This window comes from Nocardioides sp. CPCC 205120 (assembly GCF_048654585.1).
In the GTDB taxonomy this organism is placed as follows: Bacteria; Actinomycetota; Actinomycetes; order Propionibacteriales; family Nocardioidaceae; genus Nocardioides.
Map to the genome: position 1 here is coordinate 741,084 of NZ_JBMCYY010000002.1, position 225,952 is coordinate 967,035.

Annotated in this window: 221 protein-coding genes, 3 tRNA genes, 1 pseudogene and 1 riboswitch (2 of these 226 only partly in view); of the genes and pseudogenes, 85 read left to right on the top strand and 140 right to left on the bottom strand. The window is 74.3% G+C overall.

What is annotated here, in order from left to right:
- The 7 genes from ACOACO_RS14515 to ACOACO_RS14545 form a co-directional block, all read right to left on the bottom strand.
- Window positions 1-191, bottom strand: the beginning of a protein-coding gene (locus ACOACO_RS14515; RefSeq protein ID WP_420296983.1) for a ComEC/Rec2 family competence protein. The gene continues 2,221 nt to the left of window position 1, outside the view; only the first 191 of its 2,412 coding nucleotides appear in the window; the start codon lies at window positions 189-191; the stop codon falls past the left edge of the window.
- A 3-nt stretch (window positions 192-194) separates the two neighbouring features.
- Window positions 195-608, bottom strand: a complete 414-nt coding sequence (locus ACOACO_RS14520; protein ID WP_420297241.1) for a helix-hairpin-helix domain-containing protein — start codon at window positions 606-608, stop codon at window positions 195-197.
- A complete protein-coding gene (locus tag ACOACO_RS14525; protein WP_420297248.1) occupies window positions 506-1,159 on the bottom strand; it encodes a hypothetical protein in 654 nt (217 codons plus the stop codon). The genes ACOACO_RS14520 and ACOACO_RS14525 overlap by 103 nt, the downstream gene beginning before the upstream one ends.
- Before the next feature lie 97 nt (window positions 1,160-1,256).
- The gene (locus ACOACO_RS14530) at window positions 1,257-2,168 is read right to left on the bottom strand and encodes a DegV family protein (protein ID WP_420296984.1); all 912 of its coding nucleotides are present in this window, start codon (window positions 2,166-2,168) and stop codon (window positions 1,257-1,259) included.
- Between the two features lie 10 nt (window positions 2,169-2,178).
- Window positions 2,179-4,677: a leucine--tRNA ligase gene (gene leuS, locus ACOACO_RS14535; RefSeq protein ID WP_420296985.1), complete on the bottom strand. Its 2,499-nt coding sequence runs from the start codon at window positions 4,675-4,677 to the stop codon at window positions 2,179-2,181.
- A gap of 222 nt (window positions 4,678-4,899) precedes the next feature.
- Window positions 4,900-5,916: an aldo/keto reductase family protein gene (locus tag ACOACO_RS14540; protein WP_420296986.1), complete on the bottom strand. Its 1,017-nt coding sequence runs from the start codon at window positions 5,914-5,916 to the stop codon at window positions 4,900-4,902.
- 46 nt (window positions 5,917-5,962) lie between these two features.
- Window positions 5,963-7,024 (bottom strand): helix-turn-helix domain-containing protein, encoded by a 1,062-nt coding sequence (locus tag ACOACO_RS14545; RefSeq protein ID WP_420296987.1) that lies wholly within the window; start codon window positions 7,022-7,024, stop codon window positions 5,963-5,965.
- A gap of 71 nt (window positions 7,025-7,095) precedes the next feature.
- Between ACOACO_RS14545 and ACOACO_RS14550 the strand changes: the two genes are divergently transcribed.
- The 3 genes from ACOACO_RS14550 to ACOACO_RS14560 are packed head-to-tail and all read left to right on the top strand — an operon-like array spanning window position 7,096 to window position 10,972.
- Entirely contained in the window at window positions 7,096-8,643 is a 1,548-nt protein-coding gene (locus ACOACO_RS14550; protein WP_420296988.1) for a flavin-containing monooxygenase, read from the top strand.
- On the top strand, window positions 8,616-10,346 hold the full coding sequence (locus ACOACO_RS14555; protein WP_420296989.1) for an FAD-dependent oxidoreductase: 1,731 nt from the start codon (window positions 8,616-8,618) through the stop codon (window positions 10,344-10,346). The genes ACOACO_RS14550 and ACOACO_RS14555 overlap by 28 nt, the downstream gene beginning before the upstream one ends.
- A complete protein-coding gene (locus ACOACO_RS14560; RefSeq protein WP_420296990.1) occupies window positions 10,343-10,972 on the top strand; it encodes an acetoacetate decarboxylase family protein in 630 nt (209 codons plus the stop codon). Before ACOACO_RS14555 ends, ACOACO_RS14560 begins: the two co-directional genes overlap by 4 nt.
- 18 nt (window positions 10,973-10,990) lie before the next feature.
- Here the strand turns inward: ACOACO_RS14560 and ACOACO_RS14565 are convergent, their stop codons facing one another.
- Both ACOACO_RS14565 and ACOACO_RS14570 read right to left on the bottom strand, forming a co-directional pair.
- Entirely contained in the window at window positions 10,991-11,551 is a 561-nt protein-coding gene (locus tag ACOACO_RS14565; protein ID WP_420296991.1) for a TIGR03086 family metal-binding protein, read from the bottom strand.
- Window positions 11,548-13,869: an FdhF/YdeP family oxidoreductase gene (locus tag ACOACO_RS14570; RefSeq protein WP_420296992.1), complete on the bottom strand. Its 2,322-nt coding sequence runs from the start codon at window positions 13,867-13,869 to the stop codon at window positions 11,548-11,550. Before ACOACO_RS14570 ends, ACOACO_RS14565 begins: the two co-directional genes overlap by 4 nt.
- Window positions 13,870-13,931: 62 nt before the next feature.
- Between ACOACO_RS14570 and fdhD the strand changes: the two genes are divergently transcribed.
- Both fdhD and ACOACO_RS14580 read left to right on the top strand, forming a co-directional pair.
- Entirely contained in the window at window positions 13,932-14,816 is an 885-nt protein-coding gene (fdhD, locus tag ACOACO_RS14575; protein WP_420296993.1) for a formate dehydrogenase accessory sulfurtransferase FdhD, read from the top strand.
- A 434-nt stretch (window positions 14,817-15,250) separates the two neighbouring features.
- Window positions 15,251-16,762: a hypothetical protein gene (locus ACOACO_RS14580; protein ID WP_420296994.1), complete on the top strand. Its 1,512-nt coding sequence runs from the start codon at window positions 15,251-15,253 to the stop codon at window positions 16,760-16,762.
- A gap of 495 nt (window positions 16,763-17,257) precedes the next feature.
- Here the strand turns inward: ACOACO_RS14580 and ACOACO_RS14585 are convergent, their stop codons facing one another.
- Window positions 17,258-17,425 (bottom strand): hypothetical protein, encoded by a 168-nt coding sequence (locus tag ACOACO_RS14585; protein WP_420296995.1) that lies wholly within the window; start codon window positions 17,423-17,425, stop codon window positions 17,258-17,260.
- Window positions 17,426-17,444: 19 nt separating this feature from the next.
- Here ACOACO_RS14585 and ACOACO_RS14590 point away from each other — a divergent pair, with 19 nt between their 5' ends.
- Window positions 17,445-18,479, top strand: a complete 1,035-nt coding sequence (locus ACOACO_RS14590; RefSeq protein ID WP_420296996.1) for a mechanosensitive ion channel family protein — start codon at window positions 17,445-17,447, stop codon at window positions 18,477-18,479.
- 37 nt (window positions 18,480-18,516) lie between these two features.
- Here ACOACO_RS14590 and ACOACO_RS14595 read toward each other — a convergent pair whose 3' ends face one another.
- Window positions 18,517-18,675 (bottom strand): hypothetical protein, encoded by a 159-nt coding sequence (locus ACOACO_RS14595; protein ID WP_420296997.1) that lies wholly within the window; start codon window positions 18,673-18,675, stop codon window positions 18,517-18,519.
- A 187-nt stretch (window positions 18,676-18,862) separates the two neighbouring features.
- Here ACOACO_RS14595 and ACOACO_RS14600 point away from each other — a divergent pair, with 187 nt between their 5' ends.
- On the top strand, window positions 18,863-20,395 hold the full coding sequence (locus tag ACOACO_RS14600; protein WP_420296998.1) for a PLP-dependent aminotransferase family protein: 1,533 nt from the start codon (window positions 18,863-18,865) through the stop codon (window positions 20,393-20,395).
- 118 nt (window positions 20,396-20,513) lie between these two features.
- Here ACOACO_RS14600 and katG read toward each other — a convergent pair whose 3' ends face one another.
- The 12 genes from katG to ACOACO_RS14660 form a co-directional block, all read right to left on the bottom strand.
- Complete coding sequence (gene katG, locus ACOACO_RS14605) at window positions 20,514-22,766, bottom strand: catalase/peroxidase HPI (RefSeq protein WP_420296999.1); 2,253 nt, start codon at window positions 22,764-22,766, stop codon at window positions 20,514-20,516.
- 58 nt (window positions 22,767-22,824) lie between these two features.
- Window positions 22,825-23,232 carry a Fur family transcriptional regulator gene (locus tag ACOACO_RS14610; protein ID WP_420297242.1) on the bottom strand — a complete coding sequence of 136 codons (408 nt, stop codon included), beginning with the start codon at window positions 23,230-23,232 and terminating at the stop codon, window positions 22,825-22,827.
- A 204-nt stretch (window positions 23,233-23,436) separates the two neighbouring features.
- Window positions 23,437-23,512: transfer RNA gene (locus tag ACOACO_RS14615), tRNA-Ala, on the bottom strand.
- A gap of 88 nt (window positions 23,513-23,600) precedes the next feature.
- Entirely contained in the window at window positions 23,601-24,263 is a 663-nt protein-coding gene (locus tag ACOACO_RS14620; protein WP_420297000.1) for a histidine phosphatase family protein, read from the bottom strand.
- A complete protein-coding gene (gene rsfS, locus ACOACO_RS14625) occupies window positions 24,256-24,633 on the bottom strand; it encodes a ribosome silencing factor (protein WP_420297001.1) in 378 nt (125 codons plus the stop codon). Before rsfS ends, ACOACO_RS14620 begins: the two co-directional genes overlap by 8 nt.
- Window positions 24,634-24,667: 34 nt before the next feature.
- The gene (gene nadD, locus ACOACO_RS14630) at window positions 24,668-25,285 is read right to left on the bottom strand and encodes a nicotinate-nucleotide adenylyltransferase (protein WP_420297002.1); all 618 of its coding nucleotides are present in this window, start codon (window positions 25,283-25,285) and stop codon (window positions 24,668-24,670) included.
- Between the two features lies 1 nt (window position 25,286).
- The gene (locus tag ACOACO_RS14635; RefSeq protein ID WP_277498557.1) at window positions 25,287-25,433 is read right to left on the bottom strand and encodes a hypothetical protein; all 147 of its coding nucleotides are present in this window, start codon (window positions 25,431-25,433) and stop codon (window positions 25,287-25,289) included.
- Between the two features lie 35 nt (window positions 25,434-25,468).
- Entirely contained in the window at window positions 25,469-26,716 is a 1,248-nt protein-coding gene (locus tag ACOACO_RS14640; RefSeq protein ID WP_420297003.1) for a glutamate-5-semialdehyde dehydrogenase, read from the bottom strand.
- Window positions 26,717-26,876: 160 nt separating this feature from the next.
- A complete protein-coding gene (locus ACOACO_RS14645; protein WP_420297004.1) occupies window positions 26,877-27,830 on the bottom strand; it encodes an electron transfer flavoprotein subunit alpha/FixB family protein in 954 nt (317 codons plus the stop codon).
- A 16-nt stretch (window positions 27,831-27,846) separates the two neighbouring features.
- The gene (locus ACOACO_RS14650) at window positions 27,847-28,647 is read right to left on the bottom strand and encodes an electron transfer flavoprotein subunit beta/FixA family protein (protein ID WP_420297005.1); all 801 of its coding nucleotides are present in this window, start codon (window positions 28,645-28,647) and stop codon (window positions 27,847-27,849) included.
- 85 nt (window positions 28,648-28,732) lie between these two features.
- Window positions 28,733-29,146, bottom strand: coding sequence for a hypothetical protein (locus ACOACO_RS14655; RefSeq protein ID WP_420297006.1), 414 nt, complete (start codon window positions 29,144-29,146; stop codon window positions 28,733-28,735).
- 141 nt (window positions 29,147-29,287) lie between these two features.
- Entirely contained in the window at window positions 29,288-30,067 is a 780-nt protein-coding gene (locus tag ACOACO_RS14660) for an enoyl-CoA hydratase/isomerase family protein (protein ID WP_420297007.1), read from the bottom strand.
- A 159-nt stretch (window positions 30,068-30,226) separates the two neighbouring features.
- Here ACOACO_RS14660 and glgX point away from each other — a divergent pair, with 159 nt between their 5' ends.
- Window positions 30,227-32,407 (top strand): glycogen debranching protein GlgX, encoded by a 2,181-nt coding sequence (gene glgX / locus ACOACO_RS14665; protein ID WP_420297008.1) that lies wholly within the window; start codon window positions 30,227-30,229, stop codon window positions 32,405-32,407.
- Here the strand turns inward: glgX and ACOACO_RS14670 are convergent.
- Window positions 32,391-33,074: a GNAT family N-acetyltransferase gene (locus tag ACOACO_RS14670; RefSeq protein WP_420297009.1), complete on the bottom strand. Its 684-nt coding sequence runs from the start codon at window positions 33,072-33,074 to the stop codon at window positions 32,391-32,393. The genes glgX and ACOACO_RS14670 overlap by 17 nt on opposite strands.
- Before the next feature lie 15 nt (window positions 33,075-33,089).
- Here ACOACO_RS14670 and ACOACO_RS14675 point away from each other — a divergent pair, with 15 nt between their 5' ends.
- The 5 genes from ACOACO_RS14675 (at window position 33,090) to glgB (ending at window position 41,345) form a co-directional block, all read left to right on the top strand.
- A complete protein-coding gene (locus ACOACO_RS14675; protein ID WP_420297010.1) occupies window positions 33,090-33,803 on the top strand; it encodes an ion channel in 714 nt (237 codons plus the stop codon).
- A gap of 42 nt (window positions 33,804-33,845) precedes the next feature.
- Window positions 33,846-35,834: an alpha-1,4-glucan--maltose-1-phosphate maltosyltransferase gene (locus ACOACO_RS14680; RefSeq protein WP_420297011.1), complete on the top strand. Its 1,989-nt coding sequence runs from the start codon at window positions 33,846-33,848 to the stop codon at window positions 35,832-35,834.
- A gap of 86 nt (window positions 35,835-35,920) precedes the next feature.
- The gene (treS, locus tag ACOACO_RS14685; RefSeq protein WP_420297243.1) at window positions 35,921-37,651 is read left to right on the top strand and encodes a maltose alpha-D-glucosyltransferase; all 1,731 of its coding nucleotides are present in this window, start codon (window positions 35,921-35,923) and stop codon (window positions 37,649-37,651) included.
- Complete coding sequence (locus tag ACOACO_RS14690; protein ID WP_420297012.1) at window positions 37,648-39,129, top strand: maltokinase N-terminal cap-like domain-containing protein; 1,482 nt, start codon at window positions 37,648-37,650, stop codon at window positions 39,127-39,129. The genes treS and ACOACO_RS14690 overlap by 4 nt, the downstream gene beginning before the upstream one ends.
- Entirely contained in the window at window positions 39,126-41,345 is a 2,220-nt protein-coding gene (gene glgB, locus ACOACO_RS14695; RefSeq protein ID WP_420297013.1) for a 1,4-alpha-glucan branching protein GlgB, read from the top strand. The genes ACOACO_RS14690 and glgB overlap by 4 nt, the downstream gene beginning before the upstream one ends.
- 67 nt (window positions 41,346-41,412) lie before the next feature.
- Here the strand turns inward: glgB and ACOACO_RS14700 are convergent, their stop codons facing one another.
- Window positions 41,413-42,027 (bottom strand): hypothetical protein, encoded by a 615-nt coding sequence (locus ACOACO_RS14700; RefSeq protein ID WP_420297014.1) that lies wholly within the window; start codon window positions 42,025-42,027, stop codon window positions 41,413-41,415.
- A 44-nt stretch (window positions 42,028-42,071) separates the two neighbouring features.
- Between ACOACO_RS14700 and ACOACO_RS14705 the strand changes: the two genes are divergently transcribed.
- Window positions 42,072-42,860, top strand: a complete 789-nt coding sequence (locus tag ACOACO_RS14705) for an NUDIX hydrolase (protein ID WP_420297015.1) — start codon at window positions 42,072-42,074, stop codon at window positions 42,858-42,860.
- 77 nt (window positions 42,861-42,937) lie between these two features.
- Here the strand turns inward: ACOACO_RS14705 and ACOACO_RS14710 are convergent.
- A pseudogene (locus ACOACO_RS14710) lies at window positions 42,938-43,633 on the bottom strand (EamA family transporter); the annotation flags it as partial.
- A gap of 152 nt (window positions 43,634-43,785) precedes the next feature.
- On the opposite strand from ACOACO_RS14710, the gene ACOACO_RS14715 reads away from it, so the two are divergent.
- Complete coding sequence (locus ACOACO_RS14715) at window positions 43,786-44,688, top strand: LysR family transcriptional regulator (protein ID WP_420297016.1); 903 nt, start codon at window positions 43,786-43,788, stop codon at window positions 44,686-44,688.
- Window positions 44,689-44,698: 10 nt separating this feature from the next.
- Here ACOACO_RS14715 and ACOACO_RS14720 read toward each other — a convergent pair whose 3' ends face one another.
- Window positions 44,699-45,712, bottom strand: a complete 1,014-nt coding sequence (locus ACOACO_RS14720; protein ID WP_420297017.1) for a co-chaperone YbbN — start codon at window positions 45,710-45,712, stop codon at window positions 44,699-44,701.
- A 127-nt stretch (window positions 45,713-45,839) separates the two neighbouring features.
- Between ACOACO_RS14720 and ACOACO_RS14725 the strand changes: the two genes are divergently transcribed.
- Window positions 45,840-46,616, top strand: a complete 777-nt coding sequence (locus ACOACO_RS14725; RefSeq protein WP_420297018.1) for a hypothetical protein — start codon at window positions 45,840-45,842, stop codon at window positions 46,614-46,616.
- A 36-nt stretch (window positions 46,617-46,652) separates the two neighbouring features.
- Window positions 46,653-47,756, top strand: coding sequence for a serine/threonine-protein kinase (locus ACOACO_RS14730; RefSeq protein WP_420297019.1), 1,104 nt, complete (start codon window positions 46,653-46,655; stop codon window positions 47,754-47,756).
- Here ACOACO_RS14730 and ACOACO_RS14735 read toward each other — a convergent pair.
- The 6 genes from ACOACO_RS14735 to ACOACO_RS14760 all read right to left on the bottom strand — a co-directional run bounded on the left by ACOACO_RS14735 (window position 47,735) and on the right by ACOACO_RS14760 (window position 52,651).
- Window positions 47,735-49,063 carry a hypothetical protein gene (locus ACOACO_RS14735; protein ID WP_420297020.1) on the bottom strand — a complete coding sequence of 443 codons (1,329 nt, stop codon included), beginning with the start codon at window positions 49,061-49,063 and terminating at the stop codon, window positions 47,735-47,737. The two genes, ACOACO_RS14730 and ACOACO_RS14735, sit on opposite strands and share 22 nt — an antisense overlap.
- Window positions 49,063-49,551 (bottom strand): MarR family winged helix-turn-helix transcriptional regulator, encoded by a 489-nt coding sequence (locus tag ACOACO_RS14740; RefSeq protein WP_420297021.1) that lies wholly within the window; start codon window positions 49,549-49,551, stop codon window positions 49,063-49,065. The genes ACOACO_RS14735 and ACOACO_RS14740 overlap by 1 nt, the downstream gene beginning before the upstream one ends.
- 1 nt (window position 49,552) lies before the next feature.
- Window positions 49,553-50,077: a PH domain-containing protein gene (locus ACOACO_RS14745; protein ID WP_420297022.1), complete on the bottom strand. Its 525-nt coding sequence runs from the start codon at window positions 50,075-50,077 to the stop codon at window positions 49,553-49,555.
- Between the two features lie 18 nt (window positions 50,078-50,095).
- Window positions 50,096-50,266, bottom strand: coding sequence for a hypothetical protein (locus ACOACO_RS14750; protein ID WP_277501465.1), 171 nt, complete (start codon window positions 50,264-50,266; stop codon window positions 50,096-50,098).
- A 100-nt stretch (window positions 50,267-50,366) separates the two neighbouring features.
- Window positions 50,367-51,467, bottom strand: coding sequence for a methylmalonyl Co-A mutase-associated GTPase MeaB (gene meaB / locus ACOACO_RS14755; RefSeq protein WP_420297023.1), 1,101 nt, complete (start codon window positions 51,465-51,467; stop codon window positions 50,367-50,369).
- Complete coding sequence (locus tag ACOACO_RS14760; RefSeq protein WP_420297024.1) at window positions 51,464-52,651, bottom strand: acetyl-CoA C-acetyltransferase; 1,188 nt, start codon at window positions 52,649-52,651, stop codon at window positions 51,464-51,466. Before ACOACO_RS14760 ends, meaB begins: the two co-directional genes overlap by 4 nt.
- A 160-nt stretch (window positions 52,652-52,811) precedes the next feature.
- Between ACOACO_RS14760 and mce the strand changes: the two genes are divergently transcribed.
- A complete protein-coding gene (gene mce, locus ACOACO_RS14765; protein ID WP_277501468.1) occupies window positions 52,812-53,264 on the top strand; it encodes a methylmalonyl-CoA epimerase in 453 nt (150 codons plus the stop codon).
- Window positions 53,265-53,294: 30 nt separating this feature from the next.
- On the opposite strand, the gene ACOACO_RS14770 is transcribed toward mce, so the two are convergent.
- From ACOACO_RS14770 to ACOACO_RS14790, 5 genes are read right to left on the bottom strand one after another with little or no spacing between them, the layout of a single operon-like run.
- Window positions 53,295-54,125 carry a putative hydro-lyase gene (locus ACOACO_RS14770; RefSeq protein WP_420297025.1) on the bottom strand — a complete coding sequence of 277 codons (831 nt, stop codon included), beginning with the start codon at window positions 54,123-54,125 and terminating at the stop codon, window positions 53,295-53,297.
- Entirely contained in the window at window positions 54,125-55,069 is a 945-nt protein-coding gene (locus ACOACO_RS14775; RefSeq protein ID WP_420297026.1) for a biotin-dependent carboxyltransferase family protein, read from the bottom strand. The genes ACOACO_RS14770 and ACOACO_RS14775 overlap by 1 nt, the downstream gene beginning before the upstream one ends.
- Window positions 55,066-55,725, bottom strand: coding sequence for a 5-oxoprolinase subunit B family protein (locus ACOACO_RS14780; protein ID WP_420297027.1), 660 nt, complete (start codon window positions 55,723-55,725; stop codon window positions 55,066-55,068). The genes ACOACO_RS14775 and ACOACO_RS14780 overlap by 4 nt, the downstream gene beginning before the upstream one ends.
- Window positions 55,722-56,489 carry a LamB/YcsF family protein gene (locus ACOACO_RS14785; protein ID WP_420297028.1) on the bottom strand — a complete coding sequence of 256 codons (768 nt, stop codon included), beginning with the start codon at window positions 56,487-56,489 and terminating at the stop codon, window positions 55,722-55,724. The genes ACOACO_RS14780 and ACOACO_RS14785 overlap by 4 nt, the downstream gene beginning before the upstream one ends.
- A gap of 14 nt (window positions 56,490-56,503) precedes the next feature.
- On the bottom strand, window positions 56,504-57,718 hold the full coding sequence (locus ACOACO_RS14790) for an NRAMP family divalent metal transporter (RefSeq protein ID WP_420297029.1): 1,215 nt from the start codon (window positions 57,716-57,718) through the stop codon (window positions 56,504-56,506).
- Between the two features lie 137 nt (window positions 57,719-57,855).
- Here ACOACO_RS14790 and ACOACO_RS14795 point away from each other — a divergent pair, with 137 nt between their 5' ends.
- The 3 genes from ACOACO_RS14795 to ACOACO_RS14805 all read left to right on the top strand — a co-directional run bounded on the left by ACOACO_RS14795 (window position 57,856) and on the right by ACOACO_RS14805 (window position 61,532).
- On the top strand, window positions 57,856-58,578 hold the full coding sequence (locus tag ACOACO_RS14795; RefSeq protein ID WP_420297030.1) for a GntR family transcriptional regulator: 723 nt from the start codon (window positions 57,856-57,858) through the stop codon (window positions 58,576-58,578).
- Between the two features lie 135 nt (window positions 58,579-58,713).
- Entirely contained in the window at window positions 58,714-60,054 is a 1,341-nt protein-coding gene (gene ccrA, locus ACOACO_RS14800; RefSeq protein WP_420297031.1) for a crotonyl-CoA carboxylase/reductase, read from the top strand.
- Between the two features lie 224 nt (window positions 60,055-60,278).
- Complete coding sequence (locus ACOACO_RS14805; RefSeq protein WP_420297032.1) at window positions 60,279-61,532, top strand: hypothetical protein; 1,254 nt, start codon at window positions 60,279-60,281, stop codon at window positions 61,530-61,532.
- A 112-nt stretch (window positions 61,533-61,644) separates the two neighbouring features.
- Here the strand turns inward: ACOACO_RS14805 and ACOACO_RS14810 are convergent, their stop codons facing one another.
- Window positions 61,645-62,652, bottom strand: a complete 1,008-nt coding sequence (locus tag ACOACO_RS14810) for an EamA family transporter (RefSeq protein ID WP_420297033.1) — start codon at window positions 62,650-62,652, stop codon at window positions 61,645-61,647.
- A 38-nt stretch (window positions 62,653-62,690) separates the two neighbouring features.
- Here ACOACO_RS14810 and ACOACO_RS14815 point away from each other — a divergent pair, with 38 nt between their 5' ends.
- The gene (locus ACOACO_RS14815) at window positions 62,691-63,224 is read left to right on the top strand and encodes a CGNR zinc finger domain-containing protein (protein WP_420297034.1); all 534 of its coding nucleotides are present in this window, start codon (window positions 62,691-62,693) and stop codon (window positions 63,222-63,224) included.
- 34 nt (window positions 63,225-63,258) lie between these two features.
- Here ACOACO_RS14815 and ACOACO_RS14820 read toward each other — a convergent pair whose 3' ends face one another.
- From ACOACO_RS14820 to ACOACO_RS14835, 4 genes are all read right to left on the bottom strand, one after another.
- Window positions 63,259-64,071 (bottom strand): alpha/beta hydrolase, encoded by an 813-nt coding sequence (locus tag ACOACO_RS14820; RefSeq protein ID WP_420297035.1) that lies wholly within the window; start codon window positions 64,069-64,071, stop codon window positions 63,259-63,261.
- 10 nt (window positions 64,072-64,081) lie between these two features.
- Complete coding sequence (locus ACOACO_RS14825; protein WP_420297036.1) at window positions 64,082-64,897, bottom strand: endo alpha-1,4 polygalactosaminidase; 816 nt, start codon at window positions 64,895-64,897, stop codon at window positions 64,082-64,084.
- 136 nt (window positions 64,898-65,033) lie between these two features.
- On the bottom strand, window positions 65,034-66,254 hold the full coding sequence (locus ACOACO_RS14830) for a 3-hydroxyacyl-CoA dehydrogenase NAD-binding domain-containing protein (RefSeq protein WP_420297037.1): 1,221 nt from the start codon (window positions 66,252-66,254) through the stop codon (window positions 65,034-65,036).
- Between the two features lie 87 nt (window positions 66,255-66,341).
- On the bottom strand, window positions 66,342-67,919 hold the full coding sequence (locus ACOACO_RS14835) for an alanine/glycine:cation symporter family protein (protein WP_420297038.1): 1,578 nt from the start codon (window positions 67,917-67,919) through the stop codon (window positions 66,342-66,344).
- A 69-nt stretch (window positions 67,920-67,988) separates the two neighbouring features.
- Here ACOACO_RS14835 and nucS point away from each other — a divergent pair, with 69 nt between their 5' ends.
- From nucS to ACOACO_RS14850, 3 genes are read left to right on the top strand one after another with little or no spacing between them, the layout of a single operon-like run.
- Window positions 67,989-68,663: an endonuclease NucS gene (gene nucS / locus ACOACO_RS14840; RefSeq protein ID WP_420297039.1), complete on the top strand. Its 675-nt coding sequence runs from the start codon at window positions 67,989-67,991 to the stop codon at window positions 68,661-68,663.
- A gap of 10 nt (window positions 68,664-68,673) precedes the next feature.
- On the top strand, window positions 68,674-69,114 hold the full coding sequence (locus ACOACO_RS14845) for a WapI family immunity protein (RefSeq protein ID WP_420297040.1): 441 nt from the start codon (window positions 68,674-68,676) through the stop codon (window positions 69,112-69,114).
- Between the two features lie 2 nt (window positions 69,115-69,116).
- Window positions 69,117-69,458 carry a DUF952 domain-containing protein gene (locus ACOACO_RS14850; protein ID WP_420297041.1) on the top strand — a complete coding sequence of 114 codons (342 nt, stop codon included), beginning with the start codon at window positions 69,117-69,119 and terminating at the stop codon, window positions 69,456-69,458.
- Here the strand turns inward: ACOACO_RS14850 and ACOACO_RS14855 are convergent.
- The 3 genes from ACOACO_RS14855 to ACOACO_RS14865 all read right to left on the bottom strand — a co-directional run bounded on the left by ACOACO_RS14855 (window position 69,427) and on the right by ACOACO_RS14865 (window position 71,171).
- Window positions 69,427-70,380: an FAD-dependent oxidoreductase gene (locus ACOACO_RS14855; RefSeq protein WP_420297042.1), complete on the bottom strand. Its 954-nt coding sequence runs from the start codon at window positions 70,378-70,380 to the stop codon at window positions 69,427-69,429. The genes ACOACO_RS14850 and ACOACO_RS14855 overlap by 32 nt on opposite strands.
- A gap of 13 nt (window positions 70,381-70,393) precedes the next feature.
- Window positions 70,394-70,918, bottom strand: coding sequence for a ferritin (locus ACOACO_RS14860; protein ID WP_420297043.1), 525 nt, complete (start codon window positions 70,916-70,918; stop codon window positions 70,394-70,396).
- 64 nt (window positions 70,919-70,982) lie between these two features.
- Window positions 70,983-71,171, bottom strand: a complete 189-nt coding sequence (locus tag ACOACO_RS14865) for a hypothetical protein (RefSeq protein WP_420297044.1) — start codon at window positions 71,169-71,171, stop codon at window positions 70,983-70,985.
- Between the two features lie 110 nt (window positions 71,172-71,281).
- Here ACOACO_RS14865 and ACOACO_RS14870 point away from each other — a divergent pair, with 110 nt between their 5' ends.
- On the top strand, window positions 71,282-71,641 hold the full coding sequence (locus tag ACOACO_RS14870) for a hypothetical protein (protein ID WP_420297045.1): 360 nt from the start codon (window positions 71,282-71,284) through the stop codon (window positions 71,639-71,641).
- A 34-nt stretch (window positions 71,642-71,675) separates the two neighbouring features.
- Here ACOACO_RS14870 and ACOACO_RS14875 read toward each other — a convergent pair whose 3' ends face one another.
- Entirely contained in the window at window positions 71,676-73,739 is a 2,064-nt protein-coding gene (locus ACOACO_RS14875) for a protein meaA (RefSeq protein WP_420297046.1), read from the bottom strand.
- Between the two features lie 64 nt (window positions 73,740-73,803).
- Window positions 73,804-74,157: an STAS domain-containing protein gene (locus tag ACOACO_RS14880; protein WP_420297047.1), complete on the bottom strand. Its 354-nt coding sequence runs from the start codon at window positions 74,155-74,157 to the stop codon at window positions 73,804-73,806.
- A 219-nt stretch (window positions 74,158-74,376) separates the two neighbouring features.
- Here ACOACO_RS14880 and ACOACO_RS14885 point away from each other — a divergent pair, with 219 nt between their 5' ends.
- Window positions 74,377-74,952: a cob(I)yrinic acid a,c-diamide adenosyltransferase gene (locus ACOACO_RS14885; protein ID WP_420297048.1), complete on the top strand. Its 576-nt coding sequence runs from the start codon at window positions 74,377-74,379 to the stop codon at window positions 74,950-74,952.
- Window positions 74,953-74,999: 47 nt separating this feature from the next.
- Here the strand turns inward: ACOACO_RS14885 and ACOACO_RS14890 are convergent, their stop codons facing one another.
- The 23 genes from ACOACO_RS14890 to argS form a co-directional block, all read right to left on the bottom strand.
- Window positions 75,000-75,296: a SelT/SelW/SelH family protein gene (locus ACOACO_RS14890; RefSeq protein WP_420297049.1), complete on the bottom strand. Its 297-nt coding sequence runs from the start codon at window positions 75,294-75,296 to the stop codon at window positions 75,000-75,002.
- Between the two features lie 7 nt (window positions 75,297-75,303).
- On the bottom strand, window positions 75,304-75,744 hold the full coding sequence (locus ACOACO_RS14895; protein WP_420297050.1) for a DUF2550 domain-containing protein: 441 nt from the start codon (window positions 75,742-75,744) through the stop codon (window positions 75,304-75,306).
- Window positions 75,745-75,883: 139 nt separating this feature from the next.
- Window positions 75,884-76,276 carry a F0F1 ATP synthase subunit epsilon gene (locus tag ACOACO_RS14900; protein ID WP_420297051.1) on the bottom strand — a complete coding sequence of 131 codons (393 nt, stop codon included), beginning with the start codon at window positions 76,274-76,276 and terminating at the stop codon, window positions 75,884-75,886.
- Between the two features lie 2 nt (window positions 76,277-76,278).
- On the bottom strand, window positions 76,279-77,736 hold the full coding sequence (gene atpD, locus ACOACO_RS14905) for a F0F1 ATP synthase subunit beta (protein WP_420297052.1): 1,458 nt from the start codon (window positions 77,734-77,736) through the stop codon (window positions 76,279-76,281).
- A 5-nt stretch (window positions 77,737-77,741) separates the two neighbouring features.
- Window positions 77,742-78,668, bottom strand: coding sequence for a F0F1 ATP synthase subunit gamma (locus tag ACOACO_RS14910; RefSeq protein WP_420297053.1), 927 nt, complete (start codon window positions 78,666-78,668; stop codon window positions 77,742-77,744).
- Between the two features lie 2 nt (window positions 78,669-78,670).
- A complete protein-coding gene (atpA, locus tag ACOACO_RS14915; RefSeq protein ID WP_420297054.1) occupies window positions 78,671-80,311 on the bottom strand; it encodes a F0F1 ATP synthase subunit alpha in 1,641 nt (546 codons plus the stop codon).
- Window positions 80,312-80,379: 68 nt separating this feature from the next.
- The gene (locus ACOACO_RS14920) at window positions 80,380-81,186 is read right to left on the bottom strand and encodes a F0F1 ATP synthase subunit delta (RefSeq protein ID WP_420297055.1); all 807 of its coding nucleotides are present in this window, start codon (window positions 81,184-81,186) and stop codon (window positions 80,380-80,382) included.
- Window positions 81,186-81,722 (bottom strand): F0F1 ATP synthase subunit B, encoded by a 537-nt coding sequence (locus tag ACOACO_RS14925; RefSeq protein ID WP_420297056.1) that lies wholly within the window; start codon window positions 81,720-81,722, stop codon window positions 81,186-81,188. The genes ACOACO_RS14920 and ACOACO_RS14925 overlap by 1 nt, the downstream gene beginning before the upstream one ends.
- 49 nt (window positions 81,723-81,771) lie before the next feature.
- Entirely contained in the window at window positions 81,772-81,957 is a 186-nt protein-coding gene (locus ACOACO_RS14930) for a F0F1 ATP synthase subunit C (RefSeq protein WP_420297244.1), read from the bottom strand.
- A 121-nt stretch (window positions 81,958-82,078) separates the two neighbouring features.
- Window positions 82,079-82,882, bottom strand: a complete 804-nt coding sequence (atpB, locus tag ACOACO_RS14935; RefSeq protein WP_420297057.1) for a F0F1 ATP synthase subunit A — start codon at window positions 82,880-82,882, stop codon at window positions 82,079-82,081.
- A gap of 25 nt (window positions 82,883-82,907) precedes the next feature.
- Complete coding sequence (locus ACOACO_RS14940) at window positions 82,908-83,084, bottom strand: hypothetical protein (RefSeq protein ID WP_420297058.1); 177 nt, start codon at window positions 83,082-83,084, stop codon at window positions 82,908-82,910.
- A 108-nt stretch (window positions 83,085-83,192) separates the two neighbouring features.
- Entirely contained in the window at window positions 83,193-83,672 is a 480-nt protein-coding gene (locus tag ACOACO_RS14945; RefSeq protein ID WP_420297059.1) for a hypothetical protein, read from the bottom strand.
- A gap of 109 nt (window positions 83,673-83,781) precedes the next feature.
- Complete coding sequence (locus tag ACOACO_RS14950) at window positions 83,782-84,927, bottom strand: MraY family glycosyltransferase (protein WP_420297060.1); 1,146 nt, start codon at window positions 84,925-84,927, stop codon at window positions 83,782-83,784.
- A gap of 13 nt (window positions 84,928-84,940) precedes the next feature.
- Entirely contained in the window at window positions 84,941-85,690 is a 750-nt protein-coding gene (locus tag ACOACO_RS14955) for an L-threonylcarbamoyladenylate synthase (protein WP_420297061.1), read from the bottom strand.
- A 5-nt stretch (window positions 85,691-85,695) separates the two neighbouring features.
- Window positions 85,696-86,574, bottom strand: a complete 879-nt coding sequence (gene prmC, locus ACOACO_RS14960) for a peptide chain release factor N(5)-glutamine methyltransferase (protein ID WP_420297062.1) — start codon at window positions 86,572-86,574, stop codon at window positions 85,696-85,698.
- A complete protein-coding gene (gene prfA, locus ACOACO_RS14965; RefSeq protein WP_420297063.1) occupies window positions 86,571-87,647 on the bottom strand; it encodes a peptide chain release factor 1 in 1,077 nt (358 codons plus the stop codon). Before prfA ends, prmC begins: the two co-directional genes overlap by 4 nt.
- A 99-nt stretch (window positions 87,648-87,746) precedes the next feature.
- The gene (rpmE, locus tag ACOACO_RS14970) at window positions 87,747-87,971 is read right to left on the bottom strand and encodes a 50S ribosomal protein L31 (RefSeq protein ID WP_277498429.1); all 225 of its coding nucleotides are present in this window, start codon (window positions 87,969-87,971) and stop codon (window positions 87,747-87,749) included.
- A 131-nt stretch (window positions 87,972-88,102) separates the two neighbouring features.
- Complete coding sequence (gene rho / locus ACOACO_RS14975; protein WP_420297064.1) at window positions 88,103-90,175, bottom strand: transcription termination factor Rho; 2,073 nt, start codon at window positions 90,173-90,175, stop codon at window positions 88,103-88,105.
- A gap of 219 nt (window positions 90,176-90,394) precedes the next feature.
- Complete coding sequence (gene thrB, locus ACOACO_RS14980; protein WP_420297065.1) at window positions 90,395-91,357, bottom strand: homoserine kinase; 963 nt, start codon at window positions 91,355-91,357, stop codon at window positions 90,395-90,397.
- Between the two features lies 1 nt (window position 91,358).
- Window positions 91,359-92,501 (bottom strand): threonine synthase, encoded by a 1,143-nt coding sequence (thrC, locus tag ACOACO_RS14985; RefSeq protein WP_420297066.1) that lies wholly within the window; start codon window positions 92,499-92,501, stop codon window positions 91,359-91,361.
- Window positions 92,498-93,802 (bottom strand): homoserine dehydrogenase, encoded by a 1,305-nt coding sequence (locus tag ACOACO_RS14990; protein WP_420297067.1) that lies wholly within the window; start codon window positions 93,800-93,802, stop codon window positions 92,498-92,500. Before ACOACO_RS14990 ends, thrC begins: the two co-directional genes overlap by 4 nt.
- Before the next feature lie 73 nt (window positions 93,803-93,875).
- Window positions 93,876-95,285: a diaminopimelate decarboxylase gene (gene lysA / locus ACOACO_RS14995; RefSeq protein ID WP_420297068.1), complete on the bottom strand. Its 1,410-nt coding sequence runs from the start codon at window positions 95,283-95,285 to the stop codon at window positions 93,876-93,878.
- Window position 95,286: 1 nt separating this feature from the next.
- Complete coding sequence (gene argS, locus ACOACO_RS15000) at window positions 95,287-96,969, bottom strand: arginine--tRNA ligase (protein WP_420297069.1); 1,683 nt, start codon at window positions 96,967-96,969, stop codon at window positions 95,287-95,289.
- A gap of 149 nt (window positions 96,970-97,118) precedes the next feature.
- On the opposite strand from argS, the gene ACOACO_RS15005 reads away from it, so the two are divergent.
- Together ACOACO_RS15005 and ACOACO_RS15010 are read left to right on the top strand one after the other, a co-directional pair.
- Window positions 97,119-97,191 (top strand) — tRNA-Arg (locus ACOACO_RS15005).
- A 107-nt stretch (window positions 97,192-97,298) separates the two neighbouring features.
- The gene (locus ACOACO_RS15010; protein WP_420297070.1) at window positions 97,299-97,619 is read left to right on the top strand and encodes a hypothetical protein; all 321 of its coding nucleotides are present in this window, start codon (window positions 97,299-97,301) and stop codon (window positions 97,617-97,619) included.
- A gap of 79 nt (window positions 97,620-97,698) precedes the next feature.
- Here the strand turns inward: ACOACO_RS15010 and ACOACO_RS15015 are convergent, their stop codons facing one another.
- Window positions 97,699-98,190 (bottom strand): septum formation family protein, encoded by a 492-nt coding sequence (locus ACOACO_RS15015; RefSeq protein ID WP_420297071.1) that lies wholly within the window; start codon window positions 98,188-98,190, stop codon window positions 97,699-97,701.
- Window positions 98,191-98,360: 170 nt separating this feature from the next.
- On the opposite strand from ACOACO_RS15015, the gene ACOACO_RS15020 reads away from it, so the two are divergent.
- The 9 genes from ACOACO_RS15020 to ACOACO_RS15060 all read left to right on the top strand — a co-directional run bounded on the left by ACOACO_RS15020 (window position 98,361) and on the right by ACOACO_RS15060 (window position 110,362).
- A complete protein-coding gene (locus tag ACOACO_RS15020; RefSeq protein WP_420297072.1) occupies window positions 98,361-98,651 on the top strand; it encodes a hypothetical protein in 291 nt (96 codons plus the stop codon).
- Window positions 98,648-100,174: a hypothetical protein gene (locus ACOACO_RS15025; protein ID WP_420297073.1), complete on the top strand. Its 1,527-nt coding sequence runs from the start codon at window positions 98,648-98,650 to the stop codon at window positions 100,172-100,174. Before ACOACO_RS15020 ends, ACOACO_RS15025 begins: the two co-directional genes overlap by 4 nt.
- Entirely contained in the window at window positions 100,171-101,412 is a 1,242-nt protein-coding gene (locus tag ACOACO_RS15030; protein ID WP_420297074.1) for a hypothetical protein, read from the top strand. The genes ACOACO_RS15025 and ACOACO_RS15030 overlap by 4 nt, the downstream gene beginning before the upstream one ends.
- 21 nt (window positions 101,413-101,433) lie before the next feature.
- Window positions 101,434-102,675, top strand: coding sequence for a formate-dependent phosphoribosylglycinamide formyltransferase (purT, locus tag ACOACO_RS15035; RefSeq protein WP_420297075.1), 1,242 nt, complete (start codon window positions 101,434-101,436; stop codon window positions 102,673-102,675).
- A 93-nt stretch (window positions 102,676-102,768) separates the two neighbouring features.
- On the top strand, window positions 102,769-103,353 hold the full coding sequence (locus ACOACO_RS15040; RefSeq protein ID WP_420297076.1) for an ATP-binding protein: 585 nt from the start codon (window positions 102,769-102,771) through the stop codon (window positions 103,351-103,353).
- Window positions 103,354-103,444: 91 nt separating this feature from the next.
- Window positions 103,445-105,037, top strand: a complete 1,593-nt coding sequence (locus ACOACO_RS15045) for a phospholipase D-like domain-containing protein (protein WP_420297077.1) — start codon at window positions 103,445-103,447, stop codon at window positions 105,035-105,037.
- Between the two features lie 186 nt (window positions 105,038-105,223).
- A complete protein-coding gene (locus ACOACO_RS15050) occupies window positions 105,224-109,027 on the top strand; it encodes a multifunctional oxoglutarate decarboxylase/oxoglutarate dehydrogenase thiamine pyrophosphate-binding subunit/dihydrolipoyllysine-residue succinyltransferase subunit (RefSeq protein ID WP_420297078.1) in 3,804 nt (1,267 codons plus the stop codon).
- Between the two features lie 92 nt (window positions 109,028-109,119).
- Window positions 109,120-109,296: a DUF6104 family protein gene (locus ACOACO_RS15055; RefSeq protein WP_277498415.1), complete on the top strand. Its 177-nt coding sequence runs from the start codon at window positions 109,120-109,122 to the stop codon at window positions 109,294-109,296.
- Between the two features lie 85 nt (window positions 109,297-109,381).
- The gene (locus ACOACO_RS15060) at window positions 109,382-110,362 is read left to right on the top strand and encodes an LLM class flavin-dependent oxidoreductase (RefSeq protein WP_420297079.1); all 981 of its coding nucleotides are present in this window, start codon (window positions 109,382-109,384) and stop codon (window positions 110,360-110,362) included.
- Between the two features lie 14 nt (window positions 110,363-110,376).
- Here ACOACO_RS15060 and ACOACO_RS15065 read toward each other — a convergent pair whose 3' ends face one another.
- From ACOACO_RS15065 to ACOACO_RS15080, 4 genes are all read right to left on the bottom strand, one after another.
- Window positions 110,377-112,641 carry a protein kinase domain-containing protein gene (locus ACOACO_RS15065; RefSeq protein ID WP_420297080.1) on the bottom strand — a complete coding sequence of 755 codons (2,265 nt, stop codon included), beginning with the start codon at window positions 112,639-112,641 and terminating at the stop codon, window positions 110,377-110,379.
- A 181-nt stretch (window positions 112,642-112,822) separates the two neighbouring features.
- On the bottom strand, window positions 112,823-113,053 hold the full coding sequence (locus ACOACO_RS15070; protein ID WP_420297081.1) for a hypothetical protein: 231 nt from the start codon (window positions 113,051-113,053) through the stop codon (window positions 112,823-112,825).
- 11 nt (window positions 113,054-113,064) lie between these two features.
- Window positions 113,065-114,267 (bottom strand): fatty acid desaturase family protein, encoded by a 1,203-nt coding sequence (locus ACOACO_RS15075; protein WP_420297082.1) that lies wholly within the window; start codon window positions 114,265-114,267, stop codon window positions 113,065-113,067.
- Window positions 114,268-114,317: 50 nt separating this feature from the next.
- The gene (locus tag ACOACO_RS15080) at window positions 114,318-115,412 is read right to left on the bottom strand and encodes a ferredoxin reductase (RefSeq protein ID WP_420297083.1); all 1,095 of its coding nucleotides are present in this window, start codon (window positions 115,410-115,412) and stop codon (window positions 114,318-114,320) included.
- 145 nt (window positions 115,413-115,557) lie between these two features.
- Between ACOACO_RS15080 and ACOACO_RS15085 the strand changes: the two genes are divergently transcribed.
- Window positions 115,558-116,193, top strand: coding sequence for a TetR family transcriptional regulator (locus ACOACO_RS15085; RefSeq protein WP_420297084.1), 636 nt, complete (start codon window positions 115,558-115,560; stop codon window positions 116,191-116,193).
- A gap of 9 nt (window positions 116,194-116,202) precedes the next feature.
- Here the strand turns inward: ACOACO_RS15085 and ACOACO_RS15090 are convergent, their stop codons facing one another.
- From ACOACO_RS15090 to ACOACO_RS15105, 4 genes are all read right to left on the bottom strand, one after another.
- Complete coding sequence (locus tag ACOACO_RS15090; protein WP_420297085.1) at window positions 116,203-116,946, bottom strand: SDR family oxidoreductase; 744 nt, start codon at window positions 116,944-116,946, stop codon at window positions 116,203-116,205.
- Window positions 116,943-117,911, bottom strand: coding sequence for a zinc-binding dehydrogenase (locus ACOACO_RS15095; protein ID WP_420297086.1), 969 nt, complete (start codon window positions 117,909-117,911; stop codon window positions 116,943-116,945). Before ACOACO_RS15095 ends, ACOACO_RS15090 begins: the two co-directional genes overlap by 4 nt.
- 28 nt (window positions 117,912-117,939) lie before the next feature.
- Window positions 117,940-119,139, bottom strand: a complete 1,200-nt coding sequence (locus tag ACOACO_RS15100; protein ID WP_420297087.1) for an NAD(P)-dependent malic enzyme — start codon at window positions 119,137-119,139, stop codon at window positions 117,940-117,942.
- Window positions 119,140-119,232: 93 nt separating this feature from the next.
- Window positions 119,233-119,619 carry a S24/S26 family peptidase gene (locus tag ACOACO_RS15105; protein ID WP_420297088.1) on the bottom strand — a complete coding sequence of 129 codons (387 nt, stop codon included), beginning with the start codon at window positions 119,617-119,619 and terminating at the stop codon, window positions 119,233-119,235.
- A gap of 72 nt (window positions 119,620-119,691) precedes the next feature.
- Between ACOACO_RS15105 and sodN the strand changes: the two genes are divergently transcribed.
- Window positions 119,692-120,093 carry a superoxide dismutase, Ni gene (sodN, locus tag ACOACO_RS15110; RefSeq protein ID WP_277498403.1) on the top strand — a complete coding sequence of 134 codons (402 nt, stop codon included), beginning with the start codon at window positions 119,692-119,694 and terminating at the stop codon, window positions 120,091-120,093.
- A gap of 172 nt (window positions 120,094-120,265) precedes the next feature.
- On the opposite strand, the gene ACOACO_RS15115 is transcribed toward sodN, so the two are convergent.
- A complete protein-coding gene (locus ACOACO_RS15115) occupies window positions 120,266-120,664 on the bottom strand; it encodes a DUF5994 family protein (protein ID WP_420297089.1) in 399 nt (132 codons plus the stop codon).
- 218 nt (window positions 120,665-120,882) lie between these two features.
- Between ACOACO_RS15115 and ACOACO_RS15120 the strand changes: the two genes are divergently transcribed.
- Both ACOACO_RS15120 and ACOACO_RS15125 read left to right on the top strand, forming a co-directional pair.
- Window positions 120,883-121,290 carry an anti-sigma factor gene (locus tag ACOACO_RS15120; protein WP_420297090.1) on the top strand — a complete coding sequence of 136 codons (408 nt, stop codon included), beginning with the start codon at window positions 120,883-120,885 and terminating at the stop codon, window positions 121,288-121,290.
- A gap of 1 nt (window position 121,291) precedes the next feature.
- Window positions 121,292-122,257 carry an RNA polymerase sigma factor SigF gene (locus tag ACOACO_RS15125; protein WP_420297091.1) on the top strand — a complete coding sequence of 322 codons (966 nt, stop codon included), beginning with the start codon at window positions 121,292-121,294 and terminating at the stop codon, window positions 122,255-122,257.
- Window positions 122,258-122,268: 11 nt separating this feature from the next.
- Here the strand turns inward: ACOACO_RS15125 and ACOACO_RS15130 are convergent, their stop codons facing one another.
- On the bottom strand, window positions 122,269-122,703 hold the full coding sequence (locus tag ACOACO_RS15130) for a hypothetical protein (protein WP_420297092.1): 435 nt from the start codon (window positions 122,701-122,703) through the stop codon (window positions 122,269-122,271).
- Window positions 122,704-122,906: 203 nt separating this feature from the next.
- On the opposite strand from ACOACO_RS15130, the gene ACOACO_RS15135 reads away from it, so the two are divergent.
- Window positions 122,907-123,158 (top strand): WhiB family transcriptional regulator, encoded by a 252-nt coding sequence (locus tag ACOACO_RS15135; protein ID WP_277498398.1) that lies wholly within the window; start codon window positions 122,907-122,909, stop codon window positions 123,156-123,158.
- Between the two features lie 141 nt (window positions 123,159-123,299).
- Here the strand turns inward: ACOACO_RS15135 and ACOACO_RS15140 are convergent, their stop codons facing one another.
- Window positions 123,300-124,769, bottom strand: coding sequence for a sensor histidine kinase (locus tag ACOACO_RS15140; protein ID WP_420297093.1), 1,470 nt, complete (start codon window positions 124,767-124,769; stop codon window positions 123,300-123,302).
- 100 nt (window positions 124,770-124,869) lie between these two features.
- Between ACOACO_RS15140 and ACOACO_RS15145 the strand changes: the two genes are divergently transcribed.
- The 3 genes from ACOACO_RS15145 to ACOACO_RS15155 are packed head-to-tail and all read left to right on the top strand — an operon-like array spanning window position 124,870 to window position 127,946.
- Window positions 124,870-125,688, top strand: coding sequence for a DUF2785 domain-containing protein (locus tag ACOACO_RS15145; RefSeq protein ID WP_420297094.1), 819 nt, complete (start codon window positions 124,870-124,872; stop codon window positions 125,686-125,688).
- A 58-nt stretch (window positions 125,689-125,746) separates the two neighbouring features.
- The gene (locus ACOACO_RS15150) at window positions 125,747-127,432 is read left to right on the top strand and encodes an acetolactate synthase (protein WP_420297095.1); all 1,686 of its coding nucleotides are present in this window, start codon (window positions 125,747-125,749) and stop codon (window positions 127,430-127,432) included.
- Between the two features lie 7 nt (window positions 127,433-127,439).
- On the top strand, window positions 127,440-127,946 hold the full coding sequence (locus tag ACOACO_RS15155; protein WP_420297096.1) for a GNAT family N-acetyltransferase: 507 nt from the start codon (window positions 127,440-127,442) through the stop codon (window positions 127,944-127,946).
- Between the two features lie 16 nt (window positions 127,947-127,962).
- On the opposite strand, the gene ACOACO_RS15160 is transcribed toward ACOACO_RS15155, so the two are convergent.
- From ACOACO_RS15160 to ACOACO_RS15215, 12 genes are all read right to left on the bottom strand, one after another.
- On the bottom strand, window positions 127,963-129,156 hold the full coding sequence (locus ACOACO_RS15160; protein WP_420297097.1) for a hypothetical protein: 1,194 nt from the start codon (window positions 129,154-129,156) through the stop codon (window positions 127,963-127,965).
- A complete protein-coding gene (locus ACOACO_RS15165) occupies window positions 129,153-130,001 on the bottom strand; it encodes a hypothetical protein (RefSeq protein ID WP_420297098.1) in 849 nt (282 codons plus the stop codon). The genes ACOACO_RS15160 and ACOACO_RS15165 overlap by 4 nt, the downstream gene beginning before the upstream one ends.
- A gap of 308 nt (window positions 130,002-130,309) precedes the next feature.
- Entirely contained in the window at window positions 130,310-131,086 is a 777-nt protein-coding gene (locus tag ACOACO_RS15170; RefSeq protein ID WP_420297099.1) for a PASTA domain-containing protein, read from the bottom strand.
- Window positions 131,083-132,231 carry a hypothetical protein gene (locus ACOACO_RS15175; RefSeq protein WP_420297100.1) on the bottom strand — a complete coding sequence of 383 codons (1,149 nt, stop codon included), beginning with the start codon at window positions 132,229-132,231 and terminating at the stop codon, window positions 131,083-131,085. The genes ACOACO_RS15170 and ACOACO_RS15175 overlap by 4 nt, the downstream gene beginning before the upstream one ends.
- The gene (locus ACOACO_RS15180) at window positions 132,228-133,136 is read right to left on the bottom strand and encodes a PASTA domain-containing protein (protein WP_420297101.1); all 909 of its coding nucleotides are present in this window, start codon (window positions 133,134-133,136) and stop codon (window positions 132,228-132,230) included. The genes ACOACO_RS15175 and ACOACO_RS15180 overlap by 4 nt, the downstream gene beginning before the upstream one ends.
- Window positions 133,133-133,657, bottom strand: coding sequence for a SigE family RNA polymerase sigma factor (locus ACOACO_RS15185; RefSeq protein WP_420297102.1), 525 nt, complete (start codon window positions 133,655-133,657; stop codon window positions 133,133-133,135). Before ACOACO_RS15185 ends, ACOACO_RS15180 begins: the two co-directional genes overlap by 4 nt.
- A gap of 117 nt (window positions 133,658-133,774) precedes the next feature.
- Window positions 133,775-134,197: a thioesterase family protein gene (locus ACOACO_RS15190; RefSeq protein WP_420297103.1), complete on the bottom strand. Its 423-nt coding sequence runs from the start codon at window positions 134,195-134,197 to the stop codon at window positions 133,775-133,777.
- An 84-nt stretch (window positions 134,198-134,281) separates the two neighbouring features.
- Entirely contained in the window at window positions 134,282-134,356 is a 75-nt protein-coding gene (locus ACOACO_RS15195; RefSeq protein ID WP_369759046.1) for a 50S ribosomal protein bL37, read from the bottom strand.
- A 96-nt stretch (window positions 134,357-134,452) separates the two neighbouring features.
- Window positions 134,453-134,776, bottom strand: coding sequence for a mycothiol system anti-sigma-R factor (gene rsrA / locus ACOACO_RS15200; RefSeq protein WP_420297104.1), 324 nt, complete (start codon window positions 134,774-134,776; stop codon window positions 134,453-134,455).
- Window positions 134,773-135,438, bottom strand: coding sequence for a sigma-70 family RNA polymerase sigma factor (locus tag ACOACO_RS15205; RefSeq protein ID WP_420297245.1), 666 nt, complete (start codon window positions 135,436-135,438; stop codon window positions 134,773-134,775). Before ACOACO_RS15205 ends, rsrA begins: the two co-directional genes overlap by 4 nt.
- A 178-nt stretch (window positions 135,439-135,616) precedes the next feature.
- On the bottom strand, window positions 135,617-136,312 hold the full coding sequence (locus tag ACOACO_RS15210) for an alpha/beta family hydrolase (RefSeq protein ID WP_420297105.1): 696 nt from the start codon (window positions 136,310-136,312) through the stop codon (window positions 135,617-135,619).
- Window position 136,313: 1 nt separating this feature from the next.
- Window positions 136,314-137,072 carry an SOS response-associated peptidase gene (locus ACOACO_RS15215; RefSeq protein ID WP_420297106.1) on the bottom strand — a complete coding sequence of 253 codons (759 nt, stop codon included), beginning with the start codon at window positions 137,070-137,072 and terminating at the stop codon, window positions 136,314-136,316.
- Window positions 137,073-137,121: 49 nt separating this feature from the next.
- Between ACOACO_RS15215 and ACOACO_RS15220 the strand changes: the two genes are divergently transcribed.
- The 6 genes from ACOACO_RS15220 (at window position 137,122) to ACOACO_RS15245 (ending at window position 142,018) form a co-directional block, all read left to right on the top strand.
- Window positions 137,122-137,646, top strand: coding sequence for a DoxX family protein (locus ACOACO_RS15220; protein WP_420297107.1), 525 nt, complete (start codon window positions 137,122-137,124; stop codon window positions 137,644-137,646).
- 67 nt (window positions 137,647-137,713) lie between these two features.
- Complete coding sequence (gene aroA, locus ACOACO_RS15225) at window positions 137,714-139,045, top strand: 3-phosphoshikimate 1-carboxyvinyltransferase (protein WP_420297108.1); 1,332 nt, start codon at window positions 137,714-137,716, stop codon at window positions 139,043-139,045.
- A gap of 1 nt (window position 139,046) precedes the next feature.
- Window positions 139,047-140,063: a ribosome small subunit-dependent GTPase A gene (rsgA, locus tag ACOACO_RS15230; RefSeq protein WP_420297109.1), complete on the top strand. Its 1,017-nt coding sequence runs from the start codon at window positions 139,047-139,049 to the stop codon at window positions 140,061-140,063.
- A gap of 66 nt (window positions 140,064-140,129) precedes the next feature.
- On the top strand, window positions 140,130-141,011 hold the full coding sequence (locus ACOACO_RS15235) for an inositol monophosphatase family protein (protein WP_420297110.1): 882 nt from the start codon (window positions 140,130-140,132) through the stop codon (window positions 141,009-141,011).
- Between the two features lie 117 nt (window positions 141,012-141,128).
- Window positions 141,129-141,563 (top strand): CBS domain-containing protein, encoded by a 435-nt coding sequence (locus ACOACO_RS15240; RefSeq protein WP_420297111.1) that lies wholly within the window; start codon window positions 141,129-141,131, stop codon window positions 141,561-141,563.
- 86 nt (window positions 141,564-141,649) lie between these two features.
- Window positions 141,650-142,018, top strand: a complete 369-nt coding sequence (locus ACOACO_RS15245) for an FKBP-type peptidyl-prolyl cis-trans isomerase (protein ID WP_420297112.1) — start codon at window positions 141,650-141,652, stop codon at window positions 142,016-142,018.
- Between the two features lie 85 nt (window positions 142,019-142,103).
- Here the strand turns inward: ACOACO_RS15245 and ACOACO_RS15250 are convergent, their stop codons facing one another.
- Window positions 142,104-142,352: an RNA-binding S4 domain-containing protein gene (locus tag ACOACO_RS15250; protein WP_420297113.1), complete on the bottom strand. Its 249-nt coding sequence runs from the start codon at window positions 142,350-142,352 to the stop codon at window positions 142,104-142,106.
- A 50-nt stretch (window positions 142,353-142,402) separates the two neighbouring features.
- Window positions 142,403-143,668: a DUF445 domain-containing protein gene (locus tag ACOACO_RS15255; RefSeq protein WP_420297114.1), complete on the bottom strand. Its 1,266-nt coding sequence runs from the start codon at window positions 143,666-143,668 to the stop codon at window positions 142,403-142,405.
- 173 nt (window positions 143,669-143,841) lie between these two features.
- Between ACOACO_RS15255 and ACOACO_RS15260 the strand changes: the two genes are divergently transcribed.
- Window positions 143,842-145,458: an MXAN_6640 family putative metalloprotease gene (locus tag ACOACO_RS15260; protein WP_420297115.1), complete on the top strand. Its 1,617-nt coding sequence runs from the start codon at window positions 143,842-143,844 to the stop codon at window positions 145,456-145,458.
- Window positions 145,459-145,570: 112 nt separating this feature from the next.
- Here ACOACO_RS15260 and ACOACO_RS15265 read toward each other — a convergent pair whose 3' ends face one another.
- Together ACOACO_RS15265 and ACOACO_RS15270 are read right to left on the bottom strand one after the other, a co-directional pair.
- Window positions 145,571-145,987 carry a DUF5709 domain-containing protein gene (locus ACOACO_RS15265; RefSeq protein WP_420297116.1) on the bottom strand — a complete coding sequence of 139 codons (417 nt, stop codon included), beginning with the start codon at window positions 145,985-145,987 and terminating at the stop codon, window positions 145,571-145,573.
- Between the two features lie 71 nt (window positions 145,988-146,058).
- Window positions 146,059-146,778: a M50 family metallopeptidase gene (locus tag ACOACO_RS15270; protein ID WP_420297117.1), complete on the bottom strand. Its 720-nt coding sequence runs from the start codon at window positions 146,776-146,778 to the stop codon at window positions 146,059-146,061.
- Between the two features lie 91 nt (window positions 146,779-146,869).
- Here ACOACO_RS15270 and ACOACO_RS15275 point away from each other — a divergent pair, with 91 nt between their 5' ends.
- Window positions 146,870-148,984 (top strand): S9 family peptidase, encoded by a 2,115-nt coding sequence (locus ACOACO_RS15275; RefSeq protein WP_420297118.1) that lies wholly within the window; start codon window positions 146,870-146,872, stop codon window positions 148,982-148,984.
- Window positions 148,985-149,110: 126 nt separating this feature from the next.
- On the opposite strand, the gene ACOACO_RS15280 is transcribed toward ACOACO_RS15275, so the two are convergent.
- Window positions 149,111-149,350: a DUF6458 family protein gene (locus ACOACO_RS15280; RefSeq protein ID WP_420297119.1), complete on the bottom strand. Its 240-nt coding sequence runs from the start codon at window positions 149,348-149,350 to the stop codon at window positions 149,111-149,113.
- Window positions 149,351-149,487: 137 nt separating this feature from the next.
- On the opposite strand from ACOACO_RS15280, the gene ACOACO_RS15285 reads away from it, so the two are divergent.
- From ACOACO_RS15285 to ACOACO_RS15310, 6 genes are all read left to right on the top strand, one after another.
- On the top strand, window positions 149,488-151,779 hold the full coding sequence (locus tag ACOACO_RS15285; RefSeq protein WP_420297120.1) for a tetratricopeptide repeat protein: 2,292 nt from the start codon (window positions 149,488-149,490) through the stop codon (window positions 151,777-151,779).
- 52 nt (window positions 151,780-151,831) lie between these two features.
- A complete protein-coding gene (locus tag ACOACO_RS15290; protein WP_420297121.1) occupies window positions 151,832-152,293 on the top strand; it encodes a PPOX class F420-dependent oxidoreductase in 462 nt (153 codons plus the stop codon).
- A complete protein-coding gene (locus tag ACOACO_RS15295) occupies window positions 152,290-152,955 on the top strand; it encodes a pentapeptide repeat-containing protein (RefSeq protein ID WP_420297122.1) in 666 nt (221 codons plus the stop codon). Before ACOACO_RS15290 ends, ACOACO_RS15295 begins: the two co-directional genes overlap by 4 nt.
- A gap of 81 nt (window positions 152,956-153,036) precedes the next feature.
- Window positions 153,037-153,681 carry a TetR/AcrR family transcriptional regulator gene (locus ACOACO_RS15300; RefSeq protein ID WP_420297123.1) on the top strand — a complete coding sequence of 215 codons (645 nt, stop codon included), beginning with the start codon at window positions 153,037-153,039 and terminating at the stop codon, window positions 153,679-153,681.
- A 47-nt stretch (window positions 153,682-153,728) separates the two neighbouring features.
- Window positions 153,729-154,058, top strand: a complete 330-nt coding sequence (locus ACOACO_RS15305) for a hypothetical protein (protein ID WP_420297124.1) — start codon at window positions 153,729-153,731, stop codon at window positions 154,056-154,058.
- A 110-nt stretch (window positions 154,059-154,168) separates the two neighbouring features.
- Complete coding sequence (locus tag ACOACO_RS15310; protein WP_420297125.1) at window positions 154,169-154,753, top strand: GyrI-like domain-containing protein; 585 nt, start codon at window positions 154,169-154,171, stop codon at window positions 154,751-154,753.
- 101 nt (window positions 154,754-154,854) lie between these two features.
- On the opposite strand, the gene ACOACO_RS15315 is transcribed toward ACOACO_RS15310, so the two are convergent.
- From ACOACO_RS15315 to ACOACO_RS15340, 6 genes are all read right to left on the bottom strand, one after another.
- A tRNA-Met gene (locus ACOACO_RS15315) sits at window positions 154,855-154,928 on the bottom strand.
- A gap of 80 nt (window positions 154,929-155,008) precedes the next feature.
- Window positions 155,009-158,053, bottom strand: coding sequence for a UPF0182 family protein (locus ACOACO_RS15320; RefSeq protein ID WP_420297126.1), 3,045 nt, complete (start codon window positions 158,051-158,053; stop codon window positions 155,009-155,011).
- A complete protein-coding gene (locus tag ACOACO_RS15325) occupies window positions 158,050-158,667 on the bottom strand; it encodes a PPA1309 family protein (protein ID WP_420297127.1) in 618 nt (205 codons plus the stop codon). The genes ACOACO_RS15320 and ACOACO_RS15325 overlap by 4 nt, the downstream gene beginning before the upstream one ends.
- Window positions 158,664-159,719: a PDZ domain-containing protein gene (locus ACOACO_RS15330; RefSeq protein ID WP_420297128.1), complete on the bottom strand. Its 1,056-nt coding sequence runs from the start codon at window positions 159,717-159,719 to the stop codon at window positions 158,664-158,666. Before ACOACO_RS15330 ends, ACOACO_RS15325 begins: the two co-directional genes overlap by 4 nt.
- 78 nt (window positions 159,720-159,797) lie before the next feature.
- A complete protein-coding gene (locus tag ACOACO_RS15335) occupies window positions 159,798-160,022 on the bottom strand; it encodes a hypothetical protein (protein WP_420297129.1) in 225 nt (74 codons plus the stop codon).
- 42 nt (window positions 160,023-160,064) lie between these two features.
- Window positions 160,065-160,514, bottom strand: coding sequence for a molybdenum cofactor biosynthesis protein MoaE (locus ACOACO_RS15340; protein WP_420297130.1), 450 nt, complete (start codon window positions 160,512-160,514; stop codon window positions 160,065-160,067).
- Window positions 160,515-160,635: 121 nt separating this feature from the next.
- Here ACOACO_RS15340 and ACOACO_RS15345 point away from each other — a divergent pair, with 121 nt between their 5' ends.
- Both ACOACO_RS15345 and ACOACO_RS15350 read left to right on the top strand, forming a co-directional pair.
- On the top strand, window positions 160,636-162,072 hold the full coding sequence (locus ACOACO_RS15345) for a zinc-dependent metalloprotease (protein ID WP_420297131.1): 1,437 nt from the start codon (window positions 160,636-160,638) through the stop codon (window positions 162,070-162,072).
- Complete coding sequence (locus ACOACO_RS15350; protein ID WP_420297132.1) at window positions 162,069-162,752, top strand: NUDIX hydrolase; 684 nt, start codon at window positions 162,069-162,071, stop codon at window positions 162,750-162,752. Before ACOACO_RS15345 ends, ACOACO_RS15350 begins: the two co-directional genes overlap by 4 nt.
- Here ACOACO_RS15350 and ACOACO_RS15355 read toward each other — a convergent pair.
- From ACOACO_RS15355 to ACOACO_RS15365, 3 genes are all read right to left on the bottom strand, one after another.
- Window positions 162,644-163,294 (bottom strand): M48 family metallopeptidase, encoded by a 651-nt coding sequence (locus tag ACOACO_RS15355; protein ID WP_420297133.1) that lies wholly within the window; start codon window positions 163,292-163,294, stop codon window positions 162,644-162,646. The genes ACOACO_RS15350 and ACOACO_RS15355 overlap by 109 nt on opposite strands.
- A gap of 18 nt (window positions 163,295-163,312) precedes the next feature.
- Window positions 163,313-164,353 carry a PHP domain-containing protein gene (locus tag ACOACO_RS15360; RefSeq protein ID WP_420297134.1) on the bottom strand — a complete coding sequence of 347 codons (1,041 nt, stop codon included), beginning with the start codon at window positions 164,351-164,353 and terminating at the stop codon, window positions 163,313-163,315.
- Between the two features lie 307 nt (window positions 164,354-164,660).
- A complete protein-coding gene (locus ACOACO_RS15365) occupies window positions 164,661-165,485 on the bottom strand; it encodes an enoyl-CoA hydratase/isomerase family protein (protein ID WP_420297135.1) in 825 nt (274 codons plus the stop codon).
- 252 nt (window positions 165,486-165,737) lie between these two features.
- On the opposite strand from ACOACO_RS15365, the gene ACOACO_RS15370 reads away from it, so the two are divergent.
- Window positions 165,738-166,580 (top strand): hypothetical protein, encoded by an 843-nt coding sequence (locus ACOACO_RS15370; RefSeq protein WP_420297136.1) that lies wholly within the window; start codon window positions 165,738-165,740, stop codon window positions 166,578-166,580.
- Between the two features lie 50 nt (window positions 166,581-166,630).
- Here ACOACO_RS15370 and ACOACO_RS15375 read toward each other — a convergent pair whose 3' ends face one another.
- The 4 genes from ACOACO_RS15375 to ACOACO_RS15390 all read right to left on the bottom strand — a co-directional run bounded on the left by ACOACO_RS15375 (window position 166,631) and on the right by ACOACO_RS15390 (window position 169,984).
- Window positions 166,631-166,849 carry a hypothetical protein gene (locus ACOACO_RS15375; RefSeq protein WP_420297137.1) on the bottom strand — a complete coding sequence of 73 codons (219 nt, stop codon included), beginning with the start codon at window positions 166,847-166,849 and terminating at the stop codon, window positions 166,631-166,633.
- Window positions 166,850-167,048: 199 nt separating this feature from the next.
- On the bottom strand, window positions 167,049-167,366 hold the full coding sequence (locus ACOACO_RS15380) for a WhiB family transcriptional regulator (RefSeq protein ID WP_420297138.1): 318 nt from the start codon (window positions 167,364-167,366) through the stop codon (window positions 167,049-167,051).
- A 103-nt stretch (window positions 167,367-167,469) separates the two neighbouring features.
- Window positions 167,470-167,685, bottom strand: a complete 216-nt coding sequence (locus tag ACOACO_RS15385) for a hypothetical protein (protein WP_420297139.1) — start codon at window positions 167,683-167,685, stop codon at window positions 167,470-167,472.
- 154 nt (window positions 167,686-167,839) lie between these two features.
- Window positions 167,840-169,984 carry an ATP-dependent helicase gene (locus ACOACO_RS15390; RefSeq protein ID WP_420297140.1) on the bottom strand — a complete coding sequence of 715 codons (2,145 nt, stop codon included), beginning with the start codon at window positions 169,982-169,984 and terminating at the stop codon, window positions 167,840-167,842.
- 68 nt (window positions 169,985-170,052) lie between these two features.
- Here ACOACO_RS15390 and ACOACO_RS15395 point away from each other — a divergent pair, with 68 nt between their 5' ends.
- Entirely contained in the window at window positions 170,053-170,301 is a 249-nt protein-coding gene (locus tag ACOACO_RS15395) for a mycoredoxin (RefSeq protein ID WP_420297141.1), read from the top strand.
- A gap of 48 nt (window positions 170,302-170,349) precedes the next feature.
- On the opposite strand, the gene nudC is transcribed toward ACOACO_RS15395, so the two are convergent.
- The 8 genes from nudC to ACOACO_RS15435 all read right to left on the bottom strand — a co-directional run bounded on the left by nudC (window position 170,350) and on the right by ACOACO_RS15435 (window position 183,113).
- Window positions 170,350-171,315 carry an NAD(+) diphosphatase gene (gene nudC, locus ACOACO_RS15400; protein ID WP_420297142.1) on the bottom strand — a complete coding sequence of 322 codons (966 nt, stop codon included), beginning with the start codon at window positions 171,313-171,315 and terminating at the stop codon, window positions 170,350-170,352.
- A 24-nt stretch (window positions 171,316-171,339) separates the two neighbouring features.
- The gene (locus tag ACOACO_RS15405; RefSeq protein WP_420297143.1) at window positions 171,340-174,666 is read right to left on the bottom strand and encodes a UvrD-helicase domain-containing protein; all 3,327 of its coding nucleotides are present in this window, start codon (window positions 174,664-174,666) and stop codon (window positions 171,340-171,342) included.
- Window positions 174,663-177,929, bottom strand: a complete 3,267-nt coding sequence (locus ACOACO_RS15410; RefSeq protein ID WP_420297144.1) for an ATP-dependent helicase — start codon at window positions 177,927-177,929, stop codon at window positions 174,663-174,665. Before ACOACO_RS15410 ends, ACOACO_RS15405 begins: the two co-directional genes overlap by 4 nt.
- Window positions 177,930-178,018: 89 nt before the next feature.
- Complete coding sequence (locus ACOACO_RS15415; protein ID WP_420297145.1) at window positions 178,019-179,476, bottom strand: protein adenylyltransferase SelO; 1,458 nt, start codon at window positions 179,474-179,476, stop codon at window positions 178,019-178,021.
- A gap of 84 nt (window positions 179,477-179,560) precedes the next feature.
- A complete protein-coding gene (locus tag ACOACO_RS15420) occupies window positions 179,561-180,394 on the bottom strand; it encodes a peptidoglycan-binding domain-containing protein (RefSeq protein ID WP_420297146.1) in 834 nt (277 codons plus the stop codon).
- Window positions 180,395-180,650: 256 nt separating this feature from the next.
- Complete coding sequence (locus ACOACO_RS15425; RefSeq protein WP_420297147.1) at window positions 180,651-181,202, bottom strand: flavin reductase family protein; 552 nt, start codon at window positions 181,200-181,202, stop codon at window positions 180,651-180,653.
- Window positions 181,199-182,377 carry a MacS family sensor histidine kinase gene (macS, locus tag ACOACO_RS15430; RefSeq protein ID WP_420297148.1) on the bottom strand — a complete coding sequence of 393 codons (1,179 nt, stop codon included), beginning with the start codon at window positions 182,375-182,377 and terminating at the stop codon, window positions 181,199-181,201. The genes ACOACO_RS15425 and macS overlap by 4 nt, the downstream gene beginning before the upstream one ends.
- A gap of 4 nt (window positions 182,378-182,381) precedes the next feature.
- Window positions 182,382-183,113: a lysophospholipid acyltransferase family protein gene (locus ACOACO_RS15435; protein WP_420297149.1), complete on the bottom strand. Its 732-nt coding sequence runs from the start codon at window positions 183,111-183,113 to the stop codon at window positions 182,382-182,384.
- Window positions 183,114-183,216: 103 nt separating this feature from the next.
- Between ACOACO_RS15435 and ACOACO_RS15440 the strand changes: the two genes are divergently transcribed.
- Together ACOACO_RS15440 and ACOACO_RS15445 are read left to right on the top strand one after the other, a co-directional pair.
- The gene (locus tag ACOACO_RS15440; RefSeq protein WP_420297150.1) at window positions 183,217-183,978 is read left to right on the top strand and encodes an alpha/beta hydrolase; all 762 of its coding nucleotides are present in this window, start codon (window positions 183,217-183,219) and stop codon (window positions 183,976-183,978) included.
- A gap of 67 nt (window positions 183,979-184,045) precedes the next feature.
- Window positions 184,046-184,564, top strand: coding sequence for a hypothetical protein (locus ACOACO_RS15445; protein WP_420297151.1), 519 nt, complete (start codon window positions 184,046-184,048; stop codon window positions 184,562-184,564).
- Between the two features lie 4 nt (window positions 184,565-184,568).
- Here ACOACO_RS15445 and ACOACO_RS15450 read toward each other — a convergent pair whose 3' ends face one another.
- The 5 genes from ACOACO_RS15450 to ACOACO_RS15470 are packed head-to-tail and all read right to left on the bottom strand — an operon-like array spanning window position 184,569 to window position 188,690.
- Window positions 184,569-185,555 carry an ROK family protein gene (locus ACOACO_RS15450; protein ID WP_420297152.1) on the bottom strand — a complete coding sequence of 329 codons (987 nt, stop codon included), beginning with the start codon at window positions 185,553-185,555 and terminating at the stop codon, window positions 184,569-184,571.
- A 4-nt stretch (window positions 185,556-185,559) separates the two neighbouring features.
- Window positions 185,560-186,507 carry an ROK family glucokinase gene (locus tag ACOACO_RS15455; protein WP_420297153.1) on the bottom strand — a complete coding sequence of 316 codons (948 nt, stop codon included), beginning with the start codon at window positions 186,505-186,507 and terminating at the stop codon, window positions 185,560-185,562.
- Complete coding sequence (locus tag ACOACO_RS15460; RefSeq protein WP_420297154.1) at window positions 186,504-187,073, bottom strand: hypothetical protein; 570 nt, start codon at window positions 187,071-187,073, stop codon at window positions 186,504-186,506. Before ACOACO_RS15460 ends, ACOACO_RS15455 begins: the two co-directional genes overlap by 4 nt.
- The gene (locus ACOACO_RS15465) at window positions 187,070-188,254 is read right to left on the bottom strand and encodes an ArsA family ATPase (protein WP_420297155.1); all 1,185 of its coding nucleotides are present in this window, start codon (window positions 188,252-188,254) and stop codon (window positions 187,070-187,072) included. Before ACOACO_RS15465 ends, ACOACO_RS15460 begins: the two co-directional genes overlap by 4 nt.
- Window positions 188,247-188,690: an SRPBCC family protein gene (locus ACOACO_RS15470; RefSeq protein ID WP_420297156.1), complete on the bottom strand. Its 444-nt coding sequence runs from the start codon at window positions 188,688-188,690 to the stop codon at window positions 188,247-188,249. The genes ACOACO_RS15465 and ACOACO_RS15470 overlap by 8 nt, the downstream gene beginning before the upstream one ends.
- Window positions 188,691-188,845: 155 nt before the next feature.
- On the opposite strand from ACOACO_RS15470, the gene ACOACO_RS15475 reads away from it, so the two are divergent.
- The 10 genes from ACOACO_RS15475 to ACOACO_RS15520 all read left to right on the top strand — a co-directional run bounded on the left by ACOACO_RS15475 (window position 188,846) and on the right by ACOACO_RS15520 (window position 200,416).
- A complete protein-coding gene (locus tag ACOACO_RS15475; RefSeq protein WP_420297157.1) occupies window positions 188,846-190,636 on the top strand; it encodes an AMP-dependent synthetase/ligase in 1,791 nt (596 codons plus the stop codon).
- 188 nt (window positions 190,637-190,824) lie between these two features.
- Entirely contained in the window at window positions 190,825-191,559 is a 735-nt protein-coding gene (locus tag ACOACO_RS15480; RefSeq protein WP_420297158.1) for an RcpC/CpaB family pilus assembly protein, read from the top strand.
- Window positions 191,560-191,631: 72 nt separating this feature from the next.
- On the top strand, window positions 191,632-192,822 hold the full coding sequence (locus tag ACOACO_RS15485) for an AAA family ATPase (protein WP_420297159.1): 1,191 nt from the start codon (window positions 191,632-191,634) through the stop codon (window positions 192,820-192,822).
- A 7-nt stretch (window positions 192,823-192,829) separates the two neighbouring features.
- A complete protein-coding gene (locus ACOACO_RS15490) occupies window positions 192,830-194,512 on the top strand; it encodes a CpaF family protein (protein ID WP_420297160.1) in 1,683 nt (560 codons plus the stop codon).
- A complete protein-coding gene (locus ACOACO_RS15495) occupies window positions 194,512-196,467 on the top strand; it encodes a type II secretion system F family protein (RefSeq protein WP_420297161.1) in 1,956 nt (651 codons plus the stop codon). The genes ACOACO_RS15490 and ACOACO_RS15495 overlap by 1 nt, the downstream gene beginning before the upstream one ends.
- Window position 196,468: 1 nt before the next feature.
- Complete coding sequence (locus tag ACOACO_RS15500; protein ID WP_420297162.1) at window positions 196,469-197,401, top strand: type II secretion system F family protein; 933 nt, start codon at window positions 196,469-196,471, stop codon at window positions 197,399-197,401.
- A complete protein-coding gene (locus ACOACO_RS15505; RefSeq protein WP_420297163.1) occupies window positions 197,394-198,998 on the top strand; it encodes a sensor histidine kinase in 1,605 nt (534 codons plus the stop codon). Before ACOACO_RS15500 ends, ACOACO_RS15505 begins: the two co-directional genes overlap by 8 nt.
- Window positions 198,995-199,693: a response regulator transcription factor gene (locus ACOACO_RS15510; protein WP_420297164.1), complete on the top strand. Its 699-nt coding sequence runs from the start codon at window positions 198,995-198,997 to the stop codon at window positions 199,691-199,693. The genes ACOACO_RS15505 and ACOACO_RS15510 overlap by 4 nt, the downstream gene beginning before the upstream one ends.
- Window positions 199,694-199,951: 258 nt before the next feature.
- Window positions 199,952-200,161, top strand: a complete 210-nt coding sequence (locus tag ACOACO_RS15515) for a Flp family type IVb pilin (protein WP_420297165.1) — start codon at window positions 199,952-199,954, stop codon at window positions 200,159-200,161.
- 84 nt (window positions 200,162-200,245) lie between these two features.
- Window positions 200,246-200,416 carry a Flp family type IVb pilin gene (locus ACOACO_RS15520; RefSeq protein WP_420297166.1) on the top strand — a complete coding sequence of 57 codons (171 nt, stop codon included), beginning with the start codon at window positions 200,246-200,248 and terminating at the stop codon, window positions 200,414-200,416.
- Window positions 200,417-200,465: 49 nt separating this feature from the next.
- Here ACOACO_RS15520 and ACOACO_RS15525 read toward each other — a convergent pair whose 3' ends face one another.
- The 8 genes from ACOACO_RS15525 to ACOACO_RS15560 all read right to left on the bottom strand — a co-directional run bounded on the left by ACOACO_RS15525 (window position 200,466) and on the right by ACOACO_RS15560 (window position 209,824).
- Window positions 200,466-201,743 carry a M48 family metalloprotease gene (locus ACOACO_RS15525; RefSeq protein WP_420297167.1) on the bottom strand — a complete coding sequence of 426 codons (1,278 nt, stop codon included), beginning with the start codon at window positions 201,741-201,743 and terminating at the stop codon, window positions 200,466-200,468.
- 43 nt (window positions 201,744-201,786) lie between these two features.
- A complete protein-coding gene (locus ACOACO_RS15530) occupies window positions 201,787-202,800 on the bottom strand; it encodes an NlpC/P60 family protein (RefSeq protein ID WP_420297168.1) in 1,014 nt (337 codons plus the stop codon).
- A gap of 15 nt (window positions 202,801-202,815) precedes the next feature.
- A riboswitch (cyclic di-AMP (ydaO/yuaA leader) is annotated at window positions 202,816-202,985 on the bottom strand.
- Window positions 202,986-203,129: 144 nt separating this feature from the next.
- Window positions 203,130-203,333: a hypothetical protein gene (locus tag ACOACO_RS15535; RefSeq protein WP_420297169.1), complete on the bottom strand. Its 204-nt coding sequence runs from the start codon at window positions 203,331-203,333 to the stop codon at window positions 203,130-203,132.
- Window positions 203,314-204,333: a lysylphosphatidylglycerol synthase domain-containing protein gene (locus ACOACO_RS15540; protein WP_420297170.1), complete on the bottom strand. Its 1,020-nt coding sequence runs from the start codon at window positions 204,331-204,333 to the stop codon at window positions 203,314-203,316. The genes ACOACO_RS15535 and ACOACO_RS15540 overlap by 20 nt, the downstream gene beginning before the upstream one ends.
- A complete protein-coding gene (locus tag ACOACO_RS15545; protein ID WP_420297171.1) occupies window positions 204,330-205,067 on the bottom strand; it encodes a class I SAM-dependent methyltransferase in 738 nt (245 codons plus the stop codon). Before ACOACO_RS15545 ends, ACOACO_RS15540 begins: the two co-directional genes overlap by 4 nt.
- A gap of 1 nt (window position 205,068) precedes the next feature.
- Window positions 205,069-207,255, bottom strand: coding sequence for a hypothetical protein (locus tag ACOACO_RS15550; protein WP_420297172.1), 2,187 nt, complete (start codon window positions 207,253-207,255; stop codon window positions 205,069-205,071).
- A complete protein-coding gene (locus ACOACO_RS15555; protein WP_420297173.1) occupies window positions 207,252-208,328 on the bottom strand; it encodes a glycosyltransferase family 2 protein in 1,077 nt (358 codons plus the stop codon). The genes ACOACO_RS15550 and ACOACO_RS15555 overlap by 4 nt, the downstream gene beginning before the upstream one ends.
- 122 nt (window positions 208,329-208,450) lie before the next feature.
- Window positions 208,451-209,824 (bottom strand): NYN domain-containing protein, encoded by a 1,374-nt coding sequence (locus ACOACO_RS15560; protein ID WP_420297174.1) that lies wholly within the window; start codon window positions 209,822-209,824, stop codon window positions 208,451-208,453.
- Window positions 209,825-209,936: 112 nt separating this feature from the next.
- Here ACOACO_RS15560 and ACOACO_RS15565 point away from each other — a divergent pair, with 112 nt between their 5' ends.
- Genes ACOACO_RS15565 through ACOACO_RS15580 form a run of 4 tightly spaced genes read left to right on the top strand, consistent with a single transcriptional unit; the run spans window position 209,937 to window position 214,163 of the window.
- Window positions 209,937-211,730, top strand: coding sequence for a DEDD exonuclease domain-containing protein (locus tag ACOACO_RS15565; protein ID WP_420297175.1), 1,794 nt, complete (start codon window positions 209,937-209,939; stop codon window positions 211,728-211,730).
- Window positions 211,731-211,741: 11 nt separating this feature from the next.
- A complete protein-coding gene (locus ACOACO_RS15570) occupies window positions 211,742-212,020 on the top strand; it encodes an Lrp/AsnC family transcriptional regulator (RefSeq protein ID WP_277499099.1) in 279 nt (92 codons plus the stop codon).
- Window positions 212,021-212,023: 3 nt separating this feature from the next.
- Entirely contained in the window at window positions 212,024-213,475 is a 1,452-nt protein-coding gene (locus ACOACO_RS15575; RefSeq protein WP_420297176.1) for a hypothetical protein, read from the top strand.
- Window positions 213,476-213,527: 52 nt separating this feature from the next.
- Window positions 213,528-214,163, top strand: a complete 636-nt coding sequence (locus ACOACO_RS15580; protein ID WP_420297177.1) for a hypothetical protein — start codon at window positions 213,528-213,530, stop codon at window positions 214,161-214,163.
- A gap of 64 nt (window positions 214,164-214,227) precedes the next feature.
- Here the strand turns inward: ACOACO_RS15580 and trpD are convergent, their stop codons facing one another.
- Together trpD and ACOACO_RS15590 are read right to left on the bottom strand one after the other, a co-directional pair.
- Window positions 214,228-215,262 carry an anthranilate phosphoribosyltransferase gene (gene trpD, locus ACOACO_RS15585; protein ID WP_420297178.1) on the bottom strand — a complete coding sequence of 345 codons (1,035 nt, stop codon included), beginning with the start codon at window positions 215,260-215,262 and terminating at the stop codon, window positions 214,228-214,230.
- 6 nt (window positions 215,263-215,268) lie between these two features.
- Entirely contained in the window at window positions 215,269-215,715 is a 447-nt protein-coding gene (locus ACOACO_RS15590) for a hypothetical protein (RefSeq protein WP_420297179.1), read from the bottom strand.
- A gap of 211 nt (window positions 215,716-215,926) precedes the next feature.
- Here ACOACO_RS15590 and ACOACO_RS15595 point away from each other — a divergent pair, with 211 nt between their 5' ends.
- From ACOACO_RS15595 to ACOACO_RS15615, 5 genes are all read left to right on the top strand, one after another.
- Window positions 215,927-216,523, top strand: coding sequence for a cytochrome c oxidase subunit 3 (locus ACOACO_RS15595; RefSeq protein ID WP_420297246.1), 597 nt, complete (start codon window positions 215,927-215,929; stop codon window positions 216,521-216,523).
- A gap of 73 nt (window positions 216,524-216,596) precedes the next feature.
- A complete protein-coding gene (locus tag ACOACO_RS15600) occupies window positions 216,597-217,478 on the top strand; it encodes a c-type cytochrome (RefSeq protein ID WP_420297180.1) in 882 nt (293 codons plus the stop codon).
- Entirely contained in the window at window positions 217,475-218,581 is a 1,107-nt protein-coding gene (locus ACOACO_RS15605) for a Rieske 2Fe-2S domain-containing protein (protein ID WP_420297181.1), read from the top strand. The genes ACOACO_RS15600 and ACOACO_RS15605 overlap by 4 nt, the downstream gene beginning before the upstream one ends.
- Before the next feature lie 2 nt (window positions 218,582-218,583).
- Window positions 218,584-220,296, top strand: coding sequence for a cytochrome b (locus tag ACOACO_RS15610; RefSeq protein ID WP_420297182.1), 1,713 nt, complete (start codon window positions 218,584-218,586; stop codon window positions 220,294-220,296).
- A gap of 185 nt (window positions 220,297-220,481) precedes the next feature.
- Window positions 220,482-221,627, top strand: coding sequence for a hypothetical protein (locus tag ACOACO_RS15615; protein WP_420297183.1), 1,146 nt, complete (start codon window positions 220,482-220,484; stop codon window positions 221,625-221,627).
- A gap of 51 nt (window positions 221,628-221,678) precedes the next feature.
- Here ACOACO_RS15615 and ACOACO_RS15620 read toward each other — a convergent pair whose 3' ends face one another.
- From ACOACO_RS15620 to coxB, 4 genes are all read right to left on the bottom strand, one after another.
- A complete protein-coding gene (locus ACOACO_RS15620; protein WP_420297184.1) occupies window positions 221,679-222,902 on the bottom strand; it encodes a L,D-transpeptidase in 1,224 nt (407 codons plus the stop codon).
- 131 nt (window positions 222,903-223,033) lie between these two features.
- Window positions 223,034-223,456, bottom strand: a complete 423-nt coding sequence (locus tag ACOACO_RS15625; protein ID WP_420297185.1) for a cytochrome c oxidase subunit 4 — start codon at window positions 223,454-223,456, stop codon at window positions 223,034-223,036.
- A complete protein-coding gene (ctaD, locus tag ACOACO_RS15630) occupies window positions 223,453-225,213 on the bottom strand; it encodes a cytochrome c oxidase subunit I (RefSeq protein WP_420297186.1) in 1,761 nt (586 codons plus the stop codon). Before ctaD ends, ACOACO_RS15625 begins: the two co-directional genes overlap by 4 nt.
- Window positions 225,210-225,952, bottom strand: partial view of a cytochrome c oxidase subunit II gene (gene coxB / locus ACOACO_RS15635; protein ID WP_420297187.1) — the 3' portion only. 187 nt of this gene lie beyond the right edge of the window; the window shows 743 of its 930 coding nt (coding positions 188-930); the start codon falls outside the window, past its right edge; it ends in the stop codon at window positions 225,210-225,212. Before coxB ends, ctaD begins: the two co-directional genes overlap by 4 nt.

The following is a 225,952-nucleotide window of genomic DNA, read 5'->3' on the forward strand; positions in this document are numbered from 1 at the left end:
AGCAGGGCCGTCGTCAACGCGACCAGCAGGCCCAGCCCGGCGACGGCCGGCACGGTGCGCCCGCCGGGGACGATCAGGCCGACCAGCGCGCCCACCCACGCCGCCAGGCCGAGCGCGGGGGCGCGCAGGTCCGGGGGCGCCGAGACCGACCCGTCGTCACCGGGAGCGCCGCCGGCCCCGGAGCCCGCCACCCCTCAGACCGTCACGAGCGGGGCGAGGCGGGCCAGGGTGGCCTCCCCGATCCCGTCGACCTCGACGAGCTCGTCGACGGAGGTGAACCCGCCGTTGCTCGCGCGCCACTCGACGATCGCCTGGGCGGTGACCGGCCCGACGCCGGGCAGCGTGTCGAGCGCCGCCTCGTCGGCGGTGTTGAGGTCCACCAGTCCGCCCGCGGCCGGGGCACCGGGCGCGCCCCCTGCGCCCCCGACTCCCGGCGGGGGCGCGGCGGGGGCGCCCTCCACCCCGACGAGCACCTGCTCGCCGTCCACGAGGGGCCGGGCGAGGTTCACCCCGGTGAGGTCGACGTCGGGCGGGGCCCCCCCGGCCGCCTCGACGGCGTCGGCCACGCGGGAGCCTGCCGGCAGCACCACGATCCCCGGGCGCGCCACCTTCCCGGCGACGTGCACCACCAGCTCGCCCGTCGCCGCGGGCGCGGCGGCGGGGTCCGCCGTACCGGCCCCGGAGGTCGAGCCCGGGGCCCCGCCGGGAACGCCCCGGCCGCCGCTCCCGGAGCCGCCGTGCCGTCGGCGGGCGCCATCGGGGTGCCGGCCACCTCGGTGGTCGCGGCCCGCGGCGCCGCCACCTCGGTCGGGCGGGAGGCGAGCACCCACCAGGCGAGCAGCGCGAGCGCCACCGCGACGACGACGGCCAGCACCGCCACCTGGCCCGGGCCGACCGCGACCCGTCCCCGCAGGCCGTCGGGCACGGGGAGGACCCGCCGCGGCGCCGGGGCCGCCGCGTGGCGCCCGGGCACGGGCAGCGCCGGGGGCCCGTCGTCGCGGGGGTCGGACCGGCCCGGGGCCGCGTCGCCGGGCGCCGTCGCCGCGCCCATCCGGTCCCACCGGCCGGCGCTGATCCGGGTGTGGTCGTCGAGCAGCGCCCCCGGCTGGAGCCGGGACCGCAGGACCTCGGGGTCGAGCTCGGGTCGTCGCACGCGCATGGGGGCGACGCTAGGAAGGACCGGGGCTCGGCGCAGCGGGGCGCCGACGGTCTGTGGACGAGCGGTCGCGGCCGGCGCCCTGGGGACGAACGGTGGCTCAGGCGGGGCCGGTGCGGGGGGCCACGCAGACCGCGACCGTGCCGGGTCCGGCGTGCACGCCCAGCACGGCGCTCAGCTCGCCGCACCGCACGGGCCGGTCCTCGAGCTGCTCCGCCAGGCGTTCCGCCAGCTGCTCGGCCAGGCTGCCGGCCGGCTCGGGGTTGGCGAGGTGGGCCACGCCGACGTCCACCGGGCGGTCCCCGGCCGCCTCGACCGCCAGGTCCGCGAGGCGGGCCAGGGCCTTGGACGCGGTGCGCACCTTCTCCCGGCTCGCCACCGTGCCGTCGGCGATGGTGAGGATCGGCTTGACGGCCAGCACGCCGCCGAGCAGGGCGGCGGCGGCGCCGACACGGCCACCGCGCCGCAGGTACTCCAGCGTGTGCACGTAGAACAGCGACGTGGCGGCGTCCGCGCGCTCGCGCGCCGCCGCGGCCGCCTGCTCGATGCTCGCGCCCGCCCGCAGGCGCTCGACGGCCGTCTCCACGGCGTACCCCGTCGCCGGTCCGACCTGGCGGGTGTCGACGGTGACGACCCGCAGGTCGACCTGCCGCCCGGCCAGCACGGCCGACTCGTGGGTGCCGCTCACGGCGCCCGAGAGGTGGACGGAGAGCACCTCGTCGTACCCCTGCTCGGCGAGGTCGCGGTAGACCTGCGCGAGCACCGCGGGGCCGGGGCGCGACGTGCTGACCGACGCGCGGGCCCGCAGCGCCTCGGCGACCCGGCCGGCGTCGTACCCCTCCGCGCCCTCGTCGTGCACCTCGTCGTCGACCACCACCTGCAGCGGTACGACGGTCACGCCGAGCTCGCGGGCCGTGGTCAGGTCGAGCTGGGCGGTGGAGTCGGTGACGACCGCCACCCGGCGCCCGTCACCGGTGGACCCGCCGGTCCGCTCGTCACCGCCGCCGCTCACCGTCACGACCTCAGCCGACGACCAGGTTGACGAGCTTCGGGGCCCGCACGATCACCTTGCGCACCGACTTGTCACCGATCGCGGCGACGACCGCGGGGTCCGCGAGCGCCGCGGCCTCCAAGTCGGCCTCGCTGACGTCGGGCGCGACCTCCAGGCGGGCCTTCACCTTGCCCTGCACCTGCACGACCGCGGTGACCGACTCCTCGACGAGCAGCGCCTCGTCGACCGCGGGCCAGCCGGCGCGGGCCACGGTGGGCTCGTGGCCCAGGCGCTCCCACATCTCCTCGGCCGTGTACGGCGCGACGAGCGAGAGCAGGATCGCGACGGCCTCGGCGGCCTCGCGCACGGCGGGGTCGGCCGGGCCGCAGCCCGAGTCGATCGCCTTGCGCGTGGCGTTGACGAGCTCCATCGTGCGGGCCACGACCACGTTGAACCGCATGCCCTCCACCAGCGCCGCCGCGTCGTGCAGCGTGCGGTGGGTGACGCGGCGCAGTGCCACGTCGCCCTGCGCGGCGTCGGCACCCTGCTCGGACGTGACGTCACCGGCGAGGCGCCAGGCGCGCGCCAGGAACTTCAGCGAGCCCGAGGGCGACACGTCCGCCCAGTCGATGTTGTCCTCCGGCGGGCCGGCGAAGACCAGGGTCAGGCGCACGGCGTCGACGCCGAACTCGTCGAGCTGCTCGCCCAGGTTGACGCCGTTGCCCAGCGACTTGCTCATCTTCTTGCCCTGGTTGATCACCACGCCCTGGTTGAGCAGGGAGGTGAACGGCTCGGTGAAGTCGAGCAGGTCCATGTCGTGCAGGACCTTGGTGAAGAACCGGCTGTAGAGCAGGTGCAGGACCGCGTGCTCGACACCGCCGACGTACTGGTCCACCGGACCCCAGCGCTTCAGGTCCGCGGGGTCGAAGGCGCCGTCGGTGAAGCCCGGCGAGCAGTAGCGCAGGTAGTACCAGGACGAGTCGACGAACGTGTCCATCGTGTCGGTGTCCCGCTCGCCCGGGCCGCCGCAGGCCGGGCACGGCACCTCGACCCAGTCACGCGCCGCCGCCAGCGGCGAGGAGCCCTTGGGCTTGAGGTCGGCGCCCTTGAGGTCGGGCAGCACGACCGGCAGCTGGTCGTCGGGCACCGGGACCTCGCCGCAGTCGGGGCAGTGCACGATGGGGATGGGCGCGCCCCAGAAGCGCTGGCGGCTCAGCAGCCAGTCGCGCAGGCGGAAGTTGACCGCGCCGCGACCGGTGCCGTCGGCCTCTAGCTGCTCGAGGATGGTGCGGATGCCGGTGGCCTTGTCGCTCAGCCCGTCCAGCGGCCCCGAGCTCACGTAGGTGCCGTCGCCGGTGGTGGCCACGAAGGTCTCCGCCGGGTCGTCCGCGCCGGTGTCGATGACGCGACGCACGGGCAGGCCCATCGCCTTCGCGAAGTCGAGGTCGCGCTGGTCGTGGGCGGGCACGCCCATCACGGCGCCGGTGCCGTAGTCGGCCAGCACGTAGTCGGAGGCGTACACGTCCAGCCGCTCCCCGTTGACCGGGTTGGTGACGGTGATGCCCAGCGGCACGCCCGTCTTGGGCCGGTCGGTGGCCAGGCGGTCGATGTCGGAGGCCTTGCGGGTCTCCTCCAGGTACGCCGCGAGCGCGTCCGCCTGCTCGGGGGCGACGACCTCGGCGGCCAGCTTGGCGTCGGCGGCGACGACCATGAACGTCGCGCCGAACAGCGTGTCGGGGCGGGTCGTGTAGACGGTCACGACGCGCGTCGAGCCGTCCGCCAGGTGCAGGTCGAAGTCGACGTGCGCGCCCTCGGAGCGGCCGATCCAGTTGCGCTGCAGGGTCAGGACGCGCTCGGGCCAGCGGCCCTCCAGCTGCGCCATGTCGTCGAGCAGGCGCTGGGCGTAGTCGGTGACCTTGAAGTACCACTGCGTCAGCTCGCGCTTGGTCACCACGGCGCCGCAGCGCTCGCAGGCACCGTCGACGACCTGCTCGTTGGCCAGCACGGTCTGGTCGTTGGGGCACCAGTTGACGGGGCTGGCCTTGCGGTAGGCCAGGCCGCGCTCGCGGAAGCGCAGGAAGAGCCACTGCGTCCAGCGGTAGTACTCCGGGTCGGAGGTGTGCAGACGCCGCGACCAGTCGAAGCTGAGGCCGTACTTGCGGAACGAGCCGGCCTGGGTCTCGATGTTGGCGTAGGTGTACGTCGCGGGGTGCTCGTCGCGCTTGATCGCCGCGTTCTCCGCCGGCAGGCCGAAGGAGTCCCAGCCGATGGGGTTGAGCACCTCGTAGCCGCGCTGCCACCAGTAGCGGGCGAGCACGTCGTGCAGCGCCGTGACCTCGGCGTGGCCCATGTGCAGGTCGCCCGAGGGGTAGGGGAACATCGTCAGGGCGTAGCGCTTCTCGCGCTCACCGGCGTCGACGAGCGCGTCGTCGGCACGGAAGGGGTCGAGGGCCTCCCACACCGGCAGCCACTTGGCCTGCAGTGCTGCCGGGTCGTAGGTCTCGCGCTCGTCCGCGTGCGTCTCGCTCATCTCTCGCTCTCCTCGAAGTCCCTGCTCCCGACATGAAAAAACCCCTCGCGGGCCGAGGGGTTGCCGCGCGACCTGGACGGTCAGCGCGGCGGGGTAAGGAGCAGGGAGCAGGTCGTCACGGGCGCGATCCTAGCGCCTCCGGCGCCCGACGCGCCCGCGCCCGCCCGGGGTGACCGGACGGGCGCGGGACGGGGTCGCGCGAGGGGGTCGCGCGAAGGGGTCTCAGACCAGGCGCTGCTTCGGCGTCGACTCGGCGACCAGCGCGCCGTCACGGGTGACGACACCGCCGAGCACCTCGTCGATCCGGGCGAGGGCGTCCTCGGGGATGGTGACGCCCGCGGCCTTGACGTTGTCCTCGAGCTGCTCGGGGCGCGACGCGCCCACGATGGCGGCGGAGACGTTGTCGTTCTGCAGCACCCAGGCGATGGCGAGCGCGGCCATGGTGAGGCCGAGGTCGTCGGCCACCGGCTTGAGCTCCTGCACGGCGGTGAGCGTCTCGTCGTTCATGAAGCGCTTGATCATGTTGGCGCCGCCGGACTCGTCGGTGGCCCGCGAGCCCTCGGGCAGCGGCTGGCCCGGCACGTACTTGCCGGTCAGCACGCCCTGGGCGATGGGCGACCAGACGATCTGGCCGATGCCGAGCTCGGCGCAGGTCGGCACGACCTCGTCCTCGATGACCCGCCAGAGCATCGAGTACTGCGGCTGGCTGGAGACCAGCGGGATCCGCAGCTCCTGCGCGAGCGCGTGGGCGGCCCGGATCTGCTCCGGGGTCCACTCGCTGACGCCGATGTAGTGGGCCTTGCCCGCGTGGACGATGTCGGCGAACGCCTGCATCGTCTCCTCCAGCGGGGTGAAGGAGTCGAAGCGGTGGGCCTGGTAGAGGTCGACGTAGTCGGTCTGCAGGCGGCGCAGCGACGCGTCGATCGACTCCATGACGTGCTTGCGGGACAGGCCGGTGTCGTTCTTGCCCTTGGGGTCGGGGCCGACGGGCCAGTAGACCTTCGTGAAGATCTCCAGCGACTCGCGGCGCTGGCCCTTGAGGGCCTCGCCGAGCACCGTCTCCGCCTTGCCGTTGGCGTAGACGTCGGCGGTGTCGAAGGAGGTGATGCCCAGGTCGAGCGCCTTGTGGACGCACCGGGTGGCGATGTCGTTCTCCACCTGGGACCCGTGGGTCAGCCAGTTGCCGTAGGTGATGGCGGAGATCTGCATGCCGGATCGGCCGAGGTGACGGAATTCCATGCCTCCCATCCTGCCGGGCCCCCGGTGAGTGCCCCTCTCGCACCCCTCAGCGTCGCTGGCGCGGGGTCCGCCCGGTCCACCGCCGGTGCGCGTGGATGAAGCTCGACGCCTCGGCGTACCCCAGCCGCAGCGCCACGTCGTCGAGGCTGAGGGTGGTGGCCAGCAGCTCGGCCGCGAGCGTGCTGCGCACCTCGTCGAGCAGCTCGGAGTACGACGTGCCCTCCCCCGCCAGCCGCCGGCGCAGCGTGCGCTCGCTCAGCCCCAGCCGCGCGGCCACCGCGGACGCGGGGGCGCCGGCGGAGAGCTCCTGGGCGACGAGCACCCGCACCTCCTGCGCCACCCCGGTGCGGGCGCGGCGGCGCGACACCAGGTCGGCGCACAGGCCCTCGCAGACCGCGACCGTCTGCGGGTTGCCCTGCGGGAGGCTCCGGGCGAGGTGGTGGGCGGCGAAGGTGATCTCGGCGCGCTCCTCGGAGTGCTGGGTGCGCACGGGCATGTCGGGCAGGAGCTCGGTGAGGGCGGTCGCGATGGCGACCGCGTCGCGGGCGACGAGGAAGGCCCGCACGTCGGCGGGCAGCGTCGTGCCGTCGACGACGACGCGCACGGCGCCCTCCGACGACCCGCCGCCGGCGGCCGGCACCAGCTCGGCGCGCGGCAGGGCGAAGGTGAAGCTGAGGTCGAGGTAGCGCGTGGCCATCGTGACGGCGTCGGCCAGCGTGGGGCTCGCGAGCAGCGCGAACCCGAAGATCCCGAACGAGCTGAGGTGGTAGGCGCCGCCGACCTCGGCGCCGAGCCGGGCGTCCCCGCCCTGCCCGCCCTCCCCGCCCTGCCCGCCCTGCCCCGTGGGGGCGCTGCCGCGGAGGTGGCGCAGCAGCGCGCGCACGACGGTGAGCTCCTGGTCGGCGGTGACCTCCCGCTCCCCCGCCGGGCCGACGCGGACGTCGGCGACGGCCAGGCCGGTGCCCCGCAGCAGCTCGCCCGCGTCGAGCCCGCGGGAGCGCGCCCAGTCGAGCAGGACGGCCACCCCGGCCACCGACCGCGGGAAGCGCCAGTCCTGCGGCACCGGGTCGGGGAACGCGACGCCACCGTCGACGGGGAGACCAACCATGGCCGGAATCATGGATCACCTGGCCGCGAATGTCTCGTGGCTCACACGTGCGGCCTCCTAGCGTCGCCGCCATGACGACCACCCGTCCCCTCCCGGAGGCCCGCCCCGAGGCCCGCCCGGAGGCCCCCGTGCGTCTCTCGGCCGTCGTGATCGGCGCCGGGTTCGCCGGCCTCGCCGCCGCGGACACGCTGCGTGCGGAGGGCGTCGACGTCGTCGTCCTCGAGCGCGCGGACGGCGTCGGCGGCGTGTGGCGCGACAACACCTACCCGGGTGCCGCGTGCGACGTGCCGTCCTCCCTCTACTCGTTCTCGTTCGACTCCAACCCCGGCTGGCGGCGGGTCTACTCCGAGCAGCCGGACATCCTGGCCTACCTGGAGCGGGTCGCCGACCGCCGCGGCCTGCGCCCCCTCGTGCGCACCGGCGCGCGGGCGGTGGCCGCGACGTACGGCGACGCGACCGGCCGCTGGACGGTCACCCTCGCCTCGGGCGAGGCGCTGGAGACCGACCTGGTCGTCAGCGCGGTGGGGCAGCTGAGCGAGCCCGTCGTACCGGCCCTGCCGGGGCTCGAGTCGTTCGCCGGGCCCGTCTTCCACTCCGCCACGTGGCGCCACGACGTCGACCTCGCCGGCAAGCGGGTCGCGGTGGTCGGCACGGGGGCCAGCGCGATCCAGCTCGTGCCGGGCATCGCGGACCGGGCGGGCTCGATCACGGTCTTCCAGCGCTCGGCGCCCTACGTCGTGATGAAGCCCGACGGCGCCTACCCCGAGCGGCTGCGGCGCCTGCTGGCGCGCTCGGCGGTGCTGCGCCGCGTCGAGCGTCGCGGCGTGTGGCACCTGTCGGAGTGGCTCAACGGCGCGCTCACCGGGGCCCTGCCCCGCTCGGTGCTCCCCCGCGTGCTCCACCGCGCCTGGCGGCTCCACCTGCGCCGGCAGGTGCGCGACCCCGACCTGCGCCGGCGGCTCGTGCCGAAGGACCCGCTGGGCTGCAAGCGGCTGCTCTTCTCCAACGACTGGTACCGCACCCTGGACCGCCCGCACGTCGACGTCGTCACCGCGCCCGTCGCCCGGGTAGAGCCCGACGCCGTCGTCGACGGCGACGGCCGGCGCCACGAGGTGGACGTGGTGATCTGGGGCACCGGGTTCGCCGCCACCGACTTCCTGCGCCACCTCGAGGTCACCGGCCGCGACGGCGAGCGGCTGCACGAGACGTGGCGCCACGGCGCCAGCGCCCACCTCGGCGTCACGGTGCCCGGGTTCCCCGGGCTGGCGCTCATGTACGGCCCCAACACCAACCTGGGCGGCTCCAGCATCCTCGGGATGATCGAGCCCCAGGCGGCGTACGTCGCGCAGCTGGCCCGCGCGACGGCCGCGGCCCGCGCCCGCGGGGCGGCGGGGCTCGACGTGCGCCGGGAGGTGGCCGAGTCCTACGACCGCGAGGTGCAGGAGCGGCTGGCGCGCAGCGTCTGGGCCGGCTGCGCGAGCTGGTACCGCACCGTGACCGGCCGTATCACCACGAACTGGCCGGGCACGGTGGCGGAGTACCAGCGCCGCACCGCCGTGCTCGAGCTCGACGACTACGAGGAGGTGAGGGCATGCCGCACGACCACGACGTCCTCGTGATCGGCTCCGGCTTCGGCGGGAGCGTCACGGCGCTGCGCCTGGTGGAGAAGGGCTACCGGGTGGGCGTGCTCGAGGCGGGGCGGCGCTTCGCCGACGACGAGTTCGCCACGTCGTCGTGGCGGCTGCGCGACTACGTCTTCGCGCCCCGCATGGGCCTGTCCGGCATCCAGCGGATGACGCTGCTCGGCGACGTGCTCGTGCTGTCGGGGGCGGGCGTCGGCGGCGGCTCGCTGGTCTACGCCAACACGCTCTACGAGCCGGGCGAGACCTTCTACCGCGACCCGTCGTGGGCGCGGTTCACCGACTGGCGCGACGAGCTGCGCGGCCCCTACGACCAGGCCCGGCGGATGCTGGGCGTGACGACGTACCCCCGCACCACCCCCTCGGACGAGGTGATGCGGCGGGCGGCCGAGGACCTCGGGGTCGCGGACTCGTTCGTGCCGACACCGATCGGCGTGCTGCGGGCCGAGGACCACGGCGTCGCGCCCGGCGAGCGGGTGGCCGACCCGTACTTCGGCGGCCGCGGACCGGAGCGCACGGCCTGCACCGACTGCGGCTCCTGCATGACCGGGTGCCGGGTGGGCGCCAAGAACACGCTGGTGAAGAACTACCTCCACCTCGCCGAGCAGGCCGGGGCCGAGGTGCACGCGATGACCACGGTCACCGACGTGCGGCCTCTGCCGGGCGGCGGGTACGCCGTCACGACGCGCCCGTCGGGCTCGCTCCGGACGGGCCGCACGTTCACCGCGGAGCAGGTCGTGTTCTCGGCGGCCGCGCTCGGCACGCAGCGGCTGCTGCACCGGCTGCGTGCCTCGGGCTCGCTGCCGCACGTCTCGCCACGCCTCGGCGAGCTGTCGCGCACCAACTCCGAGGCCATCCTCGGGGTGCGCGCGAAGCGGTCGGGGCGCCACGGCGCGACCGACTTCAGCGAGGGCGTGGCCATCACCTCCTCGATCCACCTCGACGACTCCACCCACGTCGAGCCGGTGCGCTACGGCCCGGGGTCCAACGCGATGGCCCTGCTGATGGCGACGCTCGCCGACCCCGAGGAGGGGGTGCTGCGCTGGCGCGTCGGCCTGCGCGAGATGTGGCGCAAGCGGCGCTCGCTGCTGGCGTTCCACGACCCGCGCGACTGGTCGGAGCGCACCATCGTGCTGCTCGTCATGCAGTCGCTCGACAACTCGCTGACCACGGGGCTCCGCAGGCGGCGGCTCACCGGCCGCCCGGGGCGCCGGCTGACGGCCCGGCCGGGCGAGGGCGAGCCGAACCCCGTGTGGATCCCCGCGGGCCACGCCCTGGCGCGCCGGATCGCCGAGCAGGTCGACGGCGAGCCCGCCGGCGCCTGGAACGACCTCGTCGACGTGCCGACGACCGGCCACTTCACCGGCGGCTGCCGGATGGGGGCCGACGCCGAGGAGGGCGTCATCGACCCGTACCACCGCGTCCACGGCCACCCGGGCCTGCACGTCGTCGACGGCTCGGCGCTCTGCGCGAACCTGGGCGTGAACCCGTCGCTGTCGATCACCGCGCTGGCCGAGCGCGCCGTCGCGCTGTGGCCCAACAAGGGCGAGGCCGACCCGCGCCCGCCGCTGGGTGCGCCGTACCAGCGGATCACCCCGGTCGCGCCCCGGCACCCCGTGGTGCCGACGAGCGCCCCCGCCGCCCTGCGGCTGGGCCCGACCGTCACGAAGGCGCCGGCGTGAGCGCCGGCTACCCGCCGGAGCCGTGGGACCTGACGGGCCGCGGCTGGATCACCGCGTGGCGCGTGCGCCGCGGCGCGCTGCCGCCGCTGCCCGCGGGCGTGCGAGCGGTGGGCGGGGTCGCGGTCACGATGTTCGTGGACTACCGCCCGCCGGGGCAGATGACGTACGGCGAGCTGCTGGCCGGGGTCGTCGTGCGCTCCGGGGCGCGGGTGGGACTGGCGATCACCGACATCTGGGTCGACTCCCCCGCCTCGCGCGACGGCGGGCGCGAGCTGTGGGGCGTGCCGAAGGACCTCGCGTCGTTCCCCGCCCTCGGCGACGGCGCGCTCGAGGCCCGGCAGGACGGCACGCCGCTGGCCCGCGCGACCTTCCGGCCGGGCCGGCTGCCCGGCGTACCTCTGCCGCTCGCGACGACCGCCCACATCGCGCAGACCCTGCCGGTCGGCCCGCCGGACGCACCGGGCGCCTCGACGGTGTGGACGCCGGTGCGGGCGAGCGCGCGGTCGGTGCGGCTGACCCGGGCCCGGTGGGAGTCGCCGCCGGACGGACCGCTGGCATGGCTCACCGGGGCCCGTCCGATCGCCAGCGTCCGCGTCGACGGGTTCGCGATGCGCTTCGGCTCCTGAGGGCGGCCGCCGCCCGGGTCAGGGGCGCCAGGCGGGGTCGCGGCCCAGGAAGGCCATGAGCCGCTCGGGCGCCGGGGCGTCGTCCGGTACGGCGACCCGCTCGCCGAACTGCCCGCTCGCGCGCAGCATCGCCTCGGCCGGCTCCATGCCGGCGAGGACCGCCGCGCACCACTGCGGGTCCAGGCCGTGCGGCTGGCCCGAGGAGCGCGCGAGGTCCCAGGCGTGGAGGAACACGTCGGTCGTGTAGAAGCGGTCGATCGCCACCGGCACCGGCAGCTCGCCGACGTGCGGGTTGGCGAGCACGAGCGCGTCGCTGGCCGGGTCGTCGAGCAGGTCCTGCACGGCGACGGAGTGGTGGCGCCAGGCGGCAACGGGGTCGGTCGCGGCCCCGGGCCCGCCGGGCAGCTCGACGCCCGAGCCGCCGAGGAAGCCGGGCAGCCACTCCACGAGGTGCCCGACGACGTCGCGGGCGCGCCACTCGGCGACCGGGGTGGGCGCGTCCCAGTCGGTGACGCCGTCGACGATCGTGGACAGGTTCGCGACCGCCGCGGCGTGGGTGCGGGCGTGCTCGGCGCTCATCGGGCGCCGCCCGCGACGGGCTCGAGGCGCACGACGACCGACTTCGAGGTGGGCGTGCGGCTGGTGTCGGCGTAGGAGCCGAGCGGCACGAGCACGTTGGTCTCCGGGTAGTACGCCGCCGCGCAGCCCCGCGGCGTCGCGTAGGCCACGACGCGGAACGCGGGCGCCCGGCGGTCGCCGTCCTCCCACTCGGAGACGAGGTCGACGACGTCGCCGTCGGCGAGGCCCTGCTCGCGCAGGTCGTCGGGGTGCACGAACACCACCCGGCGCCCGCCGCTGATGCCGCGGTAGCGGTCGTCGCGGCCGTAGATCGTGGTGTTGTACTGGTCGTGCGAGCGCACCGTCTGCAGCAGCAGGCGCCCCGGCGGGACCCGGGGGTACTCGAGCGGGTTGACCGTCAGCTCCGCCCGGCCCGACGGGGTCGCGAACGCTCGCTCGTCCCGTGGCTGGTGGGGCAGCACGAAGCCGCCCGGCTCGTCGATCCTCCGCTCGAAGTCCTCGAACCCGGGTACGACGCGCTCCACCGCCGCGCGCACCGTCGCGTAGTCGTCGCGGAAGGCCCGCCAGTCGGCGACCGGCGCGCCCGGCCGCCCGTCGAGCAGGCGCTCCGCCAGCTCGGTGATGATCGCGACCTCGCTGCGCAGGTGCTCGCTCGGGGGCTCGAGCCGGCCCTCGGAGGCGTGGACCGCGCACATCGAGTCCTCGACCGTGACGCGCTGCGGCCCCGTGGCCTGCACGTCGCGGTCGGTGCGGCCCAGCGTCGGGAGGATGAGGGCCCGGCGTCCGTGCACCACGTGGGAGCGGTTGAGCTTGGTGGAGACCTGCACCGTCAGCTCGAGCGACGCGAGCGCCGCCTCGGTCACGGCGGTGTCAGGGGTGGCGCGGGCGAAGTTGCCGCCCATCCCGAGGAACACCTTCGCCGTGCCGTCGCGCATGGCCTCGATGGCCCCGACGGTGTCGAGGCCGTGGGCGCGCGGGGAGGCGAAGGAGAACTCGGCGTCGAGGGCGTCGTGGAACGCGTCCGGCATCCGCTCGAAGATGCCCATGGTGCGGTCGCCCTGCACGTTGGAGTGGCCGCGCACCGGGCAGAGGCCCGCGCCGGGCTTGCCGATGTTGCCCTGGAGCAGCAGCAGGTTGACCGCGTCGCGCAGCATCGGCACCGAGTGCTTGTGCTGGGTGAGGCCCATGGCCCAGCACAGGACGGTCGAGCGGGAGGCGAGCAGCAGCTCCGCCACCTCCTCGACCTGGGCCCGGGGCAGGCCGGTGGCGGTCTCGACCTCGGCCCAGTCCAGGGCCCGCAGGTGGGCGGCGTACTCCTCGAACCCGCGGGTGTGCGCGGCGAGGAAGTCGTGGTCGAGCACCGTGCCGGGGGCCGCGTCCTCGGCCTCGAGCAGCAGGGCGCCGAGGGCCTGGAAGAGGGCCTGGTCGCCGCCGAGGCGCACCTGGAGGTACACGTCGGCGAGGTCGGTCCCGCTGCCGACGACGCCGCGGGGCTTCTGGGGGTTGTCGAAGCGCAGCAGCCCGGCCTCGCGCAGCGGGTTGATCGCGACGATGCGCCCGCCGGCCCGCTTGGTCTTCTCGAGCGCGGAGAGCATGCGGGGGTGGTTGGTGCCGGGGTTCTGCCCCGCGACGATGACGAGCTCGGCGGTCTCGACGTCCAGCAGCGAGACGCTGCCCTTGCCGATGCCGATCGTCTCGGTCAGCGCCGAGCCGCTCGACTCGTGGCACATGTTGGAGCAGTCGGGGAGGTTGTTCGTGCCGAGCCCGCGGGCCAGCAGCTGCCAGCAGAACGCGGCCTCGTTCGACGTGCGGCCCGAGGTGTAGAAGACGAGCTCGTCGGGGCTGGACAGGCGGGCGACCTCCTCGGCCACCACGTCGTACGCCTCCTCCCAGCTGACGGGCCGGTAGTGCGTCGCGCCCTCGTCGAGCAGCATCGGGTGGGTGAGCCGGCCCTGCTGGCCCAGCGAGTAGTCGTCCCAGGTCGCCAGCTCGCCCACCGGGTGGGCGGCGAAGAACTCCGGCGGCACGCGCCGCTTCGTCGCCTCCTCCGCCACGGCCTTCGCGCCGTTCTCGCAGAACTCCGCGCGGCTGCGGTGCTTGGCCTCCGGCCACGCGCAGCCGGGGCAGTCGAAGCCGTGGGTCTGGTTGACGAGCGCGAGGGTGCGGGCCGTGCGGGCCACGCCCATCTGCTCCACCGCCATCTGCGTGGCGCGGGCGACGGCCGGCACGCCGACGGCGCGCTCCTTCGCCGGCCCCACCTCCAGCGCCGTCTCGTCGATGTTCTCGACCGCGCGGTCGACCGAGCTGCGACGCACCACGACGTCCCTCCCCTGCTGGCTAGGCTGGCGGCCAACCTACTCCTCCACGAAGGGGGCCGCCCGTGGCCGGCAAGCGGGTACGCCGTGTGCGTGCCACCGTCCTGCGCCTGCCCGCGCCCGCGACCACGGAGGCGGGGGCGGGGGCCGCGGCGGGAGCGACGACGACCCTGACCCGTCGCACCGGCGAGGAGCACCTGGCCGTCGAGGAGCCGCTCGAGGTCCGCGTCGGGGGCGCCTCGTACGCCGTCACCATGCGCACCCCCGGCGACGACTTCGACCTGGTGGCCGGGTTCCTCGTCGGCGACGGCGTGCTGCGGACGCCGACCGACCTCGTCGCCCTGCGCTACTGCGCGGGCGTGGGACCCGACGGGCTGCAGACCTACAACGTCGTCGACGCCACCGTCTCCCCCGTCGCGGCCGCCGTGGCCGCCACGCGCGGGCGGCGGGTCGAGGGCACGAGCGCGTGCGGTGTCTGCGGGCTGGAGTCGATCGACGCGGTCGCCACCACCTCCAGCCACGACCTGGGCGCCGACCCGGCGGTGGTGGACGCCGAGGTGCTGGTCGGGCTCCCCGAGCGCCTGCGGGAGCAGCAGGGCGACTTCGAGCGCACCGGCGGGGTCCACGCGGCCGGGCTGTTCACGGCCGCCGGCGACCGGCTCGTCGTGCGCGAGGACGTCGGGCGGCACAACGCCGTCGACAAGGTCGTCGGCTGGGCGCACCGCGAGCGGCGCCTCCCCCTGCGCGGCACCGTCCTGCAGGTCAGCGGACGCGCCTCCTTCGAGCTCGCGCAGAAGGCCGTCATGGCCGGCGTGCCCGCCCTCGCCGCCGTCGGCGCGCCGTCGTCGCTCGCCGTCGAGCTCGCGCAGCGCACCGGCCTGACCCTCGTCGGCTTCTCCCGCGGCGACCGCCTCACCGTGTACGCCGGAGGCGACCGCATCCGCGGGTGAGCACCGGCGGCCGGGGTGGGCGCGAGTACGTCGGTGGTCGAGGTGGGCGCGCCTCGCCGGTGGTCGAGGTGGCCGCGCCTCCCCGGCGATCGCGGCGGCCGCGAGGTACGCCGGTGGTTGAGGTGGCCGCGCCAGCGGCCCTCGAGGTGGCCGCGAGGTACGCCGGTGGTTGAGGTGGCCGCGCCAGCGGCCCTCGAAACCACGGGGCGTCGAGGTGGCCGCGCCTCGCCGGTGGTTGAGGTCGCCGCGCGCGCCGGTGGTTGAGGTGACCGCGCTCATCCGGTGGTTGAGGTGGCCGCGCCAGCGGCCCTCGAAACCACGATCGAGTTCCCCCGGCGGACCCATCCGAGCGCCCTCAAGATTTCTCAGAACCTCTTCCCCAAGCCCCGTTCCTGGACCGAAGAATGTCGGTGCCCACCCCTAGCGTTGTGGTCATGAACCACCCGAGCAGCGCAGTCGTCGAGGCCCCTCTGGCCCTCGACTCGACCGCGCTGCTCGCCACCGCCCGCGCGGCCGCAGCCGCCCAACAGGCGGCCGAGGTCGCCACCCTCGTCGCGGTCGCGGACTGGGCCGACGCCCACACCGACGGCACCGTCGGTGACCCCATCGGGCCTCTCGGGCTGTGGCACGAAGACCCCGATGCCGTTCCCGGCGGGGACCGGTTCCTCGAGCTCGGCGGGCCGGGAGCACCCCTGGTCTCGGAGTTCTGCCTCCACGAGATCTCCGCCGCCCTCGGCCGCTCCGTCGCGTCAGGTCGGCCGCTGGTCGGGGATGCGATCGAGCTGCGCCACCGCTTGCCCCGTCTGTGGGCGCGGGTGCTCGCCGGCGCCGATCCCGCCCACCAGCGGCGGGCGCTGCCGGTGTGGCGGGCGCGCAAGATCGCGGCCCTCACCCGAACGCTCACGGCTGAGGGCGCGGACTTCGTGGACCGCAACCTGGCCCCCGTCGCGCACCGGGCGACAATGCCGACTGTCGAGCGACTGGTCGCCGAAGCGACCGCCCGGTTCGACCCCGAGAACGCCGAGCTCGACCGCGCCGACGCAGACGCGGGCCGGTACTTCACCATCGAGACCACCCCGGTCCACGCAGCGTCACCGTGGACCGGAGTCGTCCCCGTCCACGGCACCCTCGACGTCGCCGACGCCCTCGACCTGAACAACGCCGTGCAGCGCGTCGCGGCCGACCTCGCCGCAGCCGGCTGCGACGCCGACCTCGACGTCCGCCGCTCCATGGCCGTCGGCGAGCTCGCCCGACGACAGACCGCCCTCGACCTCTACGGCGCTGACCCAGCCAGCGATGTGGCCAGCGATGCGGCACGAGCCAGCTCCACCCGGACGCCCGCGCGGCAGGTGGTGCTCTACGTCCACCTGTCCGACGCCGCCATCACCGCCTACCGATCCGGCGACGGCCCCGGCATCGACCCGACCACCGGCGGCACCGGGATCGACCTCGCCCGCCTCGAGAACACCCGCAGCCTCGTTACCGCCGACCATGTCCGCGACTGGTGCGGGACGCCCGGCACCAAGGTGATCGTGAAGCCCGTCATCGACCTCGCCGAGCACGTCGCCGTCGATGCCTACGAGATCCCCGACCGGATCGCCGAACGCGTCCGCCTCGATCGACCCACCTGCGCGTTCCCCTACTGCGGGCGACCATCGCGCGGGCTCGACCTCGACCACATCGAGCCCTACCGGTCGAACGCAGCACCAGGCGCAGGTCAGACCTCCACCGACAACCTCGCCCCGCTCTGCCGCGGCCACCACCGCGTCAAGACCCACCCCTCACCGACCGGCGCCAGCCCACCCGGTCGAGACCATCCGCCCGGCAGCGACCCGCCGGACCGGCGATGGCGCTACCACCGCGACCCGCTCGGCACCTACGTCTGGACCAGCCCGCATGGGCTCCGGTATGCCGTCGACTCCACCGGCACCGCGCCGCTCAGCTAGCCGACCCAGCTAGCCCTCGTCACGCCGACCCCGCCGCGGCACCATCGCGTCGGGGCCGGCGGCATGCCCGGGCGTGGTTTCGAGGGCCGCTGGCGCGGCCACCTCAACCACCGGGCACGCAGCGCGGCCACCTCAACCACCGGGCACGCAGCGCGGCCACCTCAACCACCGGGCACGCAGCGCGGCCACCTCAACCACCGGGCACGCAGCGCGGCCACCTCAACCACCGGGCACGCAGCGCGGCCACCTCAACCACCGGGCACGCAGCGCGGCCAGCTCGACCACCCGTCGTACCCGCGCGGCCGCCTCAACCACCGGAGCACAGCGCGGCCACCCAACCACCGGCACCCCGCGCTGCCCCGACGCCGGTGGTTGAGGTGGGTGCGCCAGCACCCCTCGAAACCATCCACGGGCCCGAACGGCACGGAGGCGCGGTGCCAGCGATAAGTCATCCACTACCGCTCCTACCGCGACCCGCGCGAAGCGCCGCGACCGCTACGGCTCCAGGGTGTAGCCCAGGCCGGAGGAGGTGACGAGGTGGCGCAGGTGGGCGGGGTCGGTCTCGAGCTTCCCGCGCAACTGCGCGGTGTAGACCCGCAGGCGGGCCCGTCCTGACGCGACGCCGACCGGGCCGTGGCGCGCCTCACTTGGATCAGCGGCCACGTTCCCCCATGGTGGAGTGATGCCTCCCGAGCTCATGCAGCTGCTCTGGTCCACGGGCGTCGTGGTGGCCGTCTCCGTCGCGATCGGCGCGCTCGTCCCCGCCGTCGTACGACGGGTCGGTCACCGCTGGCCGCCCGCCGAGGACCTCGTCCGCACAGCACGGTTCCCCTTCCGGGTGCTCGTGCTCGTCATCGGCCTCAACGCCGTGGTCGCGGCGAACCGACCACGCGGGGCCGGCACGGAGCTGTGGGACACGCTCGCGCTCGGCCTGCGCATCCTCGGCATCGTCAACGGGGCGTGGCTGCTGGCGGTCGTGGTGCTCTTCGTCGTGGACGCCGCGCTGCGCCGCGCGGACCTCGGGCTGGACCCGCGCAACGCCAAGCGCGTGCGCACCCAGGTGCAGGTCGCGCGCCGCCTCGTCGTCGTCGGCATCGTCGTCGTCGCGCTCGGCGCGATCCTGCTGTCCTTCCCGGGCGTGCGCGCCGTCGGCGCCAGCCTCCTGGCCTCCGCCGGTCTGCTCTCCGTCGTGGCCGCCCTCGCCGCCCAGTCGACCCTCGGCAACCTCTTCGCCGGCCTGCAGCTCGCCTTCAGCGACGCCATCCGCATCGACGACGTGGTGATCGTCGAGGAGGAGTACGGGACCATCGAGGAGATCACGCTGTCCTACGTCGTCGTGAAGATCTGGGACGACCGCCGCCTCGTGCTGCCCTGCACCTACTTCACGAGCAACCCGTTCGAGAACTGGACGCGCAAGGACTCCGAGATGATGGGCACCGTCGAGCTCGACCTCGACTGGCACATCGACCTCGACGGCCTGCGGGGCGAGTTCGAGCGCGTCCTGGCCGAGACGGAGCTCTTCAACGGCCGCGCCAGCGGTCTCGTCGTCACCGAGGCCACGCAGGGCTTCGTGCAGGTGCGCGCCAGCGTCACCGCCGACGACCCGGGCACCCTCTTCGACCTGCGCTGCCTCGTGCGCGAGCGCCTCGTCGCGTGGGTCCAGCAGCACAACCCCGAGGCCCTGCCGCGCCAGCGCCTCGAGGTCGTCGCGGCCTGACCTGCCCCTGACCTACCCCGGCACCCGCCGTCCCGCGCTACGGCACGGGCCGGCGGGTGTCGTACGCCGGGTCCGTCGCCCGCCGGCGCGGACGCTCCGGGCCCGATCCCCCGGGCACCCCCGGCACCCTCCCGACCGCCGCCGCCAGCACGACGGCCAGCACCGCGACCAGCACCCCCAGCACCACGAGCGCCACCGCCACCACCTCCTCGACCGGCCCCCGCCGGCCGAGAGCACGGCCCGAGTGGACCGCCCACCCCGGACACGACGCGCGGTCCAATCCCCCCACGGCGGACTCCCGGAGCACCTCCACGGGGCTCATCAGGTCCACCGGCCCCGGATTGGACCTGCGCACCGGGGGCGTGGACTGGTTTCATGGGAGCGTGCGCCCCTCTCCCGCCCTCGCTCCCCCGTCCCCGCGCCGCCCCTCGCCGCACGGTCCGGTCGCCCACCCCGCGGCCCGGGCGCACGTGGGCGCGCGGCGCTTGGCGACGCTGCTCGGCCCGGGCTCGGACGCCGTCGGCGGAGCCGCGTACGTCGCCCTCGCCGACCGCGTGCGACTCCTGGTCGAGGACGGGCGCCTGGCACCGCAGACGCGCCTGCCGGCGGAGCGCGAGCTCGCCGAGGAGCTGGGACGCAGCCGCACCACGATCGTCTCGGCCTACGCCCGCCTACGGGACTCGGGCCACCTCGTCAGCCTGCGCGGCTCGGGCAGCGTCACCGTGCTCCCGGCCGCGAGCGCCGAGCGCGCGGGCATCGACTTCGCCCACGCGGTCCCGGAGCCGGTGCCCGGCCTGGCCGGCATCCTGCAGGAGGTGGCGGCGGACGCCGCGGGCGTCCTCGCCCTCGGCGGGTTCGACGTGCTCGGCGACCTCGCGCTGCGCCGCCAGGTCGCCGAGCGCTACACGCGGCGCGGTCTGCCGACGACGCCCGACGAGGTGATGGTGACCCTCGGCGCGCAGCACGGGCTGGCTCTGGTGGCCCGCACGCTGCTGCGCCCGGGCGACCGGGTGCTGGTCGAGTCCCCGACGTACCCCCACGGCTACGAGGCCCTGCGCGAGGCGGGCGCCCGCCTCGTGCCCACCCCGGTCGGCACGGACGGCTGGGACGCCGACCACCTCGTCGACGTGCTGGAGCGGGTGCGGCCCGCGCTCGCCTACCTCGTGCCCGACTTCCACAACCCGACGAGCGCCTCGATGCCGCTCGCCGACCGCCGGCGCGTGGCGGCCGCCGCGCGCCGCAGCGGCACGGTGCTGCTGCTCGACGAGACGACCGTCGACCTCGACCTGGCCGGGGAGCCGGCCGGCGAGCCGTTCGCCGCCCTGTGCGCCGACCGGATGACCAGCACGGTCACCCTCGGGTCGTTGGGCAAGGTGGTCTGGGGCGGTCTGCGGATCGGCTGGATCCGCACCGACGCGGCCACCGTGCGACGGCTGGCGCACCGCCGCCCCGCGGGCGACCTGGGCACGCCCGCCTTCGAGCAGCGGGTGGCGGGGGTGGTGCTCGAGCGGTACGACGAGCTCGCCGCCGTCCGCGCCGCCCAGCTCCGCGAGCGCCACGACGTCCTGGTGGGGCTGCTGCGCAGCGAGCTCCCCGACTGGGGCGTGCCGGACGTGGCCGGGGGCCTGTGCCTGTGGGTCGACCTGGGGGCACCGGTCAGCTCGGCGGTCGCCTCGGCCGGGCAGGCACGCGGGCTGCACGTGACCGCCGGGCCCAAGTTCTGCGTCGACGGCACCCACGAACGGTTCCTCCGGGTGCCGTTCACCGCCGAGCCCGACGTGCTCGCGGCCGGCGTCGCCGTGCTGCGGGAGGTGTGGCACGACCTGCGCCACGACGTGTCCCACCTGCGGCGCACCGACGTCGAGTCGCACGCCGGGTCGCGCACCGGGTCGCACCGCCTTCCCGCCACCTTGTAGCGCCTGCGTTGGCCCGGGGACGGGACGAGGCCCGCGGCGGCGTGCCGCGGGCCTCGTCGTGCTGCGTCGCACGGGGTCGTACGTCGTGCTCCCCGGCGGCCGTGCGCCGGGGTCGCGCTCAGACCAGGTCGAAGCGGTCCGCCTCCATGACCTTGGTCCACGCGGCGACGAAGTCGCGCACGAACTTCTCGCCCGCGTCGTCGCTGGCGTAGACCTCGGCGACGGCGCGCAGCTCGGAGTTCGCGCCGAACAGCAGGTCGACCCGGCTGCCGACGACGGTCTCGCCGGTGGCGGTGACGCCCGTGTAGGTCTCACGGGTGTCGTCGGTCGCCGTCCACGTCGTGCCGAGCTCGAGCAGGTTGACGAAGAAGTCGTTCGTCAGCACGCCCGGGCGGTCAGTGAGGACGCCGGTGGCGGAGCCGTCCTGGTTGGTTCCGAGCACCCGCATGCCGCCCACGAGGACGGTCATCTCGGGCGCGGTCAGCCCGAGCAGGTTGGCGCGGTCGACGAGCAGGTACTCCGCCGGGAGGCGGTTGCCCTTGCCCACCCAGTTGCGGAAGCCGTCGGCGACGGGCTCGAGGTAGCTGAAGGACTCCACGTCCGTCTGCTCGGCCGTCGCGTCGGTGCGGCCCGGGGTGAAGGGCACCTCGATGTCGACGCCGCCCTCCTTCGCCGCGTGCTCGACGGCCGCGGAGCCGGCCAGCACGATGAGGTCGGCCAGGGAGACCTGCTTGGCGCCGGCGTTGGCGTTGAAGTTCTCCTGGATGCCCTCGAGCACGCGCAGCACGGCGGCGAGCTCGTCGGGGTTGTTGACCTCCCAGCCGCTCTGCGGCTCGAGGCGGATGCGGGCACCGTTGGCGCCGCCGCGCTTGTCGCTGTTGCGGTACGTCGAGGCCGACGCCCACGCCGTCGTGACGAGCTGCGCGGTGGTCAGGCCCGAGCTGAGCACCTGGCTCTTGAGGACGGCGATGTCCTCGCCGTCGATGGCCTCGTACGTCGCGGCCGGCACCGGGTCCTGCCACAGCAGCACCTCGGAGGGCACCTCGGGGCCGAGGTAGCGCTGGACCGGGCCCATGTCGCGGTGCGTGAGCTTGAACCAGGCGCGGGCGAACGCGTCGGCGAAGTCGGCCGGGTTGTCGCGGAAGCGCCGCGAGATCTGCTCGTAGACCGGGTCGAAGCGCAGCGCCAGGTCGGTGGTGAGCATGCGGGGCTCGCGGCGGCCCGTGCCGTGGGCGTCCGGCACCATGTCGGCGCCCGAGCCGTTCTTCGGGCGCCACTGCTTCGCGCCCGCGGCGGACTCCATCAGCTCCCACTCGTAGGCGAAGAGGATGTGGAAGAACTCGTTGTCCCAACGGGTCGGGTGGTAGGTCCACGTGACCTCGAGACCGCTGGTGACGGTGTCGGCGCCGTGACCCTCGCCGTACCCGTTCTTCCAGCCGAAGCCCTGGTTCTCCAGGGGCGCGGCCTCCGGGTCGGGGCCGAGGCGGTCGTCCTGGTGGGCGCCGTGGGTCTTGCCGAAGGTGTGGCCGCCGGCGATGAGGGCGACGGTCTCCTCGTCGTTCATCGCCATCCGGCCGAAGGTCTCGCGGATGTCGCGGGCCGCGGCGACCGGGTCCGGCACGCCCTCGGGGCCCTCGGGGTTGACGTAGATGAGGCCCATCGTCGTGGCGCCCAGCGGCTTCTCCAGCTCACGGTCGCCCGAGAAGCGCTTGTCGGTGCCCAGCCACTCGGTCTCCGGGCCCCAGTACACGTCGTCGTCCGGCTCCCACACGTCCGCACGACCACCGGCGAAGCCGAAGGTCTCGAAGCCCATCGACTCGAGCGCCACGTTGCCCGTGAGGATCATCAGGTCGGCCCACGAGATCTTCTTGCCGTACTTCTTCTTGATCGGCCAGATCAGGCGGCGGGCCTTGTCGAGGTTGACGTTGTCGGGCCAGCTGTTGAGCGGGGCGAAGCGCTGCATGCCCGCGCCCGCGCCGCCGCGACCGTCGAACACCCGGTAGGTGCCGGCGCTGTGCCAGGCCATGCGGATCATGAAGGGGGCGTAGTTGCCGAAGTCGGCCGGCCACCACGGCTGCGAGGTGGTGAGCACCTCGGCGATGTCGCGCTTCACCGCAGCGAGGTCGAGCGAGGAGAACTCCGCGGCGTAGTCGAAGTCGGGGTCCATCGGGTCCTTGGCCGGGGCATGCTTGGCCAGGATGTCGACGTTGAGCTTGTTCGGCCACCAGACGCGGTTGGGCTCGCCCTGCGTGGGGTGCGGCAGCGTGCTGCCGTGGGCGACCGGGCAGCCGGACGCCTCGCCGGGTGCCGGTACCGGGTCGTCCGTGGTGATCTGGCCGTGCTCGTTGCCGGGAGTGGTCTCGGTGGACATCGGGTTCCTTCCGTGTGGGCGGATGAGGGGGCGGAGCTCGGGGGGTGCGCCGCGCGCGTCAGGCGCTCTGCGCGGCGGCCGTGCAGGAGGGGCAGGTGCCCCAGTAGGTGACCTCGGCCTGGTCGATGACGAAGCCGTGGTCGTCGGAGGCGGTGAGGCACGGCGCCTCGCCGATCGCGCAGTCGACGTCGACGACCGTGCCGCAGGAGCGGCACACGAGGTGGTGGTGGTTGTCGGCGATGCGGGTCTCGTAGCGCGCCACCGACCCGGCGGGCTGGATGCGGCGCAGCAGGCCCGCGCCGGTGAGCGCGTGCAGCGAGTCGTAGACGGCCTGGTGGGACACGGCCGGCAGCTCGGCGCGCACCGCGCCGATGATCGTCTCGGTGTCGGCGTGCGGGTGGGCGTGCACCGCGCCGAGCACGGCGACCCGGGGTCGGGTCACCCGCAGCGTGGCGGACCGCAGCAGCTGCTGGAGGTCGGGGGTGCCGGTGCTCTCGGCGCCGGGGGCGCGCACGTCGGCGTCGGTGGTCACGGGCTCAACCCTTGCCTCTTTTCTTGAAAGAGTCAAGAAAAGGAGGTGTGTCGGGAACGCCACGCTCCGGCGCACCCGACGGGCGCCCACGACGCAGAAGACCCCTCCACCGCGTGCGGTGGAGGGGTCTTCCGAAGATGGTGGAGCTGAGGGGACTCGAACCCCTGACCCTCTGCATGCCATGCAGATGCGCTACCAGCTGCGCCACAGCCCCATCCGTCTCGCGGCGGTCCCCCGCCGATCGACTCGGAGAACATTAGCGCCTCCCCCGGACGGACGCGAATCGGGGGTCGCGGCCCCGCTCAGGCGCCGCCGTCGGCCGTCCGGTTGTAGGCCAGGAGGCGCCAGCGGGGCTCGCCGGGGCGGCGCAGGTGGCGCTCGCGGAGCACGGCGTACCCGCAGTTGGTCATGCCCGAGTACGCCGACGGCTCGCTCGCCGTGCCCGCGACGAGCGCCTCGACGGCGACCCGCAGGGCGGCACCGTGGGCGACGGCGACCGCCAGCCCACCGGGCTCCAGCGTGTCCGCCAGCTCCTCCAGGCACGCCTCGGTGCGGGCGCGGACCTGCTCCAGCGTCTCTGCCCCGGGCACGGAGCTCCAGCGGCCGGTGACGAAGTCGACGTACTCGTCGGGCCAGCGCTCGGCGTAGTCGGCGTGGGTGACCCGCTCCCGCTCCCCCAGGGCGAACTCACGCAGGCGGGCGTCGGTGCGCACCTGGAGCCCGGCGGCGTCCGCGACGTGCGCCGCGGTCACCGCGGCGCGCTGCAGGTCCGAGCTCCACACGGCGGCCGGGCGCAGGGCGGCCAGCCCCGGCGCCACGGCGGCGGCCTGGGCCAGGCCCGCCGGGCTCAGCTCGGAGTCGACCTGGCCCTGGATGCGGTGCTCGGCGTTCCAGGTGGTCTCGCCGTGGCGCAGCAGCACCAGCGTGCGCACGGCGCCAGGCGGCTCGGTGCGGGTCTCACTCACCGCCGGGGGTGACGTCCGCGGGGAGCGGCAGCACGGGGCAGTCGCGCCAGAGCCGCTCGAGGGCGTAGAAGCGGCGCTCCTCCTCGTGCTGCACGTGGACGACGATCTCGCCGTAGTCGATGAGCACCCAGCGTCCGTCGCGCTCGCCCTCGCGGCGGATCGGCTTGGCGCCGATCTCGCGGAGCTTGTCCTCGACCTCGTCGACGATGGCCTTGACCTGGCGGTCGTTGCTCGCGCTGGCCAGCACGAAGGCGTCGGTGATCGCGAGCTGCTCGCTCACGTCGAAGGCGAGGATGTCGGTCGCGAGCTTGTCGGAGGCGGCGCGGGCGGCGGCGTGCACCAGCTCCACGGCGTGGTCGGTGGCGGTCATGCAGTGCCTTTCACGGGGCTGCTGGAGGGGCTGATCACGGGGCGGGGGTGGTGCTCTCGTAGAGGTGGTGCTTGCCGATGTACTGCACGACGCCGTCGGGCACGAGGTACCAGACCGGCTCGCCGCGCCCGGTGCGCTCGCGGCAGTCGGTCGAGGAGATGGCCAGGGCGGGGATCTCCAGCACCGTCACGCGGTCGCCCGGGATCGTCTCCAGCACGGCGGGATCCATCGCGTACCCAGGACGGGTGACGCCGACGAAGTGGGCGAGGTCGAACATCTCCCCCGTGTCGCGCCACGTGAAGATGTTGGCCAGCGCGTCGGCACCGGTGATGAAGAACAGCTCCGCACCCGGCAGCTGCGCCCGCAGGTCGCGCAGGGTGTCGACGGTGTACGTCGGGCCCCCGCGGTCGATGTCGACGCGGGAGACGCGGAACCGCGGGTTCGAGGCCGTCGCGACGACGGTCATGAGGTAGCGGTGCTCCGCCGGCGAGACCTGGCGGTCGGACTTCTGCCAGGGGTCGCCCGTGGGCACGAAGACGACCTCGTCGAGGTCGAAGAAGGACTGGACCTCGGAGGCGGCGACGAGGTGCCCGTGGTGGATCGGGTCGAACGTCCCGCCCATCACGCCGATACGCCGCCCGGGGGTGGTCACCTCAGCTGTGCTCGCGACCGCCGGCGAACGCGAGGAGGCCCGCCATGAGGAGCAGGAAGATCAGCAGCACCACGCCACCGATGACGTAGGGCCAGATGGTGTGCTCCTCGCCGCCCGCCTCGGACGCAAGGACAGCGAACTCGCTCATCGACATGGCGGCGATCCTACCGGGCGGCGCGCCCGTCAGCGCACGTGCCCGTCGCCGGTGACGACGTACTTGGTCGAGGTCATCTCCGGCAGGCCCATCGGGCCGCGGGCGTGCAGCTTCTGCGTGCTGATGCCGATCTCCGCGCCGAACCCGAACTCGCCGCCGTCGGTGAAGCGGGTGGAGGCGTTGACGAGCACCGCGGCGGAGTCCACGGCGGCCACGAAGCGGCGGGCCGCCGCCTGCGACTCGGTGACGATCGCGTCGGAGTGACCGCTGGACCAGCGACGCACGTGCGCGATGGCGCCCTCGAGGTCGTCGACGACGGCCGCGGCGATGTCGAGCGACAGGTACTCCTGCGCCCAGTCGTCGTCGGTGGCGGCGACCACCCCGTCGTACTCCCCGAAGCGGTCGTCGCCGTGCACCGTCACGCCCCGCTCGGCGAGCGCGTCGATGACGAGCGGCAGGAAGTCGTCGGCGACGTCGGCGTGCACCAGCAGCGACTCGGCCGCGTTGCAGACCGAGGTGCGGTGGGTCTTCGCGTTGACCACGATGGCGAGCGCCTTGTCGAGGTCGGCGGAGGCGTCGACGTACACGTGGCAGTTGCCCACGCCCGTCTCGATCACCGGCACCGTCGACTCCTCGACCACCGAGCGGATGAGCCCCGCCCCGCCGCGCGGGATGAGCACGTCGACGAGCCCGCGGGCACGCATCAGCGCCTTGACGCTCTCGTGGGTGTCCCCCGGCACGAGCTGCACGACGTCGGCGGGCAGGCCCACGGTGACGACGGCCTCGCGCAGGGCGGCGACGATCGCGGCGTTGCTCGACCGCGCGCTCGAGCTGCCGCGCAGCAGCACCGCGTTGCCCGACTTCAGGCAGATGCCCGCGGCGTCGGCGGTGACGTTGGGGCGGGCCTCGTAGATCATCCCGACGACGCCGAAGGGCACGCGCACCTGGCGCAGCTCCAGCCCGTTGGGCAGGGTGCCGCCGCGCACGACCTCGCCGACCGGGTCCGGCAGCGCCGCCACGTCGCGCAGGCCGGCCGCCATGGCCGCGAGCCGCTCGGGGGTGAGGCGCAGCCGGTCGACGATGTTCGGCGGGGTGCCACCGGTCTCGGCACGCTCGACGTCCTCGGCGTTGGCCGCCAGGATCGCGGCCTCGTGGGCCGTCAGCGCCGAGGCCATCGCCTCGAGCGCGGCGTCCTTCACCGCCCGGGTCGCCGTGGCGAGCTCGTAGCCCGCCTCCTTCGCCCGCGTCGCTGCGGCGTGGACCTCCTCGGTGCTCATGCGCCTGAGGGTACGGCGGGTGCCCCGCCCCCGCGCACCCGTTCCCACGGGTCGGGAAGGTCGCTGATCCCCGGATGCGGACGACGCGGACACGGCGACGGCCCGGGTCCACCTGGGACCCGGGCCGCCGCTGCGGTGCCGGCCGTGCGGCCGGCCGTGCTCAGTTCTTGCGTGCCTCGACCGCGTCGGCCAGGGCGGGCAGGACGCTGTGCAGGTCGCCCACGACGCCGAAGTCGACGAGCTCGAAGATCGGCGCCTCCTCGTCCTTGTTGACCGCGACGATCGTCTTCGACGTCTGCATGCCGGCCCGGTGCTGGATCGCACCGGAGATGCCGTTCGCGACGTACAGCTGCGGGGAGACCGTCTTGCCCGTCTGGCCCACCTGGAAGGTGTGGGGCACCCAGCCGGAGTCGACGGCGGCGCGCGAGGCACCGACGGCCGCACCGAGGGCGTCCGCCAGCTTCTCGACCGGGGCGAAGTCGCCGCCGGTGCCGCGACCGCCCGAGACCACGATCGCGGCCTCGGTGAGCTCGGGGCGACCGGTCGACTGCCGCGGCTGGGAGGCCACGACCTGCGCACCCTTCGCGGCGTCGGAGATGGTCGGGGAGAACTGCTCGACCTCACCGGCGCCCGCGGCGTCCTCCGGCGTGGCGGAGTTCGGCTTGACCGTGATGATCGGCGTGCCGTGGGTGACCTTGCCGGTCAGCGTGTAGTTGCCGGCGAAGACCGACTGCGTGACCGTGCCGTCGTCGGCCACGTCGACGGCGTCGGTGATGAGCCCCGACGACGTCTTGATCGCCAGGCGCGCGGCGACCTCCTTGCCCTCGGAGCCCGACACCAGCAGCACGGCCGCCGGCGACGTCTTCTCCACGAGCTGGGCGAGCACCTCGGCCTTCGGCGCGACCAGGTAGCCCCGCACCTCGGCGTCGTCGACGACGTAGACCTTCTCCGCGCCGTACTTCTTCACCGTCTCCACGACACCGGACGCGGCGTCCGCGCTGCCGATGAACACCGCGGAGGGCGAACCCAGCTTCTTCGCGATCGCGAGCAGCTCGTTGGTGGGCTTGCGGACCGCACCGTCGACGTGGTCGACCAGAACCAGAACCTCGGACATCAGCTGCAGCCCCTTCTCAGATGAACTTCTTCGAGGCGAGGAAGCCGGCGAGCGCCTCGGCGCCCGAGCCGTCCTCGTCGGTGACGATCTCGCCGGCGGTGCGCGGCGGACGGGCGGTGGTGTCCTCCACCGCGGTCCACGCCGCGGCGGCGCCGACCTCGGAGGCCTCCACGCCGATGTCGGCCAGCGACAGCGTCTCGAGCGGCTTCTTCTTCGCGGCCATGATCCCCTTGAAGGAGGGGTAGCGCGCCTCGCCCGACTGGTCCGTCACGCTGAGCACGATCGGCAGCGTGGCGCCCACGACCTCGGTCGCGGTGTCGCCGTCGCGCTTGATGCGCACCTGGTCACCCTGGGTCTCCACCACGGAGGCGAGCGTCACCTGGGGCAGGCCCAGCCGCTCGGCGACCATGGCCGGCACGACGCCGCCGGAGCCGTCGGTCGAGGCCATGCCGAAGACGACGAGGTCGACCTTCGACTCGGCGCCGAGCTTCTCGACGGCCTTGGCCAGCACCAGCGAGGTGCCGACGTAGTCGGAGCCGGCGATGGCGTCGTCGCTCACGTGGACACCCTTGTCGGCACCCATCTGCAGCGCCTTGCGCACCGCGTCGACCGCCTTGGCGGGGCCGACGGTCAGCGCGGTGATGGTGACGTCCTCACCCTCGCGCTTCTCGCGCAGCTGCAGGGCCTGCTCCACGGCGTACTCGTCCAGCTCGGAGAGCAGGCCGTCGACGCCCTCGCGGTCGACGGTGTTGTCGGACTCGAACTTCCGGTCCGCCGTGGCGTCCGGGACGTGCTTCACACAGACGATGATGTTCATGGTGTGTGGCCTCGCGGCCCCTCCTGTGCACTCGGGTGTGTAGCTGAGGCTACTAGCAGGTAACGAGCTTGCGACGTGGCGTGCGTCACGGGCGGACCAGGCGCTCGAGGATGCGCCCCAGCACGAGCCAGAAGGCGGCGCCGAGGCCGTAGTTCACCAGCGCGTTCTTGGTGTCCGCGTTGTCGCCGGTGAACGCCATGATCCCGTCGTCCAGCGTGAAGACGCCCAGGTCGAAGAAGCCGGCCAGGTCGAGCACCAGGCTGACGAGCCCGTTGCCCTGGTTCGCGTCGACGGCGATGCAGAGCGCGGCCACGGCCAGCGCGGTCGCCGCGACGAGGCACACGATCCACACGACCTGGGCGACGACGGTGCGCGCCCGGGCGACGGAGAACGACGGCCGGCGGCGCGGGGCGGTCGCGGTCGCGCCCGACCCCTCGGACGCCTGCGACCCGGTCGCGGTCGACGTCTCTCCAGCTACGGGCTTCTCAGGACCGACCACGGGCTCCATCCTCGACCTCGGCCAACGGGACGGGGGTCAGTGTGGCACAGGTCTCCAGCGTCCCGGACGGCGTCCCACCGCGGTGGGCCGGCGTCCCATCCCGAGCGGGGCGGGACACCGGCGGGCGTTCCCGCGCGTGGCTCAGCGCCCGGTGAACCGCGCCTTGCCCGGCCCGTTCTCGACGAAGGAGCGCAGGCCCGTCGCCGCGTCCTCGGTGGCGAACAGGCCGGCGAACTGCGCGCGCTCGATGGCGAGCCCCGTCGTCAGGTCGACCCCGAGGCCCTGGTCGACCGACTCCTTGACGGCCCGCAGCGCGTACGGCGCGGCGGTGGCGAACCGGCGCGCCCACGCGAGGGCCTCGTCGTACACCTCGCCGGCCGGGAGCACCCGGTCCACGAGGCCGATGCGCAGCGCCTCCTCGGCCGGCACGAACCGGCCGGTGAACATGATGTCCTTCGCCTTGGACGGACCCACGAGGCGCGCGAGGCGCTGGGTGCCGCCGGCGCCGGGGATGATGCCGAGCAGCACCTCGGGCTGGCCGAGCACCGCGTCCTCGGCCGCGAACCGCACGTCCGCCGCCAGCGCGAGCTCGCACCCGCCGCCCAGGGCGTAGCCGTTCACGGCCGCCACGACGGGCTTGGGGATGGCCGCGACCGCGGTCACCGCCGACTGCACGGAGTGGGACTTCTCGACCATCTCGGCGTAGGAGACCTCGGCCATCTCCTTGACGTCGTTGCCGGCGGCGAACACGCGCTCACCGCCCCAGATCACGACGGCCCGCACGTCCTCGCGCTCGGTGGCCTCGGCCGCCGCCTCGCGCAGCTCGGCCTGCACGGCGAAGCTGATCGCGTTCATCTTCGGCCGGTCCAGGCGCAGCGTCGCGACGCCGTCGGCCACCTCCAGTCGTACGAACTCACCCATCGGTTCCCACCTCGTGTGTGCGTGCGGTCGTGTGCGTGCTGCGTCCCGCATCATGCCGTGCGCCGCGGCACCGGGGGTGAGGAGGACCACGGCCCGGGAGGGCGCCGCTTGCCGGGGGTCGCCGGACGCGGGCGGCCCGCGTCGCCCATGATGGGCGTCATGAGTCCGGGTCTGTGGAGCTACGAGGGCCAGGTCTCCCCCGTGTGGCCGGGACGCAACTGGCCGCTCGGCGCGACCTGGTCGCCGGAGTCCACCAACTTCGCCGTCTACTCCCCCCACGCGACCGCCTGCTGGGTCTGCCTGTTCGACGAGGACGGCGCCGAGGTGCGGCACGCGCTGACCGAGCGCTCGCTGGGCATCTGGCACGGGGCGCTCCCGGGCGTGGCCCCGGGCACCCGCTACGGCTACCGCGTCGACGGGCCGTGGGACCCCGCCCAGGGGATGCGATTCAACCCCGCGAAGCTGCTGCTCGACCCCTACGGCCAGGCGGTGAGCGGCACGATCGACCCGCGCCAGCCGCTCTTCGGCTACCGCTTCGACGACCCGACGCGGCGCGACGACGAGGACTCGGCGCCGTGCACGGCCCGCAGCGTCGTGGTCGACCCGGCCTTCGACTGGGAGGGCGACCGGCCGATGCAGCGCCGCTGGCGCGACACGGTCGTCTACGAGCTGCACGTCAAGGGCTTCACGCAGCTGCACGACCGCGTGCCGGAGGAGCTGCGCGGCACCTACGCCGGGCTCGGCACCCCGGCGGTCACCGACTACCTCAACGACCTCGGGGTCACGGCCGTCGAGCTGCTGCCGGTGCACCAGTTCTTCTCCGAGCCCGGCCTCACCGCGCGCGGGGCGACCAACTACTGGGGCTACAACTCCATCGGCTACTTCGCGCCGCACAACGCCTACAGCGCGTCGGGCGACCGGGGCGGGCAGGTCGCCGAGTTCAAGCAGATGGTCAAGGACCTGCACCGGGCGGGTATCGAGGTCATCCTCGACGTGGTCTACAACCACACCGCGGAGGCCGGGCCCGGGGGGCCGACGCTGTCCTTCCGCGGCCTCGACGACCGCGGCTTCTACCGGCGCGTCGCGCCGCCGACCCCCACCGCCACCGACCCGGCCCCCGGCCCGCTCGGCCCCTTCGACGACACCTACTGGGACGTCACCGGCTGCGGCAACACGGTCAACAGCGAGGACCCCCTGGCGCTGCGGATGATCCTCGACTCCCTGCGCTACTGGGTCACCGAGATGCACGTCGACGGCTTCCGCTTCGACCTCATGTCGGCCCTGACCCGCACCGGCCACCGCGTCGACATGAAGGGCGACCTGCTCGTCGCCATCGGCCAGGACCCGGTGCTGCGCCACGTCAAGCTCATCGCCGAGCCGTGGGACGCGTCGATGGACGGTTACCTCGTCGGCGCCATGCCCCCGCCGTGGGTGGAGTGGAACGACCAGTACCGCGACACGGTCCGCGACTTCTGGCGCGGCCAGACCCCCGGGCTGCACGGCGTCGCCACCCGGCTCGCCGGCAGCAGCGACCTGTACGCCGACGACGGCCGCTCGGCGTACAACTCGGTCAACTTCGTCACCGCGCACGACGGGTTCACCGTGCGCGACCTCGTCTCCTACGACCGCAAGCACAACGAGGCCAACGGCGAGGACAACCGGGACGGCACGGACGGCAACCGCTCCTGGAACCACGGGGTCGAGGGCGAGACCGACGACGAGCGGATCCTCGCCCGGCGACGCCGCCAGGCCGCGAACCTGATGGCGACCCTGTGCCTGTCGAACGGCGTGCCGATGATCACCGCGGGCGACGAGCGGGGCCGCACGCAGGGGGGCAACAACAACGCCTACTGCCAGGACAACCCCACGTCGTGGATCGACTGGCGCCCCGACGACGCGTGGCTCGACGTGTACGACGTCGTCAAGACCGCGCTGCGGCTGCGGCGCGAGCACCCGGCGCTGCGCCAACGACACTGGTTCGAGGGCCGGCCCACGATCCGCGGCGGCCCGAAGGACGTCGCCTGGCTGCACCCCAGCGGCCGCGAGATGCGGGCCGAGGACTGGCACGACGGGGCGCAGCGCGCCGTCGGCATGTTCGTCTCGGGCGCGCCGCTGCGCTCGCCGGGCCCCCGGGGCGAGCAGCAGGTCGACTCCTCCTTCGTGCTCTGGTTCAACGCCGACCACGAGTCCGTGCAGGTGCTGCTGCCCGAGAACGACTGGGTGCAGTCCGGCGAGGTGGTGCTGTCCACGAGCGACGAGGTCCCCGTCGGCACCTCACTCAAGGCGGGCGACCTGTTCGACGTGCGCAGCCGCTCGGTCGTCGTCATCCGGGCCACCTGACGGGCGGCAGACCCACCGCCGCGCGCACCGGCGCCAGGCCCGCGACCTCGACCGGCGCGTCGCCCCGCACGAGCGTCGCGGGGGTGACGACGAGCCGGTGGCGGGCGACGACCTCCTCGACCCCGGCGCGTACCCGCACCACCCGCGAGGTGCCGTCCACGACGTACCCGACCTTGCGGCTCACCGCCAGGGACGCCCGGTTGTCGGCGTAGGCGCCGGAGGTGACCTCGGTGGCGCCGAGGTGGTCGAGGGCGAGCACGCACATCGCGCGGCGCATCGCCGTGCCGATCCCCCTCCCCTGGTGGGCGCGGCCCAGCCAGGAGCCCGTCCCGCCCGTGCGGGTCAGCAGGAAGCGGCGGGTCGAGAACCCCTGGCAGCCCACGAGCCCGCCGTCCCAGTACGCCGTCAGCTCCAGGTCCCACTCCTCGGCGGAGAAGCGCGCGCGGACGCCCCAGTGGAACTGCGCGACCCGCCGCGGCAGCTCGGCCGGCGGGGCCACGGACCACGGAACGTCGAACGGCATGGCGTCGTCGGCGTGGATGCCGGCGGCCGCCAGCCGCCCCAGCGGCCCCAGCACGTCGTCCGTGACGGCACGCAGCTCGAGCCGCCCGGCCCGCACGACGAGGTCGGCGGTCGGCAGGACGTCCACCAGCGGGCCCGGGGTCATGGCAGCATCGTCGCCGTGGCGACCACGGGCGTTCAACCGCTTTCCCGCACCTGGGGCTGGCTGCGCGCCCGGCCCTCCGCGGTGCTGATGCTCGTGCAGCTGGCCGGGATCCTCGCCTACCCGTTCCTCGGCGACTCGCCGACGGGACGGGGCCTGTTCAGCACCATCGGCCTGCTCGTGCTGGCGCTCGCGGTCTTCGCCGTGCGCGCCACGCAGGCCCTGACGTGGGTCTCGGTCGTGCTCGGGGTGCCCGTGGTGGTGCTGACGGTCCTCGAGGCGGTGCGCCCCGACGACGGCATCGTGGTGGCGTCGTCGGTGCTCCACGCCGCGTTCTACCTGTACACGGCCTACGCCCTGATCCGGTACATGTTCCACGACGACCACGTGACGACCGACGAGATCTGGGCGACCGGCGCGACCTTCACCGTCGTGGCGTGGGGCTTCGCCTACCTGTACGCCGCGGTCCAGGTCGTGTGGCCCGGCTCGTTCATCGCCTCGGTGGACCCGGAGTCGGAGCGCACCTGGGTCGAGCTGCTCTACCTGTCGGTCGCGACGCTGACGACCACGGGCCTCTCCGACGTCGTGCCCGTGCTCCCCCACGCCCGCTCGGTCGTGATGATCGAGCAGATCGCCGGGATGCTCTACATCGCGCTCGTCATCGCCCGGGTGATGGCGCTGCTCAGCGCCCGGCAGGCCCGCCGCGAGATCGGCCGGGGCCCCGACCTCTGAGCGGCTCGCGCCCGCTTCCCCCCACCCCCTAGGGTCGGGCCCATGGTCGGACGCATCCCCGTCATGAACGTCGCGCCCGTCGTCGACCTCGGCCGTCAACCGGCCAAGGCGACCGTCGGCGAACCCTTCCCCGTGACCGCGACGGTGTTCCGCGAGGGACACGACCGCCTCGGCGCCGAGGTGGTCCTCACCGACCCCGCCGGCGTGCGCAGGCCGCCGGTCCCGCTCGAGCCCCACCCCGTCGAGCCCAACGAGTACGCCGCGTGGGTCACCCCGGACACCGAGGGCCCCTGGACCTTCACCATCCAGGCGTGGTCGCACCCGATCGCGACCTGGCAGCACGCCGCCGGGGTGAAGATCCCCGCCGAGGTGGACGTCGACCTGATGTTCACCGAGGGCCGCCTGCTCATCGAGCGGGTGCTGGCCGAGGGCGGGCTCACCGGGGCGGAGACCGAGGTGCTGCAGGACGCCCTGGCGGTGACCACCGACGACGCCTCCCCCGCGACCCAGCGGCTCTCGCGCCTCGAGGCGCCCGAGGTGCGGGCGGTGCTCGCGGCGCACCCGCTGCGCGAGCTCGTGACCCTCGAGGGTCCGTTCCCGTTCTTCGCGGACCGCGCCCGCGCGCTGTTCGGCAGCTGGTACGAGTTCTTCCCGCGCTCCGAGGGCGCGTACGTCGACGACGCCGGCAAGGTCGTCAGCGGCACCCTGCGCACCGCGGCCGAGCGGCTCGACGCCGTCGCCGCCGCGGGCTTCGACGTGATCTACCTGCCCCCGATCCACCCCATCGGCGAGGTCAACCGCAAGGGCCCGAACAACACCCTGACCCCCGGCCCCGACGACCCGGGCTCGCCGTGGGCGATCGGATCGCGCCACGGCGGCCACGACGCGGTCCACCCCGACCTGGGCACCATCGACGACTTCGACGCCTTCGTCGCGCGCGCCGGCGACCTGGGCCTGGAGGTCGCGCTCGACCTCGCCCTGCAGGCGGCGCCCGACCACCCCTGGGTGACGAGCAACCCGGAGTTCTTCACGACGCGCGCCGACGGCACGATCGCGTACGCCGAGAACCCGCCGAAGAAGTACCAGGACATCTACCCGGTCAACTTCGACAACGACCCGACCGGCATCTGCCGCGAGGTGCTGCGCGTCGTCAAGCACTGGATGCGCCACGGCGTGCGCATCTTCCGCGTCGACAACCCCCACACCAAGCCGGTCGCGTTCTGGGAGTGGCTGCTCGCCGAGGTCCGTCGCACCGACCCCGACGTCATCTTCCTGGCCGAGGCGTTCACGAAGCCCGCGATGATGCGGGGCCTGGGCGCCGTCGGCTTCCACCAGTCGTACACGTACTTCACGTGGCGCACGGCGAAGTGGGAGATCGAGGACTACCTGCGCGAGCTCGCCACCGAGACCGACCACGTGATGCGGCCCAACTTCTTCGTCAACACCCCCGACATCCTCCACGCCTTCCTGCAGTACGGCGGGCCCGCGGCCTTCAAGATCCGCGCCGCGCTGGCGGCGACGAGCTCGCCGACCTGGGGCGTCTACGCCGGCTACGAGCTCTACGAGCACGTGGCGGTGAAGCCCGGCAGCGAGGAGTACCTGGACTCGGAGAAGTACCAGGTCCGCATCCGCGACTGGGACCGCGCGGAGGCCGAGGGCCGCACGCTCACGCCGTACCTCACGCGGCTCAACGAGCTGCGCCGCGAGCACCGGGCGCTGCAGCTGCTGCGCAACATCACGATCCACCACAGCGACGACGAGAACGTCATCGTGTACTCCAAGCGGGCGCCCGGCGCCGGCCCGGACGGCACCGACGACGTCGTCATCGTCGTGATCAACCTCGACCCCCACGCCACCCGCGAGACCACCGTCCATCTCGACATGCCCTCCCTGGGGCTGGAGTGGGCCGAGGCCTTCGAGGTCACCGACGCCTTCACCGGCGACACGTGGACCTGGCGCGAGCACGACTACGTCCGTCTGGACCCCTCGCACGAGCCCGCGCACGTGCTGACCGTCAGGAGCCTCCGATGACCGCCACCGACCCCGTCGCCCACGGGCCCCTGGTCGACCAGGTGCCCGAGGTGCCCCCGACGCCCGACGTGGAGCCGGCCGAGCCGATGGCCAACATCGAGCCCGAGTGGTTCAAGACCGCCGTCTTCTACGAGGTGCTGGTCCGCTCGTTCCGCGACTCCAACGGCGACGGCACGGGTGACTTCCGCGGGCTGGTCGAGAAGCTCGACTACCTGCAGTGGCTCGGCGTCGACTGCCTGTGGATCCCGCCGTTCTTCCCCTCGCCGCTGCGCGACGGCGGGTACGACGTCGCCGACTACACCGGCGTGCACCCCGAGATCGGCACGATCGACGACTTCCGGCTCTTCCTCGACGAGGCCCACAAGCGCGGCATCCGCGTGATCATCGACTTCGTCATGAACCACACGAGCGACGCGCACCCGTGGTTCCAGGCGAGCCGGTCCGACCCCGAGGGCCCGTACGGCGACTTCTACGTGTGGTCGGACAACGACGACCTCTACGAGGAAGCCCGCATCATCTTCGTCGACACCGAGCCGTCGAACTGGACGTGGGACCCGGTGCGCCAGCAGTACTTCTGGCACCGGTTCTTCAGCCACCAGCCCGACCTGAACTTCGACAACCCGAAGGTCCAGGAGGCCATGCTCGAGGCCATGGCGTTCTGGCTCGACATGGGCATGGACGGCTTCCGCCTCGACGCCGTGCCCTACCTCTACGAGCGCCCGGGCACCAACGGCGAGAACCTGCCGGAGACCCACGAGATGCTCAAGCGGGTCCGGAAGTTCGTCGACGACAACTACCCCGGTCGCGTGCTGCTGTGCGAGGCCAACCAGTGGCCCGCCGACGTGGTGGAGTACTTCGGCGACTTCGAGTCCGGCGGCGACGAGTGCCACATGGCGTTCCACTTCCCCGTCATGCCGCGCATCTTCATGGCGGTGCGCCGCGAGTCGCGCTTCCCCATCTCGGAGATCCTGGAGCAGACCCCGGAGATCCCGTCGAACTGCCAGTGGGGCATCTTCCTGCGCAACCACGACGAGCTGACGCTCGAGATGGTGACGGACGAGGACCGCGACTACATGTGGTCGGAGTACGCGCAGGACCCGCGCATGAAGGCCAACATCGGCATCCGGCGACGACTGGCGCCGCTGCTCGACAACGACATCAACCGTCTCGAGCTGTTCAACGCGCTGCTGCTCTCGCTGCCGGGCTCTCCGGTGCTCTACTACGGCGACGAGATCGGGATGGGCGACAACATCTGGCTCGGCGACCGCGACGGCGTGCGCACGCCGATGCAGTGGACGCCGGACCGCAACGCCGGCTTCTCCGTCGCCAACCCGGGCAAGCTCTACCTCCCGCTGGTGCAGGACCCGGTCTACGGCTACCAGAGCGTCAACGTGGAGTCGCAGCTCGAGAACTCCTCGTCGCTGCTGCACTGGACGCGGCGCCTGCTGCAGGTCCGCCGGGGCCACCACGCCTTCGGCCTCGGCGCGTTCCACGACCTCGGCGGCTCCAACCCGAGCGTGCTGTCCTACGTGCGCGAGCACACCGACGAGAACGGCAAGCGGGACGTCATCCTCTGCGTCAACAACCTCTCGCGCTTCCCGCAGCCGGTCGAGCTGGACCTGCGTCGCTTCGAGGGGCACGGGATGGTCGAGCTGCTGGGCGGCGTGCCGTTCCCCGCGATCGGCGAGCTGCCCTACCTGCTGACCCTCGGGGGTTACGGCTTCTACTGGTTCCGCATCACCGCCCCCGCCGACGACACGGGCTCCGACACCTCCGTCGAGTCCACCACGCAGTCCGCCCAGGGAGGTCCGTCGTGACCGACAACAGCGAGCACACCCCGGCCGAGCGCCTCACCGAGCACCTGGCGCACGCCCGGTGGTTCGGCGGCAAGGGCCGCCCGTTCCACGTCAGCGCGGTGCGCCGCGCCGGTGACCTGCGCGGCACCGGGGCCGACGACGACCCCTTCGTCGCGATCGAGCTCGTCGAGGTGACCTACACCGACGTCGCGGAGGGCACGGAGGGCACCGACGGCTCCACCGAGCTCTACCAGGTGCCGGTGGCCTGCTACCGCGACCGCCAGGAGCGCCTCGACCACGCCTTCGTCGGCTGGTGGGAGGTGCCGGGGCTGCCCCGCGCGGCGGACGACCCCGACGGCACCGACCACGGCTGGGCCCACGTGTACGACGCGGCGCACGACCGCGTCGCGATGCGCGCGTGGCTGGCCGCCTTCGAGCGCGCCCGGGACAACGCCGTGGACGCCTCGAGCAGCCTGGTCTTCCACCGCCTGCCGGGCCACGAGCTCGACGTCACCGCCAAGGGCAGCCTCTTCAGCGGCGAGCAGTCGAACTCCTCGGTGATGTTCGGCGAGGACGCCCTGATGAAGATCTTCCGCAAGGTCACGCCGGGGGTGAACCCCGACGTGCAGGTGCACGACGTGCTCACCCGCGCGGGCTCCGACCACGTCGCCGCGCTCTACGGCTGGCTCGACGTGGTCGACGAGACCTCCGACGCGGTCATCCAGCTCGCGATGCTCCAGCAGTTCCTGCGCACCGCCAGCGACGGGTGGGACCTCGCCCAGGCGTCGGTGCGCAACCTGTTCGCCGAGGCCGACCTGCACGCCGACGAGGTCGGCGGCGACTTCGCCGGCGAGTCCGCCCGCCTGGGCGTCGCGCTCGCCGAGACCCACGCCGTCCTGGCCGAGCACTTCCCCGTCGAGCTGCTCCGCGGCGACGACGTGCGCGCGCTCGCCGACTCCATGCACCGCCGCCTCGACGCCGCCCTGGAGGTGGTGGCCGACCTCGCGCCGTACGCCGACGGGCTGCGCGCCCGCTTCGACCGCGTCGCCGAGCTCGACGAGGTGCCCGTCCAGCGGGTCCACGGCGACCTGCACCTCGGGCAGACCCTCCGCACGACGCGCGGCTGGAAGATCGTCGACTTCGAGGGCGAGCCGGCCAAGCCGCTGCACGAGCGGCTCGTTCCCGACACGGTGTGGCGCGACGTCGCGGGCATGCTGCGCTCCTTCGACTACGCCCCCCGGGTCGTCGCCCGCACGCTCGAGGCGCCCGACGAGGCGATCGCCGAGCAGCGTGGGTACCGGGCCGAGGAATGGGCGGCGCACAACCGACGGGCGTTCCTGTCGGCGTACGCCGGCCGCGACCTGACTCCCGAGGAGGACGCCCTGCTCACCGCGTACGTCGCCGACAAGGCCGTCTACGAGACCGTCTACGAGACCCGCAACCGGCCCGGCTGGGTGGGCATCCCCCTGGCCGCGATCGCCAGGATCGGAGCCCGATGACCCCCGCAGCCACCCCCGCAGCGACCCCCGCCTCCCCCGAGCCGACGCCCCGGCCGAAGCCCGTCGACACGGCCGAGCTCGACCTGCTCGTCGACGGCCGTCACGGCCAGCCGCACGCGGTGCTCGGTCCGCACCCCCACGACGGCGGCGTCACGGTGCGCGTCCTGCGCCACCTGGCCTCCTCCGTCGAGGTGGTGCACGGGGGCCGCCGCACGCCGCTGACCCACGAGCGCTCCGGCGTGTGGGTGGGTGTGCTGCCGGTCGCCGAGGTGCCCGACTACCGCGTCCAGGTGCGCTACGGCGAGGGCGAACCGGTGCTCGTCGACGACCCGTACCGCTACCTGCCGACCCTCGGCGAGACCGACCTGCACCTGGTCAACGAGGGCCGCCACGAGCAGCTGTGGACCGTGCTGGGCGCGCACGTGCGCCACTACGACGGCGCCGACAGCCCCGTCAGCGGCACCTCGTTCGCCGTCTGGGCGCCCCGCGCGCAGGGTGTGCGGGTCAAGGGCGACTTCAGCTCCTGGGACGGACGCGAGCTGCCGATGCGCCAGCTCGGCGTCTCCGGGGTGTGGGAGATCTTCCTGCCGGGCGTGGGCGCGGGCGCCCACTACAAGTTCGACGTGCTCGGCGCCGACGGCACCTGGCGCGAGAAGGCCGACCCGCTGGCGTTCCACACCGAGGTGGCGCCGCTGACCGCCTCCGTCGTGCACGAGTCGTCCCACGTGTGGGGCGACGACGCGTGGATGGCCGAGCGCGCCACGAAGCAGCCGGTCGCCGAGGCCATGAGCGTCTACGAGCTGCACCTCGCCTCCTGGCGCCGCGGCCGGTCGTACGACGAGCTGGCGGACGAGCTGGTCCCCTACCTCGCCGACCTCGGCTTCACCCACGTGGAGCTCATGCCCGTCATGCAGCACCCGTTCGGCGGCTCGTGGGGCTACCACGTGACGTCGTACTACGCGACGGACTCCCGCTTCGGCGACCCCGACGGCTTCAAGCGGCTCGTCGACCGCCTCCACCAGGCGGGCATCGGCGTCATCCTCGACTGGGTGCCGGGCCACTTCGCGACCGACGAGTGGGCGCTGGTGAGCTTCGACGGCACCGCCCTCTACGAGGACCCCAACCCCCAGCGCGGCTGGCACAAGGAGTGGGGCAGCCACATCTTCGACTTCGGCCGGCGGGAGGTGCGCAACTTCCTCGTCGCCAACGCGCTGTTCTGGCTCGAGGAGTTCCACGCCGACGGTCTGCGCGTCGACGGCGTCGCCTCGATGCTCTACCTCGACTACTCCCGCGAGGAGGGCGAGTGGACGCCGAACGTCCACGGCGGCCGGGAGAACCTCGAGGCGGTCAACTTCCTGCAGGAGATGAACGCGACCGTCTACAAGCGCGTGCCCGGCATCGTCACGATCGCGGAGGAGTCGACGTCGTGGCCCGGCGTCACGCGCCCCACCGACGTCGACGGCCTCGGGTTCGGCTTCAAGTGGAACATGGGCTGGATGCACGACTCGCTGAACTACGTCGCGCACGACCCGGTGCACCGCGCGTACCACCACGGCGAGCTGACCTTCTCGCTCGTGTACGCGTTCTCGGAGAACTACGTGCTGCCGGTCAGCCACGACGAGGTCGTGCACGGCAAGGGTTCCCTGCTGCGCAAGATGCCGGGCGACCGGTGGCGCCAGCTCGCGAACCTGCGCGCCTTCCTGGCCTACATGTGGGCGCACCCGGGCAAGCAGCTGCTGTTCATGGGTTGCGAGTTCGGCCAGGAGTCGGAGTGGGCCGAGTCGCGCGAGCTCGACTGGTGGCTGCTGGACCACCCCGAGCACCGCGGGGTGCACGCGCTGGTGCGCGACCTCAACCGCGTGTACGTCGACAGCCCGGCCCTGCACGGCGCCGACGGCGATCCCGCCGGCTTCGAGTGGGTCGACGCGAACGACGCGTCGCGCAACACCCTCTCCTTCGTACGGCGCGCCCCCGGCGCCCCGGACGTGGTCTGCGTGATCAACTTCGCGGCCTCGCCCCACGACGGGTACCGCGTCGGCCTGCCCGCGGCGGGCCGCTGGGACGAGGTGCTCAACACCGACGCGGAGGCCTACACGGGCTCCGGCGTCGGCAACCTCGGTGGCATCGAGGCCGTCGAGGGCGAGCACCTCGGCCAGCCGGCGCACGCCGACATCGTGGTGCCGCCGCTCGGCGCGGTCTGGTTCCGCCGGGCCTGACCGGGCTCGGCGCTCCGTTCCCGCCGGGCCCTCGGGCCCGGCGGGAGCTGCGGTTCGGGGTCCGGCGTCAGGCGCCGGCGGAGGAGAGCATCTCCTCGCAGGCCTCGGTGAAGGTGGCGACCTGCCCGCTCAGGTCCACCGCGGGCGTGGTCGTCCGGTCGAAGCCCGCGTGGAGGCGGCACAGCAGCGACTGCTCCCCGTCCACCGCGAGGACCTCGAGCTTGGCCAGCGGCGGCGCGGTCTCGTCGACCGGCGTGCAGGAGTGGCCGTGGTCGTAGCCCGCCACGGTGATCTCGGTGCACGTCTCCCCGGGCGACGGCTCGGTGAAGAACACGGTCGGCGGGTCGGACGGGTAGAGCTCGACGGCGAAGGACGTCAGGCCGCTCGCCTGGTCCACCCAGCCGCACGCGACGTACTGCGTCTCGTCGGAGTCGGGGTCGCCGAGCGTGAGCTGCTCGGGCGGCACCACCTCGTAGGGGCCGACGAGCTCCTCCAGGACCGCGGGCGGCTCGTCGCAGACCGAGTCCTCGAACGCGGCGTTGTCGGTGGCGCTCGACAGGGCGTCGGGCCGGCCCTCCCCGCCGTCGTCGGAGTCGCCGTCGTCGCCACCGGAGCAGGCGGTCGCGGAGAGGGTGAGGACCGCCGCGAGGACGGTCGTGCGGAGCAGGCGGGTCGTGGTCACGGCGCGAGAGCCTACGGGTCGCACCTGTCGGTAGGGTGAACGGCGTGAGTGACCACCGTGGCCCCGTGCACGTCGCGACGCTGTCGCCCGGGGTGGCCCACGTGACCTGGGGCTCCGAGGCGGTGACCGAGGGCTGGGCCGACGCCGTCGCCACCGTCCGCGCCGGGGTCGAGGAGGCGCTCGCCACCCACGCGCGCGTCGAGGCGCGCGTCCGCGCCGACGACGCCCTGGGCCAGCGGGTCGCCACGTGGTCGGGGATGCGCCGCGAGGGCGTCCTGCGCGGCCTGCCCCTGCCGGAGGGCCCGGTCGACCACGTGCTCTACGCCCGCCTCGCCACGGACGCCCCGACCGACCAGCCCGAGGGCTTCCGGGCGCTGCTCAACTCGTTCCTGCCCCGCAAGCGCGCGATCGGCCAGATGCTGGTGCGCGACGCGGCGGGGCGGGTGCTGCTGTGCCAGCTGACCTACAAGCGCGACTGGGACCTGCCCGGCGGGGTCGTGGAGGTCAACGAGTCGCCGCAGGTCGCCACGTCGCGCGAGGTGCTCGAGGAACTGGCGCTCGACATCCCGGCGGGCCGGCTGCTGCTGACGGACTGGCTGCCGCCGTGGAGCGGCTGGGACGACGCCGTGACGCTCGTGTTCGACGGCGGCGTGCACGACGCCGACGCGCTGGTCTCCCGGGTGGTGCGCCAGGAGAAGGAGATCCGCGGCCTGGCCTTCTGCACGCCCGCGGAGGTCGCGGAGCGCTGCGCCGACTTCACGGCGCGCCGGGTCGGGGCGGCGCTCGCCAACGTGGCGGGCGACGGGCCGGCGTACACCGAGTCCGGTCGCTGACGCCGCGGGGCCAGCGCGATCCCGGCCCCGGCGAGCAGCACGAGGCCCCCGAGCGCCTCGGCAGCGTTGGGCCGCTCCCCCAGCAGGGCCCACGCGGAGGTCATCGCCACCACGGGCACCAGCAGGATCCACGGCACCACCTGGGCGGCGGCGTACCGGCCGAGCAGCGAGTTGAAGATGCCGTAGCCCACCAGCGACGCCAGCCCCGCGGTGTAGAGGGTGGAGACCACCGCCTCCCACCCGAGACCGGCCAGGGCGTCGCCCACGACGCGGGGCCCGTCCAGCAGGAGGGCCAGGCCGAGCGCCGGGACCGGTACGACGAGCCCCGACCACACCGTGAGCCCCAGGCCGCCGGTGATCCCCGACGCGCGGGCCGCCACGTTGCCGAGCGCCCAGGACAGGGCGCCGCCGAGGCACAGCAGGAGGGCGAGGACCGGGGTCGTCGCCTCGCGCCCCACCGCCACCACGCCGAGACCGGCGCAGCCGAGCAGCACGCCGACGAGCTGACCGACCCCCGGCCGCTCCCCCAGCACGCCCGCGGCGATCACGATGGTCAGCAGCACCTGCGCCTGCAGCACCAGCGCCGCCAGCCCCGGCGGCATCCCGGCGTGCAGCGACGCGTAGAGGAGGCCGAACTGGCCGAGCGACATGAGCACCCCGATGAGGGCGACCGTGCGCCACGGCGCCGCCGGCGCCGGCACCAGGAACACGGCGGGCAGCGCGACCACGACGAAGCGCAGCGCGAGGAACACCAGCGGCGGCACGCCGGCCATGCCCCACTCGATGACGACGAAGTTCAGGCCCCACACGAGGGCGACGACGAGGGCGAGGAGGGTGTCACGGCGGCTCACGACGTCCAGCCTGCGCCCCGAGGACCATGAAGCACCAGCGACGGATCGACCGCGTGACCATGTAGCGTCGCTGCATGATCGATCTCGCCGCCCTCGCGTCGCTGCGCGCCGTGGACCACCACGGCTCGGTCGTCGCGGCGGCCGACGCCCTCGGCTACACCCCGAGCGCGGTCTCGCAGCAGGTGAAGCGCCTCGAGCGGCAGGCGGGCCTCGACCTCCTGGAGCGCGTCGGACGGGGCGTGGTGCTCACCCGCGCCGGCCGGCAGCTCGTGGCCGACGGGGCGGCCCTGCTCGCCGAGCTGGAGCGCATCGAGGCCGACCTGCACGCGGGGTCGGGGGCGGTGGTCGGCCGGCTGCGGGTCACGGCGTTCTCCACCGCGGTGCGCGGCCTCGTCGCGCCAGCGGCCCGGGCGCTGCTCGACGCCCACCCCGACCTGGTCCTCGCGCTGACCGAGGAGGAGCCGTGGGACGCCGTCGACCTGGTGTCCCGCGGCCAGGTGGACGTGGGCGTGGCCCACTCGTGGGGGGACGTGCCGCTCGCGGTGCCGGAGCACGTCGCCACCCGCGAGATCGGCCGCGACGCGGCCGACGTCGTGCTGCCGGCCGACCACCCGCTGGCGGGGCGGGGCAGCGTCACCGCCGCCGCGCTCGTCGGCGAGCCGTGGATCGCGACCCCGCCGGGCACGATCTGCCGCGAGTGGCTCGAGCGCATGCACGACGGCACCGGGGCCCGGCCCCGGATCGCCCACCAGTCCCGCGAGTTCGACTCCCACCTGGCCCTGGTCGCCGCCGGGCTGGGCATCGCGCTCGTCCCCCGGCTCGGCCGGGCGGCGCTCGGCCCCGGGCTCACCACCGTCGAGGTGAGCGACCCGGAGCCGACACGCACCGTGCTCGCGCTGCACCGGCGTACCCAGGGGTCGTCGCCGGCGGTCGCCGCCACCCTCGCCGCGCTCGACGCGGCGTGGGCGGCGCGCTGAGGGCCTTCGCTCAGAACAGGGCGGAGGCCAGCTGCTGGCGCGCCCGCGCGACCCGCGGGTCGGCGTTGCCGACCACGCCGAACAGCTCGACGAGGTGCTGGCGCACCCGCTCCTTGTCGTCGCCCGCCGTGCGGCGCACGACCTCGACGAGGCGGGCGAACGCGTCGTCGACGTGCCCACCGAGCACGTCGAGGTCGGCCACGAGGATCTGCGCGTCGACGTCGTCGGCCCGCTCGGCGGCCGCGGCGCGGGCGGCCTGGAGGTCGGCGGTCGCGGTGCGGCGCAGCAGCTTGGCCCGGGCCAGGCCGGTCGCCGCCTCGGCGTCGGCGGGGTTGGCGGCCAGCAGCTTCTCGTACTCGGCGACGGCGCGGTCGTTGTCGCCGGCCTCGAGCGCCTCCTGCGCGGGCAGGTAGCGGGGGTCGATCGGCGGCTCGCCGCCGTCCTCGTCGTCGGCGACGACCGCACCGGCCGCGCCGGGCAGGGGCTGGTGGCGCTGCGTGATGCCCTGGGCCGCGAGCTGCTGCACGACCTGGGTGAGCGCGGCGCGCAGCTCCTCGAGCGGCAGCACGTCCTGGAACAGCGGCATGGGCCGGCCGTCCAGCACGGCGACCACGAGCGGGATCGACGGGATCTGCATGGCCTGCGCGATCTGCGGCGTCGCGTCGATGTCGACCAGACCCACGAGGAAGCGGCCCTCGAACTCCGCCGACAGCGCCGCCACGTCGTCGGCGAGCTGGCCGCTCTCGGGCATCCGGGAACGCGAGAAGAAGACGAGGAGGACGGCTGCGGTGCGCGACGCCTCGAGCACGGTCTGGAAGCTCTGCTCGTCCACGAGCGTGGCGTACGGGGAGGGGCTGCCGGCGGGGCCACCCGCCGTACCCCCACCGGCCGCGCCACCGGCGGCACCGGGGGTTCCGGGGGCACCCGGTCCGCCGGGCGCGGCGCCGGGGGCGGGGGCGCCGGCGGGCCGCTTGAGCACCGACAGGTCGATGGCACCGGGACGGGAGAACGGTCGCTGCGTCATGCCCGTCATTGTGGCGGATCCGGCGGCACCGCGGGGTCCCGGGGCGCGCGCGGCCCCGGTGCCGTCGGCGGACCGTGCCATGATGGCCGCTCCTGGACGGACTTCTCTCGGGCATCCAAGGACTGACGTGAACTACCCCCGCTACGACTTCTCGGGCCACCGCGTCACCGTGGCCGGCGGCACGGCCGGCACGGGCCTGGCCGTGGCCCACGCGTTCGCCGACACCGGCGCCGAGGTGACCGTGACCGGCGCGCAGCACCTCACCGGCTTCTACGACGCCGACCTGACGCGCTTCCGCTACCGCCAGCTCGCCCTCGACCACCCCGAGGCGATCGCCGAGTTCGCCGCGCGCAGCGAGCGCACCGACGTGCTCGTGCTGGCGGCGGCTCCCGAGCTGCCCCGGCACCTCGGCGCCGCCGACCTCGAGTTCGTGGTCGAGGCGAGCCGCCTCGGCCTGGTCGGTCCGCTGCAGCTGGTGCGGCGGCTGCGCGACGCGCTCGCGGCCAGCGCGGCGCAGGGCGGCGGCGCGGTCGTGTGCACCCGGGCCACCACCGGGTGGTGGGCGCTGCAGCCCCCGGGCGACGCCGTCGACGCCGCCGACGTGGAGCGGGTCGCGGAGGCGGCGGACGCCGCCCTGGTCGCCGCGGTCGGCGCGCTGGCCGCCTCGGTGCGCCGCCACGGCGTCCGGGTGAACGCGTGCCTCACCTCGCCCCGGGTCGAGCAGGGGTACCACGTGCAGATCGGGCGCCGCGCCCCGCACACGTCGGGCACCCTGCTCACCCGGCCCCGGCGCGTGCGCGGCAGCCTCGGCGAGTCGACCCGCGCCGCGGTCGTCGACACCGTCCAGTTCCTCGCCAGCGCGGGCGCGGCCGGCATCACCGGGCAGACCCTGCGCGTGGGCTGATCCCCCGCGGCCGCCCCCACGCCCTAGGGTGGCCGGGTGGGTGAGGTCTTCGCGGGGCGCTACGAGCTGCTCGAGCCGATCGGCATGGGGGGCATGGGGGCGGTCTGGACCGTCCTGGACCGCACGGACGGGCGGGTCAAGGCGGCGAAGATCCTGCGCCAGTCCGACGCCGCGTCGTTGCTGCGCTTCGTGCGCGAGCAGTCGGTGCGCATCGCCCACGACCACGTCGTCACCCCGCAGTCGTGGGCCGGCATGGACGACCGCGTGCTCTTCACCATGCCGCTGGTCGCCGGCGGCTCCCTGGCCGACCTGCTCCGCGAGCGCGGGGCGCTCCCCCTCCCCTTCATCGGCACGCTCCTCGACCAGCTGCTCGCCGCCCTCGAGGCCGTGCACGCCGCCGGGGTCGTGCACCGCGACGTCAAGCCCGCGAACCTCCTGCTCGAGGCGACGGGCGCGGGTCGCCCCCACCTGCGCCTCACGGACTTCGGCGTGGCCGTCCCCGTCGACGAGCCCCGCCTGACCCGCGGCCCGATGGCCATCGGGTCCCCCGGCTACATGGCCCCCGAGCAGTGGCAGGGCGCCGACCCGGACCCCCGCCAAGACCTCTACGCCGTGGGCCGCGTGGGCCTGGAGATGCTGACCGGCCGGCGGCCCTCCGGTGAGCAGGGCGTGCTCGCCCACGCTCCGGAGCCGCCCGGCCCTGCGTCGGACCTGCGGGCGCTCCTGGAGCGGGCGGCGGCCACCGAGCCCCACGACCGGCCCGCCGGCGCCACGGCCCTGCGCGCCGAGCTGGCCGCGCTGCGCCTGGAGCACCTGCCCACGTCCGGACCCCCGGTGGTCGTGCCGCGGCGCCTGACGACGGCTCCGCCGCCCACCGACGCTCCCCCGCACCACGACCCCCGCGAGGGCCGCGCGCCCACGATCGCCGGGCCGACGGCGTGGACCGGGCACGAGGCGCCGACCCACGTCGGCGGCGTCGGCGGCGGCACGGCGCGGCTCGCCCCCGGCGCGCCCGCGCCGACGCGCGTCGACCGGCCGGTGGCCGCGACGCCGCGGCGGTCCGCCGTACCGGCCGTGGTGCTGCTGGTGCTGGGGCTGCTGGCCACGCTGGCCGGCGCCTACCTGCTGCTGACCGCCTGACCACGGCCCCGGCGGCGCAGCAGCACGGCGCCGCCGGCCAGGCTCCCCAGCCCGAGCGCGAGCAGCGCGCCGCCGGTGACGAGGCGCGCCACCGACGCGCCCGCGCCGTCCGGGGAGAGCAGGACCTCGTCGGCCCGCTGGTCCTCGCCGAGGAGGAACGCCGGCTCCGTGGCGTACGGCGGCCCCGCAGCGTCCGCCGGGCCCGTGACGGCGACGCGGAGCGTGACGTCGACGGGGTACGCCGTGGGCTCGCCGTCGTAGCCGGGGGCCGAGCCCACCAGCACGACGTGCTCGCCCGGCAGCGACGGGCCACCGGCCTCGTACCGCTGCAGGTAGCCCACGGCGGGCAGCGCCGCGCGCGCCGTGGTCACGTCCGAGCCGAGGACGGCGTCGGTGGTCGTGGCGCGCTGGGCCAGCATCGGGTCGAGGATCCGCACGCCGATGCCGGCACCCGCCCCGGCCTCCTCGAGGGCGTCCTCGTCCAGCCCGTCGACGACGGCCTCGACCGCCACCGACTGACCCCAGCCGAGACGCACCCGGTAGGCGGTCTGGCCGCCGACCCGGACGGTCCCGCGGTAGATGCCCGTCGTCAGCAGGGGCGCGGTCGTCACGTCGGTGGCGCCGTCCAGCTCGCGGGCCGCGCCGTCGACGTCCACGGGGCCGGTCTCGGGCTCCTCCTCGGGGGACGGGAGGTCGTCGGCATCGCTCAGCGGCGACTCCTCCACGACCCGCAGCCACAGGGGCGACGACGCCTCGACCACGGGGGCCGAGCGCTCGACGGTCACCCGCACCGACGTCGTCTCCGCGCAGGGCGCGGCGGAGGGGTCGTCCTCGCGCGGGTCACCGGGGCCGGCCGCGAGGCCGAGGGTGAGCAGCCCGATGCCGCCCCCCTCGTAGCGGACGATCGAGTCCGAGGCGCAGGAGTCGCCGTCGGGAGCGGTCACCTCGAGCCGGAAGCCGTCCTCCGCCCCGGGGGCGGAACCCGGGGTGGACGCGGCGACGTGCACGGTGCTGCCCTCGACCTGGCGGCGGTAGGAGAAGTAGAGCGTCTCGCCCGGCCCGTCGCTCGGTCCCAGCTCGGCGCGGCTCCAGCCGACGGGCAGCGCAGCGGGCGCGCCCGGGTCGTCGGCGTCCAGGCGCGGCACGTCGTCGGGCAGGGACAGCCGGGGCGGGGCGTCCTCGGCGGCGACGGCCGGGGCCGCGGCCCCCGTGCCGAGCACCGCGGCGGGCAGGAGCAGGGCGAGCGCCAGCGAGCGGGCAGTCCGGGCGCGACCGGACCGGGTGCGGTGGGTGCGGGACGACGTCATCAGAAGTCCCCCGCGTCACGACGGACGGGCGCCAGCAGCGCGGACACCGCGGCGTGCTGCTCGGCGTCGAGGGCGCCGAGCGCGAAGTCGGCGGCGACGAGGTCGGCGGTCGCCCGCTCGACCAGCTCGCGGCCCTGCGGGGTGATCTCCGCGAGCACCGCGCGGCCGTCGTCGGGGTGCGGGCGGCGCTCGACCAGCCCGGCGGCGGCGAGGCGGTTGACGATCGAGGTCACGGAGGTGGGGTGGACCTGCAGCCGCTCGCCCATCTTGCCCAGCGGCAGGGACCCGCGGGAGGAGAAGACGAGCAGCACCAGCGCCTCGTAGCGGGCGAAGGTCAGCCCGTGCGGCTTGAGCAGGGCGTCGAGGCGGGCGATGACCAGCTGCTGCACGCGCATGAGGGAGGTGACGGCGTGCATGACCGTGCCGCCCTCCCAGCGCAGCTCCCACTGCCGGCGGGCCTCGTCGATGGGGTCGAACGGGAGCGCCACGTCAGTTGACCTGGGGTCGACCGCGCACGCCCGAGCGCTGGACGACGCGTTGGATGGACAGGTCGCGCTGGTCGGGGCGTCCGACGTACCGGATCTCGCGCAGGCCCTGGGCCTGGGCGGCGGACTCGAAGACGAAGTGGCCGTAGCCGAGCACGCGCCCGACCAGCGGCTTCTTGACGGTGATGTCGAGGATCCGCGTCAGCGGGACGGTGGCGAGCTGCTGGGAGAACACGCCGTGCACCCGGTAGACGCGCATGTTGGTGACGACGAAGCGGTCCATGTGCACGACCAGCACCTTGTAGACGCCCCAGGCCGCGACGACCCCGGCCAGCAGGATGGGGAACCAGCCCCAGTCGAGCGGGAGGAACGGCACGCTCGCGAGCAGCGCGACGGCGAGGAGGCAGACCAGCACGGGCACCACGAACGACACCCAGTGGTGGCGCACCTCGTCGACGATGACCTCGCCCTCGTCGCGCAGCAGGTGCCGGGCGATGTCCGGGTCGGTGACCGCGGCGATCAGGCCCACGTCGACCTCACGCCGGGCTCAGGAGAGCTCGCCGACGAAGCGGATGACCGCGCGGAAGAACGACACGAGCAGGTCCCACGCCTCACCGCCGCCGTCGCGGGCCGTGGCCGCCAGGCCGCTGGGGTCGGTGAACATCCAGAAGCCGAGGAACACGACGACGAGGAGCAGCACCACCTTCTTCGCGCTCACGTCGTTCCTCCAAGCCTTGGACGTCGTTCCCGGACACAGACCGGCATGTTTCTACCAAGAGCCCCGCCCCGTTCGGCGCAGGCGCGCCCGGGCGGGCGGTTCACGCGTCGGCAGCCGTCGCGCCGACCCCGTCCGCGGAGCCCACCGGGTCGGTCGCGGCCAGCAGGGCGTCCGCGGCGCCGTACGGGTCGCGCCGGCCCGCCACGACGTCGTCGGCGAGGACGTCGAGGTCCGCACCCCCGGAGCCCGAGCCGCGGCCGGCGATCCCCGCCCAGGTACGGCGCAGGTGGGTCAGCGCGATGGCCTCCACCTCCTCCCGGGCCCGCCGACGGCGGCGCACGGCGAGCTGACCCGTCGTGGCGAGCCAGTCGCGGTGCTCCTCGAGCCGGTCGACGACCTCGGGCACGCCGTCGCCGCTCTGGGCGGTGGTGGCGAGGATGGGCGGACGCCACGCGTCGGCGGGGCGGTCGGCGAGGTTGAGCATGCCGCGCAGCTCGCGGCGCACCTGGTCGGCGCCCCCGCGGTCGGCCTTGTTGACGACGTACAGGTCCCCGACCTCGAGGATGCCGGCCTTGGCCGCCTGGATGCCGTCCCCCATCCCGGGCGCCAGGAGCACGACGGTGGTGTCGGCGAGGCCGGCGACCTCGACCTCGCTCTGCCCGACGCCGACGGTCTCGACCAGCACCACGTCGAAGCCGGCCGCGTCGAGCACCCGCAGGGCCTGCGGCGTGCTCCACGACAGCCCGCCGAGGTGGCCGCGGGAGGCCATCGAGCGGATGTAGACGCCCGTGTCCGTCGCGTGGTCGCCCATGCGGATGCGGTCCCCCAGCAGCGCCCCGCCCGAGAACGGCGAGGACGGGTCGACCGCCAGCACGCCGACGCGGCGCCCGCGGGCGCGCAGCTCTGTGACGAGCGCGTTCGTGGAGGTCGACTTGCCGACGCCGGGCGAGCCCGTCACGCCGACGACGTGGGCGCGGCCGGTGTGCGGCGCCAGCAGCGCCATCGCCTCGCGCAGGCGGGCGGCCCGGGTGTCCTCGCCGTCCGTGGGCGGCGCCCCGCCGGCGTCCTCCACGAGCGAGACCAGCCGGCCGACGGCGCGCGGGTCACCCCCGCGCGCCGCCTCGACCAGGTCGGGGACCGACGCCGTGCGGCGCCGGCCCCCGACCGGGGACGCGGCGGTGCGCGGGGGCGCCTCGCTCACGCGGGGACGCGGATGATCAGGGCGTCGCCCTGCCCACCGCCGCCGCACAGGGCGGCGGCGCCGGTGCCGCCACCGCGGCGCTTGAGCTCCAGCGCGAGGTGCAGCACGATGCGGGCGCCCGACATGCCGACCGGGTGGCCCAGCGCGATCGCGCCGCCGTTGACGTTCACCTTGTCCTCGGAGACGCCGAGCTTGCGGGCGCTGGCGATGCCGACGGCGGCGAAGGCCTCGTTCATCTCGAAGAGGTCGATGTCGGAGACCGAGATGCCCTCCTTCTCCACCGCCTTGAGGATCGCGTTGGCGGGCTGCTCCTGCAGGGTCGAGTCGGGGCCGGCGACCTGGCCCGACGCGCCGATCTCGGCGATCCAGCTCAGGCCCAGCTCCTCGGCCTTGGCCTTGCTCATCACCACGACGGCGGCGGCGCCGTCGGAGATCTGCGAGGCCGAGCCGGCCGTGACCGTGCCGTCCTTGCTGAAGGCCGGGCGCAGCTTGGCCAGGCTCTCGGGGGTGGTGTCCGCACGCACGCCCTCGTCGGTGGAGACGACGACCGGGTCGCCCTTCCGCTGCGGGATCTCCACGGGCACGATCTCGTCGTCGAACACGCCGTTCTTCTGCGCGGTGGCCGCGAGCTGGTGGCTGCGGGCCGCGAACGCGTCCTGCTCCTCGCGCGTCAGCTGCTCCGCGGCGCTGTTGCGGTCCTCGGTCAGCCCGCCCATCGGCTGGTGGGTGAACTGGTCGTAGAGCGCGTCGTACGCCATCGAGTCCACGAGCGGGGTGTCGCCGTACTTGAAGCCCTCGCGCGACTTCGGCAGCAGGTGCGGCGCCTGGGTCATCGACTCCATGCCGCCGGCCACGACGATCTCGTGCTCGCCGGCGCGGATGAGCTGGTCGGCCAGCGCGATGGCGTTGATGCCCGAGAGGCAGACCTTGTTGATGGTCAGCGCGGGCACGTCCATCGGGATGCCGCCCTTGACGGCAGCCTGGCGGGCCGCGATCTGGCCGGCACCGGCCTGGATCACCTGGCCCATGATCACGTACTCGACCTGCTCGCCCGAGACACCGGCCCGCTCGAGCGCGCCCTTGATGGCGACACCGCCCAGGTCCGCGCCGGTCAGCGACTTGAGGCCGCCGAGCAGGCGACCGATCGGGGTGCGGGCACCGGCGACGATGACGGAAGTGGTCATGGGACATGCCTCCAAGTTGGGGTTCGCTGCGTGAGAGAACGTGCCGCGCGGAGCGGTCGGAGGTCAAGGCTACCGACGGGTCACTTCCAGACCGGCCCCGATGTCGCCGTCGTCACACTCCCCGCGGGGCGGGCGGTGGGCCGTACGTACGATGCGCCCCATGTCCGCACCCCTGGAGATCCCCGCGCACCTGTTCACCGCCATCGACCACGTCGGCATCGCCGTGGCCGACCTCGACGAGGCCATCGCCTTCTACGAGGGCACCTTCGGGATGAGGGTCGCCCACCAGGAGACCAACGAGGAGCAGGGCGTCCGCGAGGCCATGGTCGCCGTGGGCGACTCGGGCTCCTTCATCCAGCTGCTCGCCCCGCTGACGCCCGAGTCGACGATCGCGAAGTTCCTCGACCGCTCCGGCCCCGGCCTGCAGCAGCTCGCCTACCGCGTCGTCGACGTCGAGCAGGTCTCCGCGATCCTGCGCGAGCGCGGCGTGCGCCTGCTGTACGACGCGCCCCGCCGCGGCACGTCGGACTCGCGGATCAACTTCGTGCACCCCAAGGACGCCGGCGGCGTGCTCGTCGAGCTGGTGCAGCCGGCGGCCGACGCGCACCACTGAGCCTCGGAGGGCCAACCTGACCCGGCCGGGTCAGGTCAGCAGGAGGTCGGTGTCGCGGGCGTCGGTGACGAGCATGTGGCCGGGCGCGTGCGTGAGCGCGAGGCTCGGGCGCGACTCGACCACCGCCGCCTGCGGCGTCACCCCGCAGGCCCAGAACACCGGCACCTCGCCCGGGCGCACCGTCACCGCGTCGCCGTAGTCGGGCCGGTCGAGGTCGGTGATCCCCAGCGCGGCGGGGTCGCCGACGTGCACCGGCGCGCCGTGCACGCCCGGGTAGCGCCCGGTCACCCGCACCGCGTCCGCGACGCGGTCCGCGGGCACGGGACGCATGGACACGACGAGCGGGCCGGAGAGCGCGCCGGCCGGCCGGCACCGCCGCGTGGTGCGGTACATCGGCACGTTGACGCCCTCGGCCTGGTGGCGCACCTCGATGCCCGCCACCTGCAGCGCGTCCTCGAACGTGAACGAGCAGCCGATGAGGAAGGCGACGAGGTCCTCGCGCCACCAGCCCAGCAGGTCGGTCGGCTCGTCGACCAGCTCGCCGTCGCGGTAGACCCGGTACGCCGGCAGGTCGGTGCGCACGTCGCCGTCGAGCAGCGCACCGGCCACCGCCCCGGGCTCGAGCACCTCGAGCAACGGGCACGCGCGCGGGTTGCGCTGCGCGAACACGAGGAAGTCGTAGGCCTCCTCCCGCGGGAGCACCAGCAGGTTGGCCTGCGCCCAGCCCCGGCTCCAGCCCGCGGTCGGGGTGACCAGCCCGTCGCGGAACCGCCGGCGGGCCTCGTGGGGGCTCAGCGCCCCCGGGTCGGCGACCCCGTCCGCCGCCACGTCCGCCACGCCCATCACGTCCGTCGGGTCCATCACGTGCCTCCGGTCTCTCGGTCGGTCGGGATGTCGGCCCAGCGCAGGCGCACGGTCTCCCCCGGGCGCACCTGCGCGGCGCGGTCGACGTCGGCGTCGACCACGACCCCGACGACCGGGTAGCCCCCGGTCACGGGGTGGTCGGCCAGGAACAGCACGGGCTCGCCCGACGGCGGCACCTGCAGCGCGCCCCGGGTCGCGCCCTCGCTGGGCAGCGAGGCGTCGGGGTCGGCCGGTCGCAGCAGCCCCTCCGACGCCTCGGTCGCCGTGCCCCCGCGCTCGAGGCGCATGCCGACGCGGTCGGTGCGCGAGGACGCCCGCCAGGCGCCGGACACCAGGACGTCGGCGTCGGCGACCCAGTCGTCGCGGGGGCCGCGGACGACCCGCAGCACCACCTCGTCGTCGGTCGGCGCGGCGGCCTGCGGCACCCCGTCGACGACCGGCTGCCCGGCGACCTCCTCGCCGACGGGCAGCACCGTCCCGGGCTGCAGCGGCGCCGGGCCGATGCCGGCGAGCACGTCGTGGCTGCGCGAGCCCAGCACGGCCGGCACGTCGAGCCCGCCGCGCACCGCGAGGTACGAGCGGAGGCCGCGGGTCGGCGTACCGACCGCGACGCGGTCACCCGAGCGCGCTGCGACGAGCGCTCCCGGGCCGACCTCGCGGCCGGCGACGACGAGCGGGGCCGGCGCCCCCGTGAGGCACAGCCAGACGACGGCGCCGGCCGGGCCGGTGACCTCCAGCTCGAGACCGCCGAGGGTGACCTCGACCGCGGCAGCCGTCGGCGCGTTGCCGACCACGCGGTTGCCCAGGGCGTGGGCGGCGCGGTCGGCGGCGCCGGAGCGTCCGACCCCGATGCCCGCCTGCCCGGGGCGGCCGGTGTCCTCGACGTACGCCGGCCCCCCGACGCGGTGGACCAGCAGCGCGGTGCGCTCGGGGTCGCTCACGTCGCCTCCGTGAAGCGCACGGCCGCGCCGGGTCGCAGCAGTGCGGGCGGGTCGCGGTCGAGGTCCCAGAGCACGAGGTCGGTGCGGCCCAGCAGCTGCCAGCCGCCGGGCGAGCTGCGCGGGTAGACGCCGGAGAACTCCCCGGCCAGTCCCACGGCGCCGGCCGGCACGCTCGTGCGGGGCTCCGAGCGCCGCGGGACGCCGAGCCGGGGGTCGCCGCCGACGAGGTAGGCGAACCCCGGCGCGAACCCGCCGAACGCGACGCGCCACGGACGACCCGTGTGGGCGGCCACCACCTCCTGCGGCGTCAGGCCGGTGAGCGCGGCGACCTCGTCGAGGTCCGGGCCGTCGTAGACGACGGGGATCTCGACCGTGCCGGCGTCGGGGCCGGGCCCCGGCTCCCCCGGGCCGTCCGCGGGCCCGTCCGCGAGCGCGTCCGCCGTCCGCGCGGCGGCACCCCGCACCTCGGCGAGCGGTACGCCGGGGCGCGCGACCAGCAGCACGGTCCGCGCGGCCGGGACCACCTCGCCGACCGGGCCGTCCGCAGCACTCACGCCCGCCGCGGCCAGCGCGTCGACGAGCCGCACCACGGCCGGGGTGTCCGCGACCTCGACGAGCACGCCGCGGTCGCCGTACGGCAGGAGCCGGGCGCTCACACGAAGGCCCCGAGCCGCACGCCGGCCTCCTCGAGACCGGCGCGCACCGCGCGGGCCATCGCGACCGCGCCGGGCGAGTCGCCGTGCACGCAGACGGACTCGGCGGCCACGGCGACGCTCGCCCCGTCCACCGCCACGAGGGTCCCCTCGCTCACGAGGCGGACGACGCGGGCGGCGACCTCGTCGGGGTCGTGGAGCACGGCGCCGGGCTCGCGGCGGGAGACGAGGGTGCCCGCGGGGGTGTACGCGCGGTCGGCGAACGCCTCCCTCACCGTGCGCAGCCCCGCGGCCTCGGCACGGCGCAGCAGGGCCGAGCCCGGCAGCCCGAGCACCGGGAGCGACGGGTCGAGGGCCACGACGGCGTCGACCACGGCCTGCGCCTGCTCCTCGTGGTGCACCACCGTGTTGTAGAGCGCGCCGTGCGGCTTCACGTAGGCGACGCGGCCCCCATCGACGCGGGCCAGCGCGTCGAGCGCCCCGACCTGGTAGAGCACGTCGTCGGCCAGGTGCCGTGGCTCGACGTCGATGAAGCGGCGGCCGAAGCCCGCCAGGTCGCGGTAGCCGACCTGTGCGCCGATGGCGACGCCCCCGGCCACCGCGAGGCGGCAGGTGGTGCGCAGGGTCGTCGGGTCCCCCGCGTGGAAGCCGCAGGCGACGTTGGCGCTGGTCACCAGCCCCAGCACGGCCTCGTCGTCGCCCAGCTCCCAGCGCCCGAACGACTCGCCGACGTCGCTGTTGAGGTCGACCGTGGTCGTGTCCGCCATGTCGTGCTCCCGCCTCAGAGGTCCATCAGCGGCGTGAACGAGCGCCACGCCAGGAACAGGGTCAGCAGCCAGGCCAGCACCCCGACGGCCAGCAGCCAGCGCGGGTAGCGGTAGCCGTGCAGGAGGTCGCGGCGCCGCCAGGCGATCCACAGCAGCAGGCCGAAGCCGATCGGCAGGATCATGCCGTTGAAGGCGCCGGCGAAGACCAGCAGCGTCACGGGTGTCTGCTCGATGACCACGTAGACCGCCGTCGTGGCCACGATGAAGCCGACGGTCAGCAGGTTGCGCGTGCGGGCCGGGGTGGCGGAGGTGGTGACGAAGGAGATCGAGGTGTACGCCGCACCGATCACCGACGTGAGGGCCGCCGCCCACAGGATGAGCCCGAAGACGCGGAGACCGGCCTCGCCCGCGGCCGCCTCGAAGGCGCTCGCCGCCGGGTTCGCCTCGTCGAGCGCGGAGCCCCCGGCGATGACGCCCAGGATCGCGAGGAAGAGCACGACGCGCATCACGCCCGTCACCAGGATCCCCACCACGGAGCTGCGCGAGATGGCGCGCACCGACTCCGGCCCGGTGGTCCCCGAGTCGAGCAGGCGGTGGGCGCCGGCGTACGTGATGTAGCCGCCGACCGTGCCGCCGATGATCGTGGTGACCGCCAGGACGTCGAACTCCGTCGGCGCCACGACGTTGCGCAGCGCCTCCCCGACCGGGGGCCCGGAGGTGACGGCGATCGTCGTCGTCGCGATGATCATGACGATCCCGAGCGCCACCACGACCCGGTCCAGGGCGATCCCGGCGCGGGCGCTGAGGAAGATCCCCGCCGCGACGACGGCCGAGAGGGCACCGCCCCAGCGCGGGTCCAGTCCGAGCAGGGCGTCGAGGCCGAGCCCGGCGCCGGCCACGTTGCCGATGTTGAAGACGAAGCCACCCACCACGACGAGGCCGGCGAGCAGCCACCCCGCGCCGGGGGCGACGTCGCCCGCGAGCTCGTGGGCGCGGCGACCGGCGACGCCGATCACCCGCCACACGTTCAGCTGCACGGCGACGTCGACGAGGATGGAGAGGACGATGGCGCAGGCGAAGGCCGCGCCGAGCTGGACCGTGAAGGTCGCGGTCTGCGTGATGAAGCCGGGCCCGATGGCGCTCGTGGCCATCAGGAAGATCGCTCCGAGGAGCGCCGAGCGGCGGCCGGCCGAGCTCACGGCCTCCTTGAGCGGCGGGGTGTCACCCATCGCGGGGTCCCTTCGTGGTCCGGACGTGCGGGTGTCGGTCACCGTAAGGACTGTTGAACAATCCCGCAATCCCCCTGCGGTTGCCCCGGACCCGCCTCAGGGCTCCCCGGTACCCCCCGGCCGCTAGGGTCACGGCCGTGGCCGCCTCCGAGCTCGACCCCCTGCTCGCCTCGCTGGGCGAGGCACGGCAGGCCCGCCGCACCGTCATGAGCACCTCCGCCGACCGGGCGGCGCGCCTCCTGCGCGAGCAGGTCGTCGAGGGGGCGCTGCGCTCCGGCACCCGCCTCCCGGAGGTGCGGCTCGCCGACGCCCTGGGCGTCTCGCGCAACACCCTGCGCGAGGCCCTCAGCCAGCTGGTGGCCGAGCGGATCCTGGTGCGCGAGGAGCACCGGGGGGTGCTGGTCGCCACCCCCGACACGGCCGCCGTCCGCGACGTGTACGCCGCCCGCCTCGTCATCGAGCCCGCCGCCCTCCTCCACGGCCCGGCGGTCGACCCCACCCACCTCGCCGCCCTCGACGCCGCCGTGCGCGAGGGCACCACCGCCGGCGAGCGCGGCGAGTGGGCCGCCGTGGCGAGCGCGAACCAGCACTTCCACCGCGCGGTCGTCGCCCTGTCGGGCAGCGAGCGCCTCGTGGCCCAGATGGAGCTGCTGCTGGCGGAGATGCGGCTGTTCTTCCACCAGATGGGCGACCCGGGCCGCTTCCACGCGCCGTACCTCGAGGAGAACGCGATCATCGCCGGCCACCTGCGCGCCGGGCGGCGCGAGGACGCGGCGGCGCGGCTGGCGGCGTACCTGCGGGCCGCCGAGCGGCAGCTCGTCGCCGCCTACGAGCAGCGCTCGGCCGCCGACGACGGTTGACCCCGCCGCGCGGCACTGCCACGCTCCCCCACCACGGGTGCCGCGGTGAGACGCCGGTCACTATGTGACCCACGCCCGGTTACCCATGGGTATCTTCCGGCCAGCCCTGCTCTCGACCCCACAGGAGTGCCCGACGTGCAGAACATCCTCGACGCCATCCAAGCCGGTGACACCACCAGCGAGGACTTCGCCCACCTCGAGCTGCCCGAGTCCTACCGGGCCGTCACGGTCCACAAGGACGAGGTCGACATGTTCGAGGGGATCGCGACCCGCGACAAGGACCCCCGCAAGTCGCTCCACGTCGAGGACGTCGCGCTGCCCGAGCTCGGCCCCGGCGAGGCGTACGTCGCGGTCATGGCCTCGGCGATCAACTACAACACCGTGTGGACCTCGATCTTCGAGCCCGTGTCCACCTTCGGGTTCCTCGAGCGCTACGGCCGCCTCTCCGAGCTCACCAAGCGCCACGACCTGCCCTACCACGTGGTCGGCTCCGACCTCGCCGGCGTCGTGCTGAAGACCGGGCCCGGCGTCACCAAGTGGCAGCCCGGCGCCGAGGTCGTGGCCCACTGCCTCTCCGTCGAGCTCGAGGACCCCGCCGGCCACGACGACACGATGATGGACCCCCAGCAGCGCATCTGGGGCTTCGAGACCAACTTCGGCGGCCTCGCCCACATCGCCCTGGTGAAGTCCAACCAGCTCCTCGCCAAGCCCGACCACCTCACCTGGGAGGAGGCCGCCTCCCCCGGCCTGGTCAACGCCACCGCCTACCGCCAGCTCGTCTCCAAGAACGCCGGCGCGATGAAGCAGGGCGACAACGTCCTGATCTGGGGCGCCTCCGGCGGCCTCGGCGGCTTCGCGACCCAGTACGCCCTCAACGGCGGCGCCAACCCGATCTGCGTGGTCTCCAACGAGGAGAAGGCCAAGATCGTGCGCTCCATGGGCGCCGAGCACGTCATCAACCGCTCCGAGGAGAACTGGCAGTTCTGGAACTCCGACGGCACCCGCCAGAACCCCAAGGAGTGGCAGCGCCTCGGCAAGAGGATCCGCGAGCTCACCGGCGGCGAGGACATCGACATCGTCTTCGAGCACCCGGGCCGCGAGACCTTCGGCGCGAGCGTCTACGTGACCCGCAAGGGCGGCACCATCACCACCTGCGCCTCGACCACCGGCTTCATGCACGAGTACGACAACCGCTACCTGTGGATGAACCTCAAGCGCATCGTGTCCAGCCACTTCGCCAACTACCGCGAGGCGTTCGAGGCCAACCGCCTCATCGCGCAGGGCAAGATCCACCCCACCCTGTCGCGCACCTACACCCTCGACGAGGTCGGCCAGGCCGCGCTCGACGTGCACCACAACTTGCACCAGGGCAAGGTCGGCGTCCTGTGCCTGGCCCCCACCGAGGGCCTCGGCGTCCGCGACACCGAGCTGCGCGAGAAGCACCTCGACGCCATCAACCGCTTCCGCGGCGTCTGAGGCAGCCCCCGCACGCCCGCCCCCGGTCCGCCGGGGGCGGGCGTCTGCGTTCCCGCCCGTCGGACGGGTACGCCGGGCACCGCTCCGGCGCCACGCCGGGGCGGGCGCCGGACTGTCATCCGTCCCCCCGATCCGCAACACTGGACCATGCGCGCGTGCCACCCAGCACCGACGCACCCCGACGCGAACCGCGCGTCGAAACGCGGCCAGAGGAGTTCTCCAGCATGAGCGACAAGGGACTGTCGATCTTCGACGAGGAGCCGGAGACCGGCACCGCCAACCCCGACGACCAGTCGACCCAGGCGATCCCCGCCGTCCGCGGGGCCGGCCCCGCCGACACCGTCGCGCAGCCGGCGGTCCGTCCCTCACGTGAACCCGCACGGGCCCCGGTGCCCCCGCGGCCCGGCACGCCGACCCGCGTCGCCGCGGCGCCCCCGCGCGCCGCCGCCCCCACCCCCGCCGCGTCGCGCGGCGCGATCCCGGCCCTGCCGGTCGTGCGCCGCGGCGGCTACGACCAGGAGGCGGTGAACCGGGCGCTGCAGCAGCTCGTCGACGAGAAGGCGGGTCTCGCGGCCGGCCTGAGCGGCGCCGAGCACCGCATCGCCGACCTCGAGGCGGAGATCGACGCCCTGCACAAGCAGGTCGCCGAGTTCAAGAACCCGACGTACGCCGGTCTCGGCGGCCGCGCGAGCGAGATGCTCCGCCTGGCCGAGGAGGAGGCCAGCGACGTGCGCGAGACGGCCGCCCAGGAGGCGTCCGAGATCCTCGAGCAGGCCAACCGCGACGCCCGCGCCATCCGCGCGGACGCCGCGCGCGAGGCCGAGGACATGCGCGCGGTGCAGCTGCGCGACCTCGAGGACCAGCGCACGCGGATCATCGCCGACGCCGAGCAGGAGCGGACCCTGGCCCGCTCCGAGGCCTCGGACCTCGTCGCCTCGGCGAAGCGCGAGGCCGCGCAGCTGCGGCTGGCCGCCGAGCAGGAGGCCAACGACCTGCGCAGCAGCGCCACCCGCGAGGCCGAGAAGCTGCGGGCCGGCGCCGACCGCGAGGTGCAGGAGGCCCGCCGGGCGCTCGCCGTGGAGAAGGAGCGCCTCGCCCGCGAGGCCGCCGACCACCACGCGAGCGCGATGGCCCAGACCAACCAGATCGTCACCGAGGCCGAGGAGCGCGCCGCGGCCGCCGAGGAGCGGGCCCGGGAGGCCATCGCCCAGGGCACGGCGCAGCGCGAGCAGGCCCAGCGGGAGGCCGAGGCGCTGCTGAGCCGGGCCCGCCGCGAGGCCGAGCAGATCGTGGCCTCCGCCCGCACGCAGAGCGAGTCGATCCAGGCCTCCGGCCACGCCGAGGCGGCGCGCGAGCTCGCCGCCCTCAAGTCCGAGGCCGAGCGGATGGCGCGCCGCCGCGACGCCATCGCCGCCCAGCTGGGCGCCCTGCGCGACGTCGTCGCCGGCTTCGCGGCCGACGAGGACGCCCAGGCCTGACGCCCGGGCGGGGTCTCGAGATTCCCCGCCTGAGCGGGGAAACATGTCGCTACGGCCGATGCCTGGGCCGTAGAGCACATGTTCTCGTCGCAGAGACCCGGTACGGCGGGGCTCAGCCCGCCTCGGCGACCTCGGCGCTCTCGGGCTCGCCGAGGCGGACCTCCTGCACCCCGGCCTCGCCGAGCTTGACCACGACGACGCCGACGAGGATGAGCAGGCCGCCGACCAGCTGCAGCGGGCCGGGCAGCTCGCCGAGCAGCAGCCACGCGAAGACGAGGGCCATCACCACCTCGGACAGCGCGACGAACGAGGCGAGACGGGAGCCGAGGCGGCGCGAGGCCGCGATGCCGGTGGTGTAGGCGAGCGCCGCGGTCACGAGGCCGAGCCCCAGCACCGGCAGCCACCACGGGACGGCGGTCTCGCCGTACACCACGTCGGCCGTGGTCGCCGCCATGGGCAGCACGCCGACGAGGCCCGCCGTGCCGAGGGTGACGGCGCCGACCGTGAGGCCGCCGGCGGCCAGCACCGTGCCGGGCAGGCCGTTGTCGCCGTCGGCGGAGATCACGAAGTACGCCGCGCAGCCGATCATCGCGCCCAGGCCCCACAGCACGCCCACGACGTTGAGGCTCACGCCGCCGACGACGCCGAGCACCAGCGCCAGGCCGACGGCCGCGACGGCGGCTCCGAGGACGGTCGCGCGGCCGGGACGCTGGCCGTGGCGCAGCCACATCCACACGATGACGGCGACGGGCGCCGTGTACTCGATGAGCAGCGCGACCCCCACCTGCAGGTAGGAGACGGCGTAGAAGTAGCAGAGCTGCGCGCCGGCGACGGCCAGGACGCCGTAGAGCGCGACCGTGCCGAGCGTGCGCGGGTGGCCGAGCAGCACGCCCCAGCGCCCGCGCAGCAGCAGCACGGCGGGCACGAGCAGCACGACCGCCGCCAAGGAGACCCGGGCCGTGACGGCAGCGCCGGCGGTCCAGCCCGCGTCGAGCAGACCACGGGCCAGCGCCCCCGACAGCCCGAACGCGGAGGCCGAGGTCAGCGCCAGCAGGAGCCCGGCGCCGAGTCGTTGGCCGGGCACCGCGGCCACGGGGGTGTCAGGAGTCAACGTCGTCATGGGTCATGACGGTAGACCTCGCTTGGTAAGGTGTCAAAATGCTTTTCACGCATGACACCGAGGTCTCGCTCGGATCGGCCGTCGCGCTGGTCAACAGCGCCGAGCCGCCCGACACGATGACGACGGTCGCGGACCTCGACGAGTTCTTCGCGGGGTTCGAGTACGCCGGCCGCCACGACCGCACCCGCGCGGAGCTGGAGGAGGTGCGCGACCTGCGCCCGCGCCTGCGCACCCTGCTGACGAGCACACGCGACGACGCCGTCACCATCGTGAACGAGATGCTGGCCGAGGCCGGGGCGCTCCCCCAGCTCGCGCGCCACGACGGCTGGGACTGGCACCTCCACGCCATCGATCCCGGCCGTCCGTTCGCCGAGCGCATCGCGGTCGAGACCGCCATGGCCATGGTCGACGTCATCCGCTCCGACGAGATGTCGCGCCTCAGCCTCTGCGCGGCCGACGACTGCGCGGGCATCGTGCTCGACCTGTCGCGCAACCGGTCCCGCAAGTTCTGCTCGACCACGTGCGGCAACCGCACGGCGGTGGCCGCCTACCGGGCCCGCCAGAGCGGCTGAGTCCTCCCCGCCCGCTCCCCGGCCCGTCCCGCCCTCAGTCCTCCGCGGAGCGCTGGGCCGGCCCGGGCACCGGCACGTCGGCGTACGCCGCGAGGTTGTGCGCGTTGTAGGCGCTCGTGTCGGCGCTCGTCATCGGCCCGCCCCACTCCCGCGGCAGCGGGACGTCCACACCGGGCGCGACCCGGGCGACGACCTCGTCGAGGACGCGCTCGGCGTCGCCGACCCACAGGTGCTTGGCCCCCTCCACGCCGACGACCTCCGCCTGCGGCACCACGGAGAACCGCTCGCGCGCCTCGTCGGGGCGCAGGTAGTCGTCGTGCTCCGGCACGAGCGCCGTCAGCGGCTTGTCCGACGTCGCCCACGCCTCGAGGTGCTCGGGGAGCGAGTAGCGCAGCGGGGGGCTGAGGAGCACGGCGCCGCGCACGTGCGGGTCGAGCCCGTGCATGAGGGTCACGTCCGTCCCGAAGGACCAACCGACGAGCCAGACCTCCGGCAGGTCGGCGAACTCGGCGTACTCGATGGCGGCCGCGACGTCGAAGCGCTCCCCCACCCCGTTGTCGAAGGTGCCCTCGCTCGTGCCCTGCTCGCTCCACGTGCCGCGCGAGTTGTAGCGCAGCACGGCGACGCCGGCCAGCGCGGGCAGGCGGAAGGCGGCCTTGCGGAAGACGTGGCTGTCCATCATCCCGCCGTGGGTGGGCAGCGGGTGCAGGCAGATGATCGTCGCGACCGGGTCGCGGTCCTCCGGCAGCGCCAGCTCGCCCACGAGCGCGAGCCCGTCGGCCGTGTGCAGCGTCAGCGCCTCGCGGCGCGCCGGGAGGACGGAGTTCGCTCGGATCTTCTGGGCCACGTCGAGAAGGCTAGTCGCACCACGCGCGCTCGCCGTCGGGGGCGAGGTCGAGGTCGCGGCGCACCACCGACAGCTCGTCGCCCCAGCCGGCGCACGCCGTCGCCAGGCCCTCGTCGGTGTACTCCACGACGAGCACGCGGTCCCCGTACGACGCGGCGTAGGCCCCGCACTCGTCGTACGCGCCGCACTCCTCGACCACCGCCAGGTCGAAGCCGACGGCGGTGCCGTCGTACTCCCCCAGGTTCTTCTGCGCCGCGGCGAGCCCGGCCCCGTGGGCGACGTCCACGAGCAGCGCGGCGTAGGCCGCCGCGTCCTCGAGCGTCAGCAGCCCGTCGGAGCGCAGGAAGGAGTCGAGGTTGTCGAGCTCGACGGCGTCGAAGCCGTCCGCGGCGCAGCCCTCGATCCACGGGCGCACCACCTCGACGAGCGCCGCCCGCCTCTCGGGCGTCGAGGTGTCGAGCAGCGCCTCGTCCCAGTCCTCGTCGACGACCGGCTCGCCCGCGTCGTCCACGAGGAGCAGGTCGCCGCCCGCCCACGTGTCCTCCTCGCCCGGCTGGGCCTGGAACGCGTTGACGTAGCAGAGGTTGTAGACGCCCGCGAGCGGCTCGGCCGCGCGGTCGCGCTCCACGACGGCGACGTCGGCGGGCACGTCCCGCGGGCCGCCGATCTGGTAGTCCCAGCGCGCCCCGGCCGGGGGGAGCGTGACGCCGTCCGCCGCGCCCGGGTCGCCCGTCGCGTCCCCGTCGTCCGCCGCGCCCGGGTCGCCCGTCCCGCAGCCGCCGAGAACCAGGACCAGGACCAGGCAGGCCACCGGGGCGGCCAGCACGACGCCCCCTCGTCGTGCCCGCCCGACCCGTCGCGCGCCCATCGTGTCCTCCCGCCCGGCCGGGCCGGTCCCGGTGCCGCGCGTCAGTGAAGCACGCGGCGCCGGGCCCGGCTGCCGGGCAGTGTCGGGGAACCCGTCAGGAGTAGTCGTGGAACCCCGCGCCGGTCTTGCGGCCGAGGCGGCCCTCGGCCACCGCCTCCTCGAGCGTGCGCGCCGGCGCGAGGCCGGGCTCGCCGAACTCGCGGTGCAGCTCCTGCTGGATGGCCAGCGACACGTCGTTGCCCACCACGTCGAGCAGCTCGAAGGGGCCCATCGGCAGGCCGACCTGCTCCTTGATCGCCGCGTCGATCTCGACCAGCGAGTGCGTCCCCTGCTCGGCGAGCAGCGCCGCGTCGTTGAGGTAGGGGAACAGCAGCGCGTTGACGATGAAGCCGGCGCGGTCGCCGCACGACACGGCCACCTTGCCGACCCGGGCGCACAGCGCGCGCACGGTCTCGTCCACCTCGGGGGCGGTGCGCTCCGTGGTCACGACCTCCACGAGCTTCATGACCGGCGCCGGGTTGAAGAAGTGCATGCCGATCACGGCCTCGGGGCGCGAGGTGGCGTCGGCGCACCGCGCGATCGGCAGCGAGGACGTGGTCGTCGCGAGGATGGCGCCCGGCTTGCAGATCCGGTCGAGGTCGGCGAAGAGCTCGGTCTTCACCGCCAGGTCCTCCGCGATCGCCTCCACGACGAGGTCCACCTCCGCGAGGGCCTCGCGCGAGGTGGCGCCGTGCAGACGACCGAGGACCGCCGCCTTCGTGGCCTCGTCGCCCCGGCCCTTGGCGATCGCCCGGTCCTGGTTCTTCGTGATCGAGGCGACGACGCCGGCGAGCTTGTCGTCGCTGCGCCCGACGTACGTCACCTCGTGGCCGGCCTTGGCGAAGACCTCGACGATGCCGGCGGCCATGGTGCCGGTGCCGACGACGCCCACCGTCCGCACCTCGTGGCGCAGCCGGGGGGCGTCGTCGGACGACGGGGTCTCCTCGTCGGCGACGACGGCCCCGTCGGCCCAGGTGTAGAGACCGCGCCCGACGCCCCGGCCGGTGCGACCCTCGGCGACGAGCTTCTCCAGGAGCTCGGCGGGCTGGTGCAGGTGGTCCCCGCTCTCGGCGTACCGCGCGGCCAGGGCGTCGCGCACGACGTCGAGACCGATCTCGTCGAGGGCCTGCAGCGGCCCGACGGGGTAGCCGCAGCCGAACCGCATGCCCGCGTCCACGTCGCCGCGGGTGGCGTAGCCGGACTCGTACATCCGCACGGCGTGGTTCAGGTACGGGTAGACCAGGGTGGCGCTGATCTGCTCGCTGTGTGAGGTCATGGCCGCGATGATGACACGAAACCTACTGGCCGGTAAGTCCCTTTGTGGGCGGCGTCACGTCGACGTTCGCGTCGACGTCCCGCGGGCTCAGGCGGTGGCCCGCTCGTCCGGCGGCACCTCCGTGATCGTCCCGTCGCGCCGGCCCCGGCGGTAGTCGGCGAGCTCCTTGCGCACCACGGGCAGCAGGAGGTAGCAGGCCAGCAGGTTGACGATGGCGCACATGAACAGCATCGAGTCGGCGAAGTCGATGACCGAGCCGAACGAGATGACCACGCCCACCACGGTGAAGAGGCAGAACACGACCTTGAAGACGTTCTCGCTGCGCGTGCTGCGCCCGAAGATCTCGGTCCACGCCTTCATCGAGTAGTAGGCCCACGTGATGAGGGTGGAGAACGCGAAGAGCGCGACGGCGACGGCGAGCACGATGGGGAACCACGGCAGGAAGGTCTCGAACGCGTCGGAGGTGACGACCACGCCGTCGGGCGCCGGACCACCGTCCGCGACGACGCCCCGCTGCTCGGAGTAGTACGCGGTGTCCGCGATGACGATGGTCAGCGCCGTCATCGTGCAGATGACCACCGTGTCGATGAAGGGCTCGAGCAGGGCGACGAAGCCCTCGCTGACGGGGTGGCGGGTCTTCGCCGCGGAGTGCGCGATCGGGGCGGAGCCCACCCCGGCCTCGTTGGAGAACGCGGCCCGCTGGAAGCCGATGATAAGCACGCCCACGGCGCCACCCGCCACGCCCTCGGGCCGGAACGCACCGACGACGATCGCCTCGATCGCGGCCGGGACGTGGTCGATGTTCACACCGATGACGAGCAGGCAGGCCACGATGTAGACGAGCGCCATGGCCGGGACGAGACGACCGGTCACCCGGCCGATGGACTGGATGCCGCCGATGATGACGGCGCCGACGAGGAGGGCCAGCACGACGCCGAAGCCGAGGGCGGCACCCGCGGTGCCGAGGAACCCGTCCTCGCCACCGGTGACCTCGCGGGCCTGCGCGAAGGTCTGGTTGGCCTGGAACATGTTGCCGCCGACGACGCCGAAGAAGAACAGCGCGACCGCGAAGACGAGCGTGAGGATGCGGGTGGGCACCCGGCCGAAGCGGGCGAAGGCGACGGGCAGGTAGCGGAAGGGGCCGCCGGTGACGGTCCCGTCCTCGTGGATCTCGCGGTAGCGGACACCGAGGGTGCACTCGACGAACTTCGTGCACATGCCGAGCAGGCCGGCGATGATCATCCAGAGCGTGGCCCCCGGGCCGCCGAGCGTGACCGCGGCGCCGACGCCGGCGATGTTGCCGAGCCCGACGGTGCCCGAGACCGCCGACGACAGGGCCTGGAAGTGGGTGACCTCGCCGGGGTCCGTCTCGCGCGAGAACTTGCCGCGCACGAGCCCGATCGAGGTGCCCAGGCTGCGGAACTGGATGCCGCGGAAGTAGACCGTGAAGACGGCGGCCGCCACGACCAGCCAGAGCACGATGAGGGGGAAGGTGACGCCACCGATGGTGGGGGCGTAGAAGATCACGCCGCTGACGGCGGAGGCGATGGGGTCGAAGCCGTCGCTGATGGCCTGCTCGAGGTCTCCGAGCCAGCCGGACTGGGTCGGTTCCGCGGCGAGGTCGGCCGCCGCGGGACCGGGAGGGTTGTGAGTGACGTGGGTCATGCGCCCACACCCAACCGGAGACGGTGGGGCCGGTCAATCCGGGGCGGGGCTCGGGTAGGTTGCCACCCCGTGAGACTCGTCGTCGCTCGTTGCCAGGTGGACTACGCCGGGCGCCTGACCGCGCACCTCCCGATGGCCACGCGGGTGATCATGGTGAAGGCCGACGGCTCGGTGCTCGTGCACTCCGACGGGGGCTCCTACAAGCCGCTGAACTGGATGAGCCCGCCGTGCCGCCTCGTCGAGGGCACCACCGAGGACGGCGCCGTCGAGTGGGTGGTCACCAGCAAGGGCGACGACACCCTGCGCATCCTCATCGCCGAGGTCCTCTCCGACTCCAGCCACGACCTGGGCGTCGACCCCGGCCTGCAGAAGGACGGCGTCGAGAAGCACCTGCAGGCGCTGCTCGCCGAGCACCCGGCCACCCTGGCCGACGGCCTCACGCTGGTACGGCGGGAGTACCCCACCGCCATCGGGCCGGTCGACCTCATGTGCCGCGACGCCGTGGGCGCCTCGGTGGCGGTCGAGATCAAGCGCCGCGGCGAGATCGACGGCGTCGAGCAGCTCACCCGCTACCTCGAGCTGCTGAACCGCGACCCGGCGCTGCGTCCCGTGCGCGGCATCTTCGCCGCGCAGGAGATCAAGCCGCAAGCCCGCGTGCTCGCCACCGACCGCGGCATCACGTGCGCGGTGGTCGACTACGACGCGCTGCGCGGCATGGACGACGCCGAGGACCGGCTCTTCTGAGGTCCCGGCCGTGACGCTGCGCCTCCTCGACCCCGCCGGCCGCGGCCTCGAGCTGACGGTGCGCGGCTACGCGTTCCCCGAGGCGACGAGCACGGCGGAGTCCTACGACCCCGACGCCAACTGGCTGGTGGTCCACGCCGTCGTCAGCACCGGCACGGGCGTCCGGGAGGTCACCGAGCCCTGCCTGACCACCACCGAGGCCCGGAGCATCGTCGAGTGGCTCCGCGCGGTCGCGGACGGCCGGGGCTGGGCGAGCCTCACGTTCACCGAGCCGACGCTGGCGTTCCGCCTGTCGCGCCAGGCCGGCGGGAGCGCCGCGCTCGAGGCGCGGGTGCGGGACCCGCGCTCCCCCGACGCGCCGACGACGGTGGGGCTCGTCGTACCGTCGCCCGACCTGCGCGCCGCCGCCGACGCGTGGGAGCACCACCTCGCCGACCACCCGGAGCGCTGAGCATGCTGATCCACCACGTCGCCACGGCCGCCGACTGGGAGCGGGCCCGGGCCACCGGCTCGTACACCACCTCGACCCGCGGACGCAGCCTCGAGCAGGAGGGCTTCCTGCACGCCGCCCGCGCCGAGCAGGTCGCCGGCGTCCTGGAGCGCTACTACGGCGACGTCACCGAGCCGCTCGTGCTGCTCGTCGTCGACACCGACCGCCTCGACGAGCTCGGCGTGCCGTGGCGCGAGGACCCGGTCGGGGACGACACCTACCCCCACGTGTACGGCGAGCTCCCCACCACCGCGGTGGGCGCGGTCGAGCCGGTCAGGCCCGGCGAGCCTCCAGCGGCGGGCTGACGGGGCCGGGCGCGCCCACGAGTCGCGCCACCTCGTCGGCGCACCCCCACGACAGCGTCACGCCGGCACCCCCGTGGCCGTAGCAGTGGACGACGTCGCCCACCCGCTCCACACGTACGGCGGGACGCAGCGGCCGGAGCCCGACCTTGTGGCGCAGCACCCGGGCGTCGCGCAGGCCCGGGACGAGGCGCGCGGCGCGGGCCAGGATCCCCGCCGCGACCTCGGGCGACGGGGTGCGGCTCCACTCGCCCTCCAGGTCGGTGCCGCCGACCACGACGTCGTGGCTGCGGGGCAGCACGTAGGTGGGGTCGTCGCCCGAGGCGTCGAGCCACCACCGGTCGAGCCCGAACTGCTCGACGACCACGACCTGGCCGCGGTTGGGCACCACGGTGCGGTCGGAGGCGAGCAGGCGCGCGCCGATGCCGGTGCAGTTGACGACGACGTCGGCCGAGCTCGGCAGCGCCGAGAGGTTCATGCGGGTGATGGTGCCGCCCAGCGCCTCGACCCGCCCGGCCAGCCAGCGCAGGTAGACCGGCATCTCGACGAGCGGCGTCCGGAAGGTCCACCCGTCGACGTACCCGTCGGGCAGCGCGGTCTCGCGGGCCAGCGCCGGCCCGCCGTCCGCCCACCACGGGTCGGGCGTCGGCGCGCGGAAGACCTCGGTGCCCTCGCGCAGGACGACGCCGGCGTCGGGGTCGGTGTCGGCGATGGCGTCGAGGACGGCGTAGGTCGTGCGCCCCCAGTCGCCCACCCGGGTGCGGGGGAAGGCGAGGTAGGGGTACCAGATCGCCCCGGCCACCGCGGACGTGGTCTCGAGCGGCAGGTCGCGGGCGACGACGTCGACCCGGTGGCCGTCCTCGAGCAGGCGGACCGCCGCCGAGAGGCCCACGACCCCGGCACCGACGACGATCACGCGGCTCATCGGACGGCCCTGCTCACGCGCCCGCGACCGGCGGCGCGGTCGGGTCGGCGGCCTCCGAGCGCTGCTCGCGCGCGACGTACTCCTCGATGTCGTTGACGTCGTCCCTGCTGCGCGTCACGACGGTGAGCAGGTCGCTCATGGTGGCGACCTCCTCGACCTGCTCCTTGATGAACCACTGCATGAACTGCTCGGAGGCGAAGTCGCTCTCCTCGCGGGCGGTGCGCAGCAGGGCGTTGATCTGCTCGGTCACCTTCTTCTCCTGCGCCAGGGCGAGGGCGACGGGGGCGACGATGTCGTCGAAGGTGGAGATCGGCGCGCCGACACCGGGGATGGTCACGGCGGCGTCGGTGTCGAGGAGGTACTTGACCATCATCATCGCGTGGTCGCGCTCCTCGACCGCCTGGCCGTAGAAGAAGGCGGCCATCTGGGGCATGGTCAGCGCGTCGTAGTAGACGGCGCAGGCCAGGTACTGGTTGTGGGCGGCCAGCTCGTTGCCGATCTGGGCGTTGAGCTGCTCGGCGAAGCGGGCGGCGGGCATGGGCACTCCTCGGTCACGGGCGACGGCTGCGGTGATTGTGGCAGAGCCGCGCCGCGGCGGGTGCTCAGGCAGCCTTCTCCAGCTTCTTCTTGGAGACCTTCTTGCCGTCGACGCGCACGAGGTGGCGGTGCTTGACGGTGTAGCCGTCCGGCAGCGTGCCCTCCTTGAGCATGCGCAGGGGGCAGCGGCCGCACTTCGACTTCGACTCGCAGCACTTCAGCTTGGGGAGCTTCTTCCCCTTCGACTTGCCCACGTGGCCGATCGTACGGGAACGACGAAGGTTCGCCTTACCTGTGTGACCGGAGCCGCACGAGGGGCCCGGCCACGTTTGCCGGTGTCCCCCGGCCGGGAAGGTGGCCCGCCATGAGCAGCCACCCGCCCGAGCCGCCGCGGAACCCGGCGTACCCGTCGCAGACCCCGCAGGGCCCGCAGGCCCCGCAGCGGTACGCGGCCCCTCCCGCGCAGCGCCCGAGCGGCCAGGGCACCACGGCGGCCGGCATCGTGCTGCTCGTCATGGGCCTGACGTCGATGCTCGTCAGCGCCGTGCCGGACGCCCTGACGCACTCGACCTTCGGCGACGGCGAGGGCGAGGGCGACGTGGGCGTGCTCAAGCTCTACGTCTCCGCGCAGGTGGGCAACGCGCTGGTCGCGCTCGGGCTCGTGCTGCTCGCCGGTGCGCTGACCTGCTTCGCCCTCACCCTGGTACGGCGCGCGCGCCGCTGAGCGGGCCGGGCGCTGCGGCGCCCGGCCGTGGGACTCAGGCGAGGCCGTTGGCCGCGCGGATGACGTCGACGATGCCGCCCATGATCTCGGTGAGGCCGAAGTCCTTGGGGGTGTAGACCGCGGCCACGCCCAGCTCGCGCAGGCGGCGGGCGTCGGAGTCGGGGATGATCCCGCCGACGATCACCGGGATGTCGTCGGCACCCGCGGCCCGCAGGCCCTCGAGCACGTCGGGCACCAGCTCCATGTGCGAGCCCGACAGGATCGAGAGCCCGACGCAGTGCACGTCCTCGGCCACCGCGGCGGACACGATCTGCTCCGGGGTGAGCCGGATGCCCTGGTAGACGACCTCGAACCCGGCGTCACGGGCCCGCACCGCGACCTGCTCGGCACCGTTGGAGTGCCCGTCCAGCCCGGGCTTGCCCACCAGCAGCCGCAGCCGACCGCCCAGCTCGTCGCTCGTCGCGGTGACGCGCTCGCGCACGGCGGTGAGCTCGGCGCCCGCCTCGGCCACGCCCACCGCGCCCGAGACGCCCGTCGGGGCGCGGAACTCGCCGAAGACCTCGCGCAGCGTGCCGGCCCACTCCCCCGTCGTCGCGCCCGCACGGGCCGCGGCCAGGGTGGCGTGCATCAGGTTGGTGTCGGTCTTGGCGTCCGCGGCCAGCCGCGCCAGCGCCTCGGCCACGGCCTTCTCGTCGCGCTCGGCCTTCCACGCCTCGACCGAGGCGATGGCCGCGGCCTCGGCCTCGGGGTCGGCGGTCTGGATCGCACCGTCGAGGTCGGCGGTCAGCGGCGAGGGCTCGGTGCTCTGGAACTTGTTGACCCCGACGATGATCTCCTCGCCCCGCTCGATGCGGGCCCGGCGCGCCGCGTGCGAGGACACCAGGGCCTGCTTCATGTAGCCCGACTCCACCGCCGCGATCGCGCCGCCCATCGCCTGCACCCGGTCGATCTCGGCCTTCGCGCTCTCCACGAGCTCGGCCACCTTCGCCTCGACCACGTGGCTGCCGTCGAAGATGTCGCCGTACTCCAGCAGGTCCGACTCGTAGGCCAGCACCTGCTGCAGCCGCAGCGACCACTGCTGGTCCCAGGGCCGCGGCAGGCCCAGCGCCTCGTTCCACGCCGGCAGCTGCACCGCGCGGGCCCGGGCGTCCTTGCTCAGGGTCACCGCGAGCATCTCCAGCACGATGCGCTGCACGTTGTTCTCCGGCTGCGACTCCGTCAGCCCCAGGCTGTTGACCTGCACCCCGTAGCGGAAGCGGCGCATCTTGGCGTCCGTCACGCCGTACCGCTCGCGGGTGATCTCGTCCCACAGCTGGACGAACGCCCGCATCTTGCACATCTCCTCGACGAAGCGCACGCCCGCGTTGACGAAGAACGAGATGCGGCCCACGACCTTCTCGAAGTCGGCCTCGTCGACCTGGCCCGAGGCCTTCACCGCGTCGAGCACGGCGATGGCGGTGCACAGGGAGTAGGCCAGCTCCTGCGTCGGCGTCGCACCGGCCTCCTGCAGGTGGTAGCTGCAGATGTTGATCGGGTTCCACTTCGGGATCTGGTGGACCGTGTAGGCGATCATGTCGCTGATCAGGCGCAGGGAGTGCTCGGGCGGGAACACGTAGGTGCCCCGCGACAGGTACTCCTTGATGATGTCGTTCTGCGTCGTGCCCGCGAGCTGGCCCGCCACCTCCTCCGGCGACAGGTCGGGGTTCTGCTCCTCCGCGGCGACCTGGTACATCGCCAGCAGCCACATGGCGGTCGCGTTGATCGTCATCGACGTGTTCATCCCCGTCAGCGGGATCGCGTCGAACAGCTTGCGCATCTCCCCCAGGTGCGGCACCGGCACACCCACCTTGCCGACCTCACCGCGCGAGAGCGGGCTGTCGGGGTCGTAGCCGGTCTGCGTCGGCAGGTCGAACGCGACCGACAGACCCGTCTGGCCCTTCTCCAGGTTGCCGCGGTACAGCGCGTTCGAGGCCTCCGCGGTGGAGTGGCCCGCGTACGTCCGCATCACCCACGGGCGGTCCTTCGCCGGACGCTCCGGAACAGCGGCGGGAGTGGGAGCGGCGGCGGCGTCGACAGCGCTCTGCGGGGAGTTGGTCATGGGGGCAGAGTATGACGAAAGTGACTGACAGGTAACCACGATGTGTGGCCCACACGACACGCCCTCAGGCCGAGCTGGCGACGCTCTCGACCTCCATGAGGCGGGCCAGGTGGGACAGGTGCATGAGGCGACGGACCCCCGGCTGCGGCGACGCCACGAGCACGTGGTGACCGTCGCGGGCCGCCCGTCGGCCTGCCGCGGCCAGCACCCGCAGCGCAGTCAGGTCGACGTTCTCGACGCCGGCCAGGTCGACGACGACGCGGTCGTGGTGCACCAGCGCCTCGTCGATGGCGCTGCGCACCCGTCCGGTGCTCCGCACGTCGAAGTCGCCCACCAGCTCCAGCCGTGGGCCCGTGCCCACGATCTCCACGTGGTTGCCGGCGCGCCTGCGCCCGGCGGTCCTGCCCCGCTCGTCCATCCCGATCCCCCGTTCCCCGGCCGCCGCCGGATCGCCGTCCCCCGTTGTGACGCCGTGGCGGGCGGATCGGTTGCATCCCCCGCGGACGTCCCCCGGCACCTCGCGGCGCCTCTCGAGGTCCGTGCTCCACGCTGTCACGGGCCGCGGCGGCGGCGCATCCGACTTTCGGCTGACCGCCACGGACCCTGCGGCCCGCCGCGTCAGCCCTAGGGTGGACGCATGGTCAACCTGACGCGCATCTACACCCGCACCGGCGACGCCGGCACCACGCGGCTCGGCGACATGAGCGAGACGACGAAGACCGACCTCCGGCTGGAGGCGTACGCCGACGTCGACGAGGCGAACGCGCACATCGGCGTCGCCCTGGCCGTCGGCGACCTCGAGCCCGACGTCGTCGCCGTGCTCACCCGGGTGCAGAACGACCTCTTCGACGTCGGCGCCGACTTCTCCACCCCCGTCCTCCCCGACCCGGAATACCCCCCGCTGCGCGTGGAGCCCGACTACGTCGACCGCCTCGAGGCGTGGTGCGACGCCTACAACGAGCACCTGCCGAAGCTGCGCTCCTTCATCCTCAACGGCGGTACGCCGGGGGCCGCGCACCTCCACGTCGCGCGCACCGTCGTACGACGGGCGGAGCGCGCCGCCTGGGCGGCGCACGAGCAGCACGGCGACTCCATGAACGTCGAGGCCATCAAGTACCTCAACCGGCTCTCCGACCTGCTCTTCATCCTGGCCCGGCACGCGAACCGCGAGAACGGCGACGTGCTGTGGGTGCCGGGCGGCGAGCGCGACTGAGGCGCAGGCCCGGCATCGCGGCGCGGGGATCGTCGCGGGGGCGCCGCTCAGGCGTCGCGGGCGCGGTCGGCGTGCCCGAGGCCGCGCTCGGGCGCCGCGAGGTCGCGGACCCGCCGCTTCAGCTCGGTGATCTCGGGGAAGCCGCCGTCCGTGCTCCGGTCCCACACCGGGTGGGGCACGCCGTCGACCTCGACCTCCACCCGGAAGGCACCGCCGGTGGCGGGCGCGAGCGCGACCTCGTCGAGCTCGTCGGCGAACGTCTGCAGCAGCTCGCCGGCGTACCAGCTCGCCCGGAGGAGCCAGTTGCAACGGGTGCAGTAGGTGATGCGGACGCGGGCGCTCACGGGCGGCTCAGATGTGCTCGGCGGTACCGGGCGGCGCGGCCTCGAGCCACGCCTGCAGGCCCATGAGCGAGGCCGACCCGAGCGCCAGCTCGACGGGGCCCTGGGGTGTCGTGCACTCCACGACGACGTGGTCGGCGTAGAGCGACGAGCTCTCCCCCGCCACCGGCGCGCGGCGACCGACGTACTGCAGCTCGGAGCGACCCCAGACGCGCTTCGGTCGCGGGGAGAGCGAGAAGATCCGGAACCACTCGAGCCGGCCGCCCTGGTAGCGACCCAGGCCGAGGACCCAGCCGTGGCCCGGGTTCGAGGTGCGCAGGCGCACGCTCAGCTCGAAGGTGCCGCCGTCGCGGGACAGGAGCCGTCGTCGCACGACGAGACCGATGCCGTAGAGGACCAGCAGCGCGACGAGGACGGCGAGGCCGTCGAGCAGCCACTGCCACCACGGCATCCGCGTCCTCCTCGGGGGTGGGGGAACCGCGGCGACCCGACGGGCCGTGCGGTGTCCGCATGCTACTGCCCGGCCCGCACCGTCGGGGGTGCGGGCCGGGCAGCAGCGGTGGAACGGGTGGTGCGGGGTACGACGTGGGTCAGGAAGCCTGCTCGGCGGCCCGGACCCGCGCCTCGGCGAGACGCAGGGAGGCGAGCGCCTCCGTGTCGTCCTCGCCGGCCTCCTTGGCGCGCGTGACGTCGGCGCGCGCCTTCTCGACGTCGATCTCGTGCGAGAGCTCGGCGTACTCGGACAGCACCGAGACCCGGTCGTCCGCGACGGACAGGAACCCGTCGGAGACGGCCGCGACCCAGGTCTGGCCCTCGGTCGACTGGATGTCGACGACCCCGTGGGCCAGCACGGCCAGCAGCGGCGCGTGACCCGGCAGGATCCCGACGTCGCCCTCGATCGTGCGGGCGATGATGCGGGTGGCCTCGCCGGACCACACCACGCGGTCCGCGCTGACCAGCTCGACGTGCAGCGTGCCGGCCATCGTCAGAGGTTCTTCTGGATGTCGGCCCACTTGGCCTCGACGTCCTCGAGGCCACCGCACATGAAGAACGCCTGCTCCGCCACGTGGTCGTACTCGCCCTCGGCGATCTTGTTGAAGGCCTCGATCGTGTCCGCGATGGTCACGGTCGAGCCCTCGATGCCGGTGAACTGCTTGGCCACGTAGGTGTTCTGCGACAGGAAGCGCTGGATGCGACGCGCGCGGTGGACGACGATCTTGTCCTCCTCGCTGAGCTCGTCGACACCGAGGATCGCGATGATGTCCTGCAGCTCCTTGTTGCGCTGCAGGATCTGCTTCACGCGGATCGCGCACTCGTAGTGCTCCCGACCGATGTACTGCGGGTCGAGGATGCGCGACGTCGACGTCAGCGGGTCCACGGCCGGGTAGATGCCGAGCGAGGCGATGTCGCGCGACAGCTCCGTCGTGGCGTCCAGGTGGGCGAACGTCGTGGCCGGCGCCGGGTCGGTGTAGTCGTCGGCGGGCACGTAGATCGCCTGCATCGAGGTGATCGAGTGACCGCGGGTCGACGTGATCCGCTCCTGCAGCTGACCCATCTCGTCGGCCAGGTTCGGCTGGTAGCCCACCGCGGACGGCATGCGGCCGAGCAGCGTCGAGACCTCCGAGCCGGCCTGCGTGAACCGGAAGATGTTGTCGATGAACAGCAGCACGTCCTGCTTCTGCACGTCGCGGAAGTACTCCGCCATCGTCAGCGCGGAGAGGGCGACCCGCAGGCGCGTGCCCGGCGGCTCGTCCATCTGGCCGAAGACGAGGGCGGTCTGGCCGAAGACGCCGGCCTCCTCCATCTCGACCATGAGGTCGTTGCCCTCACGGGTGCGCTCGCCGACGCCGGCGAACACCGACACACCGCCGTGGTTGCGGGCCACACGCGCGATCATCTCCTGGATGAGCACGGTCTTGCCCACGCCCGCGCCGCCGAACAGACCGATCTTGCCGCCCGTGACGTACGGGGTCAGCAGGTCGATGACCTTGATGCCGGTCTCGAACATCTGGGTCTTGGCCTCGAGCTGGTCGAAGGCCGGCGCCTTGCGGTGGATGCCCCAGCGCTCGTTGACCTCGAGGGTCTCGCCCGGCGCGAGGTTCATGCAGTCGCCGGTCGTGTTGAACACCTTGCCGAGCGTCACGTCGCCGACGGGCACCGTGATCGACTCGCCGGTGTCGACGACCTGCGAGCCGCGGACGAGGCCGTCCGTGGGCTTCATCGAGATGGCACGGACCATGCCGTCGCCGATGTGCTGCGCGACCTCGAGGACGATCGTGTTCTGCACGCCGCCGAGGTCGAAGGTGACCTTGAGGGCGTTGTAGATCGCCGGCATGGCGTCGGTCGGGAACTCGATGTCCACGACCGGGCCGATGACACGGGCGATACGACCGACGGAACCGGTGGCCCCGCCGGCCTGGGTCTCATCAACAGTGATGGTCATTGTGTTCACTCACTCCCGGCTTGGGCGTCGGCCAGCGCGTTGACGCCACCGACGATCTCGCTGATTTCCTGGGTGATGCCGGCCTGGCGGGCCTGGTTGGCGATCCGCTTGTACTTCTTGATGAGCTCGTCCGCGTTGTCCGTGGCCGACTTCATCGCCTTCTGGCGCGCCGCGAGCTCGGAGGCCGCCGCCTGCAGGAGCGCGAAGAAGATCCGGCTCTGCACGTACTTCGGCAGCAGCGCGTCGAGCACCTCGGTGCCGGACGGCTCGAACTCGTAGAGCGGGAGCAGGTCGTCCTTCCCGGGGGCCTCGGTGCCCTCGACGACCTCCAGCGGCAGCAGGCGGATGGCCTGCGGCTCCTGGACGAGCATGGACTTGAAGCGCGTGAAGACCACGTGCACCTCGTCCACGCCCCGGACGTCGTCCTCGACCTCGTCGGTCTCGGTGAGGAACGCGGCGATCAGCGTCTGGCCGATCGACCGCGCGTCCTCGTACGACGGCTGGTCGCTGAATCCCGTCCAGGAGCGGGCGACCGCCCGCTGGCGGAACTTGAAGTACGCCTCGCCCTTGCGGCCGCTGATGTAGACGTCGACCTGCTTGCCCTCGCCCCGCAGCCGCTCGAGGAGGCGCTCGGCCTCCTTGAGCACGTTGCTCGAGTAGGCCCCGGCCAGACCGCGGTCGCTCGTGACGATGAGCACCGCGGCACGCCGCGGGTCCTCGGGCTCGGTGGTCAACGGGTGGTCGACGTTCGAGAACGTCGCCACCGCGGAGACCGCACGCGTGAGCTCACGGGCGTAGGGCGCGGCGGCCTGCGCCCGCTGCTGCGCCTTGATGATGCGGGACGCAGCGATGAGCTCCATGGCGCGCGTGATCTTCTTCATCGACTCGGTCGATCGGATCCGCGCGCGGTACTCCCGCAGCGATACGGCCATGGTCAGCCCCGCTTCTGCTTGACGATCTGCTCCTGCTCGAGCGCGTCGTCCTCGAGGGCCTCGTGCTGCTCCTTGCCCGCCTTGAGCGACGCCCCGTCGGAGGTCGAGAACTGGTCGAGGAACGAGTCGTACGCGTCGGAGAGCGCCGTCTCGGTCGAGTCCTCGAACTTCAGGGTCTCGCGGATCCCGGCCAGGATGCCCTCGTGCGAGCGGCGCAGGTAGTCGAGGAACTCCTGCTCGAAGCGCAGGACGTCCTCGGTCGGCACGCGGTCGAGGCGGCCCGACGTACCCAGCCAGAGCGAGACGGTCATCTCGTCCACCGGGTACGGCGAGTACTGCCGCTGCTTGAGCAGCGCCATGAGGCGCTGGCCGCGGTCGAGCTGCTGGCGCGACGCCGCGTCGAGGTCCGAGGCGAACATCGCGAAGGCCTCCATGGCGCGGAACTGCGCCAGGTCGACCTTGAGCGAGCCGGTGACGGCCTTCATCGCCTTGGTCATCGCCGCGCCACCGACGCGGGAGACCGAGACGCCGACGTCGATCGCGGGGCGCTGGTTGGCCGCGAACAGGTCCGACTGCAGGAAGATCTGGCCGTCGGTGATCGAGATGACGTTGGTCGGGATGAACGCCGAGACGTCGTTGGCCTTGGTCTCGATGATGGGCAGACCCGTCATCGAGCCCGCGCCCAGCTCGTCGCTCAGCTTCGCGCAGCGCTCGAGGAGCCGGCTGTGCAGGTAGAACACGTCACCGGGGTACGCCTCGCGGCCCGGCGGACGACGCAGCAGCAGCGACACGGCGCGGTACGCCTCGGCCTGCTTGGTCAGGTCGTCGAACACGATGAGGACGTGCTTGCCCTCGTACATCCAGTGCTGGCCGATGGCCGAGCCGGTGTAGGGCGCGAGGTACTTGAAGCCGGCCGAGTCGGACGCCGGGGCGGCGACGATCGTCGTGTACTCCAGCGCGCCGGCCTCCTCGAGGGCACCGCGCACGGAGGCGATGGTGGAGCCCTTCTGACCGATGGCGACGTAGATGCAGCGGACCTGCTTGCTCGGGTCCCCGGTCTCCCAGTTCTGCTTCTGGTTGATGATCGTGTCGATCGCGATCGTCGTCTTGCCCGTCGCGCGGTCGCCGATGATGAGCTGGCGCTGGCCGCGGCCGATCGGCGTCATGGCGTCGATCGCCTTGATGCCGGTGGCGAGGGGCTCGTGCACCGACTTGCGCTGCACGACCGTGGGGGCCTGCAGCTCGAGGGCGCGGCGGCCGACGGTCTCGAGCTCGCCGAGCCCGTCGATCGGCGTGCCCAGCGGGTCGACGACGCGACCGAGGTAGCCGTCGCCGACGGGGACCGAGAGGACCTCGCCGGTGCGCTTGACCGTCTGCCCCTCCTCGATCTTGTCGAAGTCGCCGAGCACGACGACACCGATCTCGCGGGCGTCGAGGTTGAGGGCGAGACCCAGGGTGCCGTCCTCGAACTCGAGCAGCTCGTTCGCCATCGCCGAGGGCAGGCCCGAGACGCGGGCGATGCCGTCGGCGGTCTCGGCGACGAGGCCCACCTCCTCACGGGTGGCGGTCTCGGGCCGGTAGTCCGACACGAAACGCTGAAGCGCGTCCCGGATCTCGTCCGGACGGATCGAAAGCTCCGTCATCACTCTTCCTTCTGTTCGCTGGCCCGGTGGGTGGAGGGCACGGGTGCGGCTGGGGTGGGGGCCGGGGTTCAGCCGGCGAAGCGGCGGCGTGCGGAGTCGAGGCGGCCCGCGACGGTGCCGTCGATGATGTCGTCGCCGATCTCGACGAGCACACCACCGACCACCGACGGGTCGACCACGACGTTGAGGTGCACCGGCCGCGCGTACTGGCGCGCCAGGGTGTCGGCCAGTCGGGTGCGGTCGGCGTCCGCGAGCGGCTGCGCGACGGTGACCGTCGCGACCCGCTCGCCGTTCACGTCGGCCGCGACCCGTGCGTACGTCGCGAGCGCGACGCCGACGGTGCGGTACGAGCCCGCGAGCGCCTGCTTGACCAGGGTCGCCGTCGCGGGGAGCGCCCGCCCGCCGAGCAGCTCGTCGAGCAGGCGCGACTTGTCGTCCGCCGAGCGGGCCGGGTCGGACAGGGCGTCGCGCAGGGCCGGGTTGCCCGACACGACCTGGCCGAACTCGAACAGCTCGTCCTCGAGGCGCACCGAGTCCGCGCCCGCGGAGCGCACGACCGCGATCTCGCCGAGACGCTCGAGGGCGTCCGCGAGGTCACGGCCCCGCGTCCAGCGGCGGGCCACGGCGGACGAGACGACCGAGAGCGACGCGTCGGCGACCTTGCCGGCGAGGATCTGCCGGAGCAGACCCTGCTTCGCGCTCACGTCGATCGACACGTCCGTCACGATCCGGCGCAGGCCGGGCTCGCCACGGAGGATGCCGACCACAGCGAACAGGTCGTCGCCGACCCGCGCCTGGTCGGCGTCGGCAACGGCCCGCAGCTCGTCGGTCAGCGCCGCGAGTGCGTCGGCCGAAGCGCCACGGAACTCCGCCATCAGCGGGCTCCGCCTGCGGACTCGAGGTCGGCGAGGAAGCGCTCGACGACGCGGCTCTGGCGAGCCTCGTCCTCCAGGCTCTCGCCCACGATGCGACCGGCGAGACCGGTGGCCAGCGTGCCGACCTCGGCGCGCAGCGACGTGACCGCCTGCTGGCGCTCGGCCTCGATCTGGGCCTTGCCGGCCTCGACGATGCGGGAGGACTCGGCCTGGGCCTGCTCCCTCATCTCGGACACGATCGCCGCGCCCTGCTCGCGCGCCTCCTCGCGGATGCGGGCCGCCTCGTGGCGGGCCTCCGCGAGCTGGCGCTCGAGCTCGGCGAGCTTGGCGTCCGCCTCGGCCTGCTTGGTCTCGGCGGCCTGCAGCCCGCCCTCGATGGCCGCGGTGCGATCGGCGTACGCCTTCTCGAACCGCGGCGCCACGAACTTCGCGACGGCGAGCACCAGCAGCAGGAACACCGCGGCGGAGAGGATGATCTCCGCCGTGTGCGGCAGCAGCGGGTTCAGCTCCTCCGCCGCCAGGTTGACTTCGTTCATGGGTTCACCTCGTTCTTACCGGTCCTCAGCGTCGCGTCGTCGGTCCGCGTCAGAGCGCGAACGCGAGGGCGATGCCGATGATGGCGAGGGCCTCGGCGAGCGCGAAGCCGAGGATCGCGATCGTCTGCAGGCGCGACTGCGCCTCCGGCTGGCGGGCCACACCGTTGATGTAGGCGGCGAAGATGAGACCGACTGCGAGGCCCGGACCGATCGTCGCGAGACCGTAGCCGAGCATGTTCAGGTTGCCGTCCACGGCAGTTTCCTTTCGTTGGAGACGCGGAGCGCGTCACTGTGCCAATCGTGGGGTCGGTATGCAGTTGTGGTCGGCGCCCGGGGGCCCCGAGGTCGAGAGCCGCTCAGTGCTCGTCGGCGACCGCGCCGCCGATGTACATCGCGGTGAGGAGGGTGAAGACGTAGGCCTGCAGGAACATCACCAGCAGCTCGAGCACCGAGATGCCGAAGAACATCACGAACGACATCACGCCGCCGAAGATGTTGAGCGGGCTGGCCTCGGCGTGGAAGAGCAGGTACTCGCCGCCCAGCGCGAAGAGGATGAGCAGCAGGTGGCCGGCGAACATGTTGGCGAACAGACGCAGCGCCAGCGTCACCGGGCGGACCAGGATGTTCGAGAAGAACTCCAGCGGCACGATGACCACGAGCATGACGCCGCGGACGCCGTTCGGGATGCAGGTGTGCTTGAGGTAGCCGAGGAAGCCGTGCTTCCAGATGCCGACCCCGTTGTAGAGCAGCCAGGTCAGCGCGGCGAGGCCGTAGGCCATGCCGGCGCGGGAGAACGACGGGAACTGCAGGAACGGCACGAGCCCGTAGTAGTTGTTCACGAGCACGAACAGGAACAGCGAGAACAGGTACGGGACGAAGCGCAGGAAGTGCTCGGAACCGATGTTGTCGCGGGCGATGCCGTTGCGGACGGCGCCGTAGACGAACTCGCCGGCGAACTGGAGCCGGCCCGGGACCACGGCGGCACGACGCGCCATGGCGAAGGTGACCGCGAAGATCAGCACCGCCGAGAGGGTCAGGAGCACCATGGGCTTCGTGACGTCGCCGAAGATCGGCGGGAGGTCGAAGTCCGCGGGACCGGGGTTCGGGGGACTCCCCGCCGCAACGTTCGTGAGGGAGGCGCCCAGGCTGCCTGCGATCAACGCCGTGTCTCCTTCGTGAGCAAGTTCAGGTCGTGTGCGAGTGGTCGTGCCGGGTGTCGCCGGGGTCGTGGCCGAACTTCTTGAACACGAGGTAGATGCCGAGCCCGGCCCCCACGGTGATGCCGAGCACCACGAAGCCACGCGTGCCCAGCCACCGGTCGACCCCGTAGCCGATCAGTCCGTAGACCAGCACACCGGTCACCAGGTAGCTGAAGGCCTGCCACGGGTCTTGCGACGGCGGGGTCGGTCCGGGGGCAGACGGAGGGCGTTGCGCGTTCATCGCGTGCCGGACGATAGCAGGAGTCGTGGGTCACGCCGCGCGCGCTCCCGCCTGGTCGTCGTGCGACACCGGGGGGCGCGCGGGGGCGAGGTCGAGCGGGACGCGACGTCGCGTCGTGACGACGACCTGCACCGCGCTCCAGACCAGCGTCGTGACGATGACGGCGCCGCCGAGCCAGCGCTGCGACAGCACCTCGGGGCCGACCTCGCTGCGCTCGACGGCGAGCAGCACGACCAGGAGCACGACGAGCTGCAGACCGTAGGTGAGGAGCGCGACGACCAGCGACAACGACGGGAGGATCGCGGCGACGACCGCCACGCTCGCCGTCCCGGACGCGAGGACCGCGACCGCGAGGACGGCGCCGGCGAGCACGCCGTACCCCTCCCCCGGGCCGGCGAGGATGCCGACGGCGAGGGCGGTGAGAGCGGCGAACCCGAGCACGAGGGCCGCGACGGCACCGATCGCAGCGACGCCCGAGGAGGGCGTGCGCGGAGACTCGGTCGTCAGCATCGGCGGCCGTTCTGTGGTCGGGGAGGGGCAGGGAGACCCTGCCGCGAGACTCGTGAAAACTATCACGAGTCTCCGACAGCGAGTAGTAGAGGGTGCCGGTGGCCGCCGCTCAGACGACGTCCTCGAGCCGCTCCCCCTCCTCCTCGGCGGTCTTGCGCACCAGGAAGGTGAGGCACACGGTGACGACCGCCATCGCGGCCACGACGACGGCGACGATCGGGCGGGAGTAGAGGCTGAGGACGACGGTGCCGAAGCCGACGAGCGCCGCCCACAGCCACATGATGACGACGGCCCGCCCGTGGGAGTGGCCGAAGACGAGCAGGCGGTGGTGCAGGTGCTCCTTGTCGGCCGCGAACGGCGACGTGCCCCGGCTGGTGCGCCGCACGACCGCCAGGGCCAGGTCCGTCAGCGGCACGATGAGGATGGAGACGGGCAGCAGCACCGGCAGCAGCGTGGGCAGCAGGCTCGCCGAGCCGCCGTCGCCGCCCGAGGAGATCTGGGCGGCCGGGAACTGGCCCGTCAGGGTGATCGCGCTCGCCGCGAGCATGAGCCCCAGCAGCATCGAGCCGCTGTCGCCCATGAACAGCCGGGCCGGGTGGTGGTTGTGGCCGAGGAAGCCGACGCACGCCCCCGCGAGCATGGCGCTCAGCAGTGCGCCCGTGGTCGCCAGCGTCTCGTCGTTGATGTTGGTGAGCTGGTAGCAGAAGACGAAGAAGGCCAGCGCGCCGATGCCGACGATGCCGGCGGCCAGGCCGTCGAGGCCGTCGACGAAGTTCACGGCGTTCACCGTCACCACGACGACGAGCACCGTGAGGGTCGCCCCCTGCAGGGGGTCGATGGCGACGACGGTGCCCCCGGGCACCTGGAAGAAGAAGAACTGCACGTTCTGCACGACGAGGAAGCCGGCGACGAGCACCTGGCCGCCGAACTTCATCAGGGGATCGATCTCGAAGATGTCGTCGAACACGCCCAGCAGGCAGATCGCGGCGCCCGCGATCACCACGACGCCCGCGTCGCGGAACATCTCGTCGGAGCCGCGGAACGACAGGAACGGCAGCTGCCGCGCGACGAAGTACGCCGCGACGATGCCGCCCAGCATGGCCACGCCCCCGAAGTACGGGATCGGCTCCGCGTGCACGTCGCGGTCGCGCACGCGCGCGACGGCGCCCACGCGCACCGCGACCTCGCGCGCCACCACCGTCAGCAGGTAGCTGACGGTCGCGGCGACGAGGAAGACGAGGAGGTACTCGCGCACGGCCGGGCGGTCCTCAGCCCTGGTCGACCAGGGTCGCGCCCTGCGGCTCGAGCACGGCGTTGAGCTGGTCCAGCGACAGCGCACCGAGACGAAGCACGCGCCCCTGGTCCCCGGTCGCGTCGACGATCGTGCTCGCCTGGCCGCCCGGCGAGCGACCGGCGTCGAGGACCACCTCGACCGACTCCCCCAGCATCCGGTCGGCCTCGGCCGCGGTGAGGGCCGCCGGCCGGCCGGTGAGGTTGGCGGAGCTGACGGCCAGGGGGCCGGTGCGCTCGAGGAGCTCACGGGCGACGTCGTGGTCGGGCATGCGCAGGGCGACGGTGCCGCGCGTGTCCCCGAGGTCCCACTGCAGCGACGTCTGGGCCTGCAGGACCAGGGTCAGCGGGCCGGGCCAGAACGCGTCCATGAGGGCGCGGGCCCAGCCGGGCACCGAGCGCGCCAGCGCGTCGGCGGTCACCGCCGAGCTGATCAGCACCGGCGGCGGCATCTCGCGCCCGCGGCCCTTGGCCGCCAGCAGGCGCCCGACCGCGTCGGGGTCGAACGCGTCGGCGCCGACGCCGTACACCGTGTCGGTGGGCAGCACGACGAGCGCGCCCTGCCGCACGGCGAGGGTGGCGGCCTCGAGCGCCGCGTCGCGCTCGTCCGCCGTGCCGGTCCCGCGCACGCGCGCCGACACCTTCTCGAGGCTGGTCGGTGCGGGGGGAGCCTGCTCCCCCGGCTGGTCGTCGGGCTGCTGGGCCTGCTGCTGCTCCGCGTCGTCCACGGGGGTCATCGTGCCAGCCGTCCCGTCGTGAAGCGCGCCCGACCTGCCAGGTCCGCGTGGTCCTGCACCTCGCTCCAGCGGCCCGCCCGGACGAGCACCTGCGGCGCGGAGGCGCCTTGGGCGTCGGCGTGCTCGAAGCCCAGCCAGCCACCGGGCCGCAGGAGCAGCGCGGCCCGCCGCTCCAGCACCCGGATGGCCTCCAGGCCGTCGTCGCCGGAGAACAGCGCCAGGTGGGGGTCGTGGTCGCGGGCCTCGGCGGCCACCGACTCCCACGCCTCGAGCGGGATGTACGGCGGGTTGCACACCACGACGTCCACCGTGCCGGCCAGGTCGTCGAAGGCCTCGGCCATGTCGCCCGCGCGCAGGTCGACGCCGGTGCCGGCCAGGTTGCGCTCGGCCCAGGCCAGGGCGCCCGGGTCGAGCTCGACGGCGTGGACGACCGCCTCGGGGACCTCGTCCGCCAGGGCCCGCGCGATCGCGCCGGAGCCGGTGCACAGGTCGACGACCACCGGACGCTCCCCCGCCGCCGGCTCGGCGAGCCGGTCGCGCACCCGGTCGACGGCCCAGCCCGCCAGCAGCTCGGTCTCGGGGCGCGGCACGAAGACGCCGGGGCCGACGGCGAGCTCGACGTACCGGAAGGCGGCCGTGCCCGTCAGGTGCTGCAGCGGCTCGCGGGCGGCGCGGCGCGCGACCAGGGCCTCGACCCGGTCGCGCTCGTCGGGCGCGAGCGTGTCGAGCAGCGGCACGCGGCCCAGCGGCACGCCGAGGACGTGCGCGACGAGCTCGTCGGCGTCGCGGGCCGGACTGGCGACCCCGGCCGCGGCGAGCCGCGCGGTGGCGGTACGGCGCAGCGCACGCACGTCGTGCCGCTCGGTGGTGCTCACCCGGCCTCCACGGCGGCGAGGCGGGCCTCGAGGTCGGCCTCGACCGCCGAGGTGACGACCGGGCCCAGGTCGCCGTCGAGCACGGCGTCGAGGTTGTGGGCCTTGTAGCCCGTGCGGTGGTCGGAGATCCGGTTCTCCGGGAAGTTGTAGGTGCGGATCCGCTCGGAGCGGTCGACCGTGCGCACCTGCGAGCGGCGGGCGTCGCTGGCCTCGGACGCGGCCGCCTCCTGCGCCGCCGCCAGCAGCCGGGCGCGCAGGATGCGCAGCGCCTGCTCCTTGTTCTGCAGCTGGGACTTCTCGTTCTGGCAGCTCACCACGATGCCGCTCGGCAGGTGGGTGATCCGCACCGCGGAGTCGGTCGTGTTGACGCTCTGGCCACCGGGACCCGAGCTGCGGAAGACGTCGATGCGCAGGTCGTTCTCGTCGACCGACACGTCGACCTGCTCCGCCTCGGGCAGCACGAGCACGCCGGCGGCACTGGTGTGCACCCGGCCCTGCGACTCGGTGACGGGCACGCGCTGCACCCGGTGGACGCCGGCCTCGTACTTCAGCAGCGCGTACGGCGCGGTGCCCGGCTCCGGCGTGCCCTTGGCCTTCACGGCGACCGTCACCGACTTGTAGCCGCCCAGGTCGGACGGGGTCGAGTCGAGCACCTCGGTGGTCCAGCCCCGCTGCTCGGCGAAGCGCGTGTACATCCGCAGGAGGTCCCCGGCGAAGAGCGCGGACTCCTCGCCGCCCTCCCCCGACTTCACCTCGAGCAGGGCGTCCTTGTCGTCGGTCTCCTCGCGCGGGACGAGCAGGCGGCGCAGCCGCTCGGCGGTCTCCTCGCGGCGGGCCTCCAGGGCCTCGGCCTCCTCGGCGAACGCCGGGTCGTCGGCCGCGAGCTCGCGGGCCGCGCCGGCGTCGTCGCCCAGCCGCTGCCACTCCCGCCACGTGCGCACGATGGCGCTGACCGCGGCGTACCGCTGGTTCACCCGCTTGGCCGCACGAGCGTCGGCGTGCAGCGCGGGGTCCCCCAGCTGCGCCTCGAGCGCGGCGTGCTCGGCGGCGAGCGCCTCGACGGCTTCGAACACTGCGGTCTCCTCGGTGGCACGACGGACGGGGCCGAAATGACGCAACGCCGGCCCCGTCCCGCTCGACGTGGAGCGGGTGGGGCCGGCGCTGTGACGGCGTTACTTCTTCTTGGCGGCAGCAGCCTTCGCGTAGCGCGCCTCGAAGCGGGCCACGCGGCCGCCGGTGTCGAGGATCTTCTGCTTGCCGGTGTAGAACGGGTGGCACTGCGAGCAGACGTCGGCGTGCAGCGAGCCGCTCTTCGCCGTGCTGCGGGTCGTGAACTGCGCCCCGCACGTGCAGGTCACCTCGGTCACGACGTAGTCGGGGTGGATGTCCTTCTGCATGATGTGTCCTCTCCTCGGCCGCCGGGTCGTGCCAACCCCCTGGTGGGGGCACGTGAACCGGGACCAGCGCACGAATTGTGCCACCGGTGGAACGCCGTGACGAATCGCGGCATTCCCCCGGTGGTGGTGGCTCAGTGGCCGTTGTCCTGGCCCGCCCCGGGCATCGTCTTCTGCACCTGCATGAGGAACTCGATGTTGCTCTGGGACTTCTTGAGGCGCTCCAGCAGCAGCTCGAGGGCCTGCTGGCCGTCGAGGCCCGACAGGACGCGGCGGAGCTTCCAGATGATGGCCATCTCCTCCTTGCCCATGAGGAGCTCCTCGCGACGCGTGCCCGACTGGACCGCGTCGATGGCCGGGAAGAGGCGCTTGTCCGCGAAGTCGCGGCGCAGGCGGATCTCCATGTTGCCGGTGCCCTTGAACTCCTCGAAGATCACCTCGTCCATCTTCGAGCCGGACTCGATGAGGGCCGTGGCGAGGATCGTGAGCGAGCCGCCGTGCTCGATGTTGCGGGCCGCGCCGAAGAACCGCTTCGGCGGGTAGAGCGCCGCCGAGTCGACACCACCGGACAGGATGCGGCCGCTGGCCGGGGCGGCCAGGTTGTACGCACGCCCGAGACGGGTGATGCCGTCGAGGAGCACGACGACGTCGAGGCCCAGCTCGACGAGGCGCTTGGCGCGCTCGATGGCCAGCTCCGCGACGATCGTGTGGTCGCTCGCGGGACGGTCGAAGGTCGAGGAGATGACCTCGCCCTTCACGGAGCGCTCGAAGTCGGTGACCTCCTCCGGGCGCTCGTCGACCAGCACGACCATGAGGTGGCACTCGGGGTTGTTGACCGTGATCGAGTTGGCGATGGACTGCATGACCATCGTCTTTCCGGCCTTCGCCGGCGAGACGATGAGGCCACGCTGGCCCTTGCCGATGGGCGCGGCGATGTCGATGACGCGACCGATGAGGTTCGACTGCTCGGTCTCGAGGCGCAGACGCTCCGAGGCGTAGAGGGGGGTCAGCTTCTGGAACTCGGGGCGGTTCTTCGCCTGCTCCGGGTCGGCGCCGTTGACCTGGTCCACGCGGACCATGGGGTTGAACTTCTCCTTGCGCTCGCCCTCGCGGGGCTGGCGCACCTGGCCGACGATGGCGTCGCCGCGGCGCAGGCCCATCTTCCGGACCATCGACAGCGAGAGGTACACGTCGTCGGGACCCGGCAGGTAGCCGCTGGTGCGCACGAACGCGTAGCTGTCGAGCACGTCGAGGATGCCCGCGGCGGGCACGAGGACGTCGTCCTCGAGGATCGTGGTGTCGGGCTCGCGGCTGCTGCCCCGACCACCCTGACCGCTGCCGCGCTCGGGGCGCTCGTTGCGGTCGCGGCCCCGACGGCGGCGGCTGCGCCGGCCACCCTCGTCGTCGCGGTTCGAGCTCGGGCCGCCCTGGTTGCCGCCGCCCTGGTTCTGGTTGCCGCCGCCCTGGTTGCGGTCCTGACGGTCCTGGTTGCCGCCGCCCTGGTTGCGGTCCTGACGGTCCTGGTTGCGCTGCTGGCGGTCCTGGCGGTTCTGGTTGCCGCCGCCCTGGTTCCCGCCACCCTGGTTCCCGCCACCCTGGTTGGCGCCCTGGTCGCCGCCGCGGTCACCGCGGTCCTGCTTGCGCCCCTGGTCGCCGCCGCGCTCGCGGTCCTGGTTGCGGTCCTGGTCGCCGCCGCGGTCGCGGTCCTGGTTGCGCTCCTGGCCGTCGCGGCGCTCCGAGCGCTCGCCCTGGCCGCTCTGCTGGCCGTTCTGCTGGTTGCCCTGCTGGCCGTTCTGCTGGTTGCCCTGCTGGCCGTCCTGCTCACCGGCGGCGTCCTGGCCCTCGGCCTTGCCGCGCTGGCGGCGGCGGGGCTCGCGCCGCGCCTCGCCGTCGGCGGGGGCGGAGCCGGCACTGGCCGCGGCGGGGGCGTCCGTCGTACCGGTCGACGCGGCGTCGCCCGAGGGGGCCGCGGACGTCGTACGACGCGAGCGTGTCGGCGCGCCGCCCTCGGCGCTGCCGGACCGACCGCCGGACGAGCCACCCGACTGGGCGGCCTTGATGGCCTCGACGAGCTGGGCCTTCTTCATCCCGCCCGAGGAGATCCCCAGGCCCGACGCCATCGACTTGAGGTCGGCGAGGAGCAGGGAGTTGAGTCCGCCGCGCTTCTTCGGTGCCTGGTCGGCAGCGGATTCGATGGTTTCCGTCACGTGAGGTCCTTCCCACGTATCACTGCCGGGAGGGCGCGACACGCCACCAGCACTTGGTCATGGTCCCCCTCGTCGCGCATCAGGCTCACCGAGAGCGCCGGGAGGGGCTCGTGGCTGAGGAGATCCGCGTCTGGGACGAGGAAGAGGGTGCACCACCCGGGATCGTGCCCCTGGGTGCCGCGCCGAGCGGTCGCGGACGACCGATCGTTGGCGCGATCCTTACCGTACCACCACGCCGTCCGTGTCGACGGCGAGGTGGTGCGCCTGCCAGCCCGCCGGGCAGCGCTCCAGCAGGGCGGCCGCGCCCAACGGCGTCGTCGCGGGGTCCCCGCCGACCAGCGCGAGCACGGTCGGGCCGGCGCCGGAGATGACGGCCGGCACGCCGTCGGCGCGCAGCTCCCGCACCAGCGCCGCGCTCTCCGGCATGGCCGCCGCGCGGTAGTCCTGGTGCAGCCAGTCCCGGGTCGCGGCGTGCAGCAGCTCGGGGCGCCCGCCCATCGCGACGACGAGCAGCGCCGCGCGGGCGGCGTTGGCCGCGGCGTCGGCGTGGGGCACCTGCTCGGGCAGCAGGCCGCGCGCGACCTCGGTCGCCACGGGGGTCGGCGGCACGAACGCGACCGCGGAAAGCGCGGGGTCGACGGCGGCCGGGACGGCGAAGAAGCCGTCGCCCTCGGCGCCGGAGACGATGAAGCCCCCGAAGGTGGCCGGCGCGACGTTGTCGGGGTGGCCCTCCATGCGGCCGGCCAGCGCGAACACGGCGGCGTCGTCGAGGCGCGCCGTACCGTCCACGACGAGGGCACGGGCGAGCGCGAGGCCGCCGACGATGGCGGCCGACGACGACCCCAGCCCGCGGCTGTGCGGCAGCCGGTTGACGCACCGCAGCCGCAGGCCGGGCTGGGCGACGCCCATGGCGTCGAAGGCGGCACGCATCGCGCGGACCACCAGGTGGGTCTCGTCGAGCGGCACCGACCCGGCACCCTCGCCCTCGACCACGACCTCGACGCCGGGCGTGCCGGAGCCGTCCCCGGGCACGACCTCGCCGGTCAGGTCGTCGCGCAGCGACAGGGCGAGCCCGAGGGTGTCGTAGCCCGGCCCCAGGTTCGCCGACGTCGCCGGCACCGAGACCGTGACGGGACCGCGGACCAGCTCGACGGCGGCGCCGTCGTCGTGGCTCGCGCCCACCTCAGAGACCGGCGGCGCGCGCGACGTCGCGCACGTCGGCGTCGACGACCGAGTCGACCACGTCGCCGAGACCCTCGAGCGCCGTGACGGTGTCCTTCAGCCCGTGGCCGGTGACCGTGACGGCGACGGTGAGGCCGGCGTACGACTCCCCCGCCGCCAGGTCCGACAGCAGGCCCGCGACGCCGGTGGCCGAGGCGGGCTCGACGAAGACGCCGTCGTTGCGGGCGAGCTCGCGCTGCGCGGCGAGGATCTGCTCGTCGGTGACGGCGCGGAAGCGGCCGCCCGACTCCTCGGCGGCGGTGGTGGCGAGCTTCCACGAGGCGGGGTTGCCGATGCGGATCGCGGTGGCCTTCGTCTCCGGGTCCGGCACCGGGGCGCCGTGCACCAGGGGCGCCGCGCCGGCGGCCTGGAAGCCGCGCATGACGGGGCGCCGCGTGGCGCGGCCGATCTCGACGTACTGCGAGTAGCCGAGCCAGTACGCCGAGATGTTGCCGGCGTTGCCCACGGGCAGCACGTGCACGTCGGGGGCGTCGCCGAGGAAGTCGACGATCTCGAACGCACCGGTCTTCTGGCCCTCGAGGCGCACCGGGTTCACGGAGTTGACGAGCGCGACCGGGTAGGAGTCCGCGAGCTGGCGGGCCAGCGTCAGGCAGTCGTCGAAGTTGCCGCGCACCATGAGCACCTGCGCCCCGTGCATGATCGCCTGGGCCATCTTGCCGGCGGCGATCTTGCCCTCGGGCACGAGCACGAGCGGGGTGAGGCCCGACTTCGCGGCGTACGCCGCCATCGACGCCGACGTGTTGCCGGTCGAGGCGCACACCACGGCCTCGGCGCCCTCGTGCTTGGCCACCGAGATCGCGGCCGTCATGCCGCGGTCCTTGAAGGAGCCCGTGGGGTTGTCGCCCTCGACCTTGAGCCAGACCTGTCCCCCGGTGAGGCCGGAGAGCCAGTCCGAGTGCACCAGCGGGGTCCCGCCCTCGCGGAGCGTCACCGCCTCGACGCCGGCGGGGATGGCCAGCAGCTCGCGGTACTCCTCGATGACGCCCCGCCACTGGGGACGGCCCCCGGGCGTGGAGGTCGCGGCGGCCGCGGCGGCCGTCGCGGCGGCCACGTCGACGGTCGGGGCGGACTGGGCCTGGGTCATGCGGTCTCTCCCTCCACGCGCATCACCGAGGTGACCTCGCGCACGATGTCCATCTCCTGCAGGTGGGCGACCGTGGCCGCCAGCTGCGCGTCGGTGGCGCGGTGCGACACGACGACGAGCTGCGCGTCGTCGCCGCGGCCCTCCTGGCGCACCGTCTGGATCGACACGCCGTGCTCCGCGAACGCGGTGGCCACGAGCGCGAGCACGCCCGCGCGGTCCTGCACGTCGATCGCCACGTGGTAGCGGGTGAGCGTCTCGCCCATCGGCAGCACGGGCCGGGCGGTGTACGCCGACTCCCCCGCGCCGCGGGTGCCCGCGCGCAGGTTGCGCGCCACGGTCACGAGGTCGCCCAGCACGGCCGACGCGGTCGGCGCCCCACCGGCGCCGGGGCCGTAGAACATGAGCCGGCCGGCGGCCTCGGACTCGACGAACACCGCGTTGTACGCCTCGCGCACCGACGCCAGCGGGTGGCTGCGCGGGATCATCGCGGGGTGCACCCGGGCGGAGACGGCCTGGCCCTCGTCGGTGTCGCGCAGCTCGCAGATCGCGAGGAGCTTGACGACCGCGCCCATGTCGGCGGCGGAGCGGACGTCGGCCGCGGTCACGTCGCTGATGCCCTCGCGGTGCACGTCCGCGGCGGTCACCCGGGTGTGGAACGCCAGCGAGGCCAGGATCGCGGCCTTGGCGGCGGCGTCGAAGCCCTCGACGTCGGCGGTGGGGTCCGCCTCGGCGTACCCCAGCTCCTGGGCCTCGCCCAGCGCGTCGGCGAACCCGGCGCCCGAGCTGTCCATCTTGTCGAGGATGTAGTTGGTCGTGCCGTTGACGATGCCGATCACGCGGGTGACGGTGTCGCCGGCGAGCGACTCGCGCAGCGGCCGGATGATCGGGATGGCACCCGCCACGGCGGCCTCGTAGTAGAGGTCCCGCCCGGCCTTCTCCGCCGCCTCGAACAGGTTCGCGCCGTCCTCGGCCAGCAGCGCCTTGTTGGCCGTCACGACCGACGCGCCGCTGCCGAGCGCCGCGAGGATGAGCGAGCGCGCCGGCTCGATGCCGCCGATGACCTCGACGACGAGGTCGACGCCGCTGGTCACGAGCGCGTGCGCGTCCGTGGTGAGGAGGTCGGCGGGCACGTCGACCTCGCGGGGTGCGTCGAGACGACGCACGGCGACGCCGGCCAGCTCCAGGGGCGCACCGGCACGGGCCGCGAGGTCGTCGGACTGCTCCAGCAGCAGGCGCACGACCTGGGACCCGACGGACCCACAGCCGAGCACCGCCACGCGCAGGGCGTCAGGGGACTGCATCGTCATCAACCTTTCAGGGACGGGCGCGGGGGCACGGTAGCCCGGGGCGTCCGCGTCGGGGGCATCGTGCGGGTCATCGCGGGTCCCCGACGTCGGTGGCGAGGAGGTCGTCGACGGTCTCGCGGCGCACGATGACGCGGGAGACCCCGTCCTTCACCGCGACGACCGGCGGGCGCAGCGCGTGGTTGTAGTTCGACGCCATCGAGCGGCAGTAGGCGCCCGTGCCGGGCACGGCGACGAGGTCGCCCGGGCCGACGTCGGCGGGGAGGAACTCGTCCTTGACGACGATGTCGCCCGCCTCGCAGTGGTGGCCGACGACGCGGGCCAGCACCGGCTCCGCCTCGGAGCGGCGCGAGGCCAGCGTGCAGGAGTAGTCGGCGTCGTACAGCGCGGTGCGGATGTTGTCGCTCATGCCGCCGTCGACGGAGACGTAGGTGCGCCGGGCGCCGCCGTCCAGCGCGACCTCCTTGACCGTGCCGACCTCGTAGAGGGTGCAGGTCGACGGCCCGACGATCGCGCGGCCCGGCTCGATCGACAGGTGCGGGACGTCGATGCCGAGCCCGCGGCACTCGTGCTCGACGATGGCGCGCATCTCGCGGGCCAGCACGTCGGGCGTCGAGGGGTCGTCCTGGGTCGTGTACGCGATGCCGAACCCGCCGCCGAGGTCCATCTCCGGCATCGTCGTGCCGAGCTCGTCCGCGACCCGCGCGTGCAGCGCGAGCACGCGGCGGGCCGCGACCTCGAAGCCGGCGGAGTCGAAGATCTGGCTGCCGATGTGGCTGTGGAGGCCGCGCAGCTCCAGGCCCGGGGCGGCGAGCACCCGGCGTACCGCCTCGAGGGCGTCGCCGGAGGTGATGGAGAACCCGAACTTCTGGTCCTCGTGGGCGGTGGCGATGTACTCGTGCGTGTGGGCCTCGACGCCCGCGGTCACGCGGATCATCACCGGCTGGGTGCGGCCCACCTCGGCGGCCACCGCCGCGAGCCGCTCGATCTCGTGGAACGAGTCGACGATGACGCGGCCCACGCCCGCCGCGACCGCGCGGCGCAGGGCGGGCACCGACTTGTTGTTGCCGTGGAAGCCGATGCGGGCGGGGTCGACCCCGGCCCGCAGCCCGACGGTCAGCTCGCCGTCCGAGCAGACGTCGAGGTGCAGGCCCTCCTCGGCCACCCAGCCGGCGACGGCCGTGCAGAGGAACGCCTTGCCCGCGTAGTAGACGTCCCACCCGGCGAAGCCGTCGCGGAAGGCGCGGGCGCGGCCGCGGAAGTCGTCCTCGTCGAGCACGTACGCCGGCGTGCCGTGCTCGGCGGCCAGCTGCGTGACGGGGACGCCGGCGACGGCGAGGACGCCGTCGGCGTCCTTCGTCGCACCGGTGGACCACAGGTGCGGGACCAGGGCGTTGGTGTCGGCGGGCTCGCGGAGCCACGCGGGGCCCTTGAGGGCACCCTCGGCGTGGGCCCAGCCGGCCTCGTGCGCGCGGACCACGTCACATCCTCTCGGGGGCGGAGACGCCCAGCAGGTCGAGGCCGTTGGCGAGCACCTGGCGGGTCGCCGCGACCAGTGTCAGCCGCGCGCGGTGCAGGGCGCCGGCCTCCTCGTCGCCCTGCGGCAGGACGCGGCAGGCGTCGTTGAACTTGTGGTACGTCGAGGCGGTGTCCTCGAGGTAGCGGGCCACGCGGTGCGGCTCGCGCAGCTCGGCCGCCGTCGCGACGACGCCCGGGAACGCGGCGAGGGCGCGCAGGAGCTCGCCCTCCTTCTCGTGCACCAGCAGTCCCGCGTCGAACTCGTCGCCGGTGGCCGGGCCGAGCCCGAGGTCCGCGGCGTTGCGCAGGATCGAGGACACCCGGGCGTGCGCGTACTGCACGTAGAAGACGGGGTTGTCGCTCGTCGCCCGCGTGATCTCCTCGATGTCGAGGGTCAGCGGGGAGTCGGCCGGGTAGCGCGCCAGGGAGTAGCGCAGGGCGTCGACCCCGATCTCCTCGGCCAGCTCGTCGAGCGTGACGATGTCGCCGGCCCGCTTGGACAGGCGCACCTCCTCGCCGCCGCGCAGGATCTTCACCAGCTGGCCGATGAGCACCTCGAGGTTGCGCCCGGGGTCGTCGCCGGCGCAGGCCGACATGGCCTGCAGGCGCTTCACGTAGCCGTGGTGGTCCGCACCCAGCAGGTAGATGCAGACGTCGAAGCCGCGCTCGCGCTTGTTGACGTAGTACGCCGTGTCCGAGGCGAAATAGGTCAGCTCGCCGTTGCTGCGCACGAGCACGCGGTCCTTGTCGTCGCCGAAGTCGGTGGTGCGCATCCACAGCGCACCGTCGGCGTCGTAGAGGTGCCCCTTGTCCTTCAGCTTCACCAGGCCGCTCGCCACCGCGTCCTGCCCGCCCGCGTCCTCGTAGAGGGAGCGCTCAGAGAACCAGACGTCGAAGCGCGTGTTGAAGGACTCCAGCGACGCCTGCTGCTCGGCGAGCTGCAGCACGTAGGCCGCCTCGCGGAAGGCGGGCAGGCGCTCGGCCGGCGGCAGGTCGACGATGCCGGGGTGCTCGGCGAGCACCTGGGCGGCGAGGTCCTTGATGTAGGCACCGCGGTACCCGTCCTCCGGCGGCTCCTGGCCCAGCGCCGCCGCCTCGACCGAGGCACCGAAGACGTTCATCTGGTTGCCGCGGTCGTTGATGTAGAACTCGCGCACGACCTCGGCGCCGGCGGCCTCCAGCACGCGGGCGATCGCGTCGCCGAGCACCGCCCACCGCGTGTGGCCCAGGTGGAGCGGGCCCGTGGGGTTGGCCGAGATGAACTCGACGTTGAAGCGCGTGCCGGCCAGCGTCTCGGTGTGCCCGTACGACGTGCCCTCGGCCACGATGCGGGCCGCGACCTCCGCCTGCGCCCCGGCCTCGACGGTGATGTTGAGGAAGCCCGGGCCGGCGATCTCGACCGCCGCGACGCCCGGGTCCTGCTCGAGTCGCTCGGCCAGCAGCGTCGCCAGGGCGCGCGGGTTCGTGCCCGCCTTCTTCGCCAGCTGCAGCGCGACGTTCGTCGCGTAGTCCCCGTGGCCCTTCTGCCGGGGTCGCTCCACCGTCACGCTCGTCGGGACGTCGGCGGGGTCGAGGGGGACGACGCCGTCGGCGACGAGCCCGGTCAGGGCGTCGCGGACGGAGGTCGAGAGCTGCTCGGGGGTCACCGTCCCAGGGTATCGGCGGCCGGCCCCGCCGCGCGCGCCGCTACGTACGGCGGACGCGGCGGCGTGGCCCGCACCACCTGGTTCGCGGCCGACCCCGAGGGGTTGTAAGGTCTCCCCCAGCCCTGTTGCCGGCGCGAGTCGGCGGGCGGGCCTCCGTAGCTCAGGGGATAGAGCACTGGTTTCCGGTACCAGGAGTCGCAGGTTCGAATCCTGCCGGGGGTGCGAGAACGACGAGACGGGCCCGACCTCCACGAGGTCGGGCCCGTTCCGCTTCCCGCGCGGCGCGCCCGTACCGGCTCGCCGCGGCCGCCGGCACGAGGAGGACGGGCGTGGACGACCGGGCCGATCCGGGGCGCTACACCGAGGACGAGCGTTGGCTCGTGGTCGACGGGCGCCGCTGGCGTCGTACCGACCCGTGCCTGCCCGACGACGTGGTCGAGGCCCTGAGGTCCCACCTCGGGCGGGGCCGCTCCGGCACGCGGGTGGCGAAGAAGGCCGGGGACGACGCGGCGGTGGCCGCCGCCCGCCACCGGACCGGGCTCGCCAAGCACGGCCTCGGCGAGCGCGGCCCGAGGTGGTGGGAGGAGCCGGAGGCCGACCGCGTCGCCCGGGCCCGCGCGGCGCTGGCGGAGCTCGACGCGCTCGACTGAGCCCCTCCTCTCGACGCACGGAGCGCCGGCCCCCCGTGCTGCGGGGACCGGCGCTCGTCGTGCGGGGAGGTGGCGGCGCTCAGCGCGCAGCACCCTCCAGGGTGCCCTCGACGGGGCCACCAAGGTCGAAGGCCACGCACTGGACGGTGCGGTCATCCGCCTCGTCCCAGCTGCCCTCGGTCGGCGTCATCGAGAAGAAGTCGATCTCCGAGTCCTCGTATGGGAAGCCCACGAACGGCTCGAACGCCGCGCCGCACCGGTCGTCGGCAGCGGTCTGCACCGCCTCGACACCGGGCCAGTCGCCGTCCTCGAGGTCGAACTGCTCGTAGATCTCGTTGTCGTGCGACTCCGCGCACGGCACGGCCGGGACCTCGCTGAACTCCTCGTCCTCGGTCTCGTCGAAGCAGTCGCCCACCTGCAGCGAGAACGCGTCCGCGTTCCCGGCCTCGGTGACCTCCTGCGTGCCCTCGTCGCGCGTGGCGTCGTCCTCGGACCCGCAGGCGCTGAGCGCGCCGATGCCGGCCAGTGCGATCCCGACGGCGAGCACGCGGCCCGCGACGGTGTTCCTCATGGTGGTGCCTCTCCTCGATCCCCGCCCCTTCGGCGGGCAAACCGCGCGAACCTAGCAGCCGGGAGCCGTGCGCCGTGGCGCTTTCCTCGGACCCGTCCACCCGCACAGGTTTGACCCCGTCCCGTCACCGGGCACCCCATGGTCCGGTTCTCGGCGATCGGAGTCTCCTCATGACGGTCCACCTCGAGCCCGGCAGCGTCCGGGCCGGCTGGCAGCACGGCGCGGCGGCGGGCGCGGAGCTCGACGCCGCCCGCGGGTCCACCGGCGCCGCGGGCGGTCCCGCCACCGGCCCGTTCCAGGCCACGCTGGCGTACGCCGCGGGCGAGGTCGACGGGGCGCTGGCCACGGGCTCGGCGGTCGTCGCCGAGCTCGGGGCGAACGTCGAGGCCTGCATCGCCGACTTCGTCGCCAGCGACGGGGCCTCGGCCGGGGCGTTCAACGAGCTCGGGGACGACCAGTGAGCGTGACCGTCGACCGGCTCGAGCAGGCGGGCGAGGCGGTCGTCGTCGCCCTGCGGTCGCTGCTGGCCCAGCTGCAGGGCATCGACTTCTTCCCGCCGTGGGACGTGCCCGGAAAGGTCGTCGGCATCGTCTCGGAGGTCGTCGGCCTCGTCGCCGACCCGCCGGAGCCGGCGCCGGAGGCCGTCGAGGACGCCCGCGCGGCGTGGCGGCAGATCGACACCCGCGTGGGGTCGGCGGTGGACGACCTCGACTCCGCCGCGGCCGCCGTCACTCCCGCGATCTGGCAGGGCGGATCCGGCGACGCCTTCCGGTCGTCGGTGGCCGAGGCCGGCACCCGCATCGGGACCGTCGCCACCGCCGCGGGCGCCGTCGACACGACCCTGGCGACCCTCGGGGAGGCCATGACCGCGGCCCGCGCCCGGCACGCCGAGGGGCAGGCCATGGTGAGCCCGCACCTCGAGATCACCTGGTCGGACATGACGCCGTGGGGCCTGGCCGACCTCCTGCGCGGGATCGTCGCCGAGGTGGTCGCGGGCGTCGAGGAGCTCATCGGCGCCTACTCCGACGCGGGCGACGCCCTGACCGCCGCCGCCCAGGCCGTCCGCGCGGCGGTGGACGAGATCACGCTGCCCAGCCGCCTGCCGCAGGTCGACGGGCTCAGCGCCATCGACGTCGTCAACGCCTGGGACGACGACCGGGGACCGCTCGCGGGCCCCACCCTGGACCGCTACGCCGACGCGTACGCCGCGCTCACCCCCGCGCAGCAGGCCGAGGTGGACGCCGCTCTGGCCGCGGCCGACAGCGACCTCGAGCGGGCCCACGTCCTGCAGGCGGTCGCGGCCGGGATGACCGGCGGGACGCTGACGAACTACCTGGCGCACCTCGCCGGCATGGACCGCGCCGAGATCGAGGGCCTCGACCCGCTGGGCCACCCGAGCACCTCCCTCACCCAGCCCGACCCGACCACCTGCGGCTCGTCCTCGTTGGTGATGGCGAAGATGCTCAACGACCCGGCGTACGCGATGTGGATGCAGACCGGGTTCGACCCAGTCACCGGGGAGACCGACGACCGCTCCTTCGACGAACGCTTCCGCGACGAGTCCCTCGCGATGCACGAGCGCACCAACGCGGCCACCGACCGTGACGGCGACCCGCAGCAGCAGTGGCCCGACTTCCTGGGCACCGCACCGTGGGGCGCGGCGAACGAGATGAGCGCCGACGGCGGCTCCGGCGTGCCCGGCACCGAGTACGGCAGCGCCGTCGTGGACCCGCTCTCCCCCGGCGAGTCGTACGACGCCATCCAGCAGGGCGTCGAGGACGGCCACGCCGTCCCGCTCTTCGTCGGCAACCAGTGGTCGCCGCGCCACGTGGTGCTCGTGACGGGCACCGACGGCGACGACCTCGCCATCTACGACCCCGCGACCGGCAGGGAGTCGACGGTCAGCCGGGCGGACTTCGAGAACGGCGAGCTCGGCATCTCCGGCTGGGACCAGGCGTGGGTCGGCGTGGTCCCGCAGGGATGAGCACCTCCCCCGCACGCCGCCCGCTCCTCGCCCCGGCGCTCGCGCTCGCCGTCGCGGGCACCGCCCTGTCCGCCTGCACGACCGCCGGCGGGTCGGGCGGCGGCGGCTGGGGCAGCGGCGCGACCTACCCCGACGCGACCGACCTGCGGCGGGCGACGGCCGTCTGGCAGGACCCGTGGGTCGCGCCGACCGAGGCGCTCACCGCCGGGCCCACGTCCGGCCCCGACGCCGTCACGCGGACGGTCGGTCACCGCACGACGGGGTACGGCGACGCCCCCGCCGGCGCGGACCCCGACCGCTGGACGGTGGGGCTCGAGGTCGAGGCCGCCGTCGCGTCCGGGTGGCGCCTCCACGCGGTCGACTGCGCCGAGCCCGCGGCGTACCTCGTGCGGGGCGACGTCGAGGACCTCGACACCCTGCGCACCGCCCTCGTCGTGGCGGGGACCGACGGCGTCGACGTCACGGCGTACGTGCCCCACCACCGCGACGGCTCCTGGCCCGACCCCGGCCCGGTCCGCGACCCGGCGACCACCTGCCTGTCCGGCGCGGCGGGCGCCGGCGACGCAGGCGACGCGGCCGGCCTCCCCGACGAGCTCGACGAGCTCGACGAGGGTGATCCGTTCCCCGGCGACGGTGCCACCGGTGACGACGAGCGCGCCGTGCCGCGCTGGCCCGCCGACGACGCCGACGACGCCGACGACGCCGACGTCGAGGCCCGGGTCGCCGAGGTCGGCGCGGACCCGTGGGTGGCGGCGCTGCCGCACGACGTACCGGTCCCCCCGGCCGGCGACGACGACTGGCGCCGCGACGCGCCCCTGCTGCGCGAGCGCGTCCCGGCCGAGGGCGCGACGCCCGCCGCCCGGCTCGCCGCGACCGTCGCCGCGGTGCTCGCCACCGGCACCGCCGACGCCTGGGCGGTGACGTGGGTGTCGTGCCACCCCGGCGACCCGGCCCGGCCCGCGGCGGCGACCCTGCGCCGTACCGGGGAGGCCGGCACGGCCGTCCTCGCCCTGACGGCCGCGGGCGACGACACCGCCGTCGAGGCGAGGCTGGTGCTGCCGCCCGCGGGGTGGCGGGCGGGCACGACGTACGTCGACGGCCTCGCCGCCCTGCCCCCGGTGCCGCCCGCCGCCGTCGCCGGGTGCGGCCGGGACGCGGCCGCGCCCGTCACCGCCGCCCCCGTCACCGCCGGCACCCCCGCCGTGCTGCCCGCGTCGGCGTGGCCGACCGGCGAGTGAGCGCGTCCTAGGCTGTCGCCCGTGACGATCCTCGGAACCCCGCTGTCGGACGGTGCCACCCGCGTCCTCCTCCTCGGCGCCGGCGAGCTGGGCAAGGAGGTCGTCATCGAGCTGCAGCGCCTCGGCGTGGAGACGATCGCCGTCGACCGGTACGCCGACGCCCCCGCCATGCAGGTCGCGCACCGCAGCCACGTCGTCGACATGCTCGACCCCGCCGCCGTACGACGGGTGGTGGAGCTGGAGCGCCCGCACTGGGTGGTCCCGGAGATCGAGGCCATCCACACGCCCACGCTGCTGGAGCTGGAGGCCGAGGGCACGACCGTCGTCCCGACCGCCCGGGCCACGCGGCTCACGATGGACCGCGAGGGCATCCGCCGGCTCGCCGCCGAGACGCTCGGCCTGCCCACCTCGCCCTACCGGTTCGCCGACACCCTCGACGAGCTCGTCGCCGCCGTCGCGGAGGTGGGGCTGCCCTGCGTGGTGAAGCCGGTGATGTCGTCGTCGGGCAAGGGCCAGTCGGTCGTGCGGGAGCCGGTGGACGCCGAGCGGTCGTGGCGCCACGCCCAGGAGGGCGGCCGCGCCGGCGCCGGACGCGTCATCGTCGAGGGCTTCGTCGACTTCGACGTCGAGATCACGCTGCTCACGGTCAAGCACGCCGCGACGGACGGCGGCGAGGACGTCATCTCCTTCTGCGCCCCGGTCGGGCACACCCAGGTCGACGGCGACTACCGCGAGTCGTGGCAGCCGCAGGCCCTCTCCCCCACCGTGCTCGCGCGGGCCCAGGAGGTGGCCGCCGCGGTCGTGCGCGACCTGTGCGGCGCCACCGGCCGCGGCCTCTTCGGGGTGGAGCTGTTCGTGCGCGGCGACGACGTCGTGTTCTCCGAGCTCTCGCCCCGCCCCCACGACACCGGGCTGGTCACGCTGGTGTCGCAGGACCTCTCGGAGTTCGCGCTGCACGCACGCGCCGTGCTCGGCCTGCCGATCCCGAACATCCGCGACCGCGGCCCCGCCGCGTCGTGCGCGGTGCTGCTCGAGGGCGAGGTCGACGCACCGTCGTACGCCGGGGTGGACGCCGCCCTGCGCGAGCCGGACACCAGCGTCCGCGTCTTCGGCAAGCCGTCGGTCTCCGGTCGACGGCGCATGGCGGTGGCCCTCGCCCTCGGCGACGACGTCGACGCGGCCCGGGCGACCGCACGGCGCGCCGCCGCCCGGATCCGGCTGGCGGACCCCACCGACGCCGACCCGTCCCGGACGGGCGCGTGAGCACCCCGTCCCGCTCGAGCGAGCCCCGGTGAGCCTCACCCGGGTCATGCCAGACTGGACGAGGACCGGCCGAGCCGACGAGGAGGAGGCGCCGTGACGGACCACCGCACCGCACCGACCCCCGCCGACGGCTCCGCAGCCGGCACCGCCGAGGGCGACGTGGTCCGCGCGACCGTGGCCACCGAGGGCGAGGCCGCCTTCGACTCCTCCCTCCCGTTCGACCCGACCTCGCCGGCCCGCGCGCGCCGCGCGCTGATGGCCCACCTCACCGAGCACGACGTGCCCCGCACGGCCGTCGAGAACGCCGCGCTCGTGCTCTACGAGTTGCTGCAGAACGGCATCGAGCACGGCGAGCCCTGCGCCGACCACACCGTGAAGGTCGCCTGGGCGCTCGAGCCCCGCGCCGTGCGGATGCAGGTGACGGACTGCGGGACGCCCCAGGGCGCCTGCGCCGCCGACCGCAGCGGGGCCACCGGCCCGGCGGGACCGACCGACCCGGCCGAGACCGCCTGGGAGACCGAGGAGGCGTGGCGTCGACGCATGCTGACCCCCGTCGACATGCTGGAGGAGCGCGGGCGCGGCCTCCACCTCGTCGCCGCGCTCAGCAGCTCGTGGAACGTCGGCACCTCCGAGGAGGGCACGACGGTCAGCGCCGTCGTGTCGTTCGACGGCCGCTGAGGACCACCGGCCCCGGCTGCCGGCAACGCCCTCGGACGGGCCACGGCCCGGCTCGTGATCCGGCCGCCGTGCCGGGGTGCATGCTGGCCCCATGAGCGACCCGGCCGCCTGGCTCCTGGGCAAGACGGAGCGCGCCAACACCGACACCCGTCTCGACGACCGCCACGAGGGCGACGTCGCCTGGTCGGAGGGCAACCTGGCGCGGCCCCTGGTCGACGGCGCGTCGTACTTCGCCCGCCTGCACGAGGTGCTGAGCGCGACCCGGGCCGGCGACCTCGTGCTCCTGACCGACTGGCAGGGCGACGCCGACGAGCTGCTCACCGGGGAGCCGGGCTCGGAGGTGCTGGAGGTGCTGGCGCAGGCCGACGAGCGCGGCGTCGACGTGCGCGGCCTCGTGTGGCGCTCGCACCTCGACCAGGCCGGCTTCTTCGCCACCTCCAACCGCCACCTGGGCGAGCAGCTGCAGGCGCGCGGGGCCGAGGTGCTGCTCGACATGCGGGTGCGCGCCGGCGGCTCGCACCACCAGAAGTTCGTCGTCGTGCGCCACCGCGACGACCCGGCGCGCGACGTGGCCTTCGTCGGCGGCATCGACCTCGCCCACAACCGCCGCGACGACTCCCGGCACCACGGCGACCCGCAGGGCCGCCGGCTGAGCCCGGAGTACGGCGACACCCCGCCCTGGCACGACGCCCAGGTCGAGCTGCGCGGCCCCGTCGTCCACGACGTCGAGACCGTGTTCCGCGAGCGCTGGGACGACCCGACGCCGCTCTCGTCCGCGCCGTGGCGACGGGTGGCCGACCGGCTGCGCCGCCTCGACACCACCCCCGACCCCCTGCCGCCGCAGCTGCCGCCCCCGCCCCCGGCCGGCGACCACGTCGTGCAGCTGCTGCGCACCTACCCCGACCTGCGCCTCGACCGCGACTACCCCTTCGCCCGCGGCGGTGAGCGCAGCGTCGCCCGGGGCTACTCGAAGGCGGTCGGTCGCGCCGAGCGCATCGTCTACATCGAGGACCAGTACTTCTGGGGCCACGACGTGGCGGGCGTGTTCGAGCAGCGGCTGGCCGACCAGCCCGAGCTGCGGCTCCTCGTGGTCATCCCGCTGGCCACCGACGTCACCGGGTTCAACCGCACGGCCCAGCTGCTGGGGCGCCGCCGCGCGCTGCGCCGGCTCGAGCGGGTCGCGCCCGGGCGGGTCGCGGCGTACGGGATCGAGAACCACGCGGGCACCCCGATCTACGTGCACGCCAAGGTCTGCGTCGTCGACGACACCTGGGCCAGCACCGGCTCCGACAACTTCAACCGGCGCTCCTGGACCCACGACTCCGAGCTGACCGCGGTCGTGCTCGACGACGACTACGCGCGCGACCTGCGCCTGCGGCTCGCCGCGGAGCACCTCGACCGCCTGGATCTCCTCGACCCCGCCCGGGACGGCACCGACCTGGTCGACGTGATGGCCGACTGCCTGGACCCGGCGGACATGTTCGAGCGGTACGCCGAGCACGCCCGGCGCCTCGAGGAGTGGCACGCCGCGGGACAGGAGGGTGAGCGGCCCCCCGGGCGCCTGCGGCCCCTCCCCCTCCCGAGCGCACCCCCTCGCGTGCAGCCGCTCGCACGGGCCCTGCTCGCCCAGGTCCACGACCCCGACGGCCGTCCCGGCGGGATCCGCGGCTCGCGCCACTACTGACCCGAGGACCGGCGCGGGAGGGTGATCCCGCCCACCATGAACGATCCAATCCGGGGGGCCGTCGGGGTACCCGTCGGTAGCCCGGTCGACATGCGACCCCACCCCTGCATTTGTTGCCGCGTGGGACTAGCCTTGAGGGCCGAACCCACCCGATGAGCGCACTCCCCGGAAGAGGCGAATCAAGCCGTGCCGCAGTCCCCTGGCAGCCCGTCCACCGAACCTGTCGACTTCGGAGCCAACGAGTGGCTCGTCGACGACATGCGCGAGCAGTTCGAGCGCGACCCCGACAGCGTCAGCGCGGAGTGGAAGGCCTACTTCACCCAGGGAGCGACGGGCGCCCCCACGGCCCGCCCGGCGTCGAACGGCTCCGGCTCGTCGAACGGCTCCAGCGCCCCGAAGGCGTCCGGCGGCCCGGCCGTCGCGCCCCCGCGGGCCTCGTCGGCCCCCGCCAAGGCCCCCACCACCGCCCCGGGCAAGGCCCCGGAGAAGACCGCGGCCACGCCCGCGAAGGCCGTCGACGCCCCCAAGGCCGCCCCCACCCCGCAGGCCAAGCCGCGTCCGGCCGCCGCCGCCTCGGAGCCGGGCCGCAGCGGCACCAAGCCCGTCGCGAAGGAGGCCCCGTCCACGCCCAAGGCGACCGCGTCGGACAAGCCGACCTACACCGTCCTGCGCGGCGCACCGGCCCGCACCGTGGCGAACATGGACGCCTCCCTCGAGGTGCCGACCGCCACCTCGGTGCGCTCCGTGCCGGTGAAGCTGCTGTGGGACAACCGCACCGTCATCAACAACCACCTCGCCCGCGCCCGCGGCGGCAAGGTGTCCTTCACCCACCTCATCGGCTACGCGCTCGTGCGCGCGCTGAGGTCGATGCCGGAGATGAACGTCGGCTTCGAGGTCGTGGACGGCAAGCCGAACCTGGTGACGCCGGCCCACATCAACCTGGGCCTCGCGATCGACATCCAGAAGGGCGACCAGCGCCAGCTGCTCGTGCCCTCCATCAAGGCCGCCGAGACGATGGACTTCGCCGCCTTCTGGACGGCCTACGAGGAGATCGTGCGCAAGGCGCGCGACTCCAAGCTGACGGTCGAGGACTTCCAGGGCACGTCGATATCCCTGACGAACCCCGGCGGCATCGGCACCGTCCACTCGGTGCCGCGCCTCATGAAGGGCCAGGGCGCCATCATCGGCGTCGGCGCGATGGAGTACCCCGCGGAGTGGCAGGGCGCGTCGGCGGACGCCATCGCGCGCAACGCCATCAGCAAGGTCATGACGCTCACCTCGACGTACGACCACCGCGTCATCCAGGGCGCGCAGTCCGGCGAGTTCCTCAAGCGCGTGCACCAGCTGCTGCTCGGCGCGGACGACTTCTACGACGAGATCTTCCGCTCGCTGCGCATCCCCTACGAGCCCATCCGCTGGGCCGCGGACATCGCGACGAGCCACGACGACGAGATCAGCAAGCAGGCGCGCATCCTCGAGCTGATCCACGCCTACCGGGTGCGCGGCCACCTCATGGCCGACACCGACCCGCTGGAGTACCGCCAGCGCAGCCACCCCGACCTCGAGGTGGAGACCCACGGCCTCACGCTGTGGGACCTCGACCGCGAGTTCGCCACCGGCTCGTTCGGCGGCGAGGGCCGGCGCTTCATGAAGCTGCGCGACATCCTCGGCATCCTGCGCGACAGCTACTGCCGCACCATGGGCATCGAGTACATGCACATCCAGGACCCCGAGCAGCGCCGGTGGATCCAGGAGCGTGTCGAGCAGCCGCACAAGAAGACGCCCCGCGAGGAGCAGCTGCGGATCCTGCTCAAGCTCAACCAGGCCGAGGCGTTCGAGACCTTCCTGCAGACGAAGTTCGTCGGCCAGAAGCGCTTCAGCCTCGAGGGCGGCGAGACCACGATTCCCGTCATCGACGAGATCTGCGAGGCCGCGGCCGAGTCGGGTCTCGACGAGGTCACGATCGGCATGGCCCACCGCGGTCGCCTCAACGTGCTCGCCAACATCGTCGGCAAGAAGTACAGCCAGATCTTCCGCGAGTTCGAGGGCAACATCGACCCGCGCACGGTCCAGGGCTCCGGCGACGTGAAGTACCACCTCGGCGCCGAGGGCGAGTTCCTCGCCGACAGCGGCGAGAAGATCAAGGTCTCCGTCGCGGCGAACCCGTCGCACCTCGAGGCCGTCGACCCCGTCGTCGAGGGCATCGCCCGCGCCAAGCAGGACGTGCTGGACCGCGGCAGCGAGTTCCCCGTGCTCCCCCTGCTCGTGCACGGCGACGCGGCCTTCGCCGGCCAGGGCGTCGTCGCGGAGACGCTCAACCTCTCGCAGCTGCGCGGCTACCGCACCGGCGGCACGATCCACGTGATCGTCAACAACCAGGTCGGCTTCACGACCTCGCCGGGCTCGTCGCGCTCGACGCTCTACGCGACCGACGTCGCCCGCATGGTCCAGGCGCCGATCTTCCACGTGAACGGCGACGACCCCGAGGCGTGCATCCGCGTGGCGCAGCTGGCGTTCGAGTACCGCCAGGCGTTCAACAAGGACGTCGTGATCGACCTCGTCTGCTACCGCCGCCGCGGTCACAACGAGGGCGACGACCCGAGCTTCACCCAGCCGCTGATGTACGACCTCATCGAGCAGAAGCGGTCGGTGCGCAAGCTCTACACCGAGTCCCTCATCGGTCGGGGCGACATCACGGTGGAGGAGGCCGAGCAGGTCCTGCGCAACTACCAGGAGCAGCTCGAGCGCGTCTTCACCGAGGTGCGCGAGGCCACGACGCAGCCGTCCGAGTGGACGACGGTGCCGGACTACCCGGAGAAGCCCGCGGGCGACTTCGACACGTCCGTGCCGTTCGAGGTGCTCAAGCGCGTCGCGGACGCGTACACGACGCCGCCCGACGGCTTCACCGTCCACCCGAAGGTGCTGCCCCAGCTGCAGCGCCGCGCGGCCGCGATCACCGAGGGCCCCATCGACTGGGCCACCGGCGAGATCCTCGCGTTCGGCTCGCTGCTCATGGACCGCCGCCCGGTCCGCCTCGCCGGCCAGGACTCGCGCCGCGGCACCTTCGCGCAGCGCTTCGCGACGATCATCGACCGCACCGACGCCTCCGAGTGGACCCCGCTGTCCAACCTCACCGAGGACCAGGCGAAGTTCTTCGTCTACGACTCCCTGCTGAGCGAGTACGCCGCGCTCGGCTTCGAGTACGGCTACTCCGTGGCCCGGCCCGAGGCCCTCGTGCTCTGGGAGGCGCAGTTCGGCGACTTCGTCAACGGCGCCCAGACGGTCATCGACGAGTTCATCTCCTCGAGCGAGACCAAGTGGCGCCAGCGCTCCGGCGTCGTGCTGCTGCTGCCGCACGGCTACGAGGGCCAGGGACCGGACCACAGCTCGGCCCGCATCGAGCGGTTCCTGCAGATGGCCGCCGACGGCGCGTTCGTCGCCGCGCAGCCGTCGACGCCGGCGTCGTACTTCCACCTGCTGCGCCAGCACTCGCTCGGCGAGCGCCACCGCCCGCTGGTGGTGTTCACGCCGAAGTCGATGCTGCGCCGCAAGGAGGCGGCGTCGCGGCCGGAGGACTTCACCACCGGCCAGTACCGCCCCTTCATCGGCGACGACCAGGCCGACCCCGCCAAGGTGGAGACGCTGCTGCTCTGCTCGGGCCGGGTCACCTGGGACCTCGTGGTCGAGCGCACGAAGCGGGAGAACGGCGACGCGTTCGCCATCGGCCGCGTCGAGCAGCTCTACCCCTCGCCCGACAAGGCCATCGCCGAGGAGATCGCGAAGTACCCGAACCTCAAGGCGGTGCGCTGGGTGCAGGACGAGCCCGAGAACATGGGCCCGTGGCCGCACTACCAGCTCAACGTCTGGCCCGGCCTGGAGAAGTTCGTCGTCGAGCCGGTCACCCGGTCGGCCTCCTCCTCCCCCTCGGTCGGCACCGCGAAGCGGCACACCGAGGAGCAGAAGGACCTCATGGCGCGCGCCTTCGCGTGAGCCACGCGCCCTCGCGGCGCAGCACGTCGGGCCCGGTCGCCGTCCAGCGACCGGGCCCGACGGCGTCCGGGGGCGTTCGGCACAATCAGGGCATGTACTTCACGGATCGCGGCATCGAGGAGCTGGAGCGCCGGCGCGGCGACGAGGAGGTCAGCCTCGCCTGGCTGGCCGAGCAGCTGCAGGCGTTCGTCGACACCCACCCCGAGTTCGAGACGGCCGTCGAGCGCCTCGCCACCTGGCTCGCCCGCCTCGACGACCCGGAGGACTGAGCACCCGGGGCGGCGACCCGGGATGGGATCCGGGCGTCCGGGCGTTGGGGAGAGCGACCGTCCCCCTGACGAAAGGTGCCGCCCCGTGGCTCCCGCGCTCTCCGTGCTCGACCTCGCGACCATCGGCAAGACCGAGACGATCGCGGACGGGCTGGCCGCCACCGTCGACCTCGCACAGGCTGCGGAGAAGCACGGCTACACGCGGGTCTGGTACGCCGAGCACCACAACATGGCGAGCATCGCCTCGTCGGCCACCGCCGTGCTCATCGCCCACGTCGCCGCCCACACCTCGACGATCCGTCTCGGGTCCGGCGGCATCATGCTGCCGAACCACGCCCCGCTGGTCGTCGCCGAGCAGTTCGGCACACTGGCGACCCTGCACCCCGGGCGGATCGACCTCGGGCTCGGTCGCGCGCCGGGCACCGACCAGACCACGATGCGGGCGCTGCGGCGCGACGCGACAGCGGCCGACACCTTCCCGCAGGACGTGCGCGAGCTCCAGGGCTACCTCGCGGGCGAGAGCCTCGTGCCGGGCGTGTCGGCGTACCCCGGTGCGGGCACGGCGGTGCCCCTCTACATCCTCGGGTCGTCGCTGTTCGGCGCGTCCCTGGCCGCGGCCTTCGGCCTGCCGTACGCCTTCGCATCGCACTTCGCCCCCGCGGCGCTGCTCGACGCCGTCGAGGTCTACCGGCGCGACTTCCAGCCCTCCGAGCAGCTGGAGCGACCGCACGTCATCGCCGGTCTCAACGTCGTCGCGGCCGACGACCAGGCCACCGCCGAGGCGCAGGTGCGTGACCTCATGCGCAGCCGCGTCGCCCTCCTGCTGCGGCCCGGCACCACGTTCACCGACGAGCAGGCGGACGCCCTGCTGCGCAGCCCGCAGGCGCGCCACCTCCACGAGATGATGCGCCACAGCGCGGTCGGCACGCCCGACGTCGTGCGGCAGCAGGTGGCCGACTTCGCGGCGTACTCCGGCGCCGACGAGCTGATGGTCGCCCACCAGGGGACGACGGCCGAGGCGCGGGTGCGCTCGCTGGAGCTGCTGGCCGAGGTGTACGCCGCCTGACGCCGCGGGGGCGCTCAGTCCGTGTGGCCCAGCAGCTGGGTGTCCTCGCGGGTGCCCTCACCCGACTCGTCGAAGGTGAAGACGCTGAACCAGGCGTCGCCGAGGTCGTGGTCCTCGGTGAACGGCCCCGCCACCGCCACCCCGCGGTAGACGACCTCCTCGCCGGCCTCCAGCAGGGCCAGGCAGCGTCGGTACGTCCGGCACTGGGTGCCGCCCTCGCTGCCGGAGACCGCCCGCATGTTCTCCGCGATCGTCGTGCCGTCCGTCGCGCCCCCGCGGGTCGCCGCGAGCGCGGCGAGCACCACCGCGTCGTACGACTCGGCGGCGAGGAACGGGGTGGGCACGGTGCCGCCGGAGTCCTGGGCGTACCACTCCTCGACACGGGCGATGAAGTCCTCCTCCGCCACGACGGCGGGGAAGACGGAGTACGTGCTCGCCAGCAGCTCCGCGGGGGCCCCGGCGAGGGCGTCGTCGGCGTAGCTGGTGAGGAAGATCGGGCCGGTCCACCCCGCGGCTGCCAGCGCAGTGAACAGGTCGACCCCGTCCATGTAGCCGACGACCACCAGTGCCTCGGCCCCGGAGGCGACCGCGGCCTGGGCGTAGGGAGCCAGGTCGGTCGCGTCGCCCGGGATCTCCTGCTCGGCGCCGACGCACCCGTGCACGCAGGACACGCCCGCCTCGTCGAGCCGCTCCTCCACCAGGTCCCGCGCCCGGAGCGCCGCCAGGTCCGCCTCCACGAGGTGGGCGACGGAGTCCACGCCGCGCGCCCGGTCGTTGAGGAGCCGGGCCAGGACGTCGGCCATGGCCCCGAACTCGCCGATGGTGCGGAACGAGTACGGCGACACCCCGGACAGGTCGCTCGCGTACGCCGCCGGCGACACGTGGACGACCTCCTCGTCCTCGAAGTAGGTCACGACCTGCTCGGCCAGGTCGGACTCGAGCGGCCCGACCACCGCGTCGGCCTCGAGACCGCCGTCGTACAGCTCCTCCAGCTGCTCGTCGTCGCCGCTGTCGAGGGTGGTGTGGCAGACGTCCTCGCCCAGCACCCCGCCGGCGGCGTTGATGTCGCTGACGGCCAGGCCCAGCCCCCCGGCCGTGCCCGGCGCCTGCCGGGACAGGACGCCCGTGGCGGGCACCAGGCCCCCGATGCGCAGGCCTGCGGCGTCCTCGTCGCACGGCGTGACCGTCACCGGTGCGTCCACGACCCCGGCGACGGTGTCGCCGGCGTACGGGACCTCGCCGCCGCCACCACCGCCCCCGCCCGGCTCGTCCCCGAGCACCACCGCCGCGCCGACGCCGCCGGCCACGAGCACGGCGGCGGCCACGGCGGCCCCGATCCAGCGCCCGCGGCGGGAGCGGGGCGGGCGGGGGGACCCGCCGTACGACGCGGCCTGCGTGCTGCCCGCGGTGCGCTCGGCGGTCGGCGCGGCGACGGGACCCGTGCCCGTGGTCACGACGGCCGCGGCCCGGTCGACCTCCGCCAGCACGGCCTCGGCGGAGGGCGGACGGCGGAACGGGTCCTTGTCGAGGAGGCGGGCGAGGAGGTGGTTCAGCGCCCGGTCCGCCGGGCCGGTGCCCGGCAGCTGCGGCACGGGCGCCTTGATGTGGGCGATGGCGATCTCGACGTCGGTGCCCCCCGTGTACGGCCCGTGGCCCGTCAGCATGGCCCACAGCAGGCAGCCGAGGGCGTACACGTCGGTGGCCGGGGAGGCCGGCGCACCCTGGTGGCGCTCGGGGGCCAGGTAGGCCCACGTGCCCACGACCCCGCCGGGACGTGTGTGCGAGGAGTCCTGGGTCTGCGCGATGCCGAAGTCGCACAGGTAGGCCCGGGTCGAGCCGTCGGGCAGGCGCCGCAGCAGCACGTTCGACGCCTTGATGTCGCGGTGCAGCACGCCGGCGGCGTGCGCGGCCGCCAGCCCCGTCGTCACCTGGCGCAGGAGGTCGAGGGCCATGGCGGGGGGCATCGGCCCGTAGGCGCGCAGCCACGTCGCCAGGTCGCCGTCGGTGACGAGCTGCATCGCCAGGTAGAGCGAGCCGTCGCGCTCCCCCGCGTCGTAGATGGCGACGACGTGGTTCGACTCGAGCCGGGCCAGCGTGCGGGCCTCACTGAGGAACCGCTGCCGGTACTCCTCGTCGGTCGAGAACTGCGGCGCCAGGACCTTGAGCGCGACCTCGCGGTCCAGGTCGCGGTGCACGGCGCGGTAGACGATGCCCATGCCACCGTGGCCGATGCTCTCCCCGACCTGGTAGCTCCCGAACACACCTCCCGGCTCCAGCACGGGCACCTCCTCCACAGCGTCGACGGGTCGGCGGACGGCGCCGACCCCTCCGCTCGCGCGCGACCCGGTGATCGCTACCCCGCCGAGCGGTCCCCGAACCCTCCCACGGACCACCCACCGGGCCACGGACGCACGACGGCCCGGACCCCACGGGTCCGGGCCGGCACGTGCGGCGGCGCGGTCAGTCCTCGCGCGACTCCAGCTCGGCGGTGGCCTTGCGCGCCGCGTCGCGGAGCTCGAAGACCTCCGTGGCGCCGTCGCCGACCGCGTCGGCGACCTGGCGGACCGCGCCCGTCACGATCGTGACGACGCGGCCCACCGTCGTCGCCGCGATCCCGACCGTCGCCTGCGCGACGTCCTTCGCGATCTCGGCCCTGCTCAGCTGGTCGTCGCCGACGCGGTCCTCACCCATGCCGCTCAGTCTCAGGCAGCCTCGGCCACGTCGGCAACCGGCGCCTTCTTGTGGCCGAGCAGACCGCGCACCAGGCCGACACCGGGCACCTGCGAGACGTCGTCCGGCAGCGCGAAGCGGCAGATCTTCTTGGCGACGCTGAACAGCTGGTGGCCGAGCGGGCCGGTGTTGTACTGCAGGCCGTAGCGCTCGCAGATCTCGCGGACCTCGTCGGCGACCTCCGGGTAGCGGCGCGCCGGGAGGTCGGGGAAGAGGTGGTGCTCGATCTGGTGCGACAGGTTGCCGCTCATGACGTGGAACAGCTTGCTGCCCGTGATGTTGGCCGAGCCGAGCAGCTGGCGCAGGTACCACTGGCCGCGCGACTCGTCCTCGGTCTCCTCCACGGAGAAGGAGGCGACGCCGGCCGGGAAGTGGCCGCAGAAGATGATGTTGAACGCCCAGATGTTGCGCACCAGGTTGGCCGTCGCGTTGCCCGCCAGCGTGAGCGGGAACAGCGGGCCGGTGAGCGCCGGGAAGAGCACGTAGTCCTTCAGGGCCTGGCGCTTCACCTTGCGCATGATCCCGCGGTGCAGCGCCGCGTTCTCGGAGATCTTCCGCTTGCCGGCCACGATGTTCTCGACCTCGAGGTCGTGCATCGCGACGCCCCACTCGAAGAACAGCATGAGCAGCAGCGCGTAGACCGGGTTGCCCAGGTAGTACGGGTGCCACTTCTGGTCGGCGTCCATGCGCAGGATGCCGTACCCGACGTCGCGGTCCTTGCCGACGATGTTCGTGAACGTGTGGTGGATGTAGTTGTGCGAGTACTTCCACTGCTCGCTCGGGCACACGTTGTCCCACTCGAACATCCGCGAGTTGAGCGCGGGGTCGCCCATCCAGTCGTACTGGCCGTGCATGACGTTGTGCCCGATCTCCATGTTGTCGAGGATCTTGGAGATCGAGAGCGCGGCGACGGCCAGCGGCCACGCCGGCGGCAGGTAGAACAGGGCGCGGCCGGCGACCTCGAAGCCGCGCTGGGCCTTGAGCACCTTGCGGATGTAGTCGGCGTCGGCCTCGCCGAGGTCGGCGATGATGCGCTGGCGGATGGCGTCCATCTCGGCGCCGAACGCCTCGAGCTGGGACGGCGTGAGCGGCAGGTTGGCGCTGATCGGCTGCTCGTCGGGCTGCGGCGCGGGGGCCGGCTCGCGGACGGGCTGCTCCGTGGTCAGGGCGGACATGGTTCCTCCTTCGTCGGGTACGACGGGTGGTCGGGGTCGCGCGGGGGTGGTCAGAGCTCGACGGCGCAGTCGCCGACCGGCGCGGACACGCAGACGCGGATGTCCTCGTCGGGCAGGGACGACTCCTCGCCGGTGAGCACGTTGCGTACGGTGCCCTCGGTCTTGCGGGCCGTGCAGGAGAAGCAGATGCCCATGCGGCAGCCGAACTCGGGCGTGAGTCCCGCGGCCTCGGCCTGCTCGAGCAGCGAGGCGCCGGTGTTCGCGACCTGCTGGCCCGAGCGGGAGAAGACGACGTCGCCCTCGGCGTTGCCCGCCTTGACGACCGGGGCCTTGAACCGCTCCGTGCGCAGGCGGGGCGACCCGTCGTACGCCAGCTCGACGCGCTCCATGAGGCCGGCGGGGCCGCAGACCCAGGTGTCGACCTCGCGGAAGTCCGGCACGAGGCGGGCCAGGTCGATCGCGCTGAAAAGGGGGTCGCCCGCCGACTCGTGCCGCAGAACGACGCGGACGCCGTTGTCGTCGGCCGCGATGCGGGCCAGCTCGTCGGCGAAGATCTGGTCCTCCGGGCCGCGGGCGTAGTGCAGGAACGTGACCTTGCGGCCGGCGTGCCCGTCGTACCCGTCCCGCAGGAGGGTGCGCACCATCGACATGGCGGGCGTGATGCCGGAGCCGCCGGTGATGAAGAGCAGGTGGTTGTTGGTCGGCGTGGCGGGGCTCTCGTTCAGCGTGAAGTCGCCCTGCGCCTGGGAGAGGTGCACGACGAAGCCCGGCCGGGCCTCCTCGACGAGCCAGCGCGACACGAGGCCCTCGGCGTGGGCGCGCACGGTCAGGGTGAAGCGCTCCCCCGGCTGCGAGGCGGCCGAGGAGATGGTGAAGCAGCGGGTGGTGCGGCGGGCCCCGGGGACCTCGACGCCCACCTGGACGTACTGCCCCGCGCGGTGGCCGCGCCAGGTCGACGTCGGCTGCAACGTGACGGTGGCCACGGGGTGCTCGCCGCTCGTCTCGCGCTCGACGCTCACGACGCGGGCCCGCACCTCGCGGGCCGCCCACATCGGGTTCACGAGCTCGAGGTAGCGGTCGACCCCGTGGGGGGAGGTCAGCGCCGCCAGCGTCCGCGACGCGAGGAGGGTGCTGGTGAGACCCATCGCTGCTCCTTCAGGTGACCGTGTCCACCCTTTCGGTGAACACCTGTGCACTCACAACGATGCACGGAGCCCCCGGACACGGTCAAGGAGCCGTGGGCGAGGCCACACCGCACCCGCCCGGCACGCTCGTGGGACGATGACGGGCGTGACCACCCCAGGTGACCCGGCGCTGACGCGCGTCGCGCGGAAGGAGCTGACGCGCCAGTCGATCCTCGACGCCGCGCTCGCCCTCTCGGCCGAGGGGGGACTGTCGGCGCTGTCGCTGCGGCAGGTCGCGAAGGAGGTCGGCATCGTGCCGACCGCGTTCTACCGCCACTTCTCCTCGATCGAGGAGCTGGGCCTCGCGCTGGTCGACGACGCCTTCGTCTCCTTGCGGGCGATGCTGCGCGACGTGCGCAGCGCGGACCCCACCTTCCGCGACATCATCGACAGCTCCGTGCGGGTGCTGACGGAGCACGTCCGCGCCCAGCACGCGCACTTCTCCTTCATCGCGCGCGAGCGCTTCGCGGGCCCCCCGGGCGTGCGGGCGGCGATCCGGCACGAGATCGAGCTGTGCGAGCGCGAGCTCGCGACCGACCTGGCCCGCCTGCCCGGCACGGACGCGTGGTCCGGCGACGACCTGACGGTGCTGGCCAACCTCATCGTGAACGCGGTCGTCGCGACGGCGGAGGACCTGCTGGTCGCCGCGGGGCGCCGCTCCGCGGAGGAGGCGGTCGCCCAGCGGGCGCGCCTGCAGCTGCGGATGATGATCGTCGGCGCCCTCAACTGGCGCTCGGGCTGACCCCGCCGCTCAGCGGGGGCCGGGCTTGACCACGACCTCGGGCATCGTGGCGTCCCGCGGCAGGTCGACGCACGTGAGCACGGCCGCCGCCACGGTGGCGGGGTCGATCCACCGCTCCGCGTCGTAGTCCGCACCCTCCTGGGCGTGCACCGACTCCTGCATCGGGGTGGCGGTGCGGCCGGGATAGACGGTGGACACGCGTACACCGTTGGCCGCCTCCTCCTCCCGGAGCGCGTCGGCGAAACCGCGGAGGCCGAACTTCGAGGCGGCGTACGACGCCCACCCCGCGTGTCCGACCCGCCCCGCGCTGGAGTTCACGAAGACGGCCGTGCCGCGGGCGGCCCGCAGCGCGGGCAGCAGGGCGCGGGTCAGGAGCACCGGTGCGGTCAGGTTCACCGTCATCGTCTCGTGCCACGCGGCGTCGTCGAGCTCGGCGACGGGCCCCAGGTGCACGACCCCGGCCACGTGGAGCACGGAGTCCAGTGCGTCGATCCCCTCCGGGAGGGTCCAGGCCGCGAGGGCCGCGGGGTCGGCCAGGTCGACGACCTCGACCACCGCGCCGTCGTACGCCGTGCGCAGCGCGCCGGCCCGCTCCTCGGTGCGGGCCAGCAGCACGAGCCGGTCGCCGCGGGCGTGCAGCCGGTCGGCGGCCGCGCGCCCGATCCCGGACCCGGCGCCGGTGACGACGTGGGTACGGCGCGGCGCGGCGCCGCCGGACGCGTCGCCGGTCGGGCCGCCCGTCGTGCCGGTCATCGCGTCAGCACGACCTTGCCGAACACGTCGCCCTCGGCCATGGCCGCGAAGCCCTCGCGGGCGTCGGCCATGGGCAGCACCCGGTCGAGCAGCGGGCGGGTGCCGGTCGCGTCGAGCATGGTGACGAGGGAGGCCAGCTCGGCGCGCGTGCCCATCGTCGACCCGATCACCTGCAGCTGCAGGAAGAAGATGCGGGTGAGCTCGGCGTCGTCGAGGTTCGGGCCCGACGTCGTGCCGGAGATGACGATCTTGCCGCCGGGGCGCAGCGAGCGGATCGAGTGCGTCCACGTGGCCCGTCCGACCGTCTCCATGACCGCGTCGACCTTGACGGGCAGCCGGGCGCCGCTCTCGAAGACCTCGTGGGCGCCGATCTCGAGCGCGCGGGCCCGCTTGGCCTCGTCGCGGCTCGTGGCCAGCACCTTGAGCCCGGCCGCGCGGCCGAGGGTGATGAGCGCGGTCGCGACCCCGCCACCGGCCCCCTGCACCAGCACCGTGTCGCCGGCCTTGAGGCCGCCCTGGGTGAAGAGCATCCGGTACGCCGTGAGCCACGCCGTCGGCAGGCAGGCCGCCTCCTCGAACGACAGCGACGCCGGCTTCGGCACCACGTTGCCGCGGGGCACGACGACCTTGTCGGCGAACGTGCCCTGGTGGCGCTCCGAGAGCAGCGACCGGCGGGGGTCCAGCGTCTCGTCGCCGCGCCACGACGGGTCGGAGACGACGGCGTGCACGACGACCTCGTTGCCGTCCTCGTCGAGACCCGCGGCGTCGCAGCCGAGGATCATCGGCAGGGCCTCCTGCTTGAGGCCCACCCCGCGCAGCGACCACAGGTCGTGGTGGTTGAGCGAGGCGGCCTTCACGGTGACCGTGGTCCAGCCCTCGGGAGCCACGGGGTCGGGGCGCTCCCCGACCACGAGGCCCGACAGGGGGTCGTCGGAGGAGAACTCGGCGGCGTAGACGGCGAACATGGGGCGACCCTAGCGGCGGCGACCAGGCTCAGCGCCGGGCGACGCCGTCGCGGCGCGCCGCCTCGGCGACGGCGGACGCGACCGCCGGCGCCACGCGCGGGTCGAACGGCGAGGGGATGATGAAGTCCTCCCGCAGCTCGTCGCCGACGAGGTCCGCCAGCGCGCCCGCGGCGGCCAGCTTCATGTTCTCGGTGATCGCGGTGGCGTGGGCGTCGAACGCGCCGCGGAAGATGCCGGGGAACGCGAGCACGTTGTTGATCTGGTTGGGGAAGTCCGAGCGCCCGGTGGCGACGACCCGGGCGTGCCGGTGCGCCACCTCGGGGAGCACCTCGGGCGTGGGGTTCGCCAGCCCGAAGATGATGGCGTCGGCGGCCATGGTGGCCACGACCGCCTCGTCGACCGTGCCGCCGGAGACGCCGATGTAGACGTCGGCGCCGGCCATCGCGTCGGCGAGCGAGCCGTTGCGCACCGACCGGCCGGCGGTGAGGCCGGCCAGGGCGCGCTTCACGTCGGTCAGGTCGTCGCGGTCCTCCGACACGATGCCGCTGCGGTCGGTCACGACGAGGTCCTCGATGCCCGCCTCGAGCAGGATCTTGGTGACGGCGACCCCGGCCGCCCCGGCGCCCGAGACGACGACCCGCGTGCCGGCGTGCGCGCGGCCCGTGAGCCGCAGCGCGTTCTCCAGCGCGGCGAGCACGACGACGGCGGTGCCGTGCTGGTCGTCGTGGAAGACGGGGATGTCGAGGCGCTCCTTGAGCCGGTCCTCCACCTCGAAGCAGCGCGGGGCGGAGATGTCCTCCAGGTTGATGCCGCCGAAGCTGGGCGCGAGGCGCACGACGGTCTCGACCAGCTCGTCGACGTCGGTCGTGTCGAGGCAGATGGGCACGCCGTCGACGCCGCCGAACTGCTTGAAGAGCACGGCCTTGCCCTCCATGACCGGCATCGCCGCGGCGGGGCCGATGTCACCGAGGCCGAGCACCGCCGTGCCGTCCGTGACGACCGCGACCGTGTTCGGCACCCACGTGTAGTGGTGGGTCATCCCGGGGTCGGCCGCGATGGCCTCGCACACCCGCGCCACGCCCGGCGTGTAGGCCAGCGAGAGGTCCTCGCGCGTGCCCACCCCTACCGTCGCCGCGACCGCCATCTTGCCGCCGACGTGGAGGTCGAAGACGGGGTCACCCTCGAAGGGGTGCGCGGACGTGGACGGGGACGTGACGGGTGCAGACATGGCCAACTTCCAGGGGGTTGCGGGGACCGGGTCAGTGTCCCACAGAGCGGTACTGCGTACCTGTGGCCCACGTCACGGACCGTGACGCGCGCCTCACGCCGAGCGGCGCGCCCCGGGTCGCGGGGGCCACCACCGCAGCCGCACCACGCCGACCACGTCCCGGGCGGGCACCACGCCGCGGTGGCGGGAGTCGACGCCCCGCTCGGGGTCGTCGCTGAGCAGCCACCACCCCGGTACGCCGGCGCGGTCGGCCCGCTGCTCCGCGGCCCGCTTCACGACGAGGGTGCCGTCGGGGAAGCGGGCGAGCACCACGTCCCCCGGGCGGGGGCGTGCGCCGTACCGGACCAGCAGGCGGTCGCCCGGCCGCAGGTGGGGGCGCATCGAGTCGCCGCGCACCCGCGCGACGCCCCACGGCAGGAGCGGGCGGGAGGAGTCGGACGGCGCCGCCGCGCGCGGACCGCGCTCCACCTCGTCACCCATGCGGAGTAGTGTCGCAAGCACGCCGCGGGCCCTGCCCGCGACCGTCATGCCCAGCACACGAGAGGACCACGGATGTTCGCGCGACTGTTCGCCCCGACCGTCGATGTCTCCGCCCACTGCGACCTCCCCTGCGGCGTCTACGACCCCGCCCAGGCCCGCATCGAGGCCGAGTCCATCAAGGCCATCATCGCCAAGGTCGCCGACAACGACGACCCCGACTTCCGCACCCGCGCCATCCTCATCAAGGAGCAGCGCGCGGAGCTCGTCAAGCACCACCTGTGGGTGCTGTGGACCGACTACTTCAAGCCCCCGCACTTCGAGAAGTACCCCCAGCTGCACCAGCTGGTGAACGAGGCGACGAAGCTCGCCGGCGCCGGCGGCGCCAAGGGCACCCTCGACGCCGAGGTCGCCGACCAGCTGCTCGCGAAGATCGACGAGATCGCCGCGATCTTCTGGGAGACCAAGAAGGCCTGACGCAGCGCGTCCCGCAGCACCCGGACCGCCCCGACCTCCGCGAGGTCGGGGCGGTCCTGCGTCCGGGGTCAGGAGGGGTCGTGCAGGGCGTGCCGCAGCACGTGGCGCAGGAGGCCGCCGGCGAGGGCCAGCAACCCCGTCCAGGCGAGGAAGGCCACGAGGAGGAGCGCGATCACCCGGCGGGCGTCCGGTCCGGGGACCGGAACGACGCCAGGACGTCCTCGGCCGCGCCCACCGGGGTCTCCGGCGGTACGACGACGAGGGTGCGCCGCGTCGCGTCGGCCATCACGAGCGTCAGCAGGTGGGTGTCGTCGCGGGGGAAGCAGCCCGTCTTCACCTGGCGGCCGGGCACCGGCACGGCGCGGGGACGGTCGTCCCAGTCCGGCGGGGAGTAGAGGACCCGTGCGATGCGACCGGCCTCGACCGGCCACATCGTGAACAGGTGGGTGAGCTCGTCGGCCAGCACACGGGACCGGGGCCAGAACGCGCCCTGGGGCTGCGTCCGGGCGTCGAGGGTGCCGAGCACGAGCTCTGCGGAGTGCTGCGGGATGGTGGGAGCGTTCGTGACCACGGGGGCCACCGCCTTCGGTGTCGCCGCGTCGGACGGTCGGATCGGCACGGACCCGTGCCGACGACCTCGCGAGCGCGGTCGTGCTCCTCCAGGCTACCGCGACGTCCCCGGCGCCCGGTTTCGCGGCGGGCCGCGGCGGGCACGGACCCTGTCGCCGACCGCGACCTCGACGCACTAGGGTCGGCCCGTCAGCGTCGCCACCCCGGAAGGACGTCCTCATGACCGTGCCCGGTGCGGCGCCCGACCCCCACGGCCGCCCCGACGTGGAGCTCCGCCTCCCCGCTGACGGCGCGTACGTCTCCGTCCTCCGCACGACGGCGGCCGGACTGGCGGCGCGGCTCGACTTCACCATCGAGGCGATCGAGGACCTGCGCATCGCGGTCGGCGAGGCCACCGCCCTCGTGCTGCCGGAGGCCGACCCCGAGTCCGACCTGCACTGCGCGTTCCACTTCGGCCCGCGCTCGCTGACGCTCGAGGTGCGGGTCGACACCTCCACCCCGACGGAGCCCAACTACGAGAGCTTCGCCTGGCAGGTGCTGACCACGCTGGCCGCCTCGGCCGAGGAGCTGCCGGGCGAGGGCTCGTTCGGGGTGCGGCTCACGATCGTCGCGGAGACCGAGCTCTGAGATGAGCGCCCAGGACCCCGGCATGCCGCACGAGGTGGGGACGGGTGCCGCGACCGAGGCCGACCCCGTCGACGACCCCGCGGACGACCCCACCGACGACCTGACCGACCCGGGTCCCGCCGGGCTCGACCCCGACGCCGTGGTCGAGGTCGGGCCCGACCTCGACCCGGTGCCCGACCGCGAGCCCGACGCCCGCACCGCCGGCATCGAGCAGACGCGCCGGCGCAGCGCGGCCCTCTTCGCCGAGCTGCACGACGACCTGTCCTCCGACGCGGCCCGGCAGGGCGCCCGCGACGGCCTCGTCCACCTGCACCTCCCGCTCGTGGAGCACTGCGCCCGGCGCTTCCGCAACCGGGGCGAGCCGTTCGAGGACCTGGTGCAGGTCGGCACGATCGGGCTGCTGAAGTCGATCGACCGGTTCGACACCGACCGCGGCGTGGAGTTCTCGACGTACGCGACGCCGACCATCATCGGCGAGATCAAGCGGTACTTCCGCGACAAGGGCTGGGCGATCCGGGTGCCGCGGCGGCTGCAGGAGCTGCGGATGCAGATCACCGCGACGACCGCCGAGCTCACCCAGAAGCACGGCCGGTCCCCCACCGTCAGCGAGCTCGCCGCGGCCATCGGCTGCACGAGCGAGGAGATCGTCGAGGGGATGGAGTCGAGCAACGCCTACTCCACGCTCTCCCTCGACGCCACCGACAACAGCGACGACAGCACCACGACGATGCTCGACACGATCGGCGTCGACGACGAGGGGCTGCAGCACGTCGAGATCCGCGAGTCGCTCAAGCCGCTCCTCGACCAGCTGCCCGCCCGCGAGAAGAAGATCCTGCTGCTGCGGTTCTTCAAGAACATGACGCAGTCCCAGATCGCCGCGGAGATCGGCGTGTCCCAGATGCACGTCTCGCGGCTGCTGGCCCGCACGCTCGACCAGCTGCGCGCCAGCCTCGCCGACGAGGTCTGACGCCCGGAGCGTCAGGCCACCCGGTCGGGCTCCTCGCCGGTCCCGCCCTCGGCGGCCATCAGCACCGCGGTGGTCGAGGGCCACATGAGGAGCACGAGGGCGGCCACCGAGCCGGCGGCGAGCGCGACCGCGACGGGCGTGGTCGGCGCGTCCCGCATGTTCCACGCGATACCCAGGTGGAGCAGCTGCGCCAGCACCAACGGCGAGCGGGCCGAGGACCGGCGCCGCAGCAGGAGCACCGCGCCCGCCACCAGGCCCGCCCCGTAGGCTCCGAGGAAGAGCGCGACGGCGATCGCGAGGCCCTCGCGCTCCACGACGCCGTACCCCAGCTCGGTCAGTGCGAAGCCGAGCACGGCCAGGGCCTGCAGACCGACCAGCGCGGCCCCGAGCCGCATGGCGAGGGGCAGCGGCCCGGAGGCACGCTCGTACGACGGGGAGTCGGTCACCCGGCCAAGGCTAGATGACAGCGACGTAACGGCTGTGACACACCAGACGGCCCGAGGGGGTTGTGCCCGACCCCACCACGCGTCAGTGTTGAGGCCGTACGTGTTCAGCGCGCCCCACCGGGTCGACGACCACGACGTTGAGTCTTCGAGCGGGTCCACCCCACCTGCTCCACCACCCGCGAACGAAAAGGACCCACCCGATCATGGATTGGCGTCACCGCTCTGCCTGCCTCGACGAGGACCCGGAGCTGTTCTTCCCGATCGGCAACACCGGCCCCGCGATCCTGCAGATCGAGGAGGCCAAGCAGGTGTGCCGCCGCTGCGACGTGCGCGAGCAGTGCCTCGCGTGGGCCCTCGAGGCCGGCCAGGACCACGGCGTGTGGGGTGGCCTCAGCGAGGACGAGCGGCGTGCCCTGAAGCGGCGCAACGCCCGCGCCCGCGTGCGCGCCGTCTGAGCGACCGCGCCACCGGCGCCGCGAACGGCGCCCCCACGACGACGACCCGTCGGCCGCCGGCCGACGGGTCGAGCCGTTCCCGGGACCGTCGACGGGCACCCTCGGGGTGCTCGCTCCACGGGTCCTCGCCCCACGGGGTGCTCACTCCACGGGCACGTCGACCACGAAGCGCGAGCCCGGCAGGTCGCCGCGCCCGCCCAGCTGGAGGGTGCCACCCAGCTCGGACTCGACGAGCGTGCGCACGATCGTGAGCCCCAGGCCGCTGCCGGACGCGATGTCGAAGTCCGGCGGCAGGCCGCGTCCGTCGTCCTCGACGACGACCCGCAGCGCCCCCTCGGTACGACGGGCCTCGGTCGTGACGACGCCGCTCGCGTCGGCGTCGTGCAGCGCACCGAACCCGTGCTCGACCGCGTTCTGCAGCAGCTCGGTGACCACCATCGCCAGGGGGGTCGCCACCTCCGAGGGGATCACGCCGTACTCCCCCGTCGCCTCGACGCGGATGCGGTCGCCGGCGACGCTCACGTCCGTCACCATCCGCACCAGGCGCTCGACGACCTGGTCGAAGTCGACGCTCTCCTCCACGGCCTGGCTGAGGGTCTCGTGCACGATCGCGATCGACCCGACGCGGCGCACGGCCTCGCCGAGCGCGGCCCGCGCCGCGGGCTCGTCGATGCGCCGCGACTGCAGCCGCAGGAGCGCGGCCACGGTCTGCAGGTTGTTCTTCACCCGGTGGTGGATCTCCCGGATCGTCGCGTCCTTCGTGACGAGCTCGCGGTCGCGGCGGCGCAGCTCGGACACGTCGCGCAGCAGGATGAGCGCGCCGACGTGGTCGCCGTGGGGCCGCAGCGGGATGGCGCGCAGGATGACCGCGACCGAGTCGGTGGCCACCTCGGTGTCGCGGTGCGCGCGCCCGCCGAGCACCGCGCTCAGGGTCTCCTCGTCGGGGCGGCGCCGCGGCGGCACCAGGCTGCGGGTCACGTCGGCGAGGTTGACCCCGACCAGGTCGCCGCGGTGGCCGAGCCGGCGGAACACAGACAGGGCGTTCGGGCTGGCGTAGCGCACGGTGCCGTCGGCCTCGACCCGCACGAAGCCGTCGCCGACGCGCGGGGAGTCGGCGTCCGCGCTGCGCTGGCCCACCACGGGGAACTGGCCGCCGGCGATCATCCGGGTCAGGTCCGAGGCCGTCTCCAGGTAGGACAGCTCGAGCCGCGACGGGGTGCGCACGCCCAGCAGGTTGGTGTTGCGCCCGACGATGGCGATGACGCGGCCACCGCGCTGCACGGGGATGGTCTCGACCCGCACCGGGACGTCGTCGCGCCACTCGGGGTCGCCCTCGCGCAGCAGCTTGCGGTGCCGCAGCGCGCCGTCGAGCAGGGGCCGGCGCCCGACCTCGACGAACTCCCCCACGACGTCGTCCACGAGCGCGGTCGGCCCGGTGGTGGGACGCATCTGGGCGACCGCCCAGAACCCCTTGCCGTCCCGGTCGGGCAGCCACATCACCAGGTCCGCGAAGGACAGGTCGGCCACGATCTGCCAGTCCGACATCAACAGCTGGAGCCAGGCGAGGTCGTCCTCGTCGAGGTCCGTGTGGTCCCTGACCAGGTCGCTCATCCACGCCACCCGACCAGCCTAGGACGCCCGCCCCCCACCCCGTCGCCCGGACGGCCCGACTGGCAGGATGGGGCCCGTGGTCGGGTCGTACTGGAGACAGGTGATCGACAGCGGTCTGGGGGTTCCCAGCGACCGCCCGCTCGCCGACCTGACGGCCGAGCTGACCGCCATGCTGGGCTCGGCGGACCCCGCCGAGCGGGACCGCACGGCGTACCCGACCCTGGCGACCTGGATCGACCGGGGGGTGTACGACGACCTCCTCGCCGGTCTCGGGGACGGCATCGCCGCGGGCCTGGCCACCGGCCTGGGCGAGAGCGGCACCGACACCGTCTTCCGGCGCAGCTTCTCCGCGCTGCTGCTCGGTGAGTGCATCGCCCGCGACAGCCGCCGCGCCCTGGTGCCCGGCGGGAAGATCCTGGACTGGGGCGACCGGATCGTGTCGTGGTACCTGCGGGAGCGCGACGACCGCGGCTTCGTCGACGGCAAGGGCTGGGCCCACGCCGTCGCCCACGGCGCGGACGCGATCGGCATGCTCGCCGACTCCCCGCACCTGGCGGCCCCCGAGCTGACCGTGCTCCTCGACGTGCTCGCCGACCGGGTGCTGACCCCCGGCGGACGGCTCCTCGTCTCCGGCGAGCCGGACCGCATCGCCGAGGCGACCCTGCGGGTGCTGCGCCGCAACGCGCTGCCGCTGGCGGTCGTCGAGCCGTGGGTGCGCCGGGTCGCGGCCCGCGCCACGGCGTACCCCAGCGAGACGCAGGACCCCTACCGGGTGACCGGCAACCCCGAGGCGTTCCTGCGGGCGCTGCACCTGCAGCTGGCGCTCGCCCCGGACCCGCCGCAGATGCGCCCCGACCTGCTGCTCGTGCTCGTCGACGCGCTGCGGCAGACCAACCCCGGCCTGCGCGCCCGCCGCTGACCCGCGGGTTGGGACGAACCCTCCCACCACGAGGCGACCCGTGAGTAACGTGGCTCACATGACCGCCTCCGAGACCACCCCCTCCGTCGACGGCGCCGAGATCTCCGGCCACGCCGGCGAGCTGGCCGTCGCCGCCGCCCGCGCGCACGGCGTCGAGACGATGTTCACGCTGTCGGGCGCGCACGTGTTCCCCATGTACGACGGGGCGGTCAAGGCCACGCCGCCGATGCGGCTGCTCGACGTGCGGCACGAGCAGACCGCCGCGTTCGCGGCGGAGGCGACGGGCAAGCTGACCCGCACCCCCGGCCTCGCCGTGCTCACCGCCGGCCCGGGCGTCACGAACGGCCTCAGCGCGATCGCGCAGGCCCAGTTCGCCGGGTCGCCCATGGTCGTGGTCGGTGGCCGCGCCCCCGCCAACCGCTGGGGCTCGGGCAGCCTGCAGGAGCTCGACCAGCCGCCGATCATCGCCCCCGTCGCCAAGGACGCGCGCACGCTGCACACCGCCGGCGAGGTGCTGGGCGGCATGTCGACCGCGTTCGCGACGGCCGGGTCCTCGCACCGCGGCCCGGTGTTCGTCGACGTGCCGATGGACGAGTTCTTCGCGTCGGCCTCCGGTCCCGCGCCGACCGGCGCGCGCCCCGACCCGATCGAGCCCGATCCCGAGGCGGTAGCCACCCTCGCGCGCCTGCTCACCGAGGCGGAGCGCCCCGTGCTCGTGCTCGGCACCGACGTGTGGGCCGACGGCGCGGAAGAGGCAGCGCTGCGCCTGGTGGAGGAGGCGGGCCTGCCCGCGATCACGAACGGCATGGGCCGCGGCGTGGTGCCCGGCGGCCACCCGCTGCTGGTGACGAAGGCACGCGGCGCTGCTCTCGGTGGCGCCGACCTCGTCGTCGTGGTCGGCACGCCGCTCGACTTCCGGCTCGGGTACGGCGTGTTCGGCGGCAAGGAGGGGGCGATGCCGGCCCGGGTCGTGCACGTCGCCGACTCCCCCGGGCAGCTCTCCGGCCACGCCGAGCTGGCGGGCTCGGTGGCCGGCGACCTGACCCGCGTGCTCGACGGCGTGCTCGTGGCGCTGCAGGGAGGGGCCCGCACGCCCGACTGGGCGGGCTGGGTCACCCGGCTGCAGGACACCGTCGCGGCGGCCGCCGCCCGCGACCGCGACCTGCTGGGCGCCGAGGCCGACCCCATCCACCCGGCGCGCATCTACGGCGAGCTCGTGCCGCGGCTCGCCGAGGACGCGGTCGTCATCGGTGACGGCGGCGACTTCGTGTCGTTCGCGGGCAAGTACGTCGAGCCGAAGCGCCCCGGCGGCTGGCTCGACCCGGGGCCGTACGGCTGCCTGGGCGCGGGGCTCGGCGCCGCCATCGCCGCGCGGATCGCCCGCCCCTCCGCGCAGGTCGTGCTCCTCCTCGGCGACGGGGCCGCGGGCTTCTCGCTCATGGACGTCGACACCCTCGTGCGCCACGACCTCCCCGTCGTGATGGTGATGGGCAACAACTCCGCGTGGGGGCTCGAGAAGGGCCCGATGCAGATGCTCTACGGGTACGACGTGGCCGCGGACCTCGCGCCCCGCACGGCGTACGACGAGGTCGTCCGCGCGCTCGGTGGCGCAGGAGAGACGGTCACGGACCCCCGCCAGATCGGCGCGGCCCTCGACCGGGCGTTCGCGGCGAACGTGCCCTACCTGGTCAACGTGATCACGGACGTCGACGCCGCCTACCCCCGCAACACGTTCGGGATCTGAGCGGACGGTGCGCACGGTCAGGATCCGACCGGCCAGCCCGGCGGACCACGCCCGCATCGGCGACCTCACGCTGTCGGCGTACCTCGCGGGCGGGTTCGTCGACGCGGGCGAGCCCTACGCGGCACACCTCGGCGACACGGCGACCCGCACCGCGGAGGCGGACGTGTGGGTCGCCGAGCTGCTCGAGGAGCGCACGGGGCCCGTGGTCGCGGGCACCGTGACGTGGTGCCCGGCCGGGTCGCCGTGGCGGGAGATCGCCTCGGACGACGAGGGCGAGTTCCGGATGCTCGCCGTCGACCCGCACCTGCACCGCCGGGGCGTCGCGCGGGCGCTGGTCGAGCACTGCGTCGACCTCGCCCGGGCCGAGGGCCGCGTCGGCGTGGCCCTGTCGTCGCTGCCGGCGCAGACCGCGGCACACGGGCTCTACCTGTCGCTGGGGTTCGTGCGCGACCCGGACCGCGACTGGTCCCCCGCGCCGGGCATCGACCTGCGGGTGTTCGCGCTGCAGTTCTGAGGGGGCGGGGCGGCCTTCAGGGGTCCACGACCTCGACGCGGATCTCGCCGACCGGCACCCGCTCCCCGTCATGGTCGACGCTCAGCACGAGCGTCGCCGAACCCCGTCCGACGTCCCAGGACAGCTCCACGCGGTCGCGGTACGTCGTGGGGTCGCGCTCCTCGAGCGCGTCGCCGTCCACCTCGCCGGACAGCGTCTCCGCCACCATCTCCCCGCTCCACGGCTCCGGCGAGGCCGTGACGGAGAGGACGTCGCCGCGCCGCAGGCGGACCGTCGTACCCAGCCGGACGTCGAGGGCGGGGACGGTGCGCGCCCGCGGGACGAAGACGACCGCGGACGAGCCGTCGATCTCGACCATCTCGGAGGCGGGCTCGGGGTGCTCATCCGGGTCGGTCTCGGGCAGGACGCGCACGAGGAGGTCGACGCGGTCGGCGGGCGCCCGTGCCGGGGCGTGCTCGTACAGGGTCACCGTGTCGCCGCGCGGCACCACGGACCCCACACCGGGGCGGGCCACCGGCGGGGTGGAGACCGTGTGCGAGTGGACGTCGACCGCCACCTCCAGCCCGCGGGCGCGCAGCCACGCGCCGTACGTCGTCGCGCGCTCGCCCTCCGGCGGCTCCACCCAGTCCGCCGGCGGGAGCCCGACGGCGTCGTCGAGGTGCCGGATGGTCGCGACGAGCCGCTCGACCTCGGCGGTGGCGGCGGTCTGCGGCCCGACCGCGGCGACGGCCAGCCAGTCGTCGGACCCCTCCACCCACGCCGTCGTGCGGCACCGCCCGTCGTCGCACTCGACCGGCGCCGAGCGGACCCGCTCGCCGACCGCGACGGACCCGTCGACCGTGGGCGGCTCACCCCGGTGGAACCGCACCGCCGCCTCGTCGCCGTGGTCGCCGGTGAAGGCGCAGCTCAGTCGTTGCGGGTCGGGACCCCCGAACACGCCGGGGGTCCTGCCCTCCGGCACGGGGCCCTCACCGAGGAGCAGCGTGGCGTCGCTGGCCGCGCCGAGGTCCCACGAGTCGACGGCGCACCCGTGGCCGGTGCGCAGGTCGTCGACGGGGATCTCGACGGCGAGGTCGTCGACGCCGACGAGCCGGGTCGTGGCCGGGGCGGTCGGCTGTGGCGCGTCGTCGCTCGAGCGCACGTCGTACGCCAGCACACCGCCGGCACCCAGCACGAGCACGGCGGCCGCGGCCCACGCACGGGTCCTCACTCCGTCACCACCGCGGTCACGGTCCCGAGCTCGTACGTCGTGCCCGCCGCCTCGATGGTCAGGGTGAACGTGGACGTGCCGACGGCGACCGCGGCCCACTCGACCTGGCCGTCACCGTCGATCCCGTCGGGCTCCTGCTGGCGCAGGGCCGTGCCCCGGGTCGTCCCGGCCAGCGACGCGACCACCGAGGGCCCGACTGGTTGGTTCGTGCCCGACGCACTGGCACGCACGGTGTCGCCGAGGCGGAGCTCGAGCGTGGGGCCGAGGGCGAGGTCGACGCGGTCGAGGTGGGTGGAGCCGAACCCCGGTGGGGCCGCTCCGGGGCCCGGTCCGGCCGCGACGGACACGGCGACGCTGTCGGCGATCGTCACGGGGCGGACGGACCGCACGATCCTGATGGTGTCCCCCGGGCGGAGCACCGTGCCCGGGCTCGGCGTCACGTCGAAGACGGCGTCCTCGGCGATGAACCGGGTGGCGTAGGGGACGTCGACCCACGTCACCCCCAGCCCCTCGCGGCGTGCGGCGGCGGCCAGGTCGACCGCACCTCCGGTCACCTCCTCGACCACGCTGGGCACGACGGCAGCGTCGTCGGGCAGGGGGGCGAGCGTCGCGCCGACGTCCTCGACCCACCGACGGGCCCCCTCCTCGTCCTCACCGTCGACGTACGCCGTGACGGCGACCAGCAGTCCCGTGGCGGGCTCGAGCAGCTGCTGGGTGCAGGACGGCGCCTGCACGCCGTCGGCCGGTGCGCACCGCAGGACGGTGCGGTCGAACGTGGTCCCGTCCACCTCGACGTCGTCCACGGTCTCGAAGCGCTGCAGTCCGTCGACCGTGGCGAGCTGCACCTCACCGGTGGGCCACGGAGCGCCGCTGCGGCACGTGAGGTCGGCGGCGTAAACGCTGGGCGGGGGCTCGGGCTCCGGGGCGCCCCAGGGGATGAAGGCGTGCTGTGTGCGGGAGCAGCTCACCTCGCCGGAAAGAGCGACGGACCACCCGCCGATGCTGACCGGTGTCCCCCCGTCGGCCCGGTCCGCGGCTCGTGAACCGTTCGTCTCCTGCCTCGCGCCGCCCCCGCCCGGGGCGTCGTCGCCCCCGCAGCCGGCGAGGAGCGCTGTGACGGTTGCAGCGCCGAGGACGAACCGCGGAATGCCGGTCATCCCGCCACCTCCACGGTCGTGGTCGAGCCGACGGGAACGATGGTGCCCGGCACCGGGTGGACGCCGATGACGTCGCCAGTGCGGCGGGAGGAGGCCGGCACCTCGACCACTCGAACGTCGAGGCCGTAGGAGCGGAGGAGACCGAGGTAGGGCGGCTCGCCCCGCGCCGCGCTACCGCCGAACGGGCCGTCGAGCCCGCCTGGCGAGGGGATGCCGACGTGGTCCCGCAGCACCCGGTGCGTGGCCGCGACGGCGTCGACCTCGGCCCGGGAGCGGCCGTTCGCCACTCCGGGCACCGTCGACGCCACCGTCAGGTCCGGTTGCCCCGGTGCCGTGAACGTCGTCACGCAGGCGTTCGACGTCGGGAGGTCGGCCGGACCTCCGCACCGGTCCCTGCGGGTTGCCGCGCGCGGACCCAGGTCGCGCGCCGGCGCGTGGCCGAACGACACCCACGTGATATCCGCCGCCCTCCCCGGCGCGCACAGCGTGCTGCCGGCGGGCGCGCGCGGGAACACGACCGTGTTCGCGACCGGCTGGCCGCACGGCGCGCCGTGATCGCCCCAGTGGTCGGGGACCGCGACGGCTTGACGACCGATCGCGACGAGACGCGTGCCGGTCGGCACGACGGTCTCCGCAACTTCAGCGGTCGAGGATGCGGGATCGGCCCCCGGCATGGCATCCGGAGCCATCGCGTTCACGACGCCCGCGGCGACGACGGCGACGACCGCGCCCGCGACGGCTGCGGCGCGCGCCGCCGTACGACGCCCGCTCACCCGACGACCTCGACCGTGATGGTGCCGATCGTCTGCGTCGTGCCGTCCTTCGAGGCGGTGAGCGTGATGGTCCCGGTGCCCGCAGCCGTCGCGCGGAACGTGCCTGCATCCCAGCCCTCGGTGATCTCCTCGACTGAGGAACCGTCGGCCTCCGCCTCGACGACGACTCCCTGGTGCCACGGGTCCACCGGCGCGCTGTGCAGCGCTTCCTCCACCCGCACCTCCCCGCCGACCGGCAGCTCGACGCGGGCCCCGGCTCGGATGTCCGCATCGGAGAGGTCCCTCGTCGCGGCTGCGCCGGGGACCCACGACCACGCGTGGATCTCGACGACGTCAGCCGGCCCGCGAGGAGCGGAGGCGACCTGGATCTCGACCGCTGTGCCCCGGGCCAAGACGGTTCCCGGCTCGACGGACACATCGACGAACTGTCCGTCCCTGGCGGGCACCGCACGCTTCTCGACGACCTCGGCTGAGAGTCCCGCGGACCGCACGGCCTCGGCGTACGCGCCGCCGCGGTCCTGCGACTCGGCGATCCCGGGAACCGACAACGGACGCGCGGGCACGATGGCCTCGTCCCCGCTCCGGGGGCGGATCGCGGCCACGACGCCCTCGACCGTGGCCCGAGCCTCGTCGACGTCCGTCAAGGAGGACGTCACGCGCACCGACCCGGTGGCCGGCGAAGCGACGTCGGCCGTGCAGAAGGTAGTGGCCGAGCCCGCCCCGAACGAGCCCGCTGCGCCGTCGCAGTGCACCGGCCACCGGCGCAGACCGTCGTCACCGGGCTCCGGCCGTGCCCTGCCGTCCCTGCCCTGGTCCAACCGGTCGGCGTCCTCGAACAGCTCCACCGCGGTGACGTCCGCCGGGCGCGCCGCGAACGCCAGGCACGTGCCGCCCTGGTCGGTGAGAACGGTGTCGCCCATCGGGGTGCCGCAGAAGTGCCGGTCCGTGCTCCACTCCTCCGGCACCGGCACGACGAGGTCGCCCACGCCCACCAGGCGCATGCCCGCGGGCGCCACGCCGGGCTCCGGTGCGGCCCCGGCCTGCGACGCGGTGTCGTCGGCCCCGCCGGCGCCCGCCCCGCACCCGGCCAAGGCGAACGCCGCCGCGCCGAGGGCGGCGAGCAGCGCCGTACGACGCCCGCTCACCGCGCTCCCCCCACGACCGTGACCGTGACGGTCGAGCCGAGGTCGACGATCGTCCCGGGCCCGGGGCTGACGGCGAGCACGTCGCCCGGGGCGCCACGCCCGGCCTCCGCGACCAGCTCGACGTCGAGGCCGAAGGCCCGCAGCGCGGCGACGTACGGCGCCTCGCCCGCGACCGCGCTCGTGCTGAGGGCCCCCCAGCCGTCCAGCGGGGGGATGCCGGCGTGGGAGCGCAGCGTCCGCACCTCGCCGAGTGCCGCCCGCGCGTTCATCGGTACGAACCCGGAGGTGTCGAGCTCTCCGGCGGGAGCCTCACCCCCGCGGGGCATGGCGCCCCCTCGTGCGGAAGGCACCGGGATGGCCGCCAGCAGCGAGGACAGGTACTCCGACGAGTACAGGTCGGTCGTGGCCGCCACCGGTGCGAGGTCCCGACCGTTCGCCAGCTCGTCGAGAACGGCGGCTCGCCGGTCGTCGACGGAGCTAGCCGCAGCCTCGAAGTTCCCTGCCTGCGCCCCCGCCTCGTCCTCGGCAACATCCAGCGTCCGCGGCACGACGACGGCGTGGGTCCCCACCGCCACCAGCTGGCTCCCGGGCGGCACGGCGAGCTCGGCGTCGGCCGCGGACGCCACGAGCGGCGCCGGCGCCTGCCGGTCGGCCTCGAGCGAGGCGCCGAGCACGGTCACGCCCCCGACGACGACGCTCGCAGCGGCGGCGACGAGACCCGCGGCGGCACCCGCCGCCCACACCCGGGTACGGCGACGCTCGCGGCCCGCGCGGGCGTGCAGGGCGGCGAGGGGCGGCGTACCGGCGTCGAGGTCGGCGACCGCCCCGTGCAGGAGCGTGACGACCAGCGCGACGTCGGGGTCGGGCCCGTCGGGCGGGGTCGTTCCGGACGGCTTCTCGGTCATCCCGCACCTCGCAGGGCCAGCAGGCTCGGGTCCGCCGCCAGCACCCGCAGGGCGCGCGACAGACGGCTCTTCACGGTGCCGGGGGCGACGCCGAGCGCCTCCGCGGTCTGCCGCTCGGTCAGGTGGGAGTAGTAGCGGAGCACCACCACCGCGCGCTGGTCGGCGCCCAGCCTCTCGAGCGCCCGCAGCACGGCGTCGCGGTGGTCGACCTCGTCGGCCGCGTCGACGTGCACGACCTCGGGCAGGTGCTCGGTGGGCCGCTCCCCGTGCCAGCGCCGCCGGCGCGACGAGACGAAGGTGTTGACCAGCGCCTTGTGGACGTAGGCGTCCACGTCGTCGGCCGCCCGCACGCGGTCCCACCGCACGAGGCAGCGCACCAGGCAGCTCTGCACCACGTCCTCCGCCTCCTCGCGACCCGCCCCGAGCAGCACGGCCGCCCGAACGAGCCGCGTCCAGCGCAGCGCGACGTAGGCGTCGAAGTCGACGGGGACGTCCGTCCCCGGCTCCCCCGGCTCGTCCATGCTCCCGATCCTCGTCCCCCGGTGCCCTGCGGCGCAGGGCTTCGAGGAGGAGACGCCCGAGGGCGACGGGGCGGTTCCCTCCCGGCGCGGCGGATCCGGACGCGATCTGGACCGGTGCTAGGCGAGCCGGCCCATGAAGCGCTCCTCGTCGACGACGACCCGCGTCACCTCGCCGGTGGCGACCACCTTGCCGAGAGCGTCCTGGCCGTCCGGCCCCGCGACGAGCTCGCGAGCCGCGACGCTGAACCGCACGAGGCGACCGTCGAGTAACGACTCGACCGCGTGCACCTCGATCCGACCGCCGACCGCGGTGGCCACCCGGTGCTCCAGCTCGACGCGCGTGCCGACGCTCGTCGCGCCCTCGGCCATGCCCGGGGCCAGGGCCGCGACCGTGGCGGCCTCGCACCAGGCGAGGAGGCGCGGGGTGCCGAGCACGGGCAGGCTCCCCGAGCCCACCGCGGCCGCCGTGTCGTCGTCGGTGACCTCGAAGCGCAGCCGGGCCTCGACCGGAGGAGCGCCGGCGTCGTCGGAGGGAGTCATGGGCCACATCCTGCCCGGACGCACGAACCCCTCGAAATGCAACGCACCCCCGCACCGGAGTGCGGGGGTGGCGTGGGTCAACGCTCAGGCGTTGGGGCGCTTGCCGTGGTTCGCGCCCTTCTTCTTGCGAGCGCGACGCTTGCGGCCGGTCTTGCCCATGGGTCCTCCTCGTGGTCTGCGGCTCACGAGTCGGTCTCCCGCGGGCCAGCGAGCATCATCGCAGACGGCCCGCGGCGCGGGCCAATCTGCTCCGTGCTAGTCGGTGATGCGGATCTGCACCTCGCGGATCTGGAGCAGCACCCGCTGACGCAGCGTGTCGGGCGCCGACTCGCGGCACGAGCGGGCGACGACGGCCTTGACGGTGCGCTCGAGGTCGTACTTGCGCAGGCACGGGCCGCACTCGTCGAGGTGCGCCTGCACCAGCGAGCAGTCGTCGGCGTCGAGCTCGTTGTCGAGGAAGTAGATGATCCGCTCGAGGAAGTCGGCACACCCCTCCACGCCGTCGGCCCCTGTACCGCCCGGACCGTCGGTGCCCGCGCCGTGGTCGTGCGGGTGGTCGTGCTGGTGGAGGTCGCTCATCGCGAGGCCCCCTTCTCGAGCGCGGCGCCCACCGTCTCGGCGGCGACCAGGTCGTGGGTGCGGACGTAGTCGGCGAGGAGGTCCCTCAGCTGGCGTCGACCGCGGTGCAGCCGCGACATGACGGTGCCGATGGGGGTCTCCATGATCTCGGCGATCTCCTTGTACGGGAACCCCTCGACGTCGGCGAGGTAGACGGCGAGGCGGAACTCCTCGGGGAGCCGCTGCAGCGCGTCCTTCACCTCGCTGTCGGGGAGGTGCTCCAACGCCTCGTGCTCGGCCGACTTCAGCCCCGACGAGGTGTGCGACTCGGCGCGCGCGAGCTGCCAGTCCTCCACGTCCTCCGCCATCGACTGCTGCGGCTGCCGCTGCTTCTTGCGGTAGGTGTTGATGAACGTGTTCGTGAGGATCCGGTAGAGCCACGCCTTCAGGTTCGTGCCCGGCCGGAACTGGTGGAACGAGGAGTACGCCTTCGCGAACGTCTCCTGCACCAGGTCCTCCGCGTCGGCGGGGTTGCGCGTCATGCGCAGCGCGGCCGAGTAGAGCTGGTCGATGAAGGGCAGCGCGTCGCGCTCGAACCGCGCGCCCCGCTCCTCGTCGGTCTCGGTCGCGGGGTCGACGGCGGGGTTCGGGTCCAGGTCACCGGGGGCGGTCTCGTCGGTCATCGCCGTCGAGCCTACTCCCGCGGGCGCGACCAGCCACGGGCTCACGACCGTGCTCCCCGCTCCCGTCACCACGGGACGGTCCTCGCAGACCAGCATCCGCTCCTCCTCGCGTCGGGTACGCACGGTCCAACGCGACCCCCCACCTCGCTATTCCGAGGCAGTCGCGGGCGGGTGGACCTCAGCCGACGACGTCCCGCACGACCCACTCCAGGACGGCCTCGACGACGAGGGCGAGCGCCTCGTCCTGCCCCAGCGGCGCCCGCTTCGGCACCTTCAGGCCGTGGTCGGCGTGCGGTACGACGGCCAGGTCCGCGCCCGCTGCCCCGGCCGGCGCCACCGCCGGGTCGGCCAGCGCCGCGACGAGCTCGTCCGCCGTGCCCATCGTGTCGCGCTCGCCCTGCACGACGAGCGTGGGCGTGCCCGTGGCGAGCAGGCCGGCGAGCTCGCCGGCGCGGGAGCGCTCCGGGCGACCGGGCGGGTGCAGGGGGAAGGAGAGGAGCACGGCCCCGGCAGCGCCCAGGTCCCCGGCGCAGCGGGCGGCCGACCGGGCCCCCGCCGATCGCCCGCCGACGACGAGCGGGACCGCGCGGTCCGCCGGCGCCAGTGCGTCGACCGCGGCGCGGAGCCCCGCGTCGAGGGTGGGCGGGGGCGTCGCGATCTTCCGTCCGGCCACGCGCCACGGCTGCTCGAGGCGCACCACGGTGACGCCCTGGGAGGGCAGGGCGGCTGCGAGCGCGACGAGGTCCGGTGACTCGACGCCTCCCCCGGCGCCGTGGCCGAGCACGAGACGGGCGACGGGGCGGGCGGCGGCGTCGCGGTGCAGGCGCGCCTCGCCGTGGGGCGTCGCGACGGAGGTGACCTCCGTGCCGGCCACCTCAGTCCCCCTCCACCGGCAGCGGCGCGACCAGCTCGGGCCCGTCGTTGCGCACGTTGGAGACGGCCGCCGACACCGGGTACGCCGTGAGCCGGCCCGGCAGCGCCGGCTCGAGCAGGTCGAGCAGGTCGAGCAGGTCCGGGCCGGCCGTCGCCGTCGGGTCGAGCCAGTCGTCCCACGCGCCGGGCGCCACCATCATCGGCATCCGGTCGTGGATGCGCCCGAGGTCGTCGGTGGCCTGGGTGGTGAGGACGGTGCACGTCCACCGGAACCGGTCGGGGTCGTCCTCGGCCCGGTCGGGGTCGCGCCAGATCTCGTAGAGCCCGGCCATGACGAGGGTGCCGCCGTCGGCGGGGCGGATGAAGTAGGGCTGCTTCACCGGCTTGCCCGCCCGTGTCTGCTGCTCGGTGACGTACCACTCGTAGTAGCCGTCGGCCGGCAGCAGGCACCGCCGCGCGGCGAAGGCGCGCCGGAACGACGGCTTCTCGGCGACCGTCTCGCTGCGGGCGTTGATCAGGCGCGCCGCCCCCTTGGCGTCCTTCGCCCACGACGGCACGAGCCCCCAGCGCAGGGCCCGGAGCTGCCGGCGTACCCCGAGGTCCTCCTCGGGCTTCGGGGGCCGCTCGAGCACCGCGTAGACCGGGTCCGTCGGCGCCACGTTCCAGCTCGGCGCGAGGGGCTCGGCGAGCACCGTCTCGGCCACGCCGAACTCGTCGACGAGGTCGTCGGGCTGCCGGGTGGAGGCGTAGCGACCGCACATGGCTCCAGGCTAGGCCGTGTGCTAGGCCGGGTCGTGTAGGAAGGAGCGCATGACCCTCACGCGACTGATCGCCCGTCCGCTGCTCGCCTCGGTGTTCGTCGTCGGCGGCGTGAACGCCTTCCGCAACGCCGACGACCTCGCGGCCAAGGCCTCGAAGGTGACCGACAAGATCGTGCCCAAGGTGCAGCAGGCCGGCGCCCCCGTCCCGAGCGACGCCGCCACCCTGGTGAAGGCCACGGCCGCGGTCAGCGTCCTCGGCGGCTTCACCCTCGCCACCGGCCGCGCGCCGCGCCTCTCCGCCACGGTCCTCGCCGCCACGCTGGTCCCGGCGACGGTGGCCGACCACCCGTTCTGGGCGGAGAGCGACCGCGCCGCCCGCGCCGACCACCAGGCCCACTTCCTGAAGAACCTGTCGATCATCGGCGGCCTCGTGCTCGCCGCCGTCGACACCGAGGGCAAGCCCGGCCTGGCGTGGCGCGCGCGCCGCGCCGCCAAGGACGCGCAGCGCCAGTCGCGCACCCTGGCCAAGAACGCCAAGCGCGAGGCGAAGCTCGCGCGGTCCAAGGTCTCCTGACCTCCCGACGTACCGCCGCACGACGCCGTGGGGGCCGAGGTCACCCGCGGTCGGTAACCTGCCGACCGTGACGACCCCGGCCCCTGCTGCGTCCCCCGCCGACCCCTGGCCCGCCCCCCGCGTGCGCCACGCGGTCGACACCGTGGTGTCGCTGCCCGGCAGCAAGTCGCTGACCAACCGGGCCCTCGTGCTCGCGTCGCTGGCCTCCGGCCCGTCGGTCGTACGACGTGCCCTCCGCTCCCGCGACACCCTGCTCATGGCCGGGGCGCTGACCGCGCTCGGCGCGCGGGTCGACACCAGCGGCGAGGACTGGGCGGTCGACCCGGTGGCCGCGGGGTCCCCCGGCGGGGCCGGCGCCGACGCGACGGTCGACTGCGGCCTCGCCGGCACCGTCATGCGCTTCGTGCCGCCCGTCGCGGGCCTCGTCGAGGGTCGCGTCGCCTTCGACGGCGACCCCCACATGCGCACCCGCCCGATCGGCACGGTGCTCACGGCCCTGCGCGACCTCGGCGTCACGGTCGAGGACGAGGGCCGCGGTGCCCTCCCCTTCACGGTGGTCGGGTCCGGCGCCGTGCGCGGCGGCGAGGTCGTCGTCGACGCCTCCGCCTCGTCGCAGTTCGTCTCGGCGCTGCTGCTGGCCGGCGCCCGCTTCGAGGAGGGCGTCGAGGTGCGGCACCAGGGCGGACCGATCCCCTCGCTCCCCCATGTCGAGATGACGACGACCGTGCTGCGCGCGCACGGCGTCGAGGTCGACGACTCCGTGCCCGACCGCTGGCGCGTCGCGCCCGGGCCCGTGCGGCCCGTCGACCACCTCATCGAGCCCGACCTCTCCAACGCCGGCCCGTTCGTCGCGCTGGCGGCGGCCACGGGCGGCACGGTCGTCGTGCGCGACTGGCCGGCCACCACGACGCAGGCGGGCGACGCCCTGCGCGGGATCCTCACAGCGATGGGCTGCACGGTGGAGATGGGCGCCGAGGGCCTGCGCGTCACCGGCCCCGACCGCCTCTCCGGCGTCGACCTCGACCTCCACGACGTTGGCGAGCTGACGCCCGTCGTCGCCGCCCTCTGCGCGCTCGCCGACGGCCCGTCGACCCTGCGGGGCGTCGCGCACATCCGCCACCACGAGACCGACCGCATCGCCGCGCTGGCCACCGAGCTCGCGGGGCTGGGCGCCGACGTCACCGAGACCGCGGACGGGCTGGTGTTCCGCCCGGCCCCCCTGCGCGCCGGGGTGTTCCACACCTACGCCGACCACCGGATGGCCCACGCGGGCGTCGTCGTCGGCGCGGTCACCGACGGGGTGCTCGTCGAGGACGTGGCCACCACCGCGAAGACGTTCCCCGACTTCGCGGGCGCGTGGACCGCGGTGACGGCGGAGCCCGGGACGGCCGGGGCCTGACGTGGCACGCGGGTACGACCGCTTCGACCAGGAGCACTACGAGCGCCCCCGTCGGCGCACCCGTCCCCGCACCAAGGACCGCCCCGACTACGCCGAGGCCGAGCACGGCACCGTTGTGCGCGTCGACCGCGGCCGCTACACCCTGCTCCTCGACGGGGCCGACCCCGAGCAGCCGGTGACCGCCATGAAGGCACGGTCGCTCGGGCGCAAGGCGGTCGTGGTCGGCGACCGGGTCCGCCTCGTGGGCGACAGCTCGGGCGAGCCCGGGTCGCTGGCGCGGATCGTGGTGGTCGAGGAGCGCCGTACCGTCCTGCGCCGCACCGCCGACGACGACGACCCCGTCGAGCGCGTCATCGTCTCCAACGCCGACCAGCTCGTCATCGTCACCGCCCTCGCGAACCCCGAGCCCCGCTCCGGCCTCATCGACCGGGCCCTCGTCGCGGCGTACGACGCACGCATGTCGCCGCTGCTCGTGCTCACCAAGGCCGACCTGGCCGACCCGGAGACGCTGCTCTCGACGTACCGCTCCCTCGGCGTGCCGTGGCTCGTCACCCAGAAGGGGGCCGACGTCAGCGAGGTGCGGGAGCGCCTCGCCGGGCGCACCAGCGTGCTCGTCGGCCACAGCGGCGTCGGGAAGTCGACGCTGGTCAACCGGCTCGTGCCGGACGCGCACCGCGACGTCGGGCGGGTCAACGACGTCACCGGCCGCGGCCGGCACACCTCGACCTCGGCGATCATGCTGGCGCTGCCCGCGGCCCGGGGAGGCGCCGCCGACGGCTGGATCGTCGACACGCCCGGCATCCGCTCGTTCGGCCTCGCCCACGTGCAGCCCGAGCACCTCATCGAGGCGTTCCCCGACCTCGACGAGATGACCGAGGACTGCCCGCGCGGGTGCACCCACGGCACGGAGGAGCCGGAGTGCGGCCTCGACACCGCGCTGGAGCGCGGCGAGGCCGACGCCGACCGCGTGGGCTCCTTCCGGCGGCTCCTGGCCGCCCGCGAGCGCACCGACTACTGACGGGCTGGTGACGGGCTGGTGACCGGCCCGCCCCGGCCGGGGCCGACGGCCGATAGCCTCGGGCCCATGGCTCCTGCTGCCGGCGCGGTCGACCACACCGACGACCTCCGCCTCGCCCACCTGCTGGCCGACGACGCCGACTCCATCAGCCTCGACCGCTTCAAGGCGATGGACCTCCACGTCATGAGCAAGCCCGACCTCACGCCCGTCACCGACGCCGACCGGGCCGTGGAGTCGGCGATCCGCGCGAAGCTCGGCCGCGTGCGCTCCCGCGACGCCGTCCTCGGCGAGGAGGAGGGGTCCACCCCCGGCCAGGGCGGGCGGCGCTGGATCGTCGACCCCATCGACGGCACGAAGAACTTCGTGCGCGGCGTGCCCGTCTGGGCCACGCTCATCGGCCTGGAGGTCGACGGCGTCGTGGTGGCCGGCGTCGTCTCGGCCCCGGCGCTGCAGCGGCGCTGGTGGGCCGCGGCCGGGCAGGGTGCCTGGACCGGCAAGTCGCTGCTCAAGGCGACGCGCTGCGAGGTCTCCGCCGTGCGGGACCTCGGCGACGCCTCGCTGTCCTACAGCTCGCTGACCGGCTGGGACGAGCGCGGCCGGCTGGAGGACTTCCTCGCCCTGTCGCGCAGCGTGTGGCGCACGCGGGCCTACGGCGACTTCTGGTCCTACATGCTCGTCGCCGAGGGTGCCGTCGACGTCGCCGCCGAGCCGGAGCTCGAGGTCTACGACATGGCCGCCCTCGACGTCATCGTGCGCGAGGCCGGTGGGGCGTTCACGAGCCTCGCCGGCACCGACGGGCCCTGGGGCGGCAACGCGCTCGCCTCGAACGGGCACCTGCACGAGCCCGCGCTGGGGTTCCTCGGCACCGCCGCCGGCGACGACCCCGACGACCCCGAGGACGGCCCGGCCGGGTCGGGCGGCACCGTGCGCCAGCTGCGTCCCCGCTGACCCCGCCGTTCACCCCACCGCTCTCCGGGCGGGCACCCGCACCCCTTCCGCGTGACGCAGGTCACACCTAGGGTGGGCGACGGCCCCCGGACCCGCCGGGGCGGGACGGAGGTCGCCGTGCGCATCCAGGACGTGGCCCGGCGGGGCCGGATCGTCACCACCCGGCCCGAGGCCAGCGTCGCCGACCTCGTGGCCCTCCTCGCCGAGCACGGCATCGGCGCCGTCGTGGTGCTGGACGCCGCGGGCGGGCTCGCCGGCATCGCCAGCGAGCGCGACGTCGTGCGCCGCCTGGCCGCGGGCGTCGCGGACGACACGCCGCTGCTCGAGCAGCCGGTCGACGCGATCATGACCGCGGTGGTCCACACCTGCTCCCCGGAGGACACCACCGCCGACGTCATGCGGGTCATGACGGAGCACCGCGTGCGCCACGTGCCGGTGCTGGAGGACGGTGCGCTCGTCGGCATCGTCAGCATCGGCGACGTCGTGAAGGCCCGCCTCGACGAGCTGGCCTTCGAGCGCGACCAGCTCGACGCCTACGTGCACCAGGGCTGAGCGCCGGAGCCGAGACCGGAGCCGGGCGCCGGGGCCGGGGCCGGGGCGGTCGGGGCGCGGCCCGGGCCGTGGCTAGGCTGGCGGGCATGGACAAGCCCGAGATCGAGTTCCCCGACTTCGACCCGCCGACCGACCTGGTCATCACCGACGTCACCGTCGGCGAGGGCGAGGAGGCCAAGGCGGGCCAGACCGTCTCCGTGCACTACGTGGGCGTGGCCCACTCCACCGGCGAGGAGTTCGACGCGTCGTACAACCGCGGCACCCCGCTGCAGTTCCGCCTCGGCATCGGCCAGGTCATCTCCGGCTGGGACACCGGCGTGCAGGGGATGAAGGTCGGCGGTCGCCGCCAGCTCGTCATCCCGCCCCACCTGGGGTACGGCGACCGTGGCGCCGGCGGCGTCATCAAGCCGGGTGAGACGCTGATCTTCGTCGTCGACCTGCTCGGCGTCTCCTGACGCTCCGAGATTCCCGCAGCACCGCACCACCGCAGCACCACCCGGCTCGGCCGGCACCCGGCTCAGCCCCGACGGCGGCCTGTCCTCACCAGGGCAGGCCGTCGTCGTACGTCGCGGCGTCGACGGCCCGGGCGCTCTGGCCCTCGAGGCTGACGACGTCGCCGGTGGTGAGCTGCCGACCGCGGCGCAGCTCGACCTCGCCGTTGACGCGCACCCGGCCCTCGGCGATGACGGGCTTGGCCTGCGCGCCCGACTCGACCAGGTTGGCCAGCTTGAGGAACTGGCCGAGACGGATGGATCCGTCGCGGACGGGGACGTCGAAGGGCTCGCTCACCGGTCCATCCAACACCGCGGCCCGCCGTACGACGAAGCCCGGCGCACCCCTCAGGGCAGCAGCACCGCGACCGTGTGGATGAGCACGCCCACGAGCCCGCCCACCACGGTGCCGTTGATGCGGATGAACTGCAGGTCGCGGCCGACGTGCAGCTCGATCTTGCGCGCGGCCTCGTCGCCGTCCCAGCGCTGGATCGTCGTCGTGATGACGTCGGTCAGCTCGGCGCCGTAGCGGCCGACGGCGAACACCACCCCGTCGGCCACCCGCCGCTCGATGCGCTCGCGCAGGTCGTCGTCGGTGCGCATGCGGCGCCCGAGCGCCACGATCTCGTGCTCGAGGCGCACCCGGAGCATGCTCGCCTCCTCGCGCAGGCCCGCCTCCAGCGCCCGCTGGAAGGCCTTCCACAGCGACACCCCGGTGGCGAGCACCTGCGGGTGGTCGAGGACGCGGAGCTTGAGCCGCTCGGCCCGCTCGGCGGTGGCGCGGTCGTGGGCGAGGTCGTGCGCCAGGTCGGTCAGCATGGAGTCGAGGGCCTGCCGCGCGCGGTGCTCGGGGTCGGCCTGGATGTCCTGCACCCAGCGGATCGCCTCCTGGTGCACCCGCTGCGTGACCGCGTCGTTGAGCTTCGGCGGGCTCCACCAGGGGGCCCGCTCGCCCAGCACCTCGGTGAAGGTCTCCTCGTTCTTCTCCAGCCAGCGCACGAGCTCGCTCAGCGCCAGGTCGACGAGGCCGTGGTGGAGGTCGTCCTCGACCATCTCGCCGAGCAACGCGGAGGCGATCGGCGCGATGGGCTCCTCGCGGAACCGCGGCAGCAGGACCGTGTCGGCGATCTCCGCGACGTGGCGGTCCTGCACCTTGCCCAGCGCGATGACGGCCAGGTCGGAGATCTCCCGCACCACCCGGCGGGCGTGCTCGGGGTCCTCCACCCACTCCCCCACCCGGCGTGCGACCTGGGCGGTGGCGAGGCGGTCGCGCACGACGCCCTCGGCGAGGAAGTTCTCCTTCACGAAGTCCTGCAGGCCCCGGCCGAGCTCGTCCTTGCGCCGCGGGATGAGGGCCGTGTGCGGGATCGGCAGGCCCAACGGGTGCCGGAAGAGCGCCGTGACGGCGAACCAGTCGGCTATCGCGCCCACCATCGAGGCCTCGGCGCCCGCGTTCACGAACCCCCACACGCCGTCGCGGCCGTGGGTCGCGACGTACACGATCGCCGCGACCACGAGCAGCCCCGTCGCCACCGCACGCATGCGGTTCAGGTCGCGACGACGCACGACGTCCGCCTCGGCGGAGCCGGGCACCGCGAACAGGTCGGTCGACACCTGGGCTCCTCTCACCGGGGACGGGCCGGGCCCACGATAGAGGGCTGGTCGAACGGGTACGGCGGCCCGCACCGCCCGCTGTGCAGGAACACCAGCAGCAGGGGCCCGGGGGCTCTAGGGTGAGCGGCGCACCCGCGCCCGCGGGCGGCCTCCCCCGACGCTTCGGAGAACGCATGATCAAGCGCGCGCGGCCCCTCGCCGCGGCCGCCGTCCTGTCCACGCTCGGCGCTGCCCTGGCGTTGGTCCCGACGCCCGCCCAGGCGGCCCCCGCCGCCCCCGCGGCCGCCGTCACGACGGTGGACCCCACCGACCCCGTGCCGTTGCCGGCCGACCCGGCCGACATCACGCCGGAGCTCGCGTCGCGCACGCTCGATCGGGCCCAGGCCGCGCTCGAGGGCGACCTCGTCGACCCGGCGACCGGCGACGTCGAGTCCCCGACCCTGGCCCTGCGGGACCTCTTCCGCGCCAAGCCGCGGCTCGCCGGGGCGGAGCTGCTGGAGGCCGAGCGCGTCCTGGCGCGACCCACCGACGGTGCCGTCGACCCCGGCCAGGACGGCTACCCCGCGGGTGCGCCCGTCACGACCGGCTGCCAGGTGAACGTCTGCGTGCACTACGTCAAGGCCGGGACGACGGGCGTCCGCCCCCAGGTCACCGCGACCGACGCGTGGGCAGCGCAGACCCTGCGCACCCTGCAGGACGTGTGGAACTACGAGACCCGCACCCAGTCGTACCGCGGCCCGGCGGCCGACGGCACCCGCGGCGGCGACGCCAAGTTCGACGTCTACCTCACCGACCTGGCGTCGCAGGGCGTCTACGGGTACTGCATGCCGGAGTCGTACGCCGACTCCTCGGGCATGCGCGCGACGAGCTACTGCGTGCTCGACAACGACTACGCCGAGTTTCCCGACACCCCGGTGAACAGCCTGCGGGTGACCGCGGCCCACGAGTTCTTCCACGCCATCCAGTTCAACTACGACGTGAACGAGGACGGCTGGCTGTACGAGGCGACCGCCACCTGGATGGAGGAGCAGTACGCCCCCGAGGTGGACGACAACCAGCAGTACCTGGCCGACGGCCAGCTGGGCGACCCCACCGTGCCGATGGACCTGTTCGGCGACGGCTCCTACGGCAACTGGCTGTTCTTCGAGTACCTGACGCAGCGCTTCGGTCCGCGCATCGTGCGCACGACGTGGGAGGCGGCGGCCGGCGCCACCGGCACCGACTACCACTCGCTGGTCGCGCTGAAGTTCGCCCTCTACTACAGCCGCGACACCGCCGGCGCCCGTGGTGAGTACGGCCAGGAGTACGCCGGGTTCGCCTCGGCCAACCAGCTGCCCGGCTTCTTCTACCGCGACGGCCGCGACTACGGCGCCGCCCCCAACTCGGGCTACGTCACCATGCCGCCCGGCCGCACGTTCGGGGCGACGCTGCCCGTGCGCCAGCAGACCACCCGCTCGGTGCGCCTCGACGTGTCCCCCGCGGCGACGGGCCAGCGCACGCGCCTGCGGTTCCAGTTCACGACCCCGCCCGGGGCCACCACGCCGGGCGCGTACGTCGCGATCTACGACGCCGCGGGGCGCGTGCAGCGCATCCCGCTGCGCCTCACCACCGGCTCCACGACCGTCGTGCTGCCGTTCACGACGGGCCAGGTCCGTCGCGTCTACGTCAGCTTCGCCAACGCCTCCTCGCGCCTGGCGTGCGGTGAGGGCGAGGCGGAGCGCGCCTGCTACGGCGTGCCGCTCGACGACGGGGTGGCGATCCGCTGGACCGCGCGGGCCGAGCGCTACTGACGCTCCCCCACGGCCCTCGGGCCGGACACGGCGACGCCCCTGCATCCCACCCGGATGCAGGGGCGTCGCCCGTCTGGTGCCGACCGGCCTCGGTGCCCGGTCGGGGGGACCCTCAGTAGACGGGGTCGTCGGTGCCGTCGTCGGGGTCGATCGTGTGCATGGCGGCCTCCTCGGCGCTCGCCCCGGCGCCGTCGATGCCCTCGTCCTCGGCGTACGTGAGGTGGTCCTCGCCGGCGCGGGTGCCGTCGGCCTCCGCGACCAGACGGCCCGTGCGGGCACCGCCGACCTCCCCGCCCACGGGGCCGTCGACGATGTCGGCGTCGAGCTCCTCCTGCAGGCCGGCCCACTCCTCGGGCTCCTCCTGGCGCAGGCGCTCGTCGATCGACTCGCCCTCGAGCTCGCCGGCCGCCGTCACGTCCTTCAGGTTCGAGCCGCGCAGGTGCTCCGGCGGGGAGAACCCCTCGTCCAGGACGTCGTCCACCCCGCGGTCGTCCAGGGTGTCTTGCGGCTGCAGCTGCTCCTCGCTCATGCTCCGAACCTAGGTGGGACGTGGGCCGCACCCAACCCCACCCGGCCCGGCCCGGGACCCCGCTCGCCGCCTCAGCGACCGGCGGCGGCCCCGAGGAGCCAGCCGCCGAGCACGGCCGAGACGACAGTGACGGCGCCCAGCAGGGCGACCCACGCCCCGCCCGGCAGCGGGGTCAGCCGGCCCAGCACGTCCGCGTCGGAGCGCGGGGCCCGGCCGCGGCGCCGCTGCCCCTGCAGCTCGACGACCGGTCGGGGGGCGGCGAGCAGCAGGAACCACGTCAGCAGGTACGCCGCCCCGACCCGCAGCTGCTCGCTGCCCCACCACGACACGGCGAAGACGGCGAGCCCGGCCAGCAGCACGGCGTACAGCCCGAAGAAGTTGCGGATCTGCAGCAGCAGGAGCGCCAGGAGGAGCAGCGCCACCCACAGCGCCGCGAGGGCGTAGCCGCGCGAGAGCACCAGCGCGGCCACGAGGCCGAGGACGCTCGGCGCGACGTACCCCGACGCGGCGGTCAGCACCATCCCCGGGCCGGTGGGGCGGCCCCGGGAGACCGTGAGGCCGGAGGTGTCGGAGTGCAGCCGGATGCCCTCGAGCCGACGACCGCTCACGAGGGCCGCGACGCCGTGGCCGCCCTCGTGGACGATCGTGACCACGTGGCGCGCCCGCCGCCACGCCGGGCGCCAGACGACCAGCACCGCGGCCAGGCAGGCGGTCAGCGCCACCAGCCGTGGGTCGAGCGCCGACTGACGGGCGACCACGTCCCCCAGGACGCGGTCGAGGACCTCCTGCATCCCCCCAGCATGCCGGGACGGCGGCGAGCCGTGTCCACATCGTGACGTCGCCGCCGCTGCGGCGGGCCCGCCGGGTCGATAGCGTTCGACGGTGACCCTCTCGGATGCTGCACCCTTCTCCTCCCTGGACGACTACCTCGCCCTGCCCCGCGTCGAGGGCCTCGCGCTCTCCCCCGACGGCACCCGGGCGGTGCTGACCGTGGCGACGCTGACCGACGACCGCACCCGCTACGAGCGGGCGCTGTGGGAGGTCGCCGCCGACGGCACCGGCACGCCCCGCCGGCTCACGCGCAGCGCGGCCGGCGAGGGCGGCGCGAGGTTCACGGGCTCGGGCGACCTGCTCTTCACCTCGGGCCGCACGGGCGGCGGCGGTCCCGAGCGGGACGGGAAGCCGGTGGGCCAGCTGTGGCTCCTGCCCGCCGCCGGCGGCGAGGCCCGACCCGTCACGGCCCTCGCGGGCGGGGTCGACGCGGTCGCCGCCACCGCCCTCGCGAGCGACGCCGTCGTGCTCGACGCCCAGCTCCTGCCGGGCGCGGCGACCCTGGAGGAGGACGCGACCCTGCGCGCCGAGCGGGCCCGCCGCAAGGTGACGGCGATCCTCCACGAGCGCTACCCGGTGCGGCACTGGGACCACGACCTCGGCCCCGCCGAGCCCCACCTCCTCGCCCTCGACCTCGCCGCCGCCGGCCCGGAGACCGTGGTGCCCCCGGCCCGCGAGGACGGGGACGACGGCACGGCCGAGGACGGCATCGGGGCGGGCACGCCGTACCCCGCCCACCTGCCGCGGCCCGCCGACCTCACCCCCCACCCGGGGCGCACGGCGGCGACCGCCGGCGTCGCCCTCACCCCCGACGGGCGCACCGTCGTGGCGGCGGTACGACGCCCGCAGGGCCGCGCGGAGCGGTTCGCGCTCGTGACCATCGACGTCGCGACCGGCACGTGGACGACCCTGGTCGACGAGCCCTCGACCTTCGTCGAGTCCCCCGTCGTCAGCCGCGACGGCCGCCGCGTCGCCTACGTGCGCTCGGCGTTCTCGACGCCCGCCGGCCCGGCCGACCAGGAGCTGTGGGTGAGCGGCATCGACGGCAGCGACCCGCGGCGCCTCGCCGACGGCTGGGACCGCTGGCCAGCGAGCCTCGTGTTCGACCACGACGACGCCGCCCTCGTCGTCGTCGCCGACCAGGACGGGCGGGCGCCGGTCTTCCGCGTCCCGCTCGACGGTGGCCCGGTCGTGCAGGTGACGACCGACGACCACGCCTACTCGCACGTGCAGGTGGACCCGCGCGACGGCACGCTCGTCGCCCTGCGCTCGAGCTGGCAGGTGCCGTCGCACCCCGTGCGGATCGCGCCCGACGGCACCGTGACGCCACTGGCCACCCCGGCGCCGCCGCCGGCCCCGGTGGCGCGCATGGACGAGGTCGAGACGACCGCGGAGGACGGCTCGCGCGTGCGGGGCTGGCTGCTGGTGCCGCCGACCGCGTCGGCGGAGGCGCCCGCCCCGCTGCTGCTGTGGATCCACGGCGGGCCGCTCAACTCGTGGAACGCGTGGAGCTGGCGCTGGTGCGCCCAGCTCGCCGTGGCCCAGGGGTACGCCGTGCTGCTGCCCGACCCGGCGCTGTCCACCGGCTACGGCCTGGACTTCATCGCCCGCGGCTGGAACGCCTGGGGCGGGGCGCCCTTCACCGACCTCATGGCCATCACCGACGCCACCGTCGTCCGCGAGGAGGTGGACGCCACCCGCACCGCCGCGATGGGCGGGTCGTTCGGCGGCTACATGGCGAACTGGGTGGCCGGCCACACCGACCGCTTCGACGCGATCGTGACCCACGCGAGCCTGTGGGCGCTCGACCAGTTCCGCGGCACGACCGACGGCGCGCCGTACTGGGACGAGATCTTCGACGACGAGGGCCTGGCCGCGAACTCGCCCCACACGCACGTGGAGCGCATCACGACGCCGATGCTCGTCATCCACGGGGACCGCGACTACCGCGTGCCGATCGGCGAGGGCAACCGGTTGTGGGCCGACCTGGCGGAGCACCACGCCGCCCCGGACGGCACCATGGCGCACCGGTACCTGTACTTCCCCGACGAGAACCACTGGATCCTCAAGCCGCAGCACGCGAAGGTCTGGTACCAGACGGTCTTCGCCTTCCTCGCCGAGCACGTGCTGGGCGAGGAGTGGGAGCGCCCGCGCCTGCTGGGCTGACCCGCCCACCCGCTCCCACCCGCCGGACCGCGCCCGGACGCGCAGGAGGGCGCCGACCACCCGGTCGGCGCCCTCCGCGCTTCGCGTCCCCCGTTGCGTGCTGCGTTCTGCGTGCTGTGCGAACGCTCAGATGTCGGTGCGGCTGTCGCGCACGCTCTGGGTGCCGTCCGAGTTGGTGACGGTCGTGCGCGTGCGCGCCCCGCCGCCACGGTTGAGGGTCAGCGCGGTCAGGAGGATGACGACGAGCCCGACGCCGGCCATGATCCAGCCGACCATCGTCAGGTCCACCGCCTCGACCCTGTCCTGCACCGCCAGGGCGAGGATCAGACCCACCACCAGCAGGAAACCACCGAATCCGTAACCCATTGCCGTACCTGCTTCCTGAGAGGGACTCCACGAGGGAATTCGTGTCAGCATGCCCACGCCCGGGCCCGTTCACAAGGACCGGCCCCGGCTGGTCGCCGGATGTTTGACGCCGGTCGCCGCGGTCCACCCTGGGACCCGTGCCCAAGCGCGACACCCACTGGACGGACGACTTCCCCCTCCACGCCGCCACGGCCGGCCGGCTGCTCGGCCTGCTCCCCGGCGAGGTGGCGACCCACAGCCACGCCGACGTACCCGCGGGCCTCTTCCACGTGTGGACCCCCGGGCGCGGCGGGCTCCAGCTCGTGATGGGGCTCGACCGGTCGGTGTACGTGCGCGAGTCGTGCTTCACCGCTGCGCAGATGCGGGCGTTCCACGAGCACGGTCGACGCACCGACCTCGCGACCCTCGCCGAGCGCCCGCTCAACCACGCCGCGTCGGCCGTCGCCGCGATGATCCGGTTCGTGCGGGGCGGCGAGCGCGCCACCGCCGAGCCGACCGGTCCCTCCCAGGCGGAGCTGGAGGACCTGGTCGGGAGCCCGTTGCGCCCCACCACCCCCGAGGAGATCGCCGCCCGGCTGACCGACGCCGACGACCCGACCGCCCACCTGCTCGTCGGCGTGGACCGCGAGCAGGGCCCCGGGCACTGGTACGTCGCGATGCGCATGGACGGCGAGGTCACCGCCCTCGACCCCATCGCGAACACGCGGCACCCCTGGCCCCCGCCCAACGCTGACGCCGTGCGCTGGTGGGCCAGCGGTACGCCGACCCAGCCCGCGCAGCCCGTCCCCGCGGCCCAGCCCGCCGCGCAGGAGGACACGGTGCTGTGCGAGGCCGACGCCCACGGCACCCGCGTCTGGCTGCGCACGACCCCGCTGCTCGCCCCCTTCGGCCAGCAGCTCGTCGACGCGTGGGCCCGGCAGCCGGCGGACCGCATCGCCAGCGGGCGCGGCATCTGGTTCGGGTTCTGGTGGACGGCGCTGAGCACGAGCAACCAGGGCGATGGGCTCCGCGTCGCCGCCTCCGACCTCGGGCGCGTCGAGGACGCCACCAGCTGGAACGTCGACGCCGCTCTCGAGGTGATGCGCCAGCAGGTCGAGATGGTGAGCTTCTGCCGGGCCCAGCGCGACTCGATCAACTTCCTGCGCACCGTCGCCGTCGAGCCCGGGGCGCTCGAGGCCCCCGAGGTGCACCTGCTGCGTCGCCAGCCCGGGGAGCACCCCGACTCCGGTTGGTACGTCGGCACCTCGCCCACCCCGAGCGCCGACGTGGAGGTGCTGCCGGCGAAGGAGGTCTGGCGCCGCCGCCCCGAGCTGACCCGGTACCTCGGGCTCCCCGTGGGGTTCCGCGCCGTGTGGTCGGGCAAGCGGACCGCCTTCCTCCGCAACCCCGCCGGCAACCTGATCTGGGACGCTGCGGAGCACGACCGCCGCCAGGCGGCGACGGCCGCCTCGGCCACGGGCTCGACCACCGGCTCGGCGCCCACGACCGCCGCCGCGGGGTCGTCGCGCCCGCGGCGCACGGTGCCGCGGGGCGGCAGCCCGACGTACGCCCGGGCCGTGCACGCCCTCTACGGCGAGCACACCTCCCCGGCCGACCTGCTCGCCGCCGCCCGGGAGGTGCGGGGCTGCTTCGAGCGGTCCGAGCACCTCGTCGGGATGCTGCCCGCCGAGGCCCCGGATGTCCTCGTCGAGCTGTGGGAGAGGGCCGGCACGGGCGAGGCGCTCGTCGATCTGGGCGACTGGTGGCGCGCGCCGCTGACCGGGTCCCGCGACCCGGCGCGGGCGATCGCGGCGTACCAGCGGGCGGACGCCGCGGGGGCCCGCGCGGGCGCGCTCGGCTGGGTGCGGGAGATGTACTTCACCGATCTGGGCGACCCGCAGCACGCCGTCACCCGGCTCGAGCAGCTCGTCGCCGACGACGGCGACGGCCGCGCGCACGTGCTGCGGGGGTGGATGCGGTTCAAGGGCTGGGGCTACCCGCGGGACCCGGCGGCCGCGGCGGCGGACCACCGCACCGCCGCCGGGCGCGGCAACGCGGACGCCCACTTCGAGCTGTCGGTGCTGCACGGCACGGGCCAGGGCGTCGAGCGGGACCCACGGCTCGCCCTGGACCACCTGGAGCAGGCCGCCGCCCAGGACCACCCCCGCGCGCTGCACAACCTGGCCGCGATGTTCGCCACCGGGCGCGGCGTGCCGACCGACGCCGCCCGTGCGGTCGAGCTCTACGAGCGGGCGGCGGACCGCGGCCACGCGCAGGCGGCGTTCACGGCGGGCGTGATGTTGCTGACCGGGGAGGGCGCCGGGCCCGACGAGGGCCGGGCACGCGACCTCCTCGGCCTCGCCGAGCACCACGGCCTCGACGTCCGGGAGCGGGCCGGCGCGCTGCCGCCGGCGCTGCGGGACCGGATCCTGGCCGTGCTCGCGCGCTGAGGGGGCTGGCAGGATCAGAGGGTCCCCCGCCACCGTCCCGAGGAGCCGTGCCGTGCCCCGCACCATCGCCACCACCACCGACGTCGACCTGGCCGCCCTGCTCGACTTCGTCCGCCCGCGCCACCGCATGGTGCTGCTGACCCGGCGCGCCGACGGCTCGCCGCAGGCCTCCCCCGTCACCGGCGGCCTCGACGACGCCGGGCGGATCGTCATCTCGACGTACCCGGAGCGGGCGAAGACGCGCAACGCCCGCCGCCGTCCGGAGACGAGCGTCGTGGTGCTCTCCGACGAGTGGGACGGCCCGTGGGTGCAGGTCGACGGCACGAGCGAGGTGCTCGACGTGCCGGAGGCGCTCGACGCGTTCGTGGAGTACTTCCGCAACATCGCGGGCGAGCACCCCGACTGGGACGAGTACCGCCAGGCGATGCTCGACCAGGGCAAGTCGATCATCCGCATCACACCGACCCGGTGGAGCCCGGTGGCGACGGGCGGCTTCCCCGCGCGGCTCGCGTGAGCGCACGGCGCCGCGCCGCGGTGGCGGCCCCCCGGATCGACGCGCCGGACCTCGTGGGCCTCGCGGACGGCTCCCCCGACGACCTGCGGCGCAACGCCGACCTGGAGGCGGTGGAGGTCCGCGACGTGCGGGTGGAGCACCTCGACCTCGGCGGCGCCGTGCTCGCCGACGTGCGCCTCAGCGACGTCGAGGCCCACGAGACCGACCTCGGGGGCGCCCGCCTCACGGGCGTCGGGCTGGAGCGGGTGAACCTGCCCGTCGTGCGCGCCGCCCGCGGGCAGTGGCGCGACGTCGAGGTCACCGGCCGGCTCGGGTCGCTGGAGGCCTACGAGTCGCGCTGGCGCTCGGTGCACCTCGTCGGCTGCAAGCTCAGCTTCGTCAACCTCCGCGGCGCCGAGCTCCTCGACGTCGCGCTCACCGACTGCCTGGTGGAGGAGCTCGACCTGGCCGACGCCCGCCTGTCGCGGGTGCGGCTGAGCGGCACGCGGGTGGGACGTCTCGACGTACGACGGACCGAGATGCGCGACGTGGACCTGCGGGGCGCGATGCTCAGCGAGGTCGAGGGACCGATGGACCTCGGCGGGGCCGTCGTCACGCCCGAGCAGCTCGAGGCCCTGGCTCCCCTGCTGGCCGCCGGGATCGGGCTGCGCGTCGAGTCCTGACGCGTCTGCCGCCCACCTCGGGGTTGTGCTCGACCGACCATCCGTGATTCTCTACCGTTCGGTACATAAACGGAGGTCGAGATGACGGCTCCTCGCGGACGACCGCGGTCGTTCGACATCGACAACGCGCTCGACGCCGCGGTCGAGGTGTTCTGGCGGCACGGGTACGAGGGCGCGGGCCTGACCGAGCTGACCGCCGCCATGGGCATCGGTCGGCCGAGCCTGTACACGGCGTTCGGCGACAAGGCCCAGCTGTTCCGGCGCGCCCTCGACCGGTACGTGGATCGGAACATGGCCTACGTCGAGGACGCCCTCGCCCAGCCCACCGCGCACGCCGTGGCGGAGGCGTTCCTCACCGGCAACGCCCGCGCGGTCAGCGCACCCGGCAACCCGCCCGGGTGCCTCTCCGTGCAGGCCATGGTGACCGACCAGGGCGACACCTTCGGGCTGCTCCGCGAGAACCGACGTCTGATCGAGCAGCGCCTGGCCGACCGGTTCCGTCGCTCGATCACCGACGGTGACCTCGGTGCCGACGAGGAGCCCGACGCGCTCGCGAGCTACCTCATCACCGTGGCCACCGGGTTCGCGATCCGCGCCGCGGACGGCGTCGCCCGCGACACCCTGCTCACGCTCGCGAGCCGCGCCCTGGACGGCTTCCCCCGGCCCCCTGCACCCACCCGCTCCCACCGGCGCCCGACCGAGGCGTCACGGAAGGCTGCACCATGACCGACGACAATCCGTCACTCGTCGTTGCACGCGACACAGCCCTGGACGTGCGCAGGCTCTACGAGCTCCTGGAGGAGCGCCCCAACGGGAGGACCTGGTCCCTGCACGAGCTGATGATCGGCTTCTCCAACGACGTCGGCCAGATCGGCCGGCTCATCCTCGCCAGCGACGGCACGTGGGAGATCGACGGGGACCCCCGCTCCGAGCTGGAGCACAAGCTCGCCGAGTCGATGTGGTGGACCTTCGTGCTCGCCGACCGGCTCGGCATCGACCTCGAGCAGGCGTACGGCGACACGATGAAGAAGATCCGCAGCGGACTCGAGACGACCATCGCGCGCACGGCCCCCGCGTCTGACCGACCCGAGGACTCCCCGTGAGCGACGCCCGGACCACCTCGACGGTGCCTCCCCCGACGTCACCGGCGGTCGCAGCGCCTGACGCACCACCACCACCGCCACCCGACGACCGACCGGCAGAGGACCACGACATGGCAACCACGGCACCGACACGGCACCTGCACGCCAGCGACGACCCCGAGCTCGTCCGCACCCCGGCGGTGCACTACGTCGCCGTCCCCGGGTCCGGTGCTCCCGGGACCGACGACTTCTACCGGAAGAAGCTCTTCGTCGGCGAGCTCGCCCGCACCCTCGGCGACGGCGACGCCCGACCGGTCATCGAGATCCAGTACTGGTACCCCGAGCACCTGCTGCCCGTCGAGATCGCGGACTTCTACAGCGTGAACCCCGTCGACGCGCTGCAGTACCGCGTGATGGCGGCCGTACCGGAGGGGACGACGGTCCAGGAGCTCGCCGACGCCCGCGCCCGTGCCGGCACCCCTGACTCCGCTGCGGACGTCGTCGAGCTGCTCACGGTTCCCGAGCAGGACGTGGTCCAGGTCCTGCACCACGGCCCGTTCGCGGAGGAGCTCGCCACCCTCGGCCGGCTCGGCCGGTTCGCCGCGTCCTTGGGCCTGCGCCGGAGCGGCCCGCACCACGAGCTCCACCTGGACGCCTTCTCCCGGACCACCCCGCAGGCCACTCTCCGCACGATCCTCCGCGACCCCGTCGCCTGACGCCTCCTGCAACGGCGCGGGATCACCTGCGCGCGAGAGCCGGCGACACCCGGAAATGACTCCGGCCCGGGAATCGAGTTCGATTCCCGGGCCGGACCTTGTAGCGGGGGCAGGATTTGAACCTGCGACCTCTGGGTTATGAGCCCAGCGAGCTACCGAGCTGCTCCACCCCGCGTCGGTGAACAGAACGTTACGCGACCACCTGCGCGGTGCCAAATCGGAGGTGGGTGACACCGGTCACCCACCCCCGACCGGTCACTCGGTGGGCTCGGCGGTGGGCTCGGCGGACGGCTCCGCCGTGGCGTCCGCGGACGGCTCGCCCTCCGCGGCGGCACCGGCACCCGGCAGCTGGCCGGCGAGCTCGAGGGCCTCCTCGATCAGCGCCTGCGCGTCGCGGATGTTGTCCTGGTAGGTGCCCAGGTCGCCCTCCGCCAGCGCGGCGTCGGCGGCCTCGAAGAGCCGGTCCGCCTCGCTGAGGGCGGTGGCGATCTGCTGCTCGACCGTGCCGGTCGGCTCGGTCGGCTCCTCGGGGGCGTCCGGGTCGTCCGGGTCGGTCGGCGCCACCGGACCGTCGTCCAGCGAGACCCCCAGGACGTCGCCGAGCGCCTGCGCGAGCGTCTGCCCGATGCCGACGTTGTCGTCGCCGAACGAGACCGCGACGAAGCGCAGCACCGGGTAGTTGCCGTCGCCGGCGGTGCGGATCGAGTAGAGCGGCTGCACGTACAGCAGGCTCTCCCCCACCGGCAGGGTCAGCAGGTTGCCGAACACCGGCCGGACCTCGCCCTGGCGGTACGGGAACAGCGCGTCCGTCACGCCCTGGTCGGACTGGATCTGGTTGGCGATCTGCCCGGGGCCCGCCACCTGGCTGCTGGAGCTCAGGCGCCGCACGCGGAACTCGCCGTACGTGTCGGAGGAGGCGTCGCCGTCCACCTGCACGAAGGCGGCGAGGTTCTGGCGGTTCGCCGGCGTGTAGACGCTGGTCAGCGAGAACGTGTCCGGCTCGACCTGGTCACCCGACGGCACCGAGAGCCGGTACGCCGGCTGCAGGCTCCGGTCGTTGTTCGGGTCGACCGGCACCTGCCAGCGGTCGTTGCCCTCGTAGAAGTCGCCCGCGTCGTCCACGTGGTACGACGCCAGCTGGAAGCGCTGCACCTTGAACATGTCCTCGGGGTAGCGCATGTGGTTCAGCAGCCCCTCGGGGATCTCCGAGCGCGGCTGCACCGTGCCGGGGAACGAGTCCATCCACGCGCGGAGCATGGGGTCGCTCTCGTCCCACGCGTAGAGGGTGACCGTGCCGTCGTAGGCGTCGACGGTCGCCTTCACCGCGTTGCGGATGTAGTTGATGTCGTCGGTCGGCACCGTCTGGAACGGGTTGTCGTTCTGCAGCGCGTCGTCGGTCATCTCGTCGAACGACTCGCGGTTCGACAGCGGGAACTGGTCCGTCGTCGTGTAACCGTCGACGATCCAGACGACCTTGCCGTCCACCACGGCCGGCAGCGCGTCGCCGTCGACCGTCAGCCACGGGGCGACCTTCTCGACCCGTCGGCCCGGCTCGCGGTCGTAGAGGATCCGCGAGTTCTCGTTGACCCGGTCCGACAGCACGATGTTCGGCTCGCCGAACTTCACGGCGTACAGCAGCTTGTTGAACAGGCCACCGACCTCGACGCCGTCGGCGCCGTCGTACGTGGTGGTCGTGCCGCCCTCGTTGCCGCGCGGCAGGTCGAGCTCGACGTCGTTGGCGTCCTCGCTGCGCTTGCCGACGATCGAGTACGACGGGCTGTTCTCGCCGAAGTAGATGCGGCCCTCGTAGCCGTCCTCCCCGGAGAGATCGGTGAGGTCGCCGACGGGCGGCAGGTCACGCTCGGCCCACGCCGGCGCCTCCGGGACGATCGTCGCGTTGTCCGCCCGCTTCTGGTTGCCGTAGGCGGCGATGACGCCGTACCCGTGGGTGTAGACGGTGTGCAGGTTGGCCCAGTTCTGGCTGCCCTCGGAGATGCCCGCCTGGTTGAGCTCGCGCACGCCCAGCACGACGTCGCGCTCGATGCCGTCGATCTCGTAGGTGTCGACGTCGAGGACGTCCGAGACCGTGTAGTAGCCGCGCACCTGCTGCAGCTGCTGGAACGTCTGCGGCACGACCGCCGGGTCGACGAGGCGCACGCCGCCGCTGTTGGCCACGGTGCTGGCCAGGTCCGCCCGCGAGTCCTCCGAGAAGTTCGTCAGGTCGGTCTCGGCGTCGAAGTCGTCGATCGTGACGTCGTCGATGCCGTAGGCGTCCTTCGTCGCAGCGAGGTGCTTCTCGATGTACGGCGCCTCGCGGTCCGCCTGCGACGGGAGCACCTGGAAGCGCTCCATGATCGCGGGCCAGATCATGCCCAGCAGGATCGAGGACAGCACGAGCAGGCCGAGGCCCACGCTCGGCAGCATCCACGTGCGGCGCCAGACGTTGAGGAAGAAGAGGATCGCGCAGATCACCGCGATGCCCATGAGGATGTTCTTGGCCGGCAGCACCGCGTTCTCGTCGGTGTAGCCCATGCCGTCGATGTAGCCGCCGGTGCCCGTCAGCAGGTCGAAGCGGTCGAGGTAGTAGTCGAGCCCCTTCACCAGCACGAGCAGGCCGACCAGCACCGAGAGCTGCACCTGGGCGGCGCTCGAGAGCTTGTCGCTCGCGGCCTGCAGGCGGATGCCGCCGAAGAGGTAGTGCACGACGAGCGCGCCCATGGCGGAGACCACCAGCATCGCCAGCACGAAGTCGGTGACGAAGTGGAACCACGGCAGGTCGAAGACGTAGAAGCCCAGGTCCTTGCCGAAGTACGGGTCCGTCTCCTCGAAGGACTTGCCGTTGCGCCAGAGCAGGAAGTTGCGCCACTGGCCGGCGCCCGAGGTGCCCGCGAAGACACCCATGAGGAGACCGATCACCACGAGCAGCCACCGGCGTACCGGGGTGACCGCCTCGCGGTAGCGGTCCAGGCTCGTCTGCTCCGGCGAGGCCGGGCGGAAGACGGGGCGGAACCGGTAGGCCAGCCACATGCTCGTCGTCACCGCGGCGGCCATGAGCAGCCCGAAGACGGCGAACAGGGCGATGCGGGTCCAGACCAGGGTGGAGAAGACGTCGGAGTAGCCGACGGCGTCGAACCAGAGCCGCTCGGTCCAGAAAGACGAGAAGCCCGCGAGCGCGACGAGACCTGCGACCACGACTCCCGCCGTGATGAGCAGCGCGCGCGATCGGCCCGACGGGGCTGGTCTCGCGCTCGGGCGGCCGCCGCGGGGCGGCCGGGGGCCGGAGTCGAAAAGGTCGCTCACGTGTCTCGGTTCTCCTCGTCGAGGGTGGTGGCCAGCAGCTGGACGAGTCCCGGCACCAGGTCGGGTCCACCGACCACCGACTGCTCGTCGTCGTGCGAACGCATGCGGAGGGCGCAGTACGCCGCCCCCGCTCGCGTGACGCCCACGACCATGCGCACCTCTTGGCGCAGGGGGTGGGCGCGGGCGAAGGCGTCGGCCTCCGCCGGGTCCTGGGGGATCTGGGGGTCGACCTCGGGCGGCAGCACGAGGCGCTCCAGCACCGCGGCGCAGCCGGCGACGGCCGGGGGCCAGGAGATGCCGGCCACGGCGCGCTCGAACTCGCCGGGGCCGCCGGGCATCGCGTCCTGCTCCACCGGGGTCAGGGAGCCCTCGGCGCTGGCGTCGTCGAGCCCCGCGCTGGCGGCCAGCCCCGGCGCCTGGGCCACGAGCAGGCCCGTGTCGACCAGGGCGTAGAGCCGCGCGGGCTGGTCCCAGCCGGCGGTGGCGGCGTGGGCCTCCAGCTCGAGCACCGCGGCGGCGAGCGCCGGGTCGGTGTCGAGCTCCGCGGCGAGGTCGCGTTCCAGCGCGGGGGCCTCGTCGGCGCTCTCGTCGGGTACGTCGGGCTGCTCCGTCACCGGGTCACGTCCTCACAGGTCAGCACGTCGGCGTCGACGTCGTCGGCGAGTGCCGTCAGCGTCTCCACGGCGCGGTCGAAGGTGTCGACGGCGACGAGGCGGACGTCGCCGTTGGCGGCCCCGAGGGCCTCCCCGCAGTTGTCGACGGGCACGAGGAAGACCTCCGCGCCGTCCTCGCGGGCGCCCGGGATCTTCTGGGCGATGCCCCCGATCGGGCCCACCTCGCCCTCGGGCGAGATGGTGCCGGTGCCCGCCACGTGCAGGCCGCCCGTCAGGTCGCCGGGGGTCAGGTAGTCGTAGACGGCGAGGGCGAACATCGTGCCCGCGCTCGAGCCGCCGATCCCCGCCGGCGGCGTCAGGCGCACCGGGAAGGGGAAGTCGTAGCCCTGGACGGGCGTGATCCCGATGACGGCGCGGCCGTCCTCCTCCACGGGGACGAGCTCGACCTCGCGATCCTCGCCGTCACGCTCGATCGTGGCGGCGAGGCGCCCCCCGACCCCGGCCCGCTGCACGACCTCGCCGACCTCGGCCGGGGCGGTCACGGGCCGGCCGCCGACGCTGCGCACCACGTCGCCGGGCTGGAGCACCCCCTCGGCCGGGTATCCCACCCGCACCCCGCCGACCTGCACGTTCGCCGTGAAGTCGATGTCGAGGGCCGCGAGGGCGACGGCGATCGAGACGTCGACCGAGCCCGTCATCTGGGCGGTCGAGATCATCTCGCTGGTCGCGTTGTCCTCGTCCTCGTCGTACACGCTGGAGTAGGGACGCACCGCCGCGTCGGGGTCGCGCCACGCCGACAGCGCCTGCACCAGCGCGAGCTCGGTCTCCGGGCGGGTGATGCTCGCCGTCGTCATCCGCAGCTCGCCGGACTCCGGCGGGAAGCTCTCGTGCTCCTCCACCTCGACGATCGGCGTCCCGTCGCTCTCGCCGAGCAGGTCGGCCGTCGTGCCCGGGTAGTAGGTCACGAAGGGGGCGGGGAGGAAGAGGGCGGCGGACCAGAGCCCGACGACGAGCGGCACCGCCACGATGCCCGCCACGGTCCGCTGCTCCATGGCCACTACCCTCTCAAATGCCCGCAAGGACGCGGTCGGCGGCCGACGGCCCTCGCCCGGGCATGTCCGGGGTGCCGCTCAGCCGGCCTCGCGGCGGCGCACCGCCACCCCGCTGCTGCGGTCGCGCCGGGCCTCGCCGGGCACCGCGTAGCCCGCGGGCGGCGGCTTGCGCAGGGCGTCGCCGAGGCGGCGTACCTGCTCGTGGCGGTCGGGCCCGGGACGCTCGCGGTCCAGCCACGTCACCCACACCATCGCCCCCAGGGTGACGACGACGGGCGGCACGAGCCAGAGCAGGATCTCCACCCCGCGAGGGTACGGCGGACGCCGCCCCCGAGCGGGCAGGCGCTACGGCGTGCCCACCCAGCTGGCGTCGCCGTCGGCGAACAGCTGGTGCTTCCAGATCGGGACGCGCTCCTTCAGGCGGTCGATGAGCGCGCGGGACGCGTCGAACGCGGTGCCGCGGTGCGCCGCCGCCGTGCCCAGCACCACCGCCGCGTCGCCGATCGCCAGGTCGCCGGTGCGGTGCAGCACGGCGATCGCCTGCACGTCGAAGTCGGCCGCGACCTCGGCGCACACGGCCTCGAGCGCGGCCTGCGCGCCGGGGTGCGCGACGTACCCCAGCCCGGTGACGCCACGGCCGTCGTCGTGGTCGCGCACCCGGCCCACGAACAGGTCGATGGCGCCGGAGGCCGGGTGGTCGAGCGCGGCGACCACCTCCGCGAGCTCCAGCGGCTGCTCGCGCAGGCCGACGAGACGCACGACGGCGGCAGGGGCGGCGGACACCTCGGGGCTCACGGGACCGATCGTAGTGACCCCGCACACCCCGCGGCACACCCCGCGCCGCGATGCCCGGTCGAGCCGTCCTCGGCCCCTGGCGGCCCCTGGCGGCCCGTGCGTGCCGGAGTAACGTTGAACCATGAGCGACAAGCCCGGCGACCCCGGCGGCGACCGACCCGGCGACGGCGAGAACCCGTTCCGCGGGACCCCCTTCGAGGCCCTCTTCTCGGGCAGCGGCCTCGGCGCGTTCCTCGGGGGCGGGGGCGGGATGCCCGACCTCTCCGGCCTGATGCAGCAGGTGCAGGCGATGATGCAGCCCCACGACGGCCCCATCAACTGGCCGGTCGCGGTCGACATCGCCCGCCGCCAGGTGGCCTCCTCCCCCGACCCGTCGCCCACCAGCGGCCAGGTCTCGGCCGTCGCCGACGCCGTGCGGCTCGCCGACCTCTGGCTCGACGCCGCGACCGACTTCCCCAGCGGGGTCACCTCGACGGCGGCGTGGAGCCGCGCGGAGTGGGTCGTCGGCACGACCGACGTGTGGAAGGTGCTCGTCGAGCCCATGGCCGAGCAGGCCGTCGGCTCCCTCGGCAACGCCCTGCCCGAGCAGGCCCGGGCGATGGGCGGCCCGATCCTCGACCTCATGGCCAAGGCCACCGGCGCCATGCTGGCCTCGCAGATCGGCCAGGGGCTCGGCACCCTGGCCGGCGAGGTGCTCAGCGCCTCGGACATCGGCCTCCCGCTCGGCCCCACCGGCCGCGCCGCCCTCGTGCCGGCCAACATCGCGACGTTCGCGGAGGGGCTCGACGTGCCCGCCGACGACGTGCTCCTCTACCTGGCGCTGCGCGAGGCCGCCCACCAGCGCCTCTTCGCCCACGTGCCGTGGCTGCGCAGCCACCTCGTCGAGGCCGTCGCGGCCTACGCCCGCGGCATCGACATCGACGTCGAGGGCATCCAGCAGAAGCTGCAGAGCCAGCTCGGCGACCTCGACCCGACCAACCTGGCCGGCCTGCAGGAGGCCATGGAGGGCGGTCTGTTCGAGATCGAGCAGTCGCCCGCGCAGAAGGCGGCGCTGGAGCGGCTCGAGGTGACGCTCGCGCTCGTCGAGGGCTGGGTCGACGAGGTCGTCGGCCAGGCCACCGCCGAACGGATGCCCAACGCGGTCCGCCTCGCGGAGGCCGTGCGCCGCCGCCGGGCCACCGGCGGCCCCGCCGAGCAGACCTTCGCGACCCTCGTGGGCCTCGAGCTGCGGCCCCGGCGCCTGCGCGACGCCTCCACGCTGTGGGGGTCCTTGCGCACCCGGCAGGGCACCGAGGGCCGCGACGGCGTCTGGATGCACCCTGACCTGCTGCCGACCGCCGCCGACCTCGACGACCCGCTCGGGTTCCGCGAGGACGCGCTCACCAGCGACGAGCTCGTCGAGGACGACTTCGACGCCGCGCTGCGCGACCTGCTCGCCGGTCCGGGGAACGGCGGCGCCGGCGGCACCGCTGAGGGCACCGATGAGGGCGCCGACGAGGGCCCCGACGACGGGCCGGCCTCGGGGCGACCCCCCGGGGGTCCCGGCGCAGACGGGTGAGCCTGCACGCCGACGCGCTCGCGCTGCTGGAGGCGTGGGCGGCGCCGGTCCCCCACCAGGAGGCGTTGCGCGAGCAGTACGTCGCGCACCTGCGCGCGCACCGGGACGGGGTCTACCGCCACGCGGCGCCGGACCACGTGACGGCGAGCGCGGTCGTGCTCGACGCGACCGGCGAGCACGTGCTGCTGACGCTGCACGCCAAGGCCGGCCGGTGGTTCCAGCTCGGCGGCCACTGCGAGCCCGGGGACACGACCCTGGCGGGGGCCGCCCTGCGGGAGAGCGCCGAGGAGTCCGGGGTCCCGGTCCGCCGGCTGGCGGTGGACCCGGCGCCGGTGCAGCTCTCCGCGCACCCCGTGCCGTTCTGCCGTCCACCGACCCTCGGTCCCGACGACGTGGTGCACCACCTGGACGTCCGTTTCCTCGTCGTCGTCGACGGGGCCGCCACCCCGGTGGTCAGCGAGGAGTCGCTCGACGTGCGCTGGTGGCCGGTCGACACCCTGCCCGACCCCGAGCCCGACCTCGTCGAGGCGGTGGCGTTCGCCCGCGCGCGGCTGACGGGCGGAGCGGGGGCTCAGTCGTCGGCGGGATCGTCCGGGGAGTCGTCCGCGAGCTCGTCGAACCCGTCGGGGTCGTCCGGCTCCTCCCCCGGCGGCGGCTCCAACCGGCCGGCGGCCGAGTAGCCGAGCAGGTAGCCCTTCGCCCGCTCGGCGTGCGGGTAGTGCGCGACCCAGGCCCAGAAGTCGGCGTCGTGGCCGGGCACCAACAGGTGCGCGAGCTCGTGGACGAGCACGTAGTCCACCACCCACGACGGCATCCCCTGCAGCCGTGTGGAGAGCCGGATCGTGCCGTCGCCGGGGGTGCACGAGCCCCAGCGCGAGCGCTGGTTGTCCACCCACCGCACGGAGGCCGGACGCGCCATGCCGCCCAGGTAGCGGTCGCTCAGCCGCCGCGCGCGGCCGAGCAGCTCGTCGTCGCTGGGGCGGGCGCGGGCGTCGGAGCGCTCGATGCGGCGCACCATCTCCGCCACCCACCGGTCGACCTCGGCCTCGCTGAGCGCGGCGGGCACGAGCACGACGATCCGGCCGCCCTCGCGGTACGCCGAGACCGTGCGCCGTCGGCGACGAGAGCGGCGTACCTCGACGTCGGGCCGGGCCTCGGTGCCGCCCGTGCCGTCGGCCGTGACGTCGCCCCGGTCCTCGCCGGGGCCGGCCCCCGGCTCCATGGAGGGGACGCTAGCGCGTCACGAGGGCCGCGCCCAGGACGTCAGGCGGTCCCGCGACCACGTGTTGACGATGCGGTCGGGGTCGATGCCCGCCTGCTCGGCGCGCTCGCAGCCGTGGACCTGCAGGTCGAGCTGGCCGGGCGCGTGCGCGTCGGAGTCGATGGAGAACAGGCACCCGATGTCGCGGGCGAGCTCCAGCAGGTCCGTGGGCGGGTCGCGCCGCTCGGGGCGGGCGTTGATCTCGACCGCCACGTCGTTCTCCGCGCAGGCCTCGAAGACCGCGGCCGCGTCGAACGAGGACGGCGGCCGGGTGCCGCGGTTGCCGCGCACCAGCCGGCCCGTGCAGTGGCCCAGCACGTTGGTGAACGGGTTGCGCACCGCCGCCACCATCCGGCGCGTCATCGGGGCGCTGTCCATCGCCAGCTTGGAGTGCACGCTGGCGACCCGCACGTCGAGGCGTTCCAGGAGCGCCTCCTCCTGGTCGAGACCGCCGTCGTCGAGGATGTCGACCTCGATGCCCTTCAGCAGCCGGAACCCCCCGCCGGCGAGGTGCTCGTTGACCGCGTCGACCACGTCGAGCTGGCGCCGCAGGCGCGCGGGGCTCAGCCCGTTCGCGACCCGCAGGCGCGGCGAGTGGTCGGTCAGCACGAGGTAGTCGTGCCCCAGCTCCATCGCCGTCATCGCCATCTCCTCGATGGGCGAGCCGCCGTCCGACCAGTCCGAGTGCGAGTGCAGGTCGCCCCGCAGGGCCCGGCGCAGGTCGTGCCCGCCGGCGGTGAGCGGTCCGCCGTACCGCTCCTCGGTCTCGGCGAGGCGTGCCGGCAGCTCCCCGCGGGCGGCCTCCTCGGCGACGCGGGCGGTGCTGCGGCCGACGCCGGCCAGCTCGGTCAGCGTCCCGTCGGCCGCGCGGCGGGCCAGCTCGTCGGCGGGCAGCTCGAGCAGCGCGGCGGCGGCGGCCCGGTAGGCCTTGACCTTGTAGGTGTCCTCGCGGGCGCGTTCGAGGAGGAAGGCGATGCGGCGCAGCGCCGCCACCGGACCCCCGTCGTAGCTCTGCGTCACGGTCAGCTCTCCTCCCCAGGGTGTGGAGGACCATCCTGGCAGGTCAGCGGTGGTCGGCGGCGGGCACCGGCGGGCGCCCTCCCCAGGCGTCTCCCGGCCCGCGGCCCGCTCCTCCACGGGTCGGGGCCCCTCCTCCACACGTCGTCCACAGGTTCGTCCACAGAGGTGGAGGAAGGGGGCGAGCCGGGAGCGTTGACCGGGTGGGTCCCACCCCCTAGCGTGGTGGCGACGAGGCCCCCGGTCCGTCGTGCTCCGCAGGCAAGGGGAAGGCCGGCGGCACCACGACGGTCGGGGGTCTCGCTCTTCCTCAGCGTCCGCGGAAGAGCGGGGTACGCCGCTCCCGGGCCGCCGCGATCCCCTCCTGCAGGTCCTCGGTGGCCAGCGTGATCGGCTGGGCCATCGCCTCCCACTGCAGCCCGGCCTCGATGTCGGCGTGGCGGGACCGGAGCGCGAGCGTCGTCAGGCGGCTCGGCACCGGTGCGGTGGCCGCGACCGCGTGGGCCGCTGCGAGCACCTCGTCGACGAACGTCTCCCGCTCGATGACACGGGAGACGAGGCCGAGCGCCAGGGCCTCCTCGTCGGCCACGAGACGACCGGTGAGCAGCAGGTCCCGGGCGTGGGCGGGACCCACCACGTCGGGCAGCAGGTAGGTCGCGGCCATGCCCGGGTGCATGCCGAGGTTCACGAACGGCACGCCCAGCCTGGCGCCGCGCGCGGCGTACCGGATGTCGCAGGCCAGCGCCACGCAGAGCCCCGCGCCGATCGCGGCCCCGTTGAGGGCCGCGATGGTCGGCACCTCGAGCCGGCGGATCGACAGCCAGCCGCGGTAGAACGGCAGCATCCGCGCCCGCAGGTCGTCGACCGACGCCTCCGGGTCGCCCGCGATCCACTTCTGGTCGCCCCCGGAGCAGAACGCGGAGCCCTCGCCGCGCACGACCACCGCGCGGACGTCGCGGTCCCCCACCAGACCGTCGACCGCCTGCTGCCACGACGCCGACATCGGGGCCGACATCGCGTTGCGCTGGTCGGGGTTGTCGAGGACGAGCACGACGACGCCGTCGTCGTACCGCTCGACCCGCAGGTGGGGCAGCTCGGTCGTGGTGGGCGCGCCGGCCCCGTGGGTGTCCGTCATGGTCCGCAGGCTAGCCGCGCACGGCGGCGACGGCGTGACGCGCACCACCCCGGCTCCCCTGTGGAGAGCGCCCACCGGGCTCCGTCGACCCGTGCCACGCTCGCCGTCGTGGACGTGCACGAGGACGAGCGGCGGCGCGGAGCCGCCGGTGGAGGTGCCGACGGGGCTGCCGGGACGGGGCCCACGCGACGCGCTGCGCTGCGGCCCGGGTGGGTGCCGGTCCGCCGGGGGGACGGCCACCTACAGGTCGGGGTGGACCACCCCGACCGGGCACTGCTCCCCGCCACCCCCGCGGTGCGGGACCACCTCGCGGCCCTGCACACCTCCGGGGCCGGCGCCGTCGTCGACGACCCCGCCGCCCGCGACGCCCACCGGCGCCTGGACGAGGCCGGGCTGCTGGTCGACGCCGACGCGCTCCTCGCCACGCTCGCCGCCGCCGACGACGGCGCCCGGCGGGCCGCCGTCAGCGCGCTCTGGGCCGAGCACCCCGCCAGCGCCGTCGAGCGCCTGCACCGGCGCCGCGACGCACGGGTGCGGGTCACGGGCGCGGAGCCGTGGCGCACGGCGCTGCAGGACGGGCTGGGCGAGGCGCTCGTCCAGCCCGGGGCGGGTACGCCGCCACCCACCCCTGCGTGCACCGTGCACGTCGCGGTGGGCGAGCTGGACCGTGCGGTCGTCGACGAGCTGGTCCGCCGCGACGAGCCGCACCTCGTCCTCGTGCTGCGGGCGGGCGGCGTGCGGGTGGGCCCCTTCGTGGTGGCCGGGACGACCGCGTGCCAGCGCTGCGTGGACGCGGGCGTCAGCGAGGAGGACCCCCGCTACCCGCTCGTCGTCAGCCAGGCCGCGACGAGCGGGCCCGGCCTCGCGCCACCGCCGGTCGACCCCGGGCTGGCGCGCTGGGCCGTGGGGTGGGCGGTGAGCGACGTGCTGCGCTTCGTCGACGGCGGGCTGCCCACGACGTGGTCGGCCACGGTCGACCTGGACGGCTCGATGCCGGTGCGGACCCCCTGGGCGCGGCACCCCTGGTGCGGCTGCAGCTGGGACGAGGTCGAGGAACGGCACGAGCCCGCCGGGACCTTCCCGACGGGCTCGTGACGGAGGTGCGTCCGAGGGTGGGTCGTCGTCCCGTGACGACGACCGTCCCCTCAGAGCGAGCGGGCCAGCTTGAGCCGGGCGCGGGCGGCGACGACCTCGGCCTTGCGGCTGAGGCGACGCGCCGCGACGAGGCGCTGGACCTGGTGGCGCTGCTCCGCCTCACGGAGCAGCTCGACTGACTGTGCTCGGGCCAGTTCTTCGTTGAGCAGTTGCATCTCGGTGTTCCTGTCCTGGGTGCTGGAGGTCTGGGGCTTGAGGGCGGTGGTCACGACGCGGTCACGTCCTGGCCGGTCCGGGTGCCCGGCGCGCCGGCGGTCGTGGTGTCGGTCGGGGCGGCGACGAGGTCGCCGCCGAGGGAGCGCTCGCGGTGCGCGATGTTCATCGGTTCCTCCTGGAGGTGGTCGGGTGGAGCGGGCGGTGCTGCCGGGTGGTGCGGGTGGTGCGGGTGGTGCGGTGACGGCTGTGGGCTCAGGCCGCGACGGGGTTCTTCCGCGGACGCCCCCGGGGGCGCTTGCGCGGGATCACCACGCCCTGGGCGAAGAGCTCACCGCCCCACACGCCCCACGGCTCGCGGCGCTCGAGGGCGCCGTCGAGGCAGAGGGCCCGCACGGGGCAGTCGAGGCACAGGGCCTTCGCCGCCTCGACGTCGCCGGGCGACTCCGCGAACCACAGCTCGGCGTCCCCCCTGCGGCACGGCAGCAGCCGGGGGTCCACCTGGTCGGCGGCGTCGTGCAGCGCCCCGAGGGTGGGCGGTGCCTCGTCGGGCACCAGCTCGTGGACGGTCATGTCGTGTCACCTCCTTCGTCGACCTGTCGGGTTGGGCGGGAAAAACAGAAAGGCCACGGTTCCCGTGGGGGGACCGTGGCCTGGAGGCGCCGACTGAGCTGTCTCAGACGGGTGGACTCCAGGCTGGAGTCTCCGGGAACGCGAATGCGCGCAGGGCAGCGCCGGGCGTGACGGCGCCACGGATGGCGTCGTACGCACGCGGACGCAGATCGGTCGCCCGACCGGCCTCGGCACCGAGGGTCAGGTGGCCGCCGGCGCAGGCGGACGTGCCGATGCCGGCGAGCTCGCTCGCCGTCCACGTCATCGTCGTGTTCTCCATGGGTGCCACCTCCTCCGGTCGATCTTCGTGCGCAGGCCGTGCCAGGGCCCTCGTCGCGCTCGTGGTCAGAACGGGCACGAAGTTACCCGCGCCCGCCCGTCATGGGCAATCTATTTTCTGACTCATTTCACGGCCGCCTCCCGACGGCCCCTGCTCAGGCCTCGCCGAGCACCTCGGCGGACCCTCCCGCAGCGGCCTCGGCGGCGGCCTCGGGCGTCTCGCCGGCGACGACGGCGAGCAGCTCGTCGCCGTACTTCTCCAGCTTCGAACGGCCCACCCCGCTGACCTTGAGCAGCGCGTCGGCGTTGCGCGGCTGGTGCTCCGCGACCAGCTGCAGGGTGGCGTCCGTGAACACGACGTAGGCCGGCACGCTCTCGGCCGCGGCCCGCCCGCGCCGCCACTCGCGCAGGCGCTCGAACAGCTCCTCGTCGTAGGAGGCCGGGCAGTCGGCGCAGCGTCCGACCTTCTTCTCGGCCGCCGAGTCGAGGGGCCGGCCGCACTCGCGGCAGTGCACCGCGTGCCGGGACTTCTTCCCCTTCGACCGCGTGCCGGCCCCGGCGACCTCCTCGAACGACGAGGGCAGGACCGGGCGCAGGAAGCGCGAGGGCTTGCGCGAGGCGCGGCCGCCGGGCTGGCGGGCGCTGGCCCACGAGACCACCAGCTCGCGGCGCGCGCGGGTGATGCCGACGTACAGCAGGCGGCGCTCCTCCTCGATCGCGGCGGGGGTGTCGGCGTAGCTGATGGGCAGCGCGCCGTCGTGGATGCCGCACAGCAGCACCACGTCCCACTCGAGGCCCTTCGCCGCGTGCAGGGTGGCCAGCGTGACGCCGTCGGCCACGGGCGCGTGCTGCTCGGCGGCGCGGCGCTCCAGGTCCTCGACGAAGGCGGTCAGGTCGGCGGTGCCCGCGTCGCCCGCGAGGTCCACCAGCGCCTGCAGCGACTCCCACCGGTCGCGGGTCTGGCCGCGGGCCGCGGGGGGCTCCGACGTCCAGCCCATGCCGGCGAGGGCCGAGCGGACGGCGTCGGGCAGCGGGACGTCGTCGTCGACCCCGGCCCGCGCCGTGCCCCGCAGCAGCGTGACGGCCTGGCGCACCTCCGGACGGTCGAAGAAGCGGGCGGCGCCGCGCACGACGTACGGCAGCCCGCGCGCGGCGAGCGCCTCCTCGAACGCCTCCGACTGGGCGTTGATGCGGAACAGGATCGCCACCTCGCCGAGCGGCACCCCCTGGTCGCGCAGGCGGGCCACCTCGGCGGCCGCGGCGTCCGCCTCGGCGACCTCGTCGGGCAGCGCACGCGCCGCGATCTCGGGCCCCGCCGCGCCCTGCGCGCGCAGCAGCACGCCCTGGCTCTGCGTGCCCGCGAGCAGGGCGTTGGCGCCGGCGACGATCTGCGGGGTCGAGCGGTAGTTGCGCACCAGCTCGATCGAGGCGGCGCCCGGGTGCTTGCGGTGGAACTCCCGCAGGTACGACGCGTCGGCCCCGGCGAAGCTGTAGATGGTCTGCGCCGGGTCGCCGACGACGCAGACCTCGTCGCGCCCGCCCAGCCACAGGTCGAGCAGCGCGGACTGCAGGGGCGAGACGTCCTGGTACTCGTCCACGACGAACCAGCGGTACTGCCGGCGCACCTGGGCGGCGACCCGCTCGTCCTCCGCGAGCAGCCCGGCCGTCCACAGCAGCACGTCCTCCATGTCCATCCGGCCCTGGGAGCGCTTCGTCTCCTCGTAGGCCGTCAGGACGCGGGCCACCGCGGCGGCGTCGAGGCCGCCGACCGAGCGGCCGCGGGCCGACGCGACCCGCGCGTAGTCGTCGGGGCCGACGTTCGACACCTTGCTCCACTCGACCTCGGCGGCGAGGTCGCGCAGGAGGGCCGCGTCGGTGCCGATGCGCAGCCGGCGCGCGGCCGGGCCGAGGATGCCCAGCTTCGACTGCACCAGCTCGGGCAGCTCGCTGCCGTGGACCCGGGGCCAGAAGTAGCGCAGCTGGCGCAGGGCGGCCGAGTGGAAGGTGCGCGCCTGCACGCCGCCGGCGCCCAGCTGCCGCAGCCGCGTGCGCATCTCGCCTGCCGCCCGGGTCGTGAACGTCACGGCCAGGACCTCCGTCGGCGCGTAGACGCCCGTCGCCACGCCGTACGCGATCCGGTGGGTGATCGCGCGCGTCTTGCCCGTGCCGGCGCCGGCGAGCACGCGCACGGGACCCCGCAGCGCCTCGGCGACGCGGCGCTGCTCGGGGTCGAGGGCCTCGAGCAGGGCGTCGGGCTGCAGCGCGGCGGGCGACGTCGTCGGAGGGAGCGGCGACGGCATGGGGGAACATCTCCTCGGCGTGGAACGTTATGGCGCCGATGACACTAGACGCCCGAGGGGACACTTCGATGACCGCGACGTTCACCATGTACAGCACGCCCTGGTGCGGCTACTGCCACCGCCTGCGGGGCCAGCTCGACCGCGAGGGCATCAGCTACGACGTGGTCGACATCGAGCAGCAGCCGGAGGCCGCCGCGCTCGTGGAGAAGGTCAACAACGGCAACCAGACGGTGCCGACGCTCGTCTACTCCGACGGCTCCGCGCAGACCAACCCGAGCCTCGCCCAGGTGAAGGCCAAGATCGCCTCCCTGGCCTGACGGCCCGCGGCTCCCGCCAGCCGCACCCCGCGCCCCTCGGCGCCCGCGTCACCAGCGGGTGTCGAGGGGTTCGCCGTACCAGCCCTGGATGAGGCTGTGGGAGATCGAGACGGATCCGGGAAGGGCCAGCGACCCGTCGGCCACGCCGCGGGCGATGTCGGCCCGCGTGAACCAGCGGGCCTCGGCCACCTCGGCGCCGTCGACGTCGATCGCCGTGGACGTCGCCCGCGCCGTGAAACCGATCATGACGCTCGCCGGCAACGGCCACGGCTGGTTGCCGAAGTAGGTCACCTCCCCCACCCGCACCGCGGTCTCCTCGGCGACCTCGCGGCGCACCGCGTCCTCGAACGTCTCGCCCGGCTCGACGAACCCGGCGAGCGTCGAGAAGCGCCCCGCGGGCCACGCCCGCGCGTGGCCGAGCAGGCACCGCTCGTCGTCGGCGCCCGGCTCGCCGTCGGTGACGAGCATGATCACCGCGGGGTCCGTGCGCGGGAAGTGGTGCTTGCCGCAGCCCCGGGCGGTCGAGCACACGAGCACGTGGCCCGCGTGGGAGGACGTCACCGGTCGCCCGCAGCGGGTGCAGAACCGGGTGCTCCAGTGCCACTCGGCCATCCCCATCGCGTGCAGCACCAGCGGGGCCGTGGGGCCGCCGACGACGCCCTCCATGACGGCCCGCAGGCCCTGCCACTGCTCCTCGGGGTGGGGGGCGCGCGCAGGGTCGAACAGCGCCGCGAAGTACGTCGTGCCGTCGTGCTCGCCCAGCAGCAGGCGGGTCGCCGACGGCTCGGCCGCCGCCGGCGGCAGGTCGCCCACGGCGCTCCACGCCGGGAGCCCGTCGGCGACGAGCATGCGGTTGCCCGCGATGGGCAGCACCTGCGTGCCGGGGGCCTCCCAGGTGCGGCGCAGCCACGCCTCGTCGGTGCGCTCGACGCCGTGGCGGTCGTGCGCGTACGACGACAGCGCGACGTGCGGGAGACGGTGGCCGGGGGCGGTCGGATCGCTGCGGTCGGGCACCCCCCGAGGGTAGGCGGGCCGGCCTCAGGTCGGCGCCGCGCCCCGCACCAGCTCCTCCAGGCCCTCGCGCCCCGGCAGGTCGGCCGGCTCCACCACCCGCCCCGTGCGGACGTGGCAGAAGACCGCCCGCACCCGCTCCACCGGCACCCCGCGCAGCTCGGCCCACGCCAGCCGGTAGAGCGCGAGCTGCAGCGGGTCGGTGCGCTCGCCCCGCCCGGTCTTCCAGTCGACGACGAGGAAGTCGGCGTCGGCGCCCGCCGGCTCGGCGTACACCGCGTCGATGCGCCCGCGCACGACCTGCCCGGCGAGCACGAGCGCGAACGGGGTCTCGGTCGCCAGCGGCACCCGCTCCGCGAACGGCCCGGACTCGAAGGCGGCGACCACCTCGACGAGGTCCTGCTCGTCCTCGATGTCGGTGTCGGCCCGGCCGGGCACCTCGTCGGTGGGGATGAGGTCCTGCTGGCCGAAGCGGGTCTCGACCCAGGCGTGGAAGCGCGTGCCGAAGCGCGCCGCCGCCGACGGCGGGCGCGGCATCGGCCGCGCCAGCTCGCGCGCCATCACCGCCGGGTCGTCGCGCAGCCGGCCGAGCGTGGTCGCGGAGATGCTCGGCGGCAGCGGGATGTCGACCTGCGCCGCGACCTGCCGGCGGGCCTCGGCGAGCAGGCGCTCGATCTCCTCGTCCCACTCCGCCACCTCGGCGATGCCGACGATGTCGAGGTCGGCGTCGTCGGCCTCGCCGCTCTCCCCCGCGGCCAGCCGCTCCTGCTCCGCGCGCACCATCCGGGCGGCCGCCAGCCGCCGCTCGACCTCCGGCGTGCGGCCCTCCACCGGCCAGGGCACCGGCGGCTTCTCGGCCTTGAGCGGGTTGGGTGTGTCCTTCGGCGGCCGCTCGACCCAGCGCTCGGGCTCCTCGCCGTCGTCGGCCATCGCCTCGGCGAGCGTCACGAGGTACGGCGAGGGCCCGACCGGCGAGGCCCGCGTCTGCGTCCACAGGTACGCCGACGCCACCAGCTCGTGGCGGGCGCGGGTGAACGCGACGTACCCCAGCCGCAGCTCCTCCTCGGCCTCGTGGGCGCGGGCCTCGACCTTGAGCGCGTCGAGGTCGGCCTTCTCGTAACCGCGCAGCTGGGGCACGTCGCGGGCGTCGCCCCGCAGCGGCGAGGGCAGGACCGCCGGCCCCGTCGTCCACTGCGTGCGGGTCTGCTTGGTGGGGAACTTGTCCTCCCCCACCCCGACGCAGAACACGACGTCCCACTCGAGGCCCTTCGCGCGGTGCACCGTCAGCAGCTTGACGGAGTCGGCCTCGGTGGGCGTGGCCACGTCGAGCCCCGTGCCCATCTCGTCCTCCGCGCCCAGGTAGGCCAGCAGCGCCCCGAGACCCGTGGCGCCGTCGACGGCCTGGAAGTCGGCCACCGCCCGCACGAAGAGGTCGAGGTTGTCGCGGCGCGCCGCGGCCGCCGGCGACGTCGAGCTGGCCAGCTCCACGTCGATGCCGCTCACGTCGACGATGCGGCGCAACAGGTCGAGCAGCGGCTCGTCGACGTGGCCGCGCAGCATCCGCAGCTCGCCGGCCAGCAGGCCGATCCGCACCCGCGCCGCGTGGGAGTAGGGGTAGTCGGGCGCCTCGCCCGGTGACTCCAGCGCGTCGCACAGCGACGAGATCTCGGTCGGGTCGGCGCCCTCGACGGCGACCGCCAGGGCCTCCTCCACGCCGTGCTCGAGGTCGCTCGCCGGACCCGTCGCGGCCAGGTCGCGCGCCCGCCGGCCGAGGATCGCCAGGTCCCGAGGACCCAGCGCCCACCGCGGGCCGGTCAGCAGCACGAGGGCCGCCGCGTTCGCCGTCAGGTCGTGCAGCAGCGTCAGCGTGGCGACCACCTCCGCGACCTCCGGCAGGCGCAGCAGCCCCGAGAGGCCGACGATCTCCACCGGCACCTCGCGGGAGGTCAGCGCGTCGAAGACGTCGGCGGCGTGCCGGTTGTCGCGGGTCAGCACGCCGATCTCGCGCCAGGACGTCCCCGCCGCGCGGGTCGCGAGCACCTGCTCGGCCAGCCACGCCAGCTCGTCGTCGTACGTGTCGTGCACGGCGACGCGCACGCGTCCCTCCGCCGCACCCTCGGGGGCCCGCAGGGGCCGCACGACGTCGTGGGCGGCGTACAGCGGGCCGGCGAGCCGGTTCGCCGCCGCGAGGATGCGGCGGTCGGAGCGCCGGTTGACCGTCAGGGCGTACGTCGCCACGTCGGGCGAGGTGTCGACGCGCGGGAAGTCGTGGCCGAAGCCGAGGATGTTGGAGACCGACGCGCCGCGCCAGCCGTAGATCGCCTGGTTCGGGTCGCCCACGGCCGTGACCGCGTGGCCGCGTCCCGTCTCCGGCGTGGGCCCGGAGAACAGCTTGCGCAGCAGCAGGGCCTGCGCCACCGATGTGTCCTGGTACTCGTCCAGGAGCACGACCGCGTACTTGCCGCGCTCCACCGCCCCGACGTCCGGGTGCTCGTCGGCCAGCCGGGCGGTGAGCGCGATCTGGTCGGAGAAGTCCATGAGCCCGAGCGAGCCCTTCAGCCGCCGGTACGCCGTCACGAGGTCGAGCAGCTCCTCGCGCCGCCCGATCGTGTTGAGCACGCCCTCGAGGTCCTTCTTGCCCCGCGAGACGGCCAGCGCCTCGGTGAACCGCGGCCGTTCCCGCGCGTGGAAGGCCCGCACGTCGTCGGGCTCGACGAGGTGCTCGTTGAGGGCGCCCTCCAGGGCCACGATGTTGGCGATCACCGTCGCCGGGTGGTCGCTCAGCAGCTCGACGGGCCGCCGGTGGCGGGTGATGGCCCGCTCGGCCAGCTGGTAGCGCGACGCGTCCGCCATCACGCGCGTGTCCGGCTCGTGGCCGATCCGCAGGCCGTGCTCGGTGAGCAGCGACGCGGCGTACGCGTTGTAGGTCGCGACCGTCGGCTCCAGCACCTCCTCCCCGTCGGCCCCGTCGGCCCCGGCGGCCCCGGCGGCGTCGTCGCGCGCGCCGGCGGGCGGGCCCGCCGGGCCGAGCCCGGCCACCGCGAGCGCCTCGCGGACGCGCGTGGACAGCTCGCGGGCCGCCTTCGTGGTGAAGGTGAGCCCGAGCACCTGCTCGGGGCGCACCTGGCCCGTCGCGACGAGGTAGACGACCCGCGCCGCCATCAACGTCGTCTTGCCCGAGCCCGCGCCCGCGACCACGACCGCCGGCTCCAGCGGCGCGCTGACGGCGCGCCACTGCTCGTCGCTCACCGGGTACGGCGCCCGCATCACCCGCTGCAGGTCGGCCGGCGTGCGGATCTCGACCGGGGCGGGACGCCCGGTCGTCACGTCCGGCTCCACCGCCGTGCCCGTCACGAGAGCACCGTCCCGGCGCCCGTGGCGGGGCAGGCGGCGACGAAGGCGCACGTGTCGCAGTGCCCACCGGCACGGGCTCCGAACGACTCGCCGCGCACGACACGGGCGGCGAGCGCCAGCTGCTGCTCGACGAGGCGGCGGCCCGTCGCGTCGGCCTCCTGCGGAGGCTGGGCCTGCACCTTCACGCTGCCGCGCGTCTCCTTGCGCAGCTGCACCAGCTCGGCGCCGCCCGAGCGCGCGGGGCGGTGCTCCGGTGGCAGCAGCTCGTCGGCGGCGCCCAGCTCGACGGCCAGCTGGTAGAGCCCGAGCTGCGGGTGCTCGGCCACCTCGGCGCCGGTCGGGGGGTACTTCCCCGTCTTGAGGTCGACCACCACGACGCGGTGCTGGTCGTCGATCTCGAGGCGGTCGGCGAAGCCGTTGACGACGATGCGCTCGCCGTCGTCGAGGCGCAGCTCGGCGCGCAGGTGCTGCTCGACGCCGAGGACGCGACGCGCGTCGGGCCGGGTGTGCCACCGCAGGAAGCGCAGGAGCGCCGCCCGCGCCTCGGCCCGCTCCCGGGCGCCGGACCACGGGGTGCGGAACGACATCTGCGGCCACACCTCGTCGACGTGGGCCATGAGGTCGTCGACGGCCGCCGGGTCGGCGGGCAGCTCCCCGGTCGCGACGCGCTCGGCGAGCGCGTGGAGCACGAGGCCGAAGCCCTGCGAGGCGCTGCTCACCTGGCTGCCACCGGCCTCGCGCTCGAGGAACCAGCGCAGGGGGCAGACGAGGATCGAGCTCAGCGTGCTGGCCGAGATGCGCAGCGGCTGGTCGGCCGGGCGCACGGGGGTCTCCGCGAACGTCAGGCCGCGGGTGCCCCACCACGTGCCCGGGTCCGCCGAGCGCACGAGCGGACGGCCCTCGGCGTCCCGCGCCGACGCGAGCGCCGCCAGGCGGCGGGCGGCGGCGCGGCGCACCGCCTCCGGCCGCTCGGGGTCGGCGACGGTGCGGCGCAGGTGGGCGACGACGCCCGCCATCGACAGCGGACGGGACGGGCGCCCGACGCGGTGCACCGGGGCGACGCCCGTCTCGGCGAGGAAGCGGGACGGCTGCTCGCCGTCGTCCTCCGGCGAGCGCACCGCGGTGACGACGAGGCGCTCGCGGGCGCGGGTGCACGCGACGTAGAAGAGGCGGCGCTCCTCCATCAGGGCCTCGCGCACCCCCGGTGGCGGCAGGAGGTCGTCCCCCGGCCCGCCGATGCGGTCGGCGCCGAGCAGGGTCACGCGGCGCCGCAGGTCGGGCCACGTCTCCTCCTGCACGTGGGCGACGACCACGAGGCGCCACTCCAGGCCCTTGGACCGGTGGGCGGTGAGGAGCCGGACCGCGTCCCCCCGCACCCCCCGCTCGGCGAGGGTGTCCGACGGGATCTCCTGCGCCACGAGCGTCGCCAGGAAGGAGCCGACGCCGGTGTGGCCCCGCTGCTCCTCCATCTTGGCCGCGCCCTCGAACAGGGCGCAGACCGCGTCGAGGTCGCGGTGGGCCCGCCGGGCGGCCGCCCCGCCCAGGGTCGTCCCCCGGCGCAGCCGCTCGGGCCAGGACGTGCCGGACCACAGGGCCCACAGCGCCTCCTCGGCCGTGCCGCCGCCGTCCACCACGGCGCGGGCCGCCCGCAGGAGGTCGCCGAGGGCCCGCGCCTTCGTCACGCCCGCGACACCGGCCGCGTCGGCGTCGTCGAGCCGCCCCGCCTCCAGCACCGCGTCGCGCAGCACGTCGGCCGAGGACCGGGGGGCACCGCCGCCCGCCGCGGCGCGCGCCCGCTCCTCGGTGCGCACGTGACGGGCCAGCGCCCGCACCTCCGTCGCGTCGAGACCCCCGAGCGGCGACGTCAGCAGCGCCTGCACCTGGCCGGCGTCGACGTACGTCTCCGCCTCGGGGTCGGTGACGTCGAGGTGGACGACCGCCCGCAGCGCGTCGAGCAGGGGCGCGACCGCGGGCTCCCGCACCAGCGGCAGCTCGTCCGCCGCGACCTCCACCGGCACGCCCGCGGCGGACAGCGAGCGCCGCAGCGCCGGCAGCGTCGCCCGGCCCGAGCGGGCCAGCACCGCCATGTCGCCCCACGCCACGCCGTCCTCCAGGTGGGCACGGCGCAGCAGGTCGGCCAGGTGCTCCGCCTCGGCCCGCTCCGTGTCGAAGGTCAGCACCTCGACGCGGTCGCGCGGCGCCCCGGGTGCCGTCACCGGGGCGCTGAAGACCTCTCGGGCGACCGGGTCGATGCTGCCGGCGAGGGAGAGCCGCGAGGCGACGGCCGTGGCCGTGCGGAGCACCCGCGGGCCGAACCGCCGGGTGGTGGCGAGCACCGCGACCGGGGCCGGCGAGCCGTCCGCCTGGGGGAAGGCGCGGGGGAACTCCAGGATGCCGCGCACGTCGGCGCCCCGGAAGCCGTAGATGGACTGGTGGGGGTCGCCCACGGCCACCAGGTCGCGCCCGTCGCCGGCGAGCGCGCGGAGCAGCTCCACCTGGCCGGGGTCGGTGTCCTGGTACTCGTCCACGAACAGGCACGAGTACCGCTCCCGCAGCTCGTCGCGGTGGTCCTCGGCCTCGATGACGGCCCGGCGCACCAGGTCGGCGTAGTCGATCGCGCCCGTGTGGTCGAGGATCGTCAGGTACTGCCCCAGGAAGGCCCCGGCCGCGACGAGCTCGGGGGCATCCGAGCGCCGCCCCAGGTCGACCAGCTCGTCGGCGCTGAGGCCCTTCTCGCGGGCGCGGGCCAGCACGTGGTGGACCTCGCGGGCGAAGCCGCGGGTGCCGACCGCACGCCGCAGCGCGTCGGGCCAGCGCACCGACTCGGGCGCGTCGGTCAGCAGCTCGGCGAGCACCACGTCCTGCTCCGGGGCGGACAGCAGGCGCAGGGGCGCGGCGTACAGCTCCGGCGGCGAGTAGCGGCGGACCAGGCCGTAGGCGAACGAGTGCACCGTCGAGCACAGCGCGGCCTCTGTGGTGCGGCCCAGGCGGGCCGTCACGCGGTCGCGCAGCTGCTCCGCCGCCTTGCGGGAGAACGTGAGCGCGAGGACGGACGAGGGGTCGACGCCCCGGTTCTCCACCCGGTCGACGATCGCCTCGACCAGCGTCGTCGTCTTGCCCGTGCCCGGCCCCGCGAGCACGAGCAGGGGCCCGCCCGGGTGGTCGACGACGCGCTGCTGGTGCTCGTCGAGGGTCGGCACGGCGACGTCGCCCTGCGGGCGCACCAGCTGGTACGCCGGAGCCGCGCCCGCCCCGGCGCGCACTCCCCCGACCGAACCCCCGACGGGCCTCCCGACCGACCCTGCGACTGCCATGCGGACCATCCCAGCACGGCCCACCGACAGCTCCGGGCTCAGGTGCCGCAGAAGGTCTGGTAGTCGCCCGCGTCGGGGCCGGGCTCGGCGTACCGCTCCAGCCCGGGCCGCTCGTCGTACGGCGCCGCCAGCACCTCGAGGAGCCGTTCGAGGGGGGCCAGGTCGCCGTCGGTGGCCGCGGCGAGGGCCTCCTCGACGAGGTGGTTGCGGGGCACGTAGACGGGGTTGACGCGGTCCATCCGGTCCGCGTCCGGCTCCAGCGCGCGCCAGCGATCCAGCCAGGCGTCGACCTCGGGCAGGTCGAGCACGAGCGCGCGCACGGCCTCCACGTCGCCCCGCGCGGCCCGGCCCAGGGCCCGGAAGGCGGTCGTCCAGTCGACGCGCCCGGAGCGCAGCACCTCGAGCAGGTCCTCGGCCAGGTCCATCGTCTCCTCGTCGCCGAGGCCGGTGGGCAGGCCCAGCTTGTCGCGCATCCCGCCGGCCCAGGCCGCGACGTACGCCGTCGCGAACCCGCCGAGCAGGTCGGTCGCCCGGGCGATCGCCGCCTCCTCGTCGGTGTCCAGCAGCGGGAGCAGGGCCTCGGCGAACCGGGCCAGGTTCCACTGCGTGACGGCCGGCTGGTTGCCGTAGGCGTAGCGGCCGCCGCTGTCGATGGAGCTGAAGACGGTGGCCGGGTCGTAGGCGTCCATGAACGCGCACGGGCCGTAGTCGATGGTCTCGCCCGAGATCGTCACGTTGTCGGTGTTCATCACGCCGTGGACGAAGCCGACGAGCATCCAGCGCGCGACCAGCCGCGCCTGCGCCGCGACGACCGCCGAGAACAGCTCCGCGTACGGCTCGTCGGCGTCCGCCAGCTCCGGGTGGTGGACCGCGATGGCGTGGTCGGCGAGCCGGCGCAGCAGGTCGAGGTCGCCGCTGCCCCGCGCGTACTGGAAGCTGCCGACCCGCAGGTGGCTGCTGGCCACGCGCGCGAGGACCGCGCCCGGCAGCGCCGTCTCGCGCTGCACGAGCCGGCCCGTCGCGGTCACCGCCAGCGAGCGGGTCGTGGGGATGCCGAGCGCGTGCATCGCCTCGCTCACCACGTGCTCGCGCAGCATCGGGCCGACGACGGCCCGCCCGTCGCCGCCGCGGGCGAACGGGGTGCGCCCCGAGCCCTTCAGGTGCAGGTCGAAGCGCCGGCCGTCCGCGTCCGCGAGGTCGCCGAGCAGGAGGGCCCGCCCGTCGCCGAGGCGCGGGGAGAACCCACCGAACTGGTGCCCGGCGTACCCCTGGGCGACGGGGAGGGCGCCGTCGGGGACCAGGTTGCCGACGAGGAAGCGGACGCCGTCCGGGCTCCGGAGCACGTCGGGGTCCAGGCCGAGCCGGCGGGCCAGGGGCTCGTTGAGCACGAGCAGACGTGGGTCGGGCGCCTCCTCGGCGCGCCACTCGACCGCGAGCTCCGGGAGGGCGCGCGCGAAGCGGTCACCGAGGGTGGGCAGGGCCGTCGTGGTGGTCACCCCTCCCAGGCTACGACGCGCCCGGCGACGCCCCGGCCCGCGACGGTCCGGGACGGTCGCGCCGAGCCCGTCCCGCCGGACCGCTCAGCCGACGGGCGCCACGCCGCCCTCGCGGGCGACGATCTCGCGGGCGAGCGTCTCCCACCGCGCGTACGCGTCGGGGTAGGCCGAGCGCTGCACCGCCTGCGCCGCCTGCGTGACGGGCATCGACTGCCAGCCGGCGATGTCGAGCAGACCCGGGTTCGGGGTGTGGGCGGCGACGCCGTAGAACGCCTTCGAGGCGAGCACCGGGTCCTGCACCTGCGCCTGCGTGCCCCAGCCCTGCGACGGGCGCTGCTGGAACAGGCCGAGGGAGTCGCGGTCGCCGTAGTCGACGTTGACGAGGGTGGACTCCTGCATGGCCGTGGCGAGCGCGACGACCCACCCCCGCTCGGGCACGCCGGCGCCCTTGCCGACCGCGATGATCGTGCGCGCGTTGGCCTTCTGGGCCTCCGACAGGGAGTCGTACGTCGAGCCGGGCGGCTGCGTGCCGCCGGTCCCGAACAGCGCGGCCCACGTCTGCGGCCCGGCGACGCCGTCGACCGCCAGGCCGCGGGCGGACTGGAACGCGCGGACCGCCCCGGCGGTCGCGGGCCCGAGGTCGCCGTCGGCGTCCAGCGCCGCGCCCCGGGCGTTCAGCAGCGTCTGCAGGGCCTGCACCGCCGGCCCGCGGTCGCCCTCGCGCAGGGTCACGACGAGGGCCCCGATCGTCCGGGGCCCGGCGACGCCGTCGGCGGTGAGGCCGCGGTCGGTCTGGAAGGTGGTCACGGCGGCGCGCGTGCCCGAGCCGTACTGCCCGTCGGCCGCGGTCGCCCGCCCGTGGTGCGTCAGCAGGTGCTGCACCGCGGTGACGTCGGGGCCGGTCGAGCCCGTCGTCAAGGTCGGGTGCCGCGTGCGCCGCGCCCGGCGCACCGGTGAGCAGCGCCAGGGCCAGCAGCGGCGCCAGCAGCGCCAGCAGCGCGCGGCGCGGGCCGCGGACGCGGCGCGGCCGGTCGCGACGCGGCGTCAGGTGGTCAGGTCGTCCGTCCCGAGAGGAAGCCATGCGCCCCAGTCGAGCACGCCCGCCGGGACCGGGGAACCCGCCGCGGGGCGGAGATCTCCGCCCCGTCCGGTACGACGCGGGGCGCGAGCGCCCTCAGCCGCGGCCGTAGCGGCCGCGGCGGTGCACCAGCGGGGCGTCGGCCGCCGCGGACGCGTCGCCGGCGGCTGCGGCGGCGTCCGGCGCGGGCTCCAGGTGGGTCTCCTCGACGACGCAGGTGACGAGGCGCGACCAGCCGACCTCCGTCGCCGACTCGAGCCGCACGCCGGCCCAGCCCTCGGCACCGTCGAGCCGGGGGCCCCACGCGGTGGGGGTGAAGGTCGCCTGACGGAACGGGCCGCCCGGGGCGGGGGCCAGCCCGGCGAAGACCTCGGCGAGGTCGCGGTGACGCCAGCGCAGCAGCTGCACGACGGCACGGCCCGTCTCCTCGAGCGCGTCGGTGAGGTCGGCGTCGGGGTCGAGCAGGGCCAGCACGCGCCCGGGCTCGCCGTGGGCGACCATCAGCGAGCTCACGGTCAGGCCCGCCCGATCCGCCCCCTCCCCCGCGGTCCACAGCGTCACGGCGCCGCCGAGACGACCGCGGAGACGGCGGACGGGGTCGCGTCCGGGCTCGGGGTCGGCGAACGGGTGGGTGGTGTGGATCGTCACGACGCCGCCACCCCCGCCCGCGGCACGGTCAGCTCCCACTCCGTGCCGAACGAGCCGGTGGCGAGCTCCGCCGTGCCGCCCAGGTCGGCCAGACGTCCCCGCACCGACCCGGAGACCCCCAGCCGGCCCGCGGCCTCGGCCTCCTCCAGCCTGCCCGCGGGGATGCCGGGTCCCTCGTCGCGGACCGTCAGCACGACGCTGTCCCCCAGGTCCTCGAGCAGCACCCAGGCCGGGGCGTCGTCCCCGACGTGCACGGCCACGTTGTCGAGGCACGCCCCCGCCGCGGCGACGAGCTCGGCCACCACGTCCGCCGGGAGGCGCACGGGCACACCGGGCGTCACGACCGCGACGCGGGGCCGGTCGCGGTGCCCCAGCTCCTCCACCGCGCCGGCGAGGTCGACCTCGTCGCGCGCGCCGGCGCCGGGGGTGGTGAGGGTGTCCTGCTGGCGGATGAGGGCGCGCAGGGCGGCCTCCTGCTCGCCGGCGAGCCGGGCCAGCTCGGCGCCGCCCGGGCCCAGGTCGGCGCCGCGGCGCTGGGTCAGCGCGAGCACCTGCAGCACGCCGTCGTGGACGGCCCGCGCGAGCCGGGCGCGCTCCGAGGCGACGGCGGCCTCCCGCTCCGCGCGGTCCCGCTCGGCGGCCATGCGCTGCAGCGACTCGCAGAGGTAGCCGACCAGCGGCGCCCCGATGCCGATGAGGAAGAGGTGGCCGTAGTTCGTCTGGCTCAGCTCCTGGCGCACCGACACGTCGGCGGCGATGAGCACCACGGCGGCCACCAGGCCCCCGCGCCAGCGCCAGTGCACGGCCCAGGCCAGCAGCGCGCCCATGATCCAGAAGCCGGGGATGGTGGCCCGCAGGCCCTCGCCCTTGACGGGGAGGCTGACGAGGAGGAGGGCGGCGGTCACCGTCAGGTCGAGCACGAGCAGCACCGCGCGGCGCCGGGCGGGTACGGCGTACCCCCACACCGCGACGGCGGTCCACCCGACCATCAGCAGCAGGCTCGCCCACAGCGCCCACGCGACCTGGGCGTTGTCGCGCCGCACCACGTTGAGCGCGACGGCGTTGACGAGCAGCACCACCCGCAGCACCGCGAGGGCGCGGAACATGCGGTCCTCGACCGCGACGGCGGCGGCGTCGCGCCAGCCCGGCGGGAGGATGCGGAGTCGGCCCGCCACGGGGTCAGGACGCCTTGCGGTCCTCGGGGGCGCCCCGGTCGGCCTCGGGCGCGTCCGACTTCTTGGCGTCGGCCTTCGCTCGGCTGGCGTAGACGTCGACGTACTCCTGGCCGGAGAGCTCCATGATCGCGTACATGATCTCGTCGGTGACGGAGCGCAGGATGTAGCGGTCGCCGGACATGCCCTCGTAGCGGGAGAAGTCGAGCGGGGCGCCGAAGCGGACGGTGGGGCGCGCCATGCGGCCGAACTTCTTGCCGGGGGGCGCCACGGTGTCGGTGTCGATGACGGCGACGGGGATGACGGGCACGCCGGTCTCCAGCGCGAGACGGGCCACGCCCACCTTGCCGCGGTAGAGCCGACCGTCGTGGGAGCGGGTGCCCTCGGGGAAGATCCCGAACAGCTCGCCGCGTCCCAGCACGGCCTTCGCGGACGTCAGCGCGCCCTCGGCGGCGTTGGCGCCCGAGCGGTCGATGGGGATCTGGCCGGCGCCGGAGAAGAAGGTGCGCTGCAGCCGGCCCTTGACGCCGCGGCCCGTGAAGTACTCCGACTTCGCGACGTAGCTGACGCGGCGGGGGATCACGAGCGGCGTGAACAGCCAGTCCGCGTAGGAGAGGTGGTTGCTCGCGAGGATGGCGGGGCCCTCGGCGGGCACGTTCTCGGCGCCGTCGCTGCGGGGCCGGAACACGACGCGCAGCACGGGCCCCAGGGCCACGAGCTTCAGGAACCAGTAGAACACCGTCAGACCTCCTCCGGACCGGGCCGTCGCCTGCCCGCGGTCCGCCCGCGACACGACCGACTCGAACCCTAGACCCTGCGCGGCCCCGGGCAGAATGCCCGCCATGGCCATCCACCCGCTCGCGCACCCCTTCTCCGCGCCCTCCCGTCCCGACCTCACGGGCGGGCGCCGCGTCGGCGTGCTGCTCAGCCACGGGTTCACCGGCTCCCCCGCCTCGATGCGGCCGTGGGGCGAGGCGCTCGCCGAGCGCGGGTACGCCGTGGAGGTGCCGCGGCTGCCGGGGCACGGCACGACCTGGCAGGAGATGAACCGCACCGGGTGGGCCGACTGGTACGGCCACCTCGAGCGCACCTTCACCACGCTCGCCGACGCCTGCGACGCCGTCGTCGTCGGCGGCCTGTCGATGGGCGGCGGCCTCGTGCTGTCCCTGGCCGCCCGCCACCCGGAGCGCGTCGCCGGGGTCGTCCTCGTGAACCCGGCCGTCACCACCACGAACAAGCAGCTGCGCGCCGTGCCCGTGCTGCAGCACCTCGTGCCGTCGGTCGCCGGCATCGGCAACGACATCGCCAAGCCGGGGGCCGACGAGCACGGCTACGCCCGCACCCCGCTGCGCGCGCTGGCCTCGATGACGCGGGGCTGGCGCACCGTGCAGGCCGAGCTCGAGCGCGTCGAGGCGCCCGTCCTGCTGTTCCGCTCGCAGGTGGACAAGGTGGTCGACCCGTCGTCGGCGGCCCTCGTCCGCGCCCGCGTGCCCCAGGTGGAGGAGCGGGTGCTGGAGCGCAGCTTCCACGTCGCGACCCTCGACCACGACGCCGAGCGCATCGTGGAGGAGTCGGCGGAGTTCGTCGCCCGCGTGACCGCCTGAGGTCACCGGCCGCCGGTCCGTCCGCCACGGGGGGTCGTGGGCGGCCCCGCGTGCCTACACTCGTCGGGTGAACCGCGGCAGCGAGGACGAGGCCTGGCGGGCCATCGTCGAGAACTACGGCGACCGCGCCGAGATCGACGACGACGCGTGGCCCGCCGACGCGTCCCGGCCGGACGGCGGCCCCGGCTCCCGGGGCTCCCGCGACGTCCCCGGCGACGTCCTGCCCGGCGACCTCGCCGATGCCGACGACCCGCAGGGCGAGCTTCCCGACGACCTGCTGGACGACCTGCCCGACGACGTGCCCGCCGGTGTGGCGGCCCCGCCCGTCCGGGAGCCGATCGAGGACCGGTTCGTGCCGCCCGTCCCCCCGCCGCTGCCCCGGCCGTCCCCGCCGCGGCTGATCGCCTGGCTCGGGGTGCTCGGCATGCCGGCGCTCCTGGTGCTGTCGCTGCTGCTCGGCGTCGTGCTGTGGCCGGTCGTCTCCTCGTTCATGGTCGTCTGGTTCCTCGGCGGTTTCGCCTACCTCGTCGCCTCGATGCCCACCCAGCGCGTCGACGACGACGGCGACGACGGCGCGGTCGTCTAGCGGGTCAGGCGTCGGCCGCGAGGGCGGCGACGCCCACGATCGCGGCCTCGGGGCCCAGCTCGGCGGCGCGGACCGGCGGCACCGCGCGGTACGGCGCGCCCACCAGCGAGCGCGACAGCGCGGCGCGGGCCGGCTCGAGCAGGCGGTCACCCGCCGCCGAGACACCTCCGCCGACGACGACCACGTCGGGGTCGAGCGCCGCCACGAGGTTGGCCAGGCCGACACCGAGCCAGTCGCCGACCGCCCGGAACGCCTGCAGCGCGACCAGGTCGTCGGCCTCCGCGGCGTCGGTGACCATGGGGCCCGTCAGTCGTTCGGCGACCCCGCCGCACCAGTCGTCGAGCAGCGTCGGCTCGCGACCGACCCGTGCGCGGGCGAAGGCGACGAGGGCGTTGCCGCTGCAGTACTGCTCCCAGCAGCCCCGCCCACCGCACTCGCAGGGCTCCCCGTCGGGCACGACCTGCTGGTGGCCGAACTCCCCGGCCATGCCGTTGCGACCGCGGAGCAGCCGCGGCCCGGCGCCGGCGTCGAGCACGACGGCCCCGCCGAGGCCGGTGCCCACCGTGATGGTGACGGCCAGCGACGCGCCGCGCGCAGCGCCGTGCAGCTGCTCGGCCCAGGCGGCGGCGTTCGCGTCGTTGTCGAGGCGCACCGGCGCTCCGAAGCGCTCCGCCAGGCGCTGGCGGACGGCCTCGCCCCGCCACGGCAGGTGGGGGGCGAACATGACCCGCTCCCCCGCGCCGTCGACGAACCCGGCGGCGGCGACGCCGACCGCGGCGACGGGTCGGCCGTCGGTGACCTCCTCGACCGCCTCCGCGACGGTGCTCTCCAGCAGCAGGACGCTGCTCTCCCGGCCGGGGGTACGCCGTACCGCGACCGCCTCGAGCCGCCCGTCCGGCGCCACGACGCCCGCGAGGATCTTGGTGCCGCCGACGTCCACGCCGATCCGGACGCCGTCGGGGTCGGAGCGGGGGCCGGCCTGCGTGCTCACGCCGTCACCGGCGGGCGAGGTCGGCCGCGCCGATCATCCCGGCGTCGTTGCCGAGCACGGCGCCGAGGATCGCGGGGGCCGGGCGGAAGCCGCGGCCGCTGAGCGTGTGCGCGAAGCGGTCGCGCAGGGGCGCGAGCAGCAGCTCCCCCGCGGCCGAGACGCCACCTCCGACGACGACCATGCCGGGGTCGAGCACGGCCACGAGCGAGGAGACGCCCTCCCCGAGCCAGTGCCCCAGCTCGGTCAGCTGCTCGAGGCAGAAGGGGTCGCCCTGCTGGGCCAGCTCGGTGATGAGCGGTCCCGTGATGCCGCTCGGGTCGCCGCCGGCGCGGTCGAGCAGCGGGCGCGCGAGCAGCGACCCGCCCACCGCGTCGGCCTTGGCCTCGCGCACCAGGGCGGACCCGCTCGCGTACTGCTCCCAGCAGCCGTGGTTGCCGCACCCGCACAGCCGCCCGCCGTGCACGAGGCGCAGGTGGCCGATCTCGGCGGCGATGCCGAAGGCCCCGCGCCGCAGCTCGCCGTCCGCGACGATGCCGCCACCGACGCCGGTGCCGACCGTCACGAGGAGCATGTCGCCGGTGGCCGAGCCGTGGCCGGCGCCGAACACGTACTCACCCCAGGCTGCGGCGTTCGCGTCGTTCTCGACCACCACGGGCAGGCCGGTCCGCTCGCTGAGCTGGCGGCCCAGCGGCTGGTCGCGCCAGGCGATGTTGGGCGCGAACAGCACCGTGGAGCGGCCGGCGTCGATGAACCCGGCGGCGCCGATGCCCACGTGCTCGACCGGGTGCTCCGCGCGCAGGTCGTCGACGAGGCACGCGACGGTGTCGACGATGGCCTCGGGGTCGGTGGCCGGGGACTCGGCGCGCAGGCGGGCGAGGATGCGGCCCGACTCGTCGACGACACCGCCGGCGATCTTGGTGCCGCCGATGTCGATGCCGCAGGAGAGGCTCACCGGGGTCCGCCCGTCGTGTCGTCGTCGAGGTCGATGTGCTCGAGGCCGTTCGCCCGCCCGCCGGGGTGCCCACCGGGGCGGGGACCGGGGTGCCCACCGGGGTGGGGACCGTCGGGGCGGGCCTCGGCGGCCGCGTTGAGGATCCCGGCGGCGGCCTGCAGCAGCGACGCCGCGGCGGCGGTCAGGTGGGTCCGCACCTCGGGAGTCACGGCGTGCCGCAGGGCGTGCGCTCCGCGGCACACGGGGCACCAGGCGCACTCGGCCGCGCCGCCCGTCGTACCGGCTCCCGGGGCACCGGGCAGTTGCTCTGCGTACGGGTCTGCGTACGGGTCTGCGTACGGGTCGGCGTACGGGTCGTGGGGCGGACCGGCCTGCGGGTCGGGGTGGGCGCCCAGCCCGTGGTCGCGGGCCCAGTCGGAGAACGCGCCGAAGAGCTTCACCGCCTCCTCGCCGACGCTGCCGACGGCGGCGTCGCGGGCGGCGGCGTCGTCGGGGCCGGGATCGGGCGCGCCCGCCCCGTGGTCGGTGGGGGCGCCGGGGGCCTCCCGGTCGTCGTGACCCTTCACGTCGTCTTCTCCTCGAATCGCACGACCAGCTCCCCCCGCTCGACCCGGGCACCCGCGATGCGCAGGCGTGCCAGCCCGACGGGCAGGGTCAGCAGGCGACGATACGACCCGACCGTCACCACCAGCTCGTCGCCGGTGCGCGCGAGGGCGACGTCGCTGCGCTCGACCAGCGGCAGGGTGAGCCGCACGGTGGCGGTCCCCTCCCCGCGCTGGACCGCGTACGGCCCGGGACCCACGGGCACGGCGAGCGGGTCGGCCTCGCCGTGCACGTCGGCCACGAGGGCCGCGAGGGCCTCGGCGCCCACCGGCTCCTCCGCGCGGTAGACCGAGCGCCACACCGGCAGGCCGGCGAACGACTCGTCGGCCTCGGCGAGCACCGCCGCCTGGGCCCGAGCCCACCCGGCACGCCACGCGTCGGCGCCGTCGTCGGCGGGGAAGACCCGGTTGGCGACGACCCCGTCGACGCGGTAGCCGAACAGCGAGAGCATGGTCCACGAGCGGCGCGCCTCGGCGAGCACGACCCGCTCCGGCGTCAGCACGAGGCGCACCGAGGCCCGGGGCCCGGTCAGCAGGGCGTGCACCTCGGCCAGCTCGGCGTGCAGCCGCTCGAGGGCGTCGAAGACGCCGTCGCCCGGCATGGGCACGCCGGCGGCCCGGGTCAGCACCGGCTTGAGCGCCCGCACCACCGTGCGCTGGGCGGGGAAGATCCGCTGGACGTACCAGCCGAGCGCCTCGGGCAGCGCCAGCAGCCGCAGCGTCTCCGCGGTCGGCGCGCAGTCGACGACGATCACGTCCCAGCGCCCCGAGCGGGCCTGCAACCGCAGCTCGAGCAGCGCCAGCACCTCCTCGGCGCCGGGCAGGACGGTCAGCTCCTCGGCGGCGACCCGGTCGACGCCCACGACGTCGAGCACGGAGAGCAGGTAGCGCTGCACCTCCGCCCACGACTGCTCGAAGCGCAGCTGGGCGTCGACCTGCTGCACCCACAGGCCGTCGGCGACGGGGGTCGGCTCGGCGCCCACGGGCACGCCGTACGCGTCGGCGAGCGAGTGGGCCGGGTCCGTGCTGAGCACCAGGGTGCGCGCGCCGCGCGCGGCGGCGAGGGCCGCCGTACCCGCTGCGAGGGTGGACTTGCCGACCCCGCCCTTCCCGGTGAGGAGCAGGACGCGCGGCTCGTCAGCCAAGGGCCTCGACGCGCTTCTTGAGACCCTTCAGGGCCGTGTCGATGAGGATCTTCTCGCCCTTGCGCCGCAGCATGCCGATGAGCGGGATCGTGACCTCCAGCGACAGGCTGTAGGTCACCTCGGTCGAGCCGTCGCCCTGGTCCCGCAGCACGTAGGAGCCGTCGAGGGCGCGCAGGATGCCGCCCTCGGCGAGGGTCCAGGTGACCTCGCGGTCGCCGTGCCACTCGTAGGCCAGCGTGTACTCGTCCTTGATCGGGGCGACGTCGAGCACGAAGCGGACCTCGCGCGCACGCTCGCCGGCGGCGCCGGGGGTGACGACCTCGACCGACTTCATGCCGGTGGCCCACTGCGGGTACGCCGGGAAGTCGGCGATGACGGCCATGACGACCGAGGGCGGCGCGTCGATCACGATCGTGGACGACGTCTGCTCTGCCACTGCGACCTCCCAGGCCTCCGGAACCACCACCGCGGTGGGTCTGCGGTCTGACGCCCGGCGAGCGTACCGGATCGCGGTGGCCTCCGATCGCGGCGGTAACGTGCACCGCGGATCACCCCCGACACCTGCGTCCCCGAGCAGCCAGGAGCCCCTCTGTGCGCGAGTACTCCACCCCGATGACGATCGAGATCCCGGGCACCGGGAACCTCACCGACGACGTCGTGCGCAACGCCGCCGAGGCTCCCGACGCCGTCGTCTTCAGCCGGCCCGACGGGTCCGGCGGGTGGGCGGACGTCACCGCGGCGACCTTCCTCGCGGAGGTCACGGCGGTCGCCAAGGGTCTCGTCGCCGCCGGGGTGCAGCCGGGCGACCGGGTGGTGCTGCTGTCGAAGACCCGCTACGAGTGGACCCTGGCCGACTACGCCATCTGGTTCGCGGGCGCGGTGACGGTGCCGGTCTACGAGACGTCGTCCGCCGAGCAGGTGGCCTGGATCGTCGCCGACTCCGGCGCCGTCGCGGTGCTCGCCGAGACCGCCGACCACGTCGCCCGCGCCGCCGAGGCGCGCGAGCAGGCCCCGGCGCTCGCGCACGTCTGGTCCTTCGACGACGACGCCGTCGGCGTCCTCACCACCCTCGGCGGCGACGTGAGCGACGCCGACCTGGAGGCGCGCCGCACGACGAGCGGCCCCGACGACCTCGCGACGCTCATCTACACGTCGGGCACCACGGGACGCCCCAAGGGGTGCGAGCTGACGCACGGCAACTTCATGTTCGAGCTGGGGGTCGCGGTCGACGAGCTCGACGACCTCTTCGACGAGGGCGCCTCCACCCTCCTCTTCCTCCCGCTGGCGCACGTGTTCGCCCGGATCATCCAGGTCGGCTGCGTCAAGGCACGCGTGCGGATGGGCCACTCCAGCGACATCAAGACCCTGGTCGCCGACTTCGGCGTCTTCCAGCCCCACTTCATCCTCGCGGTGCCGCGGGTGTTCGAGAAGGTGTTCAACACCGCCAGCCAGAACGCGGCCGCCGACGGCAAGGGCAAGATCTTCGACCGCGCCGCCGACGTCGCCATCGCGTGGTCCCGGGCCCTCGACCAGGGGCGCCCCTCGCTCGCGCTGCGGCTGCAGCACGCCCTGTTCGACAAGCTGGTCTACGGCAAGCTGCGGGCCGCGCTGGGTGGGCAGTGCCGGTACGCCGTGTCGGGTGGCGCGCCGCTCGGGGAGCGGCTCGGCCACTTCTACCGCGGCATCGGCCTCGGCGTGCTCGAGGGCTACGGCCTCACCGAGACGACGGCCGCGCTCACGGTGAACCTCCCCGACGCCCAGAAGATCGGGTCCGTGGGCCGGCCGCTGCCGGGCACGGCGGTGCGGGTGGCCGACGACGGCGAGCTGCAGTTCCGCGGCGGCCAGGTCTTCCGCGGCTACTGGGGCAACCCGGAGGCGAGCGCCGAGGCGCTGGACGCCGACGGCTGGTTCCGCACCGGCGACGTCGGCGAGGTCGACGACGAGGGATTCGTGCGGATCACCGGGCGCAAGAAGGAGATCATCGTCACGGCGGGCGGCAAGAACGTCGCCCCGGCGGTGCTCGAGGACCGGCTGCGCGCCCACTTCCTCGTCTCCCAGTGCATGGTCGTCGGTGACGGCCAGCCGTTCGTCGGCGCCCTCGTCACCATCGACCCCGAGTCCTTCCCTGCCTGGGCCCAGGCGCACGGCAAGACCGGCGAGATCGCCGACCTGGTGGACGACCCCGACCTGGTGGCGGCCATCGAGAGCGCGGTGGACGACGCCAACAAGGCCGTCTCGAAGGCCGAGGCCATCCGCAAGTTCTCGATCCTGCCCGTCGACTGGACCGAGGAGGGCGGGCAGCTGACGCCCAGCCTGAAGCTGAAGCGCAACGTCGTGATGCGCGAGTTCCGCGCCGAGGTGGAGGGGCTCTACGGCTCCTGAGAACCCGGCCCGACAGGCCGGTCTAGACCACACTTGGGACTTTCGGCCACCTCCTGCGCGAAACCGCTCTGCCCGACGGGCCCGTCGGGCAGGGTGAAGCGTGGAGGGGTCGGCGCCGCGTGTCAGCGCGCGGCGGGCACGCACGTCCTCCCACACGCACGTTCCCCCTTGGAAGGACCCGCTCCCCCATGGATCGACGCAGGATCCTGCTCGTCGTCGCGGCCGTCGTCGCCGCGCTCGGGCTCGCCATCGTCTTCGTCTACGCCCGCCAGGCCGACGCCCGCGCGGACGAGCGGTACGACGCCGTCGACGTCTACAAGGTCGTCAAGCCGATCGAGATCGGCGAGACCTTCGACGCCGCACTGGCCGGGGGCAAGATCGAGCAGCAGGCGGTCCCCCGGGGCCAGCTCCTCGAGGGCTACGTGACCTCGGAGAACGCCACCTCCCTGGAGGGCCAGCTCGCCGCGATGGACATCGCGCCGGGCGAGCAGGTCACCACGGCGAAGTTCGCCGAGGAGGTGCGCACCGGCGTGGTGCTCCCCGTCCCCGAGGGCATGCTGGGCCAGTCCGTCGAGCTCGACGACCAGGGTCGCGTCGCCGGCTTCGCCAGCCCCGGCGACTCCGTGGCGGTCCTCGTGGCCACCGGGTCCTCCGCCGCCGTCGTCCTCGTGCCGGAGACCCAGGTGCTCGCCGTCGGCTCCTCGTCCCCCATCGCCTCCCCCGAGACGCAGGGCGAGGAGGGCGCGACGCAGGAGAACGCCGTCGCCAACACCGTGGTCACCCTCGCCCTCACCCCCGAGGGCGCGCTCGACCTCACCGCCGCCATCGATGCCGGCTCGACCATCACCCTGGCGATCCGCGGCGAGGGCGTCCAGCTGGAGCGCGGCCAGACCGTGCCCGGCTCGACCGCCCTCTCCCCCTGATCCCCGGCCCCGGCGCCGCGGCCCCCGCCGCACGCCAGGGACGTCAGCACCACTGACCCGAACGAGGAGACCATGCCCGTCGTCGTCGACCCCGACAGCTCGACCCTCAGCGAGCTGCTGACCGCACTGCCCCCGGGCGGCCACGGGATGGACAGCACGGAGAAGCTCGCCGCCTGGCTCGACAACCGGCCCGACGAGTACGTCGCGGTCATCGGCCCCGGCGTGGACCTCGCCGTCGCCCTGGAGATCTGCGAGACCCTCCGCTTCACCCGCCCGACCGTCAGCGTCGTCGTGGTCCGCGACCACGTCGACACCGACGTGCTGACGAAGGCGATGCACGCCGGCGTCCGCGACGTCGTGCCGGGCACCGACCTCGCCGCCATCAGCGGGGCCGTCGAGCGCGCCTACCAGCTCTGGATCGCCCTGCGCGGTCCCGGGGGCGTCGCCCGCCAGGGCCGCATCGCCGCCGTGTTCTCGCCCAAGGGCGGCGTCGGCAAGACGACCGCCGCCGTCAACCTGGCCCTGGCGCTGGCGGACCGCGGCGCCCGGCAGGTCTGCCTCGTCGACCTCGACCTGGCCTTCGGCGACGTCGCGATCACCCTGCAGCTGTTCCCCTCGCACTCCATCGAGCACGCGGTCGGCTCCGAGGAGGCCCTCGACTTCCGCCTGCTCGAGCCCATGCTGACGCGGCACGAGGACTCGTTGATGGTGCTCGCTGCCCCCAGCACCCCGGACGCCCGGGACCGGATCACCCCGACGCTCGTCGCGCGCACCCTCCGGGTGCTGGCGGAGAACTTCGACTTCGTCGTGGTCGACACCGCACCCGCGTTCGACGAGCTGACGCTGACCGCGCTCGACGAGACCGACGAGTGCGTCATGGTTGCCACGCTGGACGTGCCGACGCTGAAGAACGTCAAGGTGGCGCTGGAGACGATGGACGCCCTCGGCATCGCCCAGGGCCACCGCCACCTGCTCCTCAACCGGGCCGACGACGAGGTCGGGATCAGCGCCGAGAAGGTCGAGGCCATCCTCGGTCTCGAGATCGCCGCCCAGGTCGCCACCTCCGTCGAGATCGCCGCCGCCACCAACGCCGGGCGTCCCATCGTCGCGGCCAAGCCGGAGCACGGGTCGAGCACGCAGTTCGTGCAGCTCGCCGCCCGCCTCGCCGGCACCTCCGCGCCGGGCCACCCGGCGTCCCCCACCACGTCGAACGCGTCGGAGGAGCCGCGCGACGAGCGGCGCTTCTTCCGCCGCCGGAGGTGAACCACCCATGAGCACCCTCGCCGAGCGCCTCGCCGCCGCCGCCGCCCGCCGCCAGACCACCCGCCCCGCGACCGGCGCCCCCGCCGACTCCCCCGCGGTTCCCACGAGCGGTGGGGCCGCGCCCACCGCGAGCGTGCCCGCCGACGCCGCCGCGTCCGCCGTACCGGCCGGGGCGGAGCAGCCCGCCGCGGACCCGAGCGTCGGTGACGTCGACACCACCATCTCCCGCTCCATCGGCGCGCTGGGCGAGAGCGCCGCATCCGCGACCCCCGCGGCCTCGAGCAAGCCCGTCCCGTCCAAGGGTCGCGCCGAGGCGCCCGGGCGCCACAAGCCGCCGGTGCCCGCCGCGGCGACGCGGCCCGAGGCCACCTCGCCGGCCTCCTCCGGCGCCCGGCGCGTGCTCGCCGCGCAGCAGAACGACCGGATCGAGGAGGTCAAGGCCGGCGTCCACGCCCAGCTGCTGCAGCAGCTGGGGCCGCAGCTGTACGACGCGAAGATGGACCAGGCCGAGCTCGACGCCCGGGTGCGCGCGGTGCTCCAGGACGTGCTGGCCACGCAGGAGCGGCCGCTGAGCAACGCGGACCGCGTGCGGGTGACGCAGGAGATCAGCGACGACGTCCTGGGCTACGGCCCGATCGAGGTGCACCTGCGCGACCCCGAGGTCTCCGAGATCATGGTCAACGGGCCCCACCAGGTGTGGGTGGAGCGCAGCGGCCGCATCGTGCCCGTCGAGTCGACGTTCGCGGACGAGGCCCACCTGCGGCGCATCATCGACAAGATCGTCTCCCGGCTCGGCCGTCGTGTGGACGAGGCCAGCCCGATGGTCGACGCCCGCCTCCCCGACGGCAGCCGTGTCAACGCCGTCGTCCCGCCGCTGGCGATCGACGGCTCCGCGCTGACCATCCGCAAGTTCGCCGCCGACCCGCTGACGGTCGACGACCTCATCGCGTTCGGCTCGCTCACCCCGCGCACGGCCGACTTCCTCGAGGCCTGCGTGAAGGGGCGCCTCAACATCATCGTGTCGGGCTCGACGGGCGCCGGGAAGACCACCACGCTCAACGTCCTCTCCTCCTTCATCCCCACCGACGAGCGCATCGTGACGATCGAGGACGCCGCCGAGCTGCAGCTGAAGCAGGACCACGTGGTGCGGCTCGAGTCGCGGCCGCCGAACGTGGAGGGCAAGGGCGAGGTCTCGATCCGCGACCTCATGAAGAACAGCCTGCGCATGCGACCCGACCGCATCATCGTGGGCGAGGTCCGCGACGCCTCGGCGCTCGACATGCTGCAGGCGATGAGCACCGGTCACGACGGCTCCATCGCGACCGCCCACTCGAACGGCCCGCGCGACACCCTCTCCCGCATCGAGACGATGGTGCTGATGGCGGGCATGGACCTGCCGATGCGCGCCATCCGCGAGCAGATGGCCTCCGCGATCGACCTGATCGTGCACCAGACCCGGCTCAAGGACGGCTCGCGCCACATCACCCACATCACCGAGGTGGAGCGGATGGAGGGCGACGTCGTCACCCTCCAGGACATCTTCGTCTACGACCACGGTGCGGGCTTCGACACGAACGGCAAGTCGCTGGGGCGCCTCAGGTCGACCGGTCTCCGGCCGAAGTTCCTGGAGAAGATGACGTACCACAACGTCACCGTCGACCCCATGCTCTTCGCCCTGGACAGGTTCTGATGCCCCACCCCCGCCCCCTCCCGCGGGCCGCGACGCTGACCGGCGCCGTGCTGCTCGGCGTGCTCGCCCTGGGCGCCGGCCCCCCGTCCGCCCTGGCGGCCGAGCCGGGCGAGGTCTCGATCGACCTGATGGAGCCGGGCGAGGACTCGCTGCGCGTCCTGGTCTCGCTGCCCGACGGCGCCGAGGCCGACCTGGACGAGGTCGCCGTCACGCTGGACGGCGAGGAGGCCGACGTCACCGCCTCCGTGGCGGGCGACGAGGTCCGTCGTACCGCCGTGCTCGCGATCGACACCAGCACCTCGATGGCGGGCGAGCGGATCGAGGCGGCCGAGGCGGCCGCGCGCACCTTCGTGGCGTCGGTGCCCGAGGACGTCTTCGTCGGGGTCGTCACCTTCGACGGCGAGGCCCGCACGGTCCTGTCGCCCACCCGGGACCGCGCCGCGGCGACCACGGCCGTCACCGACCTGGAGATGGACGAGGACACCGCCCTGTACGACGGCGTGCAGGCCGCCGTGTCCCTCACCGGCACCGAGGGTGCCCGGCAGGTGCTGCTCCTCTCCGACGGCCAGGACAGCGTGGGCGGCTCCCTGCCCGCTGCGGTCGACACGCTGCGCGCCTCAGGCGTGCGCGTCGACGCCGTCGCGCTCGACGACGACGCCTCGCCGCGCGCCCTGACCGACCTCGCCGTCGCCTCGGGCGGGACCGTCGTCGCCGCCGACCCCGGCAGCCTGGCGAGCGTGTTCGCCGGCCAGGCCGAGACGCTGGCCAACCAGCTCGTCCTCGACGTCACCGTCCCGCCGGGCGTCGACTCCGCGACCGCTCCCATCGCCGTCAGCGTGGGCACGAGCAGCGGCCGGTCGCTCGCCGCCTCCGCCCTCGCCCCGCTCGGCGACCTCGGCTCCGCGGCCGCCCCTCGGGGCCCCGACCTCGCCGCGGCGCCCTCGTCACGCTCCGGCACGACGCTCCCCTCGTGGGCCATGTACGCCGGCATCGCCGTCTTCGGGGTGGGCATCCTCGGCGCCCTCGCGCTCGCCGTGCCCCGCCGCCGCGGTCCGATGACACCGGCCGAGCGGGTCACGACGTACACCGAGGCTGTCAGCGCCCGGGCGGACGTCGGCCGTCCGGCGGACAGCGGACGCCGCGAGCCCGACGCCGCGCTCGCCCAGGCCAAGGACGCCGCGAGCCAGGTGCTGCAGCGCAACCAGGGACTGGAGTCGGCGATCTCCGCACGCCTCGAGGGCGCCGGCAGCCCGCTCAAGCCGGCCGAGTGGCTCCTGGTGCACGTGGCGTTCTTCGTGGGCGCCGGCGTCGTGGGCCTGCTCGTCGGTGGGGGCAACCTGCTGGTCGGCCTGCTGTTCCTGGTCGCCGGCGCCGTGCTGCCCTGGGTCCACCTCGGGCGGCGGCGCACCAAGCGGCGCAAGCGGTTCGACTCCGCCCTGCCCGACACCCTCCAGCTGATGTCCGGAGCGCTCTCGGCCGGCCTCTCGCTGGCCCAGGCCTGCGACACGATCGCACGCGACGGGCAGGAGCCCGTCGCCAGCGAGTTCAAGCGGGTACTGGTGGAGACGCGCCTCGGTGTGGGCGTGGAGGACGCGTTGACCGACGTGGCCGACCGCTTCGAGAGCAAGGACTTCCGATGGGTGGTGATGGCGATCCGCATCCAGCGCGAGGTCGGCGGCAACCTGTCGGAGCTGCTGCAGACGGTGGCCGGCACCATGCGCGAGCGGGAGTACCTGCGTCGCCAGGTGCAGTCGCTGTCGGCGGAGGGCCGCATGTCGGCGGTCATCCTGGCGGTGCTCCCGCCGGGGTTCATGCTCTTCCAGCTCGTCACCCAGCCGGCCTACATCATGCCGCTCTTCGTCGACCCCCGCGGTTGGGTGATCCTGGGCGCGGGCGCCTTGCTCCTGGGCCTCGGATCCTTCTGGATGAGCCGCATGGTCAAGGTGGAGGTCTGAGATGACCATGCTGCTCGTGCTCGGCGGGGTCCTGCTCGCCGCCGCCCTCGTCGTGGCCTGGCTGGCCGTCGGCCGCACCGAGGCCGAGGCCGGCGGCCTCACCCGCTCGCTGGCGCTGCTCGAGGCGATGAGCACCGCCCCCGATGAGCTGAAGCAGGACGTCGACAAGTCCTTCGACGAGCGTGTCCTCACACCCCTGCTCGACCGGTTCGGCCGTGCCGGGAGCCGCCTGACCGGTGGCGAGTCCCGGGGACGCATCCAGCACAAGCTGGACCTCGCCGGCGGACCGGCCGGTTGGACGGTCGACAAGGTGGCCTCCAGCAAGGTCGGCGGCGCGGTCGCCGGGTTCCTCGTGGGCTGCCTGCTCGCCCTGCTGCTGGCGCCCCGCCCGGCCCTGGCCCTGCTGCTCGTCGCCGGGGCCGCCGCTCTGGGCTTCTTCGCGGTCGACCTCTGGCTCTACCAGCGGGCCTACGACCGCCGGGAGCGCATGCAGCGCGACCTCGCCGACGCCATCGACCTGCTCACCATCAGCGTGGAGGCCGGCCTGGGCTTCGACGCCGCCCTGCAGCAGGTCGCGCGCAACACCGAGGGGCCTGTCGCCGAGGAGTTCGCCCGCATGCTGCGCGAGATGCAGCTCGGCAAGAGCCGTCGGGAGTCGTTGGAGGCGCTCGGCAGCCGGTCGCCCATCGACGACCTGAAGGCCTTCGTCGGCGCCCTCGTGCAGGCCGACGCCTTCGGCGCGCCCGTGGGCCAGGTCCTGCGTACCCAGGCGAACGAGGTCCGCGTCAAGCGGCGGCAGCACGCCGAGAAGAAGGCCCAGCAGGTGCCGGTCAAGATCATGGTGCCGCTCGTGCTCTTCATCCTGCCGTGCCTGTTCATCGTCGTGCTCGGACCGGCCGCGCTGTCCATCCTCAGCTCCGGGTTCGGTGGCTAGGCCGATCGCTCGTCCCGCGCCCGCGCACTTCGCGACGGGCGCCCTGGCCCGCGTCCTCGGTCTCGTCACCATCGGGGTGCCGGCGGCGGTCGCGCGCGACGTCGACGGCCTCCTGGTCATGATGACGTTCGCCGTGATCTGGGCCGTCGCCGTCACCTTGTCGGCGACCACCCGGATCCCGGTCCTTGCCGCGCTGTCGGCCGAGGCGGTCGCCGTCTCTGCGGCCTGCGGCTTCGCCCTCGACCGCACGGGACTCATCCACGCGGCGGCGCTGGCAGTCACCCCGTTCCTCGGCGGCCTGCGCCAGGGTGTCCGCGGGCTGGTGCTCGTCGTGCTCGTGCAGGTGGTCTCCCTCGCCCTGGTGGTCGGCACGTTGATCGGCTCGCTCGACGCCGGCCTCCTCGCCCAGCTGCTGGCCGGGTACGTCGTGGCGCTCGGCCTCGGCCTGCTCGGGTGCTTCGTGCGCAACGCCCAGGCCTCCAGCGAGGAGCTGACCCCCTACCGCGACGCCCGGATGCTCCTCGAGCAGCTGCTCGAGCTCTCCGACGTCCTGGACGCGGGCCTCGACGCGCCATCGATCGGGGCCCGCGTCATCTCCGCCTTCCACGACGCGGTCCCCACGGTGCGGGCCTCGCTGTGGGTCGCGGTCGACGGAGAGCTCCGGCCCCTCGTCACCGGTTCGCTCCTCGAGGCCCCCGACCACGGCTCGCGCTCGGCCGACGACGCGTCGCTCGACCTCGTCGAGGCCCGGTCGAGCGGGCGCCCGCTCGTGCGGGGGGACCGGTTCGTCGTGCGCCTCGTCGGGGTCGCGGGGCGGGCCGTGCTCCTCGAGGGCGAGTGCTCCCCCACCTTGGCCACCACCCGGCGTTCCCTCGAGCAGCAGCTGCAGGCGGCGGCCGACGGCCTGCGCCGGCTCACGGCCCAGCTCGACACCGCGCTCATCTTCCACGAGGTCAACGTCGCCGCCACCCGCAACGAGCGGCGCCGGCTGGCGCGGGAGATGCACGACGGCGTCGCGCAGGACATCGCCTCGATGGGGTACCTCCTCGACGCCGTCGGAGCCGCCGACCTGCCCGCGGACGTGCGCCCCCAGGTCGAGCTGCTGCGCGCCACCATCAGCCGCGTCGTCGGGGAGGTGCGGGCGTCCGTCACCGCCCTGCGGATGGACGTCGACGCCAACCAGAGCCTCGGCGAGGCCATCTCCGGACTGGCCCGCCGCCTCAGCGACGCCTCGGGCCTCTCCATCCGCTGCACCGTGGACGAGCGCACGGCGCGCCTGCGCCCGGAGGTCGAGGCCGAGCTGCTGCGCATCGCCCAGGAGGCGATGACGAACGCGGTGAAGCACGCCCACGCCTCCGAGATCGACGTCGAGTGCCTCGTCGACGCGCCCCGCGCCCGCATCGTCGTGCGCGACAACGGCCGAGGCCTCGGGCCCCGCCGGGCCGACTCCCACGGGCTCACCATCATGCGCGAGCGGGCCACCCTGGTCGGCGCATCACTGACCATCGACAGCAGCCATCTCGGCACGGTCGTCTACGTCTCCCTCGGGTCGCGCCGCGGCGCGACCCGCGGCGTACCGGAAGGAGCACTGCCATGACCGCACGCCCGAACGGGGTCCCGTCCGGCGTCCACGGAGGGGCCACCGACGAGGCCGTCCGGGTCGTCCTGGTGGACGACCACGAGCTCATCCGGGCCGGGCTGGCCGCCGCCTTCACCCGCGACCCGGGGATGCGCGTGGTGGGCCAGGCGGGCTCGGTGGCCGAGGCGCTCTCCGTCATCGCGGCCACCGGCCCCGACGTCGTCGTCACCGACCTCCAGCTGCCGGACGGCACCGGGATCGACGTCGTGCGCCGCTGCCGGGCCGACTCCGCCGAGATCGGTCTCGTGCTGCTGACGATGCACTCCGGCGACGACCAGATCTTCGCGGCCATGGAGGCCGGCGCCTCCGGGTTCGTGGGCAAGGACGCCCCGGCCGCCGAGGTGGTGCGCACCGCCGCCCATGCGGCCCGCTCGCCACGCACCTTCGTCTGCGCGGGGTTGGCCCAGGCCATGGTGCGCCGCATGTCGGGCGAGTCCACCCGGCTGTCCGAGCGCGAGCACGACATCCTCGTGCTGCTCGCCGACGGGCTCGGCACCCAGCAGATCGCCCGCCGCCTCCACGTCAGCGAGTCCACGGCCAAGTCCCACATCGCACGGATCTACCAGAAGCTCGGCGCCACCAACCGGGCCCAGGCGGTGGTGACGGCCATGCGGATCGGGCTCCTGTCGAGCGTCCAGCCGCCGCGCGTCTGAATCTGGACCGCCGCCGGTTCCGCACGGTCCTTCCCGGTGGCGCCCGTTCGCTCGCCCGGTCGGGACCTAGGTAGTAGGACCAAGGGCCCGGCCCCCGGAGAACAGCCAGGACCTGGGCCGAAGGTCCTAGTCACTACGCGTCAGCGAGGTGCGGACGTTCACACGATGTCCGCGCCGGTGGCGCTCGCGCAGGATTGGGGACAACGCCGGGGGAACCCGGTCGGACCCGGCAGCTCCACCTCCCCGAAAGGCACCACCATGATCCAGTTCCTCTCCATCCTCCTCGGCGCGCAGAAGACCAAGTCCGACCAGCGCGGCGCGTCCGCCGTCGAGTACGGCCTGCTCGTCGCCCTCATCGCCGTCGCCATCATCGTGGCCGTCATGTTCCTCAGCGACTCGATCTCCGGCATCTTCAACGAGGCCGGCACCTCCCTCGGTGGAGAGGTCCCGGCCGAGGACGGCGAGTGACCTTCGCCTAGCAGACCTGAACGGGGCGGGTCCCACCGACTGGTGGGACCCGCCCCGTCCGGCATTTCCACGACAGGACCGAGCATGGACCACGACTCCCCCGCACGCCGCGACCAGCGCGGCGCCTCGAGCGCCGAGTACGCGCTCCTCGTCTCGCTGATCGCCGTCGCCCTCATCGGCGCGGTCCTCGCGTTCGGCGGGGCCGTCGACGGCCTCTTCGACCGCTCGGGCTCGAGCGTCTCCGACCTGCCCTGACCGACCACCCCGGCCCCGGGCGACGCGGGGAGCGGCTCCCCGGGGGCGCTCAGCCCCCGTCCCACTCCCGCGCCACCGCGATCCGCTCCATGGTCGTGGGGTGGCTCCCGAACCAGAGCAGTCCCCACGCCGACGGCGTGGGGTCCGTGGCGGCCCGCACGGCGAGCTCGCGCTGCAGGGCGACGAGCGCCTCCGGGTCGTCCGTCGTGCGCAGCGCCACGACGTCCGCGCGCCGCTCGACCTGCCGGCTGATGCCGTTCTGCACCGGCGCCGCCAGGAACGAGCCGACGGCGAAGAGGGCCAGCACGAGCGGCACGACCGCCGGGTCGGCCATGCCGGAGCTGCCGCCCCGGCGGCGCAGGGCCGGCGTACCGACGAGGGCGGCCAGCAGGCCGACGCCCACCACCGCGCCGGCGGCGCCGAGGCCGGTGCCGACCGCGACGTCGTGGTTCTTGGCGTGCGCGAGCTCGTGCGCGACGACCGACAGCAGGGCCTCGCGCGGCAGCGCCTCGACGGCGGTGTCGTAGAGCACGACGCGGCGGGTGCCGCCCAGGCCCGAGACGTAGGCGTTGAGCGTGGTGGTGCGCCGCGACGCGTCCGCCACGAGCACGTCGTCGACGGGGACCCCCTCGGCGGCGGCCACCTCCTCGATCTGCGTGCGCAGCCCACCCTCGGGGAGCGGGGTGAAGTCGTTCGACAGCGGCTCGACGAGCACCGGGTAGGCGAAGGAACCGAGGCCCACGAGCACGGCCGCCAGTCCCGCGGCCACCGCGGGCCACGCGCGGCGCCACCTACGGGCGCAGGCCACGACGACGAGGAGCACCACCGAGGTGCCAACGACACCGACCCCGACGCCCGTGGCCACGTCCCGCAGGTAGTCGCCCCACCCCTGGGTGGAGAGGCCCTCGGTGACGCGGCGACGCCACAGGGCGATGCCGAACGGCAGCGTCACGACGCGGCCGATCACCGCGAGCGCCAGGACGGCCAGCGGCACCTGCACCCACCAGGGGCCCGGCAGGCGCCGGACCAGCGCCGCGCCGCGCCGGCCCAGGCCCAGCCAGAGCGCCACGAGGCTCGAGACCGCGAGCGAGCTCCAGCTGACGGCCCGGCTGTAGGCGCCCAGCGCCTCACCGCGGGCGATCTGCTCCGCGCTCAGCACCGTCGTGGGGTCGGCGGGCTCCGGCACTCCCCCGGGCACCGGGTGCCACGGCACCAGCGCGGCGGCCAGCGCGACGAACGCGACGGCTCCGACACCGGCCACCACCAGCCCGGTACGACGAGACCCCCGCTCGCGCGCAGGTGCGCGGAGGGCGGGGGTCTCGGTCACGACGGCCAACTCTGCCAGCCGCCGGCAACTGCCGTGCCGGGGCTCAGCCCGGGCGGACGGCGCCGGTGTAGGGCATCGAGCCGACGCCGGTCACCGCGACGCCGGAGCGCGGGTTGGCGGCGTGCACGATCTGACCGCCACCGATGTAGATGCCGACGTGGCTGATCGGGCTGTAGTAGAAGACGAGGTCGCCGGGCTGCAGCTCGTCGCGGCCGACCTTGCGCCCGGAGCTGTACTGCGCGGAGGACGAGTGCGGCAGCGAGACGCCGGCCTGGGCCCAGGCCATGGAGGTCAGGCCGGAGCAGTCGAACGCGTTCGGGCCGGAGGCGCCGTACACGTAGCTGTCGCCGACCTGGGCGAGCGCGTACTGCACCGCGGCGGCGGCCCGACCGGAGACCGGGACGTCGGGGACGTCCGCGGCGATCTCGGCGGCCTCGCCCGGGTCGGTGGTGGTGGCCTCGGCGGCGAAGATCTCGGCCTGCTCCTCGGCCTCGAGGCGCTGCAGCAGCTCCTCGGCCTCGGCGACGTTGGCGTCGATCTCGCGGCTCTCGGCCGCGGCCCGCTCCTCGACGGCGCGGATCTGCTCGACGCGCTGCTCGGTGGCCTCGCGGCGGATCTCGAGCGCCTGGAGCTCGGTGGTGTAGGTGTCGACGATGCGGCCCTGCACGTCGTTGTACGACGCGATGGTCGACATCTGCGCGAGGAAGCCGGCCGTGTCCTCGGAGAGCGCGGCCTCCGCCAGCGGCGAGACACCGGTGCCCTGCGACTGGGCGACGACCGCGTCGGCGACCTGCTCGCGGACGGTGTCGAATCCGGCCGCCTGGGCCCGCTCGTCGGCCTGCAGGAGGGCCAGCTCCTGGGTCAGCCGCTCGAGCTCGAGCTCGGCGTCGTTGCGACGCTCCGCCGCCTGCTCCGAGGCGTGGTAGAGGTCCTCGACCTGGGCCCGGACGTCGTCGACGTCGGGCTCGGCCTGGGCCGGGGTGCTCGGCAGGAGGGAGATCCCCACCACCGCTGCGGCCGCGAGGCCGACACTGAATCGCTTCCGTCCGTCGAGCACGAGTGGGCGCTCTCCTCACACAACGTCGTACGCCTACCAGGTGAGCTGACGGGTTCGGGCACGACTTGCCCTACGCGCACTCCCCACCACCGGTCGGCGGCGGCTCGTGCGCGATTCACCCCAGGGAGACCGGGTCCCCGGCTCCGGATCCGCGTGACGCGGTCCGGACTCGGCGCGGCGTCCGCGCGGTCCTGGTTGGACCACTGCCACGGACGCCTCGAGCGAGGGTAGTCGCGGTCGCGGCGCCCCGGCAAACCGCCCGTCCACGGACGCGACGTGGTGCGGATCACACGCGACGCGGCGGGCGACGCGGCGGGCCCGCGTGCCCGTCAGCCCGTCTCGACGTCGGGCCCGGTCAGGGGCGTGACCATGCGCAGCGGCGGCACGAGACCCCCGGCCGCGAGGGTCTCCAGCGCCCGTCGCTCCTCGACGCCGAAGCCGGTCGTGGGGGGCGGGCCCAGCAGGGCCGTCACCACGCAGTCGTGACAGTGGAGCCCGCGGACCTGGCAGGTGTCACAGTCGATCGTCGTCATGTCCCGGGACCCTGCCGGTGCCCACCGACATTTCCGGTCCGGTCGCGCCGGCGACCCCCACGGCGGCCCCCGCGGCCCCCTCGGCTCCCCCGTCGACGCCGGCCGCCCCGCCCACCGCAGGCCCGCCGGGCCGCGACGGGCGCCACGTCGCCGCGGCCACGAGCAGGTCCGCGACCGTGTGCACGACCCGCGCCAGCAGCGCCACCGCGGTCGCCACGGGCAGACCGGTCATCGGGGAGAGCACCGCGACGAAGGTGGCCTCCCGGGCCCCGAGCCCGGCCGGGGCGACGACGACGAGGACCCCGGCGACGTACCCGAGGGCGAACGCCCCCGCCAGCGCGGCGAGGGAGCGCGGCGACCGGTCCTCGACGAGGAGCAGCAGGGCCAGCGCGTAGGCCGTCCAGGTGAGCGCCATCAGCGCCGCGACGGCGACGGGCTCGCGCCACCCCACGACGAGGTCGGTGCCCGCGGCGCGGCGCAGCACCCGCCGCGTCACCGCGGGCACCAGCCCGAGCGCGCAGCCGACCGCGGCCAGCGCCCCGAGCCAGTCGGGTCCCGGCGCCGGGGCCAGGCCCACCGCCACCAGCACTCCCCCGAGGAACCCGGCGGTCACCAGGTGGATGCCGGTGAAGACGAGGGCGGTCGTGATCGTGACGCGCACCGGCACGTGGTGACGGGCGGCCAGCCGCGCCTGCACCCCGATGGCCCACACCGCGCCGGGGACGTACTTGCCGAGCTGGCTGGTGAAGAAGACCGAGCGCGCCTCGCGGGGCGGCACGGCGTACCCGAACGCCCCCAGCGTGCGGCGCCACACCACCGACGTGGCGAGCAGCCCGACGCAGGTGAGGAGGACCGCGCCGACGAGCGGGACCGGGTGCACCCGGCGCACGGCCTCGCCCACCTCGTGCCACCGGCCGTCCAGGCTCCAGGCGGCGCACCCGAGGACGACGGCGAGGAAGACGAGGCGGACGGCCCAGGCCCGCGCCCGGCCGGTGCTCACGCGGCCCGGGCGGCCGGGGCGAGCCGGAGCAGCGCCGTTCGCGTGGGGTACGGCAGGGTCGGGGTGCGTCCGCGGGTCCACGTCACGCTGACGCTGTCCCCCAGCACGGCCCGCACCTCGTCGATCGCGTCGCGGTAGCGCTCCCGGTCGACGTTGTCGACGACCACGACGCCGCCCGGCGCGACGCGGTCGACGGCGCGTCGCAGGCAGGCCTCGCGGGCGCGGCCGTCGACCACGACGAGGTCCAGCTGGCCGGGCACGCGGTCCACCTCGGCGACGTAGTCGGCGAAGTCGAGGTCCTCGAAGCCCCGCTTGCGCGACGGCACGACCTCGCGGGTGAGCCGGGTGCGCGCGTCCTGCGGGGGTACGACGCGCAGCTCCGTGTTGGCGGGCAGCACCCGCTCCATCGCGACGGCCCACGCGGCGTCGTGCTCGATCGAGACCACCTCGGCGCAGCGCGCGGCGAGCCAGACGGTCGAGGCGCCCGAGCCCCACTCGAGCGCCCGGGCCCCCGGCCGCTCCCGCAGGAAGGCGTCGACGGCGTCGGCGGCCTCGAAGGTCCACCAGGGCACGTCGTGGCGCACGAGCTCGTCAAGGTCGTAGATCGACAGCCAGGAGCGCACCCACAGACCGGTCCGCGAGCGCGCGGCCCACCGGTCGAGCAGGGCCAGCAGCCCCGTCACCCGCAGCACGGCCCGCAGCGCCCGCAGCGCCCGCACGTAGAGACCCTTCACGTCACCCGTCACCTCCCGCGCCGGCGCCACCGGCGCCGGTCAGCTCCATCGTCAGCAGGCGGGGACGGTCGTCCCCGCTCCCGTCCGCCCCGTCGGCCCCGTCGGCCCCGTCGCCGCGCTCCAGCGCCACCACGACCCGCCCGTCGCCGTGGGCCCCGAGCACCGCCGCGGGCACCGCGGCCACGAGCTCGTCGCCCTCGGTCCGGGCCCCGACCTCCGTGCCGTTGACGAGCAGGCGGACGCCCGCGGCGTCGGTGAGCCCCACCCGCAGCACCCGCTCCCCCGTGCCGGGCAGCGTGAACCCGACCTCGGCGCGGGCGCCGTCCAGCCGGATCCCGGGCTGCGTGGTGTGGGCCGTCCAGCCACCGAGCTCGAAGGCGCCGCCGTCCCCGCCCGGACCGAAGGTGAGGAGCGACCCGTCGTGGGCGGGCAGCACCAGCTTGCAGCGGGAGAGGCGGTTCATCACGTCGCGCTCGGGCAGGCCGAGGAGGGTGCCGACGCCCGGCAGGGGCCCCGGGCGGTCGATCCGCGCCACCTCGGTGCAGTTGGTGCCCGGACGCCGCGGCCCGGCCGTGATCGCCCAGAACTCCGTCGGCCCCAGCGGTGCCCCGGCGACGGGGTCGGTGCCGCGCACGTCGGCGTACGCCGAGAGCGGGCCGATGAGGTCGACGGCGCAGTTCTCGTCACCGTCGAGCGAGCGGCGCAGGGAGCGACGCTCCTCGTCGAGCGCCGGCGAGCACGTCACCCAGCCCGCCGGCACCGACGGGGCGAGCTCGCGCACGCTGGTGCGCCAGTAGTCGGAGTCCGCGGCCTGGGCCACGCCGTACGACGGGAGGGTGGCGAAGGTGTAGCCGTAGGGGTGCAGGCGGAGCTGGTCGAGCGTGGGCGCGACGAGCCCCACGGCGACGAGCGCGAGCAGCACGGCGGGCAGCGCCCGCCGGGGGGAGGACGGCGTCGCACCCTGCCGTTCCTCCCGCGCCCGCGCCGCCCACCCGACGAGCGCGGCGACGGCCAGCGTGGCCAGCAGCGCCATGGCGGGCACCATGAAGAGCAGCTGCCGCAGCCCGTTGTAGAGGTTCGACTCGCGCACCACGGCGAGCAGCGGCAGCGTCCACGCCTGCACGCCGACGAGGAGCCAGGCGCTGGTGGCGGTGTCACCCGTCGGCAGCCGCAGCCCGACGAGCACCCGGCGCAGCGCGACCACGCTCCCGGCGAGCACCAGGACGAGCAGCAGCAGGGGCACCTCGCCGACGAGCAGCGCGGGCACGTAGAACCACTCGCCCCGGGCGTCGTCGAAGCGGGAGGACGAGGCGGCCGACTCCCACAGCGTCGTCAGCGGCGTCGAGAACACCGCCGGGTAGACGGCGAGCAGCACGAGCCACGCCACCACGGGCGTCGCGGCGAGCACCCAGGGCGCGGACCGCGGCGGCGCCGCCGACCGCAGGCGCGGGTGGAGCACGACGGCGGCGGCGACGTGGCTCGCCACGAGCGTCGGCCAGATGCCGGGCCGGGTGCCGAGCGCCAGCACCCACCCCGCGAGCACCAGCAACGCCGCGGCGGGCACGCCGTACCGGGCCGTCCCGGCGCCGCGGCCGCGGGTGAGGAGCAGCACGAGGCCGGCGGTGACGAGGGTGCAGCCGGTGGCCACCGGCACGTCCTTGACGTTGAACATGGTGTGGCCCGTCCACATGGGGACGCTGCCGAGGACCGCCGCGGCGACGAGCCCCCAGCCCCAGGAGCGCAGCAGCACCCGGGCGATCAGCGCCACGGCGCCCGTGCCCACGAGCCCGATCGCGACGACGACGAGGTGGCGCACGGCGTAGGCCTCCCCCGTCGCCACGATCTCGCCCGGACCCTCGAGGCCGGCCAGCACGACCGCGGCGTGCATGAGCAGCGCGGTGACCGGCGCGTAGACGTAGGCCTGGTCCTCCCACGACCCGGGCCGGTCGCCGTCGAGGTCGCCCTCGAGCAGGTACCACCCGTGCTCGAGGAAGCTGCGCATCCGCGCCACGTGGTAGGTCTCGTCCCACGAGACCCCCGTCTGCCACGCGCCGAGCACCGCGACGACCGTCGTCGTCGCCGCGACGAGGGCGGCCACGACGAGCAGCGGCCGTGGCACGGGCGGTACGGCGGGCCGCGGCGCCGCGGGCGCCTCCGGGGCGCGGGGCCGGTCGACGACCTCGGTCACGCGCGGCGCTCGGCCGGCACCGCCGACCCGGCGGCCGATCCGGCGGCCGGCCCGGCGGCCGATCCGGCGGCCGGGGCGGTCGCGACCGGGGCTGCCGGCGACGTGACCGGTGCCTCGACGAGCCGGCGGGCGTCGTACGTCGGGCGGACGCTCGGCGCGGGCGCCGTCTGGTGCCGGGCGTGCACGACGAGCTCGGCCAGCAGGCCGAAGAGCAGCAGCTGGAGACCTACGAGCACCAGCAGCACGCCGGCCAGCAGCAGCGGCCGGTCGCCGATGGTCGCGCCGGTGAGCACCTTCAGCACCGTCAGGTAGCCGAGCACGAGCGAGCCCAGGCCGAGCGCCGCGCCGCCGATGCCGCCGAACAGGTGCGAGGGCCGGTTCTCGTAGGAGAGCAGGAAGCGGATGGTCACCAGGTCGGCGAACCCGCGCCAGAAGCGGGCGAGGCCGTACTTGCTGGAGCCGGACATCCGGGGGTGGTGCTGGACCGCCACCTCGGCCACGCGGTGCCCGAGGTCGTGCGCCACGACGGTGAGGTAGCGGTGCATCTCCCCGTAGAGCATCGGCGCCACGTCGGCGGCGACCTCGGCGCGCATCATCTTGAAGCCGGAGTTGAAGTCCTTGCCGGGGGCGCCGGACAGCACCGCCGTCGTGCGGTTGTAGAGCCGCGACGTCGTGCGCTTGACGAACCGGTCGCGGCGGGTGAGGCGCGCCCCGGTGACGAGGTCGGCACCGGCCTCGAGGGCGGCCGCGAGCTGCGGCAGCTCGGCGGGGTCGTCCTGGCCGTCGGCGTCCATCATCACGACGACGTCGGCGCCGCCCTCGAGCGCGCGCTCGAACCCGCGGCGCAGCGCGGCGGCCTTGCCCATGTTGTGGCGCAGCATCTCGAGCTCGACGGCCGGGTGGGCCGCGGCGAGGTCGCGCATGACGTCCGCGGTGTCGTCCGTGGACCCGTCGTTGACGACGAGGACGCGGGCGTCGGGCGAGAGCGCGGCGGCGTGCTCGACGACGCGCGGCACGAGGACCCGAAGGTTCTCGGCCTCGTTCAGGGCGGGGATGACGACCCAGAGCAGCACGATGACCTCCCGGTCGGACGACGGACCAGGCCGTTCTCGCGCCCCCACCTGAACGGGAGTCGAACCCGGCGCGTCAGGGGCGTGCAGATCCCCCGAACGCCTGCGCGCCTCCGGTCGTGGCCCTAGCGGGTCAGCAGGCCGGAGAGCGCCACGGCGTCCATGACGGTCGCGCCGGCCCGGCGCACGTCGCGGGCGACGGCCTGGTCGCTGGTGACCACGACGACCACGCGCCCGGCGGGCTCGAGCGCCACGAGGTCGCGGATGACGTCGTCGGCGATCACGTTCTCCGGGCTGAAGGCGACGCGTACCCCGCGGGGCGCGGCCACGACGGGGCGCACCGGCGACGACGCGGCGTCGAAGACCACGGTGGTCTCGGCCCCGGTCCGGGCCACGACGGGGGCCAGCCCGTTGACCAGGCGCATCCGCTGCACCTCCAGCGAGGCGCTCCCCCAGGTCTGCTTGGTCACGTTGTAGCCGTCGACGAGCAGGCGGGCCCGCGGCATCGAGAGCAGCTGCTCGAGCAGCGCGGGGCTGCCGGTGCCCATCGCCCCGGCCGCGGAGGTCGTGCGCGTGCCCTCGCCGGCCAGCGCGGCCTCGAGGCGCTCGCCGGGCGTGCCGTCGCCGGGCGGGAGGGCGAGCTCGCGCTGCAGGCCCTGGGCGGCGGCGGTGAGGGTCTCCAGCAGCAGCCGTGTGCGGACGGTGGCGGCCTCCCGGCCGGCGCGGGCCCCCGACCGCTCGTCGGTACGGCGGGAGGCCAGCTCGGCCTGCAGCTCCTCGACCTGCTTGCGCAGGCGGCGGACGTCGCCCTGGGCGGCCGCGGCCGCGGAGCCCGCACGGGACTCGGCCTCGGCGAGCCCGGCCCGCGCCGCCTCCGCCTCCGCCCGGGCGGTCCGGGCCTCGGCCCGCGCCTCCCCCAGCTTGCGCCGCAGCGCGGTGTTCTCGGCGCGGGCGGCGTCGAGCACCTCCTTGGCCTCGTCGCGCTGGCGGGCGACCTCGCCCTCGAGGTCGGCGACGCGGCGCTCCAGGCGGTCGCGGTCGCGGGAGTCCTGCTGACGGGTCGCCACCTCGAGCGAGGCCGCGTGGCGCTGCAGGGCCGCGCCGTACTGCTCCTCACCGCCCTCGGGGCGCAGGAGCCAGAGCAGGGCGGCGACGTCGAGCGGGTCGAGGGCGGCCAGCTCCTCGGCGGACCCCGCCGCGCCCGCGGTGGTGACGAGGCGGCCGACCGCGGCCAGCGGGCCCCGCGCGGCGACCTGGGTGCCCACGCGCTCGCGCAGGTCGGGGTCGTCGAGGAGCGCGGCCAGGATCTGCGTCCCGCCCAGCCGCGCGCGCCGCTGCGGCGTGAACGCGGCCACCGGTCGCAGCGCCGGCGGGAGCACGCCGACCGCCGGCAGCACCTGGGCGGCGAGCTGGCCCACCCGGGCGCGCACCGGGTCGGGCAGCGGCTCCCACGCCGGGGGGAGGTCGGGCCGCTCGGCCGGTGCGTCGTCGGGGGTCATGGGACCTCCGAGCCTAGTGCGGCCCCGGAGGCACCCCCGCGTCCGACGGCGGCGCGGGCGGATCGCCCGCGCCGACCGAGAACGTCGGCGCCGCCCCCTAGCGTCCCCGCCCATGAGCAGGAACCACCCGCAGGCCTCGTCGTCCGCCCCGTCCCGCTGGGAGGAGCAGCGCGGGTTCGACACGCTCGGTCGCCCGCTGCGCGACGTGACGTTCTGCGTGGTGGACCTGGAGACGACCGGCGGGTCGGCGGCGGCGGGCTCGAAGATCACCGAGGTGGGCGCCGTGAAGGTGCGGGGCGGCGAGGTGCTCGGCGAGTTCCAGACGCTGGTCAACCCCGACGAGGCGATCCCGGCGTTCATCTCGGTGCTCACGGGCATCACCGACGCGATGGTCGTGCAGGCGCCGCGGATCGACACCGTCCTGCCGGCCTTCCTCGAGTTCGCGCGGGGCTGCGTGCTGGTCGCCCACAACGCGCCCTTCGACGTGGGCTTCCTGCAGCACTACGCCCGCGAGCTGGGCCGGCCGTGGCCCGGCTTCGAGGTGCTCGACACCGCGCGGCTGGCCCGTCGCGTCATCACGAAGGACGACGCCCCGAACTGCAAGCTGTCCTCGCTGGCCCGGCTCTTCGGCGCCGCCACCACGCCCGACCACCGCGCGCTGCACGACGCGCGGGCGACGGTCGACGTGCTCCACGGCCTGATGGCGCGGCTGGGCAACCTGGGCGTCCACACGCTGGAGGACCTCCAGGAGTTCAGCTCGCGGGTCACCGAGGCGCAGCGCCGCAAGCGCCACCTGGCCGAGGGCCTCCCCCACGCCCCGGGCGTCTACCTGTTCACCGACGACGCCGCCCGGGTGCTGTACGTCGGCACGTCCAAGGACCTGCGCACCCGCGTGCGGTCCTACTTCACCGCGTCGGAGACCCGGTCGCGGATGGGCGAGATGATCGGCATCGCCACCGCCGTCCGCGCCGTCGAGTGCGCCACGCCCCTGGAGGCCCGGGTGCGGGAGCTGCGCCTCATCGCGCAGCACAAGCCGCGCTACAACCGGCGTTCGCGGTTCCCGGAGAAGACCCACTACGTGAAGCTGACCCGCGAGCCGTGGCCGCGGCTGTCGCTGGTGAACAAGGTGCTGGCCGACGACGCCACCTACCTCGGCCCCTTCGGCTCCCGGCGCACCGCCGAGCGCTGCCTCGACGCCCTCCACGAGACCTTCCCCCTGCGCCAGTGCACGGGCCGGCTGCCGCGCGAGCCCTCCCGCAGCCCCTGCGTGCTGGCGGAGATGGGGCGCTGCCTGTCCCCCTGCGACGGCAGCGTCGACCCCGCGACGTACGACGCCGTGGTCACCCGCGTGCGCACCACCCTCGTCGCCGACCCCACCCCCGTCGTCGAGCACCTCACCGCCCGGATGGCGGGGTTCGCGGCCGACGAGCGCTTCGAGGAGGCCGGGGCGCACCGCGACCGCCTCGCCGCCCTCGTGCGGGGCGCCTCACGCACCCAGCGCCTCGTGGCGCTGACCCGCTGCCCGGAGCTGGTGGCCGCCCACCGGGGCACCGACGGCCGGTGGGCGGTGCACGTCGTGCGCCACGGCCGGCTCGCGGCCGCAGGCGTCATCCCGCCGGGCCAGGACGCGCACGCGTACGTCGCGTCGCTGCGCGCCGGCGCGGAGACCGTGCGCCCCGCCCCCGGACCCGTGCCGGCCGCCAGCGCGGAGGAGAGCGAGGCCGTACTGTCGTGGCTCGAGACCCCCGGGGTCCGGCTGGTCGACGTGGACGGCGAGTGGAGCTGCCCGGTGGCGGGCGCCGCCCGGCACCTGTGGATCGGAGAGGCGGGCGAGCAGGCGCGCGCCGCCGCCGCGCCGTTCGAGGACGCGCGCTCGCTCTCCCCGCAGCACCGCCCGGCCCGTTAGGCTCACCGGCCATGATCACGGCCATCGTCTTCGTCAACGCCGAGGTGGACCGCATCCCCGAGGTGGCCGAGGCGATAGCCGCCCTGGAGGGCGTGAGCGAGGTCTACTCGGTGACCGGGCAGATCGACCTCATCGCCCTCGTGCGGGTGCGTCACCACGACGACATCGCGGCCGTCGTCGCCGACCGGCTCAACAAGGTCGACGGCGTGCTGTCGACCGAGACCCACATCGCGTTCCGGGCCTACTCGCGGCACGACCTGGAGTCCGCCTTCTCCCTCGGGCTGGACTGATCCGTGGCGCGGACCCGTGCGGCCGCGCCCCCGTGGTTCGGGCCGACCGTCGGCCTCCTGCTGCTCCTCGCCGGGCTCGGGCTGGCCGCGGCCGGCAGCCACGGCCCGCTCCCGAACGACGACACCTACTTCCACCTGCGCTTCGGCCGGGAGTTCCTCGACGGCACCTGGAGCCTGCGCTCGCCGGGCAGCGTCTCGACGTTCGCGACCGAGTCCTGGGTGCCGACGCAGTGGCTCCCCCAGGTCGCGATGGCCTGGCTGGAGCGTCACGGCGGGCTGGGGGCCGTGGCCGCCGCCTCCGGCGCCCTCGTCGTGGCCTACCTGGGCCTGCTGTGGGCGATCGCGCGCCGCCACCTGGCGCCGGTCGCGGCCGCCGCCCTCGTGCTGGCCGTCATGCTCGCCAGCGCCGGCCACCTCACGGCACGCCCCCAGGTCATCAGCTACGTGCTGACCGCCTGGTTCACCGCCGCCTGGCTGCGGGCGGTCGCCGACCGGCGCCCGCCGTACCACCTCGTCCCCCTCACCTGGCTGTGGGCGGCCTGCCACGGCATGTGGCCCGTCGGGCTCGTCGTCGGGGTTCTGGCGTGCGTGGGCGCGTGGCTCGACACCCGCGAGGCGCGCACCGCCCTCCGCCTCGCCACCGTGCCGCTCGCCGGGGCCGTCGTCGCCGCGCTGACGCCCGTGGGGCCCGCGCTGTACGGCGCCGTGGTCGCGGTCGGCGGGCGGTCCGAGTTCTTCGCCGAGTGGGGGCCCACCGACTTCACCGTGCCGAGCCCGGCCGTGCTGGCCCTGCTCCTGGCCCTCCTCGTCACCGTGCTGGCCCGCCGGCGCCGCCGGCCCTCCTGGACCACGTGCCTCCTCGCGCTGCTCGCCCTGGCCTGGGCCCTCTACTCGGCCCGCACCGTGCCCGTCAGCGCCGCCGTGCTCGCGCCCGTGCTGGCGCACGCGCTGCGTCGTACCGAGCCGGACGTGACCGCGGGCGCGCCGGGCGTTCCCGAGGCCGAGCACCACCGCGGGGCGCCGAGCCGCCTGGAGCTGGCGGTGGGGGGTGCGGCCGTCGCCCTGGCGGTCGTGGCCGTGGTCGTGCTGAACCTGCGGGCCGGAGACGAGCCCGACGACGACCTCGCCTGGGCCGCGCCGGCGCTGGACGCGCTCCCTGCGGGCACCGTCCTGCTCGACGACTGGGGCAGGGGCGGCTACCTCATGTGGCGCCACCCGCAGCTCGACCTCGTCATGCACGGCTACGGCGACACGTTCACCGTCGAGGAGCTGCGCCGGAACACCGACCTGACCGACGTGGAGCCCCGGTGGGACGAGATGGTCGCGGACACCGGCGCGCGGTGGGCGCTGCTCCGCACCGACTCGTCGCTGGGCTACGCGGTCGAGCACGACCTCGGCTGGGAGCGGGTCGAGACCGGCGGGGACCACGTGCTGCTGCGCCACCCGGGTGAGTGAGTTCACAGCCGCGGCCCCGGTCCGGGCCGCAACACGCTCGTAACATTCCAGGGTGACGTGGCTGCTGGAGCACTGGCTCCCCCTCCTGGGCTGGACGGGCTCCGCGCTGCTGGTGTGCTCCATCCTCCAGACGCGGGTCCTGCGGTTCCGCCTGCTCAACGCCGCCGCCACCGTCACCCTCGCGGTCTTCAACCTCCTCATCGGCGTGTGGCCGATGGTGGCCATGAACGTCGTGCTGCTGGCCATCAACGTGTGGTTCCTCGTGCGGGTCGTGCGCCAGCCGGGGCCGCACCGCGACTTCACGGTGCTGGCGGTGGGGTCCGGTGACGCCTACCTCAACCACGTGCTGCGCGCGCACGACGTCGACATCCACCGCCACCAGCCCGACTTCGCGTGGAGCCCGTCGGACACCGACCGCCAGGCCTACCTGGTGCAGAAGGGCGACGAGACGGTCGGCGTGGTGGTGCTTCGCACCCGTGGCGACGTCGCCCAGGTCGAGCTGGACTGGGTCACCCCCGGCTTCCGCGACTGCGCCGCCGGCGAGTACGTCTGGCTGCGCAGCGACATCCTGCGCCACCGCGGCATCCGCCACGTGATCACGCCGCCGAACATGAAGGACCCCTACTACGAGCGCCTCGGGTTCCGCCGCAACGGCCGCGCCTACGTGCTCGACCTCGCCTCGGTCTGACCCACGCCTCCTCGGGGCCGGCCGGGCCAGTCCGAACCCGGCCGGACCCGGCCGAGCCCGGCCGTCAGCGGGAGGCCGCGACCCACTTCTCGAGCGTCGCGGCCGCGGCGCCGGAGTCGATGGCGACCGCGGCCGCCTCCATCCCCACGCGCAGCTGCTCGGTCACGTCGTCCGACGTCGGCTCCTCAGCGTGCACGGCGAGCGCCGCGCCCGCGTTGAGCAGCACGGCGTCGCGCACGGGCCCGCGCTCGCCGGCGAGCAGCCGGCGCACCACGTCGGCGTTGTGCTCGACGTCGCCCCCGCGCAGGTCCTCGGTCGTCGCGCGCGGCAGGTCGAGGTCCGCCGGGTCGACGGCAGCGGGCACGACCTCGCCGCCCCGCACGACCCAGACCCGGGACGTGGTGGTCGTGGTCAGCTCGTCGAGCCCGTCGTCGCCGCGGAAGACCCACGCGTCGACCCCGCGGCGGGCGAACACGCCCGCCATCACCGGGGCCATGGCCGGGTCCGCGCACCCGATGGCCTGGGCGGCGGGCCGCGCCGGGTTGGTCAGCGGGCCGAGGAAGTTGAAGGTCGTGGCGACGCCCAGCTCCCGGCGGGCGACCGCCGCGTGCCGCATGGCGGGGTGGAAGGCGGCGGCGAAGCAGAAGGTGATGCCGACCTCGGTCGCCAGCTCGCCGACCCGCTCGGGGGCCAGGTCGAGCCGGACCCCGAGGGCCTCGAGCACGTCGGCGCTCCCCGACTTCGACGAGGCGGAGCGGTTGCCGTGCTTGACCACGCGGGCGCCCGCGCCGGCGGCCACGATCGCCGACATCGACGAGATGTTGACCGACATCGACCGGTCGCCGCCGGTGCCGACCACGTCGAGGAGGCGGCCCGGCACCTCCAGCGGGGTGCCGGCGGCCATCATCGCGTCGGCCAGGCCCGCGACCTCGTCGATCGTCTCGCCTTTGGCGCGCAGGGCCACGGCGAAGCCGGCGACCTGGGCGGGGGTGGCCTCGCCCGCCAGCACCTCCGCCATGGCCCAGGACGCCTGGTCCGGGGTCAGGTCACGGCGGGCGACGAGCGCGGAGAGGACCTCGGGCCAGCTGCGGGTGCCCATCGCGGATCAGCGCGCGGCGACGACGGGGCGACCGCGGAGCAGACCGGCGACCGTCTCGGCGAGCAGCACGGGGTCGAGCGGGTGGGGCACCGCGGCCTCGGCGCGCGACCACGTCGCCAGCCAGGCGTCCTGCGGGCGGCCCGTCAGCACGAGCACGGGCGGGCAGGCGTAGATCTCGTCCTTGAGCTCCTTGGCGATGCCCATGCCGCCGGCGGGCACGGCCTCGCCGTCGAGGATCGCGAGGTCGATGCGGCCGGTGTCCATCTGCTGGCGCACCACGGCCGGGGTCGCCACCTCGACGTACTCCAGCTCGGGGAGGTCGGGGTGCACCCGCCGGCCCAGCGCGAGCACCACCTGCTCGCGCGTGCGCACGTCGTCGCTGTAGACCAGCACGCGCAGGCGGGTCGTGCCGGGCCCGTGGCCCTCGGTCGAGGCAGTCGTCGTCGCGCTCACCCGCGCGATGCTACCCGCTCCCGGCGCCCCCCGCCGGGAGCCCGCCGGGGGCCCGATCCCAGGCCTCCCGCAGCCGTCTACGACGCTGCGTAAGACTTCTTCCGGGGGGTGGGGTCACAGGGCTCGGCGGACAGGACATAATGACGGGGTGGCGACAGCAACTGCAGCGATCCCGGCCTCCCGTCTGCGTGGGCAGCACGGCCGGCCCGACATGGTCAGCGTCGGAACGATCATCTGGCTCTCCAGCGAGCTGATGTTCTTCGCGGCGCTGTTCGCGGCGTACTTCACGATCCGTGCCGCGGAACCCGGCCTCTGGGCCGAGGAGACCCAGCACCTGAACGTGACGTTCGCCTTCGCGAACACCGCGATCCTCGTGCTGTCGTCCTTCACCTGCCAGTGGGGCGTGTTCGCGGTCGAGCGCTCGGCCGCGCAGGGCGGTCCGAAGGTCGGGCGCAGCGGCAAGGTCTGGCAGGTCGGCCAGTGGGGCATGCGCGAGTGGTTCATCCTCACGTACGTCATGGGCGCCGTGTTCCTCGCCGGTCAGGCGCTGGAGTACGCCGAGCTCGTCCACGCCGGCCTGACGCTGCAGAGCTCCGCCTACGGCTCGATGTTCTACCTGACGACCGGGTTCCACGGGATCCACGTCGCCGGTGGCCTCATCGCCTTCCTCCTCGTCCTCGGCCGCACCTTCATCGCGCGCCGCTTCACCCACGAGCAGGCGGTCTCGGCGATCGTCGTGTCGTACTACTGGCACTTCGTCGACGTCGTGTGGATCGGCCTCTTCGCCACCATCTACTGGATCCAGTGACCCACCGGTCACCGACCTCTCCCCCGCCCCACCGCACGACCGAATCGTCCGGACCAGAACAAGGGACATCACGTTGCGTTTCCTGAACCGATCCGCCGGCCGGCTCTCCCGCCACCGCCGGGGCCCGCTCGCGGGCCTCGTCGTGCTGCTGCTCGGCCTCGTCCTGACGGGCACGGCGTACGCCGCGTTCGCGCCCGCCGGTCAGGCCGAGGAGGCCGCCGACAACGCGGAGCTCGTCGAGCAGGGCCGCGAGCTCTTCCTCGTCGGCTGCGCCACGTGCCACGGCCAGAACGGCGAGGGCGTGCTCGACGTCAAGGGCAACCAGCTCGGCCCCTCGCTGCAGGGCGTCGGCGCCGCCTCCGTGGACTTCCAGGTGGGCACCGGCCGCATGCCGATGGTCCAGCCCGGCCAGCAGAACCCCAGCAAGAACGTCGCGTACTCCGACGAGGAGATCGAGGCGCTCGCCGCCTTCGTCGCCTCGCTCGGCCCCGGCCCGGGCATCCCGGACCCCGAGCAGTACTCGAGCGACTACCTCGACGACCTGAGCGAGGAGGAGCGCGACGCCGCGATCAACCGCGGCCAGCAGATCTTCCTCACCAACTGCACGGCGTGCCACAACTTCAACGGTCGCGGCGGCGCCATGCCCCGCGGCGGCTACGCCCCCGGTCTGCGCGAGACGAGCGAGAAGCACATCTACGAGGCCATGCTCGTCGGCCCCGGCCAGATGGACGTCTTCTCCGACGGCAACATCCCGCCGGAGAACAAGCGCGAGGTCATCGCGTTCCTCACGACCCTCGAGGAGGAGCCCCAGCAGGGCGGCTTCAGCCTCGGCGGTCTCGGCCCCGTGAGCGAGGGCCTCTTCGCGTGGCTCATCGGCATCGGTGGCCTCGTCGGCTTCGCCGTGTGGATCGCGGCGCACACCACTCGCACCCAGAAGGGCAAGGGACAGGCGTGAGCGAGCACGACAACCTCCCGGCGCAGCAGGGCGGCACGGACACGACGCCCACCTCGCGTCCGCTCGAGGACCAGGCCTCCGGCCTGCCCGCGCACCTGTGGCGTCCCACGGACGTCGACCGCAGGGCGGAGAAGCGCGCCGAGCGCCAGGTCGCCGGGTTCTTCATCTTCTCGATGATCTGCGCGGTCCTCTTCGTGGTCGCCTACTTCGTCTTCGAGATCGGCGACGACATGGACACGTTCCTGGGCCTCGGCGCCTCGAACCTGTTCCTGGGCCTCACCCTCGGTGGCGTCATGCTCGGCATCGGCGTCGGCGTCATCCACTGGGCGCGCAAGCTCATGGCCGACGAGGAGATCTCCGAGCTGCGCCACCCGGCCAGCTCGTCGACCGAGGACCGCGAGACGACGCTGGCCGCGCTGAACGCCGGTGTCGACGAGTCGGGCATCGGCCGCCGTCCCCTCATCCGCAACACCCTCCTCGGCGCCCTCGGTCTGGCCGGCGTGCCGCTGGTGGTGGCCTTCCGCGACCTCGGTCCCTCGGACATGAGCCCGTCGCGGCTCGAGAAGACGTTCTGGATGCCGGGCATGTACGTCGTGCGCGACGTCGTCGGCACCCGCATCAACAAGGCGGACCTCCAGATCGGCGACCTGGTCAACGGCGAGCCCGAGGGCCTCGTCGCGGACAGCGAGGGCCACCTGCCGGCGCCGCTCGACGCCAACGGCGAGGAGCTGCGCCCCGCGCTCGAGCACGAGCGCCTCAACATCGAGAAGACCAAGGCTGCGGTCATCCTGCTCCGCATGTCCCCCGGTGACATCGTCCGCGCTCCCGACCGGGAGAACTGGGACGTCGACGGGATCGTCTGCTACTCCAAGATCTGCACGCACGTCGGGTGCCCCATCGCCCTCAACGAGCAGCAGACCCACCACCTGCTGTGCCCCTGCCACCAGTCCACGTTCGACCTCGCCGACAGCGGCAAGGTCGTCTTCGGGCCGGCGGGCCACGCGCTCCCCCAGATGCACCTGGCGGAGGACGAGGACGGCTTCCTGTACGCCGTGGACGACTTCAGCGAACCCGTCGGACCGAGCTACTGGGAGCGTGGCTGACCATGAGCACGACGTCCAAGGTCGCCTCCACGAACGGCGCCACCGCCGTCGCCGGAGGCAAGCCCTCGAGGATCGGCGCCGGGGCCCAGTGGGCCGACGAGCGCCTGGGCCTCGCGGGCCTGGCCAAGAAGAACCTCCGCAAGGTCTTCCCGGACCACTGGTCCTTCATGCTCGGCGAGATCGCGCTGTGGAGCTTCGTCGTACTGCTCCTCACCGGTGTCTTCCTCACCTTCTGGTTCAACCCCAGCATGGTCGAGGTCGAGTACCAGGGCTCCTACGCCCCGCTGCGTGGCAGCTACATCTCCGAGGCGTTCAACTCCTCGCTGCACATCTCGTTCGAGGTGCGCGGGGGCCTGCTGGTCCGGCAGATGCACCACTGGGCCGCCCACCTGTTCATCGCCTCGATGATGATCCACCTGCTGCGCGTGTTCTTCACGGGCGCGCACCGCAAGCCGCGTGAGCTCAACTGGGTGATCGGCTCGCTGCTGCTCCTCATCGGCACGCTCGAGGGCTTCACCGGCTACTCGCTCCCCGACGACCTCCTGTCGGGCACGGGCGTCCGGGCCGCGGACGGCTTCATCAAGTCCATCCCGGTCGTCGGCACCTACGGCTCGTTCCTGCTCTTCGGCGACGAGTTCCCGGGCACCGCGATCATCCCGCGGCTCTACATCATCCACGTGCTGCTGATCCCGGGCATCCTGCTGGCCCTGGTGGCGGCGCACATGCTGCTGCTCGTCTACCACAAGCACACGCAGTGGCCCGGCCCCGGCCGCACCGAGGGCAACGTCGTCGGCTTCCCGATGCTGCCGGTGTACGCCGCCAAGGCCGGCGGGTTCTTCTTCGTGGTCTTCGGCGTCACCGCGCTCATGGGTGGCCTGATGACGATCAACCCGATCTGGATGTACGGGCCCTACGACCCCTCGAAGGTGACGGCGGGCTCGCAGCCGGACTGGTACATGGGTTGGCCGGACGGCCTGCTGCGCATCATGCCGGGCTGGGAGTTCGAGATCTGGGGCGTCACGTTCCCGTTCAACGTCTTCCTGCCGATCATCGTGGTGCCCGGCCTCATGTGGACGATCCTCATGCTGCTGCCGTTCATCGAGAACTGGATCACCGGCGACAAGCGGGAGCACCACCTGCTGCAGCGGCCGCGGGACGCTCCTACGCGCACCGCGCTGATGGTGTCGCTCATGACCTTCTACGCCATGGCGTGGATCGCGGGCGGCAACGACATCATCGCCATCCGGTTCGACCTGTCGATCAACCAGATCACGTACTTCCTGCGGGCAGCGATCTTCATCGGACCGCTCATCGCCTTCATGATCACGCGTCGTTGGTGCATCTCGCTCCAGCGGCACGCGAAGGAGCAGGCGCTGCACGGGTACGAGACCGGCATCATCGAGCGCTCGCCCGACGGTGCCTACTCCGAGCGCCACCTCCCGCTCCCGGAGGCCAAGCAGGTCGTCATCACGGCTCGCGAGGGTGACCGCCTGCCGGAGCTCGAGCCGGGGACGGACGCCAACGGCGTGCGCAAGCCCGGGTCGCGCACCGACGGTCTCCGCGGTCGCCTCAGCAAGCTGTGGTTCGCCGACAACGTCCAGCCGCCCACCCAGGCGGAGATCGAGGCGGCGCACCACCACCACGACGGGGCGCACGAGCTCGAGGGCGGGTCCTCCGCGGACGACGACCATGTGACGCTCACCAAGGGCCACTGAGTCCGGCCACCCGCCGCGACCCTCCGCCCTTGACGCCGGACGACGCACGAGCGCCCGGATCCTCCACGGATCCGGGCGCTCGTCGTCGTTCCGGGACCTCGGGGGACACCCCTCCCCTCCCCCACCGGGCTCCGTCCGGCCTCGCGCCGACCCGCTGGCCGTGGTGGCTCCCGCCGCTGCTGGTGGTGGCGCTGACGCGCCTGGTCGACGTCGTCATGCTGTGGCAGCTCGGCCGGGAGCAGACGGCGCTCGGCGTCGGGCAGGGCTTCTACCTGACCGAGCCCGTGCCGGCCGCGCCGGGGTACGGCGACCTCGCCACCAACTGGGACGGGCAGTGGTACCGCACCATCGCCGAGCACGGGTACCCCACGGAGCTCCCCCGCCACGAGGGCGAGGTCCAGCAGAACCCGTGGGCGTTCTTCCCGCTGTTCCCGCTCGCGACGCGTCTGCTGATGACGCTGACGGGGCTGTCGTTCGGGCTCGCGGCGGCCGTCCTCGGGGTCGTGGCATCGACCGTCGCCCTGTGCCTCCTCCACCGCATGGTGGCGGGCCGCGCGGGCACGTACGTCGCGCTCCTGACCACCGCCGCGCTCAGCGTCAGCCCCGCCGGCGCGATCCTCGCCACGGGCTACTCCGAGGCCGTCAGCCTGCTCGTGCTCGTGCTGGTCCTGCACGCGCTGTCCCGGCGGCGCTACGGACTCGTGGTCCTGGGTGCCGTGGTGCTCGGGTTCACCCGGCCGATCGCCCTGGCCCTCGTGCCGGTGGTCGTGGTGCACGCCGTGCTGCGCTGGCGCGCCGAGGGCGGCCTCCCCCGCGCCGAGGTCGTCCGCCTGGCGCTCACGGCCGCCGCGACCACCGCGGCCTTCGGCCTGTGGCCCCTCACCGCCGCCGTCGTCACGGGCGAGCCGGACGCCTACCTGGCGACGCAGTCGGCGTGGGTGCTGACCGACGAGCGCAGCTGGCAGACGTGGGCGGCACTCCTCCTGGGCTCCGCAGGCGTGGGGCCGGCCGTCGACGTCGCGATCGTGCTGGCCCTCGTCCTCGCGATCGTGCTCCAGCCGGCCGCCCGGGTCTGGGCACCGGAGCTGCGCGCGTGGGTGCTGTCGTACGGCGCGTTCCTGCTGCTCACGACGCGTCCCACGCCCAGCATCACCCGCTACGCCCTGTTCCTGCTCGTCGTGTGGTGGCCCTTCCCCACGCTGGGCCGCACGTGGCACCGCGCCGCGCAGGCGCTCGTGCTCGTCGGCGTGCTCGCCCTCGGGCTGGCGCTGCAGTACGAGTGGCTGCGCACCCACTACGTGCTCTCCCCCGCACGCCTCGCCTACCCCTGACACCCGCCCCTGACGCCGACCGGTCGGGCGGCGGCGCGGGGCCGGCGAGCCTCAGAGGGCCGAGCCCGCGGCGTACTCCTCGGGGGTCGCGTTCCAGTCGCCGAAGCCGTTCTCGAGCGTCATCCGCCGGTCCGTGCCCGTGACCTCCACGACGTCGCCCCGGCGGGTGTTCTCGTAGACCCAGGCCGCGTCCGGCGTGGCCATGCCGACGCAGCCGTGGCTGACGTTCGCCACGCCCTGCGAGCCCGACGACCACGGGGCGGCGTGGAGGAACTCCCCCGAGTTCGTGACGCGCAGCGCGTACTCGACGTCCTCGATGTTGTAGTACTCCGGGTCGTCGGGGCTGATGCCCGTCGTGGCCGCGTCCATGGTCTTCGTGCGGAACTTCTCCATCACGACCTTGACCCCGGAGCGCGTCTCGAAGCCCGGCTTGCCGGCGCTGATCGGCATCCGGCGCGCCTCCACCCCGTCGATGAGGGTGGTCATCGTGTGGGTGGCCGCGTCCACGCGGTGGATCACCGAGCGCCCGACCCGGAAGGTCACCGTCCGGCTCTCCTGGCCGTAGATGCCGCCGCCGGCCGGGACGCCGTTCACGGCCACGTCGACGGTGACCGTCGTGCCCGGCTGCCAGTAGGTGTCGGGACGCCACCGCACCTGGTGGTCGTCGTACCAGTGCCACGACCCGGGCTGGGCGGGCTCGCTGGTGACACTCATGTGCCGCTCGAAGGAGGCGCGGTCGACCACGGGCAGGTCGAAGGCCACCACCACGGGCATCCCGACACCGACCTCCTCGTCGGCGAGCGGCGCGATGGAGGGGTAGGTCTGCTCGTCGAGGGACAGCTCGACGGTGGAGAACGACACCTCCGCCGTGGCCTCGCCGCCGCCCTCGCCGCGGGCGCTGGCCCGCAGCGAGTACGTCGTACCCGGGTCGAGCAGGGCCGTGGCGGCCCAACTGAGGCCGTCCTCCAGCATCTCGCCGGGCACCTCGGTGCCCTCGGCCGTCGTGACGGTGACCGCGGCCAGGCGGCCGCCCTGCGCCTCGACGCGCACGAGGTGGTCGACCGGGACCTGCTCGTCGGCCGCCACGCTGGTGACGATCGTGGGCTCCGGCGCGGACTCCCCGCCCGACGTGGCCGCCCCGCTGTCCGACCGCTCGTCCGAGGTGCAGGCCGCCAGCGCCCCGCCGGCGACGGCGGCGACACCGACCGCCCCGACGATCCGGACGAGGCTGCGCCGCCCCAGGTGCACCCCGTGGGGCGTGCGGAACTCCGACATCCCTCTCCCTCCGGCCCGGCCGAGAACCGGGCTGCACGCGAAAAGCGCCCGCCGGGAGACCCGACGAGCGCTTTCCAGCGTAACCCCGGCGACCTCGTCCCCGCGGGAGCAGGGGCCGGCCGCCCGGTCGATCAGTGGGCGTGGACGCCCCGGTAGTACTCGAACACCCAGCCCGAGAGAGCCAGGATGCCGAGCGCGCACCCGATGATGAACAGCCACCAGCCGAAGATGACCCCGAGGATGCACACGCCGAAGGTCGAGGCGGCCCACAGCGGCCACCAGGAGTACGGCGGGAAGAAGCCGAGCTCGCCGGCGCCCTCCACGATCTCGGCGTCCTTGCGGTCCTCCGGGCGCTCGTCGAGCTTGCGGGCCTGGACGGCCAGGTACCACGTGACCATGGCCGCGAGCAGCGTGGTCATGACGAGGGCGGACGTGCCGGTCCAGTCCCCGCCCTCGCCGCTGGCGTCGGTCACGAACCAGTACGCCGGGGACACGAGGATCAGGAAGATGGTGCAGATGGCGAAGATCCAGACCTCCGCGCGCAGGGCCTTCACTTGTCGTCGTCCTTCCTGACATCGACACCGTGGTCGTTGAGGAGCTGCTCACGACCCTGGGTGTCCGGGGCGTCGGCGAACCGACCCTGGTTCTCAGCGGCGTTCTGCTCGAGCTCGAGGGCGGCGATCTCCGGGTGGTGGAGGTCGAAGGCCGGGGACTCCGAGCGGATGCGCGGGATCGAGTGGAAGTTGTGCCGCGGCGGCGGGGACGACGTCGCCCACTCGAGCGAGCGGCCCCAGCCCCACGGGTCGTCCACCTCGACCTTCGGCCCCTTGGCGGAGACGTAGACGTTGTAGAAGAACGGGAGCAGCGACGCGCTCAGCACGAAGGCACCGATCGTGGAGATCTGGTTGAGCGTGGTGAAGCCGTCCTCCGCGAGGTAGTCGGCGTACCGGCGCGGCATGCCCTCGACACCCAGCCAGTGCTGGACGAGGAAGGTCGTGTGGAAGCCGAAGAACAGCAGCCAGAAGTGCAGCTTGCCGAGGCGCTCGTCGAGCATCCGGCCCGTCATCTTCGGCCACCAGAAGTAGAAGCCGGCGAACATCGCGAACACGACCGTGCCGAACACGACGTAGTGGAAGTGGGCCACCACGAAGTAGGAGTCGGACACGTGGAAGTCCAGCGGCGGGCTCGCGAGGAGGACACCGGTCAGACCGCCGAAGAGGAAGGTCGTGAGGAAGCCGATCGACCACAGCATCGGGTTGTCGAAGGACAGGGACCCGCCCCACATCGTGCCGATCCAGTTGAAGAACTTCACGCCGGTCGGGACCGCGATGAGGAACGTCATGCCGGAGAAGAACGGCAGGTTGACCGCACCCGTGACGAACATGTGGTGGGCCCACACCGCGACCGAGAGGATCGCGATGGCGAGCGTCGCGCCGACCAGGCCGACGTAGCCGAAGATCGGCTTGCGGCTGAAGACCGGCAGGATCTCCGTCACGATGCCGAAGAACGGCAGGGCGATGATGTACACCTCTGGGTGCCCGAAGAACCAGAACAGGTGTTGCCACAGGATCGGGCCGCCGTGCGAGGCGTCGAAGACGTGCGTGCCGATCGAGCGGTCCGCCTCGAGCATGAGGAGCGCGCCGGCCAGGATCGGGAACGCGATGAGGACGAGCAGGCTCGTGATGAGCGTGTTCCACGTGAACAGCGACATCCGGAACATCGTCAGGCCGGGGGCGCGCATGCAGATGATCGTGGTGATGAAGTTGACCGCACCGAGGATCGTGCCGAGACCCGCCATGTACAGGCCCATGATCCACATGTCGCCGCCGACGCCCGGCGAGCGGACCTCGTTCGACAGCGGCACGTAGGCGAACCAGCCGAAGCTCGCCGCGCCGTTCGGCGTGAAGAAGCCCGCCGCGGCGATGAGGCCGCCGAACAGGAACAGCCAGTAGCTGAACATGTTGAGGCGCGGGAACGCCACGTCGGGTGCGCCGATCTGCAGCGGCATGATCACGTTGGCGAAGCCGAAGAACAGGGGCGTCGCGAACAGCAGCAGCATGATCGTGCCGTGCATCGTGAACATCTGGTTGTAGACCTCGTCGTTCACGACCTGCTGGCCGGGGAACGCGAGCTCGGACCGGATGACCAGGGCCATCAGTCCGCCGATGCAGAACCAGGCGAACGAGGTGACCAGGTACATCTTGCCGATGAGCTTGTGGTCCGTCGTGGTCAGCAGACGCACGACGTTCTCGCCGAGAGGCTTCCTCCCGGGGACCACGGTCCCCGTCGTGGGAGCTTGTGTGGCGGTCACTCGTCGCCTCCGTTGGGGTCGTCGAAGTTGCGCAGCGAGGTGCGGGCCTCGGTGCCACCGAGGATGGGCCCGTCGTCCGACACGTCACCGGCCTCCACGAGGCTCTCGACGTACGCGTCGTAGTCCTCGGGGGACACGACCTCGACGTTGAAGAGCATGCGGGAGTGGTAGGTGCCGCAGAGCTCGGCGCACTTGCCCTTGAACACGCCCAGCTCGGTCGGGGTGACCTGGAAGCTGTTCGTGCGGCCCGGGACGACGTCCATCTTCATGAGGAAGCCCGGGATCCAGAAGTTGTGGACCACGTCGGGCGAGTGCAGGTTGAACCGCACCGTCTCACCCTGCGGGAGCACGAGCGTGGGGAGCTGCGACGCGGTGCCGACCACGTACGCGTACTCGCCCTCGTCGACGGTCTCCGGGTCGGTGTCGCCGACGCCGTCCGTGGGGTGGTTGAACGTCCACGACCACTGCTGGCCGACGATCTCGAGCGTCATGTCCGGCTCGGAGTCGTCGAGCACCGTGTTCTGCACGCTGACCGTGTGGAAGAAGAAGACGATCACCATCATGACCGGGGCGATCGTGTAGAAGATCTCGAGCGGGAGGTTGTACCGCGTCTGCACGGGCACCTCGTCGGCGCTGCGGCGACGGAAGCGCACGACCACCCACAGGATGAGGCCCCACACGACGAATCCCGTGGCCAGCGCAGCGACCCACGCCCAGATCCACAGGTCGGCGATGTACG

Excerpts from the sequence above, each read along its gene's own strand:
- ACOACO_RS15190 (WP_420297103.1), bottom strand. The coding sequence starts at position 134,197 with ATGACTCCCTCCGACGACGCCGGCGCTCCTCCGGTCGAGGCCCGGCTG.
- ACOACO_RS15485 (WP_420297159.1), top strand. The coding sequence starts at position 191,632 with ATGCCCGTCGTCGTCGACCCCGACAGCTCGACCCTCAGCGAGCTGCTG.
- ACOACO_RS15235 (WP_420297110.1), top strand. The coding sequence starts at position 140,130 with ATGGCTCCTGCTGCCGGCGCGGTCGACCACACCGACGACCTCCGCCTC.
- ACOACO_RS15510 (WP_420297164.1), top strand. The coding sequence starts at position 198,995 with ATGACCGCACGCCCGAACGGGGTCCCGTCCGGCGTCCACGGAGGGGCC.
- ACOACO_RS14790 (WP_420297029.1), bottom strand. The coding sequence starts at position 57,718 with ATGGGTGACACCCCGCCGCTCAAGGAGGCCGTGAGCTCGGCCGGCCGC.
- ACOACO_RS15570 (WP_277499099.1), top strand. The coding sequence starts at position 211,742 with ATGATCACGGCCATCGTCTTCGTCAACGCCGAGGTGGACCGCATCCCC.
- ACOACO_RS15280 (WP_420297119.1), bottom strand. The coding sequence starts at position 149,350 with ATGGGTTACGGATTCGGTGGTTTCCTGCTGGTGGTGGGTCTGATCCTC.
- rsrA (WP_420297104.1), bottom strand. The coding sequence starts at position 134,776 with ATGAGCGACCTCCACCAGCACGACCACCCGCACGACCACGGCGCGGGC.
- ACOACO_RS15125 (WP_420297091.1), top strand. The coding sequence starts at position 121,292 with ATGAGCGCCCAGGACCCCGGCATGCCGCACGAGGTGGGGACGGGTGCC.
- ACOACO_RS14670 (WP_420297009.1), bottom strand. The coding sequence starts at position 33,074 with ATGACCCCGGGCCCGCTGGTGGACGTCCTGCCGACCGCCGACCTCGTC.
- ACOACO_RS14540 (WP_420296986.1), bottom strand. The coding sequence starts at position 5,916 with ATGGAATTCCGTCACCTCGGCCGATCCGGCATGCAGATCTCCGCCATC.
- ACOACO_RS15220 (WP_420297107.1), top strand. The coding sequence starts at position 137,122 with ATGACCCTCACGCGACTGATCGCCCGTCCGCTGCTCGCCTCGGTGTTC.
- ACOACO_RS15055 (WP_277498415.1), top strand. The coding sequence starts at position 109,120 with ATGTACTTCACGGATCGCGGCATCGAGGAGCTGGAGCGCCGGCGCGGC.
- ACOACO_RS15565 (WP_420297175.1), top strand. The coding sequence starts at position 209,937 with ATGAGCAGGAACCACCCGCAGGCCTCGTCGTCCGCCCCGTCCCGCTGG.
- ACOACO_RS14805 (WP_420297032.1), top strand. The coding sequence starts at position 60,279 with ATGAGCGACAAGGGACTGTCGATCTTCGACGAGGAGCCGGAGACCGGC.
- ACOACO_RS14895 (WP_420297050.1), bottom strand. The coding sequence starts at position 75,744 with ATGCCGTGGTGGCAGTGGCTGCTCGACGGCCTCGCCGTCCTCGTCGCG.
- ACOACO_RS14830 (WP_420297037.1), bottom strand. The coding sequence starts at position 66,254 with ATGACCTCACACAGCGAGCAGATCAGCGCCACCCTGGTCTACCCGTAC.
- ACOACO_RS14880 (WP_420297047.1), bottom strand. The coding sequence starts at position 74,157 with ATGGACGAGCGGGGCAGGACCGCCGGGCGCAGGCGCGCCGGCAACCAC.
- katG (WP_420296999.1), bottom strand. The coding sequence starts at position 22,766 with ATGTCCACCGAGACCACTCCCGGCAACGAGCACGGCCAGATCACCACG.
- ACOACO_RS15380 (WP_420297138.1), bottom strand. The coding sequence starts at position 167,366 with ATGACCGTCCACGAGCTGGTGCCCGACGAGGCACCGCCCACCCTCGGG.
- ACOACO_RS15560 (WP_420297174.1), bottom strand. The coding sequence starts at position 209,824 with ATGACCCCCGACGACGCACCGGCCGAGCGGCCCGACCTCCCCCCGGCG.
- ACOACO_RS14550 (WP_420296988.1), top strand. The coding sequence starts at position 7,096 with ATGACGACCACCCGTCCCCTCCCGGAGGCCCGCCCCGAGGCCCGCCCG.
- ACOACO_RS15480 (WP_420297158.1), top strand. The coding sequence starts at position 190,825 with ATGGATCGACGCAGGATCCTGCTCGTCGTCGCGGCCGTCGTCGCCGCG.
- ACOACO_RS14835 (WP_420297038.1), bottom strand. The coding sequence starts at position 67,919 with ATGACCCACGTCACTCACAACCCTCCCGGTCCCGCGGCGGCCGACCTC.
- ACOACO_RS15500 (WP_420297162.1), top strand. The coding sequence starts at position 196,469 with ATGACCATGCTGCTCGTGCTCGGCGGGGTCCTGCTCGCCGCCGCCCTC.
- ACOACO_RS14810 (WP_420297033.1), bottom strand. The coding sequence starts at position 62,652 with ATGACGACGTTGACTCCTGACACCCCCGTGGCCGCGGTGCCCGGCCAA.
- ACOACO_RS15185 (WP_420297102.1), bottom strand. The coding sequence starts at position 133,657 with ATGGACGAGCCGGGGGAGCCGGGGACGGACGTCCCCGTCGACTTCGAC.
- ACOACO_RS14680 (WP_420297011.1), top strand. The coding sequence starts at position 33,846 with ATGGTCGGACGCATCCCCGTCATGAACGTCGCGCCCGTCGTCGACCTC.
- ACOACO_RS15205 (WP_420297245.1), bottom strand. The coding sequence starts at position 135,438 with ATGACCGACGAGACCGCCCCCGGTGACCTGGACCCGAACCCCGCCGTC.
- ACOACO_RS14645 (WP_420297004.1), bottom strand. The coding sequence starts at position 27,830 with ATGTCCGAGGTTCTGGTTCTGGTCGACCACGTCGACGGTGCGGTCCGC.
- rsfS (WP_420297001.1), bottom strand. The coding sequence starts at position 24,633 with ATGACCGCCACCGACCACGCCGTGGAGCTGGTGCACGCCGCCGCCCGC.
- rpmE (WP_277498429.1), bottom strand. The coding sequence starts at position 87,971 with ATGCAGAAGGACATCCACCCCGACTACGTCGTGACCGAGGTGACCTGC.
- ACOACO_RS14635 (WP_277498557.1), bottom strand. The coding sequence starts at position 25,433 with ATGAGCGAGTTCGCTGTCCTTGCGTCCGAGGCGGGCGGCGAGGAGCAC.
- trpD (WP_420297178.1), bottom strand. The coding sequence starts at position 215,262 with ATGGGCACCCGCAGCTGGCCCGAGGTCCTCTCCGCGCTCGTCGCCCGC.
- mce (WP_277501468.1), top strand. The coding sequence starts at position 52,812 with ATGTCCGCACCCCTGGAGATCCCCGCGCACCTGTTCACCGCCATCGAC.
- ACOACO_RS14545 (WP_420296987.1), bottom strand. The coding sequence starts at position 7,024 with ATGGTTGGTCTCCCCGTCGACGGTGGCGTCGCGTTCCCCGACCCGGTG.
- ACOACO_RS15330 (WP_420297128.1), bottom strand. The coding sequence starts at position 159,719 with ATGGAGCAGCGGACCGTGGCGGGCATCGTGGCGGTGCCGCTCGTCGTC.
- ACOACO_RS14650 (WP_420297005.1), bottom strand. The coding sequence starts at position 28,647 with ATGAACATCATCGTCTGTGTGAAGCACGTCCCGGACGCCACGGCGGAC.
- ACOACO_RS15045 (WP_420297077.1), top strand. The coding sequence starts at position 103,445 with ATGAGCGACCCGGCCGCCTGGCTCCTGGGCAAGACGGAGCGCGCCAAC.
- ACOACO_RS14860 (WP_420297043.1), bottom strand. The coding sequence starts at position 70,918 with ATGCCCGCCGCCCGCTTCGCCGAGCAGCTCAACGCCCAGATCGGCAAC.
- ACOACO_RS15180 (WP_420297101.1), bottom strand. The coding sequence starts at position 133,136 with ATGACCGAGAAGCCGTCCGGAACGACCCCGCCCGACGGGCCCGACCCC.
- ACOACO_RS14525 (WP_420297248.1), bottom strand. The coding sequence starts at position 1,159 with ATGCGCGTGCGACGACCCGAGCTCGACCCCGAGGTCCTGCGGTCCCGG.
- ACOACO_RS15300 (WP_420297123.1), top strand. The coding sequence starts at position 153,037 with ATGACGGCTCCTCGCGGACGACCGCGGTCGTTCGACATCGACAACGCG.
- ACOACO_RS15260 (WP_420297115.1), top strand. The coding sequence starts at position 143,842 with ATGATCAAGCGCGCGCGGCCCCTCGCCGCGGCCGCCGTCCTGTCCACG.
- ACOACO_RS14990 (WP_420297067.1), bottom strand. The coding sequence starts at position 93,802 with ATGCAGTCCCCTGACGCCCTGCGCGTGGCGGTGCTCGGCTGTGGGTCC.
- ACOACO_RS15120 (WP_420297090.1), top strand. The coding sequence starts at position 120,883 with ATGACCGTGCCCGGTGCGGCGCCCGACCCCCACGGCCGCCCCGACGTG.
- glgB (WP_420297013.1), top strand. The coding sequence starts at position 39,126 with ATGACCCCCGCAGCCACCCCCGCAGCGACCCCCGCCTCCCCCGAGCCG.
- ACOACO_RS14660 (WP_420297007.1), bottom strand. The coding sequence starts at position 30,067 with ATGGGTGAGTTCGTACGACTGGAGGTGGCCGACGGCGTCGCGACGCTG.
- ACOACO_RS15150 (WP_420297095.1), top strand. The coding sequence starts at position 125,747 with ATGACCGCCTCCGAGACCACCCCCTCCGTCGACGGCGCCGAGATCTCC.
- ACOACO_RS15490 (WP_420297160.1), top strand. The coding sequence starts at position 192,830 with ATGAGCACCCTCGCCGAGCGCCTCGCCGCCGCCGCCGCCCGCCGCCAG.
- ACOACO_RS15090 (WP_420297085.1), bottom strand. The coding sequence starts at position 116,946 with ATGACCGGCACGACGGGCGGCCCGACCGGCGACGCGTCCGGCGGCGCC.
- ACOACO_RS15075 (WP_420297082.1), bottom strand. The coding sequence starts at position 114,267 with ATGTCCGCCCTGACCACGGAGCAGCCCGTCCGCGAGCCGGCCCCCGCG.
- ACOACO_RS15105 (WP_420297088.1), bottom strand. The coding sequence starts at position 119,619 with ATGGGTGACGAGGTGGAGCGCGGTCCGCGCGCGGCGGCGCCGTCCGAC.
- ACOACO_RS15265 (WP_420297116.1), bottom strand. The coding sequence starts at position 145,987 with ATGAGCGAGGAGCAGCTGCAGCCGCAAGACACCCTGGACGACCGCGGG.
- thrC (WP_420297066.1), bottom strand. The coding sequence starts at position 92,501 with ATGACCCAGGCCCAGTCCGCCCCGACCGTCGACGTGGCCGCCGCGACG.
- ACOACO_RS15245 (WP_420297112.1), top strand. The coding sequence starts at position 141,650 with ATGGACAAGCCCGAGATCGAGTTCCCCGACTTCGACCCGCCGACCGAC.
- treS (WP_420297243.1), top strand. The coding sequence starts at position 35,921 with ATGGCCAACATCGAGCCCGAGTGGTTCAAGACCGCCGTCTTCTACGAG.
- ACOACO_RS15440 (WP_420297150.1), top strand. The coding sequence starts at position 183,217 with ATGGCCATCCACCCGCTCGCGCACCCCTTCTCCGCGCCCTCCCGTCCC.
- ACOACO_RS14930 (WP_420297244.1), bottom strand. The coding sequence starts at position 81,957 with ATGCTCGGCTACGGTCTCGCGACGATCGGTCCGGGCCTCGCAGTCGGT.
- ACOACO_RS15345 (WP_420297131.1), top strand. The coding sequence starts at position 160,636 with ATGAGCGACAAGCCCGGCGACCCCGGCGGCGACCGACCCGGCGACGGC.
- ACOACO_RS14770 (WP_420297025.1), bottom strand. The coding sequence starts at position 54,125 with ATGGACCCGACGGACGTGATGGGCGTGGCGGACGTGGCGGCGGACGGG.
- ACOACO_RS14910 (WP_420297053.1), bottom strand. The coding sequence starts at position 78,668 with ATGGCCGTATCGCTGCGGGAGTACCGCGCGCGGATCCGATCGACCGAG.
- ACOACO_RS15140 (WP_420297093.1), bottom strand. The coding sequence starts at position 124,769 with ATGAGCGACCTGGTCAGGGACCACACGGACCTCGACGAGGACGACCTC.
- ACOACO_RS15030 (WP_420297074.1), top strand. The coding sequence starts at position 100,171 with ATGAGCACCTCCCCCGCACGCCGCCCGCTCCTCGCCCCGGCGCTCGCG.
- ACOACO_RS15610 (WP_420297182.1), top strand. The coding sequence starts at position 218,584 with ATGAGCACGACGTCCAAGGTCGCCTCCACGAACGGCGCCACCGCCGTC.
- ACOACO_RS14920 (WP_420297055.1), bottom strand. The coding sequence starts at position 81,186 with ATGGCGGAGTTCCGTGGCGCTTCGGCCGACGCACTCGCGGCGCTGACC.
- ACOACO_RS14945 (WP_420297059.1), bottom strand. The coding sequence starts at position 83,672 with ATGCTGACGACCGAGTCTCCGCGCACGCCCTCCTCGGGCGTCGCTGCG.
- ACOACO_RS14785 (WP_420297028.1), bottom strand. The coding sequence starts at position 56,489 with ATGGCGGACACGACCACGGTCGACCTCAACAGCGACGTCGGCGAGTCG.
- ACOACO_RS14580 (WP_420296994.1), top strand. The coding sequence starts at position 15,251 with ATGAACCACCCGAGCAGCGCAGTCGTCGAGGCCCCTCTGGCCCTCGAC.
- ACOACO_RS14760 (WP_420297024.1), bottom strand. The coding sequence starts at position 52,651 with ATGACCACTTCCGTCATCGTCGCCGGTGCCCGCACCCCGATCGGTCGC.
- ACOACO_RS15395 (WP_420297141.1), top strand. The coding sequence starts at position 170,053 with ATGACCGCGACGTTCACCATGTACAGCACGCCCTGGTGCGGCTACTGC.
- ACOACO_RS15385 (WP_420297139.1), bottom strand. The coding sequence starts at position 167,685 with ATGGAGAACACGACGATGACGTGGACGGCGAGCGAGCTCGCCGGCATC.
- ACOACO_RS15070 (WP_420297081.1), bottom strand. The coding sequence starts at position 113,053 with ATGGGTGAGGACCGCGTCGGCGACGACCAGCTGAGCAGGGCCGAGATC.
- ACOACO_RS14720 (WP_420297017.1), bottom strand. The coding sequence starts at position 45,712 with ATGACGCAGCGACCGTTCTCCCGTCCCGGTGCCATCGACCTGTCGGTG.
- ACOACO_RS14555 (WP_420296989.1), top strand. The coding sequence starts at position 8,616 with ATGCCGCACGACCACGACGTCCTCGTGATCGGCTCCGGCTTCGGCGGG.
- ACOACO_RS15135 (WP_277498398.1), top strand. The coding sequence starts at position 122,907 with ATGGATTGGCGTCACCGCTCTGCCTGCCTCGACGAGGACCCGGAGCTG.
- glgX (WP_420297008.1), top strand. The coding sequence starts at position 30,227 with ATGAGTCCGGGTCTGTGGAGCTACGAGGGCCAGGTCTCCCCCGTGTGG.
- ACOACO_RS14640 (WP_420297003.1), bottom strand. The coding sequence starts at position 26,716 with ATGAGCACCGAGGAGGTCCACGCCGCAGCGACGCGGGCGAAGGAGGCG.
- ACOACO_RS15215 (WP_420297106.1), bottom strand. The coding sequence starts at position 137,072 with ATGTGCGGTCGCTACGCCTCCACCCGGCAGCCCGACGACCTCGTCGAC.
- ACOACO_RS15100 (WP_420297087.1), bottom strand. The coding sequence starts at position 119,139 with ATGTCTGCACCCGTCACGTCCCCGTCCACGTCCGCGCACCCCTTCGAG.
- ACOACO_RS15355 (WP_420297133.1), bottom strand. The coding sequence starts at position 163,294 with ATGGAGCCGGGGGCCGGCCCCGGCGAGGACCGGGGCGACGTCACGGCC.
- ACOACO_RS15535 (WP_420297169.1), bottom strand. The coding sequence starts at position 203,333 with ATGACGACGATCGACTGTGACACCTGCCAGGTCCGCGGGCTCCACTGT.
- ACOACO_RS15620 (WP_420297184.1), bottom strand. The coding sequence starts at position 222,902 with ATGTCGGAGTTCCGCACGCCCCACGGGGTGCACCTGGGGCGGCGCAGC.
- ACOACO_RS15015 (WP_420297071.1), bottom strand. The coding sequence starts at position 98,190 with ATGAGGAACACCGTCGCGGGCCGCGTGCTCGCCGTCGGGATCGCACTG.
- ACOACO_RS14850 (WP_420297041.1), top strand. The coding sequence starts at position 69,117 with ATGCTGATCCACCACGTCGCCACGGCCGCCGACTGGGAGCGGGCCCGG.
- ACOACO_RS15020 (WP_420297072.1), top strand. The coding sequence starts at position 98,361 with ATGACGGTCCACCTCGAGCCCGGCAGCGTCCGGGCCGGCTGGCAGCAC.
- ACOACO_RS15390 (WP_420297140.1), bottom strand. The coding sequence starts at position 169,984 with ATGCCGTCGCCGCTCCCTCCGACGACGTCGCCCGCCGCGCTGCAGCCC.
- ACOACO_RS14735 (WP_420297020.1), bottom strand. The coding sequence starts at position 49,063 with ATGACGTCGTCCCGCACCCACCGCACCCGGTCCGGTCGCGCCCGGACT.
- ACOACO_RS15515 (WP_420297165.1), top strand. The coding sequence starts at position 199,952 with ATGATCCAGTTCCTCTCCATCCTCCTCGGCGCGCAGAAGACCAAGTCC.
- ACOACO_RS14885 (WP_420297048.1), top strand. The coding sequence starts at position 74,377 with ATGGTCAACCTGACGCGCATCTACACCCGCACCGGCGACGCCGGCACC.
- atpA (WP_420297054.1), bottom strand. The coding sequence starts at position 80,311 with ATGACGGAGCTTTCGATCCGTCCGGACGAGATCCGGGACGCGCTTCAG.
- ACOACO_RS15080 (WP_420297083.1), bottom strand. The coding sequence starts at position 115,412 with ATGGGTCTCACCAGCACCCTCCTCGCGTCGCGGACGCTGGCGGCGCTG.
- ACOACO_RS15310 (WP_420297125.1), top strand. The coding sequence starts at position 154,169 with ATGGCAACCACGGCACCGACACGGCACCTGCACGCCAGCGACGACCCC.
- ACOACO_RS15495 (WP_420297161.1), top strand. The coding sequence starts at position 194,512 with ATGCCCCACCCCCGCCCCCTCCCGCGGGCCGCGACGCTGACCGGCGCC.
- ACOACO_RS14900 (WP_420297051.1), bottom strand. The coding sequence starts at position 76,276 with ATGGCCGGCACGCTGCACGTCGAGCTGGTCAGCGCGGACCGCGTGGTG.
- ACOACO_RS15365 (WP_420297135.1), bottom strand. The coding sequence starts at position 165,485 with ATGACGGACACCCACGGGGCCGGCGCGCCCACCACGACCGAGCTGCCC.
- ACOACO_RS14565 (WP_420296991.1), bottom strand. The coding sequence starts at position 11,551 with ATGAGCGCCGAGCACGCCCGCACCCACGCCGCGGCGGTCGCGAACCTG.
- ACOACO_RS14815 (WP_420297034.1), top strand. The coding sequence starts at position 62,691 with ATGCTTTTCACGCATGACACCGAGGTCTCGCTCGGATCGGCCGTCGCG.
- ACOACO_RS15095 (WP_420297086.1), bottom strand. The coding sequence starts at position 117,911 with ATGTTCGCCGTCTACGCCGCCGAGTTCTCCTCCGACGACCCCCTGTCG.
- ACOACO_RS14875 (WP_420297046.1), bottom strand. The coding sequence starts at position 73,739 with ATGACCAACTCCCCGCAGAGCGCTGTCGACGCCGCCGCCGCTCCCACT.
- sodN (WP_277498403.1), top strand. The coding sequence starts at position 119,692 with ATGTTCGCGCGACTGTTCGCCCCGACCGTCGATGTCTCCGCCCACTGC.
- ACOACO_RS15520 (WP_420297166.1), top strand. The coding sequence starts at position 200,246 with ATGGACCACGACTCCCCCGCACGCCGCGACCAGCGCGGCGCCTCGAGC.
- ACOACO_RS15595 (WP_420297246.1), top strand. The coding sequence starts at position 215,927 with ATGGTCAGCGTCGGAACGATCATCTGGCTCTCCAGCGAGCTGATGTTC.
- ACOACO_RS14590 (WP_420296996.1), top strand. The coding sequence starts at position 17,445 with ATGCCTCCCGAGCTCATGCAGCTGCTCTGGTCCACGGGCGTCGTGGTG.
- ACOACO_RS15270 (WP_420297117.1), bottom strand. The coding sequence starts at position 146,778 with ATGCAGGAGGTCCTCGACCGCGTCCTGGGGGACGTGGTCGCCCGTCAG.
- leuS (WP_420296985.1), bottom strand. The coding sequence starts at position 4,677 with ATGAGCGAGACGCACGCGGACGAGCGCGAGACCTACGACCCGGCAGCA.
- ACOACO_RS14925 (WP_420297056.1), bottom strand. The coding sequence starts at position 81,722 with ATGAACGAAGTCAACCTGGCGGCGGAGGAGCTGAACCCGCTGCTGCCG.
- ACOACO_RS14870 (WP_420297045.1), top strand. The coding sequence starts at position 71,282 with ATGAGCAGCCACCCGCCCGAGCCGCCGCGGAACCCGGCGTACCCGTCG.
- ACOACO_RS14855 (WP_420297042.1), bottom strand. The coding sequence starts at position 70,380 with ATGAGCCGCGTGATCGTCGTCGGTGCCGGGGTCGTGGGCCTCTCGGCG.
- atpD (WP_420297052.1), bottom strand. The coding sequence starts at position 77,736 with ATGACCATCACTGTTGATGAGACCCAGGCCGGCGGGGCCACCGGTTCC.
- ACOACO_RS14715 (WP_420297016.1), top strand. The coding sequence starts at position 43,786 with ATGATCGATCTCGCCGCCCTCGCGTCGCTGCGCGCCGTGGACCACCAC.